The organism is Helicobacter sp. NHP19-003, from assembly GCF_019703305.1.
GTDB classification, from domain to species: Bacteria; Campylobacterota; Campylobacteria; order Campylobacterales; family Helicobacteraceae; genus Helicobacter; species Helicobacter gastrocanis.
The window spans coordinates 1077354-1308039 of record NZ_AP024814.1 but is presented as its reverse complement, the minus strand read 5'-3'; the positions used below and the strand labels follow the sequence as shown (position 1 = coordinate 1308039).

Here is a 230686-nt window from a genome sequence, read left to right as displayed (position 1 = left end):
CTTATTGCCCGTTTTGGCCTTTTTGAGGATTTGCGCCTCGTTGGTTTGCACCTTTTTGCGGTTTTTGGGCGTGTCTTTCACCCCTAAACTCATCTTTTTGCGTTTGCTGACACCCCCACCCATAAAATCAACAACATCACCCGTAAAATCCACCGCTGGTATCAAGAGTTTAAACAACATGGATACGCCGCCTATGAGCTCAAAAGGGGCAGGACTCCCGGCCAACACGACAGCCAAAAGAAAATCGATCTAAATTTACTCAAAGAGGCGCTCATTGGCATTGGCGCTGGGGGCGCGCGTTGCTCTTATATGGCCTCTTACCGCTACTATTTAGAGCTAGAGAGGGCGAAAAACCCCGCATTCAGCGTCAGTTACTCCATCTTCAACAGGAGGGCAAAGGCGGCGATTGCGGCCGATAAGCAGTTGCAAATCTTCCTCAAAAAGGGCAAGGACGGCTTATTGCAACGCTACCCGGTGGGCGTGAAGGCCAAAGAGTATGTCAACGCCGAGTGGCAGGTAGACAGTACTAAAATGGACTTCATGGTCAAGGTGCGAGACCCTAAGACCAAAAAGGGCTATGTCGTCAGGCGCAAGAACTTGAGCGCCGTCATCGACCATTTTTCCGGCAGTGCCGTAGCCCAGCTGGTGGACAAAACCGACTCCACCCAACAAATCCGCGTGCTTTATAGCGCGATCTGCAAAATGGGCATGCCCGACAAGATCAGAAGCGACAACGGCAGCGACTACGCCAGCAAGCATTATCAGCAGTTCTTGCGGGCGAACAAAATAGAACCCGTGTTTTGCACCCCCTATGAGGGCCGCCAAAAGGGCAAGATCGAGCGCTTTTTTGGCGTGTTGCACGCCGCGCTAGATTGGCTGCCCGGCTACATCGGCAACGACCTTGCCAAACGCCAGCGCATCGAGGCGCAAAACGCCAGCAAGAAGGACACGCTCAGTGGGCAGGCCACCCGCATTCCTGAAGAGGATTTGCTCTTTGAGGATGAACTGCAGGCCATCATCGATCACACCCTTCGTGAAAAATACAATGACTACAAAGGCCACGTCCCCTATTGTTTGAGCGCGCAAGAGCTCGCACGCGTTTACAGCCACATCGGCAAGACCCACCAGCGCACCATCCACGCCTACGGGATCGATTTAAACAACAAGACCTTCACCAGCGCGCACATCTGGGACAAATGCGCCATCGGCGATAGCGTCATCGTGGTGGAGAACCCGGACAATCCGCACGAAGTTACCCTATACACCCCCGCTGGGGAGCGCATCGGGGCGGCCTCTTGTACTTCTTTGGGCGCGGAGTGCATGGATTTAGAGGGCTTTAAAAAGGCCAAAAAGGACTACAAAGCCCAAACGCTCAACCCCTTCTTAAACCTTGTCAAAAAGAGCCAAGCCCAAGCCCGCGCGCACAAAAAGCAAAGGGCGCAAGACCTGCTCGCGCTAAGCAAACCTGCCAAACTCCCCCCCAGCGAGCGCGCCTATCAAGACGCACGGGCCAAGCTGATGGAGGATTTGGCGCGGCTAAGAGAGTTGGAGGCTTTGCGGCTCAAAAAGAGCTCTTAAAGGGGGGGCTTTAGCGGGCTTTAGGGCGTTTAAAATTCCGTTTAAGTGCCGTTCAAACGGCGTTTAGGCGGGGTTTTGAACTTCGAGGGCTGCAGGGGAAGTTTCTGGCCCCTAAATTTGAGAAAGGAGTTTTGTTTTGGATAGATTTTTGAGCCTGCAGCCACAACCATCAAGAAAGGCAACTATGGAAAACAAACGAGACATCGTCCGCGAGGTCGAGGCGTTCATCGCCGAGTACAACATCTCACAAGCCCAAATGGCCAAGAGCGTCAACAAAAGTCCCGCGCTTTTGAGCAGTTTTTTGAGGGGCAATTACAAGCACAGCACCGATGCCCTTGAGGAGGACTTGCGCGGCTTCATGCGCAGTTACAAAAAGAGCGCACAAGAGCGGGCCAAGTTAAACGACTTAGGCATCCTTGAGCTGGAAAACTTGAAAAACGCGCATTTTGTCATCAGCCAAGCGGTGATCTGCAAAAAAAGCGCGCTCATTTTCGGATCGGCGGGTAGCGGCAAAAGCGAAAGCTTGAAAGCCTTCGCACGCAAAAACCCACAAACTATTTTAGTAGAAGTGGTGCCACAGGTCAACACCAAAGACTTTTTAATGGGTCTTGGTGAGCGATTGGCGGTCGATGACCCCCGAGGCTCTAAAAATATAGCCGGGCTTATCTTAAGCTTGTCTAAAAAATTGAGCGAGCGCGACACGATTTTAATGATCGACGAGGCCGAGCATTTGAGCACGGCGAGCTTAGAGGCTTTAAGGCGATTGCACGACTTCACCCAAACGCCCATCATCTTGTGCGGCACGCCCCAGCTGTTGAAAAACTTGAAGGGCAAGAATGGCGAACTCTTGCAGTTGTACTCACGAATCAGCTTGAAGTATGAGTTTGGCGCGCCCTCTAAAGAGGACTTAACGCCCTCTTTGGCAAAGAGGCGGGGCTGGTGATGGAGTACACCTCCAATTTGCGCCGGGCCTGCAAGATTTACAAAATGGCCAAGCGCTTTAGCCAAATCGATGGACAGCCCCTAGAAGAGGCGATCCATTTAGTCGCCAACATGAGCATCTTAGACCGATGAGCACGCCTTGTTTGAGCGCGCAAATCGTGAGCGCGGTGTTGGAAAAGTATTTTGGCTCTTTGGAGGTCTTTTTGAATCTGCACTACAAGTTTTTGAGCCACACGCAAAGCGCGAATCAATACTTCGCACATTTGGTGCTCTTGCGCGCGTGCGCCCAAACGAGCTTAAGTGGTGATCACGCCCGCCTTTATAAGATCAGCGCACAGCGGTGCGCGTGCTTTGAGAACAAGATCGGCTTTAAAGAGGCCAAGAAGATACAGGAATTGGCGCATTATGGAATCGCCCAAAGAATTTATGAGGAGAAAAAAAATGGCAAGCATGGAAGCGCATAAAAAGGCCGTGAAAATGGCCAATTTGGCGCGCAAAGAGGCACGGTTAGGGCACATCCGCCAACAGATATTGGCCCTAGCCAAGAATTGCAGGCCCCAAGGCCACAAGGGGGCACGCCCCAAGAGCGACTCAAAGAGCGCATGGAATGGGGCGCGCTTAAAAACGAATACGCCCGTTTAATACACGAAGAAAGGAGCTTAAATGGCCATTAAACAGCAGTTGAACGAGAAATTAAGGGATTTGCGGAACTTAGAATTTGGGCTGGATGTGAAAAAACGCCTCTTGGCGGCCACCAAAGCCCAAGTGGACGAAAAGCTTGAGGAGATCGCCGCGCTCAAAGCCGAAATCCAAGAGTTGGCCCAAAGCGCGCCCGAGCTCTTTGGCAAGAAAAAGTCCTTGAACCTCGAGGAAGGGTCGATCAAGTTCACCACCACCACGGCCCTTGAATACGACAAGGAATTGGAAGACATCATCATCGAGGAGCTTAAGGCGATGGGCTATGGCCATTGCGTGTGCACGAGCGAAAAGCTGGTCTTGAAGGCGGTCGGCAATTTGCCCCCCTTAGTGCTCGAAAAATTGGGAATCGTCCAAGTCAAAAAAGAAAATTGCGCCATCACCCCCGCTTGAAAAAACGCGCCCACACCAAACTCACCCCCGAGCTCTTTGCCCAAATCTCTAGAATGGACGAAGCGGGGGTGGCCGCATTGCTGAAACACAAAACCCTGTATGTCCCCAAAATCAAAAAATCTCAAGAATTCGCCCGCCTTTACAATGGGCAAAACGCCCTCTCCCTTTCTGTGCGCTTGAACTTGACCAGCCATCAGTTGCAAAGTTACCTAAAGCAAATCCCCCCCAAGAAATGACCGCCCATCGGCTCAAGTCCGCTTAGCTAAAGCTAGGGGGTTTAGGGCGCGGTTGCCCAAACAAAAGCAAAAAACCCTCCCCAACTTGGGCTAGACTTCGGCCATGCATTTGGACCAATTGAAGGCGCACATTTTAGCAGGCCTCACCAACCAAGAGGCTCTGAGGACAAACCCACAGGTGCTAGAGTGGGTGCACGAGGAGCTGGTGGCCCTCACCCACGACAAAGTGCCCCCGGCTTACGCGCTCTATGACTTCGCCCTCGTGCGCGCTAAGCGGTATTTGAAAATCCCCCTAGATGATGAGGATTTAGCCATCTACAATGAGGCCCTTAAAGCCATCAAGCAGGCCCCGCTTGTCAAAGAATGCCACCATAGACCCCTTTTGCAGATAGACGACAAGGGGGGGCTTGTGGAGGTGAAAAACAAAAGCTTTTCCCCGCTCAAATGGTGCAAGAAAAGGAGCTTTGAGCTGTGATTTTGCAAAGGGCACACCAAATCGTCAAGGCCATTTTCCCCGATTCGTGCTACCACGAGGGCGCGCTCAAAGAGGCGGGGCTGTATTACCGCTTTGATGGGGTGCGCCCTGCCCCCCTTGCGGCCTTTGAGGTGGCGACCCGTTTGTTCTTTGGATTCATCGAATCCCCCGGGGCAGAGGAAAGCTTGCAGACCATCGATGGCTTGTTGGCGCGGCTCACCTGCGCCCCGGCCTTTGAGGACGGGCGCGTGTATTTTGAGAGCGCGGGGCTGGTGCAGGAAGTGGGCTTTTTTGGGCTGTGGGAAATGCGCTTTAAAGTGAAACTTTTGAAAGAATAGGAGACTCATGCGCAACATCCGCCAAATCATCCTCCATTGCAGCGCAACTAAGGAGAATCAAGACTTTTGCGCGGCCGACATCGACCGCTGGCACAAGGAGCGCGGCTGGGTTTGTATCGGTTATCACTATGTCATCAAGCTCGATGGCACGATCGAAAAAGGCCGACCGGATGAGGAAATCGGGGCGCACTGCAAGGGGCACAATGCCGAGAGCATCGGCGTGTGCTACATCGGCGGGTGCGATGAGGCCGGCGTGGCTAAAGACACCCGTACTGAGGCCCAAAAACAGGCGATGAAAAGCTTGTGCGCCCAGCTTTTAGAAAAATACCCCAACGCCTCGCTCTATGGGCATCGGGATTTTGAGCCCAAGAAGGAATGCCCCTGCTTTAGCGTGGCCTCTTGGTGGGCTCAAGGCTAGGGGGGCGTTTGTCGCAAGATATTTTAAGACGGCTGGAGCTTTTGATCCGTTTGGTGTTGTTTTTGTTCTTCATGTGCTTGTTGCAGGTGGGCTTTTTGTGCTACATCGTGTAGGAAAGCACGGCCATTTTAGATCGCGCCCAAGCGGCGGTGAGCCGTTTAGAGGGCCTAGACAGCGATTTAGATGTCATCGAGAACAAGATCGACCGCAACTACGGCCTTGAAAATGAGAAATGAAACAGGATTTAGTCATTTTAGGCTTGTCGGTGAAAGAGTATTTGCCCTATTTTTTCATGCTGGTGGTGGGGTTTTGTGTGGGCTGGCTCTTTGTGTTGCGCACCATCAAAAACGAGAACTTCAACGGCGCGCTCGACAAGGCTCGTTACATCTTTTGGGGCGTGGGCTCTTCTATGCTCACCACTTGGATCAGCTTTGAGATCATCAATTACTACTTTCACCTGCCCACAAGTCTGGTCATCTCCATCAGTGGGGGGATTGGTTACATCGGAGCAGAGGTGGTGAGCGATTACGCCTTGCGGCTTTTAGAGCGCAAATTAGGCGCAAAAATCGACAAAGGCGCACCGGAAAAATGAGTTTAAAGGGTTTTTTAGTTGGGAGTGGATACAATCAACTCGTCTTGAGTCCAGTCCCCCGAAGGGGACCCCCCTAGCCTTTAGTGTAGTGGCGCGGCTAACACCACAAACACCAAAAACAAGACAAAAACGAGTTTCATGGCATTTCTCCCTTCTGGAATGCCTTCCCCTACATTGCCCTAACCCGCTAGTTCTATGCCTTCGCTGCCTAAAACGCCTTGCGTTATCCAAAGTAGCCGAAAGGGGAAAATGCCTTGTATCCGCTCAATCCCACTATACACAAACCACACAAAATCCCCACTTAATCAATGTCAAAAGGAAAAACATGGACTCTAAAAAAGTGATCATCCTCTTATGCAGCGCTTTAGGCGCGGTGTTGCTCTTTTTTGTTTGGGCGGCGTTTAGGTAGGCCTCCATGTTTAGCATCGACACCAAGAGCATCGGCATTGCCCTAGCGCTAGCCCTTTTGTTGGGGGCCTTGGGCGCGTGCAGCTGGTATTTAAAAAGGCTCTTGGTGGAGCGCGAAACTTGCAAGGCGGCCATAGAGGCGCAAAATGCGGCCATTTTGGAGCAAAACCTCGCCACAGAAACCTACATTGAGAATTTGCAAGCGGCTAAAGAAGCCATTGAGAGCAAATACCGCCACAGGCCAACTCACCACAACCCCACCGCCCCCAAATCTAACCCCACGGCCAAAGCTTGTGTGCAAATGCAACAAGAGTTAAGCCAAATCGCGCAGGATTTGCAGACATTTAAGGCAGAAACGCGAGGCGTTTCTTTAACGCGAGGCCGTTAATGCTTGGGTTAAGTGTTTTGCAAGTTTTGCGGTGGCACAATGGCCATAGCGGGACCCCCCTAAAGCGGGGGGCGTTTCATCAGTGTAATGGCATGGCTAAAAGAACCATTGCCAGCATTCTGCGCATTGTGAAACCTCCTATCAGCGCATCACCCACTATGCGCCCAACCCCTAAAGCATCTTGCTTTAGTACTCCAACTGCCATTAGGAGATTCACCTTTGTGCGGTTTTCATTTTACTCAAAATGTCTAAATTCTAGCTTGCTCTTAAGTCTGCTCTTGTGTGGCTGTATGCGCGCAGAAACGCGAGGCGTTTCTTTAACGCGAGTTTCCCGTTAATGGTTTCTTTAGATTTTAAAGGATACAATGATTCTCGTGGCGGGACCCGCCCTAAGGCGAGCCCCCCCTTTCGGGCTAATATAGCGGCATGGGTAGTAAAGCCGCTATCACCACGAGAAGCATTAAGAACTTCATGGCGTTTCTCCTTTCTAGGAGGTCGCCCGCTACTCTCCTTAACCCTGATGCGCAAGATGCGCCGTTCTCCAAATACCCAAAAAGAGAAACGACATGGTATCCGTCCCCATTATAGCTTGAAAGCCGCCATCGCCCTTTTGGGGCTTTTGTGCTGTGGCTGTATGCGCGTGTATCGGCCTGTGTTCGTGCCCGTGAAGTGCAATGTCCCCAAACTAGAGCGCCCCTCTCTCTCCAGCCCCTCTTTGAGCGCAAACATCCAAGTCTTGCTGATCTACACCGAAATGCTAGAGCAGGATTTGCGCTTTTGCAAAGAGGGCAAGCAACCTCAAAACAAAGGAGCATCATGAGTCAAAAAGACAATTTGTATTTCGGGGGCGGATCGCTGTTTGTGATCCCCCTTGTTAATGGCGTGGCTGATGAAACCCAGCGGATCGACATTGGGTGTTTGGAGCTCACGCTCAGCAAGGACAGCCAAAAGACCACGGCCTGGACCCGCGCCAATGGGGCGAAGCAGAAACTCGCCGAAGTCATCACGGAGGAAAACACCACCCTAAAGATCAAGGGGAACAACTTCAGCATCGAGGCTTTAAGCCTTGTGCTGGGCTCTTATGTGCACGAATCGGTCGTCAAAAAGGGCGAAAGCCTGCCCTATGGGGGCGTGGCCACGAAGGACACCACCATCAAAAGCCTACAAGCGGGCAGCAAAAGCGAGCAGGCCGCCTGCCGTTTGGAGTTCATCGGACGGCCCGTGATGGGCAGGAGTGTGCATGCGATCTTTTACGAGGTCAATTTGAGTTTAGATGGCGACTTGAACCTCTTGGCTGAAGAGTTTAGTTCGTTGAGTTTGAGCGGCGCGTGTGTGGCCAGTGATCAGGGCGTGTACACTTACTACTCTGTGGACGAGTCAGACGCGCCCACGCCCAGCCCCACTAAAATGTCCGAGCCCAAGCCCTCCAGCCCCCAGCCCAGCCCCACCTCTGCAAAAGCGCCTAGCGATGACAACGATTTGGAGGCGATGGTGGAGAACTTGGAAAACGCGGCCATCAGCGCAGGGCACATTGAGGCCTCCCAAGTCCAAGCCAACAGGGACAGGACAAAAGCCTTAGAACCCAGCTTGGATGTCCAAGCAGTGCATGGATAAAACCCCCCAAGAGCGCATTTTAGAAATTTTAGACAGGCGGATTTGCGCCCTGCAATCGATGCGCGCCCGGGTGCAACGGCTCTTGACCCAAAGCGCGCCAGCGCGCGCGCGATTGTGTGGAGCTGGGGCTGGATTTTCGGCCTTTTTCCTTCGTGGACTACGAGGGCGCGGTGTGCTTGCAATATCTAGAGGGCACAAGCAGTGCCCGTGTAGATGCGCAAAATCTGCAGGATTTTGAAGCGTTTTTAAACGGCCTAGATTCGATCACAATCTTGGCGTTGTTTTTCCGCGCCTTTGCAGGTTGCGATCTAGCCCCCCTTTTGGCGGTGGTGTTTAGCAATAAGCTTGCGTTGGTGGGCAATGCCCTTTACCAACAAGGCCTTTATGTCTTGCCCATCTTGTATGCCCAGCACGCGCAGGATGAGCCGTGGTTTAGCCAAAGCAAATGGGATTTGGCCCGGCTAGCCATCAACGACTACCTAGAAAATGGGCTAGGATGGCACGCATCGATGCTGCATTTGATGGACCCACAGGCCGCACAGGGCCCGGCGGGCGTGGCGCTGGAGAGCAAGATGGCCACCATCGCCTCGCGCTTTGGCGTTTTTTGCAAACACCACATCAAACCCCTAGACGGGGCTAAGGCCTATGGGGCCCAGCTTTGTGCGGACCCCCAGAATCTCCCACTCCAAATGTCCTCTTGCACCCTAGATGAGGCGGTGATGATCCGCGCTAAGATGCTAGGGCCTGCAAAGGTGGTGGACCAACTGCGCGCCCAAATTCTTAAATCGTTTGAAGAGGTGGATCGCCAGCAGGGGGTGGTCGTTTCTTTAATGGGCGCGCATCGGGTCTTTGATTTGGGCGTGCTTTTTGGCATGGCGCAGCGCTTGTTTTTCCAAAGGGAGGTCTTGAGCGCCTGCCCGCCCATCACCCCGGACTTTGTGCAAACGGCCAGCGTGGGGGGCGTTTTCGCAGGAAATGACCTACAGGTGCCCCTAGATGATGCAACCACGCGCGCGGTGCTTAGCGGGTTTAGGGCGTGGCTTTCGTGGGCGGATTTAAGCCTCGTGGGGCTAGACAAAATAGACATCATGTAAGGAGTTTGCTTGACAAAAACACAAGTTTATCAAAAATTGCAAGATCGCCAAGGGGCGATCGGCTCGATGATGGATCGCGTGATCGGGCTTTTCAATTTCCCTGCATTTCACGAATACGGCCAGCAGGTGAACCTCAATGATCAGGCCTTTAGCGCCTACATGCAGGGCTTGGATGCCCTCAGCGCGGTTGCGTTGTGCGCCAATGCCCTAAAGGGCGTGGACTTCGCCCCCATCACAGAGTTTGGGGGCGGTTTGGAGCGTCTTTTAAGCAACTTCATCTACCACAAACTCACAGGCCAAAGCGATTACGAAAACGCGGTGAACTATTTCACAACCCACGCCCAAGAGGCAGATCAAAAAATGAATCAAGCGGGGGCGTGTGTCAATGTGTACTTTAATCACAGTGTGCTGGGCTTGAGCTATGAGGAGTGGTTCACTTGCACTGCCCCCCAAGCGATGCTAGACACCGATTCAAAACGCCAAGTCCAGAAAAGGGCCCAAGACAAGGTCGCCGTGCTCTTCAACGCCTTTATCCGGCACTACACCCCCCCGCTTGAAGACTTGGCCAAGCTGTGGGCGTTTGCTTACAATAAGGGGGTGAGTGGGTGTGATTTGAGCGCGCTTCCCATCCGAGTTGACATGCTCAAAAATGCGGCCAGCGCACAGGCCATGCGCGCGCAGTTGCAGGCCATGCAAAAAGACCCCTCTTGTGTGTTTGAGATTAAAAACCTGCCCCAAATCTTGTCCGACAACGCCTTCATCAAGCACGCCTTTGAGGCGGCCCCTGCGCTGGCAGGAGACTACCCCCTGCCCACAGACTACGACCCCCTCTTTAATGATAGTCGATATCCCATCCAAAAGCCCCCAGCGCAAGAGGCCGCTACGGCCATTTGCGCTTTTAAGGCGTGGCTCGCTGCCACCGACATCACACAAACCTCACTAAGATCATAGGAGCTTTTCATGACTCAAGTTTTTAAATTGGAGCGCAATTTCATGGAGTTTAGCGTGGATTTAGAGGGCGTGAAATGCGATTTTCGCTTTTACGCCAAAAATGACCCACAAGAACAAAAGAGCCTAGAGCTGGCCAAGAACGCCGACACCCCCCTTGGGATGATGGCCTTCATCGAGCACCAATACACGATCATCGCGCAAAATTTGGTCTGCACCAGCCACAAGGAGGCAGGCAAGGAGGCGGAATTTTTAGAAAACTTGAAGGCCAATGGCAAAACCGCCGAGTTTTTAAACTTCACAGACGAGGCGCTCAAGAGCGCTTTTAGCCAAAAAAAAAGCACCCTTGAAGCCCTAGTCAAAGAGCAGGCCTTGCTCTTAAGCGGGGCCAAGCTCTTGGCCCCCACACACAGCAACGACCCCGAAATCTTAGAAATCTTGCAGGGCTTTAACTTGGCCACACGCCTTGACATCGAGGGCTTTAGTGGGCTTGTGCACGTGTGGCTGGATTATTTAGTGCTGAAAGATTGGGCGGCCGAACACGGCTTTGACAAGTGGTTTTTGCTCGAGCTTTACAAAGGCTTTGCGGGGCTCACAGAGGGGGTGTTGCACGAAAATGTTGGCCCCTAGTGGGGCTAAGGTTAGGAGGGGCTAGAAACAGCAACATAAAATCTATAAAAATCTATAAAACTATACAAATTCTTTATAGGTTATCACCACAAAAAACACCCCAAAATTTGCTAAAATAGCCGCAATGTTTGCCCTAAGCCACAAGATTGAATTACAGCCCAACAACAAATCCCAAACCCATTTTAAAAAGGCGATGGGCTGTGCTAGATTAGCCTATAATTGGGGCTTGGCAAAATGGAAAGAAAACTACGAAAATGGCATAAAATCTAACCACTTTGCCCTAAAGAAAGAGTTTAACGCCCTTAAAAAAACAACTTACCCTTTCGTGTACGAAGTTACCAAATATGCTACAGCACAGCCTTTCATACATTTAAACTTAGCGTTTCAAAAATTCTTTAAAGATTTAAAACTTGGCAAGGTGAGCTACCCCCGCTTTAAACGCAAAAGAGAATATCAAGGGAGCTTTTACATCGGGGGCGATGCCATTAAAGTCATTCAAGGCGACACAAAAGATTATCTCAAAATCCCCAATTTGCCTAAAATCAAAATGACCGAAAAACTAAGACTTAAAGGTAAAATCAATGGGGCGACCATCACGCAAAGAGGCGATAAGTTTTTTGTTTCAATCCAAACAGACATTACACAAGAGGAGTTTAACCGCACGCATAAGCCCATAAAGAATAACCACACGCTAGGCGTAGATACCGGGAGTGAAGTACCCAAATGCTAAAGACATTTTGGCTTCCTTGGCCGATGTTGCCCGTAGGGAGAGTTTGGTTCTCGCTCTGTGCCCTATAGTAGGGATTTTACAGAGTTTGAGCTCCAACGCATTCCCTACAGGTCTCACACATCGTATCTCCAAAGGCGTAACTTTCGGCACTTCCTGCCGTAGATACAAATGTATGGAGATATTGTATCACGAATTAGTGGCATTCATCCCACCCGCTAAAGACGAGTGGGATTTCTGCCAAGAAGGCTTAAAGCCTTTGCTAGTCTATCTAATGGCTTACAAATTTTCGCCCCCAAGCCCTTAAATAGGCTGACAAGACGGCTTAAAAGACTTAGTCGGCAAGTTTCTAAGAAAAGCAAGCATTCTGCTTGCCTCCCGAAAACCAAAGGTGATAAGACTAGAAAATCCGCTAATTTTCTTAAAGCCAGCTTGCGGCTGAATCGATTACACACCCGTATTGCCAACATACGCACAGACCTTTTACACAAGTTAAGCACCGCCCTAATTAGGCACGCTAAAACCCTTTGCCTAGAAAGTTTAAAAGTAAAGAATATGCTTAAAAACTCCAAACTAGCCAAAGCCCTTAGCGATGTCAGTATCTCCGCTTTTAACACGCTTTTGGACTATAAAGCGAAGTATTATGGGCGGGAAATTTTACGAGCCGATGCCTTTTATCCAAGCTCTAAAACTTGCTCTAATTGTGGCAATAAAAAGGCGGACTTAACACTAAACGATAGAGTTTATAGGTGTGATGCTTGCGGTATGGCAATGGATAGAGATTTTAACGCAAGTGTCAATCTTGTCAAGCATTTAGTAAGTGGAGTTCCCACTGAATTTACGCCTGCGGACATGACGGCTCTATTGGTTGATTTGTCAAAAAGTCAGCTAGTAACTAGCATGGTTGAAACAGGAATACAACAAAAACCGCTTAAATTTTTTTCTATTGATAGGATTTTATAGGATTTTATGCGGTTTTATAGGTTTGTAGGAACGGAAGGTTAAGAAGGCCAAAGGTTGCAAAAAACGGCGGCAAAGGAATAGTAAGCATAGTTGGCTTAAGCGAAACTTAGATTCACAGGTTTTTTGGACATGGAAACAAGCATTCTTTTACACGAGATCAAACATTGCGTGGAGGCGCAGATTCGCCAAAGCTTCGAGCAACAAAGAGACCCCCTCACCTTGAAAAGGTGGCAAGCCCTCAAACCCGCCTCGTTGGCCGGGCGGCGCTACCCCTATAAGCCGATTTTGGAGCAAACGGGGCTTTTGCGGAGCTCGGCGCGGGTGGACATTGTGGGGCAGTCTGTGCGCACACAGGTGAACTTGCCCTATGCGCGGGTACACCAACTTGGTTACCCGCGAAGGAACATCCCCCAACGGCGTTACCTGCCCTTTGACGATGCGGGCAAACCCACCCCTCATTTGCACCAAGAGATCGAGGCGCTTCTGGCCCCCGATGGTCTTGGCGGACAGGAAATCCTCAAACAAGTGGCGACCACCTTAATCCGGCGTTGACACAGAGCTAAAGCTAGGGGCTACTTTTCCTTTTGGCGGCTTCTTCCTTTTCGCGTCTTTTCTCGTCCCGATCCAAAAGCCACAGAAAATAAAAGACAGGCCCCACAAATCCAAGAATCCCAAAAAGTCCAAATAAAAATTGTCCCATCATTCCAACCTTTCCATCTTGCGCAAAATGCTAAAGGCCTTTGTGAACAACACACACAAGCCCACAATGAGAAAACCCAGCCCACAGCAAAAAAACACAAACTGCGTGCGGGTCAAGGTGTCGTAATGGACAAACCCATAAGCCGTGGCACTAAACAACGCCGTCAAAAAAACCACCACCAAGACTTTCATAAGGTCAAACTCTAATTTTAACCGCTCTTTGTAGCCCATCTTCTCTCCCTTTAAACATTATAACTTTGGGGGATTAAATGGGGCTTAGGTGGCTCTTTTTGGCTGGCTGGGTTTTGCCCCCTCTTGTCATAGCGTTTAGTTGCCGTTTAGGCGCGTTTATTTTAGCGACTTTGGGGGTGGGCTGTGTGTTGGGCTTGTTTGAGGGGAGGTCGGGGCTTGTGGGGCAATTTCAAGAGATTTAACTTTAGCCCCATCGCTTTAAGCGGGGGGGCTCACTTTTGTGTTTTGAAAACCGCCTTGACGATCGCATCGGCATGCGCGCTCAAAAACTCCACCACCGCGCGGTTGTTGCACTCTAGGGCAAGGTGGGCGATTTCTTTAATCGTGCGCATGGTGTTGGCGTGTTGTTGCTCTTTGGCGCGCAGGTCGTCTGTGTTCTTGGGGGATTTGAGTTGGAAGTACAATTTTGTGTATTTGGCCAGCTCTTTTAAAGAAAGCTCGGGGGTGTGGAGCAGCTGAGCCTCAAAGCCATCGATGAGCCGCCCCACAAAGTAGGCCTCGCTCATCGCGATGTTCTGGGTGTTGCGGCGGTTTAAGAGCAAGAGCGTGTCCCAATCGTCCCCCTCTTTGGCGGCGCGCTTGCGGTGGGTGTTGATGGTGCTTTTGGAAACGCCCAGCGTTTGGCAGATGTACTCATAGCTCTTGCCCTGCAAATACAGGGTGCGGATGTTCTCGGCGAGGATCAAGTTATTGCGGTTGCCCAAGATGGAGTGCATCACATGTCCTTTCTGTTTTTAAGGACATTTTAATCTAAGTTTTAGTATGGGTTTTTCTTTTGTTTTGTCAAAAATTCTAAATGCCGTGCCCGGCTGTCGTGCCGGCTATGAAAGACGAAATACCACCCGTCCCCATCGCTGGAATCTTGAATGGGCGGGGCGTTTTCATAACGGAGCATTTTTCCCCGTGTGTTGGCGTAAAGGGCGTTGTATCTAAATGGCGTTAGCGCATTTCTTCTTCTGTGGCTTTGCGTATGGGCGTGAATGTGGCGATGTCTTGGGCTTTGTAGCAAATAATCCCACATTTCACCAACAACAAAAGTCTATCCTCTTCTTCATATTCATCATAGTTTGGACCATCGTAACCAATAAAAACCCCTTTTTTTACTCTCCCTTTAGAATCGACAAGCTGCACGACCCAATCTTGGTATTGTTTTACGCTAAAAATGTCCATCACTTCTCCTTATCCTTGCTCATGTAGGGTACCATATGAAAGCCATCATTAGCAAAATGGACTTTACTTTTGTGTGTTTTTTTAGCTTGGCTTAAGTCGCCATTGGGCACATGCACGCCGTAAAAGTCGGGGTGGGTGATGACAATCTTTTTATCCCAATCGCCGTCCATAGTCCAAAGAAATTTACCATGTTTAAACAGCGGTTTGACCCTATCGGCATCAAGGGGGGCTTCATAATAACCACGCCCTAGCGTGTAATTCTTATTGCCTTGCATGTGGCGGTCTTGTTTGTCGTTTAAGTTTAAGATGGGTTGCCAAAACTCAAGGGCTTTAAGGATCCTAGCTTGGGCTTGTTGGTCATCTTCCCCTTCTTGCAATTTAGCCAACTGCTCAATCTTTAAATCCACGGGACCTTTGGGGATTCGCTTTAAAATGGTGGTGTTGGGCTCTGTTAAGTCCAGCTGATACCACCTTTGCAAGGGGGCGTTGAAAAAATACGCCATCTTATCCAAGACTTTAATGCGCTTGTCTTGCATGGCCTCTAAAGCCAAAAATGCGTCAAAAGCGTCCAACTTTTTAAAGGTTTTGGGGTCTAAAAAACAATTTGCTTGGGCTAATTTTCCTAAGTGAAGCAAGGTGTTTTTTAAAAAGGCGGGGGCGACACGCTCAAATAACGCCTGTTGATTCTTGGCGTTTGCATCGATCTTGTCCAACACCTTTAACGCCTGTGGGTTGTCCTTATACGATTGCCTTTTGCTAGAAAGCAAGTTTTTAATAAATGTGGGCGCGTCTGGCTCAAAATGCCCGGGTTCTTTTGCGCTACCTTTAGGCGGGTTTTTAGTAACTTCTATCCCCTTAGCCTTGATCTGCCTTTCACTCCACATCTGCAACTCACACCGACAGCCCCAATCCAAAGGCGGGGTGTGGGTTTTCCAAAGGGCATGTTTTCTTGGTAGGCAAATGCCGTCAAATTCTAAATGCCGTGCCCGGCTGTCGTGGCGGCTGTGGAACACGAAATACCACCCGTCCCCATCGCTGGAATCTTGAATGGGCGGGGCGGACTCATAACGGAGCATTTTTCCCCGTGTGTTGGCGTAGATGAGATTGTGCGCAAAAACCCTAGCTAATCTTTTCTTGCCAATTTTGGACACTAAGTTGGGGTTTGCTTTTAAAAATTGCTGTGCGCTCAAGCCCTGCTCTAGGGCTTTTTTTAAAGCCTTTTGCGTGTCTTGGATGATGTCTAAGCGGGCGACTTTAGAAATGGCAAACACCCTTAAATACTCATTAAACTTAAAGCTAGCCCCGTCAGGTATGAGCGTGGGCTCACGCGCCATTAAAGAGTCGATGGCTTCGATGAAGGGCATTAAAAGCGCGCGAAATCGATGAGCACTTGGGTGAGGCAGAAGGTTTCATCGCCCTCAATGCTTAGCACCGCCCCTGCCTCTAGCCGCACGATTTGGCGCGCACACACACTGCCTGTGCCCTTTAGGGGGGTTTGCCAAAGGGTTTGTGTGGGGGTTTTAAGGCTGATTGTGCAGTCGATGGGCTTTGTGGCAAATGGAGAGGCCACGCGCACAGAGAGCACGCCCCAACAGCCCACAAAATACCCCAGCCACAGGCTTAAGTTTCCATCCCCGACACTCAAGGGCGCTAACAAATAACCCAACGCCATTTGTGTGTGCTCGATGAAAAGCCCATCGGTGGCAAGCGTGTATGCCGTGGGCCTTTGCAACGATGCGTGCACAACTAAAGGGGCTAAACCCCGTGTTAAACGGGCGTTGAACGAGTCTATCGCGGCGTTTAGCTGGGCGATGCCCGCTCTTAAACGGGGCAAGAAGGTGGGGCGGCTTTGGGGGATCAAACTTGGCAGGGATTGGGTGTTGGTTGGGGGGTTTAGGGCGGTGTAGGTTTGCAGGGAGGCAAAGTTGTTTGCAAGCGTGTTTAGCGTGAGGACAAAGTTGGCATCATCGATGTCCTCTTGGGGGACTTGCTCAATGTTTGGCAGGGGAGCCAACAAAGCCAAACGCCCCTAATTGACGCTCGATTTCCTGCTCTAGGGCACTTTGGGCGGGGGGCTCTTGCATGCTGTTAAAGGCAATGCCCTTGTGTGCGTTGGCCTCCAGCTTGTAGATTTCCACAAACGATTCAAAGCTCTCGGCCGAGCCCTCAAAGCCCCTTAAATCCGCCTCTCTATGCTTTAAGATCGCATTGCTGGCCAGCAGGCTGTCGATGCGCTTAGTTCTGGCCGCTTGGGCTTCTTTGGCGTTTTGCGCTTTCAAGGCCTCAATTTGCGCCTTCAAGTCCGCAATTTCGGCATCTTTGGCCTCTGTGGCTGTGGCTTGGGTGCTGTTTGGCTGGGCGTGGGGGATTTTGCCCAAAGTCTGCTGGATTTGCGCGATTTGCCCGGCGATGGAGGCCAAGAGGCTAGCCGTGTTGGCGCTAAGCTCTAGGCCCTCTTGCTTAGGGGCTTCTTGGGGGGCTTCTTGGGGCGTGCTGGCGTTTTGGGGCGCGTCTTGCGTGGGTGGTGTGGGGTCTAATTCCATCAGTTCTCCTTGTATGTTGTTTAAGGCCTGTTTTAAGATGTTAGGGGTGTTGACGAGGGCTAGGCTGACGATGGTCTGCACGGCGTTTGTGCTATCCACAAGGTAGGTGGGGCTCAAATAGCGGTAGGTCTTGTCCTTTAAAAGCCCCGTGTGTGGGGGGTTTAGCTCCATTTGGCCGTAAATGGCGTTGTTTTTGCGCGTGAGGGTGGCGTTTTTGACCCAGCCTACCGCGCCCCCCGTGTGCTCGATGTCAACAGGGATGTCTAATTGGTGGGCTTTGAGTCGCTCAAACACGGAGGGGTCGATGCGAAAGACTCGCCCATCTAAGCCTTTGACAACGCCAAGGGGAGTGAGCATGATTTCCATAGCCCAAAGTCTAGCACAAGGGGCAAAGGGCTTTTTGCTTTTGTTTGTGAAAAAAACGCGATAAGCGTTTTTATGAAGACGCGATAAGCGTTTTTATGAAGGGGGTTTAAGGGGGATTGGGGTAGAATACAGAGCCCCCTTTAGGGGGCACAGCTTATAACGGAGATTCGTCATGTGTGAGAAACATGATGGAAGCTCTAGGGTATTCTACCTAAAATTTTCTGCTTTTGGGCTAAAATTCAAGCTCAAAGTAGAATGGTAGCCTAGGCTCCCCCCGCTTGCAAGGCGCAGGCGGGGTTCCTTCTAACAAGCTGGCTTCTTTAAGACTCTCCGGCAGAAATCCCACTCGTCTTTAGCGGGTGGGATGAATGCCCCCTACCCTTGATTTTCTATGTATCTTTTGATGGTTTCTGGGTTAGCTTCTCCTATGGAACAGGCAAAAAATCCATCTGTCCAAAATTTTTGTTCTTTCCAAAAATGCTTGCGTAAGAACGGGATAAATCTTGGTTCTCTCCAAACTCTATAAGTAGTCATCTGCTTGATCCGCAAGATAATGGAACTGATAGACACCCTAGGGATATATTGAATCATCAGGTGTAGATGATCTTTATCTGTCTCCATTGCTATGATGATAAAATCTGAACTTTCCTCTATCTCTTCAAGCACAGACTTTATAAAAATAGCCACATCTCCTACGAGCAACTTTTTTCTGTATTTACACACTAAAATCAAATGGGCTTTTAGATTATGTTTGCTCCTGTTTGTGGACAAATAGCCTTTGAGTTTGTAATGGTTTTCTTTCATAGCTCTACCTCAAAAATATTTTATAAAATTATGTTATAATGATGTAAAGTTAAGGCGTAAGAAATTGCTTAAAGCAATAAAGTTTAGAATTTATCCCACCATAGAGCAAAAAACCTTGATACACAAGCACTTTGGCTGTGCTAGGGTGGTCTATAACTACTTTTTAGCATACCGCCAAAAGCAATACGCACAAGGCATTAGAGAAAATTACTTTAGCATGCAAAAGGCGCTCACTACTCTCAAAAAACAAGAGGCTTACGCTTACCTAAGTGAATGCAACTCTCAAAGCTTGCAAATGGCACTAAGACAGCTGACAACAGCCTTTGATAGGTTTTTCTCTAAGCTGGCAGATTATCCTAGATTCAAATCTAAAAAGCATGCGAAGCAGTCTTTCTGTGTCCCGCAACACTTAGAGATGGATTTAGGCAACAACCAAGTCAAGCTACCCAAATTCAAAGAAGCTATTAAAGCCAAGTTTCATAGGCATTTGCCTACAAACTCTATCGTCAAACAGGGGTTTATCTCTTGCGTAGCAGATAAATACTATCTCTCTATAAGCTATGAGGATAATGAGCCTGAACCTAAACCCACAACTATCAAAAAAGCTGTGGGTTTAGATATGGGTTTAGAGTCTTTAGTGATAGCCAGTAGTGGCGTGCTCTATCCCTATAAAAAGTTTTTCCAGAATCTACAAACCAAACTCACTAAAGCGCAAAGGAGATTGTCTAAGAAACTAAAAGGTTCTAGTAATAGAAAAAAACAAGCCAAGAAAGTGGCACAAATCCACGCTTCTATCAGGAATAGCAGAGAGGACTACCTACATAAAATCAGTAATGAGATAACCAATCAATACGATTTGATAGCAGTAGAAACCTTGAAAGTTAGGAATTTGGTCAAAAACCACAAACTAGCTAAGAGCATTGCCAATGCCAGCTGGTCTAGGCTCATTAGTCTATTAGAATATAAGGCTGGTTGGAAGGGTAAAACCCTTATCAAAATTGACCAATACTTCCCTAGCTCTCAAATCTGCTCGACCTGTGGGAGCAACACAGGTAAAAAGCCACTGCCTATTAGAAATTTTATCTGCCCTTGTTGTCAAACATACCACCACAGAGACCTAAACGCTAGCATCAATATCAGAAACTATGCTTTGGGAATGCTAGATGAGCGACACGCTATCAAGGTAGATAAAACTAGGGTAGGGATTACCCGAAGTTACGCTTGTGGAGATTCCGCTAACGGGGCTGTAACCAAGTATGGCTACATACTGGATACTGCTAGTTATGGATCGTTGAAGCAAGAAGCCCACCCGTCTTTAGCGGGTGGGTGATTCACCGATTTTTCAAATCCCCCACCAGCAGTGATGGCCCATAGACCTTCAAGGGTAATGGAGCTTAGGGTTTAAGTTTGGAGCTTAAGTTTGGGGCGTGTGTTTTGTTCCGCTGATATTTGCGTGTGCTGCAAACTGCGTTAGTGTAGGGTTTTGCTAGGGATATTTGTGGGAATAGGGTTAAAAATCTAACAAACTTACTCTTACCCGGGCTTTAAGAGTGTTTTTGCCCTGTCTATGTCGGTGCTAATTTGCATTTTCAGCTCTTGCAAATTGTCAAAAAAGGCGTTGTCGCGTATCTTTTGGATAAAAGAGATTTGCATAAAAAGGGGGGGGGTGTGGATTTGTGTGTTTAAAATGTGGGTTTCTAGGGCTAGGTGCCGGTCTGTGCTAAGGCGTTCGCCTAAAAAGCTCACGCCCTCAAAATACGCCGGGTTGTCGGCAAATTTGACCCGCACGGCATACACCCCAAAAGCGGGCAAAAGGGCATTTGGGGGGATTGCCATGTTGAGCGTGGGGTAAAGTTGTGCGCTGCCTAAGCGTTGCCCTGAGATCACCACCCCCTCTAGGCTAAAGGGACGGGTTAAAAATTGACAAGCCAACCCCACTTCGCCCCGTTTAATGCAGGTGCGGATATGGCGGGCGTGTAAGGGCATGCCCTTGATTTTAAAGGCGGGCAAAACCTCTAAGCGGATATTTGGAGGCAACAGATGCCTTAAGGTGTGTATATCGCCGCTCCGTTGCACCCCAAATTTAAAATCATAGCCCACCACGATTTTTTGTAAATGCGGGCATTTAGACAACAAGAGCATGCAAAACTCAGAGGGCAAGAGGGTGCAAACCCTTTCTAAAGGCAAGAAATAAACTTCTTTGGCACATGCTTGCAATAGGTGTATGCGTTCTTTTAGGGGGGTCAGCACCTCTTTTGCCCTTTGCCAATCTACAATCAACACTGCCCCTTTGGTGTCCAGTAGGCTTAAGAGCTGTTGGTGTGCCAAATGCACGCCGTCAAACTTGCCGATGGCTAGGCTCGTGCTGCTGTTGTCTAAAAAGTCATGGGCTAAAAAGTCGGACATTAAGAGAGTTGCAAGGCTTGGACTAAAAGTTGCAACAGCTGCCCTGTGTTCTCAGTGGTGGCGGCAGAAATGGGCAACACAAAACGGGCATTTGGGGCGTGAAACTCAGGCACTTGCCCTGCATCCATTTTGTTTAAAGCCACGCCAAAATCCCTTTGGGCAAGCGCGCTAGAAAAATGGGCTAGTTCGTGGCGTAGTTGCGTGTATTGCTCGTGTATGTCGTGGGTGGTGTCTAGCACAAAGAGTAAAAACTTCGTGCGTTCTAAGTGGCGTAAAAAGTCCAGCCCCAAACCCTTGCCCGCACTCGCCCCTGAAATGATCCCCGGAATGTCTGCCATGACAAATTCTTGAAACTGCCCGGCTTGCACCACCCCTAAGTTGGGGATTAGGGTCGTGAAGGCGTAGGGGGCGATTTTGGGGCGGGCGTTGGAGAGCACACTAATGAGCGTGCTTTTGCCGGCATTTGGAAAGCCCACTAAGCCCACATGGGCAATGAGTTTGAGCTCTAGGCGCAAGTTTAGGCTCGCCCCCGCCATGCCCTTTTGGGCGTAGGTGGGGCGTTGTTTGGACGCGCTCTTAAAGCGGACATTGCCAAGCCCCCCCTTGCCCCCTTTTAGTAAGGTCGTCTGCGTCCCACTCTCTATTAAGTCGCAAAGCAACTCCCCCGTGCCGCTGTTAAAAATCTGTGTGCCGGGGGGGATAGAAATGATTAAATCCTGCCCTCTCTTGCCGCTGCAATTTTTGGGCCCACCGGGCGCGCCATTTTGGGCTTTGTAGTGCTTCTTGCCCCTAAAGGCACTCAAGGTGTCGCTATTGCTATCCACTTTAAAGACAATGTCGCCCCCATCGCCCCCATCGCCCCCATCTGGCCCGCCCTCCATGACGAATTTCTCTCGTCTAAAGCTCACGCAGCCAGCTCCGCCCTTGCCCGAAGTTACGCTGATCTCCACGCAATCCACAAACATGAAAAACCCTTGAATTAGTCTTGAAATCGTTGCAACATTTTATCTAGATGGGGGACGGCGTTTAAAAGCTTTTTCGTGTAGGGGTGCTTAGGATCGCTTAGCACACTCTCTATGCTCCCCTCCTCCACAATCACGCCCCCCTCCATCACCAAAATGCGATCGCTGATGTGCTCCACCACGCCCAAATCGTGGCTGATAAAAAGATAGCTTAAGCCCAGCTGGGCTTGCAAATCCAAGAGCAAATTTAAAATCTGTGCTTGGATCGACACATCTAAAGCGGACACGGGCTCATCGCAAATGAGCACCTTGGGCTTTAAAATCAACGCCCTTGCAATCCCCACTCTTTGGCGTTGTCCGCCGGAGAATTGGTGCGGATACCTTGTCGCCCACTCTTCTTTCAGCCCCGTTTGCGCCATGATTTCTAGCACCCGTTTGCGTCTTTCACTCTTGCTTAAATTCGTGTTTAAGAGCAAGGGCTCGGCGATGATGTCTTGGATACGCCAACGGGGGTTGAGGCTAGAGTAGGGGTCTTGAAACACCATTTGCACGCTTTGGCGGTAAGCGCGCCACTCTTTAGCCCCAAATTTGCTTAAAGGCTTGCCCTCAAAGAACACCTCGCCTCCGCTGGCTGGGTGCATCCCCACACAAATCTTAGCCGCCGTGCTCTTGCCGCACCCACTCTCGCCCACCAAGCTTAGGATTTCTTGGGGCTTTAGAGTGAAGTTGATCCCCTTTAGCACCTCAAACGCCCCATAGGATTTTTTAAGATTTTCTGCTCTTAGCATCGGATCTCTTTGGGGAAGTCTAGGTAGTTTATGTTTTCATCTACGCTGGCTAGGCGTACTTTGCGTTGTCCGGGCTTGGGGATCGCCTCTAGTAGTGCCCTTGTGTAGGGGTGGCGTGGGTCGTTGAATAGGTCTTTTGCGCTGGCTTTCTCCACCACCTCGCCCTTGTAAAGCACCACCACGACATCGGCAAGTTGTGCCACCACGCCCAAATCATGCGTGATGAACAGCATCGCCATTTGCTTGCTCTTTTGCAAGTTTTGCATTAAATCTAAAATCTGGGCTTGGATCGTAACATCTAGGGCGGTGGTGGGCTCATCGGCAATGAGTAAATCCGGCGCACACGCCATCGCCATCGCGATCACCACCCTTTGGCGTTGCCCCCCGCTCAAGTTGAAGGGGTAGGCATTAAACTTTTCAGCCCCTAGCCCCACCTGCCCTAAGGCTTGCATGCTTTTTTCTTTGATTTGGGCTTTGGTTAGGGTGGGCTGGTGGATTTTAAAGACCTCGGCGACTTGAAAGCCAATGGTGTAGCTGGGATTTAGACTTGTCATGGGTTCTTGAAAGACCATGCCAATTTGGCTGCCCCGTAGGGCTTGCATTTGTTTGGGGCTGTACTCCAAGAGATTTTGCCCCTTAAAAAAAATCTGCCCACCCACGATCTTGCCCGGGGGTTTGACAAGCCCCATGACAGACCATGCGCTCATGCTCTTGCCACTCCCACTCTCACCCACCAAACACACGGTCTGCCCGGGTGCCACAGAAAAGCTCACCCCATCTACGGCTTTGATCAGCCCGTGTTTGGTGGAAAAGTAGGTTTGCAAATCGATCACTTCTAAGAGATTTGTCATTTAAACCCTTTTAGGATCGAGCGCGTCCATGATCGCATCGCCCACAAGGTTAAAGCCCATCACGGTTAGAAAAATCATGCACCCGGGGAACACCAAAGTCCATGGCGCAGTGGTGATGAACTGCAAAGCGTCCATGAGCATCGCGCCCCACTCGGGGCTGGGCGGTTGTGCCCCTAGCCCTAGAAAGCTAAGGCCTGCTGCTTCTAAAATAGCGCCGGCAAGCCCCATGGTGGCTTGCACAACTATAGGGGCGGTGCAATTAGGCAAGATCACCACGAACATTAAACGCAAATGCGAAGAACCATTGAGTTTAGAGGCTTGGGTGTATTCTTTTTGCTTTTCAGCCAGCACGCTGGCACGCACAATGCGGGCAAACCCGGGCACGCCCACGATCCCGATGGCGAGCATGGCATTTGTGAGAGAGGGGCCTAAGATCGCCACCACGATGATGATGAGTAAAATGGAAGGCAAGGAGAGCATTAAATCCATGAAACGCATGATCAGCATGTCGGCTAAACCGCCAAAGTAGCCTGCCAAAAGCCCAAAAATGACTCCGAAGAACACGGCAATCCCCACCGCCACCACACCGATGGTAAGAGATATACGCGCCCCATAGAGCAAGCGAGAGAGGATGTCGCGCCCCAAATCGTCCGTGCCTAGCCAGTGTGTCCCACTGCCCCCTTCTACAAAAAAAGGCACTAACAGTCGTGTTTTTGCATCTTGCAAAGTGGGATCGTAGGGGGCTAAGATCGGGGCAAAGAGCGCACAGATCGCTAAAATGGCGAGCAGAAACAGCCCAACCAAACCGGCTTTATTCTGTTTAAAATTCTCCCAAAAAACCTTAAAACGCTCCACTAACTTAGCCTAATTTGCGGATTGATGCAGGCGTAGAGGATATCCACGACCAAATTCGCCCCCACAAAAATCACCGCCACAATCAGGCTTGAGGATTGGATGATGGGAAAATCCCTTTGGTTGAGGGCATTGACCATCCAACGCCCCACGCCGGGCCACGAAAAGGTGGTTTCGGTTAAAATGCTCCCGGCTAAAAGCCCGGCAAGCATGAGCCCCACCACGGTTGTAACAGGGATTAGGGCATTTCTTAGGGTGTGAATCAGCACCACACGCCAAGGGGCACAACCCTTCGCCTGCGCAGTGCGGACATAATCCTCTTGTAAGACTTCTAGCATGCTCGTCCTTGTCATGCGCGCGATGATGGCGGTGGGGATGGTGGCTAGAGCAATGCTAGGCAGCACCAAATGGCGCAAAGCGTCCCAAAAAGCGGGCAAATTGCCGGCAATCAAACTATCGATCAAATAAAACCCCGTGGGCCCGTCTAAATAGTAGGCATCATTGAGCCGCCCAAAGACAGGGAACCAGCCCAGATTCACGCTAAAAAAGTAAATGAGCATGAGCCCTAGCCAAAACACGGGCATGGAAACCCCGGCGAGTGCAAAACCCATGCTGAGGTTGTCAAAGAGGCTGTAGCGTTTAATGGCGGCTAAAATGCCCGTGGCTAGCCCGATGACAATCGCGATGAGCAGGGCACTTAAAGACAACTCTAAAGTCGCCGGGAAACGCTGTAAAAAGGCTTCTAGCACACTCTCGCCCGACACCAAAGAGATGCCTAAATCCCCGTGTAAAATATGGTCCATATAGCTCAAATACTGCTCTAACAAGGGCTTGTTTAAGCCCATTTGCTCCCTTAAGGCTTCTAAGGCTTCTTTGTTGGCATGTTCGCCTAAAATCACAAGGGCTGGATCGCCCGGGACCAAATGCACCATAGAAAAGACTAAAACACTTACCCCAAACAAAGTGGGGATCGTCCATAAAAGCCGTTTGAGTAAAAAGAGCAACATTATTTAGAGAAATAAACATTGGCAAAGCGGTTGATCTGCACCCCGCTCACTTGATAGCCTTGTACGCTTTTAAGACGCGCCACAATGCTGTAAGGGTAGGCTAAAGGCACCCAGGGGGCATCGTCATGGAAGACCTCTTGGGCTTTTTGGTAAAGGGCAGTGCGTTTGGCTTGGTTCGAAAGATACTTGGCTTTTGTGACCAGCTTAGAGTAGACATCGCTTTTATAAAAAGAGCCGTTGCGTGTAGGGATTTCTGCCGCCGCCTCTTTGCTCCATAGAATATACAAAAAGTTGTCTGGGTCAGGCGTGTCTGCCTTCCAGCCACTGAACGCCATTTTATGCTCGCCCATCGCCACTTTTTTCAGGTAAGTCCCCCACTCAAAAAACTCAATTTTCACTTTAATGCCGATCTTCGCCAGCTGCGCTTGCACAAATTCGGCGGCCTGTTTGTTGTACTTAGAGGCGGTGAAAAGCGTGGTTTCAAAACCATTGGCATAGCCCGCTTTGGCTAAGAGCTCTTTAGCGACTTTTAAGTCGTAACCATAGGGTTTGATGTCCTTGTTATAGCCCCACATGGAGGGGGGCATGGGATTGATCGCCGGTGTGGCGTAGTTTTCATACACGATTTTGACATAGTCCGGTGTGTTGATGGCATGGTTGATGGCTAGGCGCACGAGGCGGTTATCAAAGGGCTTTTTTTCTAAATTAAGGCTCATCCATGTTACAAAAAGCCCCGGCTTTTCATCCACAGCTACCCCGGGCAAGCTTGCCAAGCGGGGGATTTCATTGCGATTAGGCGCGCTGATGATGGAGACCTCACCTCGTTGCAGTGCCAAAGCCCTCACAGAAGGGTTGGGAATCACCCTTAAAACCACCCGGTCTAAATGTGCCTTAGGGCCCCAATAGTCGGTATTTTTTAGCAACACAATTTTATCATCTCTAAACCAAGTCGCTAACTTAAAGGGCCCCGTGCCTATGGGTTTTCTCGTGAGCTCGTCCTCTTTATTCAGGCTTTTTAAGTGGGCGGCGTAATCAGCGCTCAGTACACTTAAAAAGTCCATGCCCAAGTCCGCCAAAAAGGGGGCTTCTGGGTGTTTTAAAGTGAAGCGCACCGTGTATTTGTCTAGGGCTTCAATTTTTTTAATGATGGAGGACATGCCCATGCTCGCCCAATAGCCATAGGACTTCGCCCCCTTGTAGTAGGGCACTTTCCCCATCTGCCGCTCAAAGGAAAACAAGACATCCTTAGCAGTGAGTTCGGACTTTTGATCCCAATAGCGGGTGGTTTGGAAGTAAACCCCATGGCGCAAGTGAAAGGTGTAGGTGAGCCCGTTCTTAGAAATCTCCCAGCTACCAGCCAAGGCCGGCTCAATCTCAGTAGAGCCATACTTGAAGCGCACAAGAGTTTCGTAAATATTGCAAGTGGCGGCGTAACTCTCTCCATCCACAACTAAGGCGGGGTCCATCCCAGAGCCATCTGCCCCCCTTGCGTAAATCAAAGTCCCGCCCTCTTTAGCCCACAAGCACAAACAGCTGAGGCAAAAAAGGGTCAGGGTTCTCATGTCAAGCTAACTTAGGGAAGACTGAAACTTGTTTGCGGTGCTTGTCTTTGTGGCTGAAATGCACGATGCCGTCAATGAGCGCAAAAATGGTGTGGTCTTTGCCTAGCCCCACATTTTTGCCAGGGTGTACTTTTGTGCCCCTTTGGCGCACAATGATGTTGCCCGCCCTCACAAATTCTGAACCAAATTTTTTAATGCCTAATCTGCGCCCCGCAGAGTCGCGGTTATTCTGTGTACTGCCCTGTCCCTTCTTGTGTGCCATGCTTTAATCCTTTATGCTACGATTTTTGTGATTTTTACGCGGGTGAAGTCGCGGCGAAAGCCCCGTTTTGTTTTGCTGTCCTTGCGGCGGCGTTTTTTGAAGATCACGACCTTTTTGCCCCGCCCCTCGTTGATCACCTCTGCCTCAATTTGCGCCCCGTTTAAAAAGGGGCTGCCGTAAGAAACTTTCCCCTCTTGGCAGATGGCTAAAACTTCGTGGATTTGAAAATGCGCTTTAGACTCTAAACCCAGCCTGTCTAGCAAGACAACATCGCCCTCTTGTACCTTGTACTGCTTGCCCCCATTTTTAAAGACCGCGTAAAACATATCTCCGCCTAAAATTAGAAATTAAAATTAGCCTCCATTCTAGCATAAGAAACCTAAAAGTTTACCTTAACGAAGTGGTATATATATTGCATGTTTGGTGGCAGAGAATCGAAAGGAAGTCTTATGCGCATCACCGATGGCAACCGCTACAACCAAATCAACTATTACCAAAATGCGCTCCAAAACAAGCTCAACACCGCCAACAACCAAATCGCCTCAGGGCTTAAAGCCGAGTACGGCTATCAAGACAGCCAAGTCAATAATCAAAATTTGAAGTATGGCTTTGAAACAAACACGCTAGACCAAGCCCACGATGTTGCCCAAAGCGCCTACACCTCCACGCTCAACACCGACAAAGCCCTAAGCGAGCTTTCCAGCACTATGGAGCAGTTTAAAACGAAACTCATCCAAGCCGCCAGCGATGTGCACTCCACGACCTCCCGCCAAGCCATCGCCCTAGACTTGCAAAAACTCAAAGAGCACATGATCAATGTCGCCAACACCTCTGTGGGGGGCGAGTATATTTTTGGTGGGAGCAAGGTCGACCGCCCCCCCTTTGATAAAGCGGGCAATTACTACGGCAACAATGAAAATTTAAACGCCCTGATCGGCTCGAATAATCTAGTCCCTTACAATATCAGCGGGCAAAACCTCTTTTTGGGTAAAGATGTCGATCACCAAAAAATCATCACTGCCAACATTAAAAAGCTCAACCAAAGCAAGTTGCACCCAGGCATCATGGACTCTTACAACCGCACCCAAAACCCGCAAGAAGTCTACATCAACGCCCAAGACACGCTACGCGATCTCATAGGCGATACCGACAACGATCCGAGCAACGACAAGCCCGAGGTTTTTTATCTGCAAGGGGTGCGCCCCGATGGCAGCGCCTTTAAAGCGAAGTTTGCGCTGGATAAGGGCTATAAAAACAAAGCCGATGCCACAAGGGTGCAAGATTTGCTCGATCAAATCGGCAAGGCGTATGGCAACACCTCCACAAACCAAGTCGTGCAGGTGTCTTTAAACGCGTGGGGGGAGATTGAGATCAGGGATTTGACCCCGGGGCGGGCGACTTTGGACTTTCATATGGTTTCTAGTGAGAAAAGCGTAGACGATTTAAATGATTTATTCACCAGTGGGGCTCGAGTGAGCACCTATGTCAAAAGCGCGTTTGTGGCTAACCGCTCGCTAGAGAGCTTGCAAAGCACGCTTTACCCCTACGATCACCGCATGCACGACATTAAAAGCGCCTTCATCACCACAGAGGACAACACCCCAGCCACGAGAAACACGCCCCTAAAAGACATACTAGGCCCTAGTGTGGCTAGCTTGAAGTTTGAGGGGACACGCCCGAACAAGCCCGATGGCACGATCGATGAAGCTCCCCTAGAACCTTTGATCTTAGCCATCACCCCCAACACCACCATGCAGGACTTAATGGATGGGATTAAAAGCCACTTTGGGGGCAAGTTGGATGTGGAGATCTCTAACGATGGGCATTTAAGAATCGTGGACAACAATGTCCGCAACAAGGCACATGATAGCAATAAGCCTCCCTTTGATGGCGAGAGTGGCTTTAGCCTTAAAATCACCAGCCTAGACGCAAAGGGTATGCCCACCAAGGCTTTGCCCCTAGATTATGCCGACACCTACAAACAAACCTACTTCAGCCGGCAAGGGGCGTATTTACACAGCAATGTGTCCCAAATCGTGCCCAAGAGCATGGACTACGCCACAGGAGCAAGCACCCTAGCTTCTGTAATGGGCGCGAAGATCACCCAACAAGACTACACCATGGTGCTTAAAGACAATAATGGCGTGGATGTCAATGCCCATTTGCACCTAAGCCCCGGAGGGGCGTTTTTAGACTTGCCTAAAAAAGGCGGGGGGGTGTATCATATCCCCCTTTACAATCGCGATGACAAAACCCCCACACTCACCAAACCCAATGATTTCACCTACCGCCAGCTGATGGACGCGATGACTTTAGCCTTTAACTTCAGCAACAGCGATCCCAAAGAATACGAACAAGCCCAAAGCAGTGCCCCCTCTCAAGCGAGCAAGGATGCCTTCATGTCCCTTTTAAAACAAGCCGATGATCGGGTAGATGTCCGCCTCAACGACCGCGGGCAAGTGCAAGTCCACGATAAAATGCACTCAAAAACCCCCATGCAATTCATGTTTTACGACAACAAGGCGAGCGACTTTAGCCCTGAGAGTTTAAGACGCGACACGCCCGCTATCCGCCTAAATGCCAACAACGCCCCCACGATCGACACCCCCCATATCCACTTTTTCAAACAATTAGACCAAGTGATTGAAGCGGTGAGTGAGGGGATCGACCGCCCCGATAGTTTGCAGGGTTATGGGCCTGAAATACGCAACATAGGGATACAAAATGGGATCGCCTTGATCGACCACTTGAGCGACCACATTGAAAAGATCATCGCCTCCAATGGGGCGCACAGCCGCAACTTCTCCCATGTCATGCGCCGCAACGAAGTGTTGAAAAACCAAGTCGAGTCGATCCGCGCCGACACCACAGGTACCGATGTCGCCCAAACTTACAATAAATTCGCCCAACTGCGCAACAATTACGATGCCTCTTTAGCCTCAGCGAGCAAAATCAACCAAATGAGCTTGACAAATTACATGTAAGCCATAGGGCTTTGGTCCCCTACTTTGAAAGTGGCTTAGGGGGCTAGCAACAACAAGACAAAATCTATAAAAACTATACATACAGGTCTTTATAGGTTTGTTTTTGCCACAAAAGCTTTAAATTTTGCAAAATAGAGATTGCTCTTAGTGGGCTAGATTCCTGCCACATTAACGCTTAAAGCTGTAAGCTTTGCTTGTCTCCCCAAAACCAAGGAGCAAAAGCGGGGCTTTTGATGAGAGCGGGCATGGTTAAAGCAAGAAGTAAAAATCCCAGCCTTGTAGAATTTTATAAGGTTTGATGGGCTTTGATCGGTCTGTAAGAGGGGTTATCTGATAACCCCTCCGTGAAACAAGTAATACCAACTGAGGCCATTAGCGATTTGCTTTTTGTCCCTTAACTCTTTGGCTAGGGCAATGTCTGCCTCTAAAATCGGGGCTTTCACCCATGCATGGTCTTTGACATACAAGAGCATGCCCCCATCGGTGTATAAAAAATCCAGTCCGCTTTTTTGGCTTTGCCCTGCCACCGACTCAAAACCCAAAGCGAAGTCGTTAGATTGCCCCCACACAAAGGGTTTCCTAGCAGCGCAATCTTTGGACGCGCTCGCACCATTCGTGGCGTTGCTAAAAAGAGGTTTGCCAAAGCTAGCATACTTGTAACCCTTTGGGGCGACCAGCTCCATGATGGTCGGGGCGATGTCAATGTGCGATCCGATACACGCCGTGAGCTTGGGTCTAAGGCTAGGGGCATAGACGATCAAAGGCACGCTTTTGGTCCAGTAGGTGTTGTCTTTGGCGTAGGTGAAACTGCGGTCAAAGTGATCGCCCGTGATGACAAAGAGTGCATTAGGGAATTTAACACGGGCCTTTTTGATGAAATCCACTAGGATTTTGTCATACCAGTACACATGCCCTAAGAAGGTGGCATCAGGCATATTTTTATCTTTAGCGTGGGCGATGAAGTCTTTGATTTGATCCACAGGTACGCCAAAGGCTTTTAAATTGACATTGCGGGTGGGGTGGTTGCTCAAGGTCATCACCATGCTAAAAGTTTTTTTGTCGGGGGGGGTGTTGTTTAAGATGTAGTCAAAAAGCACATTGTCGTGCACGCCCCAGCCGTTCTTAATGGGGCGGGGGTAGGCGTTGGGGTCAGCTTTAAAGCGCGCGTTGGCAAAGTCCATTAAGTAGGTGTTGAAAACAAAATGATCGAAACCTTCCTTCTTGCTGAAACGATCGAGCCTATTCCAAATCCCACTGCCCCCATAGTAAAAGGTGGTGTCAAAACCTAACCCCTTCATTTGGTTGCCTATAGCAGTGGGCAAACTGGGGATGTTCACACCCATGTTGACAAAATTTGTGTCGTTGAGGTCAAACAGCCCCGTGAGTTGTACATCTAAGCTTTTGACCGTGCGTCTGGCATCCTCTAGGAAAAAGGGGAAGATAAAGCCGTGTTGCTGGTCATTGAGGCTCTTTAGGGCACTCGTTAAGTTGATCGCGTCAAATCTGGGGTCAAAGTGCCAGCTAGATAGCGACTCGGACACGATGTAAAAGACATGTTGGATCGTGGGGGGGGCGGGGTTTTGGCTGGTGTGGCTTAAGAGTTTACCCAAGTCTAGGGGGAGCTTGGTCGTGGGGGGCAGGTTGAAGTAGTCAATGCTGGCTTGCAGCAAACTTTTAGGCGTGAAGCTAGAGAAGCGGACATTGTGGCTCTTTTTATAATCCTTAAAGACAAGGTAAAGGTTTCTAAACGCCCCGGGGGTTACTTGGCGTAAAAAGGGGTCTTTGGCGGGCTTTAGTGTAAAATCCAGCGACACGCCCGTAAGGGCTAGGCGGGAGTTGATGCCATAAAGAATCCACACAGAGAAAAAAGCCACCAACAGGCCACACACGGGTTTAAAGGGCAGGTTTTGCAACACACTAGAAAGCTGCGCCGTTTTTTGTGTGAGTTTATAGTAAAGCCAGCCTGATAGCACGCTAAACACCAACCACACAAGCACCTTAGTGGGGATGTGGTATTCGCTATGCAGCGCCATGCCCATTAAAATTTTGGGGCTTTGGTTAAACGCGTCCAATAAGTTCGTGTCAAAGGCCACGCCATAAATCTCGTAGTAGGTGATGTTTGCCACTTGCAAGAATAAGCAAAGGACCAGCACAAACAAAGCAAAAATGTGGGCAGCTTTGGTACGCACTAGAGCGAGGATCAAGAAAATCAAAGAGAAAGCCGCCACAACGCGGTTGTCGTATTTAAAACCATCTTTTAAGACTTGCACGATTTGATCGAAGGGCAGAGGGTGGGCGAGCGCACCCTCATAAAGCCCGCTATAAACGATGAAGCCTAGGCGCAACAAGCTTAAAAACAAACCCAAAAACAGACTAAAGACAAAAGCACTCGACAGGGCGTGCACCGCCCTTTTAGTGAAATAAGACGACATTAGTACTTGCGTTGGGCTTTGAGATCGGCAATGTCCTTAGCGTAAGATTGGATTTTCTCTTGGGTCATTTTGGCATCAATTTTAGCGAGCACGGCGCTAAAGATGGTGTTCAACGCCTTTTTCACGGCATCGTTGGAGTCGTCCTTGCCTTTATAAAGCGAGCTTAAGAGTCCGCCGGTGTGCTCGGATCGGCTAGAGCGCACAAAGGGCTCACGCACATCAATCTCACTAAGATCGATCATGAACGAATCCACCGCCTCCCCGCTCTCTGGTTCAATGAAGACCACTTTAATGTAGCCCATGGCCAAGAGCGCACCTTTGGTAACATCCATGCCCGTGGAGAAAATAAGCCCCGGACTGGATTTCTTTTGTTCTGTGGTTTTAGGATCAGGTCTTAGCACCACTTCCCCGCTGATCTCTAACCCTAAATAATTGTCGCGTTTTTGTGAGAAAGTCAGGTCGTTTTTATCGCTCACATCTAAGATCGTGGCTTTATAGCCCTGATTGTCGAGCAAGGTTTGGATTTTTAGGGTGAGTTGCTTTTTAAAGCGGTTTTCATACTCTTTGGCGATGTTGTCGCTGTATTGCAACAAGGGCTTTAAGATCATGATCTGTTTGTGCGTGGCGGGGGCTTTGGCGGTTTGGCTCTTGTAAGCCAAGCGCAGGGGGACATTGTTTGTCACGACGATGTTGGGACCACAGCCCACAAAAGCGGCGGCTAGCCCCACCCCACATAACCATCTTTTTAACTGCATCCATTCTCCTTAAGTAATGTTATTTTTTTAGGTGAAGTTCTTATTATAGCGCACTTATGCTAACAGCTTAAGGGTGCTTATAATCCCCGCTCTTGCCCCCACTCTTAGACTCTAAGCGGACATCGCCGATCACCATGCCTTTATCCACCGCCTTAGCCATGTCATAAATCGTTAAAAGCCCCACACTCACACCTGTGAGTGCCTCCATCTCTACACCCGTTTGCCCTGTGTGGGTTACAGACACAAACAATTTAAAGGCATGGCTTGCTTCAAGCTCTTGCACTTCTACTTGTACGCTTGAAAGGCTTAAAGGGTGGCATAGGGGGATTAAAGAGCTGGTTTGCTTCGCCCCCATGATGGCGGCGATGATGGCGGTTTGTAGCACCGGACCCTTTTTGATGGTCTGCCCCACAATGGCGTTGTACGCCTCTTGGCTCATAGAGATTTGTCCGCTAGCAACGGCCTTGCGCTCTGTGTGCGCCTTGCCCCCCACATTGACCATTGTAGGGTTTTTCTGATCGTCTAGGTGGCTAAGCATTTTTGGGGCGGAAAACTTTGATATTTTCAGCATTTGCCTCAATGTAAGGGCCACCGATCAAATCAATGCAATAGGGAATCGCCGGAAACACCGCCTCTAAGCATTCCCTAATGCTCTTGGGCTTGCCGGGCAAATTGACGATGAGGCTAGAGCCGCAAATGCCCGCACTTTGGCGTGATAGTACCGCTGTGGGGACATATTTTAAGCTCGTGGCGCGCATTTGCTCACCAAAGCCGGGCAACATTTTAGAACAAACGGCCTTAGTCGCCTCGGGCGTAACATCTCTGGGAGCTGGACCTGTGCCCCCTGTGGTGGCGATGAGCGCGCAAGTTTGGCTCAATTCTTTTAAGGTCTGCTCCAACAAAGCTTGCTCATCTGGCAACAGCCGGTAAAGAAACTCTAGGGGGTTTAAGATGTATTCACCTAAAACCTCTTTAATGGCTAGCCCGCTCAAATCCTCGTAAATGCCCGTGCTGGCGCGATCGCTAGCCACCACCACGCCTATTTTTATTGTTGTCATTGCAGCAATCCGCTCCCTTTCAATGGATGGCTTCGATCCTTAGCGTAAATCTTGCACCCATTTTTGATGTCGTATTTATAAATGGGGGCGTTGTGCTTAAAGTCCTCAATAAAGGGGACATACAACTCCAACGCCTTTTGGCGGTGTGCGCCCATCAAGCCCGCCATATACGAGCTTTGCCCCACCAGCACATCCCCCATTGAGTGCGCCAAACACAAAGACACCCCATCCGCCCTTGCCCTCTCTTGCCAAGCTTCAAACCACGCTTCAAACAAGGGCATATACACTTCAAAGCTCAGACCCTCCAGCCCCTCTTCTGGGCGCACAAACCCACTAAAGACACATAAAGCCCCTAGATTTTTCTCAACGCAGAGTTTAGACCACACATGGTAAAGAGCGTGTGTGTCAAGCGCACCGTTAAAAACCTCAAGCACTTTTAGCCCCCGCACACGGGCGGCAAAATGACAACCTCATCGCCAGCCCTTAAGGGGGTGTTGCTATCCTCCACAAGCACACCATTGAGGGCGATGGCACTCATCGCCAGCCACGGCTTGATTTGCGCCTTTTCGTGCAAGATTGCACGCAAGTCTTGCAAATTTTGGATGTCCAACTCTAGGCTTTCCTCTTTAATAGGGCCTAAAAAACGCACAGACACCATGGAAACTCCTTAAAAAATGTGGTGCAACAAGAGCGCAAGATGTGCGCCCTTTGGGTAAGTGCGCACACCCTCCTCTAGCACCAAGAGCGCACTTTGGCTGTCGTGTAAATGTACCCTAGGGCGCAGGCTGGCAAAGTAGTGCCCCTCTTTTAGATGCACAGAACACGCCAAAAACTCCATGCGCTCCTCGTGCTTTTCCAAATCCTCTTCTAAAGTGGCCTGCACGAAAGGCGGCGTGTAGGGGGTGTTGAAGAGTTTGGCAAACACCGCCGCGCCGAAGAGATAAAAAGTGAGTGCGGCGGCGGGGGGGTTGCCCGGCAGGGCGAGCAAGGGCTTATGCGTGCCGTCTTTGGCGCAAATGCTGTAAGCCACGGGTTTGCCCGGCTTGATCTTCACCCCCTTAAAGGCGATCTCGCTCACATTGGCGATGGCGTGTTGGGTGAAGTCAAAATCCCCCTTACTCATCCCCCCTGTGGTTACAACCATGTCGCAATCTCTAAAGGCGTGGCATATGGCTTGCTCGATGCTTTCTTGCTTATCGGGCATGAGGGGGTAGAGCACCCCCTCGCCCCCTAAACTCTCGGCCATCGCCTTGAGCATGTGGTTATTCACGCTGCGCACCCCCTCAGTGGGCGCGCCCACCTCCACAATCTCCGCCCCCCCGCTTAAAATCCCCACTCTGGGCTTCTTATACACCTGCACAAAGACTTGGTTGTGCTCGGCTAAAGCCCCCACACCATAGGGTGTGATTTTATCCCCCCTAGAGAACACCACCGCCCCTTTTTTGTACTGTGAGCCTATGGGGCGAATCCAGTTGTAGTGCCCGCTCTTATGCGTCAAAAAGATCCGCTCGGCCTGCTCTTGTACTTCCTCCACAATCACAAGCGCATCTGCCCCGATGGGCATTTTCGCCCCCACAAAGCTTTTAAGGGCACACCCGGGCTTTAACATCGGGGGCTCTTGCAAGTTGGCGGGGTTGATCCCTTGTACCAACAGCCCTTGCGTTTGCAGCAAATCCAAATCCTCTAATCTAAATGCGTAGCCGTCCATGCTGGCTATCGGGTAGTCGGGGCTGTCTTTAGGGGCTAAAATGTCCTCAGCCAACACGCGCCCCAGGGCATCTGCAAACAAGACCTTTTCGCTGCCTAGCGGAGTTAGAAAGCTCGCCCCCACCACTTCTATGGCTTCTTTGAAACTTAACATTAGAGCAAATGCCCCATCTTGAGCTTTTTGGTTTGCAGGTAGGCGTGGTTGTGGCAGTTGCTGGGGACTAAAATGCTACACCGCTCGACCTCTACAAACGCTCTGAGTGCCTCTATTTTTTTGGGGTTATTGGTGAGGAGTCGGATTTTGCTGATGCCATAATGCTCTAAAATGTGTTTGACGATCGCATAATCTCTTTCATCGTCCCTAAAGCCGATCGCCTCGTTCGCCTCGATGGTGTCATAGCCCTGATCTTGCAAAGCGTAGGCATTGATCTTATTAAACAGCCCAATGCCCCGTCCCTCTTGGCGCAAGTAAATGAGCATGCCCCCCTCTTTGCCGATGCGCTCTAATGCCATGTGCAACTCCCCTCCACAATCGCACTTTTGTGAGCCGAAGACATCGCCGGTTAAACACTCTGAGTGCACCCTAACTAGGGGCAACTTGCCTAGTTCTTTGGTGAAAACCACTAAATGGTCTAACTCCAACGCCCCCTGTTTTTCTTGAAACGATTGCAGACAAAAGTTGCCAAAGGGGGTCGGCAACTTGGCTTGGTTTGAAACTTGAAATTGCATAAAAACCTCACTTATAGGGGGTAAATTTAGCATTTTGGGGTATTCTCTTGGTAAATGGCGTTCTTGTTGCAAATCCCACAAGCCTTCGCAAAGCCGAGTTTTTGGATGCTAAAGCCGATGAAATCCAAGAAAAAGAGCGCACAACCCACGAAAAACTTAGGCATTTTACTAGGCTGTTGCAACCTTTGGCTTGTGTGGTAGAAAATCTCGCCCACAAGCGGGCCTAAGGTGGGGGTGCAGATCAAATCTTGAATGCTGGGCACTTCCACAAACGCCTCTAATCCATACTCCCAAAAGAAAGTAGACACCAACGCCGTAAACAACACCCCTGTAAAAAATTTATACCCAGCCATCCTAGCTTGCATGAAATAAATCGCCCCAAAATAGGGGTGTAAGACCCAATTAAAAATAAATAAATCATTGTCAAACACGGGGCCCAAATGGACATTTTCTAGCCAACTCATCAGCCCAAATTTTTGTTTTGTCCAATGCGTAACACTTTCAGGCATTAAATAAAGACCAATGATGCCTAAAATGAAGGCAATCCCCAAGCACGCCACACTCAAGCCCAAATAACGCAAGCGGTGGTTAGGCACAAAGGCTAAATCTTCTTGAAAGAAATGACGAGATAACAAAAAACACCTCTCAACTTAAGTTTTAGCCTGATAAGGAGCGATTTTTACACAAACAAACTTAAAACAAGCCCAAAACCACGCCATTAAAACACTTGTGCTGCGATTGCTTGATTGTAACGAGCAAAAGGCTAACCATGTTGGGAAACAAAATTTTGAAGGTGGTGCAGTTGGTTAGGACATGGGGCTATGGGGCTCTATGGCAATGGGCTGTGTGAAAGGGCCCACAAAGGCCAAAGAACACTTTGAAAAATCTGCCCAAATGGGCGGGCAGGGAGGTTAAAGAAGTTTTAGGGGGCTGTAACTACCCGTGCATGTCGATCACAAACTGTACCACAAACAACGCCCCGAACAGATAGAGCAAGGGGTGGACTTGCTTGAACTTGCCCCGACAGATTTTAATGAGCGGATAGACAATGAGCCCGATGCCCACGCCATTAGTGATGCTATAAGAAATGGGGATCCAAAAAAGCACAAAAAAGGCGGGCAGGGCTTCTTCTAGGTCGTGCCAATCAATTTCGCTCAAATGACTCATCATCATAAAGCCCACGATGATGAGAGCCGGGGAGGTGATGGCGGGCACGCTAGCTAGGGCTTTAGCTAAAGGGGCTAGAAAGATCAAACACGCAAAAAGCAGGGCGACTACCACGCAAGTAAAGCCCGTGCGCCCGCCCACGCTCACCCCAGAGCCCGACTCGATGTAGGTGGAGGTGGGCGAAGTTCCCACCAAAGAACCCACAGCACTGGCGATGGCATCCGCTGAAAGCGCGCTTTTGGCATTTAAAAAGCGATCGCCTTGCATGAGGTTTGCTTGTTGTGCCACACCGATCATGGTCGCGGTGGTGTCAAAGAGCATGACTAAAAAGAAGGTGAAAACCACCGCCCCCAAATCGGGCTTCAATGCGCCCCACAGGTCTAGCTTAAAAAAGGTGCTGTCGCAATGTTTAGGCAATTTAAACAAATGCTCGGGGAGTTTTAAATGCCCCAAAAGCAAGGCTAAAAGGGCGGTGATTAAAATGCCCAAGAAAATCGCCGCCCTAACCCGATTGACCAATAAAACGATCGTGACAAACAGCCCAATGAGCGACATATAGGCGATGGGCTTAGAGAAGTTGCCCAGCGTGATGATGGTTGCGCTGGAAGGTTCGACCAAGTGGGCGTTTTGCATGCCAATGAAGGCGATGAAAAGCCCAATGCCTGCCGTGATTCCCGCCTTTAAAGAATTGGGGATTGCCTTGATTAAAGATTCTCTAAAGCCTGTTAAAGACAGGAGTAAAAAGATCAAAGAAGCCCAAAAGACACTCCCTAAAGCGGTGTGCCACGAAATCCCCATGCCAAGCACAACCACAAAGGCGAAGTAGGCTTGCATACCTATACTCGGGGCAATGGCGATGGGGTAGTTGGCGACAATCCCCATGATGAGCGTGCCGACAATCGTGGCGAGCAAGGTCGCCATAAACACACCATCAAAGTCCATGCCCGCCTTTTGCAAAACGGCGGGATTGACAATTGCGACGTAAGCCATGGTTACGAAGGTGGTTAAGCCAGCTAGGGTTTCAATGCCTAGCGAAGTGTTGCGCTCTTTGAAGTGGAAAAACTTTGACAAAAACGCTAACATGACAGGGTTGCTCCTTTTGTAGAATGGATTTAAGTTAATCTAAGGTAAATGGAGCAACAATGGGCGCATTGTATTCAAGCAAACATAAATTAGGGCTTAAATGGTCGCATTAGAGGGCTTAGAGGGCTTAAGACGAGGGCGTGGGTTGCTAGGCTTTTCTGCGGGGGGTGATTCTGTGGCGTTGTTTTTCTTGCTTTTAGAGCGGGGACTGCCCTTTGATTTAGCCATTTTAGATCACGGCTTAAGGGCGCAGGCGCAAGATGAGGTCGCCTACGCTAGAGAGCTCGGGGAAAAATACCAAAAAAGGGTGCATGCCAAGCAAGTAACCCTAAAAGGGGGCAATTTAGAGGCACAGGGGCGTAGAGAACGCTATAAATTTTTTGAGGACTTGATTAGGGAGTTTGGTTACACCCATTTAATTTTAGCCCACCACTTCAACGACAGATTAGAATGGTTTTTAATGCAACTTGCTAAGGGGGCGAGTTTGCAAACCTTGCTAGGTTTTCACGCCCTAGAGCCCCGCCAAAACTACACCTTGGTGCGCCCCTTGATTTACACCCTCAAGTCTGCCCTGCTAGACTATCTACACGCTAATAATCACCGCTATTTTGAAGACAGCACGAACCAAGACACTCGCTTTAAACGCAATTTAATCCGCCATAGCCTAGCCACGCCCTTTTTAAACTTAGGGGGGGCTAGCGGTTTGGTGCGCAGTTTTAAAGCCCTAGAATTAGAAAAACATGCCCTGTATCCGCCCCTAGATTGTCTAAAACTTTGTGGGGTCTTTGTCTTTAAAGTGGGGGGACAACCTCTCTACTATGTGGATAGTCTACTGAAAAGATTAGGTTATGTGTTGAGTGCTAAACAACGCCTAGAGCTCGAGCAACAAGGCTTTAATGGGGTTGTGGGGGGCTATGTCGTGGGTTGTGGGGGGCTTGTCTATGTGGGAAAAAGCGTGATTTTTAAACCCCCTATCCAAAGAGTATAAAGACGCGTGTCGGAAGTTACAAATCCCCCCCTTGGTGCGTCCGCTTTTCTTCAGCCCTAATTGGGTAAGCACCCTAGAAACGCTCAAAGGCTTTCGCTCCGCACAATCAAGCTAGAGGGCAGGTTAAAGGCTTGGATCACTTCTTGCTCTAACGCCCTTTGCTCCCCGCTGTCTGTTTCGTGGTCGTAGCCTAGCAGGTGCAAGTAGCCATGCAAGAATAAAAGCGACACTTCGTCTAAAAGGCTATGCCCCCACTTTGCCGCTTGCTCTTTAGCGAGGGCAACATTCACCACCACACTCCCCAAAAAGTCGCTAAAGGGCATGTCAGTAGGAAAGCTTAGGACATCGGTGGGTTGATTCACCCCCCGATACAAGGCATTTAACTCTTGTATGCGCTCCGGGCTTGCTAACACCACTTCAACCCCCCCCTTTTTGCCTAAGTGCACCATGAGGGGGGTTAAATGCTCTGTTAAATCCCCTAGTCCGCTTTGCACTTCATCAATTAAATCCATTTGAAACTCCATAGCGCTCCCTTTAAGAGAAAAGCACTATAATAGCACCTTTTGGAGAGCAAGGCATGTTTGAACCCCACCACAACGCCCTTTTAAAATGGTATGCCACCAGTGGCCGCATTGACCTACCCATACGCCATTTAAAAGGCGCAAACGCCCCCTATGAAGTCTATGTCAGCGAAATCATGTCGCAACAAACCCAAATCGGCGTGGTGTTAGATAAATTCTACCCCCCTTTTTTAAAAGCCATGCCCACGCTCAAAGCCCTAGCTCGGGCGAAATTAGAACAGGTTTTATTGTTGTGGCAAGGTCTTGGCTACTACGCTCGGGCAAAGAATTTACACAAAAGCGCGCAAATTTGTTGCGAAAAACACGGGGGGCAACTGCCTAATGACTACCAAGCCCTACGCGCCTTGCCGGGTGTGGGCGATTACACCGCCAATGCGATTTTGTGCTTTGGCTACAAACAAGCGGTGGGCGTGGTGGATGCCAATGTTTCGCGGGTGCTTTTACGCTTATTTGCCCTAGACCCTAAGAGCCCAAACTTAGCCAAACTCTTGCAAGCAAAAGCCCTAGAGTTTTTAAACCTAGACAACCCTTTTGACCACAACCAAGCCCTGATAGACTTAGGCGCGCTGGTTTGCACCCCCGCTAACCCCGCCTGTCTGCTCTGCCCCTTGCAACAAGCTTGCAAGGGCAAGCACGATTTAAAAAGTTTCAGCGTCGCTAAAAAGCCCCCGAGCACGCCCATCACCAAGCATTACGGCGTGTGTCTGCAAGGGGGGTTTTTATACTTGAGCTGTGCCAAAAAGGGGTTATACGCCCACTTGCACCAAATCCCCCTACTCAAAGAGCAAGAGCAAATCCACTTGCCCCTTTTAGCCCAAGTACGCCACAGCTACACCAAGTACCGCTTGAGCGCTAAAATCTATGAAGCCACTTTGGCGGATTTAGACCCCACCGACCTTGTCAAAATCCCCCTAAAAGACTTCAAAAACACCCCCAAAAGTGCCCTCAGCCTTAAAATCATGGACGCTTTGCCCCACCTAAAATTCTAAGCTGTAAGCCTAAGTTAAAATATTCTAGAATAAGGTTTTTATTTTAGGCAAGGAGAGCCCATGAAATTAGCCAAATTTGCCCTAGCTTGCGATGGGGAAAAAGTTACGAGTTTAGACCAGCTTAAAGAGCATTTTAATTTGCTGGATATTTTGGAGCACTATAAAAGCGGTACTCTGCACCGCTGGCTCAAGTCAAGAGGGTATGCGAGTGAGTTAGAGGGCGTGGAGGCGATTAAAGCCACAGAGGACGCAGACATTTTAAATGCGTTATGTGGGGTCTTTGGGATTGAGGCGGATTTAGAAACGATCAATGCCATTTTAAAAGACCACGAGTACGCTAAGGAGCAAGAGAGGCTACAAGCTGAAATTAAAGCACAACAAAAAACCTTAATCCCCATTGCCACACAAGAGCAAGCCCTAGTCCCTCTAACAGCGCAAAATGCCCTAGTTACCCCCCCCTGCACCGCACGCCCCTAGCTTTACAGATTATCTAAAATCCTACACCGCCCTTAAAAACAAATTCTTTAACGCCCAAAATTTAGAGGAGGGCAAGACAGCTTTAAGGGAGCTCATCCACGATTATAAAGAGTTGCTGGAAATGGATAAATATAATATTGCTGCCATGCTACACACAGAGGCTAAGTTACACCCGACAATCGAAATACCAAGCGAGTTGGGTCCTGTCAAATATTATGGCACAGAAAAGAAGCCTGCATTTGCACCTTTTCTATGGTTGTGTTTTTTGGTAAATTTGTGGGGATTAGAGTGGGACAAATATCCTTACCAAATGCATGATTTAGAATCTCGAGATTTTAATTTTCGCAGTAAGATATTTGAATTGAAGGCGAGGTGAAAGCTAGCGACTTCTATGGTCTTTTTTGTGCTGAGCACCATTATTGTTTGGGCTATTCCCAATTAGACTATGTTTTTACACATATTGCTAAACCCGAAACGCTGACAATCCCAGCGGGCGGTAAAGTGCATGTGTTTGACAAAATAGTCTTAATAGCACAAGAACAAGAAGGTGAGAAAGATAAAAAGGTGGATTACAAAATTAGCCCCTACGATTTAGAAACCAATTTAGCCATTAAAGCAGAGGACACGCCACAAAATTTCGCTTACATTAGCTCTTATAGCTTTTATTTATGCAGGGGTGTGGTAGAAATCCGCTATGGCTACAACAAGCCAGAAACCCACACCACCCTATCCTACATAGAAATAGAGCTCTAAACCCCCTACCCCAATGCTCCTACCCATTAGGTAGTTGCAACGCAGGCAGTGCTGGCATGTCCAGCCCAGCAATGCCCTCTAAAGAGCCGTAGGTGTAGCTGATATGCGTTAAGATTTGTTCGATTTGTTTTTCTCTTTTTGCCCAAAGCTTTTGCATAGCTTGCTTTTCTTCTGCCAAATTCTTTCGCAATGCCATAAAATTCTCCACCAAGCCCTGCACATGCTGGCTAAACTCTTGGCCGGTGAGATAGTCATAAAGGCAGTGCATTTTATCCGCCTTGTTCTCTTGGCTCTTATACGCCCCGTGCAAGCGCACCACCATCTCCCTTAGTGCCACACTCAGCCCCTTAAACTCTTGAAAACTACACACCCACACCCCCTCGACTAAGCCCATGCGCTCCAAATCCTTAGGCATTGCCTCGCTCACCAAAACCCCCACCTCAGCCCGAGAGCTTTTTAAAAGCCCACTACGACCGCCCCTTTGACACCGAGCTGTTTTTGGTGCTTAAAGACATTGAGAATGAGCTAGAGCAAAGCCCTAGTGCGGTGGCGCTCTTGCAACGCATGGCGCGCTTGATTTTAAACAACGCCGCTTACAACGCCACGATTTTTATTTTCTCCACCCATTTAGGCACGCCCACCATCCCCAAAGAGCTAGAGATTTACACCCGCATTTTTGACATCCCCCTGCCGGATAAAACCCAAATCTTAGATACCATTACAAAGTTTGCCAAAGCCAACCAAATCCCGCTAGAGGTGATGCTTTTTAAAATGCCTTTTAGTCCATAAACTTCTTAAAGTACGCGTCAATTTCATCGCGCATTTGCAAGCCAACTTCCTCAAAACACTCCAAGAGCATGGTATAGCTGCCCTCTCCTCCTACAAAATCCCAAAAATCTTTCCCCACCATGAGTTCATGTTTTAAATCCAACATCCCTGCTAGAGTCCAACGCTCATAGGGTTTTGGCGCATAAGGGTTGTAAGGGATGGCAATAAGGGTATGTATGTCGGTGATGTTTGGGTGGTCGTAGGCAAAAGCCGCCACCCAAGTTAACAGAGTGCGTTTAAACCCCTTAAATTCGCCCATATTGGGTTTGGCTGTTTTGAGGTCGATCAAATAGACACTCCCATTTTTTGCTAGGCGCAAATCTACTTTTGTGGGTTTGATGGCAATCGTGTTTGCGCCAATTGCTCCACGCATGGCTTTAAGAATTTTGGCAATCTCGCACGCCTTATTTGGTTTGTTGGTCGCTGTTTCTAGGCAATTCATGATGTCTTGAATCACCTGTTGAGCCTCTGGGGTGATTCTGTCTCCAGACTTCGTCTGCAACTCTGCACGATCGAATTTTAAACACCCCAATTCTTTTGCTACGGGTTCAAATATGCTTGAACCAAAGTTTGTGCTTAAACTATGGATGAAACTATACAAAGCCATTCTGTCTTTGCCTAAGAGTCTTGTGTGGAAGGGCATGTAACTTGTTTCTGGCTGGTAGCTTTGAAACTTTTGATATAAGACACCGGTTAAAGGTCTTTGATGCGCTTCTTGACTTCCTGTTGTGCTAACATTCTCGATGGTCTTTCAAATGGAATATGCTTTCTTGATAGCCCCTTGTGTCTTTTTCACTGCGATTGATGACAGGTCTATGGTAACATTTGGCAATGCGCATGCCTGCAAGTTCAGCGATGCGTGGATAGAGATTAAATTTATCATTGGCGACTAAAAAGACATTGTAATTGGGCTTTAAAAATCTTTTGGTGTTTTTAAGCACATTGGCGATGCCCTGCATGTATTGCTCCCTAGCAATCTTGCCCTGCCCCGCTTGCATAGCCCCAATTTCTAAGTGATCTTGGCGTTTTAGGGAAAAAAGTTCATAGGCATAGGCATGCTGTTCGTGGTAATCAATGAGTCCCACATAGGGGGGTGAGCTAAAAATACCAGCAATTTTTTGTGCATCGATCAAGTGGGCGAAGTCCTTATTGTGCTTAGAAACCTCCGCCATTAAATCCACACCGCAAGCATCGGCCTGTAAACATAAAGAAAAGCAACCACTCCGCAATGCTTGAAATTCCTTTAAACGCTTCAAAGTGTCTTTGGCGTAGTGAGAAAACCATTTTTTTAGACTAAAAAGAGGTCTGCAAATCTTGCCATGTTTTTTGCAATAGTAGGTTGTTGTTATTGGGTCCTTCAAGGTGGCTAAGTCTGCATGCGTGGTGGCCCTGCAACTTCTTGCTGTGCGGCTTAAGACAATGTATAAAATATCACGCATGCCCTCGTGCCTCTTGTCTATTTCCTCTTTTAGAAACAATAATTCTTGCCTAATGGGGTGGACATACCACTTCTCTATAAAGCCTGTTTGTGCGCTGTCTAATAGGGGGATTGTAAAGTGTTGGAGCAGTTCTTCATAAATCCCCAAAAACTCTTTGGCCTTTTCCGCGCCATAGATGCGCTCATCTACCTGCCCTAAAACAACCTTACGCTTAAAGTCTTTAGGAAAATGTCTGTTGTTAAAGTTTTGTAAGTGTGTGTCTAGGGCGTTTTCAAACTCTTTAATGGGGCTCTTTTCATGCAAAGACTCCACTTTATCGATCAAGTCTTCAAGCACACGGGTTAAAGCCTCCAAATTGTATTGCCCCACTTTGGCATTACTCAGCGTGGCATTAAAACAAGAAATATCTACACCCAAAGCGTGCATGTTAAAGGTGTTTGCCACTGCTAAAGTTGTCCCACTCCCACAAAAGGGGTCAAGTACAATATCTCCCTCGCCAAACCATTGTGCCGTCTTTATGTCATCTGTATGAGAATCTAAAAAAAACTCCACTAACTGGGGGATAAACTTCCCTTTGTAGGGGTGTAGCCGATGGATATGTTTTGTGGTTTCAACTTCTTTAAAGTTGGCAAAAGAAAGGGAGTCATGTGTGTCTTTTTTATCGAAACGATCGTAATAGAGCTTAAGTTCTTGTGGGTCAATGAGATTTTGCTTAGAATCTTTGGCATGGTTGGCAATCCTGCCATAATTGATGAGATAAGCAATGTTGCTGACACTCACATGTTTGCCTAAATATTGGCTCGCCCACACACTGGCCTCTTTTGTATTGAGAAGTTCTTTTGGACCATAAGAAAATTGTTTGCACATAAATGTTAAAAGCCCCATGATTGTCAAAATGGAGAGTCGACACTATCATAAAGTGGTTAAAAAGAATGTTATAGATGGCGGGCGAGCAAGCGATAGAAAAGCTCCACATAAACTCCCTATCCACCCTTGCGGGTATTGTCAGTGCCACTGCGGGTAGGGGCTGTTTATGGCTATCTTGTCAATCTTTGGACCCGTGGGCGGACTTTTGGGGCAACTTTAGGCTATATGGCTGGCTCAAGCGTGGGGCAGAAAATCGCTGAAGCGTCTAAATCCTTTGCCACCAGCGTGGCAAATGGCCTAAAGTCGGCAATCAGTGCCGTAGGCAGTGCCATTAAATCTGTGGCGAGCTCTGTGGCTAGCGGTTTTAAATCTGTTTGCGACACCGTCAAGGGGTGGTTTAGTTAAGGCAAAGAAAAAGCATCCAAACCCCTAGAACATGTGCTAGGAGGTTACAACTTTGCTTAAAGACATTAGAAATTTTATCCAAGAGAGCCACTCAGAGGAATTTTATAGCCTGCAACCCGTTGTGGGTGAATCACCCACCCGCTAAAGACGGGTGGGCTTCTTGCTTCAACGATCCATAACTAGCAGTATCCAGTATGTAGCCATACTTGGTTACAGCCCCGTTAGCGGAATCTCCACAAGCGTAACTTCGGGTAATCCCTACCCTAGTTTTATCTACCTTGATAGCGTGTCGCTCATCTAGCATTCCCAAAGCATAGTTTCTGATATTGATGCTAGCGTTTAGGTCTCTGTGGTGGTATGTTTGACAACAAGGGCAGATAAAATTTCTAATAGGCAGTGGCTTTTTACCTGTGTTGCTCCCACAGGTCGAGCAGATTTGAGAGCTAGGGAAGTATTGGTCAATTTTGATAAGGGTTTTACCCTTCCAACCAGCCTTATATTCTAATAGACTAATGAGCCTAGACCAGCTGGCATTGGCAATGCTCTTAGCTAGTTTGTGGTTTTTGACCAAATTCCTAACTTTCAAGGTTTCTACTGCTATCAAATCGTATTGATTGGTTATCTCATTACTGATTTTATGTAGGTAGTCCTCTCTGCTATTCCTGATAGAAGCGTGGATTTGTGCCACTTTCTTGGCTTGTTTTTTTCTATTACTAGAACCTTTTAGTTTCTTAGACAATCTCCTTTGCGCTTTAGTGAGTTTGGTTTGTAGATTCTGGAAAAAAACTTTTTATAGGGATAGAGCACGCCACTACTGGCTATCACTAAAGACTCTAAACCCATATCTAAACCCACAGCTTTTTTGATAGTTGTGGGTTTAGGTTCAGGCTCATTATCCTCATAGCTTATAGAGAGATAGTATTTATCTGCTACACAAGAGATAAACCCCTGTTTGACGATAGAGTTTGTAGGCAAATGCCTATGAAACTTGGCTTTAATAGCTTCTTTGAATTTGGGTAGCTTGACTTGGTTGTTGCCTAAATCCATCTCTAAGTGTTGCGGGACACAGAAAGACTGCTTCGCATGCTTTTTAGATTTGAATCTAGGATAATCTGCCAGCTTAGAGAAAAACCTATCAAAGGCTGTTGTCAGCTGTCTTAGTGCCATTTGCAAGCTTTGAGAGTTGCATTCACTTAGGTAAGCGTAAGCCTCTTGTTTTTTGAGAGTAGTGAGCGCCTTTGCATGCTAAAGTAATTTTCTCTAATGCCTTGTGCGTATTGCTTTTGGCGGTATGCTAAAAAGTAGTTATAGACCACCCTAGCACAGCCAAAGTGCTTGTGTATCAAGGTTTTTTGCTCTATGGTGGGATAAATTCTAAACTTTATTGCTTTAAGCAATTTCTTACGCCTTAACTTTACATCATTATAATATAATTTTATAAAATATTTTTGAGGTAGAGCTATGAAAGAAAACCATTACAAACTCAAAGGCTATTTGTCCACAAACAGGAGCAAACATAATCTAAAAGCCCATTTGATTTTAGTGTGTAAATACAGAAAAAAAGTTGCTCGTAGGAGATGTGGCTATTTTTATAAAGTCTGTGCTTGAAGAGATAGAGGAAAGTTCAGATTTTATCATCATAGCAATGGAGACAGATAAAGATCATCTACACCTGATGATTCAATATATCCCTAGGGTGTCTATCAGTTCCATTATCTTGCGGATCAAGCAGATGACTACTTATAGAGTTTGGAGAGAACCAAGATTTATCCCGTTCTTACGCAAGCATTTTTGGAAAGAACAAAAATTTTGGACAGATGGATTTTTTGCCTGTTCCATAGGAGAAGCTAACCCAGAAACCATCAAAAGATACATAGAAAATCAAGGGTAGGGGGCATTCATCCCACCCGCTAAAGACGAGTGGGATTTCTGCCGGAGAGTCTTAAAAAATCTTACAATGTCATTGATGGGAGGCAAACATTTTTAGACACTCTGCTCTATCGGTGTAGGGTGCTGTGGCATGAAAGCATCGATGAGGAAAAGGAGGTCTTTGTGCGCCCCAATAGCCCAAAAATCCCCCTAGCAGAAGCTGAGAACATTGTTTCAAGTTTTAGAGGATAAAAAGCAGACCTTGCACCTTGATTTAGTCTATGGGTATCAAGATGCAGAAGTTTTTAAACTCATCGATGGCCAACAGCGCAGAACAAGAGGAATTTGGTTTAGAAAGCAGACCTAGCGCAATGATTGAGGACAAAAAGGTACTTTTGGAAGTGCCAAAGATCGCGAAAACGACCCCACGATTAGAGCCATGATCCACATGCTTGATCTGCTCTATGGCAAATTGAAACAAAAAAGCCAATAAGTCTTAGAAAATTACATTAAAAGGCTTGATAATCTTTCTTTGGTGGAGATTTTGCCTCCGCCAATGACCTAATGGCGGATTTGCAAACCTTTGGGGGCAACACTTTTGCGAATATGTGGAGAGGAGGCGGGGTTTTGTATCGAGAAATCCTTTGCGATGTGTGCGATAAATGCAAAGTGAATTACAATCAGGCTAGTAGCACCCCGGGCATCGAAACGGGTCCATTCATGAAGCTTTTAGCGGATTCTTTTGACAAGTCTTGCAAAGAGTGTGATATTTTTGAAGAATTACAAAGAGTGGTGGCAAAAATCACAAAGATGATCAAGGGCTGGTGCCTAGTTTTTTATGCCTTAAAAGGTGGAGTGAATCCACAGATCGTTACCTTAAACCGCTATAATCCATTTGTTTTAAATTCACAATGGAGGTTTCCATGGTTAAAGGTTTTGCGATGCTTGGCATTGGTAAGGTGGGGATCATTGAAAAAGAGTCCTTAGAATGTGTCGCACCTGTGCGCAAAAAGCTGGAGTTGGGTCCTAAAGATGCCTTTGTGCGCCCTTTGGCGGTGGCACCTTGCACTTCGGATTTACACACTTGCTATGAGGGGGGGATTGGCGAGCGGACTGACATGTTTTTAGGGCATGAGGGGGTGGGGGAGATCTTGCAAGTGGGGGCTTTGGTGCAGGATTTTAAAGAGGGGGACATTGTCATCATCCCGGCGATCACGCCCGATTGGAGCTCTTTAGGGGCGCAAAGGGGTTACGCCCAACACGACCACGGCGCGCTTTCTGGCTGGAAGTTTTCTAATTTTAAAGACGGGGTGTTTGCCGAGAAAATCCACATCAACGATGCGGACGGCAATTTGGGGCATTTGCCAAAGGGGGTGGAGATCACCGATGCAGTGATGCTTAGCGACATGATCACCACGGGCTTTCATTGCGCCGAGCAAGCCGAGATCAAACCCGGCGATCGGGTAGCGGTGGTGGGCCTAGGTCCTGTGGGGCTGATGGCACTAGCGGGGGCAAATTTAATGGGGGCAAGTGAGATTTACGCCGTGGATTGCGTGCCTTTTAGATACGAGGTGGCACACAAGCACTACGGGGCGACCCATTTCGTGGACTTTAGCAAAGCCCCCATGCATGAACAGATCTTAGAGCTCACTAAGGGCGTGGGGGCGGATAAAATTTTGATCGCTGGGGGAGGCACGGACATTTTAAGCGAGGCTTGCACTTGTTTGGTGAATGGGGGCGTGGTGTCCAATGTCAATTACTTTGGCAGTGGGGAGTTTTTGCCGCTATCGCGCGTGGCGTGGAATGTGGGCATGGGACACAAGACGATTAAGGGCGGGCTCACACCCGGCGGGCGTTATCGTATGGAGAAGCTCGCTAGATTGCTCCAAACTAAAAAGCTCAGCGTTAAGCCCATCATTACACACCACCTAGAGGGCAAATTTGAGGAAATCGCCCAAGCTTTAGCGTGGATGAAAGACAAGCCGGCTCATTTCATCAAACCCGTTGTGAAAATCAAATGGTAGGTTAAAGCGTGCAAGAAGTTTTGGTTTTGGGGGCGGGGTATGCTAGCCTAGCCTTTGTCAAGTCTTTGCCTAAAGAGGTCTTGCAAAGCCACTCTTTCACGCTTGTGTCGCAGAGCTACCAGCACAGCGTGCAGGTCTTGTTGCACGATGTCGTGGCGGGTTTGCCCGGTTGCCACGCCATGAGCCTGACAGAGATTTTACCCCCCGAGGTGCGCTTCGTGCAAGATGAGGTGTTGGAGATCAAAGAGGGGATGGTAGTGGGGCAAAAGCAAGAACACCCATACACAAAATTAGTCGTGGGGCTGGGCTTTGCACCTGAGAGCTTTGGCGTGGTGGGAGTTAAAGATCACACCCACGCTTTAAGCCACTACAAGCAGTGTCAAGAATTGCACCAAAAATTGCAAAGTGCCGTGCAACAGAGCCACAAGCCCCTAGAGATTGTGGTGTGTGGGGCAGGCTTTAGCGGAGTGGAGCTGGTGGGGGCTTTGGCAGATGCGTTTAGCGGGAGTGTCAATCTCACTTGTATAGAGGCGATGCCTAAAATTTTACCCATGTTTGTCCCCAAACTCGCCATAAAAGCGCAAGGATATTTAGAGCGTCTAGGGGTGCGCCTAAAGGTGGGGGCAAAAATCCTAGAGTGTTTGGAAAATGGAGTCATAGTCGAAACACAAGGACAAAAAGAACAAATAGAGGCGGATTTTATCTTTTGGACTTGTGGGGTTAAGGGCAGCCCGGTCATTGAAAACTCCCCTTTTTTTAAGAGTGCGCGTAGCCGTGTGGAGGTCAATAGCTTTTTAGAGCCCATAGGGCTAGAAAAATGGGGGGTGTTTGTGCTGGGCGACTGTGCGCTTTTTAAAGACTTGCAAAACCGCCCCATTGCCCCCACAGCACAATTAGCCACACAAATGGGGGCGTATTTGGGAGCGCAATTTAAAAATGTCCTTAGTGGCAAGCCCCCCACAAACCCCTTTGTTTACAAACCCAAAGGCACGATTTGCTCGCTAGGGACTCGCTATGCCATCGGGCAAGTGGGGGTTTTTTGCCTAACGGGTCGGCTGGCTTTGTGGCTTAAAAGCGCTATTGAGTGCAGACACAGAAGGGCTTTAAAACTCTAGGAATAGTTTAGGGCTAAAAAGTCTTGACAAGCCCACTAAAAAAATGCTAGAATGGCGTTTTTGTTCCAGATTAGCTCAGCGGTAGAGTAGGCGGCTGTTAACCGCTTGGTCGTAGGTTCGAATCCTACATCTGGAGCCACAAAATCCCCTTAGATTTACTTAAAAAATCCGTAGAATTTCTTAAAATCGGTGGAATTTTCCCATTTACTCAATATTTACCGCTTTAGCCGATCTTGTGGGTGCTTGTTTTTGAAGCAAGTGGAACACTCTTAGCTTGTGTGTCCACACTAACTTTGATAAGGAGTTTTTATGGTTTCTGGTTTCAAACGCACGATGAAGGGCTTGGCTCTTTCTAGTTTGATGGCCGCTAGTGCTGTGTCTGTAGCTCAAGCAGATGAAAAGAATGGCTTTTTCTTAGGTCTTGGCTACCAACAAGGTAAATACACAGAGAGCAGTGATATTTACAGAGATGGCTTAACCACTGGTGCCCCCCTTTATGGTTTGGGCATCCAAATGGGGGGCGTGGGCTTTGCCAATAAATGGTTTGGGGGTCAAGTCTATGGCTTCTTCGACTGGAACAACAGCGCGCAGTGGGGGTCTAGCAATAGGGATAAAGACAATCTCTACACCTATGGCGGTGCGGCGGACATGATCGTTAACCTCATCGCTACCAGCCCCTTTGCCTTTGGTCTTGTGGGCGGTATCCAGCTTGCCGGTAACACTTGGCAATTTGGCAACATGGCTTCCCACACCGGCTTCCAGTTCCTCTTTAATGCGGGCGGACGCATCCGTATAGGCACACACTCAGCCATCCAAGCGGGCATCAAATTCCCCATGATCCCCCAAAAACTTGCTCCAAATTTCGCCATCATGCGCCACTACTCATGGTACATCAACTATGTGTTCACTTTCTAGGTTTTAGCGCGCTTTAGCGCTTGCTCTGTGTGCGCACCAAGCGCACAAGCTCGATGGCGTTAGCGCGGGGCAAGTCGGGCAACATCCCATGCCCCAAATTAAAAATAAAACCCGCTTTTTTACCCATCAGCCCAAAAATGTGCTCAACGCCCTCCACCATTGCCTCTTGGCTATACAGCCTTGCCGGTTCTAAATTGCCTTGCAAGACATAGTGGCCTCCTAAAATTTCTTTAGCCAACTTTAAAGGCACACCCCAACCGCATCCAAAGACTTCAAAATCCCCCTTTAAATGCCCCAAATACGCCCCCACACCCTTAGGGAACACGATTAAAGGGATTTTAGGGTGCTTAAGCTTTAGGGCTTTGGTGATTTTGTCTATATAGCTCCAGCCAAATTCTAAATACGCCTCCAGCTCCAGTGCCCCCGCCCACGAGTCAAAAAGCATGAGGGCATTAGCCCCCGCTTGTGCTTGCATGTCTAAATAGCCAATGATTTCATCACTCAAGGCTTCTAACAGGGCGTGGACGGTGGCGGGCTCAGTGTAAAGGATTTTTTTAGAGCGGCTGTAGGTCTTGCTCCCTTGCCCCTCTAGCATATAGGTCGCCAAAGTCCAAGGCGCACCGCTAAAACCGATCAGCGCCTTAGACTTGTCTAACTTGGCGCGCACGCTAGACACAATCTCATACACAAAACCCAAATCTTTGTATGCTCCCCTCTTTAGGGCTTTCATGTCCTCTAGGTTTTGGATGGTTTGGGTAAATTTGGGGCCAAAACTGGGGAGAAACTCTAGGGGCAAGCCCATTTTATGGGGCAGGAGTAAAATATCGCTAAAGAGGATGGCGGCATCCACATCTAAAATTTCAATGGGCTGGAGCGTTACTTCTGTAGCAAGTTTGACATCGGCGCATAGGTCTAAAAAGTTTTTGGCCCTCTTACGCACCGCTTGGTATTCGCTCAAATACCGTCCCGCTTGGCGCATCATCCAAATGGGAGTGTAGGGGGTTTCTTGTCTAAAACATGCATCAATAAAGACCATCGCAATCCTTTAAGTGGGGGTTAAGGGCAATCTTGGCTTGCATGCAGGCTACAATCTTGCCATGCAAACGCGCATAAATGCCCGCTAACTCTAGCTTATTCTCATAAAGTGCCAAAACTTGGGACAGGTCTTGCTCTAGCCCTTTGGTGAAAAACTCTTGCAGGGCGTGGTAGTCCTCCATCTCAAGTCCCAAAGTGGCTAAGAGTTTGTGTGTGTAGGCATCCACGACAAACACAGGGCGTAAGCAGGCATAATTTAAAATGCTATCAGCACTCTCAAAACCCACACCTTTTTGTGCCAAAAGCCACGCCCGGCTCACCTCAGCTTTAAAGGTTTCAAAGCCATTGAAATCCTTGAGGATATTTTGGCTAAGGGCGTTTAAATGCCGTGCCTTTTGGTTATAAAACCCACTTGGGGCAATGAGCTTAGCTAAATTGTCTAAAGGGATTTGTGCGAGATTTTCCAGGCTCTTAGTGGGGTTTTGCTCTAAGATATGGGCGTTTTTAAGATTGTCTAGGCTCTCTTGCACCTTGCTAAATCTTGTGCGCTGTGTGAGTATTGCGCCCACAACGACCTCCACACTCCCGGCACCCGGCCACCACAAGGGCGGGGCGTGCTCTATGAGTTTTAACGATTTTAACGCCTTAAGGATGCAAAAGGCTAGGCTCATAAAAAGCGCGCCAACACCATGCCACTGAAGGCATCGCCCTTGTAAAACTCGATGCGGAAAATCCGCCCCTCTGTGTCTATAGAATAGCGTTTATCTAAGTTTTTATAGGTGATTTTAAAGCCGGCTTCGTCTTTTGCCCCCCGATGGGTGTAGCCGATCACATTCACCCGGTAGCCTTCTTTTGCCATAACCTTAAAGGACTTATGTACCTCTACAATTTGAGCCGGTGCGCTCTCCTGTAACTTGCCATCGATCTCCAGCTTAACGCTCTTTAGGCTATGATCAAAGGGCAAATACAGGGGGTGCAAGCGGGTCATCAATTTATTGCCGTATTTGAGCCACACTTGTTTTTGTTTAGGCAGCAAGCCCAAAATATAGCTTCTAGAAGTTAGGGAGATTTGCTCTAGGGGGGTGTTTTTAGGCATGGGGAAAAAGTTTAGATGTCCTCTCAGACCATAAATGGGCAGAATGGTGTTGTTATTTAACACCACGCTTAAACTCGGGTCGTTGATGAGCTTGTAAAGGCTCTCAGGGTTTAGACTGAAGTCCTTGCTGTATCGGATACCCAGCTCTTTTAACAATCCCTCAAGGGCGAGTAAGTGGTAATACACCCTTGCAGGTAGGGGCAGTTCTTTGCTCGCTTCGTTAGCAAAGGCGGGCTTTTTGTGCTTGATGGCAAAATAGGTCAGTGCTTTCTCCATTTCTACATTGCCTTGTGCTGTGTGGGTGTTACGGATATAGTAGCGGTGTATGGGCTTTAAGAGCGACTTATTGACATTGGCGATGATGCCCTGCGACACTTGTTTTAAATGCCCGAAGGGCACGCCGGGCAGTTCGTCTTGGTCTATGATGGACGAATTGCCCCAACGCCTTGGGTTTAAAAGAGGGCTTTCATAGTGGGGGCGGTAAAAGCCGCTCCCATCGTGTAGGTGTAAAATTGCGCCCACCTCTTTGGCGGTGATGATTTTCTTAATGGATTGGATTAGGGGGTATTCGGGGTCTTTGGGGCTCAAATAGGCAAATTTGCGGTTTAAATCCCCATATACCCCTCTATGGTTTCTCAGCATGGAGTAGCGGTTAAGCACAGGCACCACCCACACATTCCCCGACAACACCTTATAGTGCATTAAAAAAATGTCTGTGGTGTTGAACCCCCCCGGCTCATCGCCTTGAATCCCCCCCATTAAAAGCAAAGTGGGGGCGTTTTTAGAGCCTTCTTTTTTCACCAACTGCAAGGGCAAGGCGCTTAAAGACACACACAAGAGCAACAATACAATAGACTTCATCAACGATCCTGATTAAAATCCGCCATTATACCTAAAAAACTCCCTAAGTGTTAAGGAATAAAAAATGCTTGTGTTCTGTATCTTGCTACAAAGGATGGACATGTTAAAACAGGACATTTTACAGACTCTCCAAAAACACCTAGGGGCGATCGACACACAGTCTTTAGACATGCTAGACACCCAGCACAAGGCGCACAAGATTGAAAAGTTTAACCACGAGATCAAGGGCATCAACGAGAGCATCGGGGCACTGCAAACCTTGCAAATCGCCTGCCAAAAAATCCTAAAACTCGAGTCGTTGAGTGTGGATGGCGTGCAAGAGTTGGTGCAAAAGGCGCAGTTTATGGGCAAAGCCCTTTTCAACAGCACCCTTAGCATTAATCTAGGCGAGAGCGTGCTTGAGCTCAACGCTCCAAGCCCTTTAGACTTGTTATCCACAGGGGCAGATTTAAAAGCAATCTTGCAAGAGAGTCTTGCGCAGATCAAACAAGCGTTGAACACAATCCAAGAGAGTGTCAGCCAAAAACAAGTCTTCAAAAAACCCCCAACCCTCAACACCCCAAGCTTCAACAAAGATGCATTGCTGGATTTGATGAAGAGTTCGTAGGGGAATGTCTTTGGATTTTAGTCCGTGTGAAGCAACACGGCAATGAGTGCCCAAAAAATTGTGCTAACAGGTGAAGTGGCTGGGGTAATCCGCCCTAGAAGCCACTGCCCTGCCAAGGCACTGCTAAAATCCAAAAAGGGCGACCACCACCCACCACGACCTTGGCCTAAGGGTGGAGAGAATAGTGTTTTTGTGAAACACTAGGGATTTTCAGCACAACTTGTTTAACGCTGTTTTAAAAACCCAAACTCTTGCGCTTTGGGGCGATTTGGGTGGCGGGAGTGTCTAGGGTGGTTTTTGACTCGGTATATAAAGTTTGGTGGGGTCTTTGGACTTGCTAGGCAGGTTCAACTTACCCCTTAATGTTTCTGCCGTTTCATTCGTGAGCTTGCTCTTGTCCCATCGTCTTGCCCATATCAATTGCCTTTAGGGTGTCGTGGATGTCGCGCGTGGTGATTAAACATGGGAGGTCTTTAGACGCAACTTTATTGTCCAACTCAGACACGCCCATTACAGGTAAAAACCTACGCCCACCGCCCCCTCCATTGGACGCGTTTACAGCCTCACTAGGCGCATTTTGTCCACTAGGCAATATAAGGCATTAAAGTTAATCCATGTGGATTGTAGAGCATTTTGGGCGGTTGCGTGGCTGTTGTCTACATTTCACCCTAAAACTTTGCTGGCTGTGCCCGCCCCTACCGCTTCACATTTCCCTTTGGGGCAGTTGTTTGCCTGCTCTTGGGCAATTTGTTTAGCCATAGCCCCGATCTCTTGAGCTAAATCTTTGGTTTGCTCGATCGTTTCACCCTAAAACCCATTTAAACCGCCTTGTAGGCGAGGCGTTTGGCTTTTGCCCAGCAATAACTGGATTTGCTACTGCAGCATCCTAAGCGTGTCAAATTGCAAAAGGCTTACCAAGTAAATTTGCCCCTCACGCTCCATCTCCCTAATAAGTTGTTTCAAATAGAGCGCACCCCCAAACAACGCGCTTAAAATATCCTTGAAGTGGTCTTTGAAAAGCTGAGTCTTGGCCTACATGCCAAAGGTCGGCATCGCGGCCAGTGTGGGCTACTTTGGCATCGACCGGGCGATTGAAGTTGTGCAAAAGATTTTAAGCTTACGCAAGCAATGCCCTACATCTTAATCTTAGTGATTGTTCTAGGCTTAGGCCTTTTGGGGGCACTAGGCGGCATTGCCCACTTGCTCAAAGCCAATGGCGCGCTCAAAGAAAAGCTCGAGCTTAGCCAAATCCACTTGAACGAGCAGAACAAACACATCAAAGCCCTAGAATTAGACCACCAGAAGTATTTAGAGCACAAACCCCAAGAGGTGAAAATCATAAGAGAACGCTACAAAGACCCCAAGAGCCTTAAGGATTTAAAAACCTGCCACGAGCAACTCGCCCACATCCAGCACCTACTGCAGATTTTTAAAGAGGGCAAAAGGTAGGCTTTAAACCCCCTAAAACGCCTAAAATCCACACAACAAAAACTTGTCAATCCCGCTCCATAGGGCTATCGGGGTTTTTGGGTCTGTGGTGGTGTTGGAGGGACATAGGATAAAAGTGGCTGGGTTGCTCTAGGCTTAGGGGGAAGAGCTGTAATTGATAAACACCATTGTCTAGCTCTAGGCTTAGGATGTGTTGCCCCTGCTCTAGGCGGTAAGTGCCCTCCTTGAGGATTCTATCTAGGGCGTGTAAAACCTTCTCTTGCGTGGTGTTGCCTTCAAAGGGCTCTAATGCCGGCTTGCCCCAATAGTAAATGTTGTTCTCTACATCGCTAGCCCCCCGACCTGCCAACAAATCCACTAACCCCCTTTGGGTATTGTTGCTTATGTCGATCGCGCCTAAGTCTGCTCTATAGTAAGCCCCGCTCACTTGCCCGTGCTTTTTCTTGGCGATGAACTCTAGGGCTTTTAGGCCCTTGTCTCTGTATTCTGTGAAGTCGTGCCCAAAGTGCTTATACCCATTAAGCTCTTTAAAAAGCTGCTCTTTGGCTAAAGGCGTGGTGCTTAGAGGTTTAAAGGCATTCTTGCCAAGCTCTGCAAATGTCTCTTCTTGGGCTTTTGCCAGCTCTTCAGGGCTCAAACTCTTCAGGTAGTTTTCCCCCTTGCTGTGGTTTGCTTTTTAAGGGCGGGGGTGGTAGAGTCGCTCAAGTCCATAGCAGTATCTAAGGAATCACCCGTCTTTAACGGGCGTGAATCCGCCACATCGTGGTTACTGATGGACTCTTTAAACTCCTTTGCATTGGCTAGTTTCCCATTTTCCTTATACATCGTTTTTAGGGTTAGTTGGTTATTTTTTGTGCCTATCACCTCCACCACCGCCATATACCCGTTAATTTGCTTGCCAATTAAAAGATTCTTGCCCTTGGGCGTGTCCTCTACCTTCATCAAGTCGCATGATTGACAATGTCTGGGTAAGTCGCTATATCTGCACTCGTAATGGGCGGTTGTCCATTCTTGGCTAGTTTAGAATCCACCCCATGCCTTTCCTCAATATGCCTTAACGCGTCCCCGTCAAACAGCATTTTAACCGGCTTGTCTGTCTTAAAGCCTAGTTGCCCAATGATTTTAGGGTTAGTCAATTCCCCCACCCACACCTTCTCGTTTTTGCGCTTCTTCACTTCTTCTAAAAACTCGGGGGTGATTTCTTCTTTGGTAACTTTTCTTGGGGGTTGGTTAGGGTCGAATAAATCCCCGCTATCTGTGGGCGGTCTATCCCCTCCACTACCCCCTTTTCTCCACCTTCTCCCCCTTACCCCCACTAGCTGTATTGTTCTCATTAGGCGGTTTCTTATCCCCGTGATTGCTTTCCCCCATTGTGGGTGGGGTGTTTCCACCACTTTCCCCGCTAGAGTTGCCCCCTGTGTTGCTAGGCTCATCTTGCCCTTTAAGCGGGGGGGGTGGTATTGTTGTCTTTGGTATCGGCTAAAGGAGTCTTTTTAGCCCCCTCTTGGGTGCTAGGCAAGTCTGTATTACGCTTAGCGATACTCTCCATCTTCTCAAACGCCGTCAATACCCAATTTCCCGGCTTTTTCTCAAAGTCCTTTCTAATGCTCGCCTTGTAGGTTGCGTTCTCTAATTGGTAGCGGTTAGGGGTTTCTTTGACAATGGGTAAAGTTTGGATAAGCTCCTCTAGTTTGTCCAAAACTTCGGGGTGGTATTTGGCAATCTTGCTTAAACCCCAACCATCACTTTTACCTGTGCCTGCTTCTCCCCATGCTAGAGTGATATACTCCAAATCTTCCCGATAAAACGCCCCCGCCACTTGTCCGCGTTTCTCTTGTAAGAGCTTTTTCACCGCCTCTGCCCCCTTGAGCGCAAATTCGGCAAAGTTCTCGCCAAATATGGGGTTAGGTTCGATGTCTGTAGGGGTTTTACCCTTAGGGCTCTTAGGGCTTTTTAACGCGCCATAGATCACCTTGCCCTCTTTAAGCGCATCCTCTAGCTTGGGGTATTCTGCTAAGCTGTATTGCTTGAAGTGCCAAAATGGGCTTTTGGCAATTTCTGTAACTTCTGCCACACTGATCAAGCCCTTGCCCGTCTTAGGGTCTTTAAACTCTTTGGCAAAGAAGGGCTAAAAATCTCATGGTGTTCCATTTAATGGGCAGCCATTTGCTCTATAGCGAGCGTTTCCCCAAATCTTATGCCAAATTCACCCCCAAAGACATTGACGATAAAAATCTCAAAGTCAAAAACGATAAAGATAAGCAAATCGTGGCGGATTATGTCAATTCTATTCATTACACCGACCATGTGCTAGGTGAGATTTTTAAACTCTTTCAGGGCAAGGACACCATTATTTTTTATCTCTCCGATCACGCCCAAGACATTTTCCAAAGTGGCAACACCTACGGGCATAAATGCTCTGCCTATGGCGTAGAAATCCCTTTTATGGTTTTCGTTACCGACACTTTTAAACAAAGACACCCCGATAAAGTGAAACTCATAGAGCAAGCCCTGCATAAACCCCTTATGAGCGATGATTTAATCCATTCTCTCTTGCCCCTTGTAGGCATACACACAAAGGACAATCAAGAGAGCAAGGATTTATTTAGCCCACAATTTGACACCCACAGAAAACGCATTTTTTGCGGGCATTTGGAGTGTAAGAAGCCTCAAGCTGTTTAATCTTTTGCACTAAAATAGTTTCCTATGGTGCAAGAGATAAAAGAGAAGATCGCAAGGGGGCTTGAAGGGTTAGCGATGGTCCTCATGGGCGTGGCGTGTGTGAGTGCGCTCGTTTGGGCGGGTGTGGTGCTTTTTAAGCCCATCAAGATCGACACTATTTTGCATGTGAGCTACACCTTGCCCCCCTTCATTTTGGCGCAATGTTGTCTGCACTTTGCAAGGGTCTTAAACCCCCCCAAAAAACCCTAGTTTATGCTATCCTCGTGGCATGAACTATATAGGATCAAAATACAAGCTTTCTAGTTTTTTGTTTGGCAGCATCCAAGAAGTGTTGTGGGGCGGCGGGGTCCATTTAGCCGATTGCATCTTTGCCGACCTTTTCTCAGGCACGGCAGCGGTGGGGCGGTTGTTTAAAAACCATGCCAAACAGGTGTTGAGCAACGATAAAGAGTTTTATAGTTTCGTACTTGCCAAACACTACATTGAAAACACCAAACCCCTCAAGCGGGCACAAACTCTCATCGATGCGCTCAATAACTTGCCCCCACTAGCGGGCAAAATCTACCAACACTACGCTTTAGGCGGTGGGGAAGGGCGCTTATACTTTAGCGACAGCAATGCTCTAAAAATCGATGCCATGCGCACCCAAATTGACAAGTGGCACACACAGGGGGAGACAAGTTTAGCCGAGCATTATTTCTTGCTCACTTCTTTGCTCGAGGCGGCGGATAAAGTCGCCAACACCGCCTGTGTCTATGGGGCATTTTTAAAAAAACTCAAAAAGAGCGCACAACAGGAGTTGTTGTTAACCCCAGCTCCCCTAGAATTGAGTCCAAACCCCCACCACGCCTACCACACAGACGCTAAGGAGTTAATCCCCCGGCTAAAAACCGACATTTTATACCTAGACCCCCCCTACAACCAACGCGAATACGGGGCAAATTACCATATCTTAAACAGCATTGCCCTTTATGACGACTTCACCCCCAAGGGTAAAACAGGCTTAAGGGCGTATGAAAAGTCGGCTTGGTGTAAAAAGAACTTGGTTTACCAAAGTTTAGAGCATATCCTCAAACACACCAGCGCCCGCTTTGTGTTCTTAAGCTACAATGATGAGGGCTTGTTGGGTTTAGAGGAGATCAAGACTCTTTTTAGCCAATATGGCAATTACAGCCTTAAAAGCCAAGCTTACAGCCGTTTTGCTAGCACCCCCAATACCAAAGAACACACCACTGAATACCTGCATGTGTTGCTTAGGGGCTAAAATGCGCTTGGATCAATTCTTAGTGCAACGAGGGGTCGCTGCAAGCAGGGAGCATGCCAAGAGCTTGATTTTAAAGGGGCAAATTGGGCTAGGGCTAAAGCCGAGTTTGCAGGTTACAGACAAGTTAGTCAAAGAGTTGCAAGACCTAGAGCCACAGCCCAAGCGCTTTGTGGGGCGGGCAGGCGAGAAGTTATGGGGCTTTTTAGAGCAACACCCCCTAGATTGTCAAAATAAAATCGTTTTAGATGTCGGCTCAAGCACAGGGGGGTTTGCCCAGGTGCTGTTAGAAAAGGGGGCGGCTCGGGTGGTGTGCGTGGATGTGGGGCGGGGGCAATTAGCCAAAGAGCTTAGAGAAAACCCTAGAATAGAGCTACACGAATCTTGCGACATTCGGGCGTTTCAACCTAGCCAAGTTTACGATTCGTTGGTGTGCGATGTGAGCTTTATCTCTTTGCGCCTGCTCTTACCCACCCTTGCCCCCTTAAGTCCTAATCTTCTCCTGCTCTTTAAACCGCAATTTGAAGTGGGTTTGGGGGTCAAGCGCAGCAAAAAGGGCGTGGTGCTGGACCAAGAAGCCATCAATAAGAACCTACAAGAGTTTTTAATTTTGGCACAAAATTTGGGCTTAAAAGTGCTCTGCGTTGATCGGTCCGCCCTCAAGGGCAAGGAGGGCAACAGCGAGTTTTTTGTGCTCTTAGAGCGTGGCTAGGTTGTCTATGAGCTGTTGGGGGGTTAGGGCGTAGGTGTGGGGCTTTAGGCTGCCTGCCATTGCGTGGGCTAGACTTGCGTTCAGGGCAGCATCTAGGGGGCTATAACCTTGTGCCAACAGGGCGGCCACCATACCGCTTAAAATGTCCCCACTGCCTGCCTTAGCAAGGGCACTGGAGCCTAGGGGATTGACATAAATTTGTCCGCTGTAGGCGATGATGGGGTTCGCGCCCTTTAAAAGCAAAACTGTGTGCGGGTAGGCTTGGCTAAAGGCGTGCGCCCATTTAAGTTTAAAGCGCAATAACTCGAGCATATCCACCTCATGGCCTAGCATCTTCAGCAGGCTTAAAAACTCTTTAGGATGTGGGGTCAGTACCATTTGGTAAGGCTTGTCTAACACCTCCACAAGCCCCCTTTCATAAAACACCCCGGCATCAAGCACACAGGGGGCAAGTGCGAGCATTTTCTCTAAGTTTTCAGGCAAACCCTCTAGCCCCATGCCTAGCGCAAACGCGGTTATTTGTTGGGGGATGGTGGCAGCGTACATGATCTCTAGGGGCTTTGTGTGTTGCAACTCAGGTGCGCCTAGCACGCTCACAAGCCCTGCGCCAAAGGCTAGCGCGCTTTTTGCGCTCAAAAACCCTGCCCCACTGTGCGCACCCACCACCACGCCCACATGCCCAAAGTAGCCCTTATGTGTGTTTTGTTTGAAACGCAGGGGTAAGACTAAATCGCTTTTTTCCAACAAGAAAAGAGGAGTCTCGGCTTCATACAAGCCCCTCCCCACGCCTAAATTAGCCACCACGACCTCCCCCACGAAGTCCTTAGCACAATCGCTAAACAGCCCACTTTTTAATGCCCCCATAGACACGCACACATCCGCCCTAAAGGCGATGCTTTCTATAAAGCCTTGAGAATCTAGCCCGCTTGGTACATCACAGGCGATTTTTAAGGCAGGTAGGGCATTTAGGGCGTGTATGAGATCTTGCAATTCTAGACTTAGCGTCCCCTTTAGCCCCGAGCCAAATAAACAATCTATGACAATCTCAGGGGTTTGGCACAGCTTGAAACGCGGCAAGACCTCTATATGGCACGCTAAAGCCCGTTGGTATTGGATTTGGCACAGCGCGCTTTTAGGCTCTTTAACGCTTAAAATTTGCACTTCAAGGTCGCTTAAATGCCGAGCTAAAGCGTAGCCATCTCCCCCATTGTCCCCACCCCCGCACACGATCAGGACCTTTTTTAAGCCCCCTGCCCTCTGCACGATTTCATGGCGCAAACTTGCCGCCGCGTTTTCCATCAGCAAACTAGGCTCAAGCCCATAGAGCGCACACGCCCGGTTGTCTAATTCTTGGGTGCTTTCATATAAGTTTTGCATGTCCTTGCCTTTCTATAAAATCCACGACACGCTCAATTTCATCCTCGCTCACAAACGCCCCGTGCACCCTGATGGGCGCACTGCTGCCCGGCGCAATTAAAAGCATGTCCCCCCTGCCTAAGAGGTTTTGCGCCCCTTCAGTGTCTAAAACAACCCTCGCATCCACCTTAGAGCCGACCTTAAAGCTCATCTTGCAGGGCAAATTCGCCTTAATCAGTCCCGTTAAAATGTCCACGCTTGGGCGTTGGGTGGCGATGACAAGGTGCAACCCGCTTGCCCGCCCCATTTGCGCGAGCCTGATGATCGGGGTCTCTATGTCCTTGCCCCCGGCGAGCATCAAATCCGCTAGTTCGTCTACCAACACCACGATAAAGGGCAGTGGGTGGGGGGATTTTTGGTTGTAGCTGTCTATGTTCTTTGCCCTTTTGGTACTTAAGAGGTCGTAGCGTTGCTCCATTTCGTGCACCAAATCCTCTAGGGCACTTTGCGCCTCGCTCGGGTCTGTGATGATGGGGGTTTTTAAATGGGGTAGGTGGGCGTATAGGCTAAATTCCACCCTTTTGGGGTCTATCATCACAAATTGCAAATCTTGGGGGCTGTGCTTGTAAAGCAGGGACAAAATCAAGGCGTGCATCGCCACACTCTTGCCGCTACCCGTGCTCCCGGCTATAAGCAAATGGGGCATGGCTTTTAAATCTAGGATAAAGGGCTCGCCCGTGGTACTTTTGCCTAGGGCGAGGCTTAAACCTGTGCTTTGCAAAAAGGTTTGGCTCTCTAGAATTTCTCTTAGGCTAATGGGGGCTAGGCTGTCATTGGCGATTTCAATCCCCATCACATCCTTGCCCTTGATGGGGGCTTGTATGCGGATGGACTGCGCGCAAAGAGCCATCGCCAAGTCATCAGCTAAACCCAACACCTTGCTCACCTTGACATGCCCGGCAGGGCGAAACTCAAAGGTCGTGACCATCGGCCCTACGCAGGTGTTGACAACCTTGCCCTCAATCTTAAACATTTTGAGTTTGTTTAAGAGGTTGTGGACCTTCTCTTGCAAATTATCTGGTTGAGGGGTTTGGGGCTTTGGGGGGTTTAAGAGTTCTAGGCTAGGCAAGGTATTTTGTTTGGGCTTTTGCAAGGCGTGGCGTTGCTCTAGTAAATCCTTATGGGCAGACAGGTCTAAATGCAAACTTGGGGTGTTGGACTCTTTGGTGTGGAGGTCTTGTGGAGGTGGGGATTCTTGCGCTTCTTGGGGCTTTTCTTTGGGCACGAGGCGCACCTCTTGCTCTTGTGGCTCTTGGGGTTTTACCTCTTTTAACTTTGGCTCTTTGGGCACGAGGCGCACACCATAATCTTGCACTTCTTGGGCTTCCTGATAGTGGCTCACCTTGATCTTAAAACTTTTGGGGCGTTCTCTCTCAAAGTTTTTAGGGTCAAAGGGGGTGTTTTTGGTTTTAGGCGTGGAGGGCATTTTATGCGCTCTTGGGATAAAATGCGCCCTTTTTTGGGGAGCTTTTAGCCCTTGCAAGAGTCGCAATAAAGCCTCGCCACCCTCTTTGCCCTTCTCAAGGCCCAGGCGTACTAAGTTGGACAACTTGTCTTTCACCCTCGCAAAGGTTTTAGGAAACAACACCCCAAAAGCATAGAGAAGTGCCCCCACAACCACAAGCCACGCCCCGAGCGCGCCGATGGGCTTGGCGATTAAACTGAGTAAAATCGCGCCCACAAGCCCTTGTTTAAAGAGCAATGCCTGCCCCACAAGCAAGCCCAAAAACCCGATTAAACTCGCCAAAATAGCTTCTAGCCCCTTTAAACTTTTTAAACACCCCCACCGCCACACAAAGAACAAATAAATTGGATCAAGGTAGGCGATTGCCCCAAAATAATTGGTGTGCCACGAGGCAATCCCCACGCCTAAAACCCCCAAACTTCCGCTTTCTCCAAAGCAGGTGGCTAAAAAAAGCCCGATTAAAAAGGCGTAAAACCCGAGTTTAATGCTCCCTCCTCTCTTTATACTCCACTCCGCAAATGTCTTGGTAGGCGCAATACTGACAATTTTTTTTGCTAGGGTTCTTTGCAAAGTCTATGGGCTGTTTAAAGGCGTTTAAAATCCCCCTTAAGCGTTCTTGTTTGGCGCGCAAGACCTCTTGGCTCTCGTATTTTAGCTCCCCATCTTTTAGGCTGTAAAAGCACACTTCTAAAGGGGCATGGCCGAGTTCTCGCATGGCTGCTAGGGCATAAAGGCTTAATTGAAAATCTTGGCATGCATCCACGCTCTCTAGAGTGTCGGTTTTTAAATCTTTAGAAGACTTGTATTTGTAGTCTATGAGCGCATAAGAGCCATCATTGAGCGCATCTATGCGGTCAATCCACCCCCTTAAAGTAAAGCCCTCAAAAGAGAACACGAACTCCCTTTCGCACGCCCACACCTGCCCCTGTGCCAATCTTTTGCCCTCTTGGGTAAAGAAGTTTTGCATTTTATCCACCGCCACCTCAAAGCCTAATTTTTCTAAGGCACTCATCTCTTGCCACTTGGGGGTGGCCATGGCTAGGTCTAATAAAATTGGGGCGGTTATGGGGGTTGTGGGGTGTTGTGCGTAGTGGGTCTTTAAAAGGGCGTGCAAGAGTGAGCCCATGTCGGCGTTGTTGTTTGCAGGGGGGTTTAGCCCTTGTAGGTATTTTAAATAAAAACGCCTAGGACAGCTGACAAAGTGGTTCAGGCTCGTGGCGCTGAATTTAAAATTTTGCGGAACTTTGGCGGTGCAGGTGTCCTCAGTGTAGGCGTGCTTGTGTTCGGGGGGAAAGAGCAAAAGAGTGTTTTTGACAATCTGCCCCTCAAGCCCTAATTCTAAGAGCATTTTAGAGTAGGTGGCATTGTTTGCGCTGTGATAGGCTATGTCCACTTCTTGACTGTTTTGCAAGATTTGGTAGTAATAGTGCTTCTGTAGGTTTTTTTTGTCCTTGAGCGTGGGCATGTTTAAAAGTGCGCGGATTTTGCTGTTTAGAAAAAGATCGTGATCGGCCAAGTTTGGCACAAGCTGATCGGTGAAGTCTAAAATCACCACTTTATCAAACTCCAGCCCCCGACACTCGAGCACATCTAGGACTTTGACTTGTCCGCCCATGGTGTCATCCACTCTCTGTTCTTTGAGTGCACGGGTGTAAAGCTCTATCCAATCAACAAAGGCATAGCTAGACAAAATCTCTTGCACCTTAGAGTGTGCGCTGTAAAACTCTTGATGGAAGTCTTGCAGGGCTTGGGGGGCACTTAGCTGCTCCATTAACCTTAAGCACTGTGTGTTTAAATCCTCTAGGGGGGGCGTGTTGCTTGGCTTTAAATTTTTCAAGGCTTCAAAGTAACTTTGATAAGCCCACTTGACATTTTGCCCGTGAGCGAAGTTTAAATTGCGCTTGGTGTCTAAGAGGTGTAAGTGGGCCGTGAGGCTCGAATCGGGAGTGATGATGGCTAGCCTTGAAGGCTCTAAGCCCGCTTCTAGCCACTCTTGCACTCTGGCTAAAGCCAGTGCGGCTTGTTCTAGTCGGGTGTTGAAGTGGTGTATGTGGATATTTTTTGTGGGGGGTTTGGGGGTGGTTTCTAGGATAGGGTTTTCGTGCCGTGATAAAGCTTGTAAGTCAATTTTATAGCTGTGATCCTCTTTGAGCTCCAGATTTAGAAAATTTAAAAACCCCTTGTTGTAACGATCCACACTAGCATGCAGGAAAATCGGTACAAACGCCCCGATGGCAAAGAGCAATTCTTGCTCATAAAGGCTCAAGGAGCCACCCAAATAAAACTCTACCCTTGAAAACTTTTGCAAGATTTCGGGGATGATTACGGGCTTTAGACGCAAAATGGGGTCGTAAAAGCCTAACTCTTGTAGCTGTGTGGTGTAATGCTCGTAAATGCGCTCCAAAACTTCTAAATGGTGCGTGTAGTCGCCGTAAATGTCTCTATTTTTGATTTGGTAAATGTCTAAATTAAACTTAGCCAGCTCGTTAAAGAAACGCCCCACAAAGTTGCTCCCCTCTAAGTAGCCCAAAAAGCTTTTTTCAAAGACCAATAAGGGTTTATCCTTTTCGGGCAGTTCGTGTAAGACTTTTTCAATAGCGTGGGCTAAGAGAAGCTGGCGCACACTTTGGGGAATTTTGATGAGGTTTGGGACATAGCTAATTTGGGCGTAAAAGTCTTTTACACTCAGTGTGGGGGGCAAAAAGCCATCGGGCTGTGTGGCTAAAAATGCCTTGCACGCCCTTTGGTGGCTAAAGACATACAGACACTCTTGTTTCACAGCAATGCCCTAGCCCTGCTTGCGATGTTCTCAGGGCTAAAGCCAAAATATGTGAATAAATCCGCCCCCTTGCCCGACTTGCCAAAACTTTGCATGCCCAGCACTTCATCGGCAAACTTAAACCACTCAAGCCCTCTACTCGCCTCTACAGCCAAAACCACCCCCACCAAGAGCGTGTTTAAATACTCTTGTTCTTGTTGCAACAACAAATCAAAACAAGGCACACTCACCACTTGCACCCCGATGTTCTCTTCTTCTAAAAGGCTCGCAGCTTTAAGGCATGGCACAACTTCGCTCCCACTAGAAAGCAAACTTATTTGCACCTCTTTGGTGCTTTTATACAGCACATACCCCCCCCTTTGCACCTGCTCTAAACGGGCACAACTTGCCACCTCTAAATCCTGTCTTGAGAGCACAAAGGCCGCACTCTTACCCCGCTTTAAGGCCACTTGCCAGCAGAGCACATTTTCATGCGCATCCATGGGGCGATAAACTTCAAAATGGGGTACAGCCCGTAGGTGGCTTAAGTGTTCTATGGGCTGGTGAGTCGCCCCATCTTCACCCACCCCGATGCTGTCATGCGTGAAGACATAGTAGACTTGGTTTTGCATGAGCGCACTCAAGCGCAAGGCAGGGGCTAAATAGTCGCTGAAGACAAAAAAGGTCGCACAAAAGGGGACAAACAAGCCATAATTAGAAATCCCATTGCAAATCGCCCCCATGGCGTGTTCTCTAATGCCAAAGTGCAAATTGCGTCCACACACGCCTTTTAAAAAATCCCCCCTCTCTTTTAAACGGGTGTTGTTGGAGGGGGCTAAGTCAGCACTGCCGCCTACAAAACCCAAATAGCTTTGGGCAATGGCGTTTAAAATCGCCCCGTTGCTCGCCCTTGTGGCGCATTTTTGTCCTAGCTCAAACACAGGGTAAGCCACCTTGCTAAAGTCTTTGGCTTGCAAATGGGCGATTTGCTCTTTTGTTTTTTGGCTTAAGGCTTGTGTCCAAAGCTTTTCTTCAGCCTCTCCCCTTTGCAAACTGAAATGTAATTTTATCTCTTCGGGGATATAAAAGGGCGGGTGCGCCCACTTTGCAGCCTCTTTCGCCCGCTTTAACACTTCAGCTCCTAAGGGCGCGCCGTGCGTTTTTGCGCTGCCCTCGAGCTCTGAGGCCCCCTTGCCGATGGTCGTGTGGGCGATAATCAAGGTTGGCTTGCCGCTCACTTGAGCTTGGTTTAGGGCTTGATCAATGTCTAAAAAGTCATGCCCCTTGCACTCAAGTACCGCCCAGCCCTGCGCCTCAAAGCGCAAGCGCACATTTTCACTGAAGGCTAAGTTTGTGTCCCCCTCAATGGTGATCGCATTGCTGTCATAAATAACAATGAGATCAGCAAGGCCTAAGTGCCCGGCTAAAGACGCGCTCTCATAGCTGATCCCCTCTTGTAAATCTCCATCCCCACACAGACAATAAACCTTATGGCTAAAGGCATTGCCTAGCATGTCTTGCGCCATTTTGCCCGCAATCGCAAAGCCCACAGCGTTAGCAAAGCCCTGCCCTAGCGGACCTGTGGTAACCTCTATACCTGCGGTGTGCTTGTATTCGGGATGCCCCGGGGTGAGCGAGTGTAGCTGTCTAAAGGCCTTTAAATCCTCCAAACTCACATTAAAGCCCCATAAGTGCAAGAGCGCATAGACGAGCGCGCTCGCATGCCCCCCGCTAAAGACGAGGCGGTCTCTACCTAGCCACTTAGGGTTGGTGGGGTTTAAGCGCACATGATGGCTGAGCACCACTGCGACATCGGCCAAACCCATCGCCACACCCGGGTGTCCGCTGTTTGCCTCTTGCACCATGTCGGCGCATAAAAAGCGCAACGAGGTTGCCATTTTTTCTAAAGTAGTTTTGTCTTTTAAGCTCAAGCTTAAGTCCATAAAATGCCTTTTGTGGGAATAAAGGGGTAATCACCATGTAGCCATAACAAACCCTAGTATAGGGGCTTTAACCCCCACAAACAAGCCTTAAGAAAGTCCCATTTAGGGAACACCAAAATAAGCGCACAACTCAAGGCCACTTAGGATAAGAACAATGGCAAATCAAAGAACACAAAATGCCCGTAATATAGCACACATTCGGGCATAGTGTCAAAATAAGGCGATTTTGCTTATAACACGCCCCAAGTAAAACGCGGACACAATAGCCCTCAAAAACCCCCAAACACGCCACAAAATACCCCAAAATTGCATCGTAAAATTTTTACTAGAGGCTCTCTGTTTCTCTAAATAACCGCTGTTCTCATTTTTTGCTGGGCTCTTTGAAAAAAGGTACAACGCCTCAATGAGCGCGGATTTGCCCGCATTGGTTTTGCCAAAGAGGGCGATGCCCACCCTTGGCTTTCGCTCTGTTGTTAAGTTCTCTAGCCATTTTACTCTGGGGCTTTAGCCCTTCAATGTCCGCTTACGCGCTTTTTGGCCATGCCTCAAAGCTAGGGCGTTTCTTTGATTGGCTAAAATCTCGGTGATTTTGGCTCATTCCCCTCGCGCGCTGGCGGTGCTTGGTGTGGACAACCGATCAACCCTCGCTCACTTCTTTTGCCAAAAGGCAGACCGTTCTTACAGACCTATAAAATCCTATAAAACTTTGTAAAATTCTACAAAGCTAGAATTTCTGCTGTATTCCTAGTTCAACCATGCCTGCCACGCTCTTGGTTTTCGAGTGTTTGGCTTTTCGCATGTCCGTAGGCGTTAATTCGGTAGGAACTCTACCTACTAAAGGCAACGCCTATTTTTTAGCAAAATTTCGGGCTTTTGTGGCAAGAATAAACCTATAAAAAACTTATAGTATTTTATTTTGTAGAATTTTATAGATTTTGTCTTGCTATTTCTAACCCCTTTAAAAATTTGCGCCTATTGTATCTAAATGGGGCTGGCTTGCAGGCCTAGCGTTCGATCACCTCGGTTTTTAGCCCTTGTTTGGCAAGTTCTTCTAAAAAGGGGTCGGGATCGAGTTGCTCTAGGTTAAACACGCCCTTAGAGTTTTCACCCCCCCAAATGCCCTTACAAATCATCATTGCCCCCACAACGGCAGGCACACCCGTAGTGTAGCTGATGGCTTGTGCGCCGACTTCTTCATAACATTTTTGGTGGTCGCAGACATTGTAAATGTAAAGCCGTTTTTCTTGCTTGTTTTTTGTACCGTGGATGTAACATCCGATATTGGTCTTGCCCGTGGTTTTGCCCGCCAAACTTGCCGGATCGGGCAAGAGCTGTTTTAAGATTTGAATCGGCACGACCTTACCCGTTTTGCCATCGGCTAAGGGCACTTCTATGGGTTCAATGCCCAGCATCCCCACATTACCCAAACAACGCATATGGTTAAGGTAGTCGTCCGAGAAAGTCATGAAAAAGCGGATTCGTTTTAAGCCTTTAATGTGCTTGACTAAGGACTCTAGCTCTTCGTGGTAGAGCAAATAAGAGGCTCTTTCGCCAATTTCAGGGTACGCCCATGTTTGTTTGATCTCTAGGGGGGCGGTCTCCACCCATGCCCCGTTTTCGTAGTAACGCCCCTTAGCACTCACTTCTCTTAGATTGATTTCGGGGTTGAAGTTGGTCGCAAAGGGGTAGGGGTGCGCGCCTGCGTTGCAGTCTAAAATGTCAATATTATATATTTCGTCAAAATGGTGTTTTTGGGCATAGGCACAAAAGACATTGGTAACCCCCGGGTCAAAACCACTGCCCAAGAGTGCAAAAATCTGCGCATCTTTATACGCCTTGTCAAATACCCATTGTTCTTTGTATTCAAATTTAGCGAGGTCGGGGTGTTCGTAGTTAGCGGTGTCTAAGTAGTTCGTCTTGGTTTGTAGGCATGCTTGCATGATGGTCAAATCTTGGTAAGGCAGGGCGATGTTTAACACCACTTTGGGTTTGTATTTTTCAATCAACGCCACGACTTCTTGCACACTGTCCGCATCCACTTGCTCGCAAATGATTTCGCCCAGCCCCTTAGCCTTTACGCTGTTGGCAATGGCTTGGCATTTAGACAGGGTGCGGCTAGCTAGTACCACCCTTTCAAATAAGTGGCGGTTTTGGGCGAGTTTGTGCGCAACCACTCGCCCCACTCCCCCAGCTCCAATTTGCAAGACTGTGAGCATTCTATCCCTTTGTCAAAATTAGGTTTACGAATGTGCTATTATACAAGTTATATTTTACCCTTTGATTAAACGATAGGAAGCGCAGTGGCGAAGTTGATCAGTTTAAATGTTTATGGCACTTTAGTTTGTATGGTCGGGGTGTTGCTCTTGGGGCGGTTTGTGATCCGCCATGTGAGGTTTCTTAAAGACTACGACATCCCCGAACCCGTTGTGGGGGGAGTGATTGTCGCCTTTGCGATCATGCTCGCCCACCATTTCTACAACTTCAAGCTCGTGTTGGACTCCAGCCTTAAAGAGCCTTTAATGCTGACCTTCTTCATCACCATAGGTTTGAGTGCCGACTTTGCCTCTCTGAAAAAAGGGGGGAAAATGCTGGGGCTATTTTTGATTGCCGTGGGGGTCTTTGTTGTTTTGCAAAATTTAGTCGGTGTTGTGGTAGCAAGCCTAATTGGCGTGAATCCCCTAATGGGTCTGCTTGGCGGGTCAATCTCGCTTACAGGCGGGCATGGCACGAGTGCAGCATGGTCTGCAACTTTCTCCCAAGCCCCCTACAACTTCCCCCAAAGCTTAGAGGTGTCGATCGTGTGTGCCACTTTTGGGCTAGTGAGTGGGGGAATTATCGGCGGACCCGTGGCGCGTTATTTGATTAAACGGCACAAACTAGAGCCCAGCGCACAAGACAAAGAGAAAAGAGAGCACGGACCCATGTTTGTCTTTGAAACCCCCAAACAAGAACGCTTAATCACGGCAAATAGTTTCATTGAGAGTTTAGCTTTAGTCAGCATCGCCCTACTCGTGGGGACTTTCATCGCCAACCACGCCAAATCCGCCCATTTGCTAGGCTTTGCGCTCCCCACTTTGCCGACCTTTGTGTGGTGCTTGTTTGTGGGCGTGCTCTTAAGAAACATCTCCACTTACAGCAAAATCCACAAAGTTTTTGACAGAGAAATCGGCGTGATCGGCAATGTGAGCCTTAGCCTATTCTTAGCCTTTGCCCTCATGAGCATCAACTTAATGGAGCTTGTCAATCTCGCCCTGCCCATTGCCATTATTTTAAGCGTGCAAGTGGTTGTCATGATCCTTTATAGTGTGTTTGTAACCTTTCGGGTGTGCGGCAAGAGTTATGATGCAGCGGTTTTAAGTGCCGGGCATTGTGGCTTTGGGCTGGGTGCTACGCCCACGGCGATGGTGAACATGCAAACCATCACCAACCACTACGGACCAAGCCATGTCGCCTTCATTGTCGTACCCTTAGTGGGGGCGTTTTTCGTGGACATCATCAACGCCTTGACGATCAAAGGGTTTTTAGCCCTACCCTTCCACTACTAAATGCTCTTTGAAATGATCATGCGTGCTTGTGTCGATCGCGCATGGCAGAGCCAAACCCTAGCTTTGCCTAACCCTAGCGTGGCGTGTGCCGTGCTGAGTGGTAACCACGAAGTTTTAGCCCTGCAGGTGCACACCAAAGCCCACACCCCGCATGCTGAAGTCTTGGCTTTAAGGCAAGCCTTCAATGCCCTAAGCCCCACGCCCTACCCCAAGCACATAGACCCCCTAGACAAAGAGAGCAACTACCACTTTCTAGCCCAAAACCACAGCGATCTATTTAAAGATTGCACCCTTGTTGTTACTTTAGAGCCGTGCAACCACTTTGGCAAAACCCCCCCATGCGCCGCCCTTTTAGAGCAACTACGCCCTAAAAAGGTGGTGATCGGCGCGCTAGAGCCAAGCACGAAAGCTAAGGGGGGGGGCGATCGTTTAAAAAAAGCAGGCATAGAAGTTTTAAGCGGGGTGCTAGAGCAAGCTTGCATAGACCTACTTGCCCCCTTTACATGCCTAGAGAGCAAGGGGGCATTTAATCTTTTTAAAATCGCCATGCGTTTAGATGGGGACTATTTAGGCAAAATCTCAGGACAAGAGAGCCAAAACTTCACCCACAACCAACGCACCATCGCCGACCATCTAATCATCTCGGGCAAGAGTGTCCGCACCGATCGCCCCACTTTAAACACCCGTTTTGCCACCCCACCCTATGAGGGCTTGTGCCATGTCGCCATTTTAACCAGAGATAAAACCCCCTTTGAGTCCACCATCCCCCTTTTTAGCATCAAGGGGCGCAAGGTGCAAATTTGCCACGAAGTTAAGCAACTCCCCCTAGATACGGGCTTTAATGTCCTTGAGGGGGGGTGGGGTTTGTTGGCAAGCTTGCAAGAGCACATAGACATGCTCCTAATCCACACAAGCGCTAGTTTGCAAGCCGGGCATGCCACCCACCCACGCAACAAAAGCCTTAAGACTTTACGCAAACGCTTTTTGCCTTTGCATAGCCAAATCTTAGGGCAGGACATTTTAGCGTGGCTGGCATGAGATTTTACCAGCCTCTAAAGGGTTATGCCTACAACAGCACAAGCTTGTTTTTGGCTCACTTTGCCACGCCTTTCATCAAAAAAGGCGATAAACTCTTAGACATCGGGGCAGGCTGTGGTGTGGTGGGCTTGCTCTGTGCTAGAGAGTTTAACAACCCGCTAGACTTGGTAGAAATTGACGCTGAAATGGCGTATTTTGCCACCTTAAATTGTCAAAACGCCCCTAATGCCAAAGTGCACCACAGCGACTTTTTAACCTGCCCCCTAGAGCCTAATTCTTATGGCGTACTGCTCTCAAACCCCCCCTACTACCCCACAAACAGCCTAAAAAGCCCTTTTAGCCAAAAAGCCCAAGCCACCAACCAAAGCTATTTGCCCTTGCTGGAGTTTTGTATTAAAGCGGGGCAACTCTTAAAACCACAGGGCTATTTTGTGCTTTGCTACCACGCCAGCTTGACAGACAGCCTATTAAATGCCCTGCAAAAAGCCAAACTCAAGCCCACGCTTTTACGCTTCGTCCATCCCTTTTACACCCACAAGGCGAGTTTAGTCCTGTGTGCCGCTAGAAAGGGGGCAAAAAGCCTTTTAACAATCGCCCCCCCTTTAATCACCCACAACTCTAAAGCCCAGCAAGACAACACCCCCGAAGTGGCGGCGATTTATGAAAAATTCAAAACCCACAGCATCAAGGCTTCCCTTGCCTAATTGCACCCATTGCAAATTGCCATGCAAGGGCACGCCCATCATTTTAGAGCAAAAAGACAGCCCCCCCCTGCTCTTTTGCTGCGAAGGGTGCAAACAAGTTTATACACTCTTGCACGCCTTACAACTGGAGAGTTTTTATGACAAACTGGGCACAAAGCCCCTAGCCCCCATCACCCCCACCCAAGCCCACGCCAAAGAGCATTACAGCTCCCAAGCCTTTTTAGACAAATTCACCACCCCCCTAGAAAACGGGCTGTTGGAAGTGGCGTTATTGCTAGAAAACATCCATTGTGCCGCTTGTGTGTGGCTCATTGAGCATGTGCTGTTGAAACAAAAGGGCGTTTGTGGCGTGCAGACCAATTACACCACACAGCGGGCGTTTGTGCGTTTTAACCCCCAAGAGATCGACATCGCCACGATTTTAGACATGGTGGCATCGGTGGGCTACAAAGCCCAAGTCTATGACCCTAAAGTGCAAGACAACCACGCCAAAAAGCAACAAGAAAAGGCGTTTATCGCCCTTGTGGTGGGGGTGTTTGCGAGCATGAACATCATGTTCATCGCCATTGCCGACTATGCCGGTTATTTTTCAGGCATGGATGCGAACATGGCGTTTAAGCTCCACATGGCATCGTGGATGCTGTCCTCGCTTGCGCTTGGCATCACGGGGGCGGTATTTTTAAAGGGGGCGTTTTACGGCTTAAAACATGGCGTGGTGGGCATGGATTTAAGCGTGAGCGTGGGGGCTTTAGGAGTGTATTTTTACTCCATTTGGGCTGCCTTTAGCGGGGCACGCCCCTACTTTGAGTCGGTGAGCATGCTTGTAACCTTAGTCTATATCTCTAAATTCTTAGAGCTCAAGGCCACCTACAGAGCAAACGCCCTTTTAGATCGCCTACAAAGTGCCCTGCCCTTGCAAGTGGCGGTGTTAGAGCAAGAAAATACAGAAACCAACAGGGTGTTAAAAGACCCCCAAGACATCCAAGTGGGGGCACTGATCGAAGTCTTGCCCGGGGAGTGTGTCGCCCTAGATGGCGTGCTGGAGAGTGATAACGCAGAGGTCAGCACCCAAGCTTTTAATGGGGAGAGTTTGCCCAGCCGCTTGGCAAAAGGGCAAAGCGTGCTCTCTGGCTGTGTCAATGTGGCGGGGGCTTTCACCTACAAAGCGAGCGCGCCTTTTAAAGCCTCGTTTTTAAGCCAAATGGTGGAGCTCGTGCAAAAAAGCTTCATAGAAAAGCCCCACATACAAGAGCAGGCGGACAAACTCGCCCGCTACTTTGGGGGGGTGGTGCTCGCCTTAGCCGGGCTTGGCTTTGTCTTTTGGGCAATCTTTGCCAGCCTAACCCAAGCGTTTTTTGTGGCGATGGGCGTGGTGGTGGTGGCGTGTCCCTGTGCCTTTGCTTTGGCCGCGCCCATTGCTTTGGTGTTAGGCAGCCAAGCCGCCTTTAAAAAGGGGGTGTTGTTTAAGAAACACCGCAGTTTAGAAAGTCTAGCTCAGGCAAGCACTTTATTTTTAGACAAGACGGGCACGCTCACCAAGAGCCTTTTACAGGTGCAAACCAACACCACCCACGCCCCCTATGATTTAGGGCAACTTTTAGGCTTGCTCTGGCACAACCCGCACCCCATCGCCAAAAGCCTATGTGCCTTTTTAAAAGAGCAAGCACAGCCCGCAATCATAGAAAACTTGCAACAAGAAAACGGCGGGCTAAAAGCGTGTTGCAAGGGGCATGCCTTGCACGGGGGCTCTGTGGCTTACTTAGCCCGTCAAGGGGTGGCTGTGGGGGATTTAAAGGCGGACTTTGCCTACAGCGTGGATAAAGAATTAAAGGCAAGTTTCACCTTACAAGCCAGCTTAAAGCCCCAAGCCCTAGAAGTGGTGCAGGGTTTGAAGGGCATGGGCTTAAAAATCGCCATTTTGAGCGGCGATGGTACGCCCAGCGTGTTTCAAACCGCCAAAGAGTTAGACTTGCCCTGTTTTGCCCCCCTAAGCCCCCAAGAGAAATTAGAGCATGTCCAAAACGCCCTAGCGCAAAAAGAAGTCGTGGTGATGGTGGGCGATGGCTTGAATGACGCTTTAAGCCTTGCCAAAAGCCAAGTGTCTATGTCTATGCACGAGGGGCATGACTTGAGCCTGCTTTACAGCGACATTATTTTATTAAACAACAGCCTAGAGGGGGTGCTTGTCGCCTTTAAAGTGGCAAAACGCACGCACAAATGCATCAAGCAAAATCTCGCCATCAGCCTATGCTACAACGCCCTGTTTATCCCTCTCGCTTTGTGTGGCACCATCACCCCCTTAATCGCCGCCTTTGGCATGGGCATAAGCTCTTTATGCGTGGTGGCTAACAGCTTTCGGCTACGCTTTTAAGGATTGATAGCACTTTTTTAGCGCTGTCTGTGGCTTGCTCTAGGCTCATTTTTGTATGGCAGGGCAAAGAGATTTCGGCTTTGTAGAAGTCTTGGGCTTTAGGCAACCCTTGCGTGCCTAGCAAATCTTGGTAGAGTTTAAAAGTGTGTATGGGCTTGTAATGCACTTGCACGCCCATTTGTGCTTGCACCAGCATGTCTAAAATCAAGGTCTTTTTCTCCCATAAATGGGGTTTTAGCAAAATGGGGTATAAGTGGTTTGCACTTTTAATCTTGGGGCTTAGGGTGGCGTGCAAACAAGTGAAATAGGGGTTGTCTTTAAAGAGATGGTCATACAAGCAGGCGATCTCTTCTCTCTTGGCGATAAAAGCGTCCACTTTTTTAAGCTGGCTTAAGCCCAAAGCCGCTTGTAATTCATTCATGCGGAAGTTAAAGCCCAAACTCTGTACTTCTGTATCCCAGCCGTTTTTTTCTACCCCATGGGAAATGAGAAGTTTAAGTCTAGTATAAAGTGCGCCATCATTTGTGGCGATCGCCCCTCCCTCAGCGGTGGTGATGGACTTAATGGCGTGGAAGCTAAACACGCTTGCATCGGCAAGCCCCCCGATTTTTGCCCCGCAATACTCCCCCCCAAAGGCGTGCGAGCTGTCGCTAAGAAACAGCAAGCTATGTTTGGCGCAAAAGGATTTAATGGCCTCTATATCCACGCTCGCCCCCCCATAATCCACGCTCACCACTGCCTTAATCCCCGACTCTAGGCAGTTTTCTAAAAGTGCGGGGTTGATATTGCCGTCTTGCCCTATGTCGCAAAAAATCGGGGTGGCCCGGTTGGCAAGTAGCATGCTCGCTGTGGCGACAAAACTTAGGGGCGTGGTGATGACTTTAGCATTTGCCAAATCTAGGGCATGATACAACATAAACAGCGCCGTGGTCGCGCTCGTGCAGACCACGACATGCTTTACACCCAAATAATCCGCCAAAGCCCCTTCAAACCGCTCCACTAAGGGCCCTTGCGCCAAATGTGCCCCTTGCAGGGCTTGTTGCACCGCTTTTAGATCGTCTGTGTCGATGCACTGTGTGCTGTAGGGGTTCAAAAATATCCTTACTGCTTGATGATCTCGATGCCGGCGGGGGGGGTGAATTGGAAGAGGCTAGGGGCTAGGGGGATATTCGTTTGCACTTTGCTAAAAGTGATTTCCACTTGGCTTTGCATTTTGTCGGCGTAGTTGAGTTTATAGGGTAGACCATCTTTTAGGGTCAAATAGTAGGTGGTGTGGTTGATCTTGGCTTTGTAACGCCCGTCTTTTTGCAATTTGGCCCTTTTAAGGATGGCAAAAAAGTCTAGGGCTTTGTTTAGCTTGGTGTAAGTGGCCTGTAGCAATCGAGGCTCGTAGATGATGACTTGCTTGTCCTGCATATAGACTTCTTTAGGGCTGGGCTTGGTGTAGCTCCACTTGGCAAAAAAGGGGGTTTTGGCAAGGATTTGCCCTTCGTAAGTGGGGTTGATGGGTGAGGGGGCAGTGCCCAGCACCACTTGTTTAAAGTGGGCACTTAGGCTAACAAATTGCAAGGGGGCTGAGACCAAAAACTGGAAACAAAAGACAAACAGGTAGACACGCATGGGCTCTCTTTTTATTAAGAATTTTACAAAATTTTGTTAAAATTTGCACTTATACAAAAATACAATCTGTCCTTGGGATTTGAGGGATGTTAACGATGATTAGAGCCGTGCTGGGTAAAATTATAGGCACAAGGAATCAACGAGAGATTAAACGCTACCAAAAGCAAGTGGCGCTGATCAATGCTCTAGAGGTTGAAGTGCAAGCTTTAAGCGATGCAGAGTTGCAAGCACGCTTTTTTGGCTTGAAAGAGGCGGTGCAAAAGGGAGAAAAAGATTTACAAGAGGTCTTGCCCTTAAGTTTTGCGATCACTAGGGAGGCTTCCAGACGCATTTTGGGCATGCGCCACTTTGATGTGCAGCTCATTGGGGGCATGGTCTTGCACGAGGGCAAGATCGCCGAGATGAAAACGGGCGAGGGCAAAACTTTAGTGGCAACCTTAGCCGTAGCCCTAAACGCTTTGGGCGGACACAGCGTGCATGTCGTGACCGTGAACGACTACCTCGCCCAAAGGGACGCAACCCAAATGCAACCCTTGTATAACTTTTTGGATTACAGCGTGGGCGTGGTTACGGGAGGCGTGGGCGATGAGGAACGCTTAGAAATTTATGCCAACGACATTGTCTATGGCACAAACAACGAATTTGGCTTTGACTACCTTAGGGATAACATGAAGTACTCCCTAGAGCAAAAGGTGCAAAAAGAGCACGCTTTTGCGATTGTGGACGAAGTGGACTCAATTTTGATCGATGAAGCGCGCACGCCTTTAATCATCTCAGGCCCCGTGAATCGGCGCATGGAGAATTACGAGCGCGCCGACATGGTCGCTAAGAACATGCAAGCGGAGGTAGATTTCACCATTGATGAAAAAAATCGGGTGGTCTTGATCACCGAAGAGGGCATCAGGAAAGCTGAGGAACTCTTTGGGGTGGACAATCTCTACAGCTTGGAAAATGCGATTTTGTCGCACCACTTAGACCAAGCTCTAAAGGCGCATTATCTCTTTGCACGGGATAAGGACTATGTCGTGTCTAATGGCGAAGTGGTGATTGTGGACGAGTTTACAGGGCGGCTAAGTGAAGGGAGACGCTTTAGCGAGGGCTTGCACCAAGCTTTGGAGGCGAAGGAAAAAGTTGGCATTAAAGAGGAGAGCCAAACTTTAGCCGACATCACTTTCCAAAATTATTTTAGGCTGTATGCCAAACTCTCAGGGATGACAGGCACGGCACAAACAGAGGCGACCGAGTTTTTAGAAATCTATCATTTAGAGGTCGTGTCTGTGCCGACCAATTTGCCCGTCCAGCGCAAGGACTTAAACGACCTGATTTATAAAAGCGAGCGGGAGAAATTTGAGGCGGTGGTGGCCAAAGTGAAAGAGTTGCACGCTGTGGGTCAGCCCGTGTTGGTGGGCACGGCGAGCATCCAAAAGAGTGAGGCACTGCACGCCTTGTTGCAAAAAGAACGAATCCCCCACACCGTGTTGAACGCCAAACAGCACACCAAAGAGGCAGAAATCATCAAGGATGCAGGACTTAAGGGGGCAGTAACGATTGCCACGAACATGGCGGGGCGGGGCGTGGACATCAAGATCAGCCAAGAGATCAAGGACTTAGGGGGGCTTTACATCATCGGCACAGAGCGCCATGAAAGCCGCAGGATCGACAACCAACTAAGGGGACGCTCTGGGCGGCAAGGCGATCCGGGGGTGAGCCAATTTTACTTGAGCCTTGAGGATGGTCTGCTTAGAATCTTTGGCAGCGATCGCATCAAGGGAGTGATGGAGAAATTAGGTTTGCAAGATGGCGAGTACATCGAGTCTAAGCTTGTTACCCGCTCTGTGGAGAACGCCCAAAAGAAAGTGGAAGCCCTGCACTTTGAGAGCCGCAAACACTTGCTAGAATATGACGATGTCGCCAACGAGCAGCGCAAGACCGTCTATAAATTCCGCAACGAACTTTTGGACGAAAACTACGACATCAGTGCGCGCATTGCCGAAAACCGCCAATACGCCGTGGCACGGATTTTAGAGAATAACCAAGCTTTTAAAGAGCAAGATTTTTCAAGCGAAGACTTGGAAAACGCCAAAAACGCCCTGCAAGAGGAGTTCAACACACAAATTGACTTTTCTCCCTTGCAAGAGCGGGATTTTAATTCTGTAGAGAACTTCATTTTAGAGGCTCTAAAAGCGCAGTACGCCGCCAAAATGGCGCATGTGGAGGATTTGAACCGCATCGAGCGGGTGGTGTATCTGCAGATTTTAGACAATGCGTGGCGCGAACACCTCTACACAATGGATAATTTAAAAACGGGAATCGGGCTTAGGGGCTATAACCAAAAAGACCCCTTAGTGGAGTATAAAAAAGAGAGCTACAATCTCTTTTTAGAGCTCATCGACTCCATTAAAGTGGAGGCGATCCGCACTTTCTATAAACTTGAGCTAGTCGCCAACACTCCTGAAGACACCGAGCGCTTTTTAAGCGGGCTAGAGGAGGATCAGCTAGAGCTGAGCTTTAACAATCAAGACATTGAGGCAGGGCTTAGTGATTGGGGCGAGTCCAAACCCAAGAGCATCGCCCGCAACAGCCCCTGCCACTGTGGCAGCGGCAAAAAGTATAAAAATTGCCATGGCAAGAGCGGGCCCAAAAAAGGGATTTTTGCCACACAGAACAAAAACACGGATGCCTAACACCTCTTTAGTGGCGTTCTTGGTACGCCGCTATTTGCGCTTCGACAAGACCCAACCCTTCATCAGCATCACAGCGATTTTAGCTTTTTTGGGCGTGGGCGTGGGCGTGATGGTGTTGATCGTGGCGATGGCAATCATGAATGGCATGAACGCTGAGTTTGAAAAAAAGCTCTTTGTGATGAACTACCCACTCACACTTTACGCCACAAGCTACTATGGCATAGAGCAAAAGACTTTAAACGCCCTAGAACAACGCTTCCCCACCTTACGCTTTAGTCCCTATTTGCAAAGCCAAGTTGTGGCGCGTTTTAACGGCATGCTAAGTGGCGGTATGCTCTTTGGTGTGGAAATAAACAAGGAAATCCAAATCAACAACATTTTAAAAAAGGGGTTAGAGGGGGTTAATTTACAAACCTTTAAGCAAATGCCTTTTAATTTAGTGGCGGGCAAGGGCTTCAAAGACTCCCTACTCTTAGGCAACACGCACAGCATTGATTTATTTTTTACGAAGTTAGAACCCACAGGTTTTGTGCTTTCCCCGACCGTGAAGCGCTTCCAGCTCAAAGGCTTTTTTGAATCGGGGCTAAAGGCTTATGATGGCAGTTATTTATACACGAACATAGAAGCCTTGCAGGCAATTAGGGATTTGCCAAAGGGGGTGTATGACGGCGTGCATGTCTATTCCAAAACTCCCATGCAAGACATGGAGAAAATCAAGCAAGCCCTCAAAGAAATCCCCAACAATGGGGTGGACATTGAGGGGTGGTGGCAACAAAATGGCAACTTCTTTTCGGCAATGGCGCTAGAAAAACGCGCCCTTTTCATTGTGTTGATGTTGATCATCTTAATGGCGAGTTTAAACATCATCAGCTCGCTGTTGATGGTGGTGATGAACCGCCGTAAAGAAATTGCCTTGCTGTTAAGTTTGGGCGCGACCACTAAAGAAATCCAAAAGAGCTTTTTTGCTTTAGGGGCGGTCATTGGCGTGGGGGGGATTGTGCTGGGCGTGCTCTTGGCCTTTTTGGTGTTGTGGGTGCTGGCCACCTTTCCCATCATCTCCTTGCCCGCCGATGTTTATGGCATGGACAAACTGCCCCTAGATTTGTCAGCAGTGGATTTTTTCAGCACACTTATTGGGGCGCTCATCATTGTCGCTCTGTCATCGCACTACCCTGCCCGCAAGGCAGCGGGTGTAGACGCTTTATCCATTTTGCGTAATGAATAGCCGTTTACCATTATTAAGTTGCTTTGTGTTAGAATCAAGCTGTTCCTTGTTTATTTTTAACGGGACGAATTCTAGTGGAGAAACGCCTTGAAGAACATCTATGTAGGGAATTTGGTTTATAGCGCAACAAATCAAGAGGTTGAGGAGCTCTTTAGTCAGTTTGGTGCTGTAAACTCTGTGAAGTTGATCCAGGATCGCGAAACCAAAAGACCCAAAGGGTTTGGTTTTGTAGAAATGGAGGACGAGGGCGCACAACAGGCCATCGCCAAGTTAGACAACACAGATTTTATGGGGCGCACCATTCGGGTTACAGAGGCTAATCCGCGCAAATAAACCCTAGCCCAAGAAGGCTTTGCGCTTTTTGAGCCTATGGTAGGCGAGCGCAAAGCGATGCGCTTCATCTCTCAATTTTTGTAGGAATTGTAGCCGTGCATCTTGCACCTTTAATTTCCAAGTTTGCGACACGCCATAGATTGTATCTGCCACATCCCCGCCCCCCCGTTTTGCTCTTTTGTCCACTTTCTCTTTGGCTAAAGCCACCACCGCCACACTAACCCCAAAACTCTCTAAGATTTGCATGGCCAACAAGGCTTGCGCGCGTCCGCCATCTAAGAGCCACAAATCAGGCAAGCCCCCTTGTTTTACGCGCCGCTCCAGCATTTCGTGCATTTGGGCGTATTCATCGCTGCCTTTTAGGCTATAACGCCGATACGCGCTTTTAAGCCACTTGCCCCTAGAGTACACCACCATCCCCCCCACGCAAGCACTTTGGGCATGGTGGCTCACATCAAAAACCTCAATGCGCTTAGGCGGTTTAGCAAGCCCTAAAAGCTCTTGCAAAGCAAGCTCCATTTGCATTTCTGGCTGTTCTGTGCGCTTCAACAAGGTGCGCACCGCTTGCCAATAATCCCTAAAAATCGCCGCTTCTTCAAATCTTTCTTGCGTGGCTAGGACACGCATGCGCTCTTTAAGCCGAGCGCATAATTTGTCTTTATGCTCTAGCAAGTCTAGGGCTTCTTGCACGAGGGGGGCGTATTCTTGTGGGCTTACCTTGCCCGTGCAAGGGGCTAAACAACGCCCCATTTGGTGGAAAATGCAGGGCTTTTTGCCCCTTAAACAACTCTTGCTTTGCACGAGGGGGATTAAGGCTTGCACACTCTCTAGGAGCCCTAAAGAGGCGAGGCTAAAAGGTCCAAAGCATTTATGCCCTGCTAAAGGCTCTCTTGTGCGCTCTAAGGTGGGGTAGGGCTGACTTAAATCTAGGCAAATGTAGGGGTAGGTTTTGGAGTCTTTTAGCAAAACATTGTATTTGGGTTGCTTGGTTTTAATGAGTTTATTTTCTAAAAGCAGGGCTTCTTCTTCGCTGTTTGTGGTTTGTATCTGCAAATAGGCAATCTGTGAAACCATGCGCTGGATACGGACACTATTTTTAGAATTGGGGGTAACTTGTCCGCCTTGTACCCTAAAGTAACTCAAAATGCGCTTTTGTAAGTTCTTCGCCTTGCCCACATAAAGCAAGTCATCTTTAGAGTCAAAATACAGATAAACCCCACTTGTAGTGGGGAGGTTTTCAAGGGTTTTGCGATCCATGGTGCTTTTTAATACAAGTGCGGATATCTTCTAAAATGGCTCTTAACTTAGGGTCTTTAAAGGGGTTTTCAAAATCACCCATGGCGCACTCGTTGTAGTAGAGTTTGGGGGGTTTGGCTTCAAAATCTTGCTGTATGCGCCTGGGCAAATAGCTTTGCACTTCTGTGGGCTTGATGGGTATGTCTAATTTCGCAGCGGTTTTTAAGAGAAAGGGAGCAAAGCAGCCCTTTTGCCCGTTGAAGTAATTGTAAGCACTCGGGTGTTTAAAGACAAGCAAGAGTTTAGAATTCTTCATTACAATGGAGCGCAAACCGACCCGAATCCCATCGGGAAGACACAATTTTAATTTATCAAGTTGCAGGCGCACTTTTAGAGGGGTTAAGTAGGGCTCTTGCAAGAGTTTGGAGAAGATATATTGCGCATCTTTCATACGCTTATTTTAGCATGTTTGCTTTCAGGCTGTGGCTTTAAAGCTCCCCCTTTTACAAGACCAACAAACCCCCGCCACAAAGCCCCAAGCCCCCACGACACAACACACCATTCAAGAGGAATAGATTTTAGGTATAATGGGGGTTTTAGCGGAGAAAAGCATGTTTGAGCCCTATCCTTTTGAACGCCTACGAGAGTTGCTGAAAGATTGCAAACGCGGGGGCTTGCCTTTAGATTTGTCTATCGGCGAACCGCAGTTTGAAACCCCCTTGAGTGTGCAAGACACCTTAAAAGCCCACACTCACGAACTGCGCTTTTACCCCAAAAGCTCAGGTGAGGACTTTTTAAAAGAGGCGCAAATGGCGTTTGTCAAAAAACGCTTTGGTGTGGATCTATCCAAAGAGCAAATCATCCCCACTTTTGGGTCTAAAGAGGTGCTTTTTAGCCTGCCTATTTTTTATCTGCACGATAAAGAAAATCCAAAAATCGCCTTTGCCAACCCTTTTTACCAAGTCTATTTAGCCAGCGCACGGGTGGCACGGGCACAAGTGGTTTTCATGGATTTGAGTCTAGAAAACGACTTCACGCCCACTTTAGAAGAAGAAACCGATCTAGTCATTTTAAACTCGCCCAACAACCCTACCGGACGCACGCTGGATTTAGAGGAGCTCAAAGAGTGGGTGCTTAGGGCATTGGACGAGGATTTTCTCTTAGTCAATGATGAATGTTACAGCAACATCTACGCCCAAACGCCCCCCCCGAGCGTTTTGCAAGCGTGTGTGGAAGTCGGCAACACAGACTTTAAAAATGTCCTTGCCATCAACTCCCTTTCTAAGACTTTGAGCGCTCCCGGTCTTAGGAGTGGCTACATCGCCGGGGACGCTGCGATTTTAAAGCCCTATCAAGTCTTTAGAAGTTACAGCGGTTGCGCCCTGCCCTTGCCCCTGCAACACGCGAGTGCGGTCGGGTGGCTGGATTTGAAAGCCCAAGAGCGCATCCGCCATATTTACGCCAAAAATCTCCATTTAGCTCAAGAGATTTTAGGTGTGGCTGTGTATCCCACCAGCTTTTATGTGTGGCTAGAGGTGCAAGATGGGCAGGCATTCACCAAGCACCTTTACACCACAGAGGGGCTAAAGGTCTTGCCCGGGGATTTTCTAGGCTATGACAACAGCCCCCACACAAAGGATTTTGTGCGCGTGGCCTTGGTTTATGCCCCGGACACCTTAGTCCCCGCCCTAAACGCCCTGAAAAACGCCCTAGACAGCTATTCATGCTAGATCGCCCCATCCACACCTATAAAATCCACTTCATCGGGATCGGGGGGATTGGCATTTCAGGGCTAGCCAAGTATCTCAAGGCACAGGGGGCGGTGGTGAGTGGCTCAGACATCGCTAGAAGTTCTATCACCGACTATCTAGAGAGGCTAGGCATCCCGATTACGATCCCGCATGATCCAAGCGCGCTCACTGACCAAGAGGTGGTGATACACTCGGCCATCATCAAGGTGGATAATGTAGAGATCGTGGCGGCTATGGAGAAAAATTGTGTGATCCTTTCACGCAAACGGGCACTAGAATATATTTTGGGCGATAAACGGGTGTTTAGCGTGTGCGGGGCACATGGCAAGAGCAGCACGAGTGCCATGCTCGCCGCTCTGTTGCCCCACTTTGGCGCGATCATCGGGGCGGCTTCCAAAGCCTTTGGCTCAAATGTCAGAGAGAGCCAAAGTCCTAGCCTCGTCTTTGAAGCAGACGAGTCGGATCAGAGTTTTTTAAGCTCTAATCCTTACTGCGCTTTGGTTACGAACGCTGAGGTGGAGCATTTAGAGGGGTATAACTACGATTTGAAGGCGTTTTATCAGGCCTACACCGACTTTATACAAATGGGGCAAAGGCGGGTCATCAACATAGAAGACCCCTTTTTAAAGGGCTTGGAACTAGAGGCGACCCGCCTAAATCCGAGCGAGGACATCAGCGAAATCACCTACTTTTTAAAAGAGGACGAACCTTACACCCGTTTTAAACTTAGAGATTACGGCGTGTTTGAGGTGTGGGGGCTGGGCGCACACACAGCCAGCAACGCTGCCCTAGCCGTTTTAGCCGCCCTAGAGGAGTTGCCCCTAGAGGAGTTAAGAAAAAATCTTTTGGACTTCAAGGGCATTAAAAAACGCTTTGACATTTTGCAAAAGGGGGAGTTTGTGCTGATAGACGACTACGCCCACCACCCTACAGAGATCGCCGCCACTTTGCAAGCTTTGCAAACCTACGCCGACTTGAAGGGCTTAAAAGAGGCAATTGTCTTTTGGCAACCGCATAAATTCTCCCGTCTGTTTGACAATTTAAAGGGCTTTCAAGAGTGCTTTAACCACTCGATCGTAAGCCAACTGTACATCTTGCCCGTGTGGCGGGCGGGCGAAGCCCCAAGAGAGCTAGACATGCAAGCCTTGTTTGGGCATTTAGAGCCCACCTTTATTGACCGCCTTTGGCGCACAAGTGAGGGGCTAGAGCTGTTCGTGCAAGGTGTGAAAATCCGCACACTCAAAAAGGGGCTAGCCATCGGCTTTGGAGCAGGGGACATCACCACGCAAATTAGAGGGGATTTATGAGCGGGTGGATTGTTTTAGGCTTAGTCCTTGTGCTGTTGTGGTTTTTACTTAAAGACTTTTTTGCGCGGGGGTTTAAGCAGAAAATCGCCGTGGTGGTGTTTTTAGGCGTGCTTGCCGCGGGGCTTGGGCTTTACACCTACCGACAAGACAAGATCAATAAAGAGCAGATTGCCCTGCAAAGGGATTTTTTGCGGGGCGTGGTGCTTGATTGTAATGGGGTCAAGGTGAGCCAAAAGGATTTTAGCCTCGTGGCGGGGACTTTAAGTTTTCTTGGCAAACAAAACACCCCCATGCAGGGTGTATTGGTGGACCTGCAAAGTTGCCAAAACACCAAATGATCGCCACTAAACTCGACTTAGCCCTCTTTTTAGAGCAATTCAAGCGCTTTCTAGCCCGCCCTAAAGAGATCGCCTTCAACTTCCCCGAAACCACTTGGGCGCATTTGCAAGAATTAGAGAATCTAGAAATCCCCCAGCCCCCCACTGCCCTCTTTAAATGAACCCTTAAAATCCTTTAAAAAAGGGGGGTGTTGCACCTTGAGGTGTTGTTTGCTTTTATCCAAATCACCCGCTATTTTTTACGTCTAAAAAGCAAGTCCCCCCAAATCCCCCACCCTTTACGCATACCTACAAGAGCTAAACATCCCCCAAGAGTTGTTGCAATTAGAAACACACATGCAAGAGGAAGTGGGCTTTAAGAGTGGCTTTTACCCAGAGCTAGACGCACACCAAGAAAGTTTAGAGCGCCTTAAAAAAACGCAACAAAAGATCTTTAGCCAAATTCTGGGGCTAAAATCCTTAGAACCCTACTTAGTCGACCGCCAAGTGCATTTGGTGCAAGGTGTGGAAACCTTGCTATTAAAACCCGGCTTTTCCAGCGTGTTTAAGGGCATTGTGATCGCCCGCTCACACAGCGGACAATTCTACATAGAGCCTTTGGAGGCAAAGACCTTAAGCCATAAAATCCAAGAAACCCGCACCGAGATAGAACATTGTTTGCAACAAATATGCGCCCAATGGAGCGTGAAACTGCGCCCTCTTTTTCTCTTTTTGCGCTTTTTTGATAGGCAATTTGACTATTTAGACCACTTGCAAGCACGCATCAGCTTTGCTAAAAGTTTGGGCTTAAACTTTGTCAAACCCAATGCCAGCGGGCAATTCGTGTTAAAAGACTTCGCCCACCCTAACCTTAAAGACCCCAAGCCCTTAAGCGTGGATTTCAACCACCCTTTGCTGCTCGTTACAGGCGTGAATACGGGGGGCAAGACCATGCTTTTAAAATCCCTGCTTGCGAGTGTGTGGCTAGCCAAACACTTCTTGCCCTTTAAAATCAACCCCCACCACTCCAAAATCCCCTATATAGAAAACATCCAAGCCATCATCAGCGACCCACAAAACAGCCAAAACGACATCTCCACCTTCGCCGGGCGCATGCTCGACTTCACCCACGCCCTAAGCACGCCCAACCTTTTGCTTGGTGTGGATGAAATCGAGCTAGGTACAGATGCGGCAGAAGCTAGTTGCCTTTACAAAGCCCTTTTAGAAAAGCTCATCCATCAAGGGGCGAAAATCGTCGTAACAACCCACCACAAGCATTTAGCTTTACTCTTAGCCAAAAATCCATCCGTACAACTCTTGGCCGCCAACTACGACATCCACGCCCAAATGCCCACCTACACCTTCACCCCCGGGCTTATCGGAAAAAGTTACGCCTTTGAAACCGCCCTGCGCTATGGCGTGCCCGCTGCTTTAATCACAGAGGCCAAAGAGCTTTATGGCACAGAGCAAGAGAATTTAAACGCCTTGATCGAGCGCACCAGTGCCCTAGAGCAGGAATTGCAAGAACAACAAAGTCAGCTCAAAGAAGTGCAAGAGGCGCAAGAGAGAGTCTACCAAGAAAAGCTCGCAAAAATCCAAGAGGCACAAAGAGCCAAAGAAGCAGAACAACATGCCCTAGAGCAAAGCTACAGCAAAGCCCTTAAGCAAATGCAAGAGGCGATTAGGGAGTTGAACCACAGTCACAACACCAGCCACGCCCACCAACAAATCCAAGCCATCCAAGAAAGCTTAAAACGCCCCAAAGCTAAAGCCCCCACCCTAAAAGAGAACAAAGCCCTAGAAGTGGGTGATTTTGTGGGCTATGGCAAGTTGAGTGGGGAGATTGTCGCAGTGATCGGGGGGCTTTACAGCGTGGCGTTAGAAAATGGGCTCAAAATTAAAGTCAAAGCCGAAAGCCTCAAATTAAAGCCCAAGCCCCAAGCCCCAAAGCCAGAGGTGCAAATCAAACAAAAACCCCAAGCTAAGGGGCAAATGCGTTTGGATTTGTGCGGGCTAGACACCCAAGAAGCCCTAGAGCAAGCCCAAGACTTCTTAGCCAATGCCCTACTAGCGGGCTTTGAAGAGGTGTTGATCGTGCATGGCAAGGGCAAGGGGATTTTAAGAAACGCCCTAAGAGAGTGGCTTAAAATTCACCCCAAAGTTCTAGAATTTGGCGATGCTCCCTACAATTTAGGCGGCTCTGGGGCACAGGTTGTGAAGTTATAGAATTTGACTTCATGGCTCTTTATGGAGGGTGAAGCCATGCGTGTACGCTACCTGCAACGCCTGGAGAAAACCCGATAAACCCTAAGGTTTACCCACACAGCGTATAATCCGGTTTCTCAAACCCTTATAAGGAAAATCCATGCCTCTCGTCCCCGGAATTGTCGCCATGCAAGAGGAATTTATCAAATTGCGCCAGCAAATCCACCAGCACCCCGAGCTGGGCTTTGAAGAGCTTAAAACTTCTAAACTTGTGGCAGAGAAGCTCAAAGAGTTTGGCTATGAAGTGCATACGGGTGTGGGCAAAACGGGGGTGGTGGGGGTGCTTAAAAAGGGCGATTCACCTAAGAAAATCGGTTTAAGGGCGGACATGGACGCATTGCCCATGTCAGAAAACAACGACCTGCCCTATAAGAGCCAAAGCCCGGGCAAAATGCATGCCTGCGGGCATGATGGGCACAGTGCATCCTTGTTGCTGGCGGCTAAATATCTAGCCGGCCAAGAGTTTAAAGGGACTCTCAATCTCTACTTCCAGCCTGCCGAAGAGGGCCTTGGGGGGGCTAGGGCGATGCTTGAAGATGGCTTGTTAGAAAAATTTGACAGCGACATGATCTTTGGCTGGCACAATATGCCCCTTGGCACAGATAAAAAAATTTACCTTGAGAGTGGGGCCGTCATGGCAAGTGCAGACAGCTACACGCTAGAAATCAAGGGCAAGGGTGGGCATGGGAGCGCGCCTGAAAAGTGCAAAGACCCCATTGTGGTGGGCGCACTCTTGGTGGTGGCGCTGCAAAGCATTGTGTCTAGGAACATCGATCCCCAGCACAGCGCGGTGGTGAGTGTGGGGGCGTTTAATGCAGGCAATACTTTTAACATCATCCCCGATCGCGCCACTCTACAATTAAGCGTGCGTGCTTTAGACAATGAGAGCCAAGAGATCACCACCAAACGCATTGAAGAGATCGCACAGGGCATCGCCCTAGTCTATGGGGTGGAGATTGGGATCACAAAGCAGGCTGTCGCCACCATTATGTTTAATGACCCCAAAGCCACGGCCTTTGCCCAAGAGGTGGCGCTGGAAGTCTTTGGTAAAGAGGCTTGTTGTTTTGAATATCCAGCGGCTATGGGCAGTGAGGACTTTAGCTATTTTGCCCAAAAACGCCCCTGTGCCTATGCCTTTTTAGAAAATGAAAACACCCACTACTTGCACACCTCCGGTTATGTCTTTAACGATGCTCTCTTAGTCCGTGCGGCCAGCTATTACGCCCACTTGGTGTTGAAATATTTGCACCCCTAGACACTTAAACTGCGGTGGGGTAGGGGGTTGGTTAGAAACATCAAGACAAAATCTATAAAATTCTATAAAATACTATAAGTTTTTTATAGGTTTATTCTTGCCACAAAAGCCCGAAATTTTGCTAAAAAATAGGCGTTGTCTTTAGTAGGTAGAGTTCCTACCGAATTAACGCCTACGGACATGCGAAAAGCCAAACACTCGAAAACCAAGAGTGTGGCAGGCATGGTTGAACTAGGAATACAGCAGAAATTCTAGCTTTGTAGAATTTTACAAAGTTTTATAGGATTTTATAGGTCTGTAAGAACGGTCTGCACCCTCAAAGTTTGGGCATATCTTAATGGCGATGGGATGTCTAACAGCTCCATAAATTCTAAAACTTAAAAGCACAGGGGTTGTCTACACGGCTATTTTGCCGCGTCTCCAATCTTGTCAAAATAAGCGTGGGTTTTTAGCAAAAGCAGATGCATGCCACTTGCTTATGTCCACACCTGCGCGGCATGGCGTAGTCAAACTTTTTAACTTATCTGCTGCGATCTTGGCTTTGTAGATTTACGGCAGGTGGCTTGCAACTTTTCTTATAGCGTAACAAATTTTAGAATCCCGCGCATGTTTTCTTGTTGTTAGTCTTTTTATTTACACAATTTACACAATTTTTTGATTATCTAATTTTAATTACAATGGGGCTTTGATGAGGAGTGTTCATTGCAATTTTTAAATAGTTTAAAGTTACAGAGCAAGATTATACTGATCATTTCTATCCCTATGGTGGTCTTGTTGTTTTTTATGGTCTGGCAACTGCGCAGTACTTACAATGAGCTCAGCCTCAATAAGGATTTGGCGCGCCAAATAAAGGTGTCTAGGTATATATCTGCGCTGGTGCACGAGATGCAAAAAGAGCGTGGGATGAGCGCAGGGTTCTTGTCCAGCGGAGGGGTGCAATTTGCCGACAAGTTGCCCGAGCAAAGGCAAAACACAGACACAAAATTGGAGGCACTTAAAAAATTTTTAGGTTCTATTTCTGGCCTAGACTCTCGTTACAGGCAGGCTGTGCAAAGCGGGCTTGATTTCTTGGATCAATTGCCCCAAAGACGCAATGCAATGGAGACTAAGGACAAAAAAGCCCTCACCAACAGTGCAATTGCCTACTTCACAAAGGGCATTGACATGTTCTTAGACACCGTGCTCGATTCTATTAAGACCATCCCCAACTCCAAAATCTCTAACGCAGCGATGGAATATATCAGTTTTCTTTACGCCAAAGAAATGTCGGGGCTGGAGCGCGCCACAGCCAACCGCATTTTTATTGCAAACGACCCTACCGATCCGCAATATGCGCATTTCATTGCCCTCATCGCCAAGCAAGAGGTTTTTGAAAAATATTTTCTATCCTTAGGGGATACACAGAGCATCGCCCTTTTTGAGCGTGTTTTGGCAGACTCGAGCTTTAAAGAGGTGGAGAGAATGCGCCAAATCCTCATGCAAAAATATTTAGTGGGGGGGTTTGGTGTAGACCCCACACTTTGGTTTAGCACCATTACAAAGAAAATCGATCTATTGAAACGGGTGGAGGATAGCATCAGTGATCACATCACAAAGCTCGCTAGGGCTGAGATCACAAAAGAAACCCGCTATTTTGAATTGTTAGCGATTTCTGAAGTGCTGATCATTCTTGTAACAACGATCTTGGCTTTCTTGATGATGCGCTACATTTCTAAGAGATTACAAAAGGTCAACAAGACCTTAAAATACATTGTGGACAATAAAACTTTTACAGACAAAATCAGCATCGCTGCCAACGATGAAATCGGGTTTATGGCGCGTTCTGTGAACACATTTATAGAATACATGCGCGACACTTTGCAACGAATCTTCCAGCAGGTGCAGAGCAACACCACCGTTTCTAAGACCTTAAACACCATTTCCATAGGTTTAGACTCCAACTCTAAGCAAATCAAGCAAGTCAGCCAAAACAACACGGATTTAAGCCACGCTAGCCGCCAAGCCTTAGACGAAAGCTTGGCAATGTCGATGTCAACCAAAGAGCTTTTAGAAGGAGTTCTTAACAATGTTAGCGACACTAAAACGGCTGTGGTCGCCATCAACAAACATGTCCAGCACAATGTGGCTAATGAGGAAAACAGCGTGGCACAAATGCAAGCTTTATCCACAGAGGCACAAAATATACGAGTCATTTTAGACACCATCACAGACATCGCCAAACAAACAAATCTACTCGCCCTAAACGCCGCCATTGAGGCCGCCCGGGCGGGCGAACATGGGCGTGGCTTTGCAGTGGTGGCCGATGAAGTGCGGGCTTTGGCTGAGAGAACCCAAAACAGCATTACAGAGAGCGAAGCCATCGTTACAAATATCTTAGAATCCATTGAAAAGATCAATGGGGAGAGGAAAAATAGCCTCCAATTAATGCACGCCCTCACCGAGCAATCAAGCGCCATGCAAGACCATGTCCACCACCTCGCGGGCGTGATCGTCAATGTCGTGGATCAATCTTTGGCGAATCTAGACAACATCAATAAAATCAACAAACACACCACAAGCGTCCTTGAAAATGGGGACAAGATTGCCTCATGCGTGCAGGATTTATTAAAAATCAACGACTCTATGCAAAATTCTTCTCATGAGCTCAACCAACAAACCAACGATTTGAACGGCTTTTTGAGCGCGTTTAAGGTTTAATGCAACACCTGCCCTTGGTCTTGTGTGGCAATTTATAGGCGTACACCCTAAAGTGAGCACTTCAAGAGTGGCGGACACCGACCCGTGGATCACACAAGGTGTCAAGACTTTGGGCTTGCTTAGAAGGCGGGATTTGACAGAGTTTAAGATTACCCTGCATTCTGCAAGCCGCTTAAGCCACGATCTTGCCCACAAGTACCCCCTCTTCATAGGTGTGGCAAAGAGCTTTGTAATGCCCCGGGGGGGTGTGCTCTAATGCACTTTCATTGATGAGAATCTCCCCGTCAATCTCCAAGCCCCAACGCCGATCACGGGCACGCAAAAAGAGATGATCCTCGCTAGCCCCCTCCACGATCACCTCTAAAGTCTGCCCGAGCAGGTTTTGCATAGAGGTTTGCACCTGTTCTTGCACCAAAGCGTTGATGTGATCGAGCCGTTCATTGACAAGCTTGCTCGCAATTTGGGGCATGCCATAAGCCTTAGTGCCCTCTTCTGCACTGAAGGCAAAGAGATTTAAGCGGTCAAAATGAAACTCTTGTAAAAACGCCTCTAGCTCGTTGATGTCGCTCTCTTGCTCGTGCGGGTGGCCTAAGAGCAAAGTAGAGCGTAGAAAGCTGCCCGGCACAGCACGCATGGCTTTTAAAAGCTCTAAATGCTTGGCTTTTGTGGAGTTGCGGCGCATGGTTTTGAGCATGGAGTCTGTGATGTGCTGGATGGGCATGTCAAAGTAATTTGCAAAAATAGGCGAGCTTGCGATCGTTTCAATGAGTTTGTGCGTGGTGGTGGTGGGGTAGAGATAAAAAATCCGAGCACTCTTAAGCACACCCTGCCTGTCGATGGCTTTAATGAGCTGTACTAGCCCCTCTTTTACGCCTTGATCTTGCAAGTAAGAGCTAGAATCTTGGGCGATGAAGCTGATGTCTGTGTAACCCCTTTTGGCCAAGCCCTCCACTTCGTTTAAAATGTCCTCTATACGCTTGCTTTGCAAGCGCCCTTTAAAACTTGGAATCGCACAGAAACTACAATTTTGGTTGCACCCCTCAGACAATTTGACATAGGCATGCACGGATGAGCCGATGATGGTGCGGGCGTGTTGGCTGGCTAAAAAGACTTGCTTAGAAAATTGGCTTTGTTTGTGCGCTAAGAGCGTGTCTATTTGGTCGTAATCGCCCACGCCCGTGAAAATATCGATTTCGGGCAACTCTTTGGCGAGCTCCTCTTTATAGCGTTGGCTAAGGCAACCACTTGCCACGACCAAAGCCCCCTTTTTGCGCCCCTCAATGGCTTCTAGCAAGACTCTAATGCTCTCCTCTTTGGCGGACTTTATGAATCCGCAAGTGTTGACAATGATCGCATCGGCACTGCCCAGATCGCTGGTGAGTTCGTAGTGGGCGAGTTTGCCAAGCATCACCTCGCTATCCACAAGATTTTTGGAGCACCCCAAAGAAACCAAATGTAATTTAGGCAATGTGATCTCCCTGTGTGTCCACCTCCCAAAAGAAGTCGATCCACGATGCCGCCTCTTTTAGGGTGTAATCGGCCTGAAAATGTGCGCTCTTGTGGGCGAAGAGCACCGCACTTTTAAAGTGGGCTGTGGGGTAATGCTCTTTTAGCACCTGCATCACACCTAGAAAACTCCTGCCACTATCCACGATCTCATCCACCACTAAAATTTCTTTGTGGGTGGGCTTGAGCTTGGGGACATTGTCTATGATCAGCGCGCCTTGTTTGCGATCCGTGCCATAAGAGCTGGCGTTGATCGCATACACCTCTTTGGTGTCCCAATAAAGCCCCAAAAAGTGCGCCAAGGTCATGCCACCCCGCAGAATTGACACAATCGCTTGGGGTTTGAAGTTGGCTTCAACCATTTTGGCCAGGTCCACGACATCCTTTCTAAACTCGTTGTAGCCGTAGTAAAGCCGCATTAAATCTCCTTATAGTGGTGTTGCATGAATGCCTTGATCGCCATGCCCTCAAAGCTAGGAAGTAGCCCCAAATCCACGAGGCTTTGCTCTAGGGCGTTTAGCACCCATGCACTTTGATAAACCTCAATGATCCCCATGTGGTTGATGCGTAAGAGATAGTCTTTTAGTGCGTCCTGCCCGCCTGCGACCAAAACCCCGTATTGTTTGTGTAGGTGTTTTCTTATGCGGCTCGCCTGTTCGTGGTAGATCACAGACATGCACAAGGCAGGGGCTTTGGGGTAGATTTTAAGCCCTAGTGCCTCAAGGGCTTTGTTCGTGCTTTCTGCTCTTTTTCTTGTGGCATGATAAAGAGCGTCAAATCCACCCAAATCTTGCACAAGTGCAAAATAGGTCTGTAGCCCCAAAATATGGGAGATGCCCGCCGTGAAAGCGGTGGTGTTCTTTTGTTGGTTTTTTAACTCTAGCTTTAAGTTAAAGTAATAGCCCTTGTCCTCTAGCTTTGAGAGGGCAAAATCACTTAGCCCCAAAAAGCTTAAGCCCACGGGCAACATGAACGCCTTTTGGCTGCCCCCGATCAACACATCGACATGCTTTGTTTGCAAGGGCTCGACCCCTAGAGCGGTGATCGCATCAATGATCGTGATGATCTCGGGGTTGTGGGCTTTGGCGGCTTTGGTGATGTTTTCAAAGTCTAAACGCAAGCCCCCCGAAGAGTCGCACACTTGCAAGGCGATCGCCCGCACACTAGGGTTTGTCTGCAAGGCCTCTAGCACTTGATCGGGGCTAATGGGGGTGTCCCACGCACTTTTAAGCTCCACAACGCCCAAATGGTGCGCCCTGGCGATCTTGCCAAAGCGTTCGCCGAATTTGCCATTATCCAGCACGAGCAAAGTAGGTTGCTCTTTTTTAGGGACAAATTGCAACAACGCTGCTTCCATCGCCCCCGTGCCGCTGCTCACAAGCGTTAAAACCTCAGCAAGCCCGACCATGTCTTTGAGCTGTTGGCGTGCGTAACCAAAGATCGCCTCAAATTCTGGCGTGCGGTGGTGGGGAATGGGTTGGCTTAGGGTGTTGCTGATGGCGGGGTGAATGGGCGTGGGCCCGGGGGTGAAGAGCAAAGTTCGTGTGGGTTTCAAGCGTCCTCTTTTCATGGCGTGTAAGGTTTGAGTATAACATAAACCCGTGGGTTTTGGTGTATAATCGTGTGAAAGGATTTGTATGCGTTTGTGCTTGTCTTTGGCGTTTGTCGCCCTTTTTGCGCCCCCGCTTTGTGCAGAGTATTCTTTACAAGCGATTGATGACGCTGTGCGTGAAATGGCGATTTACCAAGTGGATGTGCGTGAAGACATCGCGCTCTTCAACAACCAACTCAGCTACACCATCGCCCTAAGCCGCAAAGATCACACCATAGAAACCAATCAAGAACGCGACTTGCTCGGAGAGAGTACCATTCTTTACCAAGTCTTGCAAGACTACTACAGCAAGGACTCCGCCCTGTTTGACTACTTAGAAGGTTTGTTTGAAGGCTACAACGCCATTTTAAAGGAAGCCCTGCAAGTCCCCCATTTAGCTCCCCTAATCCCCCTCTTACACGAAATCGTGGACCAACTCCAAACGATGGCAAAGTTAGAGCATAAACTCACCGCTTTAATCAACGAATAGGGGCTAACTCCAAATGGGGCTATACCCCTATTTTCCTAACCCCTTTGGGGGGGTTGGTGTTGTTGCAACATTTGGAGTAAATTTGCCACACCTCCTTTAGAGCTCAGTTTTTTGGCTAGCTGGCTGGCTTGATCGAATCGCTTTAAAATCCGATTGATCTCGGCGACATCTAGCCCTGAACCTAAAGCAATGCGTTTTTTACGGCTGCCATTGAGTAAAGAAGGGTTGTCCCTCTCTTTGGCGGTCATAGAATTAACCATCGCCTTGATCCTTTTAATTTCCGCTGAGTTTTCTAAGTCCGTGCCCTTAAGAGCCCCCGCCACCCCACTAAGCCCAGGGATCATCGACACCAAAGAGCTGATCGAGCCTAGTTTTTTAACCTTTTCTAATTGTTCTAAAAAGTCGTTAAAGCCAAATTGCCCCTTTTTGAGCTTTTTGGAAATGTTTTTGGCCTCTTTGGGGTCGATCACACTGCTGGTTTTCTCCACCAAGCTCACAATGTCGCCCGCCCCCATCAAGCGGTTAGCAATGCGCTCGGGCACGAAAATATCCAAATCGGGGATTTTCTCGCCATGCCCGATGAAGCGCAAGGGGATTTGTAATTGGTGGGCGATGCCTAATGCCACGCCCCCCTTGCTGTCGCTGTCAAACTTGCTTAAAACCACGCCACTAATGCCTATCTGGGTGTGGAAGGTCTGTGCGGAGCGCACCCCGTCCTGCCCGCTCAAAGCATCCGCCACATAAAAGGTTTCTAAGGGCTTTAGCAAGTCTTTAAGGGCCTTAAGCTCGTCCATTAAAGGCTTGTCGATCGCCAAACGCCCCGCACTATCCACGATCACCACATCAAACTGCCCCTCTTTGGCCCGCTCTAGTGCCCCTTTGGCAATGTCTAACACGCTCCCCGCTTTGTGGAAGACTTCTACCCCGATTTGCGCCCCCAAGACTTGTAATTGCTCGATAGCAGCTAACCTCTCTAAATCGCACGCCACCAACAAGACCTTTTTATTACGGGTTTTTAGGTAGTTTGCCAACTTGGCACAAGTCGTGGTCTTGCCCCCCCCCTGCAAGCCACACATCAACACAATCGTGGGCGGGGTGGGGGCATAGACAAAGCCACTAGCCGCCCCCGGCACGCTCAAAATCTCTAATAAGCTCTCTTGCAAAGCGTCTAAAAATTGCTGTTTGCCAATGCCCTTGGCTTTTGTCTTATTCTCTATGTTTTTGACCAACTCTTTAGCAACCTTGTGATGTACATCGTTTCTTAGCAAAGCCTTTTTGAGCTCATCTAGGGCTTTTTCAAGGGCTTTTAAATCGTCTTGGAAGCGGATTTTGCCTAAAGCATTTTTAAAAGATTGGGTTAGGGTGTCGAACATGTTTATCCTTCTAGCATAGAAAGTTCTTTTTGTACTTGGGCTTGTTTTTCTAATAGGGTTTTATTGCGCTCTTGCAAGCTCTCTAGGAGAGCTTTGGGGGCTTTAGCCAAAAATTGCGGATTGTCTAAATTCAACTTTGCCTGCTCTTTTTTGAGCTTCTCTAATTGCCCCCTCAAACGATGGACAAGCCCGCCCACATTTACCCCCTCTAAGCCGACATGCACCACGCCAAGCTCCCCGCGATCGCTGATGGCTTTAGGCGGTTTGCTGGATGCAATTAAAATTGTGGGGATTTTGCTGAGTTTTGCGATGCATTGCAAATCCTCTGTCTCTAGGGGAGTGGTGCTCTCAATGGTGGCGCGCTCAATGGGCGCATTTAGCAAGATTTTAAGCCGCCTTAAAGCCGTGATGCTCTCTTTCATCAGGTTAAAACGCGCCTCTAATTTTGCGTTTTGTGTGGTGTCTTTGGGGTAGGGACTTAACATGATAGACGGGCTGTTTTCTAGCGCGCTCTTGCTTAGGCTTTGGTGTAAATATTCACTCACAAAAGGCATGAAAGGGTGTAAAAGCCTTAGACCCTCTTTAAACACAGAGGCAAGTTCGCCAAAAACTAAAGGGGCTTCTTGGCTGTTCTTGTAAGCCTTAGAAAACTCCAGCACCCAATCGCAAAACTCCCCCCAAAAGAAGCGGTAAATCGTGGTGGCCGCATCGTTGAAGCGGTAAAGCTCTAGGGCGTGGCGTACTTCTTTGGTCGTGGCGTTGAGGCGGGATTTGGCATAAGCCCCCAAACTTGTTTGAAACTCCGTAACTTTTGTCGCTGTCTGTGTGCTTAAGAAAAGGGCGGCGTTGTAGAGTTTGTGGCTAAAGTGTTTGGCTTGCTCTAGCACTTTAGGGTTTAGGCATAAATCCCGCCCTTGCACGCACAACATCGCCAGCGCAAAACGCACCGAGTCGCTCCCATAGGTTTTAATGAGCTCTAAGGGGTCGATCACATTGCCCTTAGATTTACTCATCTTTTCGCCATTTTCATCACGCACCAAAGCGTGTAGGTAAATGTGCTTGAAGGGCAACTTGCCTAGCAAACTCTCCCCACTCAAAAGCATGCGCGCCACCCAAAAAAACAGAATGTCAAAGCCTGTAACCAGCACACTATTAGGGTAAAAGTCCTTTAAGTCATCGGCGTGAAACTTCACGCCCTCAAAGCCCTCAAAGCCCTCTTGCCCAAAGCCCAGCGTGCTAAACGCCCACAGGCCTGAACTAAACCAAGTGTCGAGCACATCGGGGTCTTGTTCTAGATTTGTGTCCCCGCAAGTGGGGCAATGCGTGGGGGTTTCTAGGGGCACGAATTGGTGTTTGTGAGTGCAGGTGAAAACGGGGATACGATGCCCCCACCAAAGTTGCCGGCTGATACACCACGGGCGCAATTCTTGCATCCATGCGTTGTAGTTGTTGCGCCAATGGGGGGGGTAAAATTGCGCCAGCCCCTGCGCCATTTTTTCTATCGAGCCTGTAGCCACTTCTTGCTTGACAAACCATTGTTTAGAGATATAGGGTTCAATGGGGCTCGCACAGCGGTAGCACACGCCCACTTGGTGGGGGTGCTCTTGCACTTCTTGAATGTAGCCCCCCTCTTGCAGTGCCTCTACGATTTTGGGGCGTGCCTCTAGGCGGTCTAACCCCGCAAAGTCCTCCGCATGGGCGTTTAAAACCCCTTGTGCATCAAAAATCACTAAGGGAGTTAAGTTATGTCTTTGGCCCACGCTATAGTCGTTAGGGTCATGCGCTGGGGTAACCTTCACGCACCCACTCCCAAAGCTAGGATCGACATAGCTATCAGCGATGATGGGGATAGGGCGTTGTGTCAAGGGTAATAAGGCATTTTGCCCGATTAAATGCTGGTAGCGTGCGTCTTCAGGGTGCACCATTAACGCCACATCGCCAAAGAAGGTTTCTGGGCGGGTGGTCGCCACCACCACCTCCCCCCCATTTTCCAAAGGGTAGCGCAAATAATACAGCTTGCCTAGTTCCTCTTGATACTCCACCTCGATGTCGGCTAGTGCCCCGTCCTTGCAACACCAATTGATCATGTAGGTGTCTTGCACGATGAGCCCTTGATCAAACCACGCTTTAAAGGCGACCTTGACCGCTTTTTCTAAGCCAGCATCCATGCTAAAGCGCAAGCGACTCCATGCACAAGAGACTCCCAGCTCTTGCATTTGCTCTAAAATCTGCCCCCCGCAAGCCTCTTTCCACTCCCACACTTTTTGGATAAACGCCTCTCTGCCGATTTGCTCCTTTTTCACCCCTTGGGCTAAAAGTTGCTTTTCCACGACATTTTGCGTGGCGATGCCAGCATGGTCTAGCCCGGGTTGGTATAAAACCCGATAGCCGTCCATGCGCTTAAAGCGCACTAAAATGTCTTGCAAGCTTAAAGTGAGTGCGTGCCCCATGTGCAAGCGCCCCGTAACATTGGGTGGGGGCATCATGATCGAAAAAGGGGGTTTAGAATGGTCGCCGTCCACTTCAAAATGACCCCGACTTTGCCAAATTTTATAATAATGCTTTTCTAAAGCGTGCTCAAAGGGGGGGAAGTTCATGAAAATCCTTGGGAGTTTTTGGCTTATTCTAGCTTGAAGTGGCTTAAAAAGGAGAGAACGCATGGCGTTCTTGTCGTGGCGTTTTCCAGAGCAAAAGATTGAAGTAAACCTTGCACCCTAGCTTTGTGCCTTAAATGTGTTCTTACAGACCTCCCAAATCCCATGAATCGTTGTCAAATGCTGCAAAGCAAGAATTTCTGCGGTGTTCTTGATTCCTCCATCCCCGCCCCGCTCTTGGTTTTTGTAAGGCAAGCAAAGCTTGCAGCTTTTCACGCGGGTCATTTACAGACTGATTGGCAACATCGGCCATGCTGTATTCCTGTTTCAACCATGCGCGTTGCTATGCAGAGCCGTCATGTCTGCAGGCGTTTAATCTGGCGGGCGAGCGTTTTGCGCTCGTTCCCACTAAAGGCGATGCCCATTTTGGCAAAACTTCGGGCTCTTAGGGGAAGAATCATGCGATAAGAATTGATTTATCTTGCTGTTTCTAACCCTTGCGTTTAAAACTAAAGTGGGCTAAAAAGCGTGTCAAATTTAGAAAGTCTTGAGGGTTTTCAAGCGAGCGTTGCTTTCATTTGTCCCTTGTTTGTTTTCCTTGTGCTAGAGTGAGTCCACTTCTAATTTATGGAGTGCGCCATGGTGGCCCCTAGACCTTATAAACTCAAATGCCCTTGTGGGTATTCTAAGATTGTGGCGTTGAAAAGCGATGTGTTGAGCCCAGCGGATTTAATGGCAGTGTCTAGCACTTGCCCCAAATGTGGCAAGGCGATGCAAAAAGTGCCTTTGGGCTTGTTTGGACAGATCTTTAGAATGTTTCAAAAATGATTCGAAATTTACCACTTGCGCCCTAAACCCCCTAGCTTTAGAACTTTTTTTAACAAATTATGCGAGCTTGTTTGTCGCCAAAGTGGAGGCGGTGCAACAGAGATGGCACGATTTTACACAGATGACCTGTTCTCCTCATCATTGTGGCTGTGGGGGTTGTGTGGTTTTTCATTTTTATGCTAAGGTATTGATTGACAATTTTAGAGCCTTGAGGGATTTTCCGCGATCCCTTGGGTTTATCCCTTGGGTTTATCCCTTGGGTTTATCCCTTGGGTTTATCCCTTGGGTTTATCCCTTGGGTTTATCCCTTGGGTTTATCCCTTGGGTTTAAGGGGGATTTCTAGCGGGCACAAGGCCCGCGCAATCCCCCCTATCTGCACACATCTCCACTTAATCCTCTGACTTTGTTCCAATTTTTTGATGTAAGGAGAACTTATGCGTTCAACCCCTTTTGTTTGTGCCCTCAGTCTTTTAAGCGTGTCTGCCCTCTTTGCGGAAAACAGCGGAGCTTACGGAGAAGTGGGGTTTCAATACTCGAACATGACTAAGGCCACCAAGAGCACACAGACACAAGATACCAACAGCCAGCAAAATGTCTTTGACCCCGCAAATGCCAAACCCGTGCCCCTCCCCGGGCAAACCCAACCCAATGGTAATCCACAATAGGAGACACCCATGAAACACTCTCAAAAACAAATCCGCCCTTATTCTAAAGTTTCTTTAAGTTTAGCTCTAGCGGGGACTCTCTTTGCTCCCTCTCTGCAAGCATTAGAGGAAAAAGCCCCAAAGAACACCCAAGTACAAGTGATGCCCACCGCCCTAGCAGGAGAAAGCCAACCCGACACACAAGACGCAAGCCAAGACCAAACCGATGTCGCTAAAGACCAAGCAAAGGTGGCACAGGATGTCGATAAAACACAAGAGGTAGACCAAAGCCTAGACCAAGACAGCCAAGATGGAGATTCAGAAGACCAGGCTGAGGCACAGGCAGATCAAGCGGACACTGACTCCAAACAAGAACAAACAGACATAGAAAATCTAGGAAATGCCCAAAAGAAAGAGAACGAGGCGGCACAACAAAATCTAGAAGCGCTCAAGCAAGCCCTTACAGAGGCACAAGCAAAACAAGCAGAAGCACAAAACACGGTGAACGCAAAACAAAGTGCTCTTGAGGCAGCCAACACTAAGTTGCAAGAAGCCACAACAGCCAACACTAAGGCACAAGAGGCTGTAAACGCCGCCCAAGAAGCCCTAGATAACAATACAGAACCAGATAAACAGGCTGAGTTACAAGAGGCATTAAACCAAGCCAAAACAAAAGCAGAGGAAACAAAAACTGCCCTTGACACCGCCACAAGCAATCAAGAAGAAGCCCAAAACGCATTAAACGAAGCTACAGAAGCTTTGAACACGGCAAAGGGGAATGTAACCAGTGCTCAAAATAATGTCAATCAAGCACAACAAACCCTAAATGCGGCTAAGAACAATGTCTCCCAAGAGCAGGAAGCACAACAAGTGATCAGTGGCATTGTCCCAACGCCCAACAACACGCCCACCCCAACGCCCAACACCCCCGCCGGGCAGGCACAGGCCGCACAAAACGCACTCCAACAGCTAGTCAGTGGCGTGGGCAATCTACAAAACGCCAAGAGCGAGTACACCAAGTATGAGGCGTTGGTGACCAAAAACACCCAAAAGTGCCCTGGTAACCGACACAGATAACATGAGCCTGCCCCAAGCCATCAGCGGGCTTGTCTCAGGGGCACAAAGCTACTTCAGCACCCAAATGGCAGATAACAGCTTCATCAGCTCCAATTTCACCCAAAGTTTCAATAACTTTTACAACCTCATTTCGGGCACAACGATGGACATTACCGCCATCAACACCAGCCTCAACGATTTGATCCAAGCGGTGGAGAATTTACAAAGCAGCATTTTAGGGCAACTTATCGTCCCTGAAAGTGCAGACACGCTCGGCAACAATGACGGGGGGCAAACCCCCCAAATCAATGCCGGCGATGGGGCGGCGGGCAGTGTTGCTGCTGCGGTGCGCCGTGTGGGGCTTGTCATGCCCGCTGTGCTTAAACCCACTTCTGTCAACACGCCCTTAGATAGTGCACAAAGAGAACAAGCGGGCAAGACTTTAGGACAACTGAGCAACCTCTTGGCCTACCTTAGAGCAACACAGACAAAGCTCAACATCTACACCAAAGACAACGCCGTGTTGGTGGGCACACAAGGGGGAATCCTCAAACCTCAACAAACCCAATACAGCAGCGAAAACGGCAACATGTATGGGGTGGATGCACAAATCGGGTATAAGCAATTCTTTGGCAAGAAAAAACGCTGGGGGTTGCGCTACTATGGGACATTCAGTTACCAACACGGGACTTTTTACATGAACGACTCGCAAGCGGTGGACAACTTTGTCTATGGGGCGGGGGTAGATGCTCTGTATAACTTCTATGAGAGCAAAGATGGCAAATACACCACAGGGTTTTTTGCAGGGCTCATGTTCACCGGCTCGACTTGGTTGGCTAAGGGGGCGAGCCAAACCATAGCGATGATGCACGCCATGGACAATGCGGGGGGCAGCGCGCACATGAACACCACTTACTTCCAAATCCCCTTAAACATTGGCTTTAGAACCAATGTGAGCAAACACCACGGGTTTGAGGTGGGCTTACGCATTCCTTTAGCCACGAATTATTACTTCAAGGGCAATGCTGGTGGCTACAGCGAGGCCATCACCTACAAGCGCAATGTTTCGGTGTTCATCAACTATGTTTACAACTTCTAGGTTGTGCACTTGCCTTTTGCCCTTTGGGGCAACCCCTAACTTTCATTGAGGGGTTTGGGGGATTTTGTCAGTTTGGCGTTTTTAAGCGCACCACCATGTGGCGTGTTCCTCTTGTTTTTTTTAGAGGAAACGCGTAGCGTTTCCTTTGCGCGTAGCGTTTCCTTTGCGCGTAGCGTTTCCTTTGCGCCGCGCTTAGAGCGCGCCGCGTTTTTGGGTTACTTCATAAACTTTTTGTCGTAAGTGCCCTTGTCGGTCACGACCTGTACTTCCAGCACTTGGGAGGGGTCGCATTTGAGGCGGTAGGCGATTTTTTGGCCGTATTTGAGGGTGTGGTTGAAGAGGGGGCCTTTTTCAAACTTTTCTTTGAAGTCATCCCCCACTTTACGCACGATGCTGCACGAATCGCCCCGATTGGGGATCACCTTTTTGATCAACACCTTTTCCTCGTTGAGCGAGATGATCGTTAGGATCGTGCGATCGAGCATATTGCCGATCAACTTGCCCCCACGGGGTTTGTAAGTGATTTTAAATTGCAAACTAGAAGCACCAAGCACGCTTGCAAGGCTTAAGGCAAGTAGGGTTTTAAACATGGTCTTCCTTTTGGATTTCTTGGGTTAATTCAGCTTCAAGAGCTGTGGCGAAAACGGAGGCATAGGGCTGTTCTTGGGGCAGGTTGCCCTTAAAAGCGTGCAGGGTGCTTAGGTAGTTCTCTTCGCTAAGCCTGCCCTGCGTTACAAGGTATTTTAAGTAAAGCCAATAGGTGTTGAGCACATCGCTTTGGCAATAGCTGTTGATGCGCTCGAGCTGGGGCGGGTCTTGATAGAAAAGTTGATAGACTTGATCCCCGCTCACATCAAATTTACCGGGTAGCCCGCACATGGCACAAACCCCATCTAAATTAAGCCCCCTAGCCGGGCTAAAATGCGTGAGGCTGTCGAGCAGGTCGGTGTGGTACTCTTCGCTGTAGCGGTAGCGGTAGTTCTCCCATTTGCTCTCTTGGGCGTAAAAAGCGTGGGCGTTTAGGTTATGCGCCAGAGCCTTTAACAGCAACAAGGGCAGGTCAAACATGCGCCCATTGAAGGTTACAAGTTGGGGGTGGTGTTTGTTGAAAAACGCTAAAAAATCCGCCACAAGGGTTCTTTCATCACCCAGCCCCCTGCCAAAATTGCCCACGCGTTTGAAAGCCCCACTAGGCTCGGCTAGCACGCTCGCGATGCTGACAATTTGGTGATAAAACAAGGGCGCAAAGGGGCTTTTATATCTATCCTCACACCACTTGAAGAAGTTTTCACAAGTTTGCAAGGGGCCATCGCCCACGCACTCGGGACAATGTTTGGCGATCAAAGCCAAATTAGGTACACTCTCAATGTCTAAGACACAAATAAGGCGCATGAATCCCTTTATGGCGGATTAAAAGGGCCATCTTAGCCAAAGTTGGCAAACAAGCGTTTAAAGGGCATCATCTTAGGCGTAAATCCCCTTAAAATCTCTGATCACCTCTTCATACATGGCGATGGCTTGTTTAATGGAGCTGTCTAAAGTGTAGTTTTGGGCACTTGTGGCGTAGGCACTTTCGATCTTGGTGCGCTCCTCGGGGTGTTCGAGCCAGTAGTCAATCTTTTGGGCGAGGTCTTTGGGATCGTTAGATTTAAATAAAGAGCGTTCGTCTAAAGCAAATTGGTTTGTTGCGCTGATTTTGCTATCTGAAATGATGGGCACAATCCCGCAACTCATGGCCTCCAAGCAGGCGATCGCCTCGCCCTCCACATCGGCGGTGTGGATGTATAAATCGCATTGATACAGCAGGGCCAATAAGTCCTTGGGCTCTAAAAAGCCAAAGTCCACAGGGTGGGCGAGCCCTTGAGCGCATTTTTGCAGTTTGGCTAAATTAGGACCAATGCCCTTTAAGTGGAGTTTGATTTGTGCGGCATAGCGGCTTAAACGCGCCGCCTCTATCAGCACTTGTTGGTTTTTCTCATTGGAGTAACGCCCGATCATGATGATGTGGTAAAGGTCATCTGTCTTGGTGTTTTTGGGGCGTTTGGCATAAAGAGGGTCAAAGCCGTTAGAGATGACATACTTTTTGCCCCCATAGCCATGCTTTTCCAGCTCGGCTTTAATTAAAGGGGATGGGCAGTGGATGTGGTGTATGTGCTTGTAATAGTTTTGTTTAAACCACCAAAAGATGAAGCGGTTGAGCCAACATAAGTTTTGGAGTTTTATATTGTAAGTGATGTGTTCGGGCTGTAAATGAAACGCCCCCACAAAGGGGATTTTTAAGCTTCTTGCCACCTCAACGGCGACTTTTTCTAATTTAAAGGGCAAGAAGACATGCACAATATCCGCGCCCTCAAAGGCTTGGGCTAAAATCTCTTTATCGGGCTTGCCAAAAATCATGCGCTGTTTGTGCGAAATCTCAGTAACTAAGGGGATGTAGCGCTCTTGCAAGCCGTAAAAGCCCTCCCCTTGCACAAAAGGCGCGACCACCCGTACTTCATGCCCCCTTGCTTTTAGGGCCTGATAAAAGCGGTAACAGGTCATAGAAGTCCCATTGCTCTTGTCCTCAAAACTATCCACCACCAAGGCAACAATCACTGATCTTCCTTAAAATTGAACTTGAAGGGACGTTTCTCAAAGACCAAAATCTCAAAATCCCCCTCAAAGACTTTGATCTCCATAAATTCCCCCTCCACATGTACGGCACACTTCTTAGAGCTGGCGTGCGCCACCACTGCATTAAAGTAGACTTCCTGCTTTAGCTCAATGGGGGCAAGCAAGCCTAATTTCATGGAAGAAATCAGGCTGTTCTTTTTATTGAGTGCGCACAAAGCCGCAAAACTCGCCGCGCCCACAATGAAGCCCGCATGCACCACATCTTCCTCGCAGAGCATGAACTCTTTGGGCGTGAAGCACACGGTGGCTTTATTGTTCCCAAAGGACACCAAATCGGCACAAAGGGTTTGGTCTAATTTAGAACAAACCAGCAAGCCCTCTTCAATCGGCGTTTCCATGTTTTTCCTTTCATTTACGCAAGATAAAATACCCCCTCACAGGGGCGGGGTAGCCCTCTATGCTTTTTGTGGGGTCATTTGGGTCTAAAAAGGACTCTAAACTCAACCCCTCAATCCACGGGGTTTTGCGCTGCTCGGCGGTGGTGGTGGCTTTAAAGGCAAGGGGGGTGCACTCCTTAAAGCCCGCCTTAAAAGCCCAATTTTGCAAGGCTTTAGGGCTTGGGATAAAATAGACATTGGGCATTTTGGCGTAAGTGGTGGGGCATAGGGCCACCTCTAGGGGGCTGTTAAAAACCAAAGTGTCTAACACCAACACCCCGCTAGGTTTTAAGCCCATGTGCAAGGCTTTGAGCGTGTTGTGGGGGTCTTTTCTGTGGTAAAGCACGCCCAAACAAAAGAGCACATCAAAGCGCTTAGGATAGGTGCGTAAATCCTCCACGCCTAACCTCTCGTAGACAATGGAGGTTTTTAAAAAGGTGTTGAGCCAATGAAATTGTCTTTCACAAAGGGGGCTTGGGTCAAAGCCTACTAGGCTCTTAGGCTTTTGCGCTTGCATGCAAAAAAGGTAGTAGCCATTGTTGCACCCGATGTCGGCAACCTCTAGCCCCTCTAAATCCACCGCCCCCTTGATCAAGTCCCACTTGATGTAACTTTGCCACTCGCTCTCAATGCAAAAGCCCTTCTCATTTTGGGTGAAACAAAAAGGCCCCTTACGCCACGGCCTCAATGCCAAAGCCTCGTTGTAAACTTGCTCTAAGGATAAATCAGCAGGCAGGGGGACACACACGCCCCTATGTGTGCCCTCACAGTTGGTCAAACAAGCCCCTTGAAGTGGGTTTGTGCCAAAGCTCTTGCAAGGACACAGCCCCCAGCACCAAGCCTAGCGTGTAGTCTTTCGTGCGAAGCAAGTTTTGCAAATCTTGTAGGTCTGTGTAGGGAGTGTGTGCTAAGGCTAAGGGCTCTTGGCTGAAGATTTCTAGCTTGTGGTGGGGGGCTGTTTTTTTAACAAAGTCTAGCATGCGGGGCAGTTCTGTGGCATGTTTTTCATGAATTAAAATGCGCGTGCTCTGCCCGAAAGCGCAAAGCTCTAGGCGTTTGTTTATGTAGTGGGGTTGCATGGCACTTAGCGTGCCTAAATGCCCCAAATGCACCTCTAGCCCCAAACTTTCACATAAATTTAGCACCCGTGTAAGCTCAGCCGCGTAAAGCCCCGAGATTTTTAAATCATGCCTTTGCCCTCTGTAGCACAGCGATAAACTAAAAAGTTGCGCTTGCAAGAGTGTGAAGGGGGGTGCTTGCAATTTCTTTTGTGGCGAGTTTGGGGGGTGTGGGTTAAAAGCAAGGTGTGCATGCCCTTTAAATCCAAATCCAGCAATTCTAAAAATCCCCCTCAAAGGTGCACACGCTTGGCGATTTTGCCAGCTTGTTAAAAATCTCCAACTCTAGGCTAGAGAGTTTGTAAAGGGCGAGGGGCGCGTCTAAAAACTTGTAATACAAGAGTTTAAACACCGCCTCTTGCAAGTTTTCTACGCAAATCCACGCAATTTCAGGGTCGCTGATGGGGGCGTGCTTTTCATACAGCACCCCATAAGCCCCGAGTCGCACCGCCTCCTCAATGCAAGATGGGTTAAAGGCAGCAAACAAACTCCCCTTTTTCACCCGATTTAATTTGTCTGTGGCGTGGGTGAAGGTGCGCACAAAGGGTTCGGTCTTTAAAACCCCCCGTGTAACCGCCACGACTTCACAGACATCCACTAGCCGATTTTCGCCCCATTTTCTGCAGTGCTAAAGGGTGTGATGAGTTTTAGCCCCCCTGCATCGCTTGCGCTCAAGACCATGCCCTCACTCACCAATCCTAGCATTTTGCGGGGGGGTAAATTCACTAGGGCGCACACCTGCTTGCCCTCTAGGCTCTCTGGGGTGTAGTGCTTGGCAATGCCCGATAAAATTTGGCGCACCCTGCCCCCAAAGTCTATTTTTAGGCATAAGAGTTTATCGCTCTTGGCCACCCTTTCAGCCTTGATGATCGTACCAACTTGTATGTCTAGTTTGGTGAAGTCCTCAAATTGAATCGTGTGGTCCTCTTTGGGAGGGTCTTTGGGGCTTTCTTGGGGCGTGGCTTGGGCTTCGTCTAATTTTGGATAAAGGGCCTCTATGGGGGCTAGCTCTAATGCGGGGAGCAAAAAGTCTTTTTGCATAAACGCTTTAAAGTTTTCAGAAGTCAGGCTCACATGCAGCCACTTGGCTAACTTGGCGGTGCTTTCGGGCAGCACGGGGTAGAGATAAAACGCGCTCTTGGCTAAAAAGGTGGCGATTAGGCTTAAGAGCGCCATCGCTTTTTGAGGGTTGGTTTTGGCAAGTGCCCATGGCTGTTCTTTGGCGATGGTGGCGTTGCACGCTTCAAACACCCGCCACAATTCCTCTAGGTAGCGGTGTAATTGCAAATCACATAAATAAGGCTCTAGGCTCTCCAACTGCGCCTGCCACTCGGCATAAAGGGGGGCGTAAAACTCCAGCGTGTGGGTGCTTTCTAGCTTACCCCCAAAGGGCTTTAGCAGCCCAAAGAGCCGTTGGATCAAATTGCCTAAAGTGTTGCTCAAGTCAGCGTTAAAGCGGCGCACTAGGGCTTGCGCACTAAAGTCCCCGTCTTGGCCAAGAGGGGCTTCTCTTAAGAGAAAATAGCGCAGGGCTTCTATGCCATAGATGCTTGCCAAATCTTTGGCGTTGAGCACATTGCCGATGCTCTTGCTCATTTTCACGCCCTCAATGGTCCACCACCCATGCACACAAAGTTGCTTGAAAAGGGGCAACTCTAGGCTCATTAAAAAGGCGACCCAGTAAATGGCGTGGAAGCGCAAAATGTCCTTACCCACAATGTGCAGAGCGTGGTTGAAGTGGCCCATTTTGGCGTTGTCTGTGCCATAGCCTAGACTACTCACATAGTTTAACAGCGCGTCTAACCACACATACACGACATGCCTAGGCTCGTTTAAATGCTTAGGCAAGGCAATGCCCCACGAAAAACTTGTGCGGGTGATGGACAAGTCGTATAAACCCTGCTTGATGAAGCTCACCACCTCATTGCGCCTAGATAGGGGCAAAATGGCATTGGGGTGCTTTTCATAAAAGTCTAGTAGCTTGTCTTGATAGGCACTCAATCTAAAAAAATAACTCTCTTCAGCGACCTTGGTCGTGGGGCGGTTGCAATCCGGGCAGATGGTGCTGTTTGTGGCGAAACTCTCGCAACTCACGCAATAATCCCCTTCATAAATCCCCTTGTAAATATCGCCCTTTTGCAGCATAAAGTCAAAGGCGTGTTGCACCGCCTGCTCGTGCGCCTTGTCGGTCGTGCGGACAAAGTGGTCGTAGTCAATCTTAAGAAAATCCCACTCGTCCCTAAAGACTTGGCTGATTTTAGTGGCGTACTCCAAAGGGCTTAAGCCATGCTTATTTGCGCTTAGGGCGATTTTTTGCCCGTGCTCATCTGTACCTGTGAGGAAAAAGACTTCTTTAGCTCTTAAGCTGTGGTGTTTTTTGAGCATGTCGGCGATGAAGGTCGTGTAGGCATGCCCTAAATGCGGGGCATCGTTGACATAGTAAATCGGGGTTGAAATCAACATTTTTTGCATAAAAAACCTTTCGCTTGCGCTATTCTCACTCTAACCCCCCAACAACTCCGCACCACGGACCTTAAGGGTACACCCCTAAAGCCAAAGATAAACCCGTATCATAGCACAAAAGCATAAAATAGGCGCGCCTATAGGTCTTTTAAAATGCGGATTTCAAAGATTTTTTCTTTAGTGTCTAGCAGGGTGATTTTGCCCCCATGCGCTTGCACGACTTGCAAGGACAGGGCTAAGCCTAGCCCATTGCCCTTTAATTTCGTGGTTTCAAAAGGCTCAAAGAGCAAATCTTTGTCTAAAACTTCCTTGCCATCGTCTTTAATGTGGAAGACCACCCACTCGGCCTCTTCAAAGGCGCACACCTCAATGTGCCCCTCTTCACACGGCCCCTCTTCAATCGCGTCTATGGCGTTGTAGAGGAAGTTTTGCAAAGCAATAGAAAGCAGGCTCAAATCGTAAGAGGCGCTGATGGGGGCGATGGCGGTTTTTAAGCTAATGTCTTTCGTGTAGCTGTATTGATTGAGCGCCTCTTTGATTTCGTCCTCGAGCAGGCCCAAACTCTGGGGGATTTTATTGGCGTGCACGCCTTTAGAGAATAATAAAGTCGCCTTGATGATGCGCTCCACCCGCCACAGCGCGCGTTGCAACTCAAAGACAATGGGCTTGGTTTTCTCATCCACTTTTTTGAGTAAAACCGAAGTTAAAAGCGAGATCGAGCCCACGGGGTTTCTAATTTCGTGCGCTAAATGGGCGGAGATTTTCCCCATAGACACCAGCCTTTCTTGGCGTTTTTGCTTGGTGATGTCGGTGGCGGTGATGATTTCCTTGCCTTGGATTTTGTTGTTTTGGAATAAATAGTTCTTGCCCTCGTGCTCGATCTCAATGTTAAAACCTAGAGCTTTCGCCTTTTCAAAGACTTCTTGGCTTTCGATCGCCTTGCTGTTCTTGTAAAAAAAGCTTTTGTTCTCGTTGATCACCCAAATGGCTTGGGGCAAAATCTCGATCACCCACTCGTATAAAGCCTTGTAGTCTTTAAACTCTTTTTCAACTTTATAGCTTTGCAAGATAAATTCATTCAGTAAACGCAAGAGTTCTTGTCTGTCTTGCCCCCCGATGTTGTCTAAGATGTTTTGATCCACAAGAGCACTCACCCTTTTTTCTGCGCCTCTTGCTCTTTTAAGAAGTTAAACAGCAATTCGCTGTAGCCAAAATGCCCGCTGAGCTCATTAGACAGCGATTCCTTATACATGGATTGGTAAATTTCGCTCCCGGCTTGTTTAGGATAAAGCGGGTTGTCTAGCTTTAAGGCGGTGTCTAGCATGAACTTTAAAAGCAAGGACTCGAAAGCATCGGTCTGGGTTTTGAGCTGTTGATCCTCGAGCTTGCCCCCTTTGGCGTGTTTGAGCTTGTTTGCGTCTAGCTTATTGGCTAGGTATTGGTTGTAAATGTCTAAATTGTTCTTAATCATATGACCTCCATATCTGCGCTGATCGCGCCACTTTTTTTCATGGCTTCTAGGATAGAAACGATGCTTTTAGAGCTCACCCCGATTTTTTGCAAAGCCTTCACCACGCTGGCGATTGTGGCTCTTGGGGTGCTTAAAATGTTCTCTTTGGTGTCTAGGTTCGTTGTGGGGTCGATTTTGGCAATGTCCTTTTTCGCCTTGCCTTTTTTAGGTTCTAGCGGGTCTTTGGTGATTTTAATCGTGATGTCCCCACTTGTAACAACCACCGGATGCACTTCAATATCCACACCCGCCACCACCGTGCCCGACTTCTCGTCAATGATGATTTTGTTTTGGTTGCTGTAATCAATGTTGACCTCTTGGATGAGTGCTAAAAACTCCACCATGGTGAGCTTTTCGGGTTTTTTAAGCTTGATGGTTTTGGGGTCAATGGCTAGAGCTACGGGCTCTTTAAAGACTTCGTTTAGGGCCTCTTGGATTTTCACGGCGTTTTTAAAGTCGGGGCGTTTCAAGCTCAAAGTCATGGCATTTTTATGCGCCAAATCATAGACGACTTCTCTTTCAATGGTTGCCCCGTTGACGATCGTGCCTGAGAGCAGGTTTTTAGAATTGCCTAAACTCACACTCCCCTGGGCTATGGCGTAGATATTGCCATCGATCGCCGTTAAAGGGGTCATCACCAAAACCCCGTGGTCTATGGACTTAGCGTCCCCGATAGACGAGATTTGGACATCGATTTTATCCCCCTGTCTTGCAAAAGAAGGCAAGGTGGCGGTGATCATCACAGCAGCGACATTTTTAGATTTAATGTCCTCGGGCGACACCTTGACATTCACGCTCTCTAGCATGTTTGCGATGGATTGCATGGTGAATTTTGAGCCCGATTTGTCCCCCGTGCCATTCAAGCCGATCACCAAACCATAGCCGATCAGCTGATTGTCGCGTACCCCCACGATATTGGCGACATCTTCAATCTTTTCGGCACTCAAAGGGGCATGCAACACCCCAAACAAGCACAAAACCCAAGCGCATTTTTTAAACATGGTTTAGATTTTACCCAAATATCTTTAAAAAAGCTAAGCCCTGAAACTTTCGTGTAAAAGGCGTGGTTTACTCTGTTATAATGCCCTTCATGTGGGGATTTCTTAGGTTTTTGCTGTGTGTTGTGTTCCCTTGTGTGTGTTTGGCTCAAGCCCTAGAAAGCGAGGACCCCCAAGAGTCCCCACAAGAGCACACCATTCAAGACCTGCACGCCATACAAAATAGTTTTTTCAATAAAGAGCGCAACGCCCTAGACAACACCCTTCTCATTGACTACAAACTTGGGCAAATGCCTAAAATCCGCTTGCGCTACGCCATGGTCACGACCATCGTTTTTAGCGAGCCCATCGCTGAGGTGGTGCTGGGCGACAACATAGGCTTTAGCACCAAGACTTTAGGGCGTAATGTGCTTTTAATCAAACCCCTAGAAGTGGGGATCGATTCAAACCTTAATGTCATCGGCGCAAGCGGTAAAATTTACGCCTTTTATATTTTCTCCACAACTTTCACCAGCCCCAAAAACCCGATTTTAAATGTCTATGTGTCTAACAAACACTTTTTTACAGACAAGCAAGCGCAAAACCAGCCAATAGCCGTGCTTGAAAACAAGCCCCAAGTCCCCACCTCCATGTCTTTTTTAAAAATCGGGCAGGGGGGCAATGCGCTTTTAGTGGATCAAAACCAAATTGAGAGGGGCTATCAAGTGTTCGGGGGCAAAAAACGGGCGTGGTTTTGTCTGTGGCTGTGTAAAGTCGCTTTTAAAGCCCCCATTAAACCTCTTGATATTTTCAACGACAAGCATTTCACTTACTTTAAATTTGACCATGTCCGCTCCCAAGTCAAGTTTCCTGTCGCCTACAAGGTAGTAGATGGCTATGACAACCCCATCAACACCCGCATTGTGGGGGATTATTTGATCGCCGAGGACATCTCCCCCAAATGGACCTTAAGGGAGGGCAAAATCCACGCTTGCGTGCGTAAGGTCAGCAAAGCCCCATGAAACCCCTTGTTAAAAAAGCTTTGATTTTTGGAGGGGCGATGGTGGCGGTGTTTGCCACTTCTTTGATTTTAAACAAGCCCAAAAAAGCCCCCGAAGTTTTGGATTTAAAGGACACCAACTACCCCCTAGCCGATTATTTATTCACCCCACCCAAAGAAACTCAACCTAAAGAAAACCCCGAGTTAGCCCATTTGCAAGCACTCTTGCAAGAGAACGCAAAGCAAATCGCCCAGCTCAAGGCACAATTACAAGAGGCGAAAAAATCGCCTCTGCCACAACCACCCCAAGAGATGGAGCCCGAGCAAGAGCCCCAAGAGCAAGAGATAGAGCCACCCGAGCCCACCCAAGAAGAGCTAGAGATTGAAGAGACTTTAAATGGGCGGATACAAGGCTTTGAAGAGCCCAAAGAGGCAGAGATAGACTATGGGGCAAGCCACTTTGAAAATCTAAAAACCCACGATCTAGCCACCCATGAAAACCGCCTACTGCGCACCATCACCGCCGATAAAATGATCCCCGCATTTTTAGTAACGCCCATCAGCTCCCAGCTTGCCGGTAAAGTTGTGGCGCAGGTGGAGAGCGACATTTTCGCCAACATGGGACAGGCTGTTTTAATCCCCAAAGGCTCAAAAGCCATCGGCTATTACAGCAACAACAACAAAATCGGCGAATACCGCCTAGACATCGTGTGGAGTCGCATCATCACCCCGCAAGGGGTCAACATCACACTCACCAACGCCAAAGGGGCAGATGTCAAGGGTTATAGCGGACTCGTGGGGCAAATGATCACGCACAACTTCCAACGTTACGGCATGCCCTTGTTGGTGTCTACGCTTTCTAACGGGCTGTTGATCGGCTTGACCTCTGCCCTAGCCAACAAAACGGGCAAGAACAATTTATTTGGCGATTTTTTACTCATGCAACTCACCCGCCAAACGGGTTTAGGACTCAACCAAATCATCGCCCAAATCTTAAAAGATAAGAGCAACTTAAAGCCCATTATTATCGTGAGGGAGGGCTCACGGGTGTTTATCTCCCCCAATTTAGACATCTTTTTCCCCACACCCCAAAAAGGCGAGGTGGTGGCGCAGTTTTTTAAACACAGCTCCCCTTGAACGAGCGTTTTTAGCGTTATATGTCGGTATATTTGTGGGAATTTTGTATAATGTGGCTTTGATTTTGAGCTTGAAGGATGTCTACTTGAGAGTCTATTTTTTTGCTACTTGTCTAGGGGAGGCGGTGTTTAGCCAAACGGCTTTAAATTGCATTAAACTTTTGCAAAGAGAGGGGGTGGAGGTGATCTTTAAAAAAGACCAAACTTGTTGCGGGCAACCCAGCTACAACTCCGGTTACTATGAACAGACCCGTGAGATTGTGCTCCACAATGTCCGCCTCTTCAAAGAGGATCACCCCATCATTGTGCCCAGCGGTTCTTGCGTGGGCATGATGGCGCACGACTATTTGGAGCTGTTTGAGGGGCATAAGGCGTATGAGGAAGTGAAAAACTTCTCTCTTAGGGTCTATGAACTTGCCGAGTTTTTGGATAAAAAACTAGAGGTGCGCTACACCGACCTTGGCGCGCCCATCAAGGTTACATGGCATTCTAATTGCCACGCCTTAAGGGTGTCTAAGGTGATTGAGAGTGCGAAAAAAATCATTTCTCAACTCTCTAATGTGGAGCTTGTGCCCTTGCAAAGGGAGGAGGAGTGTTGTGGGTTTGGGGGGACTTTTGCGGTGAAAGAGCCAGAGATTTCTAACGCGATGGTGCAAGAGAAAATCCACGACATCGAGAGCCGCCAAGTGGAGTATGTTTTGTCCGCCGATGCGGGCTGTTTGTTGAACATCAGCGGAGCGATGGCAAAGGTGAGGAGCAAGACCAAATCCATGCACTTTTACGACTTTTTAGCCCAAAGAGTGGGATTAGGAGTTTGACATGACACACACCACCACACACAGCGACCACGATTACGAACAAGTCATCGGCGAGAAGTTAAACGATGCCCAGCTGCGCACCAACTTGCGCTCAGCAATGGACACTTTAATCCACAAGCGCAAAGACCTACTAGAAGATCGTTACCCCGAATGGGAACAACTACGCACTATGGGGCAAAATGCGAAATTAAAAGTCCTATCCCAGCTAGATAGCTATGTGCAAAAATTTGAGGAAAACGCCACAAAAAACGGCTTTGTCGTGCATTACGCCAACACCGCCAAAGACGCGAATGAAATCATCTACAACCTAGCTAAAGAGCGGGGGGTGGAGCGGATTTTAAAGGGCAAGTCTATGGCGAGCGAGGAAATCGGGCTAAACCAATACATGAAGGAAAAGGGCATTGTCGCCAAAGAAACGGATTTGGGCGAGCTCATCATCCAGCTCATAGATGAACACCCCGTGCATATCGTGGTGCCTGCCATCCACAAAAACCGCCACCAAGTGGGTAAGATTTTTCAAGAAAAGCTAGGCGCACCCCTAGAGAGCGAACCTGAAAAGCTCAATGGCATTGCCAGAAAGCACATGCGCGGCGAGTTTGAGGGCTTTAAAATGGGGATTTCTGGGGTGAATTTTGCCATCGCCAATGAGGGGGCGATTTGGCTTGTGGAGAACGAGGGCAATGGGCGTATGTGCACCACCGCCTGCGACATCCATGTCGCCATTTGTGGGATTGAAAAAATGGTCGAAAGCTTTGAAGACGCTTCGATCTTAAACAACCTGCTTTGCCCTAGTGCTGTGGGCGTGCAAATCACATGTTATCAAAACATCATCACCGGCCCCCGCCAAGAGGGCGAGCTAGACGGGCCCAAAGAGGCGCACATCATTTTGCTAGACCACAATAGAAGCAATATCCTAGCCGATGAAAAATACTACAAGGCCCTAAGCTGTATCCGCTGTGGGACCTGCTTAAACCACTGCCCCGTGTATGACAAAATCGGTGGGCACGCCTACCTAGCGACCTATCCCGGGCCCATCGGGGTTGTCATCACCCCCCAGCTTTTTGGGCTCGACAATTACGCCCACATCGCCAATTTGTGTAGCCTTTGTGGGCGTTGTGGCGAAGTTTGCCCGGTGAAAATCCCCCTACCCGAGCTCATCAGGGATTTAAGGGCGGAGAAAACCCACGAGGGGCGGGGTGTGGTGCGCGGCTATAAAGACACCAAGCACAGCAAATTAGAGGAGCTGGGCATGAAAGCCTTTGCAAAACTCGCCAGCAATGGCACGCTATGGCGGGCGGCTATGGCAATGAGTAGCACTTTTGCCCCCCTTGGCAAGGTTTTCGGGCATTACACGCCCGTGTTGAAAAAATGGTTGCGTTATCGAGAAATGCCCAAAGTGCAGGGCAGTTTGCACGCTGAGGTGAAGAAACTACCGGGGGTGATTTATGAGTAAGCAAGTGGTGATTGAACGGATTCAAAATGCCCTAAAACGGCACCCCATTGCGCATGAAAATTTGCCTTACCAAAACATGATCACAGACGCTAAGGCGGATTTAATCGAGCAATACAAGCACCTCCAAGAGCTCAACCGCTCCCAGCTTAGTGAATGCACTAAGGAGGATTTAGCCACAGCGATCCAAGAGGCATTAAAGGGTTTTGAAACCCAAAAACTCTTGTGCGCCACAAATTTACCCTGCCCTTTAGAGGAACTAGACCCCCAAAATCTTTACCAAAAAATCCCCTACGATAGACCCGTAGAGGCGTTTAAAGAGGAGTTGTTTAACATCGACACGGCGATTTTAGAGGCGGCTTGTGGCGTGGCAAATTTAGGCATCGTGGGCATCGCGTCTTCAAAATTCGCCCCCCGTTTGACTTCTCTCATCACCCTTAAATGCGTGATTTTGCTGGATAAATCTAAAATCGTGCAAAATTTAGCGCAAGGGCTAGAGGCCTTGAAAGAGGCGGGGCCCCTGCTTGAGCCCGTTGAAGAGGGCGTTAAAATGCGTGATTGCGACTTAAAACGCCGTTTGCCCACAAATATGCTCTTCATCGGCGGGCCTAGCCGCACCGCCGACATTGAGCTACAAACCGTCTTTGGCGTGCATGGGCCCATGGCAACCCATGTCATCTTGTACTAGGGGGTAAAATGCGTTTAGACAAAGGGAGCAAAGCTCCCGCCTTCACTTTAAACAATGCCACAGGACAGAGTGTTAGCCTTAAAGACTTTTTAGGCAAGGTCGTGGTGCTTTATTTTTACCCCAAGGACAACACCCCGGGATGCACCATTGAGGCGCAAGATTTTACCGCCTTAAAACATGCATTTGAGGCGAAGGGAGCGGTGATTTTAGGCGTGAGTGCGGACGATGCCAAGAGCCATTGCCACTTTATAAAAAGCGAGAATTTAAACATTGAGTTACTCAGCGACCCTAACCATGAGGTGGCAAAAGCTTACGGGGCTTATGGGGAGAAAAATCTCTATGGCAAGGTGAGTGTGGGGCTGATTCGCTCCACCTTTGTGATCGATCAAGAGGGCAAAATCGCCCATGCCCTTTACAATGTCAAAGCCAAAGGACATGCCCAAAAAGTGCTGGAGCTGGTTTAATGGTGATCCTTTACGCCACCGAGCAATACCACCCCTTGCAAACCGGCACCGCCACGGCTGACTATGGTTTGAGCCAAGCACTTGCACAGGCGGGGCATAGGGTGTATGTCATCACAAGCGATGTTTTTAACCATGCAGAAGTGGCGATGTCCTTAAAAAGATGGGGAGATAAACACACCATTAGCAGTGGAAACACCATTAAACAAGCCCTCGAGCTTGCCCCGAACCTTTATGTTGTGGAATTCCACATTTACAATGAAAAATGGGTTTGGTTGGGAGAACTTGAAAACTACATAGATTTTGTTAAAAATTTTGATTGTGATGTGCTGATCAATTCATCTATTGCCACTTGGAACAGCGATGCCATCTATCCTCACCTCAGTACTTGCAAGGCAAAAAGAAAGTTTTTAAGAAACCATGTCAATATCAATGACATACCCCCTCCACCACAAACCCCTAGCTTTTGGGAAAGTTTTTGTACTAAATTTAAACGCCAACAAGAACCACACCCATTGGTCTGTTTGGCAACCCAACTTAAATCCTATGACAAAATTTTTCTCTTACATGCAAATAGCCCACTCTACCACTACTTAAACAGCCAAAATGACCTCAATGTAGAGGTTTTGCCTAATGGTGTCTTTGCTAAGGACATCTGTCCGCCTAAATTTCTACCCCCCCCACTACAGCACACCTAGACCCGCATAGACTAAGCCCACACGCACTTTTAGAGCAACTTTGCCAGAACCCCTTTATTTTAAATGTGTCCAATTACTATGCTGAGAAAGGGCAGGAGATGGTGCTTAGGGCGTATTACGCCAGCCAAGCACCAATGCCCTTAGTCTTTGTGGGTGCGCTCAATAGCGGACACACCCTAGATCGCCTCAAAGCTCTCAAAGCCCACGAATTGGACGAAACCTATGGTTTTAAAGAGGTGTTCTTTTTCTATGGCATTGAACGGGATGAGGTGTTGAAACTAGCCAAACACGCCACTTTGTTTTTGCACGGAAGTACAGGGAGCTACGAGTCCTTTCCTATGGTGCTTTTAGAGAGCATGCAATTTGCCACCCCCTTTATTTGCACGCCCGTAGGCAACGCCCTAGAGCTTGCACCCGAGTTAGTGGTACAAGACAGCACACAAATGGCGGTTAAAATCGATGAACTGCTTGGCGACCCTAAGCACTACCACCACATCTCCACTACTTTGCACCAAAAAATCCAAAACTTGACCTATGAAGAGATTGTTAAAAAACTCTTGGCGTTTTAGCCACAATCAAACATGATTTAAGAGTTTCACAAGAGCCCCTCTAAACACAAGGGGCTAAAGAAGAAGCGCAAGAATAGGTGAAAGAATCAGAGAGATTCACCCCCACGCACTAAGGCGCACAAAGAAGTTCTAGCGGTTTTAAGTTAAATGTAAATTTAGGAGTCAGTCCTTGCCATTGGACTCGTTGGCTGCGCCGTAGGCGCATTTGACATAAATGGCTAGGCTGATGAGCAAAGCCGACACCGCACCGGCCAAATACACGGCGTAAATGATCTTATTGGGTGCGCTGATGCTGAATTTAAAGACCAACATCAACGCTTCGATGGCTAGGGCGATGATGATCGAGCCCAAAAAGCGGATCATCGTGCGGTGAATGGCGTGGTGGCTGTCTCCGCTGTTCTTGCCCAGCACCTCCTCTTCAAAAATCGCCTTGACTAGATCCACGGTGGCTAAGGCTAAGGTCAAAAGCACAATGGGGTGAAAGACCTCTTTGACAGCAAAGCTGCTAAAGTGGGTCAGAGCACTGTACAGATTAGACAAACTCTTAATAAATAAGAGCAAGGACACAAGGGCTAGGGTGATGGAAATGCTAAAATACATCACCACACTGCCCTCTGCAAAGGTGCTGTAATGCTTGGATGAGGAACTTAAAGCGATGGCGACTTTGAGCGGGATGTGCATGCACACCACATAAAACAACTCGTCTTTGTCGTTATAAATGGGATAAGCCGCTGTAACGACTAACCCCCGGTTGCTGCGCGTGGGGTAGGGGTTAGTTAAAATACAACGCCGCTCGGCGATGGCCTCATAAAAGTAGCTCCGCTCCAAAGAGTTTTGCGCAAAAGAGTTTTTGACATTGCCCTCCCCATCGATTAAATTCCCATTGGTGTCTAAAATAAAAATGTCCTCTTTAATGCGGACTTCTTGTTTAATGCGCTCCATCGCTAGTTGTATGTATTTTAGGGTGGGTTCTTTGAGGTAGTTTTTAATGTTTTGGGTCAAGAGATAGGACACATAGGCGTAAAGCTCGCTCTTGACTTTGGCGTATTCGGTAACATCTTTGGATAGCATGCACTCTTCCTTTAGTTCAGTATAAAGGTTTTTCCCCCCGCTAAATCGTTTTGCAACGCTTGCATGCTCTTGATGAAGATTTTATTCAGGGCTAAATTCAGGGCATGGTTGTAATTGGCATTGGGTCCGCCGCGCTCATTGGGGTCGCTATCAAGCGGATTGGCACGCAAAATGGGTTGTTGTATCTGCACGCGGATGTGGCTTAGGCATTTGGGGCTGTCCTCAGCGCATAGGCGCAAAGTGAGATCGCTCTTGGCCTCGAGCATTTGCAACACCCTAGCGGGGTCTAAAGAGTCGTTGTGGCTTGCCTTTAGCATTTTAGCGATCTCTTTTAAGTCCTTAGGGGTATTTTTGAAAGCCAGACTGATTTGGGCTTGTAGGTTGGTGTTGTAACCCTGTGGGCTTAGAGGGTAGCCTAAGTGCTGGAGCAGCCCTATAGTTGCCTTTTGTAGAGCTTTAGTGAATTGGGCTTGATCGTATCTAGGCACAAACTCGGCGTTGAAGACAACATCGGGGGGGGCTAAAAACAAGGGTTTTAGGGCGGGGTTTGGCTTAGCCGGACTTAAAGGGTATCTTAAATCCAGGCCAAAGGGTGAAAACACACTATTGCATCCCCAAAACAACCCCACTAAAAACACAAAACGCCACATACAAACCCCTTAAAAAATAGGGACATTATAGCACTAGAAGGGTTAATTTGGGGGGGCTTGGGAATATCTTGGAGAACCAAATCAGTATCAAGACAGCAACAGGCATGCTGCCCACCAGCGTGAGGCATCCATTTAAACCGCTTTTGTTTCATGCCAAGGTGGGGCTTCCACTTGTTAGATAAATGCGTTACAACACCCATTGCATCAGATGCGTTTGGAACTTCCATTGAGTGCCCCACCATCTTTAATCTTTGATGTGCAAGGCATTTTAAAAGTTTAAGGGGGGTTGTGTCGGCACTGCCAAAGGCATCATAAACAAGACAAAGCCGGGCATTTTGGGCTGCCATGAATCCACAAAATCGCCCACTTCACCGGCAGCGTTTGTGAAGTTGTGCTCTGCGCTTGTTTTTAAAACCCAAGCGTTTTAAAAAGGGTTTGAGGGCACTTGCTTTCATGGGGAGTTTCTGCTTAGGGCAAAGGTGTTTGGCGTGTCGATCCACTAGGGCTGGTGATGTCTGGATAGCATCTGTGTGTGCAATGAGGCGCACCTCCACTAGGGCGGTTTTTGAGTCGCCTCCCTACATAAAGCCGTTGACACACTCCCCACAGCTAAAGTGAGCAGATCTAAACTTGAGCTAAAATCCCGGTTTTAAACAGGAGTGCTTACTAGGAGTCTTGTGTTTCTCATGGCCTAAGGTGGATGTCTAAAGTAAGGGCTGACCTTTGTGCTGCCTGCTTAGTTAAGATGTTAGCCGTGGTGGGGATGGGCAACACCCCTGGAATGAAAGATTTCTTGGGGGAGGTGCTAAACACCCCCCCTCTTAAGAAGAGAGTCCCCAGCTTGGGGCGTAAAGGCTATTCCACCTCAGCGTCTATCACATCCTCATCTTTTTTAGCCGCTTGGGGGTTTTGCTCTTTTTGCATCATCGCCTCTGTGAGCTTTTGCGAAGACTCGGCTAAGGCCTTCATTTTCGCCTCCACTTCCTCTTTGCTGGCATTTTCGTTTTTGAGCGTGGTTTCCAAATCGCTCAACGCTTTTTGGATTTTTTCCACTTCGCTAGGTTCTAAATTCGCCTTGTGCTCCTCTAGGTTTTTCTTGGTTTGGTGCGCTAGGCTTTCGGCTTGGTTTTTGGCCTCCACAACCGCTTTACGGCGCGCGTCTTCCTCTTTGTGTAGCTCTGCGTCTTTGACCATTTTATCGATTTCGCTATCGCTAAGCCCGCTGGAGCCGGTGATTTTGATTTCTTGGGATTTGCCCGTGTTTTTGTCTTTGGCTGACACGGTTAAAATCCCATTCGCGTCAATGTCAAAGGTAACCTCAATTTGGGGCACGCCTCTGGGCGCTGGCGCAATGCCGGTGAGATCAAACTTGCCTAGAGATTTGTTGTCTTTGGCAAATTCCCTTTCGCCCTGCAAGACAAGGATAGACACGGCGGGTTGGTTGTCCTCAGCGGTGGAGAAGATTTGGGCTTTTTTAGCCGGGATGGTCGTGCCTTTTTCAATGACTTTCGTCATCACGCCCCCTAAAGTTTCAATGCCAAGGCTTAAGGGGATCACATCCAGCAAGAGCACATCTTTGACATCGCCTTTGAGCACGCCCGCTTGGATACTCGCCCCCACAGCCACGACCTCATCGGGATTCACGGATTTATTTAAATCCTTATTGATGAAGTTTTTCACCCTCTCTTGCACTTTGGGGATACGGGTTGAGCCACCCACCATCACCACTTCGGCGATGTCGTTGCGGCTTAAGCCCGCATCTTGGATCACGCTGTCGATTTTCTTAATGGTGTCCTCGATCAAGTCGTCGATCAAGCTTTCAAACTTCGCACGCGTGAGTTTTTTCACCAAGTGCTTAGGCCCGCTGGCATCGGCGGTGATGAAGGGCAAATTGATCTCGGTTTCTTGCGCCGAGCTCAACTCTTTTTTAGCGTTTTCGCTCGCTTCTTTCAAGCGTTGCAACGCCATGATGTCCTTTTTAATGTCAATGCCATTTTCGTTTTCAAACTCTTTGGCGATGAAGTCAATGATGCGGTTGTCAAAGTCATCGCCCCCTAAGAAAGCATCCCCCCCTGTGGCGAGCACTTCCACGACATTGTCCCCCGTTTCAAGCACCGTAACATCGAAAGTCCCCCCGCCCAAATCATAAACCATGATTTTTTCAGACTCTTTTTTGTCCAAGCCGTAAGCCAAAGCCGCCGAAGTGGGCTCGTTGATGATCCGCAAGACATTTAGCCCAGCGATCGTGCCGGCTTCTTTGGTCGCCTTTCTTTGGCTGTCATTGAAGTAAGCGGGCACGGTGATGACCGCCTCATTCACGGGTTCGCCCAAATAGCTCTCAGCATCCTCTTTGAGTTTCATGAGGATTTTGGCTGAGATTTCTTGAGGGGTGTAGATTTTACCGGCGATTTCTACGGCGCAAGCCCCGTTGCGATCCACGATTTTATAAGGCAAGCGTTTTTTCGCCTCTTGGGCTTTGTCCTCGTTGCTCATCAAACCCATGATGCGCTTAATGGAGTAGATGGTTTTTTCGGGGTTTGTAACAGCTTGGCGTTTCGCGCTCTCGCCCACTAAAATCTCGCCCTTGTCGGTGAAAGCCACAATAGAAGGTGTGGTGTTTTTGCCCTCTTTGTTGGCGATGATTTTTGCCTCATTGCCCTCATAAACCGCCATTGCGGAGTTGGTGGTGCCTAAGTCGATTCCGATCACTTTTGCCATTTTGTATCCTTTGTGTTGAGATTAATTGTTTTTTGCAATGCTCACCATTGCGGGGCGTAACAAGCGTTCTTTATACTTGTAGCCTTTTTGAAAGACCTCCACGATCTGCCCCTCCTCTTGCCCATCTGCCTGCACTTGCATGATCGCATTGTGCAGGTTGGGGTCAAACTCTAGGTCGCATTCCACGCACTCAATGCCGTGTTTGGCGAGCACCTCGTGCATTTTCTGCAGGGTGAGTTCCAAGCCCTGACACACCGCCTCACTGCCCTCTTGCTGTGCGCTTTTAAGGGCGGCGTGCAGGGTGTCGATCACGGGTAGTAAATCGTTGGCGATCTTTTCATAGGCGTATTCTAGTGCCATCGCCTTGTCTTTCTCTAGCCTTTTTTTGGCGTTTTCAAAGTCGGCGTGGGTGCGTAGGTATAAGTCCTGCGCCTCTTTAAACTTCGCTTGGTAGTCGATCTGTGGCTCTTTAGGCTCGCTTGTTTGGCGCGCCTCGCCTGCCTCGTCAATGCCGTTTTGCGGATGCGCTGCGTTCTCTCCCACCGCTTCTTGTTCTCTTAGTTTTTCCGCTTCTAATGCTATGTCTGTCATTTTCACCTCTTTATTCATATGGATAACCCCCTAATCGCGCCGTAAAAGCCCTCAAAGTCCTGCTCCAAACCCCCCACGCAAAGCATGCGGGTTTGCTCACCTTTAAGCTTAATGGAGCAAAGCACGCCCAAAAACCCCAAAGGCAAAACCTTTTCAAAGTGCAGTCCCTGCTTGAGCCCCCTTAGCAAACTCCCCTCCAAAATTTGCCTAAAGAGCCCCTGCGCCCCCCTGCTTTGGGCAAGCTGGCCTAGCACACACAGCCCAAAATAAAGCTTTTCCAAATACAAATGGTCAATTTGTTTGGCAAGGCTCGTGGCACACACGGACAGGGCGAGCTGTTGGATCGTCTTGCACTCTAGTCCGATCAAGTCCCTGATAAACCCCTCTAGTTTTTTGTTGTAGGCAAGCAAGGCTTGTGTGTTGCCAAAGTCCAAAATCAGAAACTGCCCTGCGTGGTTATAGACCGCCTGCAAGGTCGCCTTTTGGTAGCGCTCGACCATGCTAAAAATTCCATAGCTTTCGCTCGCCCTTTGCAACTTGTCTAAATCCACTTCTAGAGGGGTGCTTAAGGTTAATTTTGAGCGCCAATAATCCTTTAGGGCTTTGGTGGTGGGGATGCGCCCGCTGCTGCTGTGGCTTTGGCAAATCGCCCCTTCGCTGGTGAACCTCTTAAAGTAGTTGCGGATGGTCGCTGATGAGATTTGCACAGCTTGGGTTTGCAAGGCTAAACGCAAGCTTTCAGAGCCCACGGGCGCATGGTTGTAAAGATAGGTTTTGATGAAGGCATCTAAAAGCCACTCTTTTTTTACGCCCATGGGTCTCCTTTCACAAATTTTCACGGAGTATAGCATGATTTTTAGAAAAATTAGCAATATTTTTACAATAATGCTAAAAAATCCCCCATTTTGGGCGTTAAAACGCCAAAGTTTAGTTAAGTTATATCAACTTAACTAAGTTATTTTATTAAAAATATTTGCTATGAGTGGCAAGTATTAGAGCTTGTGGGGGGATTTTTGGGTGGTTTGGGGGCGTGTTAAGGAAAGTGGGCTAAAATGCCCGCATATGTTTGGCAAAGGGGTTTTCTTGAGGTGGTTGTGGATGTGTTTTGCCCTAGATTTTTTAAGGGCGGATGGGGGAGATAATTTTTTTAAAGCCATTGAGGCACAACTGCAAAGCAACACGGCTAAAGGCATTTTAATGTTGATTTTCATCGGCATTGCCTTTTATGTGTGGCGCAATTTAGACCGCTGGCGGGATATTTTATTCACGATTTTGGGCGTGGTTCTGGGCATCATGCTCTTTTTCAAAGCCCCCGCCTTAGCTTCGTGGTTCATGGGGTTGTTCTAGTGGATGCCCCTTTATTGGTGGTGTCTGTGCCCAATTTACAAGCCATCTCCACAAAGGATAAATTCTTGTGGCTCAACGCCAAGTCGTGGATTGTGTCGGTCTTTGTGCCCTTTGTGCTGTGGCCGTGGCTGGGTACGCTGTGGGCTTTGGCGTTGTATGGGGGTTTTTTAGCCCTTTTTAGCGTGCTGGAGTTCTTTGATGAGGACATCGCAGACATCCTCATCGCCCACTCCAAACTCACGGGGGCGGCAAGTTTTTACGCTTGAGGCTGGATTTGCTCTAAGATGCGATCCACGATTTGGCTCGCCCCATCGCTAGAAACCTTTTGGCGTAGACTCGCACTCACTTTGGCGATCTCTAAGCCCTCTTGCTTGGGGGTTTCTAGCCACTTGATGAAGCCAAACAGGTGGTCGGGGTGTAGGTGGTTTTGCTCCACAATTTGGGCCAACCCCTCATTGGCAAACTCTAGGGCGTTGTAGTATTGGTGGTTTTTGGCGGCGAAGGGATAGGGCACAAAGAGGGTGGGCAAGTTGTTGGCGCACAACTCCCACACACTGCTCGCCCCGGCCCGGCTCACGCAAATATCCGCTTGGCGCATTTTTTCCACGAGTTGCAAATCAAAGGCAAACAAATCCACCTCCTCTAAAATCCCCAAACCTTTATACATGCCAACGACCCGCTCATAGTCTAGTTTGCCGCATTGGTGGATCACCTTGAACCCCTTTTTAAGCAATTTTCTGGCGCATAAAATGGCAAATTCGTTGATCGCCCTAGCCCCCTGCGATCCGCCCAGAAATAAAATTGTCCGTACTTCTGTGCGGATTCTGGCATTCTCAAAAAAGCTGTTTTGGATGGGATAGGGGGTGTAAACCCTCTTGGGGTTTTCCTCTGTGCCTTTGAAACTGCTAAAAATGCATTGGGCATAGGGGGCGATGAGTTTGTTTAACGCCCCTTGCACGGCGTTTTGCTCGTGGATGTAAAGGGGGATTTTGGAGAGGATGCCCGCAAAAGAGCCCGGCCCTGCGCTAAAGCCCCCCACGCTGATGAGGGCTTTGATGTGGTGCTTTTTTAAAAGACCTCTGGCGGTTTGGGTGCAACGGACTTGCTTATAGAGGGCTTGGACTTTTCTTAAAAAGCTTTTGTTGACAACGCCTGTGGTGTTTAAGAAAAAACACTGCTTGAAGAGGGGGCTGTTTTCAAACCACGCCTTATCCTGCCCTGAAGTGCTGCCGATGTAGAGCAGGTCGTGCCCCCTATTTTGCAACTCTTGCGCTAAAGAGCGGACGATGCACAGATGCCCGCCTGTGCCTCCCCCAGTGATCGCTAACATGGCATTTAAGAGCTCAGGCGCACACTTTTGGCCTGCACAAAGGATTTAAGCGTGTCTCTAAAGCCAAAGTCGGGGTAGTCCATGATGGATAGGGCGATTTGGGCAGCGTAACCATTGTCGGGGTTAAAGATGAGGGGGGCGAGGAAGTTCACCATCGAGTCCTCTAGGTTTTTCTGCACCACGACCACACAATACACCTCCACATGGGATTTGGCGTTGAGTTCTAAAAGCAGTTCGATGTACTTGGGGATGCTAAAGCTGTATTCACGCAGTTTGTAGGGATTGGCTAAGACCATGCTGATGGTCCCGTCCACACTGCTCACGCGGCTGAAGAGATCATCGATCTTGGTGAGCTCCACCTCCATAATTCTCTCAAACCCAAGAATGGGGGCTTTCAATGTGTAATGCATGGGTTTCCTTTGGCAAAATATGCTTTAAGCTAGCAAAACTTGTTCCACTAAAATGCATAAGTGTAGTTGAGGTACAACGAAAAATCGCGGTGGATGGTTAAGGTTGCGCTGTCTTTGGTGTGGTGAAAGTCCTTCAAGTAGTGGGCAAAGGGGGAGTATAAAAAGGGCATCATGATCCCTAAGTCCAAACTTTGGTGTTTGGAAAAGCTGAAGCGCAAACCAATGTTGAGGGGTAATTGGAACTGCACGGGGTGTGTTTGGAGCGCAAAAGTGCCCCCCAAATCAGCCACAAGCTCCTTTTCAAAGACGAGAGCCACCCCTGTGTGCCAAGTTTCCACCCCAAACATCAAGCCCACAAACCCTCCAAAGGTGAAATCCTGCCCCCTCCATTTAAGCTCTATAAAGTTGAGCAAAGCGTCTGCGCCCAAACCATAGACAAATTGCGCCACGCCAGGCCCTCCATTGCCTGCAAAGTTAAAATAATAGCGCACCCCAAATTGTTTGCTCTGCCCAAAGAAATGTTTAAACCCCAAGCGCACATTGCCCCCGCCCATTGGGGCCACGCTATCTTCTAACCCCCGCTGGTCTTTAGGCACGATGAAGTTCCCATTCTGCGACACAAGGCCTTCGCTCCTAACCAAGCTAAATTGTGGACCAAAACTCAAATACCAACCCTTATGTTCTGCACACAAGGGCGAAAGACATGCCAAACCCAAGAGACAGGTCAGGTATGTTGCGCTCCAGCGCCGCATGGGCACTCCTCTTACATAAATGCTCTAGTCTAGCCAAATCCTTTGAGTTCTTGCTAATTTTGGGGTGTTCTCAGACATTTTTCAAACGCAAATATCGCACAATCCCCACACCACTTTTTTAATTTAATTCTTATAATTGTTTTTGTAAAATGCGCCTTTTTAGAAAGGATAATGATGTGTAGAAGTAGTTTTATTTTATGCGTGTGTGCATGCATGCCCTTGTGGGCAATAAAAACCCACAGCTTGCAAAGGGTAGAGGCCACGGGCAAGTCGGTCAATGAAGAAGCCCCCAAAAGCTGGCGCAGTGAAGAAGTGAAAAATTATTTGGGTAGCCAAACAATCATTTCTCATAAACAACTCACACAGCAGGCCAACCAAAGCATTGAGGAAGCTTTGCAAAATGTCCCCGGGATACACATAAGAAACGCCACAGGCATCGGTGCTCTGCCTAGATTTTCAGTGCGGGGCTTTGGGGGCGGGGGCTCAGGCAACAGCAACACGGGCTTTATTTTGGTCAATGGCATCCCTGTCTATGCTGCTCCTTATGCCGACATCTCCATCCCCATTTTCCCCGCCACTTTCCAGATGATCGATCGTATCAGCGTGGTTAAGGGCGGGGAGAGCGTGCAATACGGCCCCAACGCCTTTGGGGGGGTGATCAACATCATCACCAAGCCCATTCCTTATAAGTGGCAAAACCAAGTAGCCGAGCGCATGACAGCGTGGGGTCGGGCGAGTAATGGGGGCTTTGTGGGGCCTGAGAGTAAGGGGCAGCCCTTCATTAAGACCCTAGCCAACAATTTTTTATACAACACCTACCTAAAAAGCGGGGGCATGATCAACAACCACTTTGGCGTGCAAGCGCAGGCCAACTACATCACAGGGCAGGGTTTTAGGGCCAATAGCCCCACCAACATCCAAAACTACCTTTTAGACTTGCTCTACCAAATCAATGAGAACAACAAAATCGCTGCCAACTACCAATATTATAGCTTTGACATGGCAGACCCGGGTTCAATGGCTTTAGCTGATTATCAAAAAAACCGCTTTGCCAACACCCGCCCCAACAATGCCAAGAGTGGCAAGGCAATGCTGTGGAGCGTGCGCTATCAAAATTTCTTTGAAACCCGCCACTTTGAGGGAGACTTCACACTCACCTACTACGGGCACACCATGAGCCGCGATTTCCAATTAGACTCCAACTACTTAAGTGTGAACACCAACCCTGCCATCGGGCACATATACACCGATGATAATTACAGTGGGTTTTTCATCGCCAACCATGCCAGAACCTACCTCATCAACGCCATCGAGCCAGCCTTAAACCTGCATTTTAGCCACCCCATTGTGAGCCAAGATGTCAAGGTCGGCATGCGTTTCATGCAAAGCAACATGCTCTTTAAAACCCTACAATCCACCTGTGAGGGGGCCAGTGGCTCTTGCACCATGAGCCCTTATATTCTCATTAAGAGCCCGAGTCAAAATGTCAAAATGGACAACAACTACACCGCCGTGTATTTTAGCGACAAACTGAGTTTTCTAGGCGGCAAAGTCGTGGTTACCCCGGGGTTGCGCTACACCTTTTTAAACATACATAAGAGTATCCCCACCAAGCATAACTTCAATCTATGGAACACCACTAAAGAACCTAGCAACCAATTTAGCCCCGCCTTAAACATCGGCTACAAGCCCTTAGACGGGTGGCTGCTTTATTGCAACTACCGCCGCAGTTTCATCCCCCCACAATTCAACATGACCACCATTGGGGCGTTTTCCTCTGACTATACCCAAACCTTTAACGAATTGGAGGGTGGCTCGCGTTACAGCTATAAAAACATCTTAAGCTTCAACGCCAATTACTTTGTGATTTTTGCTAAAAACTACTACTCCGGCGGCTATAGCCCGGGACCCTTAGATGCTCGATCTCAGGGCGTAGAGTTGGAGCTTTACTACGCGCCCATTAGGGGACTACAAATGCACTTGGCCTACACCTACACGGACGCGCGCGTTACGACCAATGCCCTAGATAAGACAAAATACTTTGTGGGGATTGTGAATCACCCCTTCAACCTCAAGGGCAAAAAGCTACCCTATGTGAGCCCCCACCAATTTATTTTTGACATGAGCTACACCTACAAGCACACCACCTTTGGACTCTCCAGCTACTTTTACAGCCGCGCCTACTCCTCTGTGCTCAACCAAGCCAAAAACCAGACTGCCTGCTTTAAGCTCGACCCGAGTAAAAATGCGGGCATTTCTCAGGGTTGCAATAGTGTAGGGCTCTTGCCGTGGTATTGGGTGTGGAACATCCAAATCAGCCAAGTCTTTTGGCAAAGTGGACGGCACAAAATCACGGGGAGCTTACAGGTGAATAATATTTTTGACATGAAATATTACTTTAGGGGCATTGGCACTAGCCCGGCCGGTTACCAGCCCGGCCCAGGCCGCTCGGTTACGGCGTATTTGAGCTATGAGTTTTAATGTTGGGGTGTTGCTATGTGTCTTAGCTTGCCTTGACAAAGCACACCTTTTATGCTAAAAGCCCCCTTGCCTTTAACTGCCTTACTAAAAAACGAAAGGAACAAAATGGCTACTTTAGTTGTTTTGGCCCACCCTGATTTACAAAAATCCCGTGTCAACAAGGCTTTAAAAGAGAGCATCCACCACAAAGGCGTGGTGTTTAGCGAGCTCTACCACAAATACCCGGATTTTAAGATCGACATAGCGGCTGAGCAGCAACTGCTCACACAAGCCACACACATATCGTTTTCCAATTCCCCATCTTTTGGTACTCCTGCCCTTCCTTGTTTAAAAAGTATTTGGACGATGTGCTCGCCTATGGCTTTGCCTATGGTTCAAGCGGCAAGGCACTGCAGGGCAAAGCATTTTCTTTAGCCGTGAGTTTAGGATCGCCTCTAGAGAAGTACACTGAGATAGGGCTTTCTATAGAGGCGATCTTAACCCCCTTTAAGGCCACAATTGCCTTCATAGGAGGTACATACACAGGCCACTTTGCCACCTTTGGGGCTTTCACGCTAAGCGATCAAGATTTGGCCACGCGTTGCTAAGATTATCAGGGGTTTATCCCATAAAAGGAGAACGATGAAACAAGTCGATCGTGTTTATGACGCGCCCCCTAAACATTGGGTGGGCAATGGGTTTTATGTCGCCTCCATGTTTAGTTATCGCGATACACATAAAAATTGCGACCCATTTTTGCTCTTAGACTACAACGCGCCCCACCCTTTTAAAGGGGGTGGAGGGGAGTTTGGCGTGGGGCCACACCCCCACAAGGGCTTTGAAACGGTGACCATCGCCTACAGCGGCGAAGTGGAACACACAGATTCGCACGGAGGGGGCGGGATCATCACCCCCGGGGATGTGCAATGGATGACGGCAGGTGCGGGCATTTTGCACCAAGAGTTTTACTCTAAGAAATTTGCCAACGAAGGCGGGGTGTTTGAAGTGGTGCAGCTTTGGGTGAATTTGCCCAAAGCCCATAAATTAACCCCCCCTAAATACCAAGCGATCCGCGCACAAGACATCCCAAGCGTGGCCCTAGAGGGCACAAGCAAGGCGCGGATCATTGCAGGGGAGTTAGGGGGGGTTAGGGGGCCCGCAACAACCTTTTCACCCATCAATCTGTGGGATTTAAGGGTGCAGGGCGGGGATGCTTTGCGTTTGGAGGTCCCAGAAGGCCACAATGTCTTGATGTTGGTGCTGGATGGTGTGGTGGCATTTGAGGGGCAACGCGCACACAAAGAGCAACTCATCACCTTCCAAAGGGGGGGATCACAGCTTGCTTTCTCTGCGCTTGAAGAGGCTAAAGTGCTTGTGCTCACAGGCGCGCCCCTGAATGAACCCGTGGTCGGCTATGGGCCCTTTGTCATGAACACACAAGCAGAGATCGAGCAGGCCATAGCAGATGTGCGCTCAGGGCGTTTTGGAAATCTTTAAGGCAAGTTAAGGGAATTAGCCCTCAAAATGGGTAAAATGGAGATCCGTTTGTTAAAAAATAGCCAAGGAGATTCTCGTGCTTAAAGCAAAAGAAGCAAGCGCCATAGAAGCCGATGGGGGTACTGAGGGGGTTGTTTACCTAAGTGCAGCCAAAGTGGCTTACAACAACAAGGATTATGCAAAGGCTGCGGAGTATTATCTCAAAGCGGGGGAAGCAGGGGAGGCGATGGGGTACTACGAACTAGGCGGCATGCATTCTTGCGGTCAAGAGGGGGAAAGGGATTTTGTCAAGGCCTTTGAGTACTTCCAAAAGGCTGCGCTGATGGGGGATGCCAGGGCGCACCATGCTTTGGGAGTCATTTATGAATACGGGCATGGCAGGCCACAGGACATGGCTAAAGCCAAAGAACATTACCAAAAGGCCGCAACCATGGGGGATTTCATCGCCCAAACGGCTTTGGAGAGGATGCGCTACAGAGAACATTAAGGGTTGGCTTCCCCCATGCGTTGGATGTGGGGGGCTAGAAACAACAAGATAAATAACCCCTCATCAAACCATTCTTCCCCTAAGAGCCCGAAGTTTTGCCAAAATGGGCATCGCCTTTAGTGGGAACGAGCGCAAAACGCTCGCCCGCCAGATTAAACGCCTGCAGACATGACGGCTCTGCATAGCAACGCGCATGGTTGAAACAGGAATACAGCATGGCCGATGTTGCCAATCAGTCTGTAAATGACCCGCGTGAAAAGCTGCAAGCTTTGCTTGCCTTACAAAAACCAAGAGCGGGGCGGGGATGGAGGAATCAAGAACACCGCAGAAATTCTTGCTTTGCAGCATTTGACAACGATTCATGGGATTTGGGAGGTCTGTAAGAACGCTAGAAGCAACAAGAGTGGAGGGGGTTGACTGCCTTCAAGGGGGGCTTTGCACGCCGTCTTGCTTTCTTGTGGCCAAGATGAGGGCAGAAGCTGGCCTTTGAAGGTGTCTGTTAATGAGGGGCTGTGTTGTCTTGCAGGGCAAGCCCAGAGCGCTGGAGCACCCCCAAGCGTCCACGCAAGCGATCACTTCCTCGCTTTCTTGCAGCTGAGTTTGTGGCCTAAATTGCACGCCTTTTGGTAATAATGCCGCGCCATTTCTTTATCCTTTTTGACACCTTCGCCCCTCCAATACATCATACCCAAGCCGTAATAACCATCTGCATCTCCCTTTTGGGCGGCCTTTTGGTAGTGCCAGATGGCCTGCGCATAGTCTTTGACAACGCCCTCACCATTTTCATACATCACCCCCAAATTGTAAAAAGCGTCCGCAACTCCCATTTTGGCGGCCTTTTGGAAGTATTGGATGGCTTTCAGGTAGTCTTTGGCAACGCCCTGTCCATTTTTATACAGCCCCCCTAAATTATTGCAAGCGTCTGCGCTCCCCATTTGGGCAGCCTTTTGGTAATATTGCACGGCTTGCGCATAATCTCCACTTTGGTAAGCATCTGCACCTAGATTGAAATACCGATTCGCCCCTCCGTCTGCATGCGCCACACCCCAGCACAACAAAACCAACAACATGGCCGGGCATGCACCCCTTAGTGAGTCCGTCATTTTCTCTCCTAAAAAAGTCGATAGCGCTTTGGCTTCAAGCAAGCCGACAGCTTTTAAAAAGGGAAGGGAAACAAGCAAAGGAGAAAGAAACCCCCCCCCCAAAGGGCAGGGGCTACCCCCTCTCTAAAGACCTAACAACCTCTCAAAGCTTAGAAGTTGTAAACATAGTTGAAGAACACAGACACATTGCGTTTGTACGCGATGTCTAGTTTCGAGCCGTCCAATTCTCCCTTGAAGTAGTAGTTCACCGCAAGGGGGATTCTCAAGCCGATTTCAAAGCCGTTGTGCTTGTTGACATTTGTCCTAAAGCCCAAATTCAAGGGGATTTGGAAATAGCTGGTGTTCATGACCGCATGGCCGCCGTGCGCATTGTAGTAGTTCATCAAGTTGGTGTAGTAACTTTGGCCTTTCACACCCCAGCTAGAACCCTCCAGCATCAAACCAGCGAAGAGACCGGTGGTGTATTTGCTGTCTTTGCTTTCATAGAAGTTGTAGAGCGCGTCCACACCCGCACCATAGGTGAAGTTGTCCAAATCGCTCGCATCGCTGACCATGAATGTGCCGTGTTGGTAACTGAAGTTCGCATAATAGCGCAAGCCCCAGCGTTTCTTTTTGCCAAAGAATTGTTTATACCCAAACTGCACATCGATGCCGTACATGTTGCCATTGGAGTTCATGGTCTGCATAGGTGCGTGGGAGGCGGCATAAGTCCGGTTGAGATAAGCTGCATACTGCGGACTGCGTTGCAATAAGCGCTGTTTTAAGGCCGTGAGCTGGGCGATAGAGTCGTTGACCTTGCTTAAAATACTTTTAAGGGTTGTGGGTGTGGCACTGGTTGTGCTGACATCTAGTTGCAAGGCCTCTGGTTTATAAGATGCTTGCACACCCTCTACACTTGCACCCCCTTTGGCAAAGAGTGCTTGAGGCTGGCTAGGTGTGATGGTGGTGGTTGCCCCTGCAAGCGCATTCAACACCTGGCCTTGTAGCTGATCTAGGGTGCTGATTAAATTATTGATCTCGGTGTTGACCGTTGCTGGATTGATGCTTGTTTTGGTCGCTAAATCCCCAAACATGGTCTGCAATGCCCCCACAACATCGCCTATTTGTGTGTTGAGTGCACCGGTCACCTGTTGGTTGAGCACACTTAGGGTATTGGCCAGACTAGTGGTGCTGTTAGAGTTAGCCAAATTAGAAAGCAGAGCCGCCGCGCTGTTTTGTGGGTTAGCCAAAATCAAGGCCACTTGTGCTTGGATGAGCCCTTTATCCCCATTGGCACTACCTCCATTGACCGCTGATTTATAATTGGCAATGGCATCTTGGATTTGTGTGGCAGTGTAAACGCTCTGGGTGCCTAGCTTACTAAGGGCGGCTGTCTCTGCAGCACTATTGCTAGAAACTTGGTTGAGCAACTGCCCTAAGTAGCCGGTTTTATCAATGAGCCCATCTAAGGTGGTTACCCGTCCTGTCTCTGCCGTCATGGCGTTGATGAGATTTTGGATTTGGGCGACATTTGCGCTAGAGAGCATGCCATTTTTTTCTTTAATCGCAGTGCCTTGATTGCTCTGATCATTGCTGGGGTTTAGCATGTTAGCGATGTTTTTAACCCCTGTGGCGTTGGCCGCTACTTGGCTGAGCAAATTACCAAGACCTGTAGCAGAGCCAGCCGCGCTCGTTAAAAGCGGCGTGAGAGAGCCAAGGGCGCTGTCGTATTTGCCCATGTCTGCCACCACTTGTTTGAGCGCAAAGTTAATGAGGTTGTTTTGCTCTGTGGCGTTAAGAGCTGCGGCGTTGGAAAGCACGGTTGTGGCCGCCGCGGCTAATTGTTGAGGCGTGTAGGTGCTAAAAGTAGAAGCATTGATAGTTGTACCGCCACTCACGCCTAGGGCCACAGCCATCGCTTCTGCTAAAGTTGTGGGCGCAGTGCCACCAGTAGGCACGGTGCCGGTCAATAGGGTATTAGAGCCGTCCTTGACAAACTGCACCAAAGCCTGATCGGCATTTAAAGTCCCCACTCCGCTAGAGGCGCTCGGATCGGTGATGTTGGTGGGATTAAAGATCGCATTGAGGCTATCGACCACGCCCACCATCTCATTGATTTGCGCAGAGGTGAGGGTACCATTTGCACCAGTCGAACCTAAAAGCCCAGCTGTTAACGCGGCGGCGGCGGCGGTGGTTTGGTTGCTAAAGGTGAGCGCGCTATTGAGAGCCGCGCTGATGCTGCTTGCAATCGAAGAGGCGCTCGTTGTGCCCACCACAACCCCTCCGTTGAGTTCAGAGTTTAGGGTGTTAAAGCTACTGTCTGGCTTGATGAGCGCATTGATCGCTGTGAGCAAGGGCTGGATGCTTGTGTCAGAAGTTGCGAGTGTAGCCGCTTGCACTGGGCCCACAATGGGCGTGAGAGCCGTTTTGAGATTTTCAAGCAAAGCTGCGTTATGAGCAGATGGGAATGTGGTCGGAGAGCTCCCATTGATGTAAGTTCCAAAGTTATTGGTTTCTAGGGCAGACACGAGTCGGCTTATCACACTCACAGCGGTTTGGCTAGAGCCATCTACTGTGCCAGACCCCGTAATCCCTGAAGAATAGCCAGTTACACCAGCATTAGTCATCACTCCATTTACAAGAGCATCGATCCCCGTAGAAGCGGTGCTCAATAAGCCGGTCATAGCCGCATAGCCCCCAACATAAGGACCTGAAGTTGCTGTGTTGCTAGCCACACTATTGGCCAAGCCTCCCTTGATCGCCCCCTGGAGCCACTGCACCGCTTGCATGCCCTGAAGGACTGTTGTGTTGCCGCTCGTTATATCCCATAGCGTCGTGGGATTAAGCGCGCTCAAAGAACCCTGAAAGTCTGTTTTAGCAATCGCAGCCGTTGGGCTTGTGAGAATGCTGTTGACAGCACTGTAATCCCCGCTGACAGAAGCTACGGCGGTTTGGTTAGCGCTGGCAGTGCCGTTTAAATACCCCACAACATTGTAGATGGAGCTTGACACAGTGTTTAAATAAGCGCTCGCATTGGCGACGGCAACCGGGTTGCTTTGTGCGGCGCTATTTAAAAGGCTAGAGCTGCCGATGAGATTGTTGATGGTCTTGTTCCAGTTATCGATATTGGTCGCATCTGTGTTGATCGCACTAGATAGACCACTTAAATTCGTCCCATTGCCATTCAAGCTGTAATCAGAACTGCTGTAAGTGGCGTATTGTGCAGCCACGGATTTGTTCAAAAGCCCGCTGCCATCAGAATTGAGCACGCTAAACAAATTGGCTGCGGCCCCTTGGTAACTTGCGCTTGTGAGCACCGCATTTTTTTGCATCACCAAAGCGTAAGGGTTGTTTTGCATCGCATCTTGAACCCGTTGTTGCAAGCCCTGCAAATAGGTTAAACGGTTGGAGAGATTTTGCAGTTCTTCTAACTCGCTTTGCAAGCCGGATTTGGTCAAATTGTCTAGGGAAGCATTGCCTTGGATATAGCCCACCACATCTTGGGCGATGGTGTTGGCATTCGTGCTACCGGTCAAAGAGGTCAAGAGCCCCAAGTTGTGGTTATAGCTGTCTAGCGCATTGATGAGAGCCATCACATTGGTTACGGCATTGACCACACTCGCATTTGTCGGATCGGACAAGTAAGCCGTGCTCGTGGTGCTCAAATTTTGGAGCAAAGCCCCTAAATTATTCGCCGCATTCACGGCGTTAGCAAACTGCACCCCGTTGAGATTGTTGATGGTTAGAGTCCCCCCAGATGCAGAGGTAACTTTAGCAGTAAGGGCGGTGTTAGCGCTTTGCAAATTGGCCGCATCGGTGATGAGCTGGGCGACACCTGAAGCCGTGCTCAAAGATTGGCTGGTTTTAAGCGCACCATTGAGTGTGCCTAGATAGCCGCTTTTGCCATTTGCGCCCACTAAATTTTGCCACGCGGTCCAAATGGTTTGTGCGTTGCTATTTGTGTAAGTTGTTGCGCCGATGCCTGCATTATTGAGGGCTTGAGCCAGCGGGGCATAACTGCTGGGACTGGCGTTAAAGCTACCAGAGTAACTGCTCGCATTGAGCAACACCTGCGCCAACTGCTCATTGTCTGCGCTAGAACTGAGGTTTGTGGTCAATGAAGCTGTTTGGGTGGCAATATTGCTCACCAAACTAGCCCCATCAGTGGGGTTAAACACGGTTGCGTAATTGGTGCTTGTGGCGTTATTAGCCCCATTAACCACCGATCCAATGAGGTTTGTGATGGTGTAAAGATTGGTCAAATTGGTAAAATACGCGCTGGTCGTGCCATCTCCCATGCCGATGACAACCCCACCTTGCAAACCACTCGCCGCCGTGCTGTTGAGATTCGCATCGGTAAAGAAAGTCGAATTGCTCTCATAAAGCTTGGCCATGCTGGCCCCTAAAGTGCTCACTTGGGAGTAAGCCGCATTGAGGTTAGAGGTGGTTAGAGAGCTGGCGTTGTTGAGTGTGCCCCACACCCCTGCTAGGCTTTGTTGCATCGTGTTGACACTCGCGCTGGCATAGCCTAGATTTTGTCCGCTGGTTGTGCTGCTCGCATTGTTAAGCATAGAGGCTAAGGGTAAATTCAAAGTGGGCGCTCCCGGAGTCATGCCGGGTTTGACGCTATCCCAAGTTTTGAGCTGGCCCTCAATGGTGCTCATTTTGCTCTGAAGGGCGCTTAAAGCCGTGCTGATATTAGAGGCAGCCGCGCTTGCGAAGTCTTTGGATTCGGTGGTCGCCACAATGTCGAGATTGTGGAGAAAAGACTGGGTATTAGCGCTGTTTGCAGCTTGGATAAAATTGGTCAAATTAGAGTTATTAGCGATGGTGTCTTGGATGTGTCCAACATTGCTCATCACATTCACCACATTGTTGACGAGTTGCAAAATATCGCCTGTAGTAGCAGTGCCAATGCTAGTTGCCAGCTGGGTGTTATACCACGCAAGAGAGCCGGCGGTCGAAGCATTCTGCACCAACGCATCTTCTGCGATCTGTTGAGGAGAGCCGGTAGGTGCAAATGTAGCCCATTGCCCTGCGCTAAAATAAGTGTTAATGTTAGCAGGGGTTGCGATTGTTTGGGCGATCACATAGGCCAAGCGGGCTTGTTCTAGGGTCGTACCCGCCGGCGCACCGTCAGGGACATAAGGCACAGCGGTGTTCACAGAAGCTGCAAAGCTCAGAGTGCCGTTGGCTAAGGCCGTTTCAGCGGCATTCAGGAAAGTCGCAATGTTGGCAACCATCCCAGAAACACTGCCCCTGCCACCAAATAAACCATCAAAAGCTGTACTTGCAGTGCTCCCTCCTGCTCCTAAATTGACACTGGCAGCAAAGTTGCTTTGAACGCTGTTCCAATCACTGAGCAACCCCTCTAGGGTGCTAGAGCCTGAAGCCACCACGCCATTAAGGAAGTTCGTACTGCCTGCACTATAAATCCCGGATTGCACCAAGAGATTGTCCATAGTGCTGGTGTTTAGGGGCACGGTGTTGATCGCGTTGTTCAAATTGCCCTGAACGCTAGCGAGAGTGGTGGCAATGAGCCCGCCCTGAGTAGCCGGCGCGCTCAAGGCTTGATCTAAATAAGAGAGCGCCGCGGCTTGGTTGAGCTGGTTACCGCTCATCTGCGGGCCTGTGATGGCGTTCACATAGGCGTTCAAGAGGCTTTCAGAGTAAGTGATCGCCTGCAACTGGTTTAAGGTTTGGGCTTGACTATTTATAAGATTGTTGGGATCGCCTGTCCCGTAATTGTAGGCGATGTTAGAAACCGCGTTGGCAATGCCGGTGCTGGTGATGCTGTTGAGCAGGGCTTGCTGGTTACCCACAGCCGAGCTATTGCTAAGCATCCCCTCTAAAGAGGTGGTTAAAGAGCTGTAGTTGAGCGATCCAGCAAGGAGCCGACCCAAAGCAATGTCAAACGCGGCGTTGTAGGCCGCATTGTTGTTGACACTCTGTGTAGACCATGAAGAATTGACGCTTGTAGGGTGCGCAATGGCTGTACCCGGATAGGTGGTTTGGTTGCCCGGCGTGCTGGTATTGGGGTAGTTGTTTGCGGTTTGGGAGCTAGCCACCGGCTGGGTGTTATTAGAGGTGAAGACATTGGTGTTGACAAGTTTGTCTAAACTCCCAAGCGCGCTTTGCAAGCCCGCATAAGCCCCACTGCTCCCAAAAGCACTCTCTAGAGTTTTTAAGAAGGCGGTCGAAGGCGCGCTGATGGCAGTACCGGTCGCAAAGTTGTTAAAGATATTTGCCAAACTCGTGTTGGCACTGCTAGCGAGGTTGCTGTTTAGAGTGTTGTAACTCGCTTGAAGACCTGCAACCGCTTGGTTGAGTTGCAACACATCGCTAAACACAGTGGCGTTGCTCGTGCTGTTAAAGGCGGTTTGCAAAACGGCTAGAACAGAAGTGGGCGTGCCCTTCACATTCACTTGAGCCCCCATGATGTCTTTCCACGCCGTGAAGACCGCGTTCGCATTGGCAGGATCGACTAAGGTGCTGCCTAAACCGCTTAAGATTTGCGCCTCTGTGGGGACAAGCGAGCCATTGCTAGGGTAGAGCTTTTCTAGCTCTGTGATCACCGCAGACAGAGAGGAGCTGTTGAGGGTGTTGTTGGCGATGTAGTTGATCCCTTGGATCACCGACATGGGAGTGGAATTGACATTGCCTACATTTTGCGCCAAAGCCAAAGAGGCGTTCGTGTAGTTGGTGTTGAGGCTGTAGGTTGTGGTGCCACCGGTTGTCGTTGTGCTGACAAGCCCACCCACTAGAGAGTTGATCGTGTTTAAATTGCCCAAGGCTTGTAGACTGCCATGGGTGTAGGCGTATTGTTCCGCACCCGAACCTGCAGAGGTTAAAATGGCCTTGTTGGCAGCCGCGCTGTCAGGAGCGGCAAAGAGCAGGCTATTGAGTGTGTTTAAATCGCTGCTAAGGCTGGAGGTGCTGGTCGGAGCGAGCGCGTTTAAGAAAGCACTCCCTGTGGAGCTAATGGTGGTGTTAAACGCATTGATCACGGAGGGCGACATGTTAAGCGTGTTGCTCTGGGTGTTGATATTGAGCTGGTTGGTGAGGGTTTTGATATTGGTGTATAAATTGGTGAGCGTGCTGTCTGCCAAAGCGGGGACTTTCCCGCTGGCAATCAAACTGCTGTTCAAATTCCCCGTAACCGCTCCAGTGGAGCCATTGACACTAAAGTAAGGATTAGCCACATTGGCGGTGTTGGTGACCGTGCTGGTGTTGCCGCTTTGGATATTACCGATGTTGTGATCGGCGGCCACCCCGCTAAAGGTGGTGCGGTAGTTATAGGCATAACGCGCGCTAGAGCCTAGCTCCCCTAAAAGGGAGTTGATGTTAAAGACCCCTTGTGCGGTGGGGTAGATATTGGCGTAGTTGCCCAAGAAATCATAGCCTGTGGAGCTAGAAATTTGGCCAAAAAGCCCGCCAGCTCCATAGAGGTTGTATTGAGTGATTTGGGGGTCGTTGATTACACCAGAGCTGCCGATGAAAGGAGAGGTTTGGATATCGCTAACACTCGTGCTTGTAGCAGATGTGAGGCCATAAATACCAGCGGTGCCCCCGGGGGTGGTGTAGGTGCCCCCTAGAATGCCACTCACGGAGTTGATCATGTTTTGGACCTCGACCTCTGTCGCATCTAGAGGTGAGAGGCTCAAACAACCCGCTATGGCCAAACTAAGGGTTTTGATGGTCTTAAGGAGTGGAGTCCGCACCGTGCGACCAGGTGTACCTAGGAGATAACTCCCATGCTTGAATCTAGATTTGTCCATGGATGTCCTTTATGAATATTATGTAAAAAGTGGAGTTTTAAGGTTTAGGGAGACCATCAACATTCACACTGTTTGCGAGGTGGTCTTTGGCATTCACCGTAGATTGGCTAGGCAAGCTATTGGCATTCGCGCCTAAGCTATTGGGCTGGCCGTTCATGAGGAAGGGATTAGGGATATTGCTATCTCCTAATTGTCCTGCTACATTCCCATTACTGCTCTCTGCTCTTGTCATGTTCGAATATTGGAATCCCACACTTCCGTAGAATCCAGAGTTTTCAGCAAAGAAACAGAGAGAGAGAGAGAGATTGCAACCCAAAATTTAAGGTGAAAATAAGTCCATTTCATCTAAAATTGCGCACCCTCAAATTATATTGAGAGATGCCTGTTTTAAACCTCATGAAAGGATACGCATGATTGTGAAAACATATAAACCGAAAGTTTTGAAAATTGCTTCTCTGTTGGGGCTGGGGTTCCTAGCTTTGGCTCCTTGGCTTTCTGCTGAAAACTCTGGATTCTACGGAAGTGTGGGATTCCAATATTCGAACATGACAAGAGCAGAGAGCAGTAATGGGGGGATGGGGATACCTCCTACCGCGACCTTAAACGGCAATCCTTTTCTAGGGGCGACGACCCAAGGGGTGAATGTACCCCAATTTGGGAATGCAAGCACGGATGTGAACCAATATAACGGCACAACAACCGTCCCCGGTCTTCCTAACTACTCTCAAGTTAAATAACATTTCAAGGACACATACAAATGAAAGATAGAAAGCACAAACCCTATAAGCGTACTCTTAGCGTTGCGCTCGCCACCTGCTTTGGCTTTGCTCCTGGTGTGGATGCCACAGATCTCGACACAACTCCATCAACATCATCACCATCTATGAATGTCAACCAATTGGTCGACTCCATCTCTGGACTTTTGGGGGGGACCTATGGCGTGAGTGGCGACACCACCCCTTCGATCTTTGGAGCCTCTGCGGCAAGCCCTATTTACGTCAATAACGAGGGCAGTGCCACCCAATTTGGCACCGCCACAGGGCAGATCTCTCGCGGGGCAACCACCAGCGGCCTAAACAACAACCCCCAAATCAGCAACTACAACCTCTACGGCCAAAATGGCCTCTTAGGTGTCTTTGGACAGGGCACAAACTACACCAATCCTCTCGCCTCCCTAGGTAGTATTTATTCCTCAGCCGATGCCTACTATGGCTACCGCACGGCCTTTGCGGGCGTGAGCGCAAGCAACAATCTTTTAAACCCCAATGCGGCCGTCTCCAACAGCTATTTTACCACCACTAACGGGTCTTTAACGGGCGCGACAGGCACTTTAAATGCCTCTTTGCTCAACAGTGGGACCAATGTCACCACGGTCAATACCTTTTTGGGCAATCTCTATGGCGTGATCGCCGACATCAACAAAAACATCACCGTCTCTGGCTCTGGTAACACTGTCCCCACCTATGTTGCCGACTACGGCTCTTCGGGGGTGATCGGCTCAACTGGGCAGGCGTTTTTAAGCGCGCTTTCTAGCTCGAGCAGCAGCGCGCTTTCTAGCTCTTTAGACACGCTCTCTAGCGCGCTAGGGCTAGACACCAGCTCGGGTTCTCAAGGGCTCATCACCTCCTCTACCAGTAACCTGCTCACCACTTACAGCGTGAGCACCGGGGCACTAGGGGCTCTAAGCGCGCTCAACACCCTAAACTCTTTGGTCAACAACGGGATTGTCACCACAACCACGAGCGCGAGCAGCACGGGTTATGTAACCAACCCCAACTACACCGCCGCAATGACACTTTATAACATAACGACCAAAAAAGCAATTTGAGCGCCGTAACGAACAACATCCTCAACGGGGCCTCTTTAAGTCAGGTGGCCGCGGCGATCGATAAGCTCAACGCCAACGGGTTTGGGGTCGCCACAGATGCCCAGTTGCAAAGCGCGCTCACAGGGTTGGTTAATCCCGGCCAATACCGGGAGGTCTATACCGCCTATGATGCGATCGCCAAGGCCATTGCCGATAGCTCCACGAGCCCCACTGCAAGCGCGCCTAGCTACACCACCATCTTTAAAAGCGGCACGAGCAATGGCGACATTTTGCAAAGCTTGGTAACCTTTGGCAATGCTCTAAGCGGGGTTTCTGACTCAGGTCTAAGTTCTAGTAACGCCTTGATTAAATCCGCCGTGATCACCAGCGGGGGAGGGTCTTTGAGCTCTACCATGCTACAGGCTCTATACGACACCTTTAATGGGACTTCTTCGAGCACTTCTTCAGCGTACTCTGAGCTTTCCAGCGCGCTCAACGCCCTAAAAGGGGCGCTTAATCCCGGCACCATTGATGTGAGCAGCACCACGACCACCTCTACCACTTCGCCCTTTACACCCGGGCAAAACAAGACAAGCCAATATCCCATCAGTGCCACTCCCTCAACTACCGCGAGCAACATCACCTCCTACACCACCCAGGAGGCGGCTAACCAGGTGGCTTACAACAAGGCTGTGTACTCTGCCCTCTCTAATCTCTTAGGCCAGGTCATCACCTACAGCTCTGGGCAAAACACCTTAACCAGCTTGCTTAAGGGCGGAGGGTCTGTGGCTTCTCAAATCCTGGATACGGGCATCCAAAATGCAGCTGCTAACACGCTTCTAGGCCAAAGCAACACCGGCAATGCGGCCGCTTTGCAGATCAACCAAATCCGCGCCATCTACACCTCCTCTGATTTGCTCAGTGCCTATGTCGATGCGGCCATCAAGCCCAACAGCGCGATCAACCCAGAGACCCAAGCCCAAATCCTCACGGGCTTAAACCAGGCCTTGAGCGCGAGCGCAGCCAATCAGGGCTTGATTGCCCAAACGGCTTATAGCATCGAGCAGCTGCTCAATTCGACCGCCACCCCCACTTTGTTCGGCCAGCCTGTTACGGGCGCGTCTCTAACCAATGCGCTAGGCATCACCACCGGCGATCCCTTTGGCAGCGATCTTTCCAACACCCAAATCACACAGGGCTTAAACGCCATCGACTCTCTTAAAAATATGGTTTCTGGTAATTCTGTTGCGAATATGCAGGATGCAGCCACGGCATCAGCGACTTTAGCCAAAGACTATGCCCTCGTTGAAGCCAATGTCGGCCAGTTGCAACTAGCTACTGGCACCACGCTTAATGAGGCGCTTTCCAAACTGGTAACCACAAACTCCAGCACCATTTCGACTGAAATCCCAGGATTTACGACTTTGACAAGCGGCAGCCCTACCCCACAACAAACCGCCCTTGCAGATGCCATCCGTGCTCTTGTGGGCGCAACCGCAAGCACAGGCACTACATCCTTAACCGCCAATAGCCCCTTTACCAAACTCAACACGGCTTTAGGCACCAGCGGGACGACCGCGGAAAACATCGCCACCTTGCAAGGCGATGCGGTGAAAATCGCTGGGGCCAATGGCACGGGGGGTTATGTGGCCGCCATCAACGCCATCATGAACTCTGGCAACCAGCTATCTAGCTGGAGTAGCTCCACTTCTGGCTCTATCGGAGCGCAGATCGCTCAAGTCCAAGGCTTGTTAAACACGCTTGATAGCCAGTCTACCGCAAGCCAAAGTGAAAGCTTTGCAGAAGGTCTAGCCACCAATCCTAGCACGACCATCGCCAATTTAGAACAACAAGTGCAAAGCTACATCTCGGCGCTAAAAACCTACGATGGCATCGGCAACGCCGCCAACGCCACTTGGAGCACTAGTGGGGTCAAGCTCACTTCCAACACCCTCTCTAGCATGCTCCAAGCCGCAGGGGCTAGCCCCGGGGTGGATTTAGGCTTTGCCACCGCGGCGGCTAATTCCATCCAAAACGCCTTAACTTCCGTGCAAAGTTTGGTAGGCACCTCCGATTTCTCAGCAAGCACCCTAGCGGCGCTCACCGGTGTGGGCGCGGCCTCTGGATCTAGCTCTGTGCTCGGCAATCTCAACACAGCCGTCTCTAAACTCTACTCTTTAGACCCTGCTTTCTTTGGTGCCAATAGCCAAACCAACAAAACCCCCGGCAACTTAAGCAATATCAGCAATATCTACAGCAACAACGCCATTTTGCAAGACAACCAAATTTTAGGCGCCCCCTCTCAAGGGATTGGCGCGACCTCTGTAGGTGGCGGGATCACACAAAACCCCGGGGCAGCGGGCTATTTCAAGAACTTGGTTAATCTCAACACCATCACAAGCCTGTTAGGCTCTGTGGTCGGCGGTACGGCGAGCGCGCCTGCTGCCAGCAGCAGTTACACCACCGCCTTTGGCACAAATGGCTCTAATGGCGTGGTGGGCACTCTTTTGGGCTCTAGTAATGCCAACTACAACAATCTCACCACTGGCCTAGCCACCGGCACCAACGCCACCCAGTTGATCCAAGAGCTCATGACCTTGGGCTCTAGCCTCAACACCTCTACCCTCTCTGCAAGTGCCTTTGATGCCCTCAAACCCTATTTCGCCACTGCGGGCACGAACACAAGCGGCGCGGCCTTTAATGCGTGGACGGCGTGGAAAGCCATTGCCTTTGCTCCGAGCGGATCGACTAGCACGCTCGCCCAACTAGGCTCTTTGGTGAACCAAGCCCCCACAAGTGCCGTTGCCATCTACCAGCTCCTTCAAGACGCCAAAAGTTTGAACGCCGCTAACGCCGCTTTAACCACCAGCGGCAGCGGGCTTGCCGGCAGCAATGTTAGTTCCGGGCTTTTGAATGTCAACAGCACCAACGCCGCGGCTTTCACCCAAGCCATGAACGCCGCTAATGCTGTGGGCCAGTTGCTTAAAGCGCTGCCCGATTCAAGCGGTGCAGCAGCGGCCACGAACGCCAGCAGCGTGATCTCACTCATCCAGGCCTTAAACACCTACGATCACAACATCACCTTGCTCAACAATCTCGCGCCCACCTCCACAGGAGTCCAAGCCGGTCAAACCATCGCCTCTCAAATCCTCAACTATCTACAAGCCGAAACGGGGGCCAAAGGCCTTACCGGGGTAACCAGCGGCGCTATTTCTACGAACGCCACAGAAATCCAAGGCCTGCTCAACCGCTTAAAATACTTGCAAGGCTTGCAAGCCCAGGTCCAACAAGCCATTGACAACAACCCCTACGCTTTGGTGATGGGCAAAGACCAAGCCGTCAAATCCAGCACTTTCCAAGCGGCAGCGGGCGCGTTGGCGAATCAAACAACAGGGTTGTTTAACGCCGCCACTGCCGATACGCTCTTTGGCACGACGACTAGCTCTACAGGCACCACCTACAACCCCACAAGCGACATGAGCAGCGCGTTTAGCAGTTTGAGCACCACTTTGGGCTACCAGATGGATAACTTAACCACCTACAATGGCCTGATCGCCGATTTGACCAATCCAAGCGAAAGCATCTTGCTCAACCCCACCTCTGGCGTGTTGCAAAGCACCGCGCAAAGCGCGCTCCAAACCATTGCCCAAAATGTCTATGACATCACCACCTATTTAGCACCCGTGAGCACCAGTGCAGCGGGAGGAACGAGCGCAAACACCTCGAACTTCAACAGCATCAGCAGCGCTTATAACAGCATCAACAGTGCTTTGAGCAACTCTGCGGTGGCCACTCTAGGCACTCTTTTTAGCACAGGTAGCAATGGAGCTGCGGGCACCGGGGCTTTAACCATTAGTAGTTTAAGCCAAACGACAGAAAATGCGACCTCACATGCCAAATCCACCGTTCTTGCTGGCATGCAAGCCATTGTGGCCTTAAACAACATGTTTGGTTCGATCCAAAGCGACGCCGCCGGCACCGCCCCCTCTCAAGGCTTTAAAAATTTCCAAGCGAGCACGGGCAGCAATGGGCTAGGTTCTTTGAATACCAACATCGCTGGTTTAACAAATGCTCTGAACACTTCTGCCGACAATCTTAGCACCATCAAAACCATCAATAGTGCCCAGATTGGCACGGTCGCTCAGATCCTACAGGCTCTAGAGAACAACAGCACCACAGCAGGCCTTATTAATAGCTCCGCCACGATTGATTCTAGTGCAGTTACAACAGCATTTACCAATGACACCTCCGCGGCGTGGGAGGCCGTGAGCAAGGCTCTAACGCCTGTCATCGGAGCCGCTAATGTCGCCCTAATCGCGCCCTCTGTAAGTTCGGGCAGCACTCTAGCCAGTTTTTTAACTGCGGCGCAAAATCTCATTGGCACGGCGCAAAATGGCGGCAAGGGTGCGGCGTTGCAGATGATCAACGATGGGATTGTCAACAAATACGAGGTCAACACCACCAACTTGCAAGCGGCCATCCCTAAGCTCATCGAACAAGCCCAAACGCTTAATAGCCTCTACACCACCGTGCAAGACTCCGTGGTTGCGGCCACTTCTAGCAGCAAAAACAGCATCCTTGCTGCTGCAGTAGGTGGTTCTACGGGGGGCCCGGGCAGTGCAGGTGCTTCGGGTCCTAGCACCACAGGCCCCGGTTCTACAGGTACGCCCGCTGGCTCCTCCACCCCCGGTAGTGCTGGGTCTCCCGGTTCTGCTGGCGGCCCCGGCACTCCAGCGGGCTCTCCCGGTAGTTCGCCCACTCCAACGACCACTACTTCTAATGCCGTTGGCATCACACCTGCGCAGTACAACGCGATCAAACAGGTGGTGCAAGAGGCCGCGACCATCTTTGGCTCAAGCACCTCTGGTTCGAGCACAGCCAATTCAAGTCCGTTTGAAGCCAGCGGGATTTTAAGCCCCACCTCTTCGGGAGTGGTGAGCGTGGCCGACTCGGAGATCCAGTCTCTGATCTCTTCTTCAGCCTCGTCAAGCAGCACTAGCGCGTCTATGCCCACCGCCCTCACAGGTAACGGTGCCCCCACAAGCTTTGCCGGCTTGGTGGCTTATGAATTGACTTTAAATGGCGTAACTGCCGGATCGAATGTAGGCGATACGCTCAAAGCAGCCAGCAGCACACAACTAGAAACCGCCATCCAAGCGGCTCTCTCTAGCCCAGCACTCACCAATGCGATGATGCAGCCCCTTGTCGAAAAAGCGCTTGTGAATGTCTTAGACGCTGTGGCCAGCTACAACAGCGCAAATAACACCCTCTCTCCTTTGCTCAACAGCGCTAAGGCCACGAGCGCGACGATTTTAAACGATGCGCTCAACAACGCTTCTAGCTTGCAGGGCTTGCTGAGCAAACTCAATTTGAGCGGGACTGTCATGAGCGGGACAACGGCTAGCACAACAGGGCTTTTGAAAGCCTCCACGATTGCGAAAATCGAGGCCGCACTCAATAACATGAAAAATAGCAGTGCCACTTACGCCGCCGCTCAAAACGCGATCAACGCCAACACCCCAGCGGCCCAACAAGCCCAACAAATCGAGGCGGCTGTTACCGCGAGCAATAATTTGCAAACTAGCCTAAACGCCCTTACGATTTTGGGCAACACGCAGTTTAACTCTTCGACGCAGAGCAATTATCTATCCGATGTGGCCACCGTGACCAACGCACAGGCCGATTACATGGCCGCCAACTACACCTTGCCTAGTTTGCTAGCGGCTCTTAAGAGCACCAGCCAAAACTTTGCGAGTAGCCCTAATGCGCAAGCGGTGCAAACTTCTGTGGCGCAAGTGTATCGCGAGATCATGCAAACGGCTAATTTAAACCCTAGCGCAGCCCGCGCGGCTCTGTCCAATTTGGTTAATGAGATCAGCAACTTGCAAGATCAGGTGGTGGGCGCGCTAGCCGGATTGGTCCAAGCGAGCCAAAACGCAGGTAGCGGCACCACACAACCCGCGGGTGGCGTGGCCGCTTCTGTGAAAGAAGGCGCGCATGCAGGCACGTTGCTGGTGTCTTTGGGGCAAAAGGGCAGTGCGCTTTTTGAGATGCCCGCTGGCAGTCCACAACAACAGGTCAATGCCCTAAAAACCTTGCTCAACAATTTGCAGACCACCTCTGCCTACGCGAAGGCAAGCCTGATCAAACTCCAAGCTGATTTGAAGGGCTACTATGTGGCCACCGCGTCCGCCTCCCACGCACCTATGCAGACCATGAACTCCAATGGCAACATGTACGGCATCGATGTGCAGTTTGGGTATAAACAATTCTTTGGCAAAAAGAAACGCTGGGGCTTGCGCTATTATGCGAACTTCAGTTACCAACACGGCACATTCATGGTCAGCGATGCGAGCGATTTGGACAACTTCACCTATGGTGCGGGTGTGGACGCGCTCTACAACTTCTATGAAAGCAAAGACAGCAAATACACCACCGGTCTCTTCGCTGGTTTGATGCTGGAGGGTTCTAGCTGGGGTGTGAAAGGCCAAAGTTACTACACCAACTTGATGAACTACTACAATGCGCACGGCGGCCATGCGGTCATGAACACCAGCTATTTCCAAATCCCCTTGAATTTGGGCTTTAGGACAAATGTCAACAAGCACAACGGCTTTGAAATCGGCTTGAGAATCCCCCTTGCGGTGAACTACTACTTCAAGGGAGAATTGGACGGCTCGAAACTAGACATCGCGTACAAACGCAATGTGTCTGTGTTCTTCAACTATGTTTACAACTTCTAAGCTTTGAGAGGTTGTTAGGTCTTTAGAGAGGGGGTAGCCCCTGCCCTTTGGGGGGGGGGTTTCTTTCTCCTTTGCTTGTTTCCCTTCCCTTTTTAAAAGCTGTCGGCTTGCTTGAAGCCAAAGCGCTATCGACTTTTTTAGGAGAGAAAATGACGGACTCACTAAGGGGTGCATGCCCGGCCATGTTGTTGGTTTTGTTGTGCTGGGGTGTGGCGCATGCAGACGGAGGGGCGAATCGGTATTTCAATCTAGGTGCAGATGCTTACCAAAGTGGAGATTATGCGCAAGCCGTGCAATATTACCAAAAGGCTGCCCAAATGGGGAGCGCAGACGCTTGCAATAATTTAGGGGGGCTGTATAAAAATGGACAGGGCGTTGCCAAAGACTACCTGAAAGCCATCCAATACTTCCAAAAGGCCGCCAAAATGGGAGTTGCGGACGCTTTTTACAATTTGGGGGTGATGTATGAAAATGGTGAGGGCGTTGTCAAAGACTATGCGCAGGCCATCTGGCACTACCAAAAGGCCGCCCAAAAGGGAGATGCAGATGGTTATTACGGCTTGGGTATGATGTATTGGAGGGGCGAAGGTGTCAAAAAGGATAAAGAAATGGCGCGGCATTATTACCAAAAGGCGTGCAATTTAGGCCACAAACTCAGCTGCAAGAAAGCGAGGAAGTGATCGCTTGCGTGGACGCTTGGGGGTGCTCCAGCGCTCTGGGCTTGCCCTGCAAGACAACACAGCCCCTCATTAACAGACACCTTCAAAGGCCAGCTTCTGCCCTCATCTTGGCCACAAGAAAGCAAGACGGCGTGCAAAGCCCCCCTTGAAGGCAGTCAACCCCCTCCACTCTTGTTGCTTCTAGCGTTCTTACAGACCTCCCAAATCCCATGAATCGTTGTCAAATGCTGCAAAGCAAGAATTTCTGCGGTGTTCTTGATTCCTCCATCCCCGCCCCGCTCTTGGTTTTTGTAAGGCAAGCAAAGCTTGCAGCTTTTCACGCGGGTCATTTACAGACTGATTGGCAACATCGGCCATGCTGTATTCCTGTTTCAACCATGCGCGTTGCTATGCAGAGCCGTCATGTCTGCAGGCGTTTAATCTGGCGGGCGAGCGTTTTGCGCTCGTTCCCACTAAAGGCGATGCCCATTTTGGCAAAACTTCGGGCTCTTAGGGGAAGAATGGTTTGATGAGGGGTTATCCTATTTTATAGAATTTTATAGATTTTAGGCTGCTGTTTCTAACCCTGCCCTTGCGTGCCGTGATTTGCGGGCCCTCACCCTTTTGGGCTTTAGCACGCCACTTTAGCGCGCCTTTTGCTGGTTTGGGGTTAGTGTTTGTCTGTCTTCACCCCGACTTTTTTGTCCTTATACAGCCCGGTGCCCACAGGAATCATGCGCCCTAAAACGACATTTTCTTTAAGGTCTTCTAAGAAGTCCTTTTTCATCGCGATGCTCGCCTCAGTGAGCACCTTTGTGGTCTCTTGGAAGCTGGCCGCAGAGATGATGCTGTCGCTGCCAATGGCCGCACGGGTGATGCCTAAAAGCACGGGCTCGGCGATGGCCGGCTCGCCTTTGGCTGAAAGCACCCGTTGGTTTTCCTCTTTAAAATGCTTTTTGCTCACCAAGTCGCCCTCGATGAACTTCGTGTTCCCGCTGTCTAAAATCCGCACTTGGCGCAACATTTGCGAGACGATGATCTCGATGTGCTTGTCGGCGATGTTGACCCCTTGGCGGCGGTACACTTGTTGCACTTCGCTCACGATGTATTTATGCAACTCTTTTTCCCCACTGATGCGCAAAATGTCGTGGCTGCTCACCACGCCATCGGTGATCGCCTCGCCGGCGTGCACAAATTCGTTAGGGTGCACTAAAATTTGTTTGCCCTTGTCGATGAAGTACTCGGCTTTGCGCCCATCGGCGGCTGTGATGCACACCCGCTCTTTGTTGCGCACAGGTTTGTCAAAGCTCACCTGCCCGTCAATTTCGCTTAAAATCGCTAAATCTTTGGGCTTGCTTTTGCGTGCTTCAAAGATGTCTGAAACGCGGGGCAAGCCGCCCGTGATGTCCTTAGATTTGGCGGTGGCTTTGGGGATTTTGGCGAGCACATCGGCGATCTCCACCTGGGCCCCCTCGGCGATCACGATAGAAGTTTTGGGCTCTAGGGGGTAGTAAAGGGGCTCTTGGCCCTCTGCTTCGATCATCAGGCTGGGTTTAAAGCCCGTGGGGATGTACTCGTTCACCACTAAAGAGTGTACGCCCGTGTTCTCGTCCTCCGTTTCAGTTACACTCACCCCGGCGACAATGTCGATGAAGCGCACCACCCCGCCCATGTCGGCGATGATGGGGGTGTTGTAGGGGTCCCAGCTGGCGATGACATTTTTGCTTTCCGTGCTGGGTTTGACAAGCAGGGTGTTTGCCTCCACCAAGCTGTTGTCGTCCACTTGTACCAAAGAATTGCGGGCGATGTAGTGGCGGATCGCCTCTTGGTCGTTTTCATCGGCGACCACCGCAAATAGCCCCTTTTCCTCCACAATGTCCCCGGCTTTAATGCCCCTAGCGCGCTCTAAGTGATCGCCCACGAGGTTATAAAACTTCACCACGCCCTTTTCTTTGGCCATGGTTTCTTGGGTGATGGGGTCGTTGTCTTGCACGGCGATTTCGCTCGCATAGGGGATGCGGTTGGGCACATTCCAGCCGTCCTTGATGATGTCGGCGATGCTCCCGCCCTCGTGCACGCTGTGGCCATTGCCATAGGGCAAGTAAATTTTGCCCTCGATTTTGCCGCTCACCCCAGCCAGCTCGTTGGGTTTTGCCACATCGCTTTTACGCAACACGAACTTTGCCTCTTTAGCGCCATCGCTCACACTCAAAACCACTTCCTCGTGCGCGCTGTCGATTTTGAGCGTGCCGGCAAAGGGGGCTTTGATCTTGGGCTCGACCACCAAAATCGCAGCGTTGCGGCGATTCACGATGATGTTTTTGCCCTCTTTGTTTTGGTAGGTTTTAACATTAAAAAAGCGCACAAAGCCCTCGTGGCCTGCCACAATTTCGCGCTCCTCTTGGCTTCTAGAAGCCGTGCCGCCCACATGGAAGGTGCGCAGGGTTAATTGTGTGCCCGGCTCGCCGATGGATTGGGCTGCCACCACGCCCACAGCCTCGCCGGGTTTGACCATTTTACCCTCGCCCAAATTCAAGCCGTAGCATTTAGCGCACACGCCCTTTTGCGCCTTGCAGGTTACGGGGGTGCGGATGGTTACAGATTTGATCCCCGCCTCCACAATGCGCTTGGCTTTTTCCTCGTCCACCATCGTGTCGGCGTTTAAAAGGACTTCGTTTGTGAGCGGATCGATGATGTCCTCCACCAAGACCCGTCCAAAAATGCGCTCTTCTAAGGGTTCGATGAGCTCGCTGCCCACCGTGATGTCGGTGATCTCAATGCCCTCATGCGTGCCGCAATCCTCTTGCACCACCTTGACATTTTGGGCGACATCGATGAGCTTGCGGGTGAGGTAACCGGCGGTGGCGGTTTTTAGGGCGGTGTCGGCTAGGCCTTTGCGCGCCCCATGCGTGGAGTTGAAGTACTCTAAAACATTGAGTCCCTCTTTAAAGTTAGAGATGATGGGGGTTTCAATGATGCTGCCATCTGGTTTTGTCATCAAGCCACGCATCGCCGAGAGCTGGCGGATTTGCGCAGCCGAACCGCGCGCGCCGCTATCTGCCATCATGTAAATGGAGTTGAAGCCCTGCTTGTCGCTGGCAATGGAGGCCATCATCTCTTGGCTCATCGCATCGTTGACCTCGGTCCAAATGTCGATGATTTTGTTGTAGCGCTCTTGTTCGCTCAAGTGCCCCCCCTCAAATTGCGCCTGAATCGCCTTCACCCGCTCTTTGGCCACCTCCACCATGCTTGCCTTGTTGGTGGGCGTGATGATGTCCTCCATAGAGATCGAAATCCCCGCTTTGGTGGCGTATCTAAAGCCTAGGTTTTTGAGATTGTCTAAGAATTTGGCGGTTTGGCCGATGCCGCTCTCTTTGTAGACAAAGTCCACCAACGCCCCGATGTCCTTTTTCTTCAAGACCTTGTTCCACAAATGGGTGGGCACAAAGTCGGGCAAAATGGATTTGATCACCAGCCGCCCGGCGGTGGTTTGCAAAATATGGTGCTCTTGCAAGACACGCACTTTGGCGTGCACATCCAATTCTTTGGCATCCACCGCCATCAACACCTCTGCCACGCTGGAGAAGAGTTTATGCTCGCCCAGCACCCCACTTTTTTCTAAAGAGAGGTAGTAAAGCCCTAGCACCATGTCTTGGCTGGGCACGGCGACCGCCTTACCGCTGGCAGGCAAGAGAATGTTCATCGAGCTCAACATCAAGACTTTGCACTCGGTGATCGCCTCTTGGCTGAGGGGCACATGCACGGCCATTTGATCGCCGTCAAAGTCGGCGTTGAAGGCAGAGCACACCAGCGGGTGGAGTTGAATCGCCTTGCCATCGATGAGTTTTGGGTGGAAAGCTTGGATGGATTGTTTGTGCAGCGTGGGGGCGCGGTTTAAGAGCACCGGGTAGCCCTCCACGATTTCCTCCAAGCACTCCCAAACCTCGTTGGTCTTTTGCTCGATCATGCGTTTGGCTTGTTTGAGCGTGGTGGCAAAGCCTTTTTCCTCTAGTTTGGAGAGCAAATGGGGTTTAAAGAGCTCTAAAGCCATGTTTTTAGGCAACCCGCACTGGTCCATATTGAGGTTGGGCCCGACCACGATCACACTGCGGCCCGAGAAGTCCACCCGTTTACCCAGCAGGTTTTGGCGGAAACGACCTTGTTTGCCCTTGATGATTTCAGAGAGCGATTTTAAGGGGCGTTTGTTCGCGCCCTTCACGGCGTTGGCGTTGCGCCCATTCTCAAAGAGCGCGTCCACCGCCTCTTGCAGCATGCGTTTTTCATTGCGCACGATGATCTCTGGCGCGCCCAGCTCCATCAGCCGTTTAAGCCGTTGGTTGCGGTTGATCACCCGTCTGTAAAGTTCGTTCACATCGCTCACGGCAAACTTGCCCCCATCTAGGGCGACAAGGGGGCGCAAATCGGGGGGCAACACGGGCAGGGCGGTGAGCATCATCCACTCGGGGCGGTTGCCCGAATTGATGAAGCTTTCCACGACTTTCAGCCGTTTGACAAGTTTCTTTTTCTTGGCATCCGAGTTGGTGATCTTCACTTCCTCTTTTAAGGACTCGAGCAAGCCCACAAGGTCTAACTCTTCTAAGAGCTCTTTAATGACCTCGCCGCCCATTTGGGCGTTGAAGTCCGGATCGCTGTTGTGGCGCTGGATGTTTTGGTACTGTTCCTCGTTTAAAATGTCGTATTTGAGTACGGGCTTTGTACCCTCAATGTTGTAGCATGTCTGTGCGGGGTCTTTGACGATGTAGGCCTCGTAGTAGAGCACGCGCTCTAAATCTTTCATCTTGATGCCTAAAAGCGTGCCGATGCGGCTGGGTAGAGAGTTGACATACCAGATGTGCGCCACAGGGGTGGCCAGCTCAATGTGCCCCATTCTAAAAGAGCGCACTTTAGAGCTGGTGATCGCCACGCCGCATTTTTCACAAGTACCAATGGTCTTGTAGCGGGGTTTTTTGTATTTGCCACACAGACATTCGTAATCTTTGGTGGGCCCAAAGATTTTCATACAAAAGAGTCCATCGCGCTCGGGTTTTAGAGTGCGGTAGTTGATGGTCTCTGGCTTTTTCACCTCCCCATAGCTCCATTCGCGGATTTTATCCGGACTAGCAAGGGTGAGCTGGAAAGAGCTGAAGTCTTTGGGGCGTTCATCCTCTTTAATGACAATGGGTTTGGGCATGCCAAATTCATCGACTTCCTCATTAAAGATGTTGACATCTAGGGCCAAAGATTGCAACTCTTTAGTCAAAACATAAAAAGTTTCGGGGATTTCGCTCTCGCCCACATGCTCGCCTCTAGCGATCGCTCTATAAGCGTTCTCCCTGCCCTTGATGTCATCGGATTTGACGGTCAGCATTTCTTTTAAGGTGTGCGCCGCCCCGTAAGCCTCTAGGGCCCACACTTCCATTTCCCCAAAGCGTTGCCCCCCAAAGAGCGCCTTCCCGCCCACGGGCTGGTGTGTTACTAGAGAATAGGGGCCCGTACTTCTGGCGTGCACCTTTTCATCCACGAGGTGGTGGAGTTTGAGCATGTACATATAGCCCACATTCACGCGCTCCTTCATCTTTTCGCCCGTGCGGCCATCGAACAGCTCGGTTTTGCCGTCTAGATCGATTTGGGCGAGTTTGAACAGATTGGCAAATTGCTCTTGACTGATGCCCTCAAAGACGGGGATCGCAAACTTCACGCCACTTTGCCAATCGCGGGCATATTCTAAAAGCTGCGCATCGCTGCATTTTTCGAGCATTTGGGCCAGATCGTGGTTGTGGACATTCACGACATGGGCGATCTCGAGCATTTTAGCACGCAGTTTGGCGAGCATGTCCGTGGTGTGTTGCTCTAAGAGCGCGCTGATTTGCCGCCCTAATTGTTTGCCCACAAGCCCCAAGTGCACCTCTAAAATCTGCCCAATATTCATGCGGCTAGGCACCCCTAGGGGGTTGAGCACAATGTCGATGGGCTCGCCATCGGCGGTGTAGGGCATGTCGGCGATGGGCACGATGTTAGACACAATGCCCTTGTTGCCATGCCGTCCGGCCATTTTATCCCCCACTTTGAGCTTGCGCTTGGTGGCGATGTAAATTTTGACTTGTTTGATGACTCCGTTGGGCAAAATGTCGTCTTTTTCTAGGATAGAGAGTTTTTTCTCGTGGCTTTGGCCTAGAAGTTTCTTTTGTTCTAAGATGTTGTTTTTGATCTGCTCGAAGCGGTTTTGCACCTCTTTGCTGAATTTCTTAGACAAAGAGATCAAACCAAAGCGATTCGTGTTCTCCACGACTTCTTTGGGGATTTTGCTGCCCTTGGGGTAGATGATGTCATTTAGTACCACCTCCTCCTCTAAGGGCTCTTGGGAGAAAATCGCGCTGATTTGCAGGGCTTCCTCTTTGTCTAGCATTTTAAAATGCTTGTCGTGGCGATCGTCTAGCACCCATTTTTCCTCTTCATAGGCACTGGCCGCCCGCGCGTCTTTTTCATAGCCCTTTTTGGTGAAGATTTTCACTCCGATCACCACGCCCTCTAAGGAGGGGGGGCAATAAAGCGATTTGTTCACCACATGCCCGGCTTTGTCTCCAAAGATGGCTCTAAGTAGCCGCTCTTCAGGCGTGCTTTTCATCTCGCCCTTAGGCGAGACCTTGCCGACCAAAATCATGCCCGCACTCACATAAGTCCCGATCTTAACGATTCCCCCATTGTCTAAGTGGGCAACCTCTTCCTCTTTGACATCGGGGATATCGGCGGTGAATTCCTCGATCCCGTGTTTGAGCTCTCTAGCCTCGATCTCTTTTTCATAGATGTGCACGGAGGTGAAGACATCGTCTTTGGTGATCTTCTCACTCACTACAATTGCGTCTTCAAAGTTATAGCCATTCCAGGGCATGAACGCCACACGGATGTTTTTACCCAGGGCCAGCTCGCCTTGATCCATGCTGGGGCCATCGGCGATGATCTGCCCCTCTTCCACCACATCGCCCACTTTGACGATGGGGACTTGGCTAAAACAGGTGTTTTGGTTGGTGCGCAGGTTCTTTTGGAGCACATAAGAAGTGATGTGCGGGCCCTTTTGGGGGTCTTTTTCCACGATGTAGATGTTTTCTGAATCCACTTCGTCCACCACGCCCCGCCGCTCTGCCTTCACACTCCCCCACGAATCGCGTGCGATCACGCTTTCAATGCCGGTGCCCACAATGGGGGCTTCTGAGTGCAATAAGGGCACGGCTTGGCGCTGCATGTTCGTCCCCATCAGGGCGCGGTTGGCATCGTCATGTTCTAAGAAGGGGATCAAGGAAGCGGCCACACCCACCAAAATGCGTGAGCTCAAGTCCATTAAAGTAACTTTGCTCTTTTCATTCAGCACAATCTCCCCACCCACGCGGGTTTCCACTAAATCCTCACAGATGTGCCCCTTAGCGTCTAGGGTGGTGCTGGCCGGTGCGATGACATGCCCTTCCTCTTGGATAGCGGTTAAATACTCCACTTGTCCGCTCACCTGCCCCTCGATCACCTTTTTATAAGGGGCTTCAATGAAGCCGAGTTCGTTCACTTTGGTAAAAGTGGATAAGGTGTTGATGAGTCCGATGTTTTGCCCCTCTGGGGTTTCAATGGGGCAGATGCGCCCATAATGCGTGGGGTGCACATCGCGCGCCTCAAAGCCCACGCGGTCTTTCACCAAACCGCCCTCCCCTAGAGCGGATAGACGGCGTTTGTGGGTAACTTCAGACAGAGGGTTGGTTTGGTCCATGAACTGGGAGAGCTGTCCGCTCATGAAAAACTCTAAAATCGTGCTGGTGATCATTTTAGAATTGACAAGGTCATGGGGCATGAGCGCGTCTAGGTTCGTGTTCATGGTGGTGAGCTTGTCTTTGATGGTCTTTTGCATTTTCATCAGACCCTCGTGCAACTCATTGGCCAAGAGCTCGCCCACCGCACGGATGCGGCGGTTGCCCAAGTGATCGCGATCGTCGATGCGCCCCTGCCCGTTTTTGATCTTGATGAGGTATTTCACGGTCTCAATGATGTCCTCGTGGGTGAGCACCGTAACATAGTTGGGCACTTTTAAATGCAATTTGTGGTTCATTTTCATGCGCCCGACCATCGTCAAGTCGTAGCGTTCGGGGTCAAAGAAAAGTTGTTGGACATACTGCTGGGCGACTTCGGCTGTGACCGGATCGCCCGGGCGCATGACTTTGTAAATGCGAATCGCCGCTAGGGCGTTTTCATCCTCCACTTTTTCACTCTGCTTTAAAAGTCTTTGCGACTCGTTTTTCAAAGATTCGTTGTCGGAAGTGAAAGATTTAATGATCGAAGCGTCATGGCCTAGCGCAAGGTCGTTGGCGATGACAAATTCCTTGATCTCCATTTCTTTAAGTTTATCGAGTTTGGGCTGTTCTAAAAGGGTTAAAGCGTCAAAAAGAATTTCTTGATTTTTGTCTAAAATGGGTTCGGCTAAATAACGATTCAGCAAAATTTTTGCCGGGTATTCCACCCACTCCACCCCGCTCTCTTTAATTTCTTTGGCTTTTTTAGAGGTGAGTTTGCGGCTGGCGGCCAAGAGCACGCGCCCTTTTTCGTCTTTTAAGTCAAAGTCTAGACGGCTGTCTGTGGCGATGCTCTCAAAGGGGATGAAGTAACGCCCCCCCTCTCCATCGGGCTTGTAACGCACTTCAAGGAGGGGGTAGAAAATGCGGATGATGTCCTGTTTGCTGTAACCTAGAGCTCTAAACAAAATCGTGGCGGACACTTTACGCCGTTTGTTGATGCGGACATGTAAAATGTCTTTGACATCGTATTCAAAGTACAGCCACGAGCCGCGATCGGGGATAATCTGCCCGGTGTAGATGAGTTTGTTCGCGCTGGTGGTGGATTTTTCCTCTTTGAAGATCACCCCCGGGCTTCTATGCAACTGATTGACCACGACCCGCTCCACCCCATTGATGATGAACGAAGTGCGCTCTGTCATCAAGGGGATTTCACGGATAAAAATGCTCTGTTCTTTGATGTCTTTGGGGCCTAGTTTTTCGCCCGTTTTGGGGTCTTTTTCCCAAAGAATCAAGCGGATTTTGATTTTAAGATAAACCGAATAGGTGATGCCCCGCTCCATCGCCTCACGCACGGTGTATTTAGGTTCGCCGTATTCACAGCCCCCGTACTCTAAAGTGATGCGGTTTTGGCTGTCGTGGATGGGAAAGACTGATTTAAAGACCCGTTCAATCCCACTCTCTCTGCCCTCTTTGGTGTATAAAAACGCTTCGTAGCTGTCCTTTTGCAAGAGCAAGAGATTAGGGACGGGCAAGTCTTGGGGCATTTTTGTAAAATCTGCACGCAACCGATTTCTTAAAGTTTTCATGTCAATAAACCTTTTTGATGGAGATTGGAAGCTGGAAACGACACACACATGAAAAATGAGTTCAATTTAAATCCATTTGGCGGTGTTCCCCTTAATACACGCGATGCCCCTCCTTGTCCCCCCCTTTAAAATTTTTTACTTAATTTCAGCCTTCGCCCCGACTTCTTCAAGTTTCTTTTTAATGGTTTCGGCTTCCTCTTTATTCACGCCCTCTTTCAACACATGGGGGGTTTTCTCTGTGGCTTCTTTCGCCTCTTTAAGTCCTAAGCCGGTGATTTCGCGCACGACTTTAATGACTTTGATTTTTTCCGCCCCGGTCTCCGCGAGCACCACGCTAAATTCGGTTTTTTCCTCAGCCGCTTCAGCAGGTGCGCCGGCCACAGCCCCAGCCACCACGGTGGGGGCCGCGCTCACGCCAAACTTTTCCTCAAAGTCTTTGACAAGTGCGCTAAGTTCTAGCACACTCAAAGACCCAATATACTCTAAGACTTCCTCTTTAGTGATTGCCATGCAAATCCTTTATTCTTGTTCTTTTGCTTTTCTCAAATTGTCTAAGCCCGTAACAAAGTAGCGTGCAGGAGCGCTCCAAACAGACAGCAACATCCCGATGAGCTCTTCGCGGCTGGGCAATTTAGACACCGCTTCAATGTGGTTCGTATCCACCACTTGCTTTTCAAACAGCCCCATTTTGACAATAAAGCGTTCTTTATGCTCTTTAGCAAAGTCCATGACCAATTTGGACAGCGCAATTTGGTCTGCGCCCCAAATGAAGACATTGGTTTCTTTCAGCTCTAAAGGCTCTAGGTTTGCCCCTTTTAAAGCCAAAGACGCAAGGGTGTTTTTGATCACCTGCACGCTGATGCCTTGTGGGCGGGCGGCATTACGCAACTTTTCTAAATGTTGCACCCGCAAGCCCTTGTAATCGCACACCACTAAGGCTTGCATCCCAGCAAAAGCATCGGTGAGCTTAGAAACCAGCTCTTGTTTTTGTTCTTTATGCATGTTTCCTCCTTTCCAACCAACTTCCACAAGGCGCAAACGCAATCAAGCTAAAAAAGCCCTTGTTTCTTCAGTTAAAGATGAACTATTTGACATCCATGAGTTCTTGGGCATTCAAACGCACCCCGGGCGACATCGTCAAGGACACCACGCTGTTGCGGATGTATTTGCCCTTTGAAGTGCTGGGTTTGAGCCGATTGATCGCACGCACCAACTCGAGCATGTTGTCTTGGAGCTGTTCTTGGTTGAAACTCGCTTTGCCGATGGGGGCGTGCAAATTGCCCTTTTTATCCACGCGGAAATTCACTTGCCCGCTCTTGGCATTGCTGACCGCTTTTTTAACATCCATCGTAACGGTGCCGGTTTTTGGGTTTGGCATGAGTCCTTTTGGCCCTAAAATGCGCCCCACTTTCCCCACAACCGCCATCATGTCCGGCGTGGCGATCACCATGTCAAAATTCGTGTTGCCATTTTTGATCTCTTCGGCTAAATCCTCGCCTCCGACCACATCGGCCCCGGCTTCTTTGGCCTCGTCTAATTTGACATCTTTCGCAAAGACCGCCACGCGGACTTTTTTACCCGTGCCATGGGGCAGTACCACCGCTCCACGCACCATTTGATCGGCGTGTCTGGGATCCACGCCTAGACGCAACGCCACTTCCACGGTTTCATCAAATTTTGCCGAAGCCAAAGACTTTGCCACGCTAATGCCCTCTTCAAGGCTATACACTTTCTCTCTGTCAAATTGAGAGTTTAACTTTTCTACCCGTTTTACCAGCTTTGCCATTCTTATCCTTCTACCTCAATGCCCATGCTTCTTGCACTCCCCAAAACGATTTTCTTTGCCGCTTCTAGGGTGGTGGTGTTGAGATCTTCCATTTTAGTTTGGGCAATCTCCTCAACCTGCTTGCTGGTGAGTTTACCGACTTTGTTTTTCAGAGGGTTGTCCGAGCCCTTAGCCACGCCACTCGCCTTTTTAATCAAGTCTGTTACAGGGGGCTTTTTGGTGATGAAAGTGAAACTTTTATCTTGATAAACCGTGATGATGACAGGGATGTTAAAGCTCCCCATGTCCTTGGTTTTTTCGTTAAAAGCCTTGCAAAACTCCATGATGTTCACACCCCTTTGGCCCAAGGCGGGACCAATGGGGGGGCTGGGGTTTGCTTTTCCTGCGGGGACTTGTAGTTTGATCTGCCCGACAACTTTCTTTGCCATGCACTCTCCTTAAATGATTTTTTCCACTTGAGAATATAAAATCTCGATCAAAGTGTTGCGCCCAAAGATGGACACATTGAGCTTTAATTTGCGGTGTTGTACATCGTATTCCTCCACTGTGGCGGTGAAGTTGGCAAAGGGGCCCTCGATGATGCGCACCACTTCGCCTTTTTCGTAGTAAATTTTGGGTTTGGGGGCGGCGCGGTTGGTCATTTTCTCTAAGATATTGCCAATGTCCGCATCGCTCAAAGGCGTGGGTTTTTTGCTCTCCCCAATAAAACGGCTCACTCTAGACAAGGATTGGATTTTGTGCCAAAGCACGGTGTCTAAATCCACTTTGATGAAAACATAGCCGGGATAAAGGCTGCGTTCAGTAACTTTATTCTTGCTCTTTTTGGACAGCTCGATCACATCCTCCGTGGGCACGATGATCTCTTGCACCCGATCGGCAATGTTGTTTTCACGCACCATGTTTTCAATGGCTTTTTTGACGGACTGCTCGCTGCCCGAATAAGTTTGGATCGCATACCACTCCATCGCCATGCCGACCCTCCTTATAGAATGCTCGCAACAAAAGACGACAAAACAAAATCGATCAAAGCCAAAAACAGCGTGATGATGGTAACCACAATGAGTACGGACACCAAAGCGTTTCTGATCTGCTCTTTGAGCGGAAAGATCACCTTTGATAGCTCTTCTTTTGTCAACTTGTACTGCGCTAATAATTTATCCATGCCACCTACTTTAATTTCACCCCTGGCAGGCCAGGAGGGACTCGAACCCCCAACAATCGGTTTTGGAGACCGGTGCTCTACCATTGGAGCTACTGACCTTCATCCCCCTCCTGCCGCCTAACTGCTTTTAAGCTTCACTTCCTTATGGATGGTGTGCTTATTCTCCCTAGGGCAGAACTTTTTGAGCTCCAGTTTCTCTGTGTTTGTCTTGGCATTCTTGGTTGTGCTGTAATTGATCTCAGCACAACCTGCACACTTCAATCCTACCTTAACTTTCACAACGCTTCCTACTCGATGATTTTAGTCACCACACCCGCACCCACGGTTTTACCGCCCTCACGGATCGCAAATTTTGTCCCTAGCTCTAGGGCAATAGAGCTGATGAGTTCGACCACGATTTTGGTGTTGTCCCCGGGCATGATCATTTCAGTGCCTTCAGGCAAAGTGATGGAGCCGGTTACATCGGTGGTGCGGACATAGAATTGGGGGCGGTAGCCGTTGAAGAAGGGGGTATGGCGGCCGCCTTCCTCTTTAGAGAGCACATACACTTCGCCCTCAAATTTTTTGTGTGGGGTGATGGAGCCGGGTTTGCAAAGCACCATGCCACGGAAGACTTCTTCTTTTTTAGTACCGCGTAAAAGCACGCCCACATTGTCGCCCGCTTCGCCTTTTTCAAGTTCTTTGCGGAACATTTCTACGCCCGTAACGGTGGTTTTTTGGGTGGGTTTAATGCCCACGATTTCCACTTCGTCCCCAATTTTCACCACGCCTCTTTCAATACGGCCGGTAACAACAGTACCCCGCCCAGCGATGGAGAACACATCTTCTACAGGCATTAAGAAAGCTTTTTCTGTGTCGCGCTCAGGGGTGGGGATGTATTTATCCACTTCTTCCATGAGTTTCAACACTTTTTGGCCCCATTCCCCGATGTTGCCGGCTTTGGCTTCTTCTAGAGCTTTGAGAGCAGAGCCAGCCACAATAGGGGTGTCGTCCCCGGGGAACTCGTAGGTGCTGAGCAGTTCACGCACTTCCATTTCCACTAAATCTAGCAATTCTTGGTCATCCACCATGTCTTGTTTATTCAAGAACACCACGATGTAGGGCACACCCACTTGGCGGGCTAGCAAAATGTGCTCACGGGTTTGGGGCATGGGGCCATCGGCAGCAGACACGACTAAAATCGCGCCGTCCATTTGGGCAGCACCGGTGATCATGTTTTTCACATAGTCGGCGTGTCCGGGGCAGTCCACATGCGCATAGTGGCGGTTTTCTGTGGAGTACTCAATGTGGGAAGTGGCGATCGTGATGCCCCTTTCTTTTTCCTCTGGGGCGTTGTCAATATTGTCATAGTCTTTTAATTCGGCTAGGCCTTTTAAAGAGAGCACAGCAGAGATCGCCGCGCTCAAAGTGGTTTTGCCATGGTCAACATGTCCGATGGTGCCCACATTGACATGGGGTTTGTTCCGTTCAAACTTCGCTTTTGCCATTGTCTTAACTCCTCATATAAGAATTTAAAGCATGTGTTAAGGGGAAACTGGAGCCCATAAGCGGGATTGAACCGCCGACCTCTTCCTTACCAAGGAAGTGCTCTACCCCTGAGCTATATGGGCACTCTCCCAACACTGGAGCGGGAAACGGGGCTCGAACCCGCGACCTTCAGCTTGGAAGGCTGATGCTCTAGCCAACTGAGCTATTCCCGCACTGGTGGTGAGACGTGGATTCGAACCACGGAAGACGAAAGTCAGCAGATTTACAGTCTGCCCTCGTTGGCCACTTGAGTATCTCACCTACTGGAGCTGGCTAAGGGAATCGAACCCCCAACCTGCTGCTTACAAGGCAGCTGCTCTACCAATTGAGCTAAGCCAGCGCAAAATAAGCTTATATTATAGCTAATTTACAAAGCCCTTGTCAAGACCCTTTGGCTTAAGGCGCAAAAATGTTATAGTAAGCCCCATTTTTAGCACAAAGGATGCATATGCGCTTTTACACATTGAGTTTAATTTTGGCTGGTTTGCTCTCAGCCATCCCTTACAAAGTTGACACGACCCACTCCAGCGTGGGTTTTAGCGCCACCCATTTATTGGTGTCTAAGGTCAATGGGGACTTCTCCAAATTTAAAGGGGCTGTGGACATTGAAAAGGGGCAGTTAAAAGCCTTGGATGGGGAGATCGAGATTCAAAGCATCGACACCAAAAACGCCAAAAGAGACAAGGATTTGCTCTCGGCTAACTTCTTTGACGCGCACGAATACCCCAAGGGCTATTTAAAAGCCACAAAAATCAGCCAAAAAGGCGATGGAGGCTTGCAAATCAAAGCCATGCTAAAACTTAAAGACACAGAGAAAGAAATCACTTTGAATGGCAAGCTCACAGGGCCCATTAAACACCCCATGAGCGGGGTGGATGTTTACGGCCTAGAGTTGCAGGGCGTGGTTTCGCGCAAGGCCTTTAAAATCGGGCAGAACACCCCCGCTAAACTTGTGGGTGAAAATATCCAAATCGCCATCCATTTGGAGTTGCACCACTAATTTAAGTTTTTTAGGCTAGAATTGCCTTTTTTAGGGAGTGTCATATGGAGATTAAGAAGGCATTTTTAGGGTACTTTGAAGGTTTGGGGCATTTGCAAGTGCCAAGCTCTAGTTTAGTGCCCCAAGATTCTTCTTTGCTTTTCACCAATGCAGGGATGGTGCAGTTTAAAGACATTTTCTTAGGTAAAACCAAGCCCTTCACCCACCGCGCCACCAGTGCCCAGCTGTGTATGCGTGCGGGGGGCAAGCACAACGACTTAGAAAATGTCGGTTACACCAACCGCCACCACACCTTGTTTGAAATGCTGGGCAACTTCTCGTTTTTTGACTACTTCAAAGAAGAAGCCATCGCCTACGCCTTTGAGTTCGTGCACAAACATTTGGGCTTTAAAAAAGAGAGCATTTACATCAGTGTGCATGAAAAAGACCAAGAAGCCTACCAGCTATGGCAAAAGTTTATCCCCACTGAGCGCATTAAGACGATGGGCGATAAGGACAATTTTTGGCAAATGGCAGACACGGGGCCTTGTGGGTATTGCAGTGAAATTTACATCGATCAAGGGGACAAGCATTTCCACTCCAAAGAAGATTACTTTGGGGGCGAGGGGGATCGCTTTTTAGAGATTTGGAATTTAGTTTTTATGCAATACGATCGCTCGCTTGAGGGTGTTTTAACTCCCCTTGAAAAGCCCTGCATCGATACAGGGATGGGCTTAGAGAGGGTGCAGGCCCTTTTAGAGGGGGCGCAAAACAACTTTGACAGCTCTTTATTCAAGCCCCTTATGGCGTGCATTGAAAAGAGCTTTGGGCTAGAGTATGCCAAACACAAGGAATCCTTTAGGGTCTTGGCTGACCATGCCCGCAGTGTGGCGTTTTTGCTGGGCATGGGGGTGTATTTTGAAAACACGGGGCGCGGCTATGTTTTGCGCCGCATTTTAAGGCGGGCTTTAAGGCATGGCTACTTGCTGCAACAAGCCCAGGGCAAGAGTCTAGAAAGCCCCTTTTTCTATGAAATCTTAGGGCATTTTTGCGATCTCATGCCCGATTATCCTCTGCTTAAAGAACACCAGGAGAGCATCAAGCTTGAGTGCAGGGCTGAGGAAGAATTGTTTTTAGCCACTTTGGATAAGGGCATGCATCTTTTTGAAAAAGCCCTCACAGAGTGCCAAGGCAACAGCTTTAGCGGGGCTGTAGCGTTTAAGTTGTATGACACCTATGGATTCCCCCTAGATTTAACCGCCGACATGCTAAGGGGCTTAGATTTGCAAGTGGATATGGCAGAGTACCAAGCCTGCATGCAAGAGCAAAAGCAACGCTCCACGCACAGCTTTAAACAAAGCAGTGCCAAAGACGGCTTAAAGGCGCTAGATCTAAGCCATTTAGAGCCCAACCACTTTGCCGGCTACACAAGCGAGAATTTGCAAACCCAAGTTGTCGCCCTTTATCCGCTAGAGGACAACACCGCCTACATCGTGCTTAAAGTTACCCCTTTTTACCCACAAGGGGGCGGACCTATCGGGGATAAGGGCGTGTTGCTCGACACTAACCATGTGCTTTTAGCTAAAGTCCTAGACACGCAAAAAGTGGGCGGGATCAACGCCAGCCTCATTGAGTTAGAGCCGGGTGTGCGTGTCAAAGAGGGCGATGCGCTGATCGCGCAAGTGAGCGGGCGGGCAGAGATCGCCAAGCACCACAGCGCCACGCATTTATTGCATTTGGCCTTGCGCACCATTTTGGGCGAGAGTGCCAAACAAGAGGGCAAAAACGCCCAAATCCAGCAAAAGGGCAGCCACATTGAGCCACACCGTTTGCGCTTTGACTTCAGCTTTTACCGCAACTTGGGCGATGCAGAATTAGAACAAGTAGAGGCCTTTGTCAATGCCAAAATCAGTGAGGGGGCGCAAACTTACATCAAAAGCGTGGGGGCTAATGAGGCAAGAGAAAGCGGGGCGATCATGCTCTTTGAGGACAAATACCTAGATGAGGTGCGCCTTGTGGACATCGCGGGTTCTTTGGAGGCGTGCGGAGGTGTGCATGTGCAAAACAGCGCACACATCGGGGGCTTTGCCATTGTCAAGAGTGGGGGTGTGAGTGCGGGCGTTCGGCGCATTGAAGCGGTTTGTGGCAGGGCGTATTATGAGTTTATCGCTAGCGAGCGGCGTGTCCTCAAACAAGCCCGGGTTGCGTTAAAAACACAGGATTTATTAAAGGCCCTCAAACACAAAGAGCAAACCCCTAAAAGCACCCCACCTAAAGAGCCCACACTCACGCCCATCGAGGGACAGGCCTTTAATTTAGCCACCCTAAGCGGGCTCAAAGAACATTTAAGCCACTTTTTGACCTTCATAGAGAAATACAAGAGCCGCCAAGAACCCGTGGTGGCGCTCTTCCAATACCACAATTTGCAAAAAAATTGCGTGGAGGTGGTGTTAAAGTCTGTGGGCGGGCACGATGTACGCCCCCTTTTAGAGATTCTAAAGGCGCACGGCCAAAGCCTAGGCTACTCTAGCAAGGGTGGGGGGCGTGCCGACCATGTTTCCTTAGTCCTATCCAAAGAGGGGGATTTTAGCGAGCAGGAATTGCAAAGCATTCATGAAGCCTTGCATTTAAAGGCCCTGGAGGTTTTAAAACCCTAATGCACACAAACACTCTCTTTTTGATGCTCTTTGTGTCTTTGATGTTGGGGCTTGTGGGGTTGCTCATTTTTTTATGGGGCTTGAAGGGCAAGCAATTTAACGATGAGAAAAAAATGCTCGAGTGCCTGCTCTATGACAGCCCGCAGGATTTAGCCATTGCCAAACAAGAGGAGGAGGCGCAAAAATCTAAAAGAAAGGATGCGCATGGGTGAAGTGTATGATGTTTTGGTGGTGGGGGCGGGTCCTAGTGGGATCGCAAGCGCCATAGAGTGCCAAATCAATGGGGTGTCTAATGTCTTGCTGTGTGAAAAGGACGAGGCGTGTTGCGGCATGTTGCGCAAATACTACAAGGCGCATAAACGGGTGGATAAGGACTACCGCAAACAAGTGGTACAAATTAAAGGGCACATCCCCTTTGGCGACACTGACAAAGAGGGTGCCCTAGAGGTCTTTGAAAAGGCATTGCTAGAGCATAAAACCCCCGTGCGCTATAAAACGAACATTGAAAGCGTGGCAAAAAAGGGAGAGCTGTTTGAGGTGGCTAGTGGAGCTAATGAGATTTTTCAAGCCAAAGCCGTGGTGATTGCCATTGGCAAAATGGGCCAACCCAACCGCCCCAGCTATCAAATCCCCGTGGAAATCATGCGCCAAGTGGTCTATACGATCAATGATTGTAAAGAAAAAGAAGAGGTTTTGGTCGTGGGGGGGGGCAACTCAGCTGTGGAATACGCCATTGCCCTAGCCTCCACCAACACCACGACTTTAAACTACCGCCAAAGCACCTTTAGCCGTGTCAATGAAGAGAATTTAAAAGCCCTTGAAGAGGCGTTTTCTAGGAATTTAAAAAGCAAATTGGGCGTGGATATTTTGGGCCTAGAGGCCAAAGAGGGGCGCATACAGGTGAATTTTGCCGACAACACGAACGGGGTGTATGACAGAGTGCTGTATGCCATAGGCGGAGCGACCCCCCTTGACTTCTTGAAAAAATGCCATGTCCATTTAGAGCAGAATTTACCCATAGTGAGCGACAAACAAGAGAGCAATATTGAAAACCTTTTCATCGTGGGAGACATCCTCTACAAGTCTGGGGCAAGCATTGGCATTGGCCTCAATGGGGGCTTTGATGTGGCGCAAGTGCTTAAAAGCCGTTTGGCTTAGTTGTTTATTTTTCACTTTAACACAAGGAGCCAGAATGCAATTTTTTAAAGTCTTTATCCATACAGACCCAAAAGGGTTTTTGGATTTAAAATTTGGGGGCAATGCACCCAAAGAGTTTTTGACACACGGCCTGCCTAAACTCTCGCCTGAAATCTCGTGGGAGGCGGTGAGCGGAGCGAAAAGTTATGCCCTAGAAATCATAGACCATGATGCGGCTAGGGTGTGTGGCAAAACCTTTATCCACTGGGTGGTCGGCAACATCAAGGGTACAGAGCTCAAAGAAAACGCTTCGCTGGAAAATAAAGACATCGCCCAAGGGGTCAATTCGATGACGGAAGGCTACTTGCGCTCCGGCGCAAATCCCGAGCAACAAGAAAAATCTAACATAGAAAACAGCACCTACATAGGCCCCATGCCCCCCAATGGCGATCACCACTATTTGATCCAAGTCTATGCCCTGGATGTGGCGCATTTGGATTTGAAAAAGCCCTTCTTTTTGGGGGATTTGCACGATGCCATGCGTGGGCATATTTTAGGCATGGGGCGGCTAGAATTTAAATACCCTAAAATGCGCCACTAAGGGCTAATACAGCTTTAAACTTAGGCGTGTTAAAATGGCACTTTTTTATTTGGGTGGGGGTTTCAATAAAATTAGAGGTTAGAAATGTCTGAGCAAGAAGGGTTGTATTTGGATTTAGACATCCACATGATCAGCGCAATTTTGCCCCACCGCTACCCGTTTTTGTTGGTGGACCGGGTGTTGCGCTTAGAACCTTACAAGGAGGTACATGCCTATAAAAACATCACCTACAATGAGGAGGTGTTTATGGGGCACTTCCCAAGTAAGCCCATTTACCCCGGGGTGTTGATCGTGGAGGGCATGGCACAGGCGGGGGGCTTGCTCGCCTTCATCAGTTTGTTTGGGGTTGACCCTGAAGTGGCGGCGACTAAAATCGTGTATTTCATGACAATCGATCGGGTGAAGTTTAGAAGCCCTGTGATCCCGGGCGATCAACTCCACTACCATTTGAGCGAACAAAAGCACAAGGGCATGATTTGGCAAGTGGGGGGCGTGGCTAAAGTGGGCGACAAAGTCGTAGCGGAGGCAGAACTTAAAGCCATGATCGTGGATCGCAAGGAAGATAAATGATCGCCCCCACCGCCATCATCGAGCCGGGAGCAAAGATTGACCCGAGTGTAGAGGTCGGACATTTTTGTGTGATTGGCCCCAATGTTGTTTTAGAGGCGGGGGTGAAACTCTACAACAATGTTACGCTTTTAGGGCACACCACGATCGGCAAAGACAGCACCATCTTCCCCTATGCCGTGCTCGGCACAATCCCGCAGGATTTAAAATACGAGGGCGAGGAGTCTTACTTGATTGTCGGAGAGCGCAATTTGATCCGCGAACATTGCATGATCAACCCCGGCACTAAAGGAGGGGGGTATCAAACGATCATCGGCAACGACAATTTGTTGATGGCGTATGTGCATGTCGCCCACGATTGCAAGATCGGCAACCATTGCATTTTGGCCAACGGTGTAACTTTAGCCGGGCACATCCAAATTGCAGATTATGTCAACATCGGGGGGCTAACCGCCATCCACCAATTTACAAGGATCGCCAAGGGGTGTATGGTTGCCGGAGCAAGTGCTTTGGGCAGAGATGTCCCCCCCTATTGCAACGCTGAGGGCAATCGGGCGTTCATTAGAGGACTCAATAGGCATCGCATGCGTAAACTCTTGCAAAGCACCGAGATTGACTTCATCAGTGGGCTTTACCGCAAACTCTTTGATTTGGAGGAAACTTCTATCAGGGAGAACGCCCAAAGAATTTTACAAGAATACCCCAATGACCCCCATGCCAAAGAGATTTGTGCATTTGTGCTAGAAACCCAAAGGGGCATCGCCATTAAGGCTGGGTATTTTAAAGAACAGGAGGATGTGTGAACACCCGTTATTGTAGTTTTTGCAGCAAACCTGAGAACACTCTGCCCCACCACCGCCGTTTGGTGTTTTCGTCTAAAAAATCGGGCAAAGATATCCACATTTGCGAATATTGTGTAGAGGTGCTGTATAAAGAATTACACACCGAGCTAAAAGGGGGGTTTTTAGATTTGCCAAGACACTCTTTAGAAGAAACCCACAAAAGCCCAACCCCAGCCTCCCTAACCTCACCCAAACTTTTAAAAGAGGCGCTAGATCAATATGTCGTGGGGCAAGAGGAGGCAAAGAGAGTTTTGAGTGTGGCGGTGTATAACCACTACAAACGCCTAAACTACCAAGAGAGCAAGGACTCCCTAAGCCAAGAAGTGGAGATTTCCAAATCTAACATTCTCTTAGTCGGGCCTACGGGCAGTGGCAAAACTCTCATGGCGCAAACCCTAGCCCGTTTTTTAAATGTCCCCATTGCCATCAGCGATGCCACGAGCTTAACGGAGGCGGGGTATGTGGGCGAGGATGTGGAGAACATTTTAACCCGCTTATTGCAGGCAAGCGATGGCGATGTCGCAAGGGCACAAAGAGGGATTGTGTTCATTGATGAGATCGATAAAATCGCCCGTTTATCCGAGAACCGCTCGATCACAAGAGATGTGTCCGGCGAGGGTGTACAACAAGCCTTGTTGAAAATCATTGAGGGGGCTGTGGTGAATGTCAGCCCCAAAGGCGGGCGCAAACACCCTAATGAAAACTTCGTGCAGATCGACACCACGAACATTCTATTCATCTGTGGCGGGGCGTTTGACGGGATCATTGACATCATCAAACGGCGCATCCACAGCAATGTTCTGGGCTTTGGCAATGAGAAAAAGACCAAAGAACAGCTAGAAAATATCTTGCACTTGGTCGAACCCGAAGACTTGATCTCTTATGGCTTGATCCCCGAACTCATCGGGCGGCTGCCCGTGATCTCCGCTTTAAAACCCATTTGCAAAGAGGCGATGATCGACATCCTCCAAAAACCCAAAAACGCCCTCATCAAGCAATACCAAGAGCTGTTTAAAATGGACGGCGTGGAGCTGATCTTTGAGGACGAGGCGATCGAGGCGATCGCCGATTTGGCGATCAGACGCAAAGTAGGCGCGCGGGGCTTAAGGGCGATCATCGAGAGCTTTAGCCTAGACATCATGTTTGATTTGCCTGCCCTGAAAGATTACCAAGTCATCATCACCAAAGAGTGCGTGTTGAAGCAAGAAAAACCCTTGTTTATCAAAAAAAACAAGCCCCTCCTAATGCCTTCTTAAAACCAAAGGAAAGAGTCTCATGATCTTAGATAAATTAATCGGTGTGTTCTCCCACGATGTCGCCATCGACTTAGGCACGGCTAACACCGTGGTGTCTGTCAAAGGGCAGGGCATCATCATCAACGAGCCCTCTATCGTGGCGGTCAAACTCAACAAATACGACCGCATGGAGGAAATCCTCGCCGTTGGCACAGAGGCAAAGGAAATGATCGGCAAGACCCCCGCGGGGGTACAAGCCATCCGCCCCATGAAAGATGGCGTGATTGCAGATTTCAACATCACCGAAAAAATGATCCGCTACTTCATTGAAAAGGCGCACAAACGCAAATCTTTGATCCGCCCGCGTATCATGGTGTGCGTGCCCTATGGCTTGACTAGTGTGGAGCGCAAAGCGGTGAAGGAGAGCGCGATGAGTGCGGGGGCTAGGGAAGTCTTTTTGATTGAAGAACCTATGGCGGCGGCGATCGGGGCAGGCTTGCCTGTGAAAGACCCACAAGGAAGCCTAATTGTGGATATTGGGGGAGGCACGACTGAAATTGGTGTGATCAGTTTAGGCGGGCTTGTGGTGAGCAAAAGCATTCGGGTGGCGGGCAACAAGCTGGATGCGAGCATTGTGGATTATGTCCGCAAGACCTATAACCTGCAAATTGGTGAAAGGACGGGCGAGGAGATCAAAATCGCCATTGGCTCTGCTATTGAGCTCAACCCTCCCTTGACGATGGAGGTGAGCGGACGCGACCAAGTGAGTGGGATTTTAAACACCATCGAACTCAACAGCGAGGATGTGCGCGAAGCCATTAAAGAGCAAATTCGAGAAATCAGTAATGCTTTAAAATCTGTCTTAGAAGAGGTCAAGCCTGATTTGGCAAGGGATTTGGTGGAAAATGGCGTGGTGCTGACAGGGGGGGGCGCGCTCATTAGGGGGTTAGACAAATACCTCAGCAATATTGTTAAACTCCCCGTGTTTGTGGGCGAAGAACCCTTGCTTGCTGTGGCAAGGGGCACCAGCAAGGCGATTGAAGATTTAGACCTACTCAGTTCACTGGGGGACATTTAATTTTTGATTAGCCGGCGCACCCTTTTAGTCCTCATTGCGATTTTTGGGGTGCTTTACTGGCTCAATATCAAAGGCTCGAGCAGTTTTATCAGCGATAAAATCCGTGTCTTTGTACTCACGACAAAAGACAATCTAGTCTTTACTTACCAAAAACACTTCAATCAAGCCCACTTGATTGAGGCATATCAAAGGCAACTGAAGGCCTATGAAAATTTAAAACTTGCCTATGCAAACTTAAGTGCCAGAAGCGAGGCTTTAGCCTTAGAGTTGGACGATTTGCAACAGTTAGAAAAGTCTAAACTAGAGGCGGCAAGCCAAGAAAGCCTAGTTTCCGAAATGCCAAACTCCAAAGTTTGCCCCCCCAGCGCTGAAGTTACAGGCCCTGCTAACCTACTCCCCACCCCCACCTTCACCTCCGCACGCATTTATGGCTTTGCGAGCATGGACAACCCTTATAGAGTGCTGCTAGACATCCACAAGCCCTACCCTAAAGACAAGATTCTGGGCATGGTTGCCTTTAACCAAGTGCTGGGTACAATTATCCAAAAAGATGGGCGCTTTGTGGGGTTGCTGCATGGGGACAAACAAATGAGCTACAGCGTGGTGGCAAAGAGCGGGCAAAAGGTCTACTACGGCTTTGTTACGAACGAAAACTTTAAAACCTATATGGATTTTCTGCCCGCCTACGCCACGCTGAAAGTGGGCGATCCCATCTTTACCAGCGGGTTAGACCACATCTTTAGCCCCAACATCTATGTCGGCACAGTCGCACGCATTGAAGACCATTACCTTTACAAAAAGGCCCTCCTCAACATCAAACGCCCCCAAAACATGCTTTTTGAAGCTATTGTTGTGGCTATGCCCTAATGCGCCCCCTACTCTTAAGCCTCATCTTTTTCTTGTTTATCGGTTGCATGGGGATGATGCCCTTCATGATGATGCCGACCATGTCTGGCTTGTCTAGCGACAATGAAGACAATCTCAAACAGACTCACCATGGCCTATTTGACGATGACGATGACGATGGGCCTCCTGTGTACTACACCCGCCTAGACCCTGTGATGCTAGACACCCCAGAGGAGCAAGCCCAAAAGGAGCAAGCCAATTTAGAAAAGCAATTAGGGGGCAAAGTGAAAGAGCCTAAAAAGCCCCAAGTTGGCCAAACAAGCGGACTAAGTTCACAAGACATCCAAGGCACGCCCATGCCAAACGGGATTGAGATCAAACGGACACAAGTGATGGAGGAACTCAAAAGCACACAGCAAGCCTACGCCAAAGAGCCCAAAAAGATCCAAGAGTCTTACCACACCTTGCTCAACTATTGCGCCAAAAACGCCCTTTTTAACGAGCTAGGGGCGCATTTGATCATCAGGGCAAGCGAAACCAAGCAATGCGCGCGCATGCAAAAGGCGTATTTTGTGGTGCTCTCCCAGCATTACAGCCAAATCAAACCCATCAACCAACCCAAAGTCGCCCTGCACGACATCATCGTGGGATGCGACACCCACATAGATCACCAAAAGATTTTACAAAGCGCATTTTTTGCTAGGCTAAAGCCCGATCTAACCAGCCCCAAAGACCGCTACTTGCTGCGCCGCTTCACGCACGCCAAGCCCCTAGATGGCGACAAACTCCACGACTTGTTAGAAGACCCCAAACTCGGCGAAAAATTCTACCGCTGTCAATACTTCATACAGCTCAAATAGCCAAGCCTTGTTTCTTTTCACGGAGTTGTCCGCACGCCGCGCTGATGTCGAGCCCCTTAGAGATACGCAGAGTGCAGAGCAAGCCCTTTTGGTTAAGAAAGTCCGCAAATTGTTCCACCTTCTTTAGATCAGGGCGTTCAAACTTTAAACTAGGGTTGGGGTTGTAGGGGATTAAATTCACTTTTGCCTTGAGTCCATTCAAGAGCCTTAACAACGCCTTAGCGTGTTCTAGTCCATCATTGCAATCTTTGATCACCAAGTATTCAAACATGACTCTCTTACGGGTATCTATGGGAAAGCGTTTAATGGCTTGTATCAGGGCTTCCAGATTATAGGTCTTGTTGATGGGCATGAGCTTTGAGCGCAGGGTGTCGTTCACGGCGTGTAGAGATATAGCCAGCTGTACGCCCAAATCTAACGCCCCCAAAGCGTCTATCACGGGCACGACCCCGCTTGTGGAAATGGTGATGCGCCTTGTGGAGATGTTTAGCCCGTGTGGATCGCTTAAAATCCCTATGGCTTTCACCACCTCCTTAAAATTATGCAAAGGCTCACCCATGCCCATGAAGACCAAATTAATGCCCTTAGTGGGTTCTAAATTATGCTCTCTTTTTAGAGTTACCACTTGCTCCACGATCTCGCCCGCTTTTAAATCCCTCACAAACCCCCCTTTAGCCGTGGCACAAAACACGCACCCCACCTTGCACCCGATTTGTGAGCTCAAACAAAAGGTCAGTTTCTCTTGTGCTAGGATTTGCCCGCTTCCATCTATCTGTGTGGGCTTCATCACCATAAACACACTTTCAAAGCTGTGCTCATCGGGCGTAACAAACAAATACTTTTCGCTTTTGTCCACACTGCACTCTTTGGCCCCGATTTGCAAGGTCTGCACGCAAAAATCCCTGTCTAAACATGCCTTAAACGCCTTAGAGAGATTATGCATTTGGGTGGTTGAGCGCGCATAGCGGTGATAAAGCCAACTAAAGACTTGCTTGGCCACAAAGGGTTTAAAGCCCTTTGACACAGCATAATCTTGCAACTGAGCTAAAGAAAAATCGTAAAGAGAGGGCATGGGAAACCTTTTTCTCTATTCTTAACAAGGCACAGCTTAAATAAGCTTAAACCTTTGGTTTCAACCACCTTTTGCGAGACCCTACGGGTTAACCTCCCCCGCATTCTGCAGGCCATGCACACCCCCCTAAAGGTGTCTCTTTGTGCACTCCATGCACTAGATACAAATGTATGCGAGCACCACACCACTTTGGTTCTCATCTGTTTTCTACCCGAGCCTTCGGCTTCAACTCAAACTTGTGGTTTAATCCCAAAGAAAATATTTAAGGGATAATTTTTGTCGGATTTTTTGAGTTCTAGGTACGCCTTGATGATCAAAAACTCGTCTTGGGGGTGATTGCTTAGGCGCTCTCTGGCTTGTTCGATCATCTCTAGGTCTAAGAGCACATACAAAAATGCCTTTTCGGCTTGCTCGTCCTTTTCAGCCAAGAGTTCAAAGAATTTATACCAATCATCGGGGGATAAAAAGGTCTTGGCATCCACGGCCATTTGCAAATATTCTTGCTTGTTGCACTCCACTTGCACACATAAATTGCCAATTTCCGCAAGCTCCATGCCCACTCTCTTGTCCCAAAACGCCCGAAGCAAGACCTCTAGCACAGATTTATCTAACAGATCGCTCGCCCCCTTTAGAGCCTTGGGGATTTCTTTAAACGAGCCTCTTTGGATCAAGTCGATCAAGGCTTGGCGCTTTAGAGCAGGGCTATAGCCCTCTTTCTTAAGGATTTGTTGGGCTTGTTTTAAGTCGTGGTGGATTTTGTTTTGCAGGTTTTGGATGTAAAAGGGGTTGCTGGGGTCTAAGTTATACTTGCGCCACTCCACATCCTCAGCCTGCGACACCCTTGCATACAGGCTAAAGAGTTGATCTATTTTCTCGCATCCGCTCTCTTGGCTGTTTAAATCCGCCTCTAGTTTAAAACGGGCTAGGATTTTAGAGAGAGTGGTGAAATGGGGGTTGTGGTATTTCTCTAGGATAAAATGTTCTTTGGTGTTTTGACTAACGATTTGCTCGGTTAATTTCTCAAAGTCGCGCTTTTGCTTGTAGCGTTGCCATAAGTTTGCCAAGCTCCCACTCAACACAAACAGCAAAGTGAAGACAAAAAACAAAAACACAACACCCACGATCCAAAGGGCAATGGGGAGGTTTAGGGTGTGGTTTGCGACATTCACGGGAAGCTTTTGCGGGTCGGTGTTGTAGACATACCAACCCACAACAATCATAAACAATAGCGTAAAAGAGCCGTAATAGCGTAATTTCATATTGCCTCCATAGTAATCCTATTTGTGGTAAGGGTGGTTGTTTAAAAGACTTAAAGCCCTAAAAATCTGTTCGCATAAAATGAGTTTCGCCAACGCGTGGCTAAAGGTGAGCGGGCTTAAAGAGAGCGGGATGCAATGCTTTAAAAACTCTTGAGAAAAACCAAATGCCCCTGCAATGAAAAACTGCACATGGGCGTGTGCACTAAGGATTTGGCTAAACTCTTGACTGTCGCAAAGCTTGCCCGCCGGGTGCAGGGCGTAGGCGGGGGTATTTGACTTTAAATAGGGGCTGAGAGCTTTGGTGTAAAAACTCTGCGCCCCTGTGCTGTTGTTTAAATCTTTGGGCGCAATGTCTATGATCTCGAGCGTGGCTTTAAATTGTTGGCATGCCCTTTGTTGTTGCGCCAACAAGGGAGCGAACTCGGGGGTCTTTTTAGAAATGGCGTAAATGCTGCAAGTCATCGGTTTGCGGTCAGCATCCCCACTAAGTCGCTAAGAGTCTTTTTTAAATCCTTGCGTTGGACTATCATGTCGATCAAACCATGTTCTAGCAAAAACTCGGCACTCTGAAACCCTTCTGGCAACTCCGCCCCGATGGTCTGCTTGATCACCCGAGCACCTGCAAAGCCCACCATCGCTCCAGGCTCGGCGATGATCAAATCCCCCAAGAAGGCAAAAGATGCGCTCACGCCCCCAAAAGTTGGGTCTGTTAAGAGCGAAATGAAGGGCAGCCTTGCCTCTGTGAGCCGATTTAGGGCGGCGCTGGTCTTTGCCATTTGCATGAGCGCGTAAGTGGACTCTTGCATGCGCGCCCCTCCGCTTGCCGACACAATCAACAACGCCTGCTCTTTTTCTACCGCCCGATTGATCGCCCGCACGATTTTCTCCCCCTCCACAGACCCAAGCGAGCCACCCATAAAGGCAAAGTCAAACACGGCAATTTGCAGTGCAATGCCGTTGATTTGTCCCTCCCCGCTGATGACCGAGCTGGGGCGGCCTGTCTTTGCCTCGTATTTTTTAATGCGCTGTTTATAACTCTCTTTATCCACGAAGTTTAAAGGGTCAATGGGGCGCAACTCGTTGTCATATTCTGTAAAGCTGTTCTCATCGCACAAGAACGCCAAGCGCTCGCTGGCCCCCATCCTAAAGTGGTAGTGGCACTTTAAGCACACATGGTTTTTGGCAAAGACTTCCTTATAATACATCAAGGCGGCACATTTGGAGCATTTGATCCAATGGCTTGGCATGTCCTGTTCGCTTGATTGCACCCTTGTCTTCTTAAGATTTTTTAAGAAATCTGCAAAACCCATGTACTCTATCCTTGCAAAACAAATAGCCTCTATTCTAGCATGGCTTAATTGTTTTTAAAAGTGCTTTGAGGCACGGGCAACAACACCGCAAAACTCAAAAACAACGCCACGCCACTGACAAGGAACATGTTAAAGAAACTCACATGCCCTAAAGCCCAAGTGAAAACAAAGGAAAACACCGCTTGAAAAATCCCAAAGGCTAGGGTTACTAGGCTGGAGGCTTGCACGAAATGCTCTTTACCCATGATGTGGTACGCCATCGTGCTTGTGAGCGTGAGGTTGCCCGTAGTCCCAAAGCCCATTAAAAAAATAGACAGATTGAGCCACGCAATGTCCGTGCTAAACATGGCGATCGCACAAGAGGCCGTCTTCATTAAAATCACAATGCTTGAGGCGTTTTTGAGCCCCAAACTCTTAGCCAAAGTTGCGCTTAAAATCGTACCACACGCCGCCCCAAAGCCAAAGAATGCCCACGAAGCTCCCGCCACCCCCTTGCTGAAGTTAAGAGAGCGCACCAAATAATCCACCCAAAAGAGCGTGTGGGGCAAGTAGCCAATGGCATTGAGCACCACAGACACCAAGAGCAGGGCAAAGTGGTTTGAGATTTTAAAAGGGGTGCCATCGTGGGCGGCATCTTTAGCAGGGTGTAAAGTCTTTAAAAACAAACAAGAGAGCACAAACGCCCCCGCCCCCACAGCCCCTAAGAAAATCCAAGCCATGTCAATGTCGCTTGCAAAATGGGGCAGAATGAACCCACTACACACCACCCCCACCCCAATCCCGCTAAAGACAAAGCCGCTCGCATAGGGGCGGTGTTGCTCTTTAACTAAACTTAGACATAAAGGGGCGGCAAGCACCATCAAACAAGAGGCAGCCACCCCGGCTAAAAACCGCCAAAACCACGCCCACGCAAAGGGCAGGCTGTCTAAATAACACGCAAAGAAACTCAGAGAAATGACTAAAAAGCTGATTTTGGCAATGCTCTCTAAAGACAAACGCCTTTGCAAAAGACTCAAAACCGCACTCCCAAAGATATAGCCGACCATGATGGCAATGGCAAGCTGGATGCTTTGGTGTTCGCTGAGTTTGCCCGATAAAATCAACAGCGGGATCAAAACCACATACCCAAAGCGCGCCACGCCATTTGCCATAAAAGTCGCCAAAAAGCACACAAAGACACGCATAAACATGCAAATACTCCATGTTGAAAAGGGGCATGTTAGCCCAAAATTAACAATGTTGTCTTAAAACTAGAGGAACTGAATTTGCTTAAGTTGGCTCGATAAACCAGCGCAAAGGATGCTTGTGGCAACCCACATCAAAGGCTTAGAGGCACTAGATCCCAAAGGCAACCCCAAAGTCCACAGCAAAAAGCACGCGCCCGCAGAAGACAAGGATGCGTTCAAAGCCCTCTTAGACCAAAAAAAAGCCCACCTAAGCAACAAGGACACGAAAGCCAAAAAAGACGAAAAAGAAGCAAAGAATAAAAATCTCCCCCACATTGCGCCCAACAGCCCCCTAGCCCAACTGATGGACAAAAAGCTAAGCCCCAAGCAAGAAAAGGAACTGAAAAAAGAATTGAAGGCGCAGGCAAAAGAAGGGGCAAAGTTACAACACTCTAAAAACAAGCTCGACCCCTTCAGCCAAGCGATGGCTTTAAAAGGGGCAAAAAACGCCAAAAACACCCCCCAAACCGCAAACTTAAGCGACATTAAAAACCTAGAGAGCGCAAAGGCACTGAACCTAAGCAAACTCCAACACGAAGGCAAGGGGGGCAAGCTAGACAAGGCTTTAGCCAAAGGCGCAGAGCCCAAAAATGCCCCCCTCAAAGGCGCAGGGCTCGCTAAGGGCGCACAAGCCCCACAAGGCGCAGGCTTGGCTAAGGGCGCACAGGGCGCAACACAAACCCCACAAGCTCCAGCTAAAATGTCAACCGCCGACCTGCTCGCTTTAAAAAACCCCAAAACCCCCCACCCACGCCGCAGAGCACAAAGGGGGCAAAGACACCACCAAACCCCCCACACCAACACCCAAGAACCCCCACCGCCAAAGCTGGGACTCCCTAAACCAACTCTTAAATAAACCAAAACCCCTGCCCCATGTCAGAGACAGCCACGACAACGACAAGGAAATCAAACAAGCCTTTCAAGAAGCCTTTGATGGGCCACTAAAGCCCAAATTGGCCTTCATTCCCTTGTCCTTTGATCCCAACCGTATACCCCTACAAGGCCCGGCCAAGCCCTTAAGTTCTGCCAAAGAGGAGGACAAGAGTGTCGGCGCACTAGAAAGCCCCGCCCACACTGCCCACACCGCCCACACCGAACAAAAAAGCACCCCAGAGGCCCCTCAGATCAAGGAAACGATCAAGAATCTAGCCACGAATTTACGCCAAGAATTGTTAGATTTCAAGCCCCCCATCACGAAATTGTCTATGGAGCTCAACCCCGATAAGCTCGGCAAAGTGGAGGTGGTGATCCAACAAGTGGGGCAAAACTTGCAGGTGAGTTTAGCCTCAAGCGCGCCGGTCAGTGCCTTGCTTGTGGCGCACCAAAGCGAGTTGCGCCAACACCTATCCCAAATGGGCTTTAACAATGTGGACTTGCGCTTTAATACCACAAACAGCGAGAACGCCGCCTATCAGGGGGGGAGCAACCACAACTCCAACCCACAACAACACAACCCACAGCAACAAAGCCAACAACAACCGCACCCAGGCCCCCAAGTCCAAAGCGCGCAGAGCACCACCCAACCCCCTCTAGTCCCCAAACCCAAGTGCAAAGCCCCCCACACAAACAGGCCCCACCCCCTTTCTGAAATCCCCCATGCAAGCAACCCCTCAGGCCTACCCGATTACGCTTAAAGCCATTTTTAGCTAGAATGCTTCCTTTTTAAAGGATAGAGATGGGCTTGTTGCGTTTTTTGGTTAAAAGAGTGTTTTTATTGTTTTCTCGTGTCTGCGAGCGTGTTTTTTGGAATGAAAAGACATTTGATAAATTTGTGCGCACATGGCTTGATCTGAGTACCCACTTACACAAACCCAAAATCCGCCCCAAAACTTTACTGCTGATCCGCCTAGATGCTTTGGGCGATTATGTGTTGTTCCGCAATTTTTTAAAACCCATTAGAGAATCCTACAAAGATTATGAAATCACCTTTTTATGTAACAGCGCAAACTTAGAAATTTTTAACGCTTATGACACAGATTGTGTCGACAAGCTCTACCCGATCAGTACACAGCGTTGGCTTGGCTCTAAATGGCGTTTTCTCTACCGCTTCTACCACCTTTATAGACTGCATCAAAAAAGTTACGAGATTTGCATAAACCCGACTTTCACTAGATTCTCTATGAAAGAGGATTTAATCATGCAAGCAATGCATGCTTTGCATAAAATAGGCAGTTATGGTGAAATGCTTAGTTGGTGTTGGAAAGAAAGTGCCCCCACACTCCAACACAATGACAAAGTCTACACCACCCTTTTAAAGGCTAGTCCGGATTTGCTCTTTGAATTTGAGCGCAACCGCGAATTTTGCGCCCAACTTTTAAACAAAAACTTAGACTCTGTGCGCTTGCACATGGATTTGCCCTCTTCACCCCCCTCACTGAGAAGCCATATGGGGTGTTTTTCTTAGGTGCAAGGGATTAAAAAGGCAACTTAGCCCAAGCACTTGGATTGCTCTGGCTTGCCATATATCCCCTAAATTCTCTCTCCTCTTGTGTGGGTCAGCGGGAGAAGTTGGGCGGGCTAAAGAAATCACACAAAGGCACAAATGCTTCACAAATTTAGTGGGGCAAACTTCGCTGTGCGATCTCTTGCACTTGCTAAAGGGGGCGAGTTTTGTTGTGTCTGGCGACACGGCCATCCCACATTTTTGCATGGCTTTAGGCTGTGAGGCAGTGTTTGTGGTGAGCAGTGGGGTGTATATGGGGCGTTTCATCCCCTATCCACCAAGCTACACCAACTACCACGCCATTTACCACCCCCGCGTGTGTGAGCTGCTCGCCTGCGCGCATGGCATTGGGCGGTGCATGGAGGTGTTTGCCTACGAATCTGTGGATTTGCAGATCCCCCACCCCGGGGAGTGGATTAAAGACCCCATCCCTTAAGCTTTAAAACAGCTCTTCGCTTTTTAAATCCCACACCCGCCAGTTGTCAAAATATTCCCCCCGAAATTTGTTTTCAATGTCTAGCAAGGTCCATTTTTGGCTGTCGTGCTCGCCTGTCAGGCACTCATAGACGAAACAATGGCAGTTGTACTCGTGCTTTTCTGTGGGGATGCCCATCGTGGGGTAGTTTAAGGTTTGGCCCACAAGACTCTTGGCTCTTTGCACGGCTTGAGAAAATCCCACAGCCTCGCTCCCCTTGCAGGAAACATAAATGCTCACCGCTTGTGTCCCACTGATGAACTCTTTAGGGCTAGAGAGCTTGACTTTACCCGAGCCTAGTAACTCCACAATTTGTTGATTGCCGACATAAATCCCTGTGTGGGTCGTGGGACCCACCAAGCGGCAGTATAAAATGCTCCCCAATTTGGGCATAACCTTGTCTCTTAAGACATTGTCAATGAAAGACTCGGCTAGGTTGAGCGCAGCTGGTAAGCCAAAAATTAAGGGCAACACGGGCGATCCTTGATTAACTTAATTTGTCCTCCACAATGTCAATGATGGTGTTGGCCACCTTGCGGGCGGTTTTGTCTAAGAACTCTATGGGGGTCGTGAAGCCCACACAAGAGCAGTTGATTTCGCCTAAAATGTATTTATCCTTGCCGTTTTCATCGGTGTCTAAAATGAAATCTGCCGTCCAAATGAGGGGCAGGTCGTAATTGCCTAGTTTGGTTTGGATATGGGGCAGTTGCCTTAAGAAGTAATGCACCAAGTCATCCCATTGCTCGGGTTTGTCGTAGCGGTATTTCGCCCCGCTAAACAAGGTCGCGCTAAACGCATCCGCGCCTTCAGCAGGCTTTTTATGCACGACATAAATGGGGTGTTTGTAGAGCATTAAAATGCGAATCTCGCCCTCTTTAATGCGGGGCAAAAAGGTCATGTCCACCAGCATGCCATTGTCTCCGACCAAATATTTTTCACAAAAATCCATAAATTCGCCCAGTTGTCTATGCTCCACATGGTTATCCACGGCCTCAATGCATTTGATTTTGGCATTGAGGGGGACTTCGCTCACCCCAGCAGGCAAAGGCTCTTCAAGTTGCACATGCCAAATGCCCTCGCCTGTTGAGCCGCGGTTTTGCTTCAACACCCGCTCGCCTTTGGCTAGGGTTTTGGGGAAGGTTTTTTTCAAATCATGCTGATCGCCCCAAGCAACACCAATGCGTTTCGCCTCAGCGGGGTCGTAATAGGCGTAGGTGTCATCGGGGACTAACTCGGTGTCGGCTAACTTAGTGAGTGCGTCCTTAGCTCCATAGCCGATCATCGCATCGGGGTGGGGCATGCCAATCACGCCATTGTCGCAGAGTTTGCGCAGCAGGTCAAAGTAGAGTTTTTCCTCTTTGAGATTGCCCGGATTGACCCGTGAAACATAGGCATCGGCAACCTTTTGCACATACTCATAAATTTCTTTGGTTTTTTCACCATCTTTTAAAAGGGCATCGGTGAGTTGCACCACCTCAGCGTGCCAACCCATTTTTTTTAGGTAGTCCATCATGGGCATGGTGTCGCGTCTATGCCCGTCTCTACCCTTGTCCGTCCCACCCACAGCCTCAAAAAACACCACATGTTTTTTCATGAAAACCTCCAAAAATGTATTGCGGCAACCCGCTCGTGTTATTGTAGCAAATAGAAGGCATAAAACCTTCACAAAACCCTGCTTTTGCTTAAAATAAGGTTACAAAGCTACAATGAAGGCTATTGCCAACTTTAAGGAAGTGCATGTTAATCCACAAAATGGGTGCGCTCATCGGCTCTACTCCGATCTTTAAATTCACCCACCACGACCACCCCCTGCCTAAGAACTCGTGTATTTACGCTAAATTAGAGCATTTAAACCCGGGCGGGAGTGTGAAAGACCGCCTAGCCAAATACTTGATCACAGAAGGGCTAAGATCGGGGCGCATCACAGAGCAAACCACCATCATAGAACCCACCGCCGGCAACACCGGCATCGCCCTAGCCCTAGTTGCCCTAGAACATAAACTCAAAACCATCTTTGTGGTGCCCGAAAAATTTAGCCTAGAAAAGCAACAGATCATGAAGGCACTAGGGGCAAAAGTCATCAACACGCCCAGCCAAGAGGGCATTAAGGGAGCAATCGCCAAAGCCAAAGAGTTGGCCCAAAGCATGGAGCACAGCTACCTGCCCCTGCAATTTGAAAACCCCGCTAACCCTAAGGCCTACACCCACAGCCTAGGTCCCGAAATTTTTAACGAGTTGGGCGCACAAATCACAAGCTTTGTTGCTGGGGTGGGCAGTGGAGGGACATTTGCAGGTGTGGCACAATACTTAAAAGAGCAAATCCCACATATCCGCCTCGTGGGTGTAGAGCCTGAAGGTTCTATTTTAAATGGGGGTGCAGAACACCCACACGAAATCGAGGGCATCGGCGTGGAGTTCATCCCGCCCTTTTTTGAAGGCTTAAGCATCGATGGCTTTGAAACCATCAGCGATGCAGAGGGCTTTGCTTGCACTAGGGAGCTGGCCAAAAAACATGGACTCTTGGTTGGCAGCTCGAGCGGGGCGGCCTTTGTGGCGGCTTTAAGGGAGGCACAGAGGCTACCAGAAAACAGCCACATTTTAACGATTTTCCCCGACAAGGCGGACCGCTACCTCTCAAAAGGGATTTACAACACTTAAAGGACAACCATGCGCTTACAAACAAAACTTATCCATGGCGGAATCAGTGAGGACGCAACTACGGGGGCGGTGAGTGTGCCCATTTACCAGACCTCCACCTACCGCCAAGAAAAAGTCGGGCAACACAAGGGCTATGAATACTCCCGTTCAGGCAACCCCACCCGCCATGCCCTAGAGGAATTGATCGCCGCCTTAGAGGGGGGGGTCAAGGGTTTTGCCTTCGCTTCAGGCTTAGCGGGAATCCACGCCACCCTCACGCTCTTTAAAAGCGGTGGCCACATTTTGCTAGGCAATGATGTCTATGGGGGCACCTTTAGGCTCTTTAGTCAGGTTTTGTCTAAAACAGGGCTCACATACACCTTGATAGACAGCAGCGAGTCTGCCCAAATCCAAGCGGCACTACAGCCCAACACCAAAGCCCTTTATTTAGAAACCCCCAGCAACCCGCTTTTAAAAATCACAGACCTAAAAAAGTGCGCCGCTCTAGCCAAAGAACATGGGCTAGTTACCATTGTAGACAACACCTTCGCCACCCCCTATTTGCAAAACCCCCTAGAGTTAGGGGCAGACATTGTGGTGCACAGCGCAACCAAGTATCTAGGCGGGCACAGCGATGTGGTGGCGGGCTTGGTAACCACGAACAGCCCTAAATTAGCCCAAGAAATCGGCTTTTTGCAAAACGCCATCGGGGGAGTGCTAGGACCACAGGATAGTTGGCTGATTCAGCGGGGCATAAAGACCCTAGCCGTGCGCATGCAAGCGCATGGAAAAAACGCTCTAGGTGTGGCGCGGTTTCTGCAAGCCCACCCCAAAGTAGACAAAGTCTACTACCCCGGCTTGGAAAGCCACCCCCACCACGCCCTAGCCAAATCCCAAATGCGCGGCTTTGGCGGCATGCTCTCTTTCACGCTCAAAGACGAAGCCCAAGCCGCCCCCTTTATAGAACGCCTTAAAATATTTACCCTCGCCGAGAGTTTAGGTGGAGTGGAGAGTTTGGTGAGCGTGCCTGCCCTGATGACACACGCGTGTATCCCCAAAGAGCAACGCCTCAAAGCAGGAGTGAGCGATGGTTTAGTGCGCCTGTCTGTGGGGATTGAGGACATGGAGGATTTGATCGAAGATTTAGACCAAGCATTAAAAGGATAGAAATGAAAAAAGCCAATGTGGAGAGTTTTAATTTAGACCACCGCAAAGTCAAAGCCCCCTATGTGCGCGTGGCGGGGCGCAAGGTGGGCGAAAAAGGCGATGTGATCGTGAAATACGATGTGCGTTTGAAACAGCCCAACAAGGCGCACATGGACATGCCAAGCTTGCACTCTTTAGAGCATTTGGTGGCGGAGTTGATCCGTAACCATGCGGACTATGTGCTAGACTTTTCGCCCATGGGTTGCCAAACGGGCTTTTACCTCATGGTCTTAAATCACGAGCATTACAACGAGATTTTAGACCTATTAGAAAAAACCATGCACGATGTGCTCAACGCCAAAGAAGTCCCGGCGTGTAACGAAGTGCAATGCGGCTGGGCTGCTAGCCACTCTTTAGAGGGCGCACAAGCTTTAGCTAGGGAGTTTTTGGATAAGAGGGGGGAGTGGAGCGAGGTGGGGATTTAAAATAAAAGCGGTGCAAAAAGTCCTTAAGGTGGATGATAGGTGCATCAACAACAGACCTAGTAGAGCCGAGTTGTAACCCCTTTGTTTTAGGGGTTAGTCCTTAGCGGTGGTGTGCCATTTTAGGACACAGTGCCCATGGTCAAACGCCAAGCATTTACACCATGCTCTAAAAACACTTTGAGGTCAAAGACACTTCCAGAACCGCAGTAAAAATGCCAATGTTTGGGACCTAATTCTCTAGTGAATCTGCGGTAAGTGCTGTAGTCCCGTTCGTATTGATTTAAGCGTTTTTGCTCCTCCTCCTCAAAGCCGTATTCTTTGGCTAAGTGGGCTTGAGTGGCGAGGTATTCCACAAGATCGGCAAGGCTTTGTAGTGCCGGTAAGACACCGCCATTTTAAGCCATTTAATATTTTGATCAAAGGCATTAAAGTAAGTTTGTATGATTTCTGGTTTGGATTTGCCCTCCATTAACGAGAGCATCAGCGGGTTAAAGTCCGGCGGTGTGGCGTGATCCCATACAAGTTGCCTAGCACAAAGCCCACTGCCTAATGCAATCCCTTTTTTATAGGCTTGGATAGATTTTTGCTCGTCTTGCTCGCTTTCATGCCCATCAAAATTTTTAATGTAGTCATAGAACCGCCCCAAATAAGAACACCCGACATGGCAATCAAGGTCTATCGCCTTTTGGAACGCTTCGATCGCCTTTTCTACCAAATTTTCATCTTGATAATCTTGCTCCTCTTTTTCTGCCAACCAAAGCCGATTGACAAAGGCTTATCCCATCTCAGCCCATGCTTCTGTGTCGCCTTGTTTGGCTTGGCGTTTTAATAATTCCACCACCTTTTTATAACACTCGTAAGATTTGGCTTTAGAGCCCTCCGCAGTTTCGCCAAAATTATTATATTGGCGGTATAGTTCGCCTAATTGGCGGTAAGCGCGCCCCTCCCCTAGCTCCCCTGCTTTTTCAAAAAGCTCTTGTGCTTTTTCTTGGCAATTTGTGAGCGTTTTGTCTTTAAAGACTTGGCAATGTTTGAAAATTGTTAAATAATCCTCGCTCTCTAGATCGTCTTTTAGGGGGTTTAAGGCATGAATGACCTCCTCCCCACTCAATGCCTCCCCACTCCCATACTCTGTAATTTGTGTGTCCCTATTTTCCATATACACCTTACCCAGCTCCACCATCGCTTGCACGGAGCCTAATTCTATGGCCTTTTGAAAACAACGCATGGCTGTGTTGTTATCCGGGTATAACACAATCCCCTCCACCGCCATTTTGCCTAGCTCTAGCCACGCGCTAGCACTACCGGTGTCTTTGGCTTGCATGTAATCTTTAAAGGCTTGCAAAGTGTTTGCGCCGTATTTCCATAGGGGCTTGACTTCAAGGGCTGTGGTGTTTGGGGAAGGACGCAACGCGTCCGCATTTGTGGCTTGTGTGGGGTTAGGGTTTTGGCTAGAGTTTGTGCCTTGCAATAAATCTGTGTGGCTTTCTTGCAAAGCGTTTAACAACACTTCTAAATCCTCTAAAGATTTAGCTAAGTTATTGGCTTGTTCTAAAGCTTGGGGGCTTGCTGTGGCAGAGTTGAGGGCATTTAACGCCGCGTTTGTTTTGACTTTGCATTTTTTAAATTGCGCTAAAGCGTTTTCTAACTCTGTGTCGTCCTCTGTGCTTTGGTGGTAGGCATTTTCTAAAGCTTTGCTGAAAGTGGAAAGTGTGGTTTGTCCTTTTGTTTGGAATGAAGGGGGATTGTAGCACACAATGTTTAATCATGATTGCCACCCCCAAAAATCTTTGTCAGCTCCTCTGCAAATCCTGCAATGGGTTTTAATTCCTTTAAAGATAGGGTGAGTTTGTAGTTGGCTTGATTGCCCGGGTTCATTGCCACCAATTTCTTTTCTTTACCATTGATGCGGATTGTGTCCTTGCGTTCTTTGTGCTTGTAGCTGTGGTCTTGCTTTTTGTCAATGATGTAGTAAAGCAAATCGTTGGCTGTGATGCCCAATAGGATAATGTAATCGTAATTGTATTTAGGGTTGATCCCATTAAATTGAAATGTGTCGTTTTTTAAACCTTTTCTAGCCGTTTTGATCTCTATCTTTTTGCCTTGTGAGAGCAAATCGTATTCATCGTGGATCACTTCTTTATTTGAATCTAAAGGCAAGCTAAAGGCTTTAAAAACTTCTTTCACAAACGCCTCCCCAATCTGCCCTATGGCGTTTGCTTCAAAAGCAAAAATCTTTTCAAACATGCCCGTTTGCTGTTTTTTCTTAATCTCTTCATATTTGCGCTCTATGAGTGTTGATAAAATCTCATGCATGGTCATTTTCACTAAACCCCCCATCTTTTAAAAGTTGGTAAATGTGCGATTTGCCAATGTGGCGGCAACCATTTGTGGCTAGAGAGCTGTATTGACACCAATTCGCGTTTAAAAAGAGTTTGTCTAACTTGTCTTTAGGGGCGTTTTCGTGATAAATAATGGCGATTCCGCTTTTGTAATTCACTTGCGCAAACTCAGGCACGACGGCGGTTTGTTTAAAAAAGGTGCTAGAGAGATAAAAATTGGCTTTTTTCTCAAAAATCCATGTCTTGCCGCATTCTCTATTCTTGGCTAAGGACACAGTGATGACTTTTAATAAATGGCTAAAGGGTTCGCCTTGCTTGTGGCGGTACCAATTAAACTCGCTGGTGGGGTTTTTGTGATTCTTGCTCCAAATTTGGAACACACAGCTGATGTCCTTTTCTTTGCCATTGGCTAGGTAAAAAGAGTTTTTAGGTAGGGGTTGCTCGTGCAATAAATGCAAATTTGGCACCCGATAGCGCACCGACCCCTTGCCTAGACTGGCAAAAAACATGGGCAAGATAAAGGCCACAAACTCCGCACTTTGAGCGTGCTTGATGAACTCCAAAGCCAAAACTCCCCGATGCCCAAAGGGCGGATTGCCGATCACAATTAGGGGCTTTTTTGGGAGCTCCCACTCTAAAAAGTTAGCTTGAATCACGCCCTCTTTAGTGGGGTTGATGTCGATCCCGATTTTAGTTTCGGGTAAGAGATCGTAAAAACACCCCTCCCCCACGCTGGGCTCTAGCCAAGTGTATTTGTCTAGGTTTTCGTATTGGGCGATAACCTCTTTAGTGGTGTTAAAAAGCTCTTTGGCGATGGCGGGTTTGGTGTAGTAAGCATCTAGGTGGTTTTTAGCATTTGCTTTCATCAGCCCGCCATTGACATATTTTAAAGACATAAACACCCCTGCAATGATAAAAATGCAGATTTTAGCTAAAGTTTTAAGGGTGGGGCTTAAGCCCCCTTTGCCTACACTTCAAAAAGCCGTTCAATGATGCGCTCGTAGGTGTACTCTTGGATGGTTTGATGCAACTCTTTTGCGGTGGCGTTGTAGTGGTCGGGGTCGCCTAGCAGTGTGTCTATTTTTTCTGCCATTTCTTGGGGGGTGCGCACGATCAATTGGGCACACAAGTCTCGCACATTGCCCACATCGGTGCAAAGGAAGGGCACGCCAAATTGCATGCTCTCTAAAATCACCATCGGGAAGCACTCTTCATGACTAGCGTGCAAAAATAGTGTGGCGTTTTTAAAGAGTTCTAACACGCCTCCCCTGTCCACTTGGCAGAGAAAATACACCTCTTTACTCCCGTGTGTGTGGTCTAGCTGGGCTTTGAGTTGCTTTAAATCGCTTAAGGTTGTCCCTTGCTCTAGTGCGCCGACAAAGACTAGGGGGATTTGTGTTTGGCTTAAATAGTAGCCTTGAAGCACAAAGTCCTGTCCCTTTTCTTTGTAGTAGTTAGAAACATTGAGTAAGTAGGGGGAGTTTAAAAGACTAGCGGTTGTGGATTGTGGATTGTGGATTGTGGATTGTGGATTGTGGATTGTGGATTGTGGATTGTGGATTGTGGATTTTAGCGCGGCTTCAAGGGTTTTGGGCGGGCAAATGTCCTTTTCAAACACCCCATTGGGCAACATCTTGACGCACTTGCAATAGGGTTTGAGGTAGTCGTGGGCGTGGCTACGCTTGTGCAAGAAAAACACACAATCGTAGTCTTTGAGGGTTGCCTTCAGCTTGCTTCTTAGCCACGGGACATACGAACCCATTTTATAACGCTCGGGGCTGTAGCATAAACGCTTGATCCAATCTTTGAGGGCAAATTTAAGCGATTTGGGGGTGCCGTGCATGAGAGCCCACTCGCCATGCAATCTTAAAACTTTCCTCTTGGCTTGGAGGGTGGGGAGCAAGTCAAGGACATAATCGCTTGTCCATGTCAAAATCGCTGAGGTGATGGACAAATCGCACGCAAAGTTTTTCACAAAGTCTTGGTAAGCTTGCACTTCCCCTTGCCACATTTGGCAATGCGGGTTGCCCGGGTAAATCGCAAACTCGAGGACAAATAAATTCGGGGCAATTTCTATCGCCATGCGTTCTAAAGAACCGCTTTTGACTTTATGCGTCTTCCCGCTTCTGTTTAGGGGCTTGTTGGCGTAAGTGTTGCTGGTGATGCAATAGACTTTGTGCCCCGCTTTGGCTAAAGCGTAAGTGAGCCCGTAATCGGCACTAGCCAGCCCCGTTTGCAAGGGGTAGTATTGCTCTGTGGCGTAAAGAATCAAAATGTTTTGCCTTTATGGTGGTTTAAGGTTGCCATTATAAAGAAAAATGGAACAAAAATACACGGGGATTTTTCTTTGGATATGCCTTAAGGTTTAGGGTTTGTGGTGTATAATGGGGGCTAGAATCCTTAAATTTGGGAGGATGGCATGCCCATTGATTTAGCCGAAGTTACGGGGCAAAAGGCGGCGATGGAGAAAAAAAAGCACGAACCTAAAATCGCTAATGGTTTAGACAAAGATGCGTTCATGAAGCTTTTCTTAGAGCAACTTAAAAACCAAGACCCGACCGCCCCGATGGAAACGGATAAGATCATCAGCCAAACCGCCCAACTCTCGCAAGTGGAAATGCAAGAGGAGAACAAAAAGGCGATGAAGGAGGTCGCTGATGCCATGCAATCCACAAGGGACACCAACAAATCCTTAAAAGACTTTCAAGGCAAGCTGAAAGAAACCTTAGACCACTTGGATCAGGGCGTGGATAACACGCTCAAGAGCAATTTAGCGATGACGCAGGCGAGCGGTTTAAACAGCGTGTCTATGATCGGCAAAATCGCTGAAACCGATGTCAAGGGAATCAATGTTACTAAGGGCAAGGTGGAGTTTTCGCTCTACTTTGACGAGCCCATTAAAAACAGCGAGGGCAACACAGGGGTGCAAATCTTTGACAAGGACAAACAATTGGTCCGCACCCTTTCGCTCAAAAGCAAGGAAGGAGAGGGGGGGTATGTGCGCTTTGAGTGGGACGGCTTGAATGATCAGGGCAAGCCCGTGGCCCCGGGCACTTATGAGGTCTTTGCCGAGTACAATTTAGACCCCAAGAGCAACAAATATTTACACACCCGTATCGGGCGGGGTGAAGTGCAAAGCGTGGTGTTTGAAAAGGGTAAGCCGATGTTGCGCATGGGTGAAATGATCTTGCCGATGGATAGCGCACTAGAGTTTTACGATAGAAACACTACAAGACAAGAAAAAGAACAGCGAGAAAACGCCGTGCATTTTATCCCCCAAAATCCCCCCAAGCCCCAAGCCCCCGCACAAGTGGCTAAGCCCACGAATCCTAACAACACCCCTAGCCTAGCCAAAATCCCCACAGCCAGCCACGCCGGCACTGCCCAAGGCGTTAAGCCCACAAACCCAGCCCACGCCCAAAATGGCTTAAATGCCATGCCCCACAGCTCCCAAGCCCACAACCCTAGCCACAGCCCCCTAAGTCAGCCTAGCCACGCTAGTCTCGCCCACAACCCGCCAAGCCCAAGTTTAGCCCGCACCAACAATCCGCTAGAGCAAACTCCAAACCACGCCAGCGGATTAAACGCCACGCCCCACACAAATGCTTTTAACCCGCAAAGCCACACCAGCCCCACAGCCCGCGCTACACAAAACTCCCGCCCTATGCAGGACTTTAACCACACCAACACCGCCAGCACAGCCTCACACGCTACGCCAACCCCACATGCTAGCACAGCCCCTCACGCTAGCGTAGCACAGGTGCCACACCGCCCTAATCCCCTAGAGCAAGCCAGCACGCACACCAACCCCACTTCTAAGAGTTTTGCATGAACGACACCTTACTCAACGCCTATTCAGGCATCAAGACACACCAATTTGGCATAGACAGCTTGTCTAACAACATCGCCAACATCAACACGGTGGGCTACAGAGAGAACATCCCCGAATTTAAATCCCTTTTCTCCGCCCATTTAGACACTTTGGGGGGGACCAATGTTACGGCTGACGATCGCAACTTTGGGGTTACCAAGGGCAGCAACGCCCTTTCGGATAAAGATGGCGAGTATATGCCGAGTGATTCGGACTTTAACATGGCCTACCAGGGGAGCGGGTGGTTCATTGTGGGCCCAAACAAAAACGGGAGCATGGAGATCAACAAAGACGGCTACAAGCAGGCGCAGGAGAATTTTTTCACCCGGGATGGCAACTTCTTAAGGGATGCGGATGGCTACATCGTCAACACGCATGGCTACTATGTCTATGGCGTGGATTTGCATAAGATCAAAAATGGGGTGTTGGTGGCAGGCAACCCCGATGAAGAGGCCAAGATTTTAAAGAGCGGGAAGCTCAGCACCTTGTACTTGCCCCGAGATGTGCAATACCAGCCTGTGCTGACCACGAAAGTGGACATGAGCATCAATTTGAATGCCAAAAACCATGTCCGCCCCGCTGAAGAGTATTTTTTAGACAAAGATGGCGAGATCATCAATGAGCGGTTTTTAAACCAAGATGCCAATGCCCTAGCCAATGACGACAACGAGCCGCTGGACCTAGCCATGCACCGCAATTTAGAGATCATGATGGTGAAGGGCGACATGGCGCAGGATTTGACTTTTAAATACGGCACGGGCGGACCTGAGAAAAACGAGTTCCACACTTTGGGAGATTTAAAAAATCTCTTAAAAACCAAAGCCCATTTGGATTTAACGATCGCCAAGAGCAAGCCCGATCAACTCAAATCCCCCCTCATGTTGCAGATCAAAAACCCCACAGACCCAGAGGCTACGCTGTTTATCGGCGGGCCGATGGCAGAAAAGCTGGGTTGGACGGCAAGCGGGATGATTCTTAAAAAAGGTGAAACCCGCGACTCTGTGGGGATCAGAATCCCCTTTTACAGCACCACAGCCGAGATTTACGACAAGGGCGGGGATAAATACTTGCTCAAGAGCGACTTCTTCATGACCAACTCCAAAGACCCGATGGCAAACCCGCCCACGATAGAGAAATGGGATGTGGAGAGTTCGATTTTAGAAATGCGCTCAAAACTCCCCATCACCCCACAAGGCGTACGCCAAACGATCACCTTTGACAAAGACGGCAAAATGCAAGCCAAGCCGGTTACCCTAAATTTTAAGGGCACGCCTTTGACCTACAACCTCGCCAAGAGCGATGACTACCAGTCCAGCGATGTGCCTTACGAAGATTCTAAAATCTACCAAATCTCCCAAGACGGCAAGCCTAAGGGCATACTCCAAAACATGCGTATAGACGATGACGGGGTGATCCATTTAGCTTTTAGCAATGGGGCGATCGAAACGATGGGGCGGGTGGGCATCGCCGCCTTTACAAACGATCAGGGTTTGCGTAAAGTGGGGAGCAATTTATTTGACATCACAAACGCCACTAGGGATGGGCGTACCGCCCCTTTAAGCGGGAATCCCATTTTAGGTTGGGATCGCGATGATGGCAAGCTCAAATTTGGCAAGATCATGCACAAGTACCTAGAAACCAGCAATGTCAATGCGGGGCGGTCTTTAACGAATTTGATTTTAATGCAGAGGGGCTACTCCATGAACGCTAAGGCCTTCACCACAGGCGATGATTTAGTCAAAGAAGCGATTAATTTAAAGAAGTAGTGCATGCCGGGTTTTGAGGATTTTTATTGCACCTACAGCGAAAGAGACTGCCACGAGTTGATCCATTGCCTCATAGAAGGGGAATACCAAATCCCCCGTTTTCAACGGGATTTTGTGTGGAAAAAGGATCAGACCGCTAAATTCATCGATAGCCTTGTTAGGGGCTTTCCTACGGGAAGTTTTGTGGTGTGGAAAACACAGGAGCATTTACAGGCCAATCGCGAGATCGGGCAAGTTTTCTTAAAAGAGCCTAAAGCGGGGGAAATCCGTTATATCTTGGATGGCCAACAGCGCATCACCGCCCTTTTTGTCGTGTATCAGGGGCTAAAGGTGCAAAGGAGTGCTAGGGTTATTGACAATTACCAAGACATCATGTTAAGGCTTGAAGCCGATGAAGAACGGGATTTTTGCTTTGTGCGCGATCCCAAAAGCGTGGTTGGAGAGGTCGCTGTAAGTGTGTATGATCTCATCACCCAAAGCATTTTGGATATACAAGAGAAATACAATTTGAGTCTTGAAGCGGCTAGACGCTTCGATGTGTTTAAAAAAAGGATTGAAAAATACCGCTTGCCCATCATCGAGATCACCAACGCCCCACTAGAAAAGATCGTTGAAATCTTTGCGCGCATCAACACAGGCGGGACAAAGCTAACATCCTTTGAAGTGATGTGTGCTAAGTTTTATACCCCTGCCACAACCGATGTAAGCCAAACCATCATCACCAAATCCGGCTTTGATCTACAAACCCGTTTTGAAGACTTAAATGAAGAATTGGCGCGTTTGGATTACGCCTTTAACCACCCTATAGTGGTCTTGCAACTCATTTCCTATTTATTGCATGACAATGCGCCTAATTTAAAGGAAAGAATTTCAAACACCGCGATTTTAAAGCTAGAACCTAAAAAGGTACAAGAACAATGGGATTTTGTCGCCCCCTGCTTTACCCACGCTGCCCACTTGCTCAAGCATGATTTAAAAATCCCCTCTTTTGACTTTTTACCCTCCGCTGGCTCGTTTATGCTCATGGCCTATTTTTACGCCTTAAGCGGGCATAAAAGCCCCAACGCCAACCAAGTGATGCGCCTAAGGCAGCTTTTATTTAGAAGCATGTTTTTTGGTAATAACATAGGAGGAGACACTTTGTTAAAACAATTGGGCTTAGTCAGGCGCATTTATGAAGAAAAACCCATTGATTTTAAAAAAGAGCTCCCTTTTTACACCATCACTAAAAAGTTTTTGATAGAAGAGAAGATCAACATTAAAAGCGGGCTGCACCGGGGGGTTTTATGTGTTCTAGCCAGCTTAGAACCTTGCGATTTTGACAACAATAGCAAGGTGCTTTTGGATAACATTTTTTTAAGCGACACCACAAAGACCAAAAAGCGTAACCTACACCACTTTTTCCCCAAAAACCACTTAAAACACACCGCTCCCCATCTCAATGCTGATGTGATCGCCAACATCACCTTTTTGAGCGCAAAGCTCAATCAAGAGATCAAGGATAAATCCCCCGCCCTGTATGTCCCTGAGTTTCAAGCCAAAAACCTACACTTACAAGAAACTCTAAAAACCCATTTGATCGACACGAATAGCCCTGATGTGCTTGAAAACTTCCAAGTTTTTTTGGACATGCGTGCGGCAGCGATTTTGGACAAAATCAAAGAGCTGACATAAATGGGCTTAAACCCCGAACAGCTCCAAGCCACACAAGCCCCCCTAGGGGCGAATTTAGTCATCGCCTCGGCGGGCACGGGCAAGACTTCTACCATTGTGGGGCGGATTTTGCACCTGCTAGAAAGCGGCATTGACCCTAAGAAAATCTTACTGCTCACCTTCACTAACAAGGCCAGCCAAGAAATGAAAGCAAGACTCGCCCAGCACACCAGCAAGGCCGCTTTCATTGAAGCGGGGACATTCCATGCCATCGCCTACCGCCATTTAACAACCCTTGACCCCACTCTATGCCTCAAGCAACCTAGAGAGATGCAAACCCTGCTAAAGAGCGTTTTAGAGCAGGACCACAGCATCAAAGAAGATTGCGCCTATGGGGCGAGCCACTTATATGACCTTTACTCCTACTATCTCAACGCCCAGAGTCAGCAAAGTTTTGGGGATTGGCTTTTAGATCGCAATGCCAAACAAGCTGACTACATTGAGCGTTACGAATGCGCCCTAGAGCTTTTTAGCGAGCTTAAAAAAGAACAAAATTATGTGGATTACAACGATTTGTTGTTGCGCTACAAGGACACGATGGCAAACAAGCCCCCCGCCTTCATAGAGGTGCTGTGCGATGAATACCAAGACACCAACCCCCTGCAAGATGCGGTGCTAGACGCTTTACGCCCCCAAAGCTTATTTTGCGTGGGCGATTACGATCAAAGCATTTACGCCTTCAATGGGGCGGACATTTCTATCATCAGCAACTTCTCCACTAAGTACAAACAAGCCCAAGTCTTCACTTTGCAAAAAAACTACCGCTCCAGCCGCGCGATTTTAAACCTTGCGAATAAAGTGATTGCCCACAACCCGCGCATTTACCCCAAGCAATTAGAAGTGGTGAAAACCACCAACCCCTCCACCCCCACCCTCTTGCAATACAACGAGCTGTTTGGGCAATACAAGGGCATTGCGGCGCACATCGCCAGAGGGGGGGGGTTTGAAGAAGTGGCGATTTTGTTTAGAAACAACTCTAGTGCTGAGGGGTGCGAGGCGGCTTTAAGGGAGCTTGGCGTGCCCTCAAGGCGTAAGGGAGGGGTGGGGTTCTTTGACACTAAGGAAGTGAAGTTGCTCTTAGACATCTGCGCCTTTTTGAGCTACTCTAAGGACATGATGGCGACCATGCAGGTGCTTGGCTATGGCAGTGGGATCGGCAACGCTTTGGCCAAAGACCTTTATTTGGCCTTGCAGATTTTAGGCGATGGCAATAGTTTACAAGGACTCTTAAAGCCCAACAACAAAAACCCCTACCCACAGGTCAAACGCCCCCAAATGGGCTTGTTTGAATCCATTGTGCCCCTAGCCGCGCCCAACCACCAAGTGAGCGGTGCGTTTAAAAACCACCCCCTTTTAACCCACCCCAAGCTCACCCAAGCCGCCGCCTCGTTTTTAGATCAGCTTTACACCCTTTGCAAGACCCATACCCCCAAATTGCCCGCACAAAGCCTAGTCCACATTGCCCAGTCGGTGTGGTTTCAAGAGATCGCTACAAGCCTAGCCAAAGAGCGCGCAAAAACCAAGGATGGGCATATTGATAAGAACTTATACGAGAGTGCACAGGTTAAGATCAAGCAAAGGGTGGACTTGTCGGTACAGCTTGCCACAAGTTATAAAAACTTGCGCGACTTTTTACACGCGATGGTGCTCGGCTCTAAAGAGATGGCAAGCGGGAGCGGGGTGCAGCTCTTAAGCGTGCATGCAAGCAAGGGGCTGGAGTTTGGCACGGTGTATGTGATCGACTTAATGGAGGGGCGTTTTCCTAACACTAAATTGGCCAAACAGAGTGGCAGCCTGGAGGAAGAGCGGCGCTTGTTTTATGTCGCCGTAACACGGGCTAAAGATCACCTGTATTTGTCCTATGCCAAAGAGGATAAAATGAAAAAAGCCGCTTACCAACCTTCGCGGTTTTTAATGGAGGCAGGGTTGTTAACCTCTAAAAATTGTTAATTTGCTATAATCTCGTTATTGCCTCGATTTGTTTGCTGGAGAGTTGCATGGAGAAGTTTGTGGACCCGAATTGTTTTTTGGTTACTAAAACAAACACCAAAGGGGTGATCACCTATGCAAATAAATACTTTTGCAACATTGTCGCCTGCTCTGAAAAGGATGTCCTGCATAAACCTCACAATATTATCCGCCACCCTGACATGCCCCGCATTATATTCAAACTCTTGTGGGACACTATCCCCAAACAGCAAGAAATGCTTGCCTATGTCAAAAATAAAACCTTTGATGGGCATTTTTATTGGGTTTTTGCCACTGCCACTGCCTCCATTGATGAACAAGGCAACACCATCGGCTATTATTCTGTGCGGCGCGCCCCCAATAAAAAAGCCCTAGAGATCGTCATTCCGCTTTATACCCGTTTGCTTGAAACTGAGAAAAGAGGGGGAATGGATGCAAGTAGGCGGCTGCTAGAGGAAACATTGGCCACACAAAATTGCAGTTACGACCAGTGGGTCAACCAACTCCAACGCCTATAGGGATCAGCATGTTGAAATGGTTTGATACGCGCCCGGATACCTCTTTAGATCAGATCAAGGAATTTGCCGCTCAGATTAAAGATGGCTATTTAGAATGCCGCTTGATAGACATTGATGAGGCGAGCCCTTATAGCCAAGTCATGCACGATTTAAACGACTTCTTAGACCAAGTCGAGTCGGTGTTTAGAGAAATGGACGCATGCGTGCAGGCGGCTAAGGAGGGCAAGGATTATAGAAATGTCTTTGAAGAGGGCTATCGGGGGATTTTTAAGCAATATGCCGTCCATGCCAAGTCCCATGTAGATGGGATCATTGAGGCGAATAACAGAGAAATTGTGTTGCGTTTAGTCGAGATGGGCGGGGGGGCTAAGGGCATTTTAGAGGTGCTGGTGGAGCTTTCTAATCGGGTCAAGCAATGCGTGGAAAATAAAGAGCTTGCCCAAAACATTGAACAAAGCTCTTTAAAAAGCCAAAACGAAATGCAAAACATACACACCGACCTAGACAGTTTCAACGCCAATTGTGAACACACAAATGTGGCGATGGATGGGCTTAAAAGCAATATGGACTTCATCATGCAAGTGACAAATGTCATCAGCGAGATCGCCGAGCAAACGAATTTACTCTCACTCAATGCTGCCATTGAGGCGGCTAGAAGTGGAGAGCATGGACGGGGCTTTGCTGTGGTTGCCGATGAGATCCGCAAGTTAGCCGAAAGGGTGGCTAGAGAGGTCAGTAGCATCAAGAGCAGCTTTAGCAGGTTTCAAGATGAGATCAACAAGCTCTCCGCCGCCTTTGTGGAGGTTACCCGTTTAAGCACGGACATCAGCGCACATTTTGAGAAATTTTTAAAGGTGTTGGAAACATTTGTCAACAACAGCCACAAGAGCGTGGACAACAACCAAAAATTGGAAGTGGGTTTAAACCATGTGATGCGCTACATTGAGTGGATTGTGTTGAAAATGCATGTCTACCGTAGCGTTTTAACGAACAAGACGAGCAACATCGCCCTAGACAAAGTCCCCACTGAAAGTTTGCCCCTTGTTCAAGAGATCATTAAGCACATCAAAGATCATTACGACCTAGAAGAGGTGGAGCAAATCGCCGGGCAACTCAAAAAATTGGATGAGGTCAAAATCTCTCAAAAGTAAAGGAAAAAAGTGAGATACATCAAAGGCGCATTTATCGTTGTGGTGTTTTTAGGCGTGTTTATCGGTGGGCTTAGCTTTGAACGCTTTATTTTAGGCAAACACAGCAGGCAAAAAGAGAACAGCATCAGCATGCAAATCAAAAGTACGCAAGTTCTAACTCCCAAAGCCTACCGTGTGCATTTTATCTTTGGAGCAAGTCAAGAGCTTTTAAAGAGCCAAGCCTTAAGCTCCGAGCAAGACAAAGCGATCAAAGAGAGTTTTAAAGAGATCAACAATTTAGCCCAAAAGAGTCATTTGTGCCAACAAGCCACTTACAGCGTGCACCCCTATTACACTTTTGCGCCCAAGCAAGAGATCAGCGGCTACAGCCTACAGGGTGTGATGGATTGTAGAATCCCCGCAGATCAACTCAAAGGCTACAATGATTTAAAAGACAAAATCTCTCAAGTGGCTACACAAAGCGGGCTCATTTTACCAAGTACCCCCGCTCTTTATCCCCAAGTTGAAGAGATCGACTGGAGTGCTCTGCGCCAAGACCTGATCAAAAAAGCCCAAGAACAAGTTATATGGATGGGCAAGCAATTCAACAAACAATGCTACATACAACATTTAGACTTCTACCCAAACAACACCCCTACCCGTTTTAAAACGCAAAGTACACCCGCCAAAGAGGATTTTATTTTAACCGCTCGTTTGGCGATCGGGTGTTAGGCTTTACGGGCTAAAAAGGAAAAGAGCAAGTGTTGGATGAAAAGCCGACACTTCAACACATAATTGCAAGCCCGCATGAGATAAGAAAAAACCTTGAGTTTGCCCTTAAAATAATCTGTGCTGGCATGCGGGATTTGTGAAACGAGCTCGTCTACAAACAGGGCGGGGGTTTTAAAGGTTAAGCAAGAAACCCTATGCGTGTAGTAAGCATCGATGTAGGTGTCTACAGGCAAAATCCACTGCTTTGGGCAATGTGCTAGGAGTCTTTGCGCTCCACGAGGGCTTAGGATATAGCCCTGTGTTCCCATGCCCCCCACGGGGCTAAAAAGGCTGTCAAAGTGGTGCCCCATGGACTTTGTCAAGCGGTGGCGTTTGAAGTAAAGGGCAAAAAGCCGCACCATTTGGGCTTTGTTGCTATAAAGGCTCTCCAAACCCAATGCACATTTTTCAAAGAAGTCAAAGGTGGGGAGCACATCGTCTTCTAAGATGACGATGGGTTTTTGCAGTTTCACACACTCTTGCCATAATAAATAATGGCTGGCAAAGCACCCCAGCTGCCCAAAACTTTGGAAATTCACCCGGCTTTTTAAAGCAAGGCGCATTAAACCCATGCCCTCTTTAAAGTTTGGCAAGTGGGGGCTAAAGTCGTTAAACACGGGGTGGGTGTGGGTGTAAGTGATGCCCTTGTTTTGGTAGTCTGTGTGCCCGTGGACGGCGTTAAACACCTCAATATCAAAGCCCTTGTGGGGGGTCTTCTCTAAGAGATAATTTAAATGCCACAACAGGGGGGCAGTGTCCCTAGCGGAGTTTTCTAAATGGATGATGTAAATGGGGATGTTTTCACTCAACGGTCACACTTTTAGCGAGATTACGGGGTTTGTCCACATCCAACCCCTTGAGTTGCGCCATTTCTAGGGCAAAAAGCTGTAAGAGCACAAGCATATAAAAAAACTCGTTCATGTAGTGTGGGTAGGGGGGGGTTCTTAAATAAAAGGTCGCCGGGGCGACTTCTAAGGGGCTTAGGGCAAAGATTAAGGAGTCTCTGGCACACAATTCCTCCACATTGCTTAAATTCTTGGCAAAGAGTAAATTTTGTGGGAGTAAGGTTGTGCTAAGGAGGGTGCTATCAGCCAGCGCAATGGGGCCGTGTTTCATTTCTGCGCTCGCATAGCCTTGCGCATGCACATAGGCGATCTCTTTGAGCTTGAGCGCGCCCTCCAGCACAAGCGGGTAAAACACCCCCCGCCCCATGAAAAAATACCCCTTTAAATCCCTTTGTGTGATTTGTGTGCTTAAATCCTTGATTTGGGCGTGTGCCTTTAGGGCCTCTTGCATGGTTTCTAGGCTGGTGCTTAGGGCTTGTAAGTGGGCTTGTTCTTCTTTAGGCTCTAAAGTTCCCCTCAAATGGGCTAACTCTAAGGCTAAAAGCCACAGCACTAAAACTTGGCTGGCAAAGGCTTTGGTTGAAGCGACCGATCGCTCTAAGCCCGCATGGGTTAAGAGCATGGCATCGGTCAGCGCGCCCAAACTAGAGCTTTGGGTGTTGCAAATGCCTAAAGTCTTTAAGCCTAAAGCTTTGGCAAGTTTTAGGGCCTCCAAAGTGTCCGCACTCTCACCGCTTTGCGAGATGGCGATGAAGAGCTCGCCCTTTTGGGTGGCGGGGTTGGCGTAGCGGTATTCGCTAGCCAGCTCCACTTGCACTTTTAAGCCCGCTAAACTTTCAATCAAGTATTTACCCACAAGCCCAGCGTGGTAACTCGTCCCACACGCGCTAATGCTAAGGCAACGCACGCCCTCTAAAAACCCCTCGGGCAATTCTAAAGCCACGCCCTTAGGGCTTAAACGCCCTAGCAAGGTTAAAACTTTGCCCTGCTCGTAAATTTCTTTTTCCATGAAGGTTTTAAAGCCCTCTTTGTCGCCCTGCTGGCTGTCGGTGGGGACTTCGTCTAATTTGCCTAAACTCTCTAGTTTTAGGGGTTTGTTCGCCTCTAAAACGCCCATCGCCCCGTCAGCTAAACGCACCATGTGGCTAGCCTTGCCCACTAAAACACTGGGCGCGCTGGCTAAATAAACCCCCCCCTCGCCCTGAGCGATGAGTAAGGGCGCGCCTTGTTTGGCATAAAAAATACAAGTGGGGAGTTTCTCACAAATGAGTAAAATCGCATACGCCCCCTCTAATTTGGCAATGGTGTTTTTAAAGGCATTGAGCGCAGTTGCCACGCTGATATTGGGCTCTTGACTGAGTGCATCCTCAAACAAATGGGCGATGACTTCACTGTCTGTTTGGCTAGAGAACACATGTCCCTTTTCTTGTAATTGGGCTTTTAGGGGGGCGAAGTTTTCAATGATGCCATTATGTACGATGGCGCACGAGTGGTAGGCGTGCGGGTGGGCGTTGGCCTCTGTGGGCTTGCCATGGGTTGCCCAACGGGTGTGGGCAATGCCTACGCCTAGCCCTGTGGATTTAAAATTACGGGTACGCTCTTGCAAGGCTTGCACCTTGCCGCTCACCTTAAACAAGTGCAAATGGGGTTGCAAATGCGTTGTATTTGCTTCCAACACGGCGAGCCCTGCACTGTCATAGCCCCGATACTCCAATTCCTCCAAGCCGTGTAACAACAGTTCTTTTTTCTCATCAAGCCCCAAATAGCCCACAATTCCGCACATAAAATTCCTTTAAAAAACTAACATTTCTTTTTTGTATTTGTTTAGGGCGTTGATGGCTTCCTTCAATTCTTCCACCCTTTCGCTAATCTGCGTATAAAACGCCATGTCTAAAGTGGGGGGGATGTCCAAACTCCCCCGCTTCATTAAAATAAAATCGCTCAAACTCAAATGGGCGATTCTTAAAAGCAACTCCACTTCTTCTTTGGCGTTCTCAATATCCTTAATGATGATCTCTAATTTTTCAAACACTTTAACCCCCTAAGCCTAAACTTAACAAGGTGTGTAGGTGCAAGACTCCCAAAACTTTATTTTCTGTGCCGCACACCACCAACAGCGAGATTTGGGTTTGCTCAATGAGTTCTAACGCCTCCACCACAAGCATGTCTAAGTCGGTCGTGGTTTTGGGCCGCAAGGTGGCGTAATTTTTGGCTGGGGCGTTTAAATCAAAGTTTTCAGGCTGTAAAAGCGCACGCCGAATGTCCCCATCGCTCAAAACCCCCACCAAATGCCCCCCACTGTCTACTAAAAGCGCATTGCCTAGCCCCTTTGCGGTCGCTTCTAACAACGCCTCGTGCAAACAACAATCCGCGCTCACTAGGGGTAGGTTGGTGGTGCGGTAAATGTCTTTCACCCTTAGGTGCATTTTTTTACCCAAAAGTCCGCCCGGGTGGCTCTTAGCAAAGTCCTCTTTGCTAAAATTTTTATACACCATCAAACACACCGCTAAAATGTCGCCTAGAGCTAGGCTTAAAGTGGTGGAAGTTGTGGGGACTAAATTAAAGCCGCAGGCTTCCTTGCTGATTTTGAGTTCTAGGTGGTGGGTTGCCCTCTTGGCTAGCGAGCTGTTTTTGTGCTTACTCATCGCCACCACCCCGGCGCATTTGATGTAGCGCAGGGCTTCTAAGAGTTCCACACTCTCGCCCCCATAACTGATCGCCAAAACCACATCTTTTTCGCCGACAATCCCCATATCCCCATGCACCGCCTCTGTGGGGTGTAAAAACACCGCCTTTGTGCCGGTGCTGGTGAGTGTGGCGGCGATTTTGCGCCCGATGTGTGCGCTCTTGCCCACGCCCATCACCACCACAAGCGGAGCGTTTGCCAAAAGCTCTACAATGGGTTTTAGAGTTTCGTGGCTTAGGGTGGTTTTGGCATTTTCTAGGGCCTCAATGGCCAAATCTAGGCTTTGTGTGGCTAGACGGGCGTAGTCCATCATTTATGCACCTCTTTTTTAAGCAAGGCTTTTTGCAACATGGGGATCAACGCCCCATAGCCCTCTTTTTCCATGTCCTCTAGGGGGACGAACTTTAAGGCTGCGCTGTTGATGCAATAGCGTAAACCCCCTAGTTCAGTAGGTCCGTCCTCAAAGACATGCCCTAAGTGGGCGCGCCCCACACGGCTTTTCACCTCAGTGCGCAGCATATTATGGCTGGTGTCCTTAACATAGCTCACGACATCTTTATTGATGGGCTTAGAAAAGGCGGGCCAGCCACAACCGCTGTCAAATTTATCGGTGGAGAGAAACAAGGGCTCGCCGGTGGTGATGTCTACATAAATGCCCGGCTCATCTAGCTTGTCGTACGCGTTGTTAAAGGGGTGCTCGGTGTAGCTCTCTTGAGTAACCTTGTATTGTAGGTCAGTGAGTTTCTTTTTAAGTTGCTCTTGGCTTGGCTTGTGGTAGTCGTTGGGGTCGATGATGACCTCATCGGCTTTTTTAAGGTCAATGTGGCAATAACCCCCGGGGTTTTTCTTTAAATAGTCTTGGTGGTAGTCCTCTGCCACCACGAAGTTTTTTAAAGGTTCTAGCTCAATCCTCACCTTTTCTTTGTAGTGGCTTTGTAAATGCGCTAGAGCTTTGGCGATGATGGGTTCATCAGCTTTGTCGGTGTAGAAAATGCCCGTGCGGTATTGCCGTCCTCTGTCGTTGCCCTGTTGGTTTAAACTCGTGGGGTCGATCACTTTAAAGTAGTAGAGCAAGAGTTTATCTAGGCTGATTTTAGACGGGTCGAACTCCACCTTCACCGTTTCGGCGTGGTCGGTGTTGTGGAGCTCGTGGTAGTTTGTTTGATCGCTCTTGCCATTGGCATAGCCCACAAGGGCGTTTTTCACCCCATAAATGCGCTTGATATACGCCTCCAAACCCCAAAAGCACCCCCCCGCTAAGTAAATCGTATGCATCTTAACCTCCACTGCACCCAAAACCCCCGCCAACATGAAGCCTAAAACCCACGCTCTCATCAGCTCACAAAGACATGGCTGACGATCGCCGGGTATTTCTTGGTGTGTTTGAAGAGAGCTTTTCTTAAGAAGTTACGGACATTCTCATCTAAGTATTTGTGGTTGCCTAAAATGTCTTGACGCAAGGCTTTAATGTGAAGGCTGAGCGACCCGTGCAACTCTGTTAAAAATGCCCTTTCCTCTTGCATGTTCACAATCCCAAGGCTTGTGAGCTTGGAAGCGGGCATTAAATCCTGCCCCTCTTTGGAGATAAACAACACCGCGCTTAAAAGTCCTGCATTGGCGATTTCTTGGCGTTCTTGCACGATTTTTTCGGCAATGCTGGTGTTGTTCGTGTTGTCCACATAGCTTTTTCCGCTCTTGATGCTCTTGGTCTTGCGCATGAAGTTTGGGTTCACCTCCACTTGGTCGCCATCCTCCATTAAGTAAATGTTCTTTTCAGGGATTCCACAAGACATGGCGGTTTCCTTGTGGCGGGCAACATGGTTGTACTCGCCATGCACGGGTAAAAAGAATTTGGGCTTGATGAGGCGCAACATGAGCTTTTGTTCCTCTTGGGCAGCGTGTCCGCTCACATGCACATCAAAGGCGTGGTGTACGACTTGTGCGTCCTTTTTCATGAGTAAATTTAAAATGCTCGACACGCTCGCCTCATTGCCCGGGATCGCCTTAGCCGAGATGATGATGAGGTCGCTAGGCTTGATGCTGATGTGGCGGTGCTCGTCAGTTGCCATGCGATAAAGCGCGCTCATGGTTTCGCCCTGGGAGCCTGTGGTTACAATAAACACCTCGTGGTCGGGGTGCTTTTCCACTTCGTGCGCTTCAATGAAGGTTTTTGAAGGCAGGTGGATGTAGCCCAGCTCTCTGGCGATGTCTAGGTTTTTCTCCATAGAACGGCCGATCACAGCGACTTTGCGGTTGTGATTCAAGGCATGTTGGATCGCTTGATACACACGGTGTATGTTTGAGGAGAAGGTGCTCATGATCACCCGCCCCTTAGCGTTTTTAAAAAGATTTTCAAACACGGGCCCCACACTGCTCTCGCTGGGCGTGATCCCGGTTTTGTAAGAGTTGGTGCTGTCGCTAAGTAACAACATCACCCCCTGCTCGCCATAGTGGGCTAGGCGGTAAAGGTCTGTGGGGATATTATCCACGGGGGTGTGGTCGATCTTAAAATCTCCCGTGTGGATGATCGTGCCGACCTTGGTTTGGATCGCCAATGCGCTCGCGTCTATGATGGAGTGCGTGATGTGTATCCACTCCACGATAAATTCTCCAATTTGGATCGGCTGGCGTTTCTGCACGATTTTAAAAAAGCTTTTAAATTTTTTCAAGCCATGTTCGTCAAACTTGTTGCCAATCATGCCCAAACTTAAAGGCGTACCATAAAGGGGGAATTGCAATTCTTTAAAGAGATAGGGCACTGCCCCGATGTGGTCCTCGTGGGCGTGGGTGATCAAAACGCCCACGATTTTGTCCTTAATGCTGTGTAGGTAGCTAAAATCAGGGATCAAAATATCCACGCCATACATGTCCTCGCTGGGAAAGCTCATCCCGACATCAATGATGATGGCTTGGTTCAAGGTTTCAATCACCATCATATTCCCCCCGATCTCGCCTAAACCGCCCAAAGGCGTGATTTTCACCCGCGCCTTGACATTTAAATCTAATTTGTAGTGGGGGTTTAGGTGATTGATGTGGATTTTATGGTTGGCCTCCACACCCTGTTTGAGTTCTTTATGGAAGCCCAAATTCCCTCTTTCGTTCGCCTTTGTGATGTTTTTCACCCCACTTTGTTCTTGCATGTGTGGGCTATTGTTGTTGTTGTTGAACGCCCCCGCCCTTGCTTGATTCGATTATTGAAGCGGTTTTTATGGGGTTTTTAGGGGGATTGCCGCTTGGGGGGTTCGTGGGGTTCGTGGTGGTCTTGGGGTTCGTGGTTTTCTTTGGGGGGTTTCGGGGTGTTGGGGGTGTTGGTTGTTTTTGTGGTTGCCCTCTTGGGGGTTGTCTTTAAAGGGATTGTTTTCCATGTGTTGTCCTGTGTGTTAAATTGTGAAAGAATTGCGCCAAACTGACATAGTGGGCGGGTGCCACCTGGTGGGGGCGTGCAGAAATCTCTAAGCCACTCTGTGTAAAAAACTCTTGAATTTGCGCCACTGAATAGGTCTTTTTAAGGTTGTTGAAAAGGGTTTTTCTATTGGCTTGAAAGCACGCTTTCAGCACGCTCTCAAAATGGCTCAGGGACATGAAATCCCCTTTAGCCTCGCTTAAGGGGGCCTTGAGTAGGCGCATCACGGCGGATTGCACCTTTGGGGGGTTAAAGGCTTTGGGGGGACTTCAAACAATAAAGTGCGCTCACAACACACGCTAGAAGCTAAAACGCTCAAAGCCCCGTAGTCGCTGTGATTTTCAGTGGCGCAAAACTTCAACGCCACTTCTTTTTGCACCATCACGACCATCCCCACACAAAGGGCATCCCTGAGGCATTTTGTGAGGATGGGCGTGGCAATGTAATAAGGCAAGTTTGAAACCAAAAAATAAGGCTCAGGGGACAAAAAAGCACATTGAGAAAGCGCAAGCCCCTTAATTTGTTTCTTTTCTCTATCTTTCACCCCTTTACATTGCATCACATCGCCCACGACTAACTCTAAACGCCCAGACAAATCCCCCAAAGCAGACCTTAACCTTTGGGCTAAACGGGTGTCTACCTCATAGGCCAATAAACTTTTAGATGGCCCTAACCTACTAAGCAATCGGGCTGTCAAATCTCCCAAGCCAACCCCTATTTCCACGACTTGCACGGCATCGGCAAAGTGGGCGTGGGGGATGGATTGCAAGATCTGCTCCAAATAATGCGGGTCGTGCAGAAAATGCTGCCCCAAAAGTGCCATGGCTTCACTTTAAAAACTTTTGGCTATTCTAACATGGGCTAGCTTAAGTACTAGACTTTAGCACAAAGGGGTTTGTATGTTTGTGTGTGCGGGCGATACAGAGAGTTTCAGTTACGCTAAAAGTGTCGGCGTGGGCTTGGTGCAAAGTGCTTTAAATTTAAGCCGTCTTTGCATGCTTGACAACCCTAAAGAGATCATTTTTATCGGCACAGCGGGCAGTTATGACCCTAAAACTCCTATTTTAAGCTTGTTTGCAAGTACCAAAGCCACGCAAATTGAAGAGAGTTTTATTTTAGGGCACAGCTACACTCCCCTAGACAATGGTGTGCAGACCAAATGGCCACAAACTTTAGACTTGCCAAGCGTGGTTGTCAACAGTAGCCATTACATACACACAGACACCCACTTTTCTAATGCCATGTGCCACGCGGGCATTTTGTTAGAGAACATGGAATTTTTTGCTGTGCTGCGTGTGGCTCAATGCTATAATGTTCCATGTTTTGGGGTATTTTGCGTAACAAATTACACAAATGAACACGCCCACAGGGATTTTATTGCAAACCACGAGTCTGCCAAAGAGCGCTTGGGCAGTCTTTATCAAAAATTAAAGGATTTTCATGACCAATGAGCTGGAAAACACACCGCATTTTCACGCCCTGATCCCCTTTGGGGTGTTCATTGGGATTTACCTAGGTACAGGGTTTTATTTGGAACTTAGTGGAGTGAAAATGGGCTTTTACCAGTTGCCCGGACCCGTGGCTGCTGCCATAGGGGTGGCTGCTGCCTTCGCGTTTTTTAAGGGGAGTTTGGAGCAGAAGTTTCACGACTTTTTAACGGGCTGTGGGGATAAAAATATCATGACCATGTGCGTGATTTACCTGCTTGCCGGGGCGTTTGCGGTGGTGAGCAAGGCGATGGGGGGAGTGGATGCCACGGTGAATTTGGGGATCACCTACATCCCCCCACAATACTTAGCCGCCGGGATTTTTGCCATGTCTGCCTTCATTTCTTTGGCGATCGGCACGAGCGTGGGGGCGATTGTCGCACTGGGCCCTATTGCGGTGGGGTTAGCCCAAGAAGGGCATTTGTCCTTAGCCTTGGTTTTGGCGGCTCTTATGGGGGGGGCGATGTTTGGAGACAATTTGTCCATCATCTCAGACACCACGATCGCCAGTACCCGCACGCAAGATGTCAATATGCAGGATAAGTTTAAAATCAACCTTTACATCGCCCTGCCCGCGAGCGTTTTGACCTTAATCTTGCTCTTGATTTGGGGGCAACCCCCCCACCCCACACCCGTGCAAGCCCACAGCTATGAATTTGTGAAAACCTTGCCCTATGTGTTTGTGTTGCTCTTGGCACTTATGGGGGTCAATGTCTTTTTGGTGCTCTTTAGTGGGATCGCGCTTTCAGGGGGAATCGGGCTGTATGAAAACCATTTTACTTGGCTTTCTTTGGGGCAAGAAGTCTATAAGGGCTTTTCAAGCATGCAAGAGATTTTTTTACTCTCGCTGCTTACGGGCGGGCTTGCCTACATGGTGGATAAGGAGGGGGGGGTGACGTGGATCATCTCTAAAATCGAGGGCTACATTAGGGGCGCAAAGAGTGCAAAAGTGGGCATTGCGGCGTTGGTGAGCTTGGTGGACTTGGCGGTGGCAAACAACACCGTGGCGATTGTGATTGTAGGGGAGATTAGCAAGAAAGTCAGCCTTAAATTTGGGGTGGATCGGCGTGAGAGTGCGGTGGTTTTAGACATTTTTTCGTGCATTTTTCAGGGGTTGATTCCCTATGGGGCGCAAATGTTGATACTCCTTAGTTTTGCTAAAGAACATGTCGGGTTTTTAGAAGTGGTGGGATTTTTGTGGTATCAGGGTTTGCTTGGGGTTTTCACTTTGGTTTATATCTTTTGGGGGGGCTATAGCCGAGCGGTCCTAAAAAGATTGCCCCCTCGATAGTTACTTTTTATCTAGCTTGTGGTACTCATAAATGAAAGGTACGCCTTTGACAAGCTTGGTGTCTAAGACTTTTTTAGTCACCTGTTCTACTTCTTGGACTTTGTCATCGGGAGCATCGGCGACTTTATAGGCGTGGGCATAGACTTTTTGCAGCAAATCTACTTTATCTCTAGTGTTGCGGGCTTTTTTGACTTGTTTTAAAATGTCGGCAGCTTTGAGCGTGGATTCATGCCCTAGGAAGCCCACGAGCACCATGTGTACATTGGCTTCTTTCAAGCGTTTGTCGATCTGCTCCAACTCGTGGTGGCAGTGCGGGCACATGGGATCGGAGATGATGTAGAGATTCTTTTTCACCCCGGGGGTGGTGGATTTTAAATCAATGGTGTAGTCCTTGGGCAAGCCTTCAAAAAGGGCATTTAAAGCGGCGCTGTTTTGCTGGGCGAAGTTGTAGCTTTGGGTGTTGTGGTAGAGATCTTGCACCAACTCGGTGTCTTGTTTGCTCTTGCTAAAAAAGATGTTTGTGAGCCCCAAGACCAAATCCCCGTTTTTATTCACCAGCAAGGGGATTTTATACCTTGTGTCGGGGTCCTCCACCACCACCACCTGAAACTCTTTATTGGACTTTAAAGACTTCACCTCTAGGACATTGACCTTTTTATGGATTTGTTTGTCAATGAGGTCCACCACAGCCTGCCCCACCTTGCTCTCAACTGCCCCCACAAGCCCCACACACAAACTCAAAGCACAGAATAACCTACGCATAACAATCCTTCTTTTTTCTATCAACTAAAATTAAAGTGCCCATTCTAGCATTAAAAGCCTAATAAAAATCTTGCTGCGCTATAATGCCCGCTATGTTAGACTGGTTAGCCTATATGAGCGATCGCCATGTGCAGGGCTTTTTACTGCTCTTTTTGCGTTTAAGTGGGGTGGTTGCGCTCTTCCCCTTTTTTGATAATAATTTGATCCCGGTGTCTGTGCGGGGAGCTTTGAGCTTTTTTTTAACCTTGGTCTTTTACCCCTCAATGCCCCCCCATCCCGTATTTTTAACCACAGAGAGTTTTTTGATCGCTTGTTGTGCGGAGTTTTTGCTCGGACTTTGCGCCTCTTTCTTTTTGCATGTGGTTTTCAACGCCATCGCCTTTGCGACCGACACGATCAGCTTTTCCATGGGGCTTACGATGGCAAGCGCCTACGACCCCATCTCGGGGGCGCAAAAGGCGGTGGTGGGGCAAGTGGTCTTGCTTTTAGCCATTTTAACCATGCTCCAAACTTCTATGCACCACCTGGTGATCTTGTGGGTACAACACAGCCTAGAGCAAGTCCCTTTGGGGGGGTTTGTGCTCACAAACCACATTGTTAAAGCGAGCGTGCGAGCTTTGGGGCATTTGTTTGTCGTGGGCTTTAGCATGGCCTTTCCTGTGTTGGCGGTGGTGATGTTTAGCGACATTGTCTTTGGCATGATCATGAAAACCCACCCACAATTTAACTTATTGGCAGTGGGTTTTCCGCTCAAAATCGCCATTGCCCTAGCCGGTTTGATGTTGGTTTTAGCGGCGATCATGCACCGCTTTAAAGATGAATTGTTGCGCGCGTTTCAAGCGATCTCTACTCTATTTTAAAGGCAAAACATGGATTTGATTTCATTTCAAGAGGCTTTAAAAATCGGGCTCAATCTGCCCCAAATGGGTTTAGAAGTTCAAAAAGTCCCCTTGCAAGAAGCGCACGGGCGCATTTTAGCCAAAGATTTTTACGCCAAAGACCCCCTGCCCAAAGCCACAAATGCGGCGATGGATGGCTTTGGTTTTAGACTAGAGGACTTGGGCAAAAGCATGCCCATTGGCGCAACCATTTATGCGGGCAACCCCTTGGCGGTTTTAGCCCCGGGAACTTGTCTGAAAATCATGACCGGTGCGCTTGTGCCCGATGGGGTGGATGTGGTGGTGCCTTTAGAGCAAATGCAAGAGTATGATGACCTCAACGCCACAGCCCCTTTAGGTTTTAAAAAGGGCGCAAACATCCGCTATGAAGGTGAAAACTTCCAAGCCGGGGATTTGCTTTTAAAAAAGGGCACGCCTTTAAAAATCGGAGACATCGCCCTGCTCGCCTCACAAGGGTGCGCCACTCTCAGCGTTTATCAAAAACTAAAAGTGGGGGTCTTTAGCAGTGGGGACGAAGTTGTGGGCTTGGGCAGTGCAGCCCAGAAACACCAAGTGTATGACACAAACGGGGTTGTTTTAGTGGCCATACTGCAACACTTGGGCTTTGAAGCCACGCATTTGGGGCATTTGCCCGACCATCTCAAAGAGCAAACAAAACGGCTACAAGAGTCTTTAACTCACGATGTGCTCATCAGCAGTGCCGGGGTGAGTGTGGGCGATAAAGACCATTTTAAAGAGGCATTGTTACAAATGGGCGCAAAAATCCACTACCACGGGGTGAATGTCAAACCGGGCAAGCCCATTTTATGCGCCAGTGTGGCAGATAAGCTCATCTTTGGCATGCCGGGCAACCCCTTAAGCTGTGTGGCGACTTTTTTAGCCCTTGTGCGCCCCGTGCTTTGCAAACAGGCCGGCAACAACACGCCAGAACCCCTCATTAAAGCCCGCTTAAACAGCCCTTTAAATGTCAAGGGGCAACGCATGCACTTGGTCTTAGGGCACTTAGAGAATGGCGTTTTCACGCCCTACAAGGACAACACTTACGGAGCGGGAGCGATCGATGCTCTAAGCCGCTCTAACGGCCTAGCGTATTTTAGTGGAGTAACAGAGGTTTTGGTGTCGCTCTTGCCTTAGAGCAACTGGAAGCCATAGGTCAAGGTAAACATCAAGTGGCTACGGCCGGAGTCCACATTGTGGGGCAGACGGGGGGCGAAGTTGTTGGTCGCGGGATCCCATGATCCACAAGTATTGGGCGTAGGGCCATAGCCAAAACCAAGACAATAGCCTTTTTTAGTGATGTTGTTGTAATACTCAAGTTTTAAATCAAACTTTAAGTTGTAGCGACTCAAAAAATAGCTTAAAAAAAGTGCCACGCTCTGCTCGTTGGCCCGAGGCGAGCCGGTTAAGCGCCCCAAAACTTTCCAAGTGAAGCCATGGAAGTGCGAGCCAAAGTATAAAAATCCATTGAGCGCGTCCTTGCCTACGATGTTGTTGATCTCGGCATCGTAAATGCTGTTGGTCCAGATGTTGTAACCTAGAGGGTCGCCATAAATCCCGATGTCGCCGTTGGCATTGCCAATGTTTTTATAAATACTGCCCCCAAAAATCCATTTGTTGTAATAAAAACGGGATCGGAAAAAGAGGGTCTGTCCATCCTTGCCCATTTTTTCTTGCCCAAACAAGATCATGTCATAGCCCCGGCCAGAGGGGGGGAAGAAGGGGAAGAGCCCCACAAAAGTGCCCACCCAGCGAAAACCCTTGTCCCTAAAATGGGGGTTTGTGTCGTAGGTGATGTTGATCCCGGGGGCGTTCATGCGCCCAAAGATGGAGTAAAAATAGGGGTTGACCTTCCAATGGCCTTTTTGGTATCTAAACTCAGCGATCATTAAGGGTTTGCCGCTGGTGTAGTAACGCCCAAAAGGCCAAAACCAGTCGCTAGACGCAGAAGCCCTGGCATCCGAATAGAGCACCCGTAATTTATAGTCCTTGTATTTGACAAACCCTTCCACACCTTGGCTAAAGGAAGTGAACCAATCATAATCTGAGAGCTCATAACGCCCACCCTTGATGCCAAAAATATTCTTGTAGTTGTAACTGATGTAGGCGTTGTGCACCATTGCGTAGCGGGGTTGTTGCACATTCAAACCGCTGTGCCCGGCATACCAGCCAATATATTCCCAGAAGATCCCACCATCGTGATTATAGAAATCCCCCGGACCACCCGGTTGCCCTGGTTGGATGTCATTGCCTTGATACGCCGTAGAGTCGTAGGGCAAAGCAGAGAGCATGCCCCCCACTTCGGCGTGTAAGCCCTTGTAAATGTCCATGCTAAGATTCATCTCGGCTAAAAGCGAGGTGTAGCTGCCCGTGGGGTAAATGAACTTGGAGGGGTCGTAGCGTTTGTTGTTAAAGCCATACAGCGTGTAACTGCTGAGTTTCCCGCTAATGCTCATGTCAAAGGCTAAAACGCGCTCTAAAACAAGGAGCATGCAAACAAGCCACTTATGGATGGTGCGATTCCCTCTAAATTGAACTTGCATGGCAACCTGCTTAAAGATGGATTTATGAAAATTTTAAACGGGGTATTATAGCAAGAATACCTTAAGGGGAGAGCCCTTAAGGCAAAAACAAAGGCTGGAACTAGAAACTGTAGCTGATGTGGGTCATCAAGTGGCTTCGATCTTGCCAAACGGTGTGGGCGATGCCCCCGGTTTCTTGTGGGCCTTGCCCAAAGCCACTTGCAGAGAACACACCTGTGTTCAAGCTCAAAGGTTGCCCCATGTAGCTTAGGAAGCCAACACCTGGGTTGTAGCCCGCGCGGATGACTTGGAAGAACCACTCAAGCTTGATCCCAGCCTTGATGTGTTTGCCAAATTGGTAGTCCAAATACAACGCTAGAGCCTGACCGTCCGCACGCGGAGCTGTGGTATACCTTTCGGCGAGCTCCCAGTCAAATTTTCCATACACCGCGCCGGTTTTCGCATAAACTGTGAAAGCATCGGCGTCGGTGATGTTGTTGATAGACGCAAACCCTAGTGAGTAGATACCACCGGTCCATTGTTCGACACCATCGATCGCTACGGGGTTACCATAGGTACCGATGTTGGGGTTTGGGTTACCGATGTTGTCGTAGATACCAAAGCCCACATTGTAGTTGTTGAAGTCTAGGCGCTCTTTGATCAAGATGGTTGCCCCGCCAGGACCTTGTAACCCGCGCCATTTACCGCCATCTAGGAAGGGGTCCCAAGAGTTATACCTTGCAGCCCCATAGCGACCCACATGCCCAATACCTGGGATATAGTCGTTTGCCCATTGGTAGACATACATGGCATAAAGGGTGGTTTGTGAGCGGAAACCGCGCCCGCTAAACTCGGGGTTGGTGTCGTAATACATTTTAACTTCAGGAGCGGTGAAAACTTTGGGAGAGAACCACACATGTGGGTGGATGGAGAAGTGCTTGTTCACTTGGTAAATCACCCCGATTTTGTGTTGCCCCCAAGGTTTTTCGCGATAGATTGGGAACATCCATTGCCCGTCCGCAATACCACGGCCCCAGGAGCTGAACACTTGGAAGGTCAGCTTATTCGTGAGTTTAAACATGCCGTAGAAACCTTGGGTCAATTGGTAGAACCAATCGATGTCTTTGACCTGTGTGGTGTCGTAGCGCCCGGCGATGATCCAAATTTTATCGCTTTTGTATTGGACATTCGCCTTGTAGATTTCATACCTGCGCGACTGCCCGGGGGTGTAGGCGCTGGCGGGGTAGTAGTTAGGGGCCAAGCCGTTCCATTCCCCCATAAACATATAACCGATACCGCGGGGGTCGGCTATGCCACCATGATCCATCGCCCAATTGTAAGAGCCATATTGGGGCATCCCATTTTTGGGATCGCTCCAAAAAGGTACACAGAAGCCATTTGCGCTGTCCGGACCATTGTAGTTTGCTCCACACGCATCTGGATTCTTCCAAGCTTGCGGGACTTTAATGTCATTAGCGTATTTGTCATAGCGGGTGTTGTCATAGGGCATACCCCCTAGCGCACCACCTAAACTCACACTCCAACCTTTGCCAAGGTGCACGGTGCTTTCTAATTTACCGGTCAATTCCACAAAAGTACCGGTTGGGTAAAGCCCCTTGACCGGGTTGATGGGAGAGTTGTTAAACCCCACTTTTGAGAAGTTGATGAGATCGCCGTGCACTTCGTAGCTGAGTGCATCCAACCCACAAACTCCCAAAGAAGAGGAAGCCAGCAGGGCGGGTGTCAGCGTGTTGCGCAATTTACGCACCCCCCTTGCCAGCTTACCCCACTTGGTGTCTTTGATCTTTTTCATGCCTCGTAACCTTTTTTGTTGTTTTTCTTTATTCATTGGTGTCGCCTTCAATATTGCAGGTACTTAATAACCTTAAGTGTTAGAGAACTACACAGAACACGCCCGTAAAACTCTAGCCGAGCTATGCCCGAGACCATGATTGTGTAGGCGCATTTTAATATAGTTTGTGTATTTTTTTTCTTAAACAAACACAATTTAGTTTAAAAATTTTGTAAGTACATAGAATGTTATTATAAATATTTTATTCACACTAATTCTAAAATTTTAAAGTGATGTTGGTCATGATGTGGCTGCGGTCTTGATAATTCGCTTTAAAGTCGGGGTTGTTAAACTCTGGCGCGCCAAAATAGCCCACTTGGTAACCCTGGTGCATTTGCACCCCATAGTATTCGATCTTAAAGTGCAAGAACACCGAACGGGTGAAGGCGTAGTCTAAACTTAGGGCTGCGGAGTATTCGTTGCTACGCCCGATGTGCCCTTGGGCGTTGCGGTTGGCGTTGCTCACCCGCCCAAAGATGTGCCATGCAAACTTTTTATAAATGCTGCCCACAGAGCCATAGACGGTTGTGGTGTTGGCATTGGTTACGGCATCTGCCAAGCCGTCATAAGCCGTGTTGTCCCAAAAGTCAAACCCGATGATGCTCGAGCTCACATAGTCGTTGACATAGGAGGTGTTGTTGCCCATGGGCATGGTGTGGCTACCCAAGTAAGCGTCTGGGTTGCCAAAGGTGTTGTAAAGCCCTAAAATGATCGCTAGGCGATTCCACCAAAAGGCTTGGCGGATGTTTAAGGTGACTCCATATTTACCCACGAGTGAGCCGTGTTGTGCAGAATCCCAAATGCTGTAGGTTTTGGTGAGCGGGTTGTACCAGCCCGAGTCGTAAACGGGAACCGTAACCATTAAGAGGGTTTGGGAGCGGAAGCCCACAAGCTGGAAATTTTTATCCGTGTCGTAGATGAGTTTAAACCCCGGAGCGTTGTAGGTCTTGGGCGAAAAGTAAAAGAACGCCTGCGCGCTCAATTTCTTATAGTCGTAAGTGGCGGTGATGCCATGCCAGCCGTAGTTGATCATCTGTCCATTTGGTTTTTCATAGGGGGTTGAAGCGTAGAACTGGTAAATCCACGAGTTGAACGCCAAGCCCCGCCCATAGGAGCTCCACCACCAAAGTTTGAGGTTTTTAATGGGGCGGTAGTAGAACTCAAAGCCTTGGTTTGACCCGCTCATAAAATCGATGTTCGCCTCGTAACGACCGATTTTAAAGCCAAACTTATGCTTGTAATCGTATTGCAAAAAAGCGGTGTCGAGCACATAGGGGCGGGCGTGGTAGGCCCCGGATAGTTGCGTGAGGTATTTGTTGAAAAAATACCCATGCCAGCCCCCGATGAAGTTATGTACCACAGAGCCATAGATTTGCCCATCTTGGTCTCTCAAATACTTGGTCGAGTCGTAAGGCAAGCCCGCCATCGCCCCACCCAAACTAAAGCTTAATTGGTGGTCTGTGGTGTGCTTGGGTAGCAGCCCCACTTTCATTTGGGCAAAGCCCACGATGTCCACAAAACTCTCTGTGGGGAAGATGCCATACTTGGTGTTGATCTTGGAATGGTTGAAACCTATCTTAGAAAAGCTGTCCAAACGCCCCGAGAATTTAATGTCAAAGGCTTTGAGCGGAGTCATCAAAAAAGTTAGAGAATAGAAAATGTGGCTGAATGTGCGTGTAGTTATATGCAATATACCCCTTTGTATTTAGTCCTTAGTGTTGTAGCACAGCTTTTAGTGCAGTAACACCCATTTTTAGACAAAGTGTGTGAGTCATGTCTGTAAATGTTACAAAACGCTACTAAAATTGCGCCTTGATGGCGGTCATTAAATAACTGCGGTCTTGGTGGGTGGCTGGGGCACTGGGGTCTAGAGTGTACCAGTTGGCGATGTTGTAGCCCTTGTGGGTGTCCACTTCATTGTATTCAATTTTAATGTTGGTCGAAAAGTAACGATTCCACTTGATCCCCACATTCCACGCCACGCTTTGCTCGTTGGCCCGAGGCGAATAAGTCAATCGCCCCACCAAGCCCCAAAAGAGTTTCTTATACACCCCGCCCACAAACACAAAGCCCGTGATGGCATTGGGTGAAATCATGTTGTCCATCAGCCCACCATAGACACTGTTGTCGCGGTAGTCAATGCCAATGGGGCTCCCATACCAGTTGATTCGAGCGTTGGCGTTGCCAAAGTTTTGGAAATACCCCCCGCCAAAGTTGTATTGGTTGTAGTCGAAGCGTTGGCGGATATACAAGCTCGCCCCCCCCCGTCCCAGCCTAGAGCCACGATACCACGCATTGTAAAGATTGCGGTTATAAATGGGAAAGATCACCGTCATCTCCGTTAAAGACTTAAAACCCAGCCCATTGAAGGCGGGGTTGCTGTTGTAGTGGAGCTTGACCCCGGGGGTGGTGTAGGTGTTGGGAGAGAAATAGACAAAGCTCACTGCTGAAAAACGCTTGGTGTCAAAATTTAACCCCACAGCGTGGATGCCTAAATCCACCACCTTGCCCTGTTTGTTGGTTGTGGTGATGGGGGCGTACCAAGGGCGGATAAACTCACCCACCGCCAAAGCCCTGCCAAAAGAGCTAAACCAGCGCAATCTAAAGTAATGGTGGAATTTGTAAGAAGCTTCAAACCCTTCTGTGTACCCGCTCAAAAAAGTTGCTTTGGATAGGTAACGCCCGATGATGATGGTTAGAGCTTGGTTGTAGTCGTAGCGCAAATAGGCGTTGTAGAGTACATAGGGGCGGGCTCTTTGTGTGGATTCTATGTTAGAGCTTTTCCAAGGGGCGTTGTCTAAAAAACCCCAATAACGCCCAAAGTAAAAATATATTTTAGAGCCATAGACCTGCCCCGTGCTCTGATCCACTAAAGTTTTGGTCGAGTCGTAAGCCAGCCCACCGATCCCCCCGCCAATCCCTGCACTGATTTTATTCTTTTCGTTCTCCCACAAGCTCGCATCCACTTGGGCTTTGAGCGTTAGGGTCATGAAACTTTCTGTGGGGAAGATACCCTCTTTGGAATTGATGGGGGAGTGGTTAAAACCGATCTTGGCGACCGATTCGCTTGTCCCGCTGAATTTATAGTCAAAAGCCCCCAGCGGACACACACAACACGCACAAAAGAGCAAGCCTTTATGGCTCATCTATCTACACCTCTATTAGGTTTTAAGCTTTACCTTGACAGGATTAAAGCTTGACTTTAATCTCAGTAAAAATATGGCTTCTGTCTTGGTCGGTGGCGGGTTGATCGGGTAAGAAAGGCCCATTCCAACCAATTTTATAACCTCGATGCATGATTTGGTTGTAGTATTCTACTTTAATGTCGGCGTAAAAACGCTTAGAAAATTGGTAACCGACGTTAAACGCAAAAACCTGTTCATCCGCACGGGGACCATAGGTCAAACGGCCGATCAAACCCCAAAGCCATTTTTTATACACCCCCCCGCCAAAGAGAAAGGCGGTGAAGGCGTTCGAGTCCATCATGTAGGATAGGGAGTTGATGGTGTTGGCATACACTGTGTTGTCCCAAAAGTCAAACCCTAAACGGTTCCCGTGGTAGCCGATCATCCAGTTGGCGTTGCCAAAGTTTTGGTAAATCCCGCCCCCAAAGTTGTAGTTATTGTAGTCAAAGCGCTGTTTGATCATCAAGCTATGGGCATTTCTATGCGAGATCATGCCAAACTGGTAGGTGTCCCAAAAGCGTTTGGCGTAAAAGGGGTTGAGCACCGTGATGTCGGTTTGCGAGCGCCAGCCAATCCCTTTAAATTTGGGGTTGCTGTCATACATGAGGGTAAAGCAAGGGCTGTATTCGTTGTTTGGGGAAAAGTAGACAAAAGGCACAACACTAAAGCCCTTGTACTCCCAAGTGATGTAAAAGGCGTGCACCCCGGGGTTGATCTTTTTGCCATCGGCTAGGGTGTAGGTTTTGGGAGAGTAGAAGTTATACAGCCACTCGTTGTAAGCAAAGCCCCGGCCAAAAGAGCTGAACCACCAAAATTTAAAGTGGTTTAAGTTTAAAGTCATGTCTAGCCCTTGCGTGTAACCACTCATATAGTCGGCCGGCGATTCATAACGCCCACCCCTAAATCTAAAGATGTTCTTATAAGAGTAGTCAATGTAGGCATTGTAGATCACATATTGGCGAGCGTTATCGGCATAGCCCTGAATACAATCGGCCGTATTAACCCCCCCAATGCTTGTGGCATCCGACATGGCTTGCAACTGGGCTGCGCTTTTGCCCGCATAAGACGCTTGGCTTCCTCCCCCTGCCCCATACCAGCACTGCGCCCAAGGCTTTTGCCCCACGAGCCCACCCCAGTAACCAAAGTAGTTCCAAGCCATATCCCCATAGGGCTTGCCTGTCGCCTCATTTATTAGGTGTTTTGTCCCATCGTACATAAGACCTCCGCCAAATCCCCCTAGACTCCCTGACATGTGGTGGCCATTAGCCGTTGCGTTTTTAGGCAAAAGTTCAGGGAAGTCTAATTGGAGATAAGCCACGATAGTGACAAAAGTCTCTGTAGGGTAAAGACCCTTATTGGTGTTGATGGGCTTGTTGTTAAACCCAATTTTAGAGAAGGACTCTGCCCCTGCTCTAAATTTTGCAAAAGACTCCAAATTGCGTAAATCCAGGTGCTTCCAATCTAGGGCGGAAGTTTGGGATGCAATTCCCAACCAAGCCACTAAATTTTTAGAGAGCGACACAACTTTTTTCATTTCAATCCTTTTGTTGTCATCGTGTGATTCTTGGGCAAAGTGGACCCGAGAACCCTGCTGTAGAAACTTGAAACCAAGGCAGTGGGGTTATTGTGTTGCCCTTAAGGCACGCCTCGCGCAAAGGAGCATTGCGCGCATCATCCTCCTTCCGTAAAAAATGATCATCATGATTAGAGAAGAAAGGCTTTGTGGGGATTTTGCTAAAACTGCTGTCATTTTATCCATCAATTCTCCTCAAAATCTAAAGTTTTAAAATAAACATCCGAGAATATTTACTTTTATGTGTTAAGGATAACAAAGATTTGCTTAAATCCCCCCGATTTCTCCGTTTGTTTTGTCCTAAAAGGAAGCCGAAAGGTTTGTGTAAAGAGCACTTCTGTCCTGATACCCTCCGCCACAATAGGTCATACAGACTTGGTCGTTCAAGCCCGCTTGGTAGCCTTTATTGGTGTGCACTCCATAGTAGGCTAAATTGATCGTGGCTTTCAAGTACTGGTTGAAGTTGTAACCCAAAGTGAGCATGTAGCGTCCCTCCCATGCCACGGGCGCACTTGTCCACTGCCATTGCATCCGCCACAAAAACTTTTTATTAAAGTGTGTGCCCCCATAGGCAATCGCCCCTGTTACAGCATCGGCTTTTAAAGCTGTGCCAGCCGTACCCACATAAACGCTGTTGCCCCCGAGGAGCACGCCTGCGGGGTTACCCATGTTGCCCACATAGGTGTTGGGGTTGCCAAAGTTCTTGTAAAATGTCCCCACGAGGTAGTAGTTGTTGTAATCAAAGCGCTGGCGCAAGATGAGGCTTTGGCCGGTTTGGGTGATGGGTGTGCCGTATTTGAATTTCACCGCCCCTGTTGAGCCAAAGACCATCCAAGGCTCATACACAGGGAAGATGGCGGTGATGTGGGTGTCTGATTTAAAACCCTTGCCGTCAAAATTGGGGTTGGTGTCCCAGCCGAGCGTAAAGCCGGGTGCGTTGAAGGTCTTGGGCGAAAAATAGTAGAAAAACTCGGCCAAGAGTTTATGTTGGTTGTAAATGAGTCTTGCCGCATGTGTGCCATAAGAGAGCTTATAGCCCACAGGTGTCCAACCCCCCTGGGCGTTTCTCACATAACCGCCGCTGTAAGAAGTCCTAGGGGCATACCAATTGATGAGAAACCCGCTGCTGGCAATCGCGCGCCCAAAAGAACTAAACCACACCAAGCGGGCGTGTTTATACTGCCCAAAGACCTCAAAGCCTTGCGTTTTCCCACTTCTGTAAGGCATGGTAGAAGTGTAACGCCCGCCCTTGATGCCAAAATAATCTTTGTATTGGTATTCCAAGAACGCATCGCTCCAAATGTAGGTGCGCGCGTTTTTTCGAATGAAGCTGTCCTTGAGGTTGTCATCACCTGTAGCGATGGAATTGTGGTTGCCGTCTAAATACCCGTTGTAGTAACCGTAATAGTTGAATATTTGACTGCCTCGATCGAGGTTTTTCGTGCTGTCGTAGAAGACACCACCGACCATACCGCCGATCCCACCCTTAAGGCTGTGGACGGATTTTTTGGGCAATAAGCTGAAGCTAAGGTCCAAATACCCCGCCACAGTGGCGTATTGTTGCATGGGGTAAAGCCCTCTTCTGCGGTTGATCTCCCTAGTGTTGAACCCGATTTGAGAGGTCTGTTCTGCGCGCCCCCCAAACTTATACTCAAACGCGTCCACGGAAGTTGCAAACAACATTAATGGACCACAAACATAGGTTAAAACGGAAAAGTTAGACTTAATGTTGGGGTCTTGTTGTTCGTATCTGTCTTGCATGTTGACTCCTTGGCTAATCCTTAAGTAGACAGAGTAAAACTTTCTTCTAGCCCTACTAGAAGTTGCCCTACCATTGAAATTATAAGTAGAAAGTCTGTTAAAGTTGTGCCAAACTTGCACCCATGCCTTGTAAATAAAGAGAACGCTACACAAAGTAACCAAGCCCCCCGATGGCTTTAAGCTTTGGATCAATGCATGGGCTTGGGGTTTGCGTGGACTAGTTGTAAAATTGCTTAGTTTTGGGTACAATGGTGCTTTTCATGTGAATTGAACAATAAGGGACACGATGAATAGATATTTTATAATGGGGCTTGTTTCGTCTATTTTGAGTGTGTGGCTCGTGGCGCATAATCTGCCACAGGATGAAGTGGCACAAAACACCGCACACAGCAAAACCTTTAAAAAGAGCAACAAACCCACGACCCAAGAGCGGCTCAATGCCTTAAAAAAATTCTCCAATGTGGTGGAGCAAGTGGAACGCTACTATGTGGATGAAGTCAGCATCAACGACATTGTGGACAAGGCCATCGATGGCTTAATGACAAATTTAGATGCGCACTCCTCCTACTTAACACCCAAGAAATTTAGGGACTTTAGAGCCCAAACAGAGGGCGAATTTGGCGGGCTGGGCATCACTGTGGGCATTCGCGATGGAGCGCTCACGGTCATCGCCCCATTGGACGACACCCCCGCCTTTAGGGCCGGGATCAAAGCGGGAGATGTCATTTTAAAAATCAACCAAGAAAGCACGATCAATATGAGCATCGACAACGCCGTCAATCTCATGCGTGGCAAGCCCAAAACCCCCATTGAGCTCACTTTGGTGCGTAAATCCGAGTCTAAACCCATTGTGGTGAAAATGTTGCGCGACATCATCAAGATCAAATCCGTACACGCCAAAAAGATCGAGGGCACACACTATTTATACGTCCGAGTCAATTCGTTCGACCGCAATGTGGTCAGGGGCGTGCTCACTGAGCTAAGCAAAGCCAAAGACCTACAAGGCATTGTGTTAGACTTACGCTCAAATCCAGGTGGGCTTTTAAACCAAGCCATTGACTTGTCTAATCTCTTCATCAAGCATGGCATCATCGTGTCGCAAAAAGGGCGGGTGAAAACCGAGGACATTGAGTACAGAGCTAATGGTAAAGCCCCCTACCCTAACTTACCCATAGCCGTCTTAGTCAACGCCGGCACAGCCAGTGCGAGCGAGATTGTTTCAGGGGCCCTGCAAGATCACAAACGCGCTGTCATCATCGGGGAGAGCACCTTTGGCAAGGGCAGCGTGCAAACCACTTTCCCCGTGGGCAGGGATGAGGCGATCAAGATCACCATCGCCCGCTACTATTTGCCCAGCGGGCGCACGATCCAAGCTGTGGGGATCAAGCCCGATATTGTGGTGTATCCGGGCAATGTCCCCCAAGATGAAAGCAAATTCAGCATTAAAGAGGCGGATTTAAAACACCACTTGGAACAAGAATTACAATCCCTAAACAGCAAATCCGAAAGTAAGAAACACGAACATGGCAAAAAAGTTGAGGACAAAGAAAGCAAACCCATCACCCAAAAAGACATCAATGCGGATATCCAACTAAAAACCGCCATCGACACCCTAAAAGTTTGGGATATTCTGACCGCCCCCAACAAAGAGAGTGCGCATAAGTAGGCGTTTGTGAGGGCGGGGCTAGCGCGTTATTTTCTAAGTTTTCTGCTTTTTTTAGTGGGGTTGCAGGGCGAGGAAGTACGGGCTAAGGTCGTGTATGTCAAGGTAGCAGATTTACAAGAACTCACCGGTAAGCCCGTGTATGTGGGGCAAAGAATCAGCGTACAATACAATTTAATGCTTTTCTCTAAGGCCAAATTTTTAGGGGCGGAATTAGAGAACTTGCCCGATCCTAAAAAACTCAAACGCTTGAACTTCACCCCCAACTGGGTCGCTTCGGGTACAGACAGCTACAGCGCAACCTACAGCTATAAAATTTTGGGTACGAAGGCGACCATCCCCGCCCTTAGAGTGAGTGCCTTCGTGCAAGATCAAGGCTATTTGGATAAATCCAGTGCCCCCGCCATCCCTCTGCAGGTGCTCGATCTCTCGGCACACCCCAACTATGCGGGCGTGGTCGCAAACGACTTTAGCGTTACGGGCTACAAGGTCAAGGAATACGACAACGCCAACAATATTTTAGTCCTTGAGTTGCAAACAAGAGGCGCAAATTTAGAGGATTTTAAAATCCCCGGCGGATTCAAACAAGGCTTTGAGAGCAGCCATTTAGGCACAGACGATGCCAGTGGAGTTTATTATTGCATTGTGCCAAAGAGCCTGCAAAGCCTCTCCTTTAATTATTTTTCCTTGCAAGAGGCGCAATTTAAAGAATTGCATTTTTCTTTAATTCCCATTGAAGAGAGTGTCAGCACACAGAGCAACCTAAAGCCCAAAAACAATTTATTGCTCTTTTCAAACATCTTTTTAATGGCTTTGTTGCTCGTAGTGGTGGTGTGCTATTTTCTCACTAGTTACAAAAATACGGCGTTGGTCGTGGCTATTTTACTCGTGGGGGTTTTGCTGTGGAATATCCTTTCTACCTACCGCACAGGGATTTTAAGGGCGCAAGCGGCGATTAAAATCTTACCCACACAAAACTCCACTTTGCTAGCCATCCCTAAAGAAGCCTTGCATGTCAAAATCATAGGTGAACACGCCAAATATTACAAGATCATGACAGATGATGAAAAAATCGGTTGGGTGAGGAAAGAAGATGTGGAGTAAAATTCGGGGCATTTATGCGCTCTTGGTCGTGGGTTTGGGGTTGGGCTTCATCATTTTAATGAACTTTCTAACCCGTAAACACAACAACTCCCGCCAAACCCGCAAGTGGTGTCGCTCTTTTTTCTTTTTGGTCAATGCGCCTTTAGAGAAAATCGGGGAGTTTGATTTGAGCGCGGATTTGATTGTACTCAACCACCAAAGCATCATTGACATCATCTGTCTAGAAGCCTACCACCCCCGCAACATCTGCTGGGTCGCTAAGAAAGAGTTGGGCGACATCCCCTACTATGGCTATGCGCTCAAAACTCCAGAAATGATTCTCATCGACAGAGAGGATCGGCGTGGACTTGCATCTTTGCTTAAAATTGCCAAAGAAAAGCTAGAGCAAGGCCGCCCTTTGGTGATCTTCCCCGAGGGCACTAGGAGCCGGGGCACAGAAAAATTCCTGCCCTTCAAGCCGGGGGCTAAGGTTTTGGCGGAGAAGCTGCATTTAAAAATCCAGCCCATACTCTTACTCAACACCCGCAAAATTTTTAACACCAAGCCCATAGAATCGCACGCCACGCACCTACGCATGGTGTTGATGCCCGCCTTTACGCCCGATTTAAGCATAGACTGGTACGCCAAATTAGAGCAGGACATGCAAGCCGAGTACCAAAAACACTACCACGGACTCAATGACTAGACTTGCATTTTAATAAAAGTTATGCTATAATGTCCGCTTTTGGGGTGTTAGCTCAGCTGGGAGAGCGCAACGCTGGCAGCGTTGAGGTCAGGGGTTCGATCCCCCTACACTCCACCACTCCCTAAAATCTAAAAAATTTAATCACTTGCTCAAGAAGTCAGCGATCGCTGAGGCTTTGTCGGTTTTCTCCCAACTAAAATCCTCCCGTCCAAAATGCCCGTAAGTAGCGGTTTTGCGGTAAATGGGGCGCAGTAAATCTAAACTCTCAATGATCCCCTTTGGGGTGAGTTTAAAGAGTGTGCGCACGCACGCCTCAAGGTCTTGGGGGTTATAAATGCTGGTGTGGTGGGTGTTGATGTAGACAGACACGGGGTCCACAATGCCGATCGCATAGGCCAACTGCACAGTCGCCCTCTTGCACACCCCACTTGCCACTAAATTTCTTGCAATGTAGCGTGCCATGTAGGCCGCACTGCGGTCCACTTTAGAGGGGTCTTTGCCGCTAAACGCTCCGCCCCCATGCGGACAAGAGCCCCCATAGGTGTCTACGATGATCTTACGCCCCGTCAAGCCTGCATCGCCTTGCGGTCCGCCGATGACAAACTTGCCCGTGGGGTTGATGTGGTACTTGATGTTGTCGTTTAAAAACTCTTGGGGCAGGACTTTATACACCACTTCCTCAATCACCGCTTCTCTTAGGTGCTTTTGATCCACTTCGGGGGAGTGTTGCGTAGACACCACGATCGTGTCGATGCCTACGGGTTTGTCGTCCTCATAGCGGATCGTCACCTGCGCCTTGCCATCGGGGCGCAAAAAGGGCAAGGTTGCGCTCTTGCGTGCCGTGGCTAGCCCCAAAGTGATGGCGTGCGCGAGGCTAATGGCTAGGGGCATGTATTGGGGGGTTTCATCGCAAGCGTAACCAAACATCAAGCCCTGATCGCCTGCCCCCACTTCTCCATCTTCGCGGTCCACCCCCTGATTGATGTCGGGGCTTTGCTCGCCGATCCCATTGAGCACCGCTGCACTACGGTAGTCAAAGCCATAGAGCGCATCGGTGTAGCCGATGTCTTTGACCACACCCCTTGCGATCTCTTGCATGGGAGCGTAGATGCTGGTTTTCAGCTCGCCCGTGATGATACAAAACCCATTGGCTAGTAAAGTCTCACACGCCACACGGGCGTTTTTGTCCCGCTCAATGATGTAGTCTAAAACGGCATCGCTGATCTGGTCTGCCATTTTGTCCGGATGCCCCTCTGTCACCGACTCAGAGGTGAAAAGATAAGAGCCCATAAGCCCCCCTTATTTCATTTGTGCCGCCACTTCGGCTGCAAAATCCTCACTTTTCTTTTCAATCCCCTCGCCCACTTCAAAGCGGATATACTCCACAATGTGGATTTGATCGTTGGTCTGTGCACTTCTCTCGTCTAAAATTTGCTGGATGGTCTTTTTATCGTCCATCACAAAGAATTGCCCGAGTAGGGTCAAGCGTTGGTCTAGCAGCGTGTTGTCGGCGATGAATCGTTCCATTTTGCCGGGGATGATCTTGTCAAAGATTTTCTCAGGTTTGCCCTGATCCCTTAATTCCTGTTTATAGGCCTCTTCTTGCTGGGTCAAAATGTCCGCCGTAAGCTCAGCTTTACTCACATAGGTGGGGATGTGTTTAAGGGGCTTGCCTAAGCGTTTGGCTTCTTCGTTTTCCTTTTCAAGTTCCGCCACTAAAGCTAATTTTTCCTTAGCAATGAAATCGGGGCTAAAGGCTTTGTAATCCAACACTACGGGTTTCATGGCGGCAGCGTGCATGGCGATGTGGCGGGCTAACTCACGCAACTTATCGGTGTTAGCGGGGTTGTTGTGTGCGATTTTAATGATCGCACCCACGCGGTGGTTGGCGTGCAAGTAGCCATTTAACACCTCGTTTGCCCCCGCTTGCACGCAAGCTAGGC

The 230686-nt window shown here is 48.9% G+C and carries 220 protein-coding genes, 7 tRNA genes and 9 pseudogenes (2 of these 236 only partly in view); 113 read left to right on the top strand and 123 right to left on the bottom strand.

Annotated elements, in window-relative coordinates; translation table 11 throughout:
• Positions 1-237, bottom strand: the 5' portion of a protein-coding gene (locus K6J72_RS06775) for a hypothetical protein (RefSeq protein ID WP_221279333.1). 60 nt of this gene lie to the left of the window's left edge; only the first 237 of its 297 coding nucleotides appear in the window; its start codon is at positions 235-237; its stop codon lies beyond the left edge, outside the window.
• 72 nt (positions 238-309) lie between these two features.
• On the opposite strand from K6J72_RS06775, the gene K6J72_RS06770 reads away from it, so the two are divergent.
• The 18 genes and pseudogenes from K6J72_RS06770 to K6J72_RS06690 all read left to right on the top strand — a co-directional run.
• A complete protein-coding gene (locus K6J72_RS06770) occupies positions 310-1578 on the top strand; it encodes an integrase catalytic domain-containing protein (RefSeq protein ID WP_221279332.1) in 1269 nt (422 codons plus the stop codon).
• 184 nt (positions 1579-1762) lie between these two features.
• Positions 1763-2521: an AAA family ATPase gene (locus K6J72_RS06765; protein ID WP_221279331.1), complete on the top strand. Its 759-nt coding sequence runs from the start codon at positions 1763-1765 to the stop codon at positions 2519-2521.
• The gene (locus tag K6J72_RS08475) at positions 2521-2652 is read left to right on the top strand and encodes a hypothetical protein (protein ID WP_260320560.1); all 132 of its coding nucleotides are present in this window, start codon (positions 2521-2523) and stop codon (positions 2650-2652) included. The genes K6J72_RS06765 and K6J72_RS08475 overlap by 1 nt, the downstream gene beginning before the upstream one ends.
• Positions 2649-2984 (top strand): hypothetical protein, encoded by a 336-nt coding sequence (locus K6J72_RS06760; RefSeq protein ID WP_221279330.1) that lies wholly within the window; start codon positions 2649-2651, stop codon positions 2982-2984. Before K6J72_RS08475 ends, K6J72_RS06760 begins: the two co-directional genes overlap by 4 nt.
• Positions 2962-3162, top strand: coding sequence for a hypothetical protein (locus tag K6J72_RS06755; RefSeq protein WP_221279329.1), 201 nt, complete (start codon positions 2962-2964; stop codon positions 3160-3162). The genes K6J72_RS06760 and K6J72_RS06755 overlap by 23 nt, the downstream gene beginning before the upstream one ends.
• Positions 3163-3183: 21 nt before the next feature.
• The gene (locus K6J72_RS06750) at positions 3184-3609 is read left to right on the top strand and encodes a host-nuclease inhibitor Gam family protein (RefSeq protein ID WP_221279328.1); all 426 of its coding nucleotides are present in this window, start codon (positions 3184-3186) and stop codon (positions 3607-3609) included.
• Positions 3588-3845 carry a hypothetical protein gene (locus K6J72_RS06745; protein WP_221279327.1) on the top strand — a complete coding sequence of 86 codons (258 nt, stop codon included), beginning with the start codon at positions 3588-3590 and terminating at the stop codon, positions 3843-3845. Before K6J72_RS06750 ends, K6J72_RS06745 begins: the two co-directional genes overlap by 22 nt.
• 103 nt (positions 3846-3948) lie before the next feature.
• Positions 3949-4320: a hypothetical protein gene (locus K6J72_RS06740; RefSeq protein ID WP_221279326.1), complete on the top strand. Its 372-nt coding sequence runs from the start codon at positions 3949-3951 to the stop codon at positions 4318-4320.
• Positions 4317-4658, top strand: a complete 342-nt coding sequence (locus K6J72_RS06735) for a hypothetical protein (RefSeq protein WP_221279325.1) — start codon at positions 4317-4319, stop codon at positions 4656-4658. Before K6J72_RS06740 ends, K6J72_RS06735 begins: the two co-directional genes overlap by 4 nt.
• Positions 4659-4665: 7 nt before the next feature.
• Complete coding sequence (locus tag K6J72_RS06730) at positions 4666-5076, top strand: N-acetylmuramoyl-L-alanine amidase (RefSeq protein WP_221279324.1); 411 nt, start codon at positions 4666-4668, stop codon at positions 5074-5076.
• 232 nt (positions 5077-5308) lie between these two features.
• On the top strand, positions 5309-5668 hold the full coding sequence (locus K6J72_RS06725; protein ID WP_221279323.1) for a holin: 360 nt from the start codon (positions 5309-5311) through the stop codon (positions 5666-5668).
• Positions 5669-6083: 415 nt separating this feature from the next.
• Positions 6084-6464, top strand: coding sequence for a hypothetical protein (locus K6J72_RS06720; RefSeq protein ID WP_221279322.1), 381 nt, complete (start codon positions 6084-6086; stop codon positions 6462-6464).
• A 529-nt stretch (positions 6465-6993) separates the two neighbouring features.
• On the top strand, positions 6994-7284 hold the full coding sequence (locus tag K6J72_RS08470) for a hypothetical protein (RefSeq protein WP_260320559.1): 291 nt from the start codon (positions 6994-6996) through the stop codon (positions 7282-7284).
• Complete coding sequence (locus tag K6J72_RS06710; RefSeq protein WP_221279321.1) at positions 7281-8078, top strand: hypothetical protein; 798 nt, start codon at positions 7281-7283, stop codon at positions 8076-8078. Before K6J72_RS08470 ends, K6J72_RS06710 begins: the two co-directional genes overlap by 4 nt.
• 170 nt (positions 8079-8248) lie before the next feature.
• The gene (locus tag K6J72_RS06705; RefSeq protein WP_221279320.1) at positions 8249-9172 is read left to right on the top strand and encodes a hypothetical protein; all 924 of its coding nucleotides are present in this window, start codon (positions 8249-8251) and stop codon (positions 9170-9172) included.
• A 9-nt stretch (positions 9173-9181) separates the two neighbouring features.
• Complete coding sequence (locus K6J72_RS06700) at positions 9182-10123, top strand: hypothetical protein (RefSeq protein WP_221279319.1); 942 nt, start codon at positions 9182-9184, stop codon at positions 10121-10123.
• Between the two features lie 9 nt (positions 10124-10132).
• A complete protein-coding gene (locus K6J72_RS06695; protein ID WP_221279318.1) occupies positions 10133-10750 on the top strand; it encodes a hypothetical protein in 618 nt (205 codons plus the stop codon).
• A gap of 124 nt (positions 10751-10874) precedes the next feature.
• Positions 10875-11459 (top strand): annotated as a pseudogene (locus K6J72_RS06690) (RNA-guided endonuclease InsQ/TnpB family protein); the annotation flags it as partial.
• Here the strand turns inward: K6J72_RS06690 and K6J72_RS08655 are convergent.
• Positions 11404-11597: pseudogene (locus tag K6J72_RS08655) on the bottom strand (hypothetical protein). The pseudogenes K6J72_RS06690 and K6J72_RS08655 overlap by 56 nt on opposite strands.
• A gap of 129 nt (positions 11598-11726) precedes the next feature.
• On the opposite strand from K6J72_RS08655, the pseudogene K6J72_RS06685 reads away from it, so the two are divergent.
• Positions 11727-12440, top strand: a pseudogene (locus K6J72_RS06685) (RNA-guided endonuclease InsQ/TnpB family protein); the annotation flags it as partial.
• Between the two features lie 129 nt (positions 12441-12569).
• Complete coding sequence (locus tag K6J72_RS06680) at positions 12570-12992, top strand: phage virion morphogenesis family protein (RefSeq protein WP_221279316.1); 423 nt, start codon at positions 12570-12572, stop codon at positions 12990-12992.
• Between the two features lie 147 nt (positions 12993-13139).
• On the opposite strand, the gene K6J72_RS06675 is transcribed toward K6J72_RS06680, so the two are convergent.
• Positions 13140-13370 carry a hypothetical protein gene (locus tag K6J72_RS06675; protein ID WP_221279315.1) on the bottom strand — a complete coding sequence of 77 codons (231 nt, stop codon included), beginning with the start codon at positions 13368-13370 and terminating at the stop codon, positions 13140-13142.
• Between the two features lie 38 nt (positions 13371-13408).
• Between K6J72_RS06675 and K6J72_RS06670 the strand changes: the two genes are divergently transcribed.
• A complete protein-coding gene (locus K6J72_RS06670) occupies positions 13409-13573 on the top strand; it encodes a hypothetical protein (RefSeq protein WP_221279314.1) in 165 nt (54 codons plus the stop codon).
• Between the two features lie 30 nt (positions 13574-13603).
• Here the strand turns inward: K6J72_RS06670 and K6J72_RS06665 are convergent, their stop codons facing one another.
• From K6J72_RS06665 to tnpA (K6J72_RS06635), 7 genes are all read right to left on the bottom strand, one after another.
• Positions 13604-14107: a DUF1804 family protein gene (locus tag K6J72_RS06665; RefSeq protein WP_221279313.1), complete on the bottom strand. Its 504-nt coding sequence runs from the start codon at positions 14105-14107 to the stop codon at positions 13604-13606.
• A gap of 41 nt (positions 14108-14148) precedes the next feature.
• Positions 14149-14286: a hypothetical protein gene (locus tag K6J72_RS06660; protein WP_221279312.1), complete on the bottom strand. Its 138-nt coding sequence runs from the start codon at positions 14284-14286 to the stop codon at positions 14149-14151.
• A 44-nt stretch (positions 14287-14330) separates the two neighbouring features.
• Positions 14331-14561: a hypothetical protein gene (locus K6J72_RS06655; RefSeq protein ID WP_260320558.1), complete on the bottom strand. Its 231-nt coding sequence runs from the start codon at positions 14559-14561 to the stop codon at positions 14331-14333.
• Positions 14561-15925, bottom strand: a complete 1365-nt coding sequence (locus K6J72_RS06650) for a polymorphic toxin type 50 domain-containing protein (RefSeq protein ID WP_221279311.1) — start codon at positions 15923-15925, stop codon at positions 14561-14563. The genes K6J72_RS06655 and K6J72_RS06650 overlap by 1 nt, the downstream gene beginning before the upstream one ends.
• Positions 15925-16584: a hypothetical protein gene (locus tag K6J72_RS06645; RefSeq protein ID WP_221279310.1), complete on the bottom strand. Its 660-nt coding sequence runs from the start codon at positions 16582-16584 to the stop codon at positions 15925-15927. The genes K6J72_RS06650 and K6J72_RS06645 overlap by 1 nt, the downstream gene beginning before the upstream one ends.
• On the bottom strand, positions 16553-17470 hold the full coding sequence (locus tag K6J72_RS06640) for a phage protease (RefSeq protein WP_221279309.1): 918 nt from the start codon (positions 17468-17470) through the stop codon (positions 16553-16555). Before K6J72_RS06640 ends, K6J72_RS06645 begins: the two co-directional genes overlap by 32 nt.
• A gap of 375 nt (positions 17471-17845) precedes the next feature.
• A complete protein-coding gene (gene tnpA / locus K6J72_RS06635; RefSeq protein ID WP_034376438.1) occupies positions 17846-18274 on the bottom strand; it encodes an IS200/IS605 family transposase in 429 nt (142 codons plus the stop codon).
• Positions 18275-18338: 64 nt separating this feature from the next.
• On the opposite strand from tnpA (K6J72_RS06635), the gene K6J72_RS06630 reads away from it, so the two are divergent.
• Positions 18339-19604: an RNA-guided endonuclease InsQ/TnpB family protein gene (locus K6J72_RS06630; protein WP_221279308.1), complete on the top strand. Its 1266-nt coding sequence runs from the start codon at positions 18339-18341 to the stop codon at positions 19602-19604.
• Positions 19605-19807: 203 nt separating this feature from the next.
• Here K6J72_RS06630 and K6J72_RS06625 read toward each other — a convergent pair whose 3' ends face one another.
• Genes K6J72_RS06625 through rplU form a run of 9 tightly spaced genes read right to left on the bottom strand, consistent with a single transcriptional unit; the run spans position 19808 to position 27290 of the window.
• Positions 19808-20680 carry a bifunctional riboflavin kinase/FAD synthetase gene (locus K6J72_RS06625; protein WP_221279307.1) on the bottom strand — a complete coding sequence of 291 codons (873 nt, stop codon included), beginning with the start codon at positions 20678-20680 and terminating at the stop codon, positions 19808-19810.
• On the bottom strand, positions 20680-21645 hold the full coding sequence (gene obgE, locus K6J72_RS06620; RefSeq protein ID WP_221279306.1) for a GTPase ObgE: 966 nt from the start codon (positions 21643-21645) through the stop codon (positions 20680-20682). The genes K6J72_RS06625 and obgE overlap by 1 nt, the downstream gene beginning before the upstream one ends.
• Positions 21646-21659: 14 nt before the next feature.
• Complete coding sequence (locus K6J72_RS06615; protein ID WP_221279305.1) at positions 21660-22430, bottom strand: ATP-binding cassette domain-containing protein; 771 nt, start codon at positions 22428-22430, stop codon at positions 21660-21662.
• On the bottom strand, positions 22424-23281 hold the full coding sequence (locus K6J72_RS06610; protein ID WP_221279304.1) for an ABC transporter ATP-binding protein: 858 nt from the start codon (positions 23279-23281) through the stop codon (positions 22424-22426). The genes K6J72_RS06615 and K6J72_RS06610 overlap by 7 nt, the downstream gene beginning before the upstream one ends.
• Entirely contained in the window at positions 23282-24136 is an 855-nt protein-coding gene (locus K6J72_RS06605) for an ABC transporter permease (protein WP_221279303.1), read from the bottom strand.
• A complete protein-coding gene (locus K6J72_RS06600; protein WP_221279302.1) occupies positions 24136-25140 on the bottom strand; it encodes an ABC transporter permease in 1005 nt (334 codons plus the stop codon). Before K6J72_RS06600 ends, K6J72_RS06605 begins: the two co-directional genes overlap by 1 nt.
• Positions 25140-26702, bottom strand: coding sequence for an ABC transporter substrate-binding protein (locus K6J72_RS06595; RefSeq protein WP_221279301.1), 1563 nt, complete (start codon positions 26700-26702; stop codon positions 25140-25142). Before K6J72_RS06595 ends, K6J72_RS06600 begins: the two co-directional genes overlap by 1 nt.
• Before the next feature lies 1 nt (position 26703).
• Positions 26704-26964 (bottom strand): 50S ribosomal protein L27, encoded by a 261-nt coding sequence (gene rpmA / locus K6J72_RS06590; RefSeq protein ID WP_221279300.1) that lies wholly within the window; start codon positions 26962-26964, stop codon positions 26704-26706.
• 11 nt (positions 26965-26975) lie between these two features.
• On the bottom strand, positions 26976-27290 hold the full coding sequence (rplU, locus tag K6J72_RS06585; RefSeq protein ID WP_221279299.1) for a 50S ribosomal protein L21: 315 nt from the start codon (positions 27288-27290) through the stop codon (positions 26976-26978).
• A 123-nt stretch (positions 27291-27413) separates the two neighbouring features.
• On the opposite strand from rplU, the gene flgL reads away from it, so the two are divergent.
• A complete protein-coding gene (flgL, locus tag K6J72_RS06580) occupies positions 27414-29948 on the top strand; it encodes a flagellar hook-associated protein FlgL (protein ID WP_221279298.1) in 2535 nt (844 codons plus the stop codon).
• A gap of 326 nt (positions 29949-30274) precedes the next feature.
• Here flgL and K6J72_RS06575 read toward each other — a convergent pair whose 3' ends face one another.
• The 10 genes from K6J72_RS06575 to K6J72_RS06530 form a co-directional block, all read right to left on the bottom strand.
• Entirely contained in the window at positions 30275-32380 is a 2106-nt protein-coding gene (locus K6J72_RS06575) for an LTA synthase family protein (protein WP_221279297.1), read from the bottom strand.
• On the bottom strand, positions 32380-33135 hold the full coding sequence (locus K6J72_RS06570) for an HpaA family protein (protein ID WP_221279296.1): 756 nt from the start codon (positions 33133-33135) through the stop codon (positions 32380-32382). The genes K6J72_RS06575 and K6J72_RS06570 overlap by 1 nt, the downstream gene beginning before the upstream one ends.
• Before the next feature lie 67 nt (positions 33136-33202).
• Positions 33203-33673: a cyclic pyranopterin monophosphate synthase MoaC gene (gene moaC / locus K6J72_RS06565; RefSeq protein WP_221279295.1), complete on the bottom strand. Its 471-nt coding sequence runs from the start codon at positions 33671-33673 to the stop codon at positions 33203-33205.
• Positions 33666-34193, bottom strand: coding sequence for a molybdopterin adenylyltransferase (gene mog, locus K6J72_RS06560; RefSeq protein ID WP_221279294.1), 528 nt, complete (start codon positions 34191-34193; stop codon positions 33666-33668). Before mog ends, moaC begins: the two co-directional genes overlap by 8 nt.
• Positions 34190-34627 carry a molybdenum cofactor biosynthesis protein MoaE gene (locus K6J72_RS06555; RefSeq protein ID WP_221279293.1) on the bottom strand — a complete coding sequence of 146 codons (438 nt, stop codon included), beginning with the start codon at positions 34625-34627 and terminating at the stop codon, positions 34190-34192. The genes mog and K6J72_RS06555 overlap by 4 nt, the downstream gene beginning before the upstream one ends.
• Positions 34628-34629: 2 nt before the next feature.
• Complete coding sequence (locus K6J72_RS06550; protein WP_221279292.1) at positions 34630-34851, bottom strand: MoaD/ThiS family protein; 222 nt, start codon at positions 34849-34851, stop codon at positions 34630-34632.
• A gap of 9 nt (positions 34852-34860) precedes the next feature.
• On the bottom strand, positions 34861-36054 hold the full coding sequence (locus tag K6J72_RS06545) for a molybdopterin molybdotransferase MoeA (protein WP_221279291.1): 1194 nt from the start codon (positions 36052-36054) through the stop codon (positions 34861-34863).
• The gene (ribA, locus tag K6J72_RS06540; RefSeq protein ID WP_221279290.1) at positions 36054-36629 is read right to left on the bottom strand and encodes a GTP cyclohydrolase II; all 576 of its coding nucleotides are present in this window, start codon (positions 36627-36629) and stop codon (positions 36054-36056) included. The genes K6J72_RS06545 and ribA overlap by 1 nt, the downstream gene beginning before the upstream one ends.
• Positions 36630-36655: 26 nt before the next feature.
• Positions 36656-37264: a DUF3943 domain-containing protein gene (locus K6J72_RS06535; RefSeq protein ID WP_221279289.1), complete on the bottom strand. Its 609-nt coding sequence runs from the start codon at positions 37262-37264 to the stop codon at positions 36656-36658.
• Between the two features lie 301 nt (positions 37265-37565).
• Positions 37566-38879: an NCS2 family permease gene (locus K6J72_RS06530; protein ID WP_221279288.1), complete on the bottom strand. Its 1314-nt coding sequence runs from the start codon at positions 38877-38879 to the stop codon at positions 37566-37568.
• A 100-nt stretch (positions 38880-38979) separates the two neighbouring features.
• On the opposite strand from K6J72_RS06530, the gene tilS reads away from it, so the two are divergent.
• Complete coding sequence (gene tilS, locus K6J72_RS06525; protein WP_260320557.1) at positions 38980-39867, top strand: tRNA lysidine(34) synthetase TilS; 888 nt, start codon at positions 38980-38982, stop codon at positions 39865-39867.
• An 83-nt stretch (positions 39868-39950) separates the two neighbouring features.
• Here the strand turns inward: tilS and ybeY are convergent, their stop codons facing one another.
• The gene (gene ybeY, locus K6J72_RS06520; RefSeq protein WP_221279287.1) at positions 39951-40391 is read right to left on the bottom strand and encodes an rRNA maturation RNase YbeY; all 441 of its coding nucleotides are present in this window, start codon (positions 40389-40391) and stop codon (positions 39951-39953) included.
• A gap of 53 nt (positions 40392-40444) precedes the next feature.
• On the opposite strand from ybeY, the gene K6J72_RS06515 reads away from it, so the two are divergent.
• From K6J72_RS06515 to K6J72_RS06505, 3 genes are all read left to right on the top strand, one after another.
• On the top strand, positions 40445-41437 hold the full coding sequence (locus tag K6J72_RS06515; RefSeq protein ID WP_221279286.1) for an A/G-specific adenine glycosylase: 993 nt from the start codon (positions 40445-40447) through the stop codon (positions 41435-41437).
• Positions 41438-41497: 60 nt separating this feature from the next.
• Positions 41498-41914, top strand: coding sequence for a hypothetical protein (locus tag K6J72_RS06510; RefSeq protein ID WP_221279285.1), 417 nt, complete (start codon positions 41498-41500; stop codon positions 41912-41914).
• A gap of 564 nt (positions 41915-42478) precedes the next feature.
• Positions 42479-42667 carry a hypothetical protein gene (locus K6J72_RS06505; RefSeq protein WP_221279284.1) on the top strand — a complete coding sequence of 63 codons (189 nt, stop codon included), beginning with the start codon at positions 42479-42481 and terminating at the stop codon, positions 42665-42667.
• Positions 42668-42686: 19 nt separating this feature from the next.
• Here K6J72_RS06505 and K6J72_RS06500 read toward each other — a convergent pair whose 3' ends face one another.
• Positions 42687-43094 (bottom strand): DUF2130 domain-containing protein, encoded by a 408-nt coding sequence (locus tag K6J72_RS06500; RefSeq protein ID WP_260320556.1) that lies wholly within the window; start codon positions 43092-43094, stop codon positions 42687-42689.
• Here K6J72_RS06500 and K6J72_RS06495 point away from each other — a divergent pair.
• Positions 43082-43456 (top strand): hypothetical protein, encoded by a 375-nt coding sequence (locus K6J72_RS06495; protein ID WP_221279283.1) that lies wholly within the window; start codon positions 43082-43084, stop codon positions 43454-43456. The genes K6J72_RS06500 and K6J72_RS06495 overlap by 13 nt on opposite strands.
• Here the strand turns inward: K6J72_RS06495 and K6J72_RS06490 are convergent.
• Together K6J72_RS06490 and K6J72_RS06485 are read right to left on the bottom strand one after the other, a co-directional pair.
• On the bottom strand, positions 43446-44138 hold the full coding sequence (locus K6J72_RS06490) for a TdeIII family type II restriction endonuclease (RefSeq protein WP_260320555.1): 693 nt from the start codon (positions 44136-44138) through the stop codon (positions 43446-43448). The two genes, K6J72_RS06495 and K6J72_RS06490, sit on opposite strands and share 11 nt — an antisense overlap.
• A gap of 88 nt (positions 44139-44226) precedes the next feature.
• Positions 44227-45744 (bottom strand): DNA methyltransferase, encoded by a 1518-nt coding sequence (locus K6J72_RS06485; RefSeq protein ID WP_260320554.1) that lies wholly within the window; start codon positions 45742-45744, stop codon positions 44227-44229.
• A gap of 198 nt (positions 45745-45942) precedes the next feature.
• On the opposite strand from K6J72_RS06485, the gene K6J72_RS06480 reads away from it, so the two are divergent.
• Positions 45943-46206, top strand: coding sequence for a hypothetical protein (locus K6J72_RS06480; RefSeq protein WP_221279281.1), 264 nt, complete (start codon positions 45943-45945; stop codon positions 46204-46206).
• Positions 46207-46336: 130 nt separating this feature from the next.
• Here the strand turns inward: K6J72_RS06480 and K6J72_RS06475 are convergent.
• Positions 46337-47603, bottom strand: a pseudogene (locus K6J72_RS06475) (RNA-guided endonuclease InsQ/TnpB family protein).
• A 64-nt stretch (positions 47604-47667) separates the two neighbouring features.
• On the opposite strand from K6J72_RS06475, the pseudogene tnpA (K6J72_RS06470) reads away from it, so the two are divergent.
• Together tnpA (K6J72_RS06470) and K6J72_RS06465 are read left to right on the top strand one after the other, a co-directional pair.
• Positions 47668-48097: pseudogene (gene tnpA, locus K6J72_RS06470) on the top strand (IS200/IS605 family transposase).
• A 29-nt stretch (positions 48098-48126) separates the two neighbouring features.
• Complete coding sequence (locus K6J72_RS06465) at positions 48127-48327, top strand: hypothetical protein (protein ID WP_221279280.1); 201 nt, start codon at positions 48127-48129, stop codon at positions 48325-48327.
• A 22-nt stretch (positions 48328-48349) separates the two neighbouring features.
• Here the strand turns inward: K6J72_RS06465 and K6J72_RS06460 are convergent, their stop codons facing one another.
• Complete coding sequence (locus K6J72_RS06460) at positions 48350-48565, bottom strand: hypothetical protein (protein WP_221279279.1); 216 nt, start codon at positions 48563-48565, stop codon at positions 48350-48352.
• A gap of 74 nt (positions 48566-48639) precedes the next feature.
• Here K6J72_RS06460 and K6J72_RS06455 point away from each other — a divergent pair, with 74 nt between their 5' ends.
• The 5 genes from K6J72_RS06455 (at position 48640) to K6J72_RS06435 (ending at position 52129) form a co-directional block, all read left to right on the top strand.
• Positions 48640-49062, top strand: coding sequence for a hypothetical protein (locus K6J72_RS06455; protein WP_221279278.1), 423 nt, complete (start codon positions 48640-48642; stop codon positions 49060-49062).
• Positions 48999-50099, top strand: coding sequence for a zinc-binding dehydrogenase (locus K6J72_RS06450; RefSeq protein ID WP_221279277.1), 1101 nt, complete (start codon positions 48999-49001; stop codon positions 50097-50099). The genes K6J72_RS06455 and K6J72_RS06450 overlap by 64 nt, the downstream gene beginning before the upstream one ends.
• 8 nt (positions 50100-50107) lie before the next feature.
• Positions 50108-51214: an NAD(P)/FAD-dependent oxidoreductase gene (locus K6J72_RS06445; RefSeq protein ID WP_221279276.1), complete on the top strand. Its 1107-nt coding sequence runs from the start codon at positions 50108-50110 to the stop codon at positions 51212-51214.
• A gap of 64 nt (positions 51215-51278) precedes the next feature.
• Positions 51279-51353, top strand: a tRNA-Asn gene (locus K6J72_RS06440).
• A gap of 170 nt (positions 51354-51523) precedes the next feature.
• Positions 51524-52129 (top strand): outer membrane protein, encoded by a 606-nt coding sequence (locus tag K6J72_RS06435; RefSeq protein WP_221279275.1) that lies wholly within the window; start codon positions 51524-51526, stop codon positions 52127-52129.
• A 13-nt stretch (positions 52130-52142) separates the two neighbouring features.
• Here K6J72_RS06435 and hemE read toward each other — a convergent pair whose 3' ends face one another.
• From hemE to K6J72_RS06420, 3 genes are read right to left on the bottom strand one after another with little or no spacing between them, the layout of a single operon-like run.
• Positions 52143-53165, bottom strand: coding sequence for a uroporphyrinogen decarboxylase (hemE, locus tag K6J72_RS06430; RefSeq protein ID WP_221279274.1), 1023 nt, complete (start codon positions 53163-53165; stop codon positions 52143-52145).
• Complete coding sequence (locus K6J72_RS06425; protein ID WP_221279273.1) at positions 53152-53835, bottom strand: 3-methyladenine DNA glycosylase; 684 nt, start codon at positions 53833-53835, stop codon at positions 53152-53154. The genes hemE and K6J72_RS06425 overlap by 14 nt, the downstream gene beginning before the upstream one ends.
• Positions 53832-55121 carry a M99 family carboxypeptidase catalytic domain-containing protein gene (locus K6J72_RS06420; RefSeq protein ID WP_221279272.1) on the bottom strand — a complete coding sequence of 430 codons (1290 nt, stop codon included), beginning with the start codon at positions 55119-55121 and terminating at the stop codon, positions 53832-53834. Before K6J72_RS06420 ends, K6J72_RS06425 begins: the two co-directional genes overlap by 4 nt.
• Before the next feature lie 100 nt (positions 55122-55221).
• Between K6J72_RS06420 and K6J72_RS06415 the strand changes: the two genes are divergently transcribed.
• Positions 55222-55728, top strand: coding sequence for a flagellar FLiS export co-chaperone (locus K6J72_RS06415; RefSeq protein WP_221279271.1), 507 nt, complete (start codon positions 55222-55224; stop codon positions 55726-55728).
• Positions 55729-56104: 376 nt separating this feature from the next.
• Here K6J72_RS06415 and K6J72_RS06410 read toward each other — a convergent pair whose 3' ends face one another.
• The gene (locus K6J72_RS06410) at positions 56105-56320 is read right to left on the bottom strand and encodes a hypothetical protein (protein WP_221279270.1); all 216 of its coding nucleotides are present in this window, start codon (positions 56318-56320) and stop codon (positions 56105-56107) included.
• 536 nt (positions 56321-56856) lie between these two features.
• On the opposite strand from K6J72_RS06410, the gene K6J72_RS06405 reads away from it, so the two are divergent.
• Positions 56857-57177: a hypothetical protein gene (locus K6J72_RS06405; RefSeq protein WP_221279269.1), complete on the top strand. Its 321-nt coding sequence runs from the start codon at positions 56857-56859 to the stop codon at positions 57175-57177.
• A gap of 46 nt (positions 57178-57223) precedes the next feature.
• On the opposite strand, the gene K6J72_RS06400 is transcribed toward K6J72_RS06405, so the two are convergent.
• The 3 genes and pseudogenes from K6J72_RS06400 to K6J72_RS06385 form a co-directional block, all read right to left on the bottom strand.
• Positions 57224-57814, bottom strand: a complete 591-nt coding sequence (locus K6J72_RS06400; protein ID WP_221279268.1) for a hypothetical protein — start codon at positions 57812-57814, stop codon at positions 57224-57226.
• A 5-nt stretch (positions 57815-57819) separates the two neighbouring features.
• A pseudogene (locus K6J72_RS08465) lies at positions 57820-58511 on the bottom strand (PBECR3 domain-containing polyvalent protein).
• 107 nt (positions 58512-58618) lie between these two features.
• Positions 58619-59251, bottom strand: a complete 633-nt coding sequence (locus K6J72_RS06385; RefSeq protein WP_260320706.1) for a putative barnase/colicin E5 family endoribonuclease — start codon at positions 59249-59251, stop codon at positions 58619-58621.
• Between the two features lie 65 nt (positions 59252-59316).
• Here K6J72_RS06385 and K6J72_RS06380 point away from each other — a divergent pair, with 65 nt between their 5' ends.
• Genes K6J72_RS06380 through K6J72_RS06365 form a run of 4 tightly spaced genes read left to right on the top strand, consistent with a single transcriptional unit; the run spans position 59317 to position 61832 of the window.
• The gene (locus K6J72_RS06380) at positions 59317-59859 is read left to right on the top strand and encodes a sulfatase-like hydrolase/transferase (RefSeq protein ID WP_221279264.1); all 543 of its coding nucleotides are present in this window, start codon (positions 59317-59319) and stop codon (positions 59857-59859) included.
• A 24-nt stretch (positions 59860-59883) separates the two neighbouring features.
• Positions 59884-60108, top strand: a complete 225-nt coding sequence (locus tag K6J72_RS06375; RefSeq protein WP_221279263.1) for a hypothetical protein — start codon at positions 59884-59886, stop codon at positions 60106-60108.
• Between the two features lie 19 nt (positions 60109-60127).
• Positions 60128-61123 carry a DNA adenine methylase gene (locus K6J72_RS06370; protein ID WP_221279262.1) on the top strand — a complete coding sequence of 332 codons (996 nt, stop codon included), beginning with the start codon at positions 60128-60130 and terminating at the stop codon, positions 61121-61123.
• Between the two features lies 1 nt (position 61124).
• Positions 61125-61832, top strand: a complete 708-nt coding sequence (locus tag K6J72_RS06365) for a TlyA family RNA methyltransferase (protein WP_221279261.1) — start codon at positions 61125-61127, stop codon at positions 61830-61832.
• Here K6J72_RS06365 and K6J72_RS06360 read toward each other — a convergent pair.
• The 5 genes from K6J72_RS06360 to K6J72_RS06340 form a co-directional block, all read right to left on the bottom strand.
• Positions 61818-63209 (bottom strand): NAD(P)H-hydrate dehydratase, encoded by a 1392-nt coding sequence (locus K6J72_RS06360; RefSeq protein ID WP_221279260.1) that lies wholly within the window; start codon positions 63207-63209, stop codon positions 61818-61820. The genes K6J72_RS06365 and K6J72_RS06360 overlap by 15 nt on opposite strands.
• Positions 63193-65130, bottom strand: coding sequence for a DNA translocase FtsK (locus tag K6J72_RS06355; protein ID WP_260320553.1), 1938 nt, complete (start codon positions 65128-65130; stop codon positions 63193-63195). The genes K6J72_RS06360 and K6J72_RS06355 overlap by 17 nt, the downstream gene beginning before the upstream one ends.
• 64 nt (positions 65131-65194) lie before the next feature.
• On the bottom strand, positions 65195-67492 hold the full coding sequence (locus K6J72_RS06350; RefSeq protein WP_260320552.1) for a PD-(D/E)XK nuclease family protein: 2298 nt from the start codon (positions 67490-67492) through the stop codon (positions 65195-65197).
• Positions 67489-69414 (bottom strand): transketolase, encoded by a 1926-nt coding sequence (tkt, locus tag K6J72_RS06345; protein ID WP_221279259.1) that lies wholly within the window; start codon positions 69412-69414, stop codon positions 67489-67491. The genes K6J72_RS06350 and tkt overlap by 4 nt, the downstream gene beginning before the upstream one ends.
• A gap of 1004 nt (positions 69415-70418) precedes the next feature.
• On the bottom strand, positions 70419-71630 hold the full coding sequence (locus K6J72_RS06340) for a saccharopine dehydrogenase family protein (protein WP_221279258.1): 1212 nt from the start codon (positions 71628-71630) through the stop codon (positions 70419-70421).
• Between the two features lie 129 nt (positions 71631-71759).
• Between K6J72_RS06340 and gltS the strand changes: the two genes are divergently transcribed.
• Genes gltS through K6J72_RS06320 form a run of 4 tightly spaced genes read left to right on the top strand, consistent with a single transcriptional unit; the run spans position 71760 to position 77072 of the window.
• Complete coding sequence (gene gltS, locus K6J72_RS06335; protein WP_260320705.1) at positions 71760-72959, top strand: sodium/glutamate symporter; 1200 nt, start codon at positions 71760-71762, stop codon at positions 72957-72959.
• Between the two features lie 12 nt (positions 72960-72971).
• Positions 72972-73997 carry a bifunctional diaminohydroxyphosphoribosylaminopyrimidine deaminase/5-amino-6-(5-phosphoribosylamino)uracil reductase RibD gene (ribD, locus tag K6J72_RS06330; RefSeq protein WP_260320551.1) on the top strand — a complete coding sequence of 342 codons (1026 nt, stop codon included), beginning with the start codon at positions 72972-72974 and terminating at the stop codon, positions 73995-73997.
• Positions 73994-74701 (top strand): tRNA1(Val) (adenine(37)-N6)-methyltransferase, encoded by a 708-nt coding sequence (locus K6J72_RS06325; RefSeq protein ID WP_221279256.1) that lies wholly within the window; start codon positions 73994-73996, stop codon positions 74699-74701. The genes ribD and K6J72_RS06325 overlap by 4 nt, the downstream gene beginning before the upstream one ends.
• A complete protein-coding gene (locus K6J72_RS06320; RefSeq protein WP_221279255.1) occupies positions 74694-77072 on the top strand; it encodes a heavy metal translocating P-type ATPase in 2379 nt (792 codons plus the stop codon). The genes K6J72_RS06325 and K6J72_RS06320 overlap by 8 nt, the downstream gene beginning before the upstream one ends.
• On the opposite strand, the gene pseC is transcribed toward K6J72_RS06320, so the two are convergent.
• Entirely contained in the window at positions 77047-78165 is a 1119-nt protein-coding gene (pseC, locus tag K6J72_RS06315; RefSeq protein ID WP_221279254.1) for a UDP-4-amino-4,6-dideoxy-N-acetyl-beta-L-altrosamine transaminase, read from the bottom strand. The two genes, K6J72_RS06320 and pseC, sit on opposite strands and share 26 nt — an antisense overlap.
• A gap of 8 nt (positions 78166-78173) precedes the next feature.
• Positions 78174-78692 carry a LolA-like outer membrane lipoprotein chaperone gene (lolA, locus tag K6J72_RS06310; protein WP_221279253.1) on the bottom strand — a complete coding sequence of 173 codons (519 nt, stop codon included), beginning with the start codon at positions 78690-78692 and terminating at the stop codon, positions 78174-78176.
• Positions 78693-78787: 95 nt separating this feature from the next.
• Here lolA and secA point away from each other — a divergent pair, with 95 nt between their 5' ends.
• The 3 genes from secA (at position 78788) to rbp (ending at position 82934) form a co-directional block, all read left to right on the top strand.
• On the top strand, positions 78788-81376 hold the full coding sequence (gene secA, locus K6J72_RS06305) for a preprotein translocase subunit SecA (protein WP_221279252.1): 2589 nt from the start codon (positions 78788-78790) through the stop codon (positions 81374-81376).
• A complete protein-coding gene (locus K6J72_RS06300; RefSeq protein WP_221281176.1) occupies positions 81369-82601 on the top strand; it encodes an ABC transporter permease in 1233 nt (410 codons plus the stop codon). Before secA ends, K6J72_RS06300 begins: the two co-directional genes overlap by 8 nt.
• A gap of 87 nt (positions 82602-82688) precedes the next feature.
• On the top strand, positions 82689-82934 hold the full coding sequence (gene rbp / locus K6J72_RS06295) for an RNA-binding regulator (protein WP_053825701.1): 246 nt from the start codon (positions 82689-82691) through the stop codon (positions 82932-82934).
• A 3-nt stretch (positions 82935-82937) separates the two neighbouring features.
• Here the strand turns inward: rbp and K6J72_RS06290 are convergent, their stop codons facing one another.
• Together K6J72_RS06290 and K6J72_RS06285 are read right to left on the bottom strand one after the other, a co-directional pair.
• Positions 82938-84191, bottom strand: coding sequence for an excinuclease ABC subunit UvrC (locus K6J72_RS06290; RefSeq protein ID WP_221279251.1), 1254 nt, complete (start codon positions 84189-84191; stop codon positions 82938-82940).
• The gene (locus K6J72_RS06285; RefSeq protein ID WP_221279250.1) at positions 84172-84621 is read right to left on the bottom strand and encodes a hypothetical protein; all 450 of its coding nucleotides are present in this window, start codon (positions 84619-84621) and stop codon (positions 84172-84174) included. Before K6J72_RS06285 ends, K6J72_RS06290 begins: the two co-directional genes overlap by 20 nt.
• Before the next feature lie 160 nt (positions 84622-84781).
• On the opposite strand from K6J72_RS06285, the gene K6J72_RS06280 reads away from it, so the two are divergent.
• From K6J72_RS06280 to K6J72_RS06255, 6 genes and pseudogenes are all read left to right on the top strand, one after another.
• Positions 84782-85900 carry a succinyldiaminopimelate transaminase gene (locus tag K6J72_RS06280; protein WP_260320550.1) on the top strand — a complete coding sequence of 373 codons (1119 nt, stop codon included), beginning with the start codon at positions 84782-84784 and terminating at the stop codon, positions 85898-85900.
• Positions 85894-87228, top strand: a complete 1335-nt coding sequence (gene murC / locus K6J72_RS06275; RefSeq protein WP_221279248.1) for a UDP-N-acetylmuramate--L-alanine ligase — start codon at positions 85894-85896, stop codon at positions 87226-87228. The genes K6J72_RS06280 and murC overlap by 7 nt, the downstream gene beginning before the upstream one ends.
• Positions 87225-87566 carry a hypothetical protein gene (locus K6J72_RS06270; RefSeq protein ID WP_221279247.1) on the top strand — a complete coding sequence of 114 codons (342 nt, stop codon included), beginning with the start codon at positions 87225-87227 and terminating at the stop codon, positions 87564-87566. The genes murC and K6J72_RS06270 overlap by 4 nt, the downstream gene beginning before the upstream one ends.
• A pseudogene (locus K6J72_RS06265) lies at positions 87563-89771 on the top strand (endonuclease MutS2). Before K6J72_RS06270 ends, K6J72_RS06265 begins: the two are co-directional and overlap by 4 nt.
• A 139-nt stretch (positions 89772-89910) precedes the next feature.
• Complete coding sequence (locus K6J72_RS06260) at positions 89911-91065, top strand: M20 aminoacylase family protein (RefSeq protein WP_221279246.1); 1155 nt, start codon at positions 89911-89913, stop codon at positions 91063-91065.
• Between the two features lie 702 nt (positions 91066-91767).
• Positions 91768-93762 carry a methyl-accepting chemotaxis protein gene (locus K6J72_RS06255; protein ID WP_260320547.1) on the top strand — a complete coding sequence of 665 codons (1995 nt, stop codon included), beginning with the start codon at positions 91768-91770 and terminating at the stop codon, positions 93760-93762.
• Between the two features lie 172 nt (positions 93763-93934).
• On the opposite strand, the gene K6J72_RS06250 is transcribed toward K6J72_RS06255, so the two are convergent.
• Genes K6J72_RS06250 through K6J72_RS06240 form a run of 3 tightly spaced genes read right to left on the bottom strand, consistent with a single transcriptional unit; the run spans position 93935 to position 96838 of the window.
• A complete protein-coding gene (locus K6J72_RS06250; protein WP_260320704.1) occupies positions 93935-95170 on the bottom strand; it encodes a MiaB/RimO family radical SAM methylthiotransferase in 1236 nt (411 codons plus the stop codon).
• A 52-nt stretch (positions 95171-95222) separates the two neighbouring features.
• The gene (locus K6J72_RS06245; RefSeq protein WP_221279244.1) at positions 95223-95687 is read right to left on the bottom strand and encodes a phosphoribosyltransferase; all 465 of its coding nucleotides are present in this window, start codon (positions 95685-95687) and stop codon (positions 95223-95225) included.
• Positions 95687-96838 (bottom strand): pyridoxal-phosphate-dependent aminotransferase family protein, encoded by a 1152-nt coding sequence (locus K6J72_RS06240; protein WP_221279243.1) that lies wholly within the window; start codon positions 96836-96838, stop codon positions 95687-95689. The genes K6J72_RS06245 and K6J72_RS06240 overlap by 1 nt, the downstream gene beginning before the upstream one ends.
• Before the next feature lie 67 nt (positions 96839-96905).
• Between K6J72_RS06240 and K6J72_RS06235 the strand changes: the two genes are divergently transcribed.
• Entirely contained in the window at positions 96906-97349 is a 444-nt protein-coding gene (locus K6J72_RS06235; protein WP_221279242.1) for a hypothetical protein, read from the top strand.
• A 35-nt stretch (positions 97350-97384) separates the two neighbouring features.
• Here K6J72_RS06235 and ffh read toward each other — a convergent pair whose 3' ends face one another.
• The 3 genes from ffh to K6J72_RS06220 all read right to left on the bottom strand — a co-directional run bounded on the left by ffh (position 97385) and on the right by K6J72_RS06220 (position 101647).
• Positions 97385-98722, bottom strand: a complete 1338-nt coding sequence (gene ffh / locus K6J72_RS06230; RefSeq protein WP_221279241.1) for a signal recognition particle protein — start codon at positions 98720-98722, stop codon at positions 97385-97387.
• 2 nt (positions 98723-98724) lie between these two features.
• A complete protein-coding gene (locus K6J72_RS06225) occupies positions 98725-101319 on the bottom strand; it encodes a valine--tRNA ligase (protein ID WP_221279240.1) in 2595 nt (864 codons plus the stop codon).
• 142 nt (positions 101320-101461) lie between these two features.
• Positions 101462-101647 (bottom strand): hypothetical protein, encoded by a 186-nt coding sequence (locus K6J72_RS06220; protein ID WP_221279202.1) that lies wholly within the window; start codon positions 101645-101647, stop codon positions 101462-101464.
• A gap of 308 nt (positions 101648-101955) precedes the next feature.
• Here K6J72_RS06220 and K6J72_RS06215 point away from each other — a divergent pair, with 308 nt between their 5' ends.
• The 4 genes from K6J72_RS06215 (at position 101956) to K6J72_RS08455 (ending at position 104944) form a co-directional block, all read left to right on the top strand.
• The gene (locus K6J72_RS06215) at positions 101956-102144 is read left to right on the top strand and encodes a hypothetical protein (RefSeq protein ID WP_221279239.1); all 189 of its coding nucleotides are present in this window, start codon (positions 101956-101958) and stop codon (positions 102142-102144) included.
• Between the two features lie 435 nt (positions 102145-102579).
• Positions 102580-102810, top strand: a complete 231-nt coding sequence (locus K6J72_RS06210) for a hypothetical protein (protein WP_221279238.1) — start codon at positions 102580-102582, stop codon at positions 102808-102810.
• 9 nt (positions 102811-102819) lie between these two features.
• Positions 102820-103866: a hypothetical protein gene (locus K6J72_RS06205; protein WP_221279237.1), complete on the top strand. Its 1047-nt coding sequence runs from the start codon at positions 102820-102822 to the stop codon at positions 103864-103866.
• Position 103867: 1 nt separating this feature from the next.
• A complete protein-coding gene (locus tag K6J72_RS08455) occupies positions 103868-104944 on the top strand; it encodes an outer membrane protein (protein WP_260320546.1) in 1077 nt (358 codons plus the stop codon).
• Between the two features lie 215 nt (positions 104945-105159).
• On the opposite strand, the gene K6J72_RS06195 is transcribed toward K6J72_RS08455, so the two are convergent.
• From K6J72_RS06195 to K6J72_RS06145, 11 genes are all read right to left on the bottom strand, one after another.
• Positions 105160-105534, bottom strand: a complete 375-nt coding sequence (locus K6J72_RS06195; RefSeq protein WP_221279236.1) for a hypothetical protein — start codon at positions 105532-105534, stop codon at positions 105160-105162.
• Positions 105527-106336 carry a 3'-5' exonuclease gene (locus K6J72_RS06190; protein ID WP_221279235.1) on the bottom strand — a complete coding sequence of 270 codons (810 nt, stop codon included), beginning with the start codon at positions 106334-106336 and terminating at the stop codon, positions 105527-105529. The genes K6J72_RS06195 and K6J72_RS06190 overlap by 8 nt, the downstream gene beginning before the upstream one ends.
• 72 nt (positions 106337-106408) lie before the next feature.
• Positions 106409-107539, bottom strand: coding sequence for a glycosyltransferase (locus tag K6J72_RS06185; RefSeq protein ID WP_221279234.1), 1131 nt, complete (start codon positions 107537-107539; stop codon positions 106409-106411).
• Positions 107536-107955: a PaaI family thioesterase gene (locus K6J72_RS06180; protein WP_221279233.1), complete on the bottom strand. Its 420-nt coding sequence runs from the start codon at positions 107953-107955 to the stop codon at positions 107536-107538. Before K6J72_RS06180 ends, K6J72_RS06185 begins: the two co-directional genes overlap by 4 nt.
• A 10-nt stretch (positions 107956-107965) precedes the next feature.
• Positions 107966-108730 (bottom strand): tRNA 5-methoxyuridine(34)/uridine 5-oxyacetic acid(34) synthase CmoB, encoded by a 765-nt coding sequence (gene cmoB / locus K6J72_RS06175; protein WP_430886752.1) that lies wholly within the window; start codon positions 108728-108730, stop codon positions 107966-107968.
• Positions 108731-108758: 28 nt separating this feature from the next.
• The gene (locus K6J72_RS06170) at positions 108759-109256 is read right to left on the bottom strand and encodes a hypothetical protein (RefSeq protein WP_221279231.1); all 498 of its coding nucleotides are present in this window, start codon (positions 109254-109256) and stop codon (positions 108759-108761) included.
• Between the two features lie 76 nt (positions 109257-109332).
• Positions 109333-109710, bottom strand: coding sequence for a hypothetical protein (locus K6J72_RS06165; protein WP_221279230.1), 378 nt, complete (start codon positions 109708-109710; stop codon positions 109333-109335).
• Entirely contained in the window at positions 109710-111584 is a 1875-nt protein-coding gene (metG, locus tag K6J72_RS06160) for a methionine--tRNA ligase (RefSeq protein ID WP_221279229.1), read from the bottom strand. The genes K6J72_RS06165 and metG overlap by 1 nt, the downstream gene beginning before the upstream one ends.
• 128 nt (positions 111585-111712) lie before the next feature.
• On the bottom strand, positions 111713-112729 hold the full coding sequence (locus tag K6J72_RS06155) for a sensor histidine kinase (protein ID WP_221279228.1): 1017 nt from the start codon (positions 112727-112729) through the stop codon (positions 111713-111715).
• Complete coding sequence (locus K6J72_RS06150) at positions 112726-113046, bottom strand: hypothetical protein (protein WP_221279227.1); 321 nt, start codon at positions 113044-113046, stop codon at positions 112726-112728. Before K6J72_RS06150 ends, K6J72_RS06155 begins: the two co-directional genes overlap by 4 nt.
• A complete protein-coding gene (locus K6J72_RS06145) occupies positions 113043-114086 on the bottom strand; it encodes a flagellar basal body P-ring protein FlgI (RefSeq protein ID WP_221279226.1) in 1044 nt (347 codons plus the stop codon). Before K6J72_RS06145 ends, K6J72_RS06150 begins: the two co-directional genes overlap by 4 nt.
• An 89-nt stretch (positions 114087-114175) precedes the next feature.
• Here K6J72_RS06145 and K6J72_RS06140 point away from each other — a divergent pair, with 89 nt between their 5' ends.
• The 8 genes from K6J72_RS06140 (at position 114176) to K6J72_RS06105 (ending at position 120882) form a co-directional block, all read left to right on the top strand.
• Entirely contained in the window at positions 114176-115084 is a 909-nt protein-coding gene (locus tag K6J72_RS06140) for a TrbG/VirB9 family P-type conjugative transfer protein (RefSeq protein ID WP_221279225.1), read from the top strand.
• Positions 115081-116199 (top strand): DNA type IV secretion system protein ComB10, encoded by a 1119-nt coding sequence (locus tag K6J72_RS06135; RefSeq protein ID WP_221279224.1) that lies wholly within the window; start codon positions 115081-115083, stop codon positions 116197-116199. The genes K6J72_RS06140 and K6J72_RS06135 overlap by 4 nt, the downstream gene beginning before the upstream one ends.
• Positions 116200-116284: 85 nt before the next feature.
• The gene (locus K6J72_RS06130) at positions 116285-117016 is read left to right on the top strand and encodes a (Fe-S)-binding protein (protein WP_221279223.1); all 732 of its coding nucleotides are present in this window, start codon (positions 116285-116287) and stop codon (positions 117014-117016) included.
• Position 117017: 1 nt separating this feature from the next.
• On the top strand, positions 117018-118469 hold the full coding sequence (locus K6J72_RS06125; protein ID WP_221279222.1) for a LutB/LldF family L-lactate oxidation iron-sulfur protein: 1452 nt from the start codon (positions 117018-117020) through the stop codon (positions 118467-118469).
• Entirely contained in the window at positions 118462-119154 is a 693-nt protein-coding gene (locus K6J72_RS06120) for a LutC/YkgG family protein (protein ID WP_221279221.1), read from the top strand. Before K6J72_RS06125 ends, K6J72_RS06120 begins: the two co-directional genes overlap by 8 nt.
• A gap of 8 nt (positions 119155-119162) precedes the next feature.
• On the top strand, positions 119163-119618 hold the full coding sequence (bcp, locus tag K6J72_RS06115) for a thioredoxin-dependent thiol peroxidase (RefSeq protein ID WP_221279220.1): 456 nt from the start codon (positions 119163-119165) through the stop codon (positions 119616-119618).
• Complete coding sequence (locus K6J72_RS06110; protein ID WP_221279219.1) at positions 119618-120313, top strand: glycosyltransferase family protein; 696 nt, start codon at positions 119618-119620, stop codon at positions 120311-120313. Before bcp ends, K6J72_RS06110 begins: the two co-directional genes overlap by 1 nt.
• Before the next feature lie 98 nt (positions 120314-120411).
• Entirely contained in the window at positions 120412-120882 is a 471-nt protein-coding gene (locus K6J72_RS06105; protein ID WP_260320545.1) for a glycosyltransferase, read from the top strand.
• 162 nt (positions 120883-121044) lie between these two features.
• Here K6J72_RS06105 and K6J72_RS06100 read toward each other — a convergent pair whose 3' ends face one another.
• The 5 genes from K6J72_RS06100 to K6J72_RS06080 form a co-directional block, all read right to left on the bottom strand.
• Positions 121045-121953 carry a PDC sensor domain-containing protein gene (locus tag K6J72_RS06100; protein ID WP_221279218.1) on the bottom strand — a complete coding sequence of 303 codons (909 nt, stop codon included), beginning with the start codon at positions 121951-121953 and terminating at the stop codon, positions 121045-121047.
• A gap of 11 nt (positions 121954-121964) precedes the next feature.
• On the bottom strand, positions 121965-122603 hold the full coding sequence (locus K6J72_RS06095) for a hypothetical protein (protein WP_221279217.1): 639 nt from the start codon (positions 122601-122603) through the stop codon (positions 121965-121967).
• 855 nt (positions 122604-123458) lie between these two features.
• Positions 123459-125321, bottom strand: coding sequence for a molecular chaperone DnaK (dnaK, locus tag K6J72_RS06090; protein WP_221279216.1), 1863 nt, complete (start codon positions 125319-125321; stop codon positions 123459-123461).
• A gap of 21 nt (positions 125322-125342) precedes the next feature.
• Complete coding sequence (gene grpE / locus K6J72_RS06085; protein ID WP_260320543.1) at positions 125343-125912, bottom strand: nucleotide exchange factor GrpE; 570 nt, start codon at positions 125910-125912, stop codon at positions 125343-125345.
• A 14-nt stretch (positions 125913-125926) separates the two neighbouring features.
• Positions 125927-126727: an HrcA family transcriptional regulator gene (locus tag K6J72_RS06080; RefSeq protein ID WP_221279214.1), complete on the bottom strand. Its 801-nt coding sequence runs from the start codon at positions 126725-126727 to the stop codon at positions 125927-125929.
• Positions 126728-126974: 247 nt separating this feature from the next.
• Between K6J72_RS06080 and K6J72_RS06075 the strand changes: the two genes are divergently transcribed.
• On the top strand, positions 126975-127259 hold the full coding sequence (locus K6J72_RS06075) for a TrbC/VirB2 family protein (protein WP_221279213.1): 285 nt from the start codon (positions 126975-126977) through the stop codon (positions 127257-127259).
• Complete coding sequence (locus K6J72_RS06070) at positions 127259-127525, top strand: competence protein ComB (RefSeq protein ID WP_260320542.1); 267 nt, start codon at positions 127259-127261, stop codon at positions 127523-127525. Before K6J72_RS06075 ends, K6J72_RS06070 begins: the two co-directional genes overlap by 1 nt.
• On the opposite strand, the gene murG is transcribed toward K6J72_RS06070, so the two are convergent.
• Genes murG through K6J72_RS06055 form a run of 3 tightly spaced genes read right to left on the bottom strand, consistent with a single transcriptional unit; the run spans position 127516 to position 129751 of the window.
• Positions 127516-128589 carry an undecaprenyldiphospho-muramoylpentapeptide beta-N-acetylglucosaminyltransferase gene (gene murG / locus K6J72_RS06065; protein WP_221279211.1) on the bottom strand — a complete coding sequence of 358 codons (1074 nt, stop codon included), beginning with the start codon at positions 128587-128589 and terminating at the stop codon, positions 127516-127518. The genes K6J72_RS06070 and murG overlap by 10 nt on opposite strands.
• 5 nt (positions 128590-128594) lie before the next feature.
• On the bottom strand, positions 128595-128999 hold the full coding sequence (gene fliW, locus K6J72_RS06060) for a flagellar assembly protein FliW (RefSeq protein WP_221279210.1): 405 nt from the start codon (positions 128997-128999) through the stop codon (positions 128595-128597).
• A gap of 47 nt (positions 129000-129046) precedes the next feature.
• On the bottom strand, positions 129047-129751 hold the full coding sequence (locus K6J72_RS06055) for an outer membrane beta-barrel protein (RefSeq protein ID WP_221279209.1): 705 nt from the start codon (positions 129749-129751) through the stop codon (positions 129047-129049).
• A 174-nt stretch (positions 129752-129925) separates the two neighbouring features.
• Here K6J72_RS06055 and K6J72_RS06050 point away from each other — a divergent pair, with 174 nt between their 5' ends.
• The 6 genes from K6J72_RS06050 to K6J72_RS06030 all read left to right on the top strand — a co-directional run bounded on the left by K6J72_RS06050 (position 129926) and on the right by K6J72_RS06030 (position 134578).
• Complete coding sequence (locus K6J72_RS06050; protein WP_221279208.1) at positions 129926-132232, top strand: TonB-dependent receptor family protein; 2307 nt, start codon at positions 129926-129928, stop codon at positions 132230-132232.
• Between the two features lie 51 nt (positions 132233-132283).
• On the top strand, positions 132284-132646 hold the full coding sequence (locus tag K6J72_RS08450) for an NAD(P)H-dependent oxidoreductase (protein ID WP_347709311.1): 363 nt from the start codon (positions 132284-132286) through the stop codon (positions 132644-132646).
• Positions 132556-132819: an NAD(P)H-dependent oxidoreductase gene (locus K6J72_RS08445; protein ID WP_260320540.1), complete on the top strand. Its 264-nt coding sequence runs from the start codon at positions 132556-132558 to the stop codon at positions 132817-132819. The genes K6J72_RS08450 and K6J72_RS08445 overlap by 91 nt, the downstream gene beginning before the upstream one ends.
• A 34-nt stretch (positions 132820-132853) precedes the next feature.
• Positions 132854-133708, top strand: coding sequence for a pirin family protein (locus K6J72_RS06040; RefSeq protein ID WP_221279207.1), 855 nt, complete (start codon positions 132854-132856; stop codon positions 133706-133708).
• A gap of 76 nt (positions 133709-133784) precedes the next feature.
• Positions 133785-134195, top strand: coding sequence for a tetratricopeptide repeat protein (locus tag K6J72_RS06035; protein WP_221279206.1), 411 nt, complete (start codon positions 133785-133787; stop codon positions 134193-134195).
• 197 nt (positions 134196-134392) lie between these two features.
• Positions 134393-134578, top strand: coding sequence for a hypothetical protein (locus K6J72_RS06030; RefSeq protein ID WP_221279202.1), 186 nt, complete (start codon positions 134393-134395; stop codon positions 134576-134578).
• A gap of 189 nt (positions 134579-134767) precedes the next feature.
• Here K6J72_RS06030 and K6J72_RS06025 read toward each other — a convergent pair whose 3' ends face one another.
• Together K6J72_RS06025 and K6J72_RS06020 are read right to left on the bottom strand one after the other, a co-directional pair.
• Positions 134768-135298 (bottom strand): tetratricopeptide repeat protein, encoded by a 531-nt coding sequence (locus K6J72_RS06025; protein WP_221279203.1) that lies wholly within the window; start codon positions 135296-135298, stop codon positions 134768-134770.
• Positions 135299-135447: 149 nt separating this feature from the next.
• Entirely contained in the window at positions 135448-143055 is a 7608-nt protein-coding gene (locus K6J72_RS06020) for an outer membrane beta-barrel protein (RefSeq protein WP_221281232.1), read from the bottom strand.
• A gap of 410 nt (positions 143056-143465) precedes the next feature.
• Between K6J72_RS06020 and K6J72_RS06015 the strand changes: the two genes are divergently transcribed.
• The 4 genes from K6J72_RS06015 to K6J72_RS06000 all read left to right on the top strand — a co-directional run bounded on the left by K6J72_RS06015 (position 143466) and on the right by K6J72_RS06000 (position 152285).
• Entirely contained in the window at positions 143466-143792 is a 327-nt protein-coding gene (locus tag K6J72_RS06015; protein WP_221279205.1) for a hypothetical protein, read from the top strand.
• A gap of 20 nt (positions 143793-143812) precedes the next feature.
• Positions 143813-144883, top strand: a complete 1071-nt coding sequence (locus tag K6J72_RS06010; RefSeq protein WP_221279204.1) for a hypothetical protein — start codon at positions 143813-143815, stop codon at positions 144881-144883.
• Positions 144880-151605 carry an outer membrane protein gene (locus K6J72_RS06005; RefSeq protein ID WP_221281230.1) on the top strand — a complete coding sequence of 2242 codons (6726 nt, stop codon included), beginning with the start codon at positions 144880-144882 and terminating at the stop codon, positions 151603-151605. The genes K6J72_RS06010 and K6J72_RS06005 overlap by 4 nt, the downstream gene beginning before the upstream one ends.
• Before the next feature lie 149 nt (positions 151606-151754).
• Entirely contained in the window at positions 151755-152285 is a 531-nt protein-coding gene (locus tag K6J72_RS06000) for a tetratricopeptide repeat protein (RefSeq protein WP_221279203.1), read from the top strand.
• Positions 152286-152474: 189 nt separating this feature from the next.
• On the opposite strand, the gene K6J72_RS05995 is transcribed toward K6J72_RS06000, so the two are convergent.
• The 15 genes from K6J72_RS05995 to K6J72_RS05925 form a co-directional block, all read right to left on the bottom strand.
• A complete protein-coding gene (locus tag K6J72_RS05995) occupies positions 152475-152660 on the bottom strand; it encodes a hypothetical protein (protein WP_221279202.1) in 186 nt (61 codons plus the stop codon).
• 274 nt (positions 152661-152934) lie between these two features.
• Positions 152935-161619: a DNA-directed RNA polymerase subunit beta/beta' gene (locus tag K6J72_RS05990; protein ID WP_221279201.1), complete on the bottom strand. Its 8685-nt coding sequence runs from the start codon at positions 161617-161619 to the stop codon at positions 152935-152937.
• Between the two features lie 135 nt (positions 161620-161754).
• Positions 161755-162129, bottom strand: coding sequence for a 50S ribosomal protein L7/L12 (gene rplL, locus K6J72_RS05985; protein ID WP_221279200.1), 375 nt, complete (start codon positions 162127-162129; stop codon positions 161755-161757).
• Between the two features lie 9 nt (positions 162130-162138).
• Positions 162139-162621 (bottom strand): 50S ribosomal protein L10, encoded by a 483-nt coding sequence (rplJ, locus tag K6J72_RS05980; protein WP_221279199.1) that lies wholly within the window; start codon positions 162619-162621, stop codon positions 162139-162141.
• An 82-nt stretch (positions 162622-162703) separates the two neighbouring features.
• A complete protein-coding gene (rplA, locus tag K6J72_RS05975) occupies positions 162704-163405 on the bottom strand; it encodes a 50S ribosomal protein L1 (RefSeq protein ID WP_221279198.1) in 702 nt (233 codons plus the stop codon).
• A gap of 2 nt (positions 163406-163407) precedes the next feature.
• A complete protein-coding gene (rplK, locus tag K6J72_RS05970) occupies positions 163408-163833 on the bottom strand; it encodes a 50S ribosomal protein L11 (protein WP_221279197.1) in 426 nt (141 codons plus the stop codon).
• Positions 163834-163842: 9 nt separating this feature from the next.
• The gene (nusG, locus tag K6J72_RS05965) at positions 163843-164370 is read right to left on the bottom strand and encodes a transcription termination/antitermination protein NusG (protein ID WP_221281172.1); all 528 of its coding nucleotides are present in this window, start codon (positions 164368-164370) and stop codon (positions 163843-163845) included.
• Between the two features lie 17 nt (positions 164371-164387).
• Positions 164388-164567, bottom strand: a complete 180-nt coding sequence (secE, locus tag K6J72_RS05960) for a preprotein translocase subunit SecE (RefSeq protein ID WP_221279196.1) — start codon at positions 164565-164567, stop codon at positions 164388-164390.
• 23 nt (positions 164568-164590) lie between these two features.
• Positions 164591-164666: transfer RNA gene (locus tag K6J72_RS05955), tRNA-Trp, on the bottom strand.
• Positions 164667-164684: 18 nt separating this feature from the next.
• A complete protein-coding gene (rpmG, locus tag K6J72_RS05950) occupies positions 164685-164846 on the bottom strand; it encodes a 50S ribosomal protein L33 (protein WP_221279195.1) in 162 nt (53 codons plus the stop codon).
• Between the two features lie 8 nt (positions 164847-164854).
• Positions 164855-166054, bottom strand: coding sequence for an elongation factor Tu (gene tuf, locus K6J72_RS05945; RefSeq protein WP_221279194.1), 1200 nt, complete (start codon positions 166052-166054; stop codon positions 164855-164857).
• A gap of 48 nt (positions 166055-166102) precedes the next feature.
• Positions 166103-166177, bottom strand: a tRNA-Thr gene (locus K6J72_RS05940).
• Positions 166178-166190: 13 nt separating this feature from the next.
• Positions 166191-166267: transfer RNA gene (locus K6J72_RS05935), tRNA-Gly, on the bottom strand.
• Positions 166268-166269: 2 nt separating this feature from the next.
• Positions 166270-166355 (bottom strand) — tRNA-Tyr (locus tag K6J72_RS05930).
• A 3-nt stretch (positions 166356-166358) separates the two neighbouring features.
• Positions 166359-166434: transfer RNA gene (locus tag K6J72_RS05925), tRNA-Thr, on the bottom strand.
• Between the two features lie 108 nt (positions 166435-166542).
• Here K6J72_RS05925 and K6J72_RS05920 point away from each other — a divergent pair.
• From K6J72_RS05920 to K6J72_RS05870, 11 genes are all read left to right on the top strand, one after another.
• A complete protein-coding gene (locus K6J72_RS05920) occupies positions 166543-167094 on the top strand; it encodes a YceI family protein (RefSeq protein WP_221279193.1) in 552 nt (183 codons plus the stop codon).
• 44 nt (positions 167095-167138) lie between these two features.
• Entirely contained in the window at positions 167139-169730 is a 2592-nt protein-coding gene (gene alaS, locus K6J72_RS05915; RefSeq protein WP_221279192.1) for an alanine--tRNA ligase, read from the top strand.
• Entirely contained in the window at positions 169730-169942 is a 213-nt protein-coding gene (gene ccoS / locus K6J72_RS05910) for a cbb3-type cytochrome oxidase assembly protein CcoS (RefSeq protein ID WP_221279191.1), read from the top strand. The genes alaS and ccoS overlap by 1 nt, the downstream gene beginning before the upstream one ends.
• Positions 169935-170888: an NAD(P)-binding domain-containing protein gene (locus tag K6J72_RS05905; protein WP_221279190.1), complete on the top strand. Its 954-nt coding sequence runs from the start codon at positions 169935-169937 to the stop codon at positions 170886-170888. Before ccoS ends, K6J72_RS05905 begins: the two co-directional genes overlap by 8 nt.
• A 34-nt stretch (positions 170889-170922) precedes the next feature.
• The gene (locus tag K6J72_RS05900) at positions 170923-171468 is read left to right on the top strand and encodes a YbhB/YbcL family Raf kinase inhibitor-like protein (protein WP_221279189.1); all 546 of its coding nucleotides are present in this window, start codon (positions 170923-170925) and stop codon (positions 171466-171468) included.
• A gap of 84 nt (positions 171469-171552) precedes the next feature.
• Entirely contained in the window at positions 171553-172038 is a 486-nt protein-coding gene (gene fabZ / locus K6J72_RS05895; RefSeq protein ID WP_221279188.1) for a 3-hydroxyacyl-ACP dehydratase FabZ, read from the top strand.
• Positions 172035-172838, top strand: coding sequence for an acyl-ACP--UDP-N-acetylglucosamine O-acyltransferase (lpxA, locus tag K6J72_RS05890; RefSeq protein WP_221279187.1), 804 nt, complete (start codon positions 172035-172037; stop codon positions 172836-172838). The genes fabZ and lpxA overlap by 4 nt, the downstream gene beginning before the upstream one ends.
• On the top strand, positions 172835-174133 hold the full coding sequence (gene clpX, locus K6J72_RS05885; protein WP_221279186.1) for an ATP-dependent protease ATP-binding subunit ClpX: 1299 nt from the start codon (positions 172835-172837) through the stop codon (positions 174131-174133). The genes lpxA and clpX overlap by 4 nt, the downstream gene beginning before the upstream one ends.
• Positions 174134-174152: 19 nt before the next feature.
• Complete coding sequence (locus K6J72_RS05880) at positions 174153-175190, top strand: rod shape-determining protein (protein ID WP_053829503.1); 1038 nt, start codon at positions 174153-174155, stop codon at positions 175188-175190.
• A 3-nt stretch (positions 175191-175193) separates the two neighbouring features.
• Complete coding sequence (locus K6J72_RS05875; RefSeq protein WP_221279185.1) at positions 175194-176057, top strand: rod shape-determining protein MreC; 864 nt, start codon at positions 175194-175196, stop codon at positions 176055-176057.
• Positions 176057-176896 carry a hypothetical protein gene (locus tag K6J72_RS05870; protein WP_221279184.1) on the top strand — a complete coding sequence of 280 codons (840 nt, stop codon included), beginning with the start codon at positions 176057-176059 and terminating at the stop codon, positions 176894-176896. The genes K6J72_RS05875 and K6J72_RS05870 overlap by 1 nt, the downstream gene beginning before the upstream one ends.
• Here the strand turns inward: K6J72_RS05870 and rlmN are convergent.
• From rlmN to K6J72_RS05845, 5 genes are all read right to left on the bottom strand, one after another.
• Positions 176889-177968 carry a dual-specificity RNA methyltransferase RlmN gene (gene rlmN / locus K6J72_RS05865; RefSeq protein WP_221279183.1) on the bottom strand — a complete coding sequence of 360 codons (1080 nt, stop codon included), beginning with the start codon at positions 177966-177968 and terminating at the stop codon, positions 176889-176891. The two genes, K6J72_RS05870 and rlmN, sit on opposite strands and share 8 nt — an antisense overlap.
• Before the next feature lie 230 nt (positions 177969-178198).
• Positions 178199-179227 (bottom strand): hypothetical protein, encoded by a 1029-nt coding sequence (locus tag K6J72_RS05860; protein ID WP_221279182.1) that lies wholly within the window; start codon positions 179225-179227, stop codon positions 178199-178201.
• 18 nt (positions 179228-179245) lie between these two features.
• Positions 179246-179689 (bottom strand): 23S rRNA (pseudouridine(1915)-N(3))-methyltransferase RlmH, encoded by a 444-nt coding sequence (locus tag K6J72_RS05855; RefSeq protein WP_221279181.1) that lies wholly within the window; start codon positions 179687-179689, stop codon positions 179246-179248.
• Positions 179686-180537, bottom strand: coding sequence for an acetyl-CoA carboxylase, carboxyltransferase subunit beta (accD, locus tag K6J72_RS05850; RefSeq protein ID WP_221279180.1), 852 nt, complete (start codon positions 180535-180537; stop codon positions 179686-179688). Before accD ends, K6J72_RS05855 begins: the two co-directional genes overlap by 4 nt.
• A 44-nt stretch (positions 180538-180581) precedes the next feature.
• Positions 180582-181721 (bottom strand): YbfB/YjiJ family MFS transporter, encoded by a 1140-nt coding sequence (locus tag K6J72_RS05845; protein ID WP_221281160.1) that lies wholly within the window; start codon positions 181719-181721, stop codon positions 180582-180584.
• A 121-nt stretch (positions 181722-181842) separates the two neighbouring features.
• Between K6J72_RS05845 and K6J72_RS05840 the strand changes: the two genes are divergently transcribed.
• From K6J72_RS05840 to K6J72_RS05825, 4 genes are all read left to right on the top strand, one after another.
• A complete protein-coding gene (locus K6J72_RS05840) occupies positions 181843-182619 on the top strand; it encodes a hypothetical protein (RefSeq protein ID WP_221279179.1) in 777 nt (258 codons plus the stop codon).
• 97 nt (positions 182620-182716) lie between these two features.
• A complete protein-coding gene (fliK, locus tag K6J72_RS05835) occupies positions 182717-183397 on the top strand; it encodes a flagellar hook-length control protein FliK (RefSeq protein ID WP_221279178.1) in 681 nt (226 codons plus the stop codon).
• Positions 183398-183438: 41 nt separating this feature from the next.
• Positions 183439-184167, top strand: coding sequence for a glycosyltransferase family 9 protein (locus tag K6J72_RS05830; RefSeq protein WP_221279177.1), 729 nt, complete (start codon positions 183439-183441; stop codon positions 184165-184167).
• An 82-nt stretch (positions 184168-184249) separates the two neighbouring features.
• Complete coding sequence (locus K6J72_RS05825; protein WP_221279176.1) at positions 184250-184642, top strand: glycosyltransferase family 9 protein; 393 nt, start codon at positions 184250-184252, stop codon at positions 184640-184642.
• 3 nt (positions 184643-184645) lie between these two features.
• Here K6J72_RS05825 and K6J72_RS05820 read toward each other — a convergent pair whose 3' ends face one another.
• A complete protein-coding gene (locus K6J72_RS05820; protein ID WP_221279175.1) occupies positions 184646-185155 on the bottom strand; it encodes a lecithin retinol acyltransferase family protein in 510 nt (169 codons plus the stop codon).
• A gap of 13 nt (positions 185156-185168) precedes the next feature.
• Entirely contained in the window at positions 185169-186275 is a 1107-nt protein-coding gene (locus tag K6J72_RS05815) for a Cj0069 family protein (protein WP_221279174.1), read from the bottom strand.
• A 143-nt stretch (positions 186276-186418) separates the two neighbouring features.
• On the opposite strand from K6J72_RS05815, the gene K6J72_RS05810 reads away from it, so the two are divergent.
• From K6J72_RS05810 to K6J72_RS05800, 3 genes are read left to right on the top strand one after another with little or no spacing between them, the layout of a single operon-like run.
• Entirely contained in the window at positions 186419-187339 is a 921-nt protein-coding gene (locus K6J72_RS05810; RefSeq protein WP_221279173.1) for a PLP-dependent cysteine synthase family protein, read from the top strand.
• Positions 187340-187348: 9 nt separating this feature from the next.
• A complete protein-coding gene (locus K6J72_RS05805) occupies positions 187349-188485 on the top strand; it encodes a cystathionine gamma-synthase (protein WP_221279172.1) in 1137 nt (378 codons plus the stop codon).
• Between the two features lie 2 nt (positions 188486-188487).
• Entirely contained in the window at positions 188488-188949 is a 462-nt protein-coding gene (locus K6J72_RS05800) for an S-ribosylhomocysteine lyase (RefSeq protein WP_221279171.1), read from the top strand.
• Between the two features lie 119 nt (positions 188950-189068).
• Here K6J72_RS05800 and K6J72_RS05795 read toward each other — a convergent pair whose 3' ends face one another.
• From K6J72_RS05795 to K6J72_RS08440, 6 genes are all read right to left on the bottom strand, one after another.
• Entirely contained in the window at positions 189069-189302 is a 234-nt protein-coding gene (locus tag K6J72_RS05795; protein ID WP_221279170.1) for a hypothetical protein, read from the bottom strand.
• Positions 189272-189703: an SEL1-like repeat protein gene (locus tag K6J72_RS05790; protein WP_221279169.1), complete on the bottom strand. Its 432-nt coding sequence runs from the start codon at positions 189701-189703 to the stop codon at positions 189272-189274. Before K6J72_RS05790 ends, K6J72_RS05795 begins: the two co-directional genes overlap by 31 nt.
• A 21-nt stretch (positions 189704-189724) precedes the next feature.
• Positions 189725-190705 carry a tetratricopeptide repeat protein gene (locus K6J72_RS05785; RefSeq protein ID WP_221279168.1) on the bottom strand — a complete coding sequence of 327 codons (981 nt, stop codon included), beginning with the start codon at positions 190703-190705 and terminating at the stop codon, positions 189725-189727.
• Positions 190706-190710: 5 nt separating this feature from the next.
• Entirely contained in the window at positions 190711-191271 is a 561-nt protein-coding gene (locus K6J72_RS05780; protein WP_221281159.1) for a restriction endonuclease, read from the bottom strand.
• Positions 191258-192187 carry an SAM-dependent methyltransferase gene (locus K6J72_RS05775; RefSeq protein ID WP_221279167.1) on the bottom strand — a complete coding sequence of 310 codons (930 nt, stop codon included), beginning with the start codon at positions 192185-192187 and terminating at the stop codon, positions 191258-191260. The genes K6J72_RS05780 and K6J72_RS05775 overlap by 14 nt, the downstream gene beginning before the upstream one ends.
• Positions 192188-192258: 71 nt before the next feature.
• On the bottom strand, positions 192259-193563 hold the full coding sequence (locus K6J72_RS08440) for a glycosyltransferase family 4 protein (protein WP_260320539.1): 1305 nt from the start codon (positions 193561-193563) through the stop codon (positions 192259-192261).
• A 147-nt stretch (positions 193564-193710) separates the two neighbouring features.
• On the opposite strand from K6J72_RS08440, the gene flgD reads away from it, so the two are divergent.
• Genes flgD through K6J72_RS05735 form a run of 7 tightly spaced genes read left to right on the top strand, consistent with a single transcriptional unit; the run spans position 193711 to position 202989 of the window.
• Positions 193711-195123, top strand: coding sequence for a flagellar hook assembly protein FlgD (gene flgD, locus K6J72_RS08650; RefSeq protein ID WP_221279166.1), 1413 nt, complete (start codon positions 193711-193713; stop codon positions 195121-195123).
• On the top strand, positions 195120-196928 hold the full coding sequence (locus tag K6J72_RS05760; protein WP_221279165.1) for a flagellar hook-basal body complex protein: 1809 nt from the start codon (positions 195120-195122) through the stop codon (positions 196926-196928). Before flgD ends, K6J72_RS05760 begins: the two co-directional genes overlap by 4 nt.
• Positions 196929-196931: 3 nt before the next feature.
• Positions 196932-198602 carry a DUF262 domain-containing protein gene (locus K6J72_RS05755; protein ID WP_221279164.1) on the top strand — a complete coding sequence of 557 codons (1671 nt, stop codon included), beginning with the start codon at positions 196932-196934 and terminating at the stop codon, positions 198600-198602.
• On the top strand, positions 198603-200591 hold the full coding sequence (locus tag K6J72_RS05750; RefSeq protein ID WP_221279163.1) for an ATP-dependent helicase: 1989 nt from the start codon (positions 198603-198605) through the stop codon (positions 200589-200591).
• 47 nt (positions 200592-200638) lie between these two features.
• Entirely contained in the window at positions 200639-201127 is a 489-nt protein-coding gene (locus K6J72_RS05745) for a PAS domain-containing protein (protein WP_221279162.1), read from the top strand.
• 8 nt (positions 201128-201135) lie between these two features.
• Positions 201136-202278 (top strand): methyl-accepting chemotaxis protein, encoded by a 1143-nt coding sequence (locus K6J72_RS05740; RefSeq protein WP_221279161.1) that lies wholly within the window; start codon positions 201136-201138, stop codon positions 202276-202278.
• A 9-nt stretch (positions 202279-202287) separates the two neighbouring features.
• Positions 202288-202989: a hypothetical protein gene (locus K6J72_RS05735; protein ID WP_221279160.1), complete on the top strand. Its 702-nt coding sequence runs from the start codon at positions 202288-202290 to the stop codon at positions 202987-202989.
• Here the strand turns inward: K6J72_RS05735 and K6J72_RS05730 are convergent.
• The 8 genes and pseudogenes from K6J72_RS05730 to rsmA all read right to left on the bottom strand — a co-directional run bounded on the left by K6J72_RS05730 (position 202986) and on the right by rsmA (position 210785).
• Positions 202986-203837 (bottom strand): glycosyltransferase family 25 protein, encoded by an 852-nt coding sequence (locus tag K6J72_RS05730; RefSeq protein WP_221279159.1) that lies wholly within the window; start codon positions 203835-203837, stop codon positions 202986-202988. The two genes, K6J72_RS05735 and K6J72_RS05730, sit on opposite strands and share 4 nt — an antisense overlap.
• On the bottom strand, positions 203830-205656 hold the full coding sequence (glmS, locus tag K6J72_RS05725) for a glutamine--fructose-6-phosphate transaminase (isomerizing) (RefSeq protein WP_221279158.1): 1827 nt from the start codon (positions 205654-205656) through the stop codon (positions 203830-203832). Before glmS ends, K6J72_RS05730 begins: the two co-directional genes overlap by 8 nt.
• Positions 205657-205665: 9 nt before the next feature.
• The gene (locus K6J72_RS05720; protein ID WP_221279157.1) at positions 205666-205905 is read right to left on the bottom strand and encodes a DUF2443 family protein; all 240 of its coding nucleotides are present in this window, start codon (positions 205903-205905) and stop codon (positions 205666-205668) included.
• Between the two features lies 1 nt (position 205906).
• Positions 205907-206872: a KpsF/GutQ family sugar-phosphate isomerase gene (locus tag K6J72_RS05715; RefSeq protein ID WP_221279156.1), complete on the bottom strand. Its 966-nt coding sequence runs from the start codon at positions 206870-206872 to the stop codon at positions 205907-205909.
• Complete coding sequence (gene msrB, locus K6J72_RS05710) at positions 206869-207870, bottom strand: peptide-methionine (R)-S-oxide reductase MsrB (RefSeq protein WP_260320703.1); 1002 nt, start codon at positions 207868-207870, stop codon at positions 206869-206871. Before msrB ends, K6J72_RS05715 begins: the two co-directional genes overlap by 4 nt.
• A 23-nt stretch (positions 207871-207893) precedes the next feature.
• Positions 207894-209684, bottom strand: a pseudogene (locus K6J72_RS05705) (ribonuclease J); the annotation flags it as partial.
• An 81-nt stretch (positions 209685-209765) separates the two neighbouring features.
• On the bottom strand, positions 209766-209924 hold the full coding sequence (locus K6J72_RS05700) for a hypothetical protein (RefSeq protein WP_221279154.1): 159 nt from the start codon (positions 209922-209924) through the stop codon (positions 209766-209768).
• Positions 209905-210785: pseudogene (gene rsmA / locus K6J72_RS05695) on the bottom strand (16S rRNA (adenine(1518)-N(6)/adenine(1519)-N(6))-dimethyltransferase RsmA). The gene K6J72_RS05700 and the pseudogene rsmA overlap by 20 nt, the downstream one beginning before the upstream one ends.
• Before the next feature lie 76 nt (positions 210786-210861).
• Here rsmA and K6J72_RS05690 point away from each other — a divergent pair.
• Both K6J72_RS05690 and K6J72_RS05685 read left to right on the top strand, forming a co-directional pair.
• Positions 210862-211413 carry a phosphorylase family protein gene (locus K6J72_RS05690; protein WP_221279153.1) on the top strand — a complete coding sequence of 184 codons (552 nt, stop codon included), beginning with the start codon at positions 210862-210864 and terminating at the stop codon, positions 211411-211413.
• Positions 211403-212740 (top strand): Na+/H+ antiporter NhaC family protein, encoded by a 1338-nt coding sequence (locus K6J72_RS05685; RefSeq protein WP_221279152.1) that lies wholly within the window; start codon positions 211403-211405, stop codon positions 212738-212740. The genes K6J72_RS05690 and K6J72_RS05685 overlap by 11 nt, the downstream gene beginning before the upstream one ends.
• Here K6J72_RS05685 and K6J72_RS05680 read toward each other — a convergent pair whose 3' ends face one another.
• Positions 212741-213502, bottom strand: a complete 762-nt coding sequence (locus tag K6J72_RS05680) for a DsbA family protein (RefSeq protein WP_221279151.1) — start codon at positions 213500-213502, stop codon at positions 212741-212743. It lies immediately after the preceding gene.
• 92 nt (positions 213503-213594) lie between these two features.
• Between K6J72_RS05680 and fliR the strand changes: the two genes are divergently transcribed.
• Both fliR and K6J72_RS05670 read left to right on the top strand, forming a co-directional pair.
• Positions 213595-214362 carry a flagellar biosynthetic protein FliR gene (gene fliR / locus K6J72_RS05675; protein WP_221279150.1) on the top strand — a complete coding sequence of 256 codons (768 nt, stop codon included), beginning with the start codon at positions 213595-213597 and terminating at the stop codon, positions 214360-214362.
• Between the two features lie 9 nt (positions 214363-214371).
• Positions 214372-215535, top strand: coding sequence for a molybdopterin molybdotransferase MoeA (locus K6J72_RS05670; protein WP_221279149.1), 1164 nt, complete (start codon positions 214372-214374; stop codon positions 215533-215535).
• On the opposite strand, the gene K6J72_RS05665 is transcribed toward K6J72_RS05670, so the two are convergent.
• From K6J72_RS05665 to K6J72_RS05640, 6 genes are all read right to left on the bottom strand, one after another.
• Positions 215532-216890 carry an outer membrane family protein gene (locus K6J72_RS05665; RefSeq protein ID WP_260320702.1) on the bottom strand — a complete coding sequence of 453 codons (1359 nt, stop codon included), beginning with the start codon at positions 216888-216890 and terminating at the stop codon, positions 215532-215534. The two genes, K6J72_RS05670 and K6J72_RS05665, sit on opposite strands and share 4 nt — an antisense overlap.
• 151 nt (positions 216891-217041) lie before the next feature.
• Positions 217042-218733, bottom strand: a complete 1692-nt coding sequence (locus K6J72_RS05660) for an outer membrane family protein (protein WP_221279147.1) — start codon at positions 218731-218733, stop codon at positions 217042-217044.
• Between the two features lie 256 nt (positions 218734-218989).
• Complete coding sequence (locus K6J72_RS05655) at positions 218990-220408, bottom strand: outer membrane family protein (protein ID WP_221281155.1); 1419 nt, start codon at positions 220406-220408, stop codon at positions 218990-218992.
• A 163-nt stretch (positions 220409-220571) separates the two neighbouring features.
• Positions 220572-221918, bottom strand: coding sequence for an outer membrane family protein (locus K6J72_RS05650; protein ID WP_221279146.1), 1347 nt, complete (start codon positions 221916-221918; stop codon positions 220572-220574).
• 43 nt (positions 221919-221961) lie between these two features.
• Positions 221962-223491 (bottom strand): outer membrane family protein, encoded by a 1530-nt coding sequence (locus tag K6J72_RS05645; RefSeq protein WP_221279145.1) that lies wholly within the window; start codon positions 223489-223491, stop codon positions 221962-221964.
• Positions 223492-223830: 339 nt separating this feature from the next.
• Positions 223831-225213 carry an outer membrane family protein gene (locus tag K6J72_RS05640; protein WP_221281154.1) on the bottom strand — a complete coding sequence of 461 codons (1383 nt, stop codon included), beginning with the start codon at positions 225211-225213 and terminating at the stop codon, positions 223831-223833.
• Between the two features lie 364 nt (positions 225214-225577).
• On the opposite strand from K6J72_RS05640, the gene K6J72_RS05635 reads away from it, so the two are divergent.
• From K6J72_RS05635 to K6J72_RS05620, 4 genes are all read left to right on the top strand, one after another.
• Positions 225578-226957 carry a S41 family peptidase gene (locus K6J72_RS05635; protein ID WP_221279144.1) on the top strand — a complete coding sequence of 460 codons (1380 nt, stop codon included), beginning with the start codon at positions 225578-225580 and terminating at the stop codon, positions 226955-226957.
• Between the two features lie 6 nt (positions 226958-226963).
• On the top strand, positions 226964-228058 hold the full coding sequence (locus tag K6J72_RS05630; RefSeq protein WP_260320537.1) for a hypothetical protein: 1095 nt from the start codon (positions 226964-226966) through the stop codon (positions 228056-228058).
• Entirely contained in the window at positions 228048-228743 is a 696-nt protein-coding gene (locus K6J72_RS05625) for a 1-acylglycerol-3-phosphate O-acyltransferase (protein WP_221279143.1), read from the top strand. Before K6J72_RS05630 ends, K6J72_RS05625 begins: the two co-directional genes overlap by 11 nt.
• A 41-nt stretch (positions 228744-228784) precedes the next feature.
• Positions 228785-228860 (top strand) — tRNA-Ala (locus tag K6J72_RS05620).
• 24 nt (positions 228861-228884) lie between these two features.
• On the opposite strand, the gene metK is transcribed toward K6J72_RS05620, so the two are convergent.
• Together metK and tsf are read right to left on the bottom strand one after the other, a co-directional pair.
• Positions 228885-230033: a methionine adenosyltransferase gene (gene metK / locus K6J72_RS05615; protein ID WP_221279142.1), complete on the bottom strand. Its 1149-nt coding sequence runs from the start codon at positions 230031-230033 to the stop codon at positions 228885-228887.
• A 9-nt stretch (positions 230034-230042) separates the two neighbouring features.
• On the bottom strand, positions 230043-230686 hold the 3' portion of the coding sequence (gene tsf / locus K6J72_RS05610) for a translation elongation factor Ts (RefSeq protein ID WP_221279141.1). The gene runs 418 nt beyond the window's last position; the window shows 644 of its 1062 coding nt (coding positions 419-1062); its start codon lies beyond the right edge, outside the window; it ends in the stop codon at positions 230043-230045.

Bases quoted from the DNA above. Each gene is read 5' to 3' on its own strand.
- K6J72_RS06770 (WP_221279332.1), top strand. From the start codon at position 310: ATGGCCTCTTACCGCTACTATTTAGAGCTAGAGAGGGCGAAAAACCCC.
- K6J72_RS06765 (WP_221279331.1), top strand. From the start codon at position 1,763: ATGGAAAACAAACGAGACATCGTCCGCGAGGTCGAGGCGTTCATCGCC.
- K6J72_RS08475 (WP_260320560.1), top strand. From the start codon at position 2,521: ATGGAGTACACCTCCAATTTGCGCCGGGCCTGCAAGATTTACAAAATG.
- K6J72_RS06760 (WP_221279330.1), top strand. From the start codon at position 2,649: ATGAGCACGCCTTGTTTGAGCGCGCAAATCGTGAGCGCGGTGTTGGAA.
- K6J72_RS06755 (WP_221279329.1), top strand. From the start codon at position 2,962: ATGGCAAGCATGGAAGCGCATAAAAAGGCCGTGAAAATGGCCAATTTG.
- K6J72_RS06750 (WP_221279328.1), top strand. From the start codon at position 3,184: ATGGCCATTAAACAGCAGTTGAACGAGAAATTAAGGGATTTGCGGAAC.
- K6J72_RS06740 (WP_221279326.1), top strand. From the start codon at position 3,949: ATGCATTTGGACCAATTGAAGGCGCACATTTTAGCAGGCCTCACCAAC.
- K6J72_RS06730 (WP_221279324.1), top strand. From the start codon at position 4,666: ATGCGCAACATCCGCCAAATCATCCTCCATTGCAGCGCAACTAAGGAG.
- K6J72_RS06725 (WP_221279323.1), top strand. From the start codon at position 5,309: ATGAAACAGGATTTAGTCATTTTAGGCTTGTCGGTGAAAGAGTATTTG.
- K6J72_RS06720 (WP_221279322.1), top strand. From the start codon at position 6,084: ATGTTTAGCATCGACACCAAGAGCATCGGCATTGCCCTAGCGCTAGCC.
- K6J72_RS08470 (WP_260320559.1), top strand. From the start codon at position 6,994: ATGCGCCGTTCTCCAAATACCCAAAAAGAGAAACGACATGGTATCCGT.
- K6J72_RS06710 (WP_221279321.1), top strand. From the start codon at position 7,281: ATGAGTCAAAAAGACAATTTGTATTTCGGGGGCGGATCGCTGTTTGTG.
- K6J72_RS06695 (WP_221279318.1), top strand. From the start codon at position 10,133: ATGACTCAAGTTTTTAAATTGGAGCGCAATTTCATGGAGTTTAGCGTG.
- K6J72_RS06680 (WP_221279316.1), top strand. From the start codon at position 12,570: ATGGAAACAAGCATTCTTTTACACGAGATCAAACATTGCGTGGAGGCG.
- K6J72_RS06675 (WP_221279315.1), bottom strand. From the start codon at position 13,370: ATGGGCTACAAAGAGCGGTTAAAATTAGAGTTTGACCTTATGAAAGTC.
- K6J72_RS06670 (WP_221279314.1), top strand. From the start codon at position 13,409: ATGGGGCTTAGGTGGCTCTTTTTGGCTGGCTGGGTTTTGCCCCCTCTT.
- K6J72_RS06665 (WP_221279313.1), bottom strand. From the start codon at position 14,107: ATGCACTCCATCTTGGGCAACCGCAATAACTTGATCCTCGCCGAGAAC.
- K6J72_RS06660 (WP_221279312.1), bottom strand. From the start codon at position 14,286: ATGCTCCGTTATGAAAACGCCCCGCCCATTCAAGATTCCAGCGATGGG.
- K6J72_RS06655 (WP_260320558.1), bottom strand. From the start codon at position 14,561: ATGGACATTTTTAGCGTAAAACAATACCAAGATTGGGTCGTGCAGCTT.
- K6J72_RS06650 (WP_221279311.1), bottom strand. From the start codon at position 15,925: ATGCCCTTCATCGAAGCCATCGACTCTTTAATGGCGCGTGAGCCCACG.
- K6J72_RS06640 (WP_221279309.1), bottom strand. From the start codon at position 17,470: ATGGAAATCATGCTCACTCCCCTTGGCGTTGTCAAAGGCTTAGATGGG.
- tnpA (WP_034376438.1), bottom strand. From the start codon at position 18,274: ATGAAAGAAAACCATTACAAACTCAAAGGCTATTTGTCCACAAACAGG.
- K6J72_RS06625 (WP_221279307.1), bottom strand. From the start codon at position 20,680: ATGTCCGACTTTTTAGCCCATGACTTTTTAGACAACAGCAGCACGAGC.
- obgE (WP_221279306.1), bottom strand. From the start codon at position 21,645: ATGTTTGTGGATTGCGTGGAGATCAGCGTAACTTCGGGCAAGGGCGGA.
- K6J72_RS06615 (WP_221279305.1), bottom strand. From the start codon at position 22,430: ATGCTAAGAGCAGAAAATCTTAAAAAATCCTATGGGGCGTTTGAGGTG.
- K6J72_RS06610 (WP_221279304.1), bottom strand. From the start codon at position 23,281: ATGACAAATCTCTTAGAAGTGATCGATTTGCAAACCTACTTTTCCACC.
- K6J72_RS06600 (WP_221279302.1), bottom strand. From the start codon at position 25,140: ATGTTGCTCTTTTTACTCAAACGGCTTTTATGGACGATCCCCACTTTG.
- K6J72_RS06595 (WP_221279301.1), bottom strand. From the start codon at position 26,702: ATGAGAACCCTGACCCTTTTTTGCCTCAGCTGTTTGTGCTTGTGGGCT.
- rpmA (WP_221279300.1), bottom strand. From the start codon at position 26,964: ATGGCACACAAGAAGGGACAGGGCAGTACACAGAATAACCGCGACTCT.
- rplU (WP_221279299.1), bottom strand. From the start codon at position 27,290: ATGTTTTACGCGGTCTTTAAAAATGGGGGCAAGCAGTACAAGGTACAA.
- flgL (WP_221279298.1), top strand. From the start codon at position 27,414: ATGCGCATCACCGATGGCAACCGCTACAACCAAATCAACTATTACCAA.
- K6J72_RS06575 (WP_221279297.1), bottom strand. From the start codon at position 32,380: ATGTCGTCTTATTTCACTAAAAGGGCGGTGCACGCCCTGTCGAGTGCT.
- K6J72_RS06570 (WP_221279296.1), bottom strand. From the start codon at position 33,135: ATGCAGTTAAAAAGATGGTTATGTGGGGTGGGGCTAGCCGCCGCTTTT.
- moaC (WP_221279295.1), bottom strand. From the start codon at position 33,673: ATGCTTAGCCACCTAGACGATCAGAAAAACCCTACAATGGTCAATGTG.
- mog (WP_221279294.1), bottom strand. From the start codon at position 34,193: ATGACAACAATAAAAATAGGCGTGGTGGTGGCTAGCGATCGCGCCAGC.
- K6J72_RS06550 (WP_221279292.1), bottom strand. From the start codon at position 34,851: ATGGTGTCTGTGCGTTTTTTAGGCCCTATTAAAGAGGAAAGCCTAGAG.
- K6J72_RS06545 (WP_221279291.1), bottom strand. From the start codon at position 36,054: ATGTTAAGTTTCAAAGAAGCCATAGAAGTGGTGGGGGCGAGCTTTCTA.
- ribA (WP_221279290.1), bottom strand. From the start codon at position 36,629: ATGCAATTTCAAGTTTCAAACCAAGCCAAGTTGCCGACCCCCTTTGGC.
- K6J72_RS06530 (WP_221279288.1), bottom strand. From the start codon at position 38,879: ATGTTAGCGTTTTTGTCAAAGTTTTTCCACTTCAAAGAGCGCAACACT.
- tilS (WP_260320557.1), top strand. From the start codon at position 38,980: ATGGTCGCATTAGAGGGCTTAGAGGGCTTAAGACGAGGGCGTGGGTTG.
- ybeY (WP_221279287.1), bottom strand. From the start codon at position 40,391: ATGGAGTTTCAAATGGATTTAATTGATGAAGTGCAAAGCGGACTAGGG.
- K6J72_RS06515 (WP_221279286.1), top strand. From the start codon at position 40,445: ATGTTTGAACCCCACCACAACGCCCTTTTAAAATGGTATGCCACCAGT.
- K6J72_RS06510 (WP_221279285.1), top strand. From the start codon at position 41,498: ATGAAATTAGCCAAATTTGCCCTAGCTTGCGATGGGGAAAAAGTTACG.
- K6J72_RS06490 (WP_260320555.1), bottom strand. From the start codon at position 44,138: ATGCCCTTCCACACAAGACTCTTAGGCAAAGACAGAATGGCTTTGTAT.
- K6J72_RS06455 (WP_221279278.1), top strand. From the start codon at position 48,640: ATGGCGGATTTGCAAACCTTTGGGGGCAACACTTTTGCGAATATGTGG.
- K6J72_RS06450 (WP_221279277.1), top strand. From the start codon at position 48,999: ATGGTTAAAGGTTTTGCGATGCTTGGCATTGGTAAGGTGGGGATCATT.
- K6J72_RS06435 (WP_221279275.1), top strand. From the start codon at position 51,524: ATGGTTTCTGGTTTCAAACGCACGATGAAGGGCTTGGCTCTTTCTAGT.
- hemE (WP_221279274.1), bottom strand. From the start codon at position 53,165: ATGGTCTTTATTGATGCATGTTTTAGACAAGAAACCCCCTACACTCCC.
- K6J72_RS06425 (WP_221279273.1), bottom strand. From the start codon at position 53,835: ATGAGCCTAGCCTTTTGCATCCTTAAGGCGTTAAAATCGTTAAAACTC.
- K6J72_RS06420 (WP_221279272.1), bottom strand. From the start codon at position 55,121: ATGAAGTCTATTGTATTGTTGCTCTTGTGTGTGTCTTTAAGCGCCTTG.
- K6J72_RS06415 (WP_221279271.1), top strand. From the start codon at position 55,222: ATGTTAAAACAGGACATTTTACAGACTCTCCAAAAACACCTAGGGGCG.
- K6J72_RS06405 (WP_221279269.1), top strand. From the start codon at position 56,857: ATGCCCTACATCTTAATCTTAGTGATTGTTCTAGGCTTAGGCCTTTTG.
- K6J72_RS06380 (WP_221279264.1), top strand. From the start codon at position 59,317: ATGGTGTTCCATTTAATGGGCAGCCATTTGCTCTATAGCGAGCGTTTC.
- K6J72_RS06375 (WP_221279263.1), top strand. From the start codon at position 59,884: ATGGTGCAAGAGATAAAAGAGAAGATCGCAAGGGGGCTTGAAGGGTTA.
- K6J72_RS06370 (WP_221279262.1), top strand. From the start codon at position 60,128: ATGAACTATATAGGATCAAAATACAAGCTTTCTAGTTTTTTGTTTGGC.
- K6J72_RS06365 (WP_221279261.1), top strand. From the start codon at position 61,125: ATGCGCTTGGATCAATTCTTAGTGCAACGAGGGGTCGCTGCAAGCAGG.
- K6J72_RS06360 (WP_221279260.1), bottom strand. From the start codon at position 63,209: ATGCAAAACTTATATGAAAGCACCCAAGAATTAGACAACCGGGCGTGT.
- tkt (WP_221279259.1), bottom strand. From the start codon at position 69,414: ATGGACTTAAGCTTGAGCTTAAAAGACAAAACTACTTTAGAAAAAATG.
- K6J72_RS06340 (WP_221279258.1), bottom strand. From the start codon at position 71,630: ATGCTCACAGTCTTGCAAATTGGAGCTGGGGGAGTGGGGCGAGTGGTT.
- gltS (WP_260320705.1), top strand. From the start codon at position 71,760: ATGGTCGGGGTGTTGCTCTTGGGGCGGTTTGTGATCCGCCATGTGAGG.
- ribD (WP_260320551.1), top strand. From the start codon at position 72,972: ATGATCATGCGTGCTTGTGTCGATCGCGCATGGCAGAGCCAAACCCTA.
- K6J72_RS06325 (WP_221279256.1), top strand. From the start codon at position 73,994: ATGAGATTTTACCAGCCTCTAAAGGGTTATGCCTACAACAGCACAAGC.
- lolA (WP_221279253.1), bottom strand. From the start codon at position 78,692: ATGCGTGTCTACCTGTTTGTCTTTTGTTTCCAGTTTTTGGTCTCAGCC.
- secA (WP_221279252.1), top strand. From the start codon at position 78,788: ATGATTAGAGCCGTGCTGGGTAAAATTATAGGCACAAGGAATCAACGA.
- K6J72_RS06300 (WP_221281176.1), top strand. From the start codon at position 81,369: ATGCCTAACACCTCTTTAGTGGCGTTCTTGGTACGCCGCTATTTGCGC.
- K6J72_RS06290 (WP_221279251.1), bottom strand. From the start codon at position 84,191: ATGGATCGCAAAACCCTTGAAAACCTCCCCACTACAAGTGGGGTTTAT.
- K6J72_RS06285 (WP_221279250.1), bottom strand. From the start codon at position 84,621: ATGAAAGATGCGCAATATATCTTCTCCAAACTCTTGCAAGAGCCCTAC.
- K6J72_RS06280 (WP_260320550.1), top strand. From the start codon at position 84,782: ATGTTTGAGCCCTATCCTTTTGAACGCCTACGAGAGTTGCTGAAAGAT.
- murC (WP_221279248.1), top strand. From the start codon at position 85,894: ATGCTAGATCGCCCCATCCACACCTATAAAATCCACTTCATCGGGATC.
- K6J72_RS06270 (WP_221279247.1), top strand. From the start codon at position 87,225: ATGAGCGGGTGGATTGTTTTAGGCTTAGTCCTTGTGCTGTTGTGGTTT.
- K6J72_RS06260 (WP_221279246.1), top strand. From the start codon at position 89,911: ATGCCTCTCGTCCCCGGAATTGTCGCCATGCAAGAGGAATTTATCAAA.
- K6J72_RS06250 (WP_260320704.1), bottom strand. From the start codon at position 95,170: ATGCTTGGCAAACTCGCCCACTACGAACTCACCAGCGATCTGGGCAGT.
- K6J72_RS06245 (WP_221279244.1), bottom strand. From the start codon at position 95,687: ATGCGGCTTTACTACGGCTACAACGAGTTTAGAAAGGATGTCGTGGAC.
- K6J72_RS06240 (WP_221279243.1), bottom strand. From the start codon at position 96,838: ATGAAAAGAGGACGCTTGAAACCCACACGAACTTTGCTCTTCACCCCC.
- K6J72_RS06235 (WP_221279242.1), top strand. From the start codon at position 96,906: ATGCGTTTGTGCTTGTCTTTGGCGTTTGTCGCCCTTTTTGCGCCCCCG.
- ffh (WP_221279241.1), bottom strand. From the start codon at position 98,722: ATGTTCGACACCCTAACCCAATCTTTTAAAAATGCTTTAGGCAAAATC.
- K6J72_RS06225 (WP_221279240.1), bottom strand. From the start codon at position 101,319: ATGAACTTCCCCCCCTTTGAGCACGCTTTAGAAAAGCATTATTATAAA.
- K6J72_RS06215 (WP_221279239.1), top strand. From the start codon at position 101,956: ATGGTGGCCCCTAGACCTTATAAACTCAAATGCCCTTGTGGGTATTCT.
- K6J72_RS06210 (WP_221279238.1), top strand. From the start codon at position 102,580: ATGCGTTCAACCCCTTTTGTTTGTGCCCTCAGTCTTTTAAGCGTGTCT.
- K6J72_RS06205 (WP_221279237.1), top strand. From the start codon at position 102,820: ATGAAACACTCTCAAAAACAAATCCGCCCTTATTCTAAAGTTTCTTTA.
- K6J72_RS08455 (WP_260320546.1), top strand. From the start codon at position 103,868: ATGAGCCTGCCCCAAGCCATCAGCGGGCTTGTCTCAGGGGCACAAAGC.
- K6J72_RS06195 (WP_221279236.1), bottom strand. From the start codon at position 105,534: ATGTTTAAAACCCTACTTGCCTTAAGCCTTGCAAGCGTGCTTGGTGCT.
- K6J72_RS06190 (WP_221279235.1), bottom strand. From the start codon at position 106,336: ATGCGCCTTATTTGTGTCTTAGACATTGAGAGTGTACCTAATTTGGCT.
- K6J72_RS06180 (WP_221279233.1), bottom strand. From the start codon at position 107,955: ATGGAAACGCCGATTGAAGAGGGCTTGCTGGTTTGTTCTAAATTAGAC.
- metG (WP_221279229.1), bottom strand. From the start codon at position 111,584: ATGCAAAAAATGTTGATTTCAACCCCGATTTACTATGTCAACGATGCC.
- K6J72_RS06150 (WP_221279227.1), bottom strand. From the start codon at position 113,046: ATGATTAAGAACAATTTAGACATTTACAACCAATACCTAGCCAATAAG.
- K6J72_RS06145 (WP_221279226.1), bottom strand. From the start codon at position 114,086: ATGTTTAAAAAATGCGCTTGGGTTTTGTGCTTGTTTGGGGTGTTGCAT.
- K6J72_RS06140 (WP_221279225.1), top strand. From the start codon at position 114,176: ATGTGGGGATTTCTTAGGTTTTTGCTGTGTGTTGTGTTCCCTTGTGTG.
- K6J72_RS06135 (WP_221279224.1), top strand. From the start codon at position 115,081: ATGAAACCCCTTGTTAAAAAAGCTTTGATTTTTGGAGGGGCGATGGTG.
- K6J72_RS06125 (WP_221279222.1), top strand. From the start codon at position 117,018: ATGACACACACCACCACACACAGCGACCACGATTACGAACAAGTCATC.
- K6J72_RS06120 (WP_221279221.1), top strand. From the start codon at position 118,462: ATGAGTAAGCAAGTGGTGATTGAACGGATTCAAAATGCCCTAAAACGG.
- bcp (WP_221279220.1), top strand. From the start codon at position 119,163: ATGCGTTTAGACAAAGGGAGCAAAGCTCCCGCCTTCACTTTAAACAAT.
- K6J72_RS06110 (WP_221279219.1), top strand. From the start codon at position 119,618: ATGGTGATCCTTTACGCCACCGAGCAATACCACCCCTTGCAAACCGGC.
- K6J72_RS06105 (WP_260320545.1), top strand. From the start codon at position 120,412: ATGGTGCTTAGGGCGTATTACGCCAGCCAAGCACCAATGCCCTTAGTC.
- K6J72_RS06100 (WP_221279218.1), bottom strand. From the start codon at position 121,953: ATGCTATCCAAAGATGTTACCGAATACGCCAAAGTCAAGAGCGAGCTT.
- K6J72_RS06095 (WP_221279217.1), bottom strand. From the start codon at position 122,603: ATGTGGCGTTTTGTGTTTTTAGTGGGGTTGTTTTGGGGATGCAATAGT.
- dnaK (WP_221279216.1), bottom strand. From the start codon at position 125,321: ATGGCAAAAGTGATCGGAATCGACTTAGGCACCACCAACTCCGCAATG.
- grpE (WP_260320543.1), bottom strand. From the start codon at position 125,912: ATGACAGACATAGCATTAGAAGCGGAAAAACTAAGAGAACAAGAAGCG.
- K6J72_RS06080 (WP_221279214.1), bottom strand. From the start codon at position 126,727: ATGGGCGTAAAAAAAGAGTGGCTTTTAGATGCCTTCATCAAAACCTAT.
- K6J72_RS06075 (WP_221279213.1), top strand. From the start codon at position 126,975: ATGTTTGGCAAAGGGGTTTTCTTGAGGTGGTTGTGGATGTGTTTTGCC.
- murG (WP_221279211.1), bottom strand. From the start codon at position 128,589: ATGTTAGCGATCACTGGGGGAGGCACAGGCGGGCATCTGTGCATCGTC.
- fliW (WP_221279210.1), bottom strand. From the start codon at position 128,999: ATGCATTACACATTGAAAGCCCCCATTCTTGGGTTTGAGAGAATTATG.
- K6J72_RS06055 (WP_221279209.1), bottom strand. From the start codon at position 129,751: ATGCGGCGCTGGAGCGCAACATACCTGACCTGTCTCTTGGGTTTGGCA.
- K6J72_RS06050 (WP_221279208.1), top strand. From the start codon at position 129,926: ATGTGTAGAAGTAGTTTTATTTTATGCGTGTGTGCATGCATGCCCTTG.
- K6J72_RS08450 (WP_347709311.1), top strand. From the start codon at position 132,284: ATGCTAAAAGCCCCCTTGCCTTTAACTGCCTTACTAAAAAACGAAAGG.
- K6J72_RS06040 (WP_221279207.1), top strand. From the start codon at position 132,854: ATGAAACAAGTCGATCGTGTTTATGACGCGCCCCCTAAACATTGGGTG.
- K6J72_RS06025 (WP_221279203.1), bottom strand. From the start codon at position 135,298: ATGACGGACTCACTAAGGGGTGCATGCCCGGCCATGTTGTTGGTTTTG.
- K6J72_RS06020 (WP_221281232.1), bottom strand. From the start codon at position 143,055: ATGGACAAATCTAGATTCAAGCATGGGAGTTATCTCCTAGGTACACCT.
- K6J72_RS06015 (WP_221279205.1), top strand. From the start codon at position 143,466: ATGATTGTGAAAACATATAAACCGAAAGTTTTGAAAATTGCTTCTCTG.
- K6J72_RS06010 (WP_221279204.1), top strand. From the start codon at position 143,813: ATGAAAGATAGAAAGCACAAACCCTATAAGCGTACTCTTAGCGTTGCG.
- K6J72_RS06000 (WP_221279203.1), top strand. From the start codon at position 151,755: ATGACGGACTCACTAAGGGGTGCATGCCCGGCCATGTTGTTGGTTTTG.
- K6J72_RS05990 (WP_221279201.1), bottom strand. From the start codon at position 161,619: ATGAAAACTTTAAGAAATCGGTTGCGTGCAGATTTTACAAAAATGCCC.
- rplL (WP_221279200.1), bottom strand. From the start codon at position 162,129: ATGGCAATCACTAAAGAGGAAGTCTTAGAGTATATTGGGTCTTTGAGT.
- rplJ (WP_221279199.1), bottom strand. From the start codon at position 162,621: ATGCATAAAGAACAAAAACAAGAGCTGGTTTCTAAGCTCACCGATGCT.
- rplA (WP_221279198.1), bottom strand. From the start codon at position 163,405: ATGGCAAAGCTGGTAAAACGGGTAGAAAAGTTAAACTCTCAATTTGAC.
- rplK (WP_221279197.1), bottom strand. From the start codon at position 163,833: ATGGCAAAGAAAGTTGTCGGGCAGATCAAACTACAAGTCCCCGCAGGA.
- nusG (WP_221281172.1), bottom strand. From the start codon at position 164,370: ATGGAGTGGTATGCGATCCAAACTTATTCGGGCAGCGAGCAGTCCGTC.
- secE (WP_221279196.1), bottom strand. From the start codon at position 164,567: ATGGATAAATTATTAGCGCAGTACAAGTTGACAAAAGAAGAGCTATCA.
- tuf (WP_221279194.1), bottom strand. From the start codon at position 166,054: ATGGCAAAAGCGAAGTTTGAACGGAACAAACCCCATGTCAATGTGGGC.
- K6J72_RS05920 (WP_221279193.1), top strand. From the start codon at position 166,543: ATGCGCTTTTACACATTGAGTTTAATTTTGGCTGGTTTGCTCTCAGCC.
- alaS (WP_221279192.1), top strand. From the start codon at position 167,139: ATGGAGATTAAGAAGGCATTTTTAGGGTACTTTGAAGGTTTGGGGCAT.
- ccoS (WP_221279191.1), top strand. From the start codon at position 169,730: ATGCACACAAACACTCTCTTTTTGATGCTCTTTGTGTCTTTGATGTTG.
- K6J72_RS05905 (WP_221279190.1), top strand. From the start codon at position 169,935: ATGGGTGAAGTGTATGATGTTTTGGTGGTGGGGGCGGGTCCTAGTGGG.
- K6J72_RS05900 (WP_221279189.1), top strand. From the start codon at position 170,923: ATGCAATTTTTTAAAGTCTTTATCCATACAGACCCAAAAGGGTTTTTG.
- fabZ (WP_221279188.1), top strand. From the start codon at position 171,553: ATGTCTGAGCAAGAAGGGTTGTATTTGGATTTAGACATCCACATGATC.
- lpxA (WP_221279187.1), top strand. From the start codon at position 172,035: ATGATCGCCCCCACCGCCATCATCGAGCCGGGAGCAAAGATTGACCCG.
- K6J72_RS05880 (WP_053829503.1), top strand. From the start codon at position 174,153: ATGATCTTAGATAAATTAATCGGTGTGTTCTCCCACGATGTCGCCATC.
- K6J72_RS05870 (WP_221279184.1), top strand. From the start codon at position 176,057: ATGCGCCCCCTACTCTTAAGCCTCATCTTTTTCTTGTTTATCGGTTGC.
- rlmN (WP_221279183.1), bottom strand. From the start codon at position 177,968: ATGCCCTCTCTTTACGATTTTTCTTTAGCTCAGTTGCAAGATTATGCT.
- K6J72_RS05860 (WP_221279182.1), bottom strand. From the start codon at position 179,227: ATGAAATTACGCTATTACGGCTCTTTTACGCTATTGTTTATGATTGTT.
- K6J72_RS05855 (WP_221279181.1), bottom strand. From the start codon at position 179,689: ATGACTTGCAGCATTTACGCCATTTCTAAAAAGACCCCCGAGTTCGCT.
- accD (WP_221279180.1), bottom strand. From the start codon at position 180,537: ATGGGTTTTGCAGATTTCTTAAAAAATCTTAAGAAGACAAGGGTGCAA.
- K6J72_RS05845 (WP_221281160.1), bottom strand. From the start codon at position 181,721: ATGCGTGTCTTTGTGTGCTTTTTGGCGACTTTTATGGCAAATGGCGTG.
- K6J72_RS05830 (WP_221279177.1), top strand. From the start codon at position 183,439: ATGGGCTTGTTGCGTTTTTTGGTTAAAAGAGTGTTTTTATTGTTTTCT.
- K6J72_RS05815 (WP_221279174.1), bottom strand. From the start codon at position 186,275: ATGAAAAAACATGTGGTGTTTTTTGAGGCTGTGGGTGGGACGGACAAG.
- K6J72_RS05810 (WP_221279173.1), top strand. From the start codon at position 186,419: ATGTTAATCCACAAAATGGGTGCGCTCATCGGCTCTACTCCGATCTTT.
- K6J72_RS05805 (WP_221279172.1), top strand. From the start codon at position 187,349: ATGCGCTTACAAACAAAACTTATCCATGGCGGAATCAGTGAGGACGCA.
- K6J72_RS05800 (WP_221279171.1), top strand. From the start codon at position 188,488: ATGAAAAAAGCCAATGTGGAGAGTTTTAATTTAGACCACCGCAAAGTC.
- K6J72_RS05780 (WP_221281159.1), bottom strand. From the start codon at position 191,271: ATGACCATGCATGAGATTTTATCAACACTCATAGAGCGCAAATATGAA.
- K6J72_RS05775 (WP_221279167.1), bottom strand. From the start codon at position 192,187: ATGTCTTTAAAATATGTCAATGGCGGGCTGATGAAAGCAAATGCTAAA.
- flgD (WP_221279166.1), top strand. From the start codon at position 193,711: ATGCCCATTGATTTAGCCGAAGTTACGGGGCAAAAGGCGGCGATGGAG.
- K6J72_RS05760 (WP_221279165.1), top strand. From the start codon at position 195,120: ATGAACGACACCTTACTCAACGCCTATTCAGGCATCAAGACACACCAA.
- K6J72_RS05755 (WP_221279164.1), top strand. From the start codon at position 196,932: ATGCCGGGTTTTGAGGATTTTTATTGCACCTACAGCGAAAGAGACTGC.
- K6J72_RS05750 (WP_221279163.1), top strand. From the start codon at position 198,603: ATGGGCTTAAACCCCGAACAGCTCCAAGCCACACAAGCCCCCCTAGGG.
- K6J72_RS05745 (WP_221279162.1), top strand. From the start codon at position 200,639: ATGGAGAAGTTTGTGGACCCGAATTGTTTTTTGGTTACTAAAACAAAC.
- K6J72_RS05740 (WP_221279161.1), top strand. From the start codon at position 201,136: ATGTTGAAATGGTTTGATACGCGCCCGGATACCTCTTTAGATCAGATC.
- glmS (WP_221279158.1), bottom strand. From the start codon at position 205,656: ATGTGCGGAATTGTGGGCTATTTGGGGCTTGATGAGAAAAAAGAACTG.
- K6J72_RS05715 (WP_221279156.1), bottom strand. From the start codon at position 206,872: ATGATGGACTACGCCCGTCTAGCCACACAAAGCCTAGATTTGGCCATT.
- msrB (WP_260320703.1), bottom strand. From the start codon at position 207,870: ATGTTGGCGGGGGTTTTGGGTGCAGTGGAGGTTAAGATGCATACGATT.
- K6J72_RS05700 (WP_221279154.1), bottom strand. From the start codon at position 209,924: ATGGAAAACAATCCCTTTAAAGACAACCCCCAAGAGGGCAACCACAAA.
- K6J72_RS05690 (WP_221279153.1), top strand. From the start codon at position 210,862: ATGTTTGTGTGTGCGGGCGATACAGAGAGTTTCAGTTACGCTAAAAGT.
- K6J72_RS05685 (WP_221279152.1), top strand. From the start codon at position 211,403: ATGACCAATGAGCTGGAAAACACACCGCATTTTCACGCCCTGATCCCC.
- K6J72_RS05680 (WP_221279151.1), bottom strand. From the start codon at position 213,502: ATGCGTAGGTTATTCTGTGCTTTGAGTTTGTGTGTGGGGCTTGTGGGG.
- fliR (WP_221279150.1), top strand. From the start codon at position 213,595: ATGTTAGACTGGTTAGCCTATATGAGCGATCGCCATGTGCAGGGCTTT.
- K6J72_RS05670 (WP_221279149.1), top strand. From the start codon at position 214,372: ATGGATTTGATTTCATTTCAAGAGGCTTTAAAAATCGGGCTCAATCTG.
- K6J72_RS05665 (WP_260320702.1), bottom strand. From the start codon at position 216,890: ATGCTCCTTGTTTTAGAGCGCGTTTTAGCCTTTGACATGAGCATTAGC.
- K6J72_RS05660 (WP_221279147.1), bottom strand. From the start codon at position 218,733: ATGAAAAAGATCAAAGACACCAAGTGGGGTAAGCTGGCAAGGGGGGTG.
- K6J72_RS05655 (WP_221281155.1), bottom strand. From the start codon at position 220,408: ATGACTCCGCTCAAAGCCTTTGACATTAAATTCTCGGGGCGTTTGGAC.
- K6J72_RS05650 (WP_221279146.1), bottom strand. From the start codon at position 221,918: ATGAGCCATAAAGGCTTGCTCTTTTGTGCGTGTTGTGTGTGTCCGCTG.
- K6J72_RS05645 (WP_221279145.1), bottom strand. From the start codon at position 223,491: ATGAAAAAAGTTGTGTCGCTCTCTAAAAATTTAGTGGCTTGGTTGGGA.
- K6J72_RS05640 (WP_221281154.1), bottom strand. From the start codon at position 225,213: ATGTTGTTTGCAACTTCCGTGGACGCGTTTGAGTATAAGTTTGGGGGG.
- K6J72_RS05635 (WP_221279144.1), top strand. From the start codon at position 225,578: ATGAATAGATATTTTATAATGGGGCTTGTTTCGTCTATTTTGAGTGTG.
- K6J72_RS05625 (WP_221279143.1), top strand. From the start codon at position 228,048: ATGTGGAGTAAAATTCGGGGCATTTATGCGCTCTTGGTCGTGGGTTTG.
- metK (WP_221279142.1), bottom strand. From the start codon at position 230,033: ATGGGCTCTTATCTTTTCACCTCTGAGTCGGTGACAGAGGGGCATCCG.